Raw genomic sequence first — 206,768 nt, forward strand, 5'->3', positions numbered from 1 at the left:
TATAAATTACCTAATAAAGAAAAGGTGGTACGACTTTATGGAGAATTACGAGCCAGTTATCTTGGAAAGCTATGAAGCAAACCGACTTACAATGGCTATTTTAGCGGTAATGGAAGATGGCCAGCTGCATTCATCCGTCTATGAAGCAGAGAAGAAAATGCTGGTCAAAATGAAGCCGATGGAAATTGTTGAACGAAGCTGCCGCTACTTTGGGTCAAGCTATATCGGCCGCAAAGCCGGTACAAAGGATCTTTTAGGCATTACCCATAAACCCCCGATTGTAGTGGATGCGGCCAACTCCATTTATCTCTTTCCTACAACATCCTCATCAAGGCCGCAATGCTCCTGGATTTCCCATTATTATATCCGCCAGTATGAAACGGCAAGCCAGGATAACACGCTTGTCACCTTTACTGACGGCACGGAGCTTACTCTCCCAATTTCTGTTCATTCCTTCGAAAACCAAATGTACCGGACAGCCCAGCTCCGAACGGTCATCTCATCCAGAATAGAAGACGGCCCCCGCAAAATGGGCGCTTTTATGTTCCAGAGGGATTCATCATCACAGGCTTTGCAGGAGCAGCTGATCCGCGAGCTTAACCGTTATTAAACTTTGTGCTGCTTGCTTTAAACAAATAGCCCTCCATAAGCTCTGACACTCTGTTGCGGATGCGGGGATTAAAGTAGTTATGCTGCTCCTCAAAGCCTTGATATAAAAAGGAATAGAGGGTAAAGGCTTCATCGCTTTTCACTTTGCTGACAGAGATGTGCTGCTTTTTCAGCTGCCGTTTTACCTCGTACAGGTCATGCTGGATAAGCTTCAGCGATTCTTCAATCAAGTGCAGGTAAGGCTGCTTCAGTTTAAAAGGGCTTTGTTCAATAATGGAGATGTCCCTGTTCAGGACAGTCAGTGTCATGGGAAGGTAGATGGATTTTTCAATCATATTTTTTACATCTTCCGGTATTTTTGTCATGCTCCTGACCTCTTTCAATCAATTTTTCGGATGTTCTGCCTCTTGCGGGGAAACCTGCAGGGGCATTGCTTTTTCCGCGTATATTTTGTATAGTGGAAATAGAACGTTTGTTTGGTTTTATTTTAGAGGAGAAAATTTTTAATTTCAAGCCCAATCTATTCCAATGAGCTCATTATTCACAGTTTGGCCTAAAACCTGTAGAATAAAAGGATAACCTTTATATAAGGAGTGCCGCATGGAATTACATGGGTTTTTGGCTTCAATTACACTTAAAGATCTATTAGAGATATTTGATAAATATAAATCGATGGGTCCGCTGCTTGGGATTGGCCTGCCGCTGTTAGAGTCCTTCTTGCCCTTCCTGCCGCTTGTGCTGTTTGTCGTAGCGAATGTTAATTCGTTCGGCCTGCTGCTGGGGTTTCTTTTTTCATGGATTGGGGCCTGTGCCGGCTCTATTCTCGTCTTTTTAATCGTCAGGAAATATGGGCAGAAGCGGCTTTTCGCCTTTTTGCGGAAGCATAAAAGCATTCAAAAGATGCTTTCCTGGTTTGAGCATCACGGCTTCGGACCGATCTTTCTGTTGCTTTGCTTTCCGTTCACGCCATCAGCAGCAGTCAACGTTGTCGCAGGGCTTTCCAAAATAAGCGGACTCAATTTTATTCTTGCTTCACTGCTTGGAAAACTTGTAATGGTGTTTATCGTAAGCTACGCAGGCCAGGATTTGCAGTCGCTTGTAAGAAACCCTGGAAAGCTTTTGGTGGTCCTTGCTGTCTTGGCTGTTATGTGGATCGTCGGTAAAATTGTTGAAAAGCGGATGAAAGCAAAGAGATTAGAGTCAGAAGAATGAAAATAAGCATTTTGAAAGACATATTTGATAAGGATATGTCTTTTTCATAGATTTTTTTAAAAAATGATGAAATTTTGAGTCAGCTACATGAATGGGGGCTTTTCGTGTGGGAGTCAGATTTTTGCTCGGCCGTTCAGGGAGCGGCAAAACCACAGCAATATTAAATGAAATCAGAAAGAGCCTGGAAGAAAAGCAGGACGGCAGACCGATCATCTTTCTTGTGCCTGAGCAGATGACCTTTTCCATGGAATATGAGCTTGCGAAAACGCCCGGCTTGCATGGCATGGTCCGTGCCCAGGTGTTCAGCTTTACAAGGCTTGCCTGGAGGATTCTTCAGGAGACAGGAGGCATCAGCAGGCAGCATCTCAGCTCTACAGGCTTGCAGATGATGCTCCGGAAGATTATTGATGAAGAGCGGGAGCATTTTCAGGTTTATGGCAAAGCCAGTGAAAAATCCGGCTTTATTCAGCATATAGAAGCCATGATGACCGAATTTAAACGTTATTGCATCACCCCGGAGGGCCTTGAAGAGCATTATAAGGAATTGTCGGGCTCTCCTTTTCGCAGCGAGCAGGCATTAGCCGACAAGCTCCACGACCTCGTAAAAGTATATAAAGGAATGGAAGAGGAGCTTTCCGGCAAATACCTTGATTCAGAGGATTATTTGCGTCTTCTTGCAGGCCAGACGGCAGAATCAGCCTATCTTGAGGGTGCTGATGTTTATGTTGATGGCTTTTACAGCTTTACGCCCCAGGAATTTCTTGTGCTGGAAGCACTGATGAAAAAAGCCGGCAGTGTAACCGTCGCCCTTTCAGCTGACAGGGCCTTCAGCAGGCACCTTCCCCATGAGCTGCACTTATTCAGAATGACAGGAATGACGTATCACAAATTGTCAGAGCTGGCAGCGCAAAATGGTTTGGAGATGGAAGAGCCGCTTGTTCTGGAAGATTTGCCGAGATACTATGATTCTCCTTCGCTGGAGCATCTTGAACAGAACTATGAAGCAAGGCCTGTTCGCCAGTATTCAGAAGAAGGAGACATTGTGATCGCTCAGGCAGCCGGCAGGCGCTCTGAGATTGAAGGGACGGCAAGGGAGATTGAAAGACTTGTCAAAGAGGAAAATTTCCGTCTGAGAGACCTGGCCGTGCTTGTCAGAAATTCCGAGCCTTATCATGATTTGATTGCACAGATCTTTCAAGATTATGAAATTCCTTATTTTATAGATCAAAAGAGGCCGATGCTGCATCACCCTCTCATCGAGCTGATCCGCTCAAGCCTTGAAACAGTTACAGAAAACTGGCGCTATGAGGCGGTTTTCCGGGCGATTAAAACAGAGCTGCTTTATCCGGCAGGCAGTAATAAAAAAGCACTTCGGGAACAGATGGACGAGCTTGAAAACTATGTTCTTTCCCGCGGCATCCACGGCAATAAGTGGACGGACGGAAATCAATGGATTTACAGAAGGTTCCGGAACCTTGAAGGAGAAATGCCTGTTACAGATGAAGAGCTTGAAAAGGAACAAATGCTGAACAGTCTCAAAGAGCTTGCGGCAGCACCGCTGAAAACGCTGCAGAACAGGCTCGGGCGCGCGAGAACAGGCAGAGGAAAAGCAGAAGCCCTCTATCTGTTTCTGGAAGAGCTCGAGGTTCCATTGAAACTTGAGCAGCTGGCGCTTGCAGCAGAAGAAAAAGGGAACTTGATGGAGGCGAGGGAGCACAGCCAGGTATGGGGTGCTGTTGTTGGCCTGCTTGATGAGTTTGTGGAAATGATGGACAGCCAGAAGCTCACGAACAGCCTGTTTATTGAAATGATGGATACCGGCTTGGAGTCGCTGAAATTCTCAATCGTTCCGCCGGCGCTTGATCAGGTGCTCGTAGCTGATTTTGAACGGTCCAGATTTTACAACATAAAAGCCATCTTTATTATAGGCGCAAATGACGGGGTTCTCCCGGCACGGCCGTCAGAAGAAGGCATTCTTTCAGAGGAAGACAGAGAAGCGATGGCCAGAAGCGGCATGGACGTGGCTCCGACAGCCCGGGAACAGCTGCTTGATGAGAACTTCCTTATTTACAGGGCATTAACAGGCAGCAGCAAAAAACTGTATCTTTCCTATCCGCTGGCAGATGAAGAAGGAAAGGCGCTTCTTCCGTCCATCGTGATCAAGAGAATCGGAGAAATTTTTCCTGAGCTGAAATATAAGTTTTACAGCAATGAGCCGGAGTCTCTTCCGGAAGAGGAGCAGCTTGCGTTTATTTCAAATCCTCCTGTTGCGCTGACCTATCTTGCCGCACAGCTTCAAACATGGAAAAGAGGCTACCCTGTTGATGCTGTCTGGTGGGATGCGTACAACTATCTGGTTCAGTCAGATTACAGCAGGAAAACAAGAATGGTTCTCGGCAGTCTGTTTTACCAGAATGAATCTAAACCGCTGAAAACAGAGGTCAGCAGAAAGCTGTACGGTGAAAAAATCCAAGGAAGCGTTTCGCGCATGGAAATGTTCAGAAGCTGCGAATTCGCCCACTTTGCCTCACACGGACTGAAGCTGAGAGAGCGGCAGCAATACAAATTTGAAGCACCCGATATGGGTGATTTGTTTCATGCCGCACTGAAAATGATCTCAGAAACCTTGATCGGCCAAAAAGTGCCGTGGCGTTCGCTCACGAAGGATCAATGCGACAGGCTTTCCGGTGATGCTGTCGGCAGGCTTGCGCCAAGGCTGCAGCGAGAGATTCTGCTCAGTTCCAACAGGCATGCCTACATAAAACGAAAGCTTGAAAAGATTATCGCAAGAGCCATTCTGATCCTTGCAGAGCATGCCAAAGCAAGCGAATTTTCCCCAATAGGGCTTGAGCTTGGCTTCGGAAGAGGCGGAGAGCTTCCGGCACTCCGCTTTCAGCTGCCGAACGGCTGCACAATGGAGCTTGCGGGCAGAATTGACAGGGTGGATCAGGCAGAAAGCACAAAAGGGCTGCTGCTCAGGATTATTGATTATAAATCAAGCGATCGAGCATTGAATTTAAGCGAGGTTTACTATGGCATTGCCCTTCAGATGCTCACGTACCTGGATATCGTGATCACCCATTCAGCGGACTGGCTTGGAGTCAAGGCGACACCTGCAGGGGTTCTGTATTTTCATGTGCATGATCCGCTCGTTCAGGCTAATTCCTTCCTCTCATTGGACAAGATCGAAGAGGAAATTTTCAAGAAGTTTAAAATGAAGGGACTTCTGCTTGGGGATGAAGAAGCTGTCCAGATGATGGATCTTACCCTTGACGGAAATGCTTCACAGATTATATCAGCAGGCTTTAAAAAGGGCGGCGGCTTCAGAGCCGGTTCCTCCATCGCAAGCGAAGAGGAATTCTCTCTATTAAGGTCGCACGTCCGAAAAGAATATACAAAAATCGGAACGGAAATTACAGACGGAGCGATTGAGATTAATCCATACCGGCTCAAGGACAAGATGCCCTGCACCTTCTGTTCTTTCAGAAGCGTCTGCCAATTCGACCAGTCGCTTGAAGAAAACAATTTCAGGATCCTGAAGAGCAAAAAAAACGATGAAGTGCTGAAAAGACTGAGAGAGGAGGGAAAAGGTGATGAATGAAGTGATGGCAAAGCCTGAGAACAGCCAGTGGACAGATGATCAGTGGAAGGCGATTGCGGCAAGCGGAACAGATATATTAGTCGCAGCAGCAGCGGGTTCAGGGAAAACGGCGGTCCTGGTGGAACGGATTATCCGCAAGATCGTTTCCAGAGAAGACCCGATTGATGTGGACCGCCTGCTTGTTGTCACCTTTACCAATGCCTCGGCAGCGGAAATGAAAAACAGGATAGGCGAAGCGCTCGAAAAAGAATTGAGGCAAAACCCTGCTTCCCTTCATTTAAGAAGGCAGATCAGCCTCTTGAACCGAGCATCCATTTCAACGCTTCACTCCTTCTGCCTGAATGTGATCCGGAAATATTATTACATGATTGATATTGACCCGGGATTTCGGATTGCGGACACAACCGAAGGCGCGCTTTTAATAGATGAGGTCCTCGATGATTTATTTGAGGAAGAGTACGGAAAAGAAGACAATGAGCCGTTTTTTGACCTTGTGGACAGGTATTCCTCCGACCGGAGCGATGCCGCTCTGCAGAATTTGATCAGAGAGCTATATAACTTTTCCCGATCCCATCCTGAACCTGTAAAGTGGCTTGAAAACATGGCACTGCAATATGAAGAGGCCGGAAACAAGCCGCTTGAAGACCAGCCGTTTTACAAGTTTATGCTTCAGGATATCCGGACGGTGCTTGAAACAGCCTGCGGGCGGCTGGAAGAAGCGCTTGAGCTGACGAAGCTTCCCGGCGGGCCGGCTCCAAGGGCTGCTGATATCGGGGATTACCTTGAAAAAATCAAATCCCTCTATGAAACCAGCGATTCTTTTGAGGAAACCGCCTCAAAAATACAAAACACAGAACCGATGCGCGCTAAAACGTGCAAAGGGGATGAATACGACCCTGCCCTTCTTAAAAAAGCCTCTGCCTTAAGAGACGGGGTTAAAAAGCAGATCGAGCAGCTGAAAAGCGATTGGTTCACCAGAGACATCAAGCGGCATGAAAAAGACATGGAAGAGCTTGCACCTGTTATCCAAACACTCGCCGGTCTTGTGAAAGAGTTTGGAGTCCGGTTTGATCAGAAGAAAAAGGAAAAAGGGCTCGTTGATTTTTCGGATCTTGAACACCTTTGCCTTGACATCCTTCAACAGGACGGCGTCCGGACAGAAGCGGCCCTGTTTTATCAGGAGCAGTTCCATGAAGTGCTCGTTGATGAATACCAGGATACAAATCTTGTGCAGGAAGCCATTATTCAATGTGTTACAAAGGACGGAGAAGAAGAGGGAAACCTTTTCATGGTAGGCGACGTGAAACAGTCAATTTACCGCTTCAGGCTTGCTGAGCCGTTTTTATTTCTGAAGAAATACAAAATGTTTACCCATTCAGCAGAAGGAACAGGACTGCGCATTGATCTCTCGAAAAACTTCCGCAGCCGTTCACAGGTGCTTGACGGGACAAACTATCTTTTCAAGCAGCTGATGGGCGGACAGGTCGGAGAGGTTGAGTATGATGAAGCGGCTGAGCTGAAGCTCGGCGCCGGCTACAGTGAAAGAAGAGGTATGGAAGCAGAGCTGCTGCTTGCGGACAGAGGGGCGGAAGAAGAAGCTCCGGCACAGGAGGAAGCGGCTGGCTTTGAAGCGGAGGAGCTTGATGCCGTTCAGCTTGAAGCAAGGCTTATGGCTTCAAAAATCCGCGAATTAATACATTCAAGATTTCAGGTGGAAGACAAAAAAGCAGGCGGCACAAGGAATGCGGCTTACAGAGATATTGTGATTCTGCTCAGGTCCATGCCATGGGCGCCGGAGATTATGGAAGAATTCAAGCAGCAGGGAATCCCTGTTTACGCAAATCTCTCAAGCGGCTATTTTGAGGCAACAGAAGTCGCGATTATGATGTCGCTCCTGAAAATCATCGATAATCCCTATCAGGATATCCCGCTTGCCTCTGTCTTGCGTTCACCGATTGCAGGGCTTTCAGAAAGTGAAATGGCGATCATCAGAACCTATGCTCCGAAAGGCAGCTACTTTGAGGCGTTCAAAGCATTTTTAGAAGAGTTCCAGGAAGAGGAAGCAATGCTTGCTGAAAAGGCTTCTGTTTTTTACAAGCAGCTTGAAGCTTGGAGAGATGAAGCAAGAAAAAGTGCTGTATCAGATCTGATCTGGCAGATTTACAGAGAAACCCGGTTTTTGGATTATGCAGGCGGCATGCCCGGCGGAAAGCAGCGGCAGGCAAACCTGCGGGCGCTGTATGACAGGGCAAAGCAGTATGAAGCCACTTCCTTCAGGGGGCTCTTCCGGTTCCTGCGCTTTATTGAACGCATGCAGGAGCGCGGCGACGATCTTGGCGCTGCAAGAGCGCTTGGGGAGCAGGAAGACGTAGTGCGGATCATGACGATTCATTCAAGCAAAGGGCTTGAATTTCCCATTGTTTTTGTGGCTGGCACCGCAAGGCAGTTTAATTTTATGGATTTGAATAAAAATTATCAGCTTGATAAGGAGCTTGGCTTCGGCACAAAGCTGATTCATCCGAAGTACCGGATCAGCTATCCGACGCTGCCGTATCTGGCGATAAAAAAGAAAATCAAAACAGAAATGCTGTCAGAAGAGCTGCGGGTGCTTTACGTAGCGCTGACAAGAGCAAAGGAAAAGCTGTACCTTGTCGGAACACTGAAGCAGGCAGAAAAAACGATTGCCGGGTGGCAGTCGCATGAAAATCGGACTGATTGGCTTTTGCCTGATGGCGACAGGCTTCAGGCGAAGAGCTACCTGGACTGGATCGGACCTGCCATGATACGCCACAGGGATGCAGCAGCGCTCCATTCTGAAAGTGCTTTGCCGCAATCTGAGCCAGGGCAGCACCCTTCGCAGTGGAAGGTTTCTGTGATTCCGCATATGGAGATAACGGCTTCAGATATGGAAAAGCGGAACTCAAAGGAAGAATACCTGCAGCATTTGGCCAATGGCGAAAGGGTTCCGGCAGAAAGCAGCCTAAGCAATAAGGTGGCCTATCAGCTCCAATGGACCTACCCTTATGCTGAAGCAGCACTCCGGAGATCAAAGCAGTCTGTGTCAGAATTAAAGAGACAGCAGCAGTATATAGATGAATACAGTGATGATGCACTTCTGAAATCTAAGGAACCAAAAGGGCTCTTTGACAGGCCGAAATTTATGCAGAAAAAAGGCTTGTCAGCGGCTGAAAAAGGAACAGCCATGCATGCGGTTATGCAGCATATCCCGCTTGATGGGCCTGTTACAGCTGAAAAAGCTGCAGAAACGATTGCCGTTATGAAGGAAAGAGAGCTGTTAACAGAAGAACAGGCAGCATCGATCAGCCTTGAAAGTCTGCTGGGCTTTTTCGAAACAGCGCCGGGCAAGCGCCTTTTGCAGGCAGGTAACGCAAGGCGCGAGGTGCCGTTCAGCTACGGCATGAAAGCGGAAGAAATCTATCCGGACATGGCAGACAGCAAAGGCGAGACGGTGCTCCTTCAAGGGGTCGCAGACTGCCTTTTCGAGGATGAAGAAGGATTTGTACTGCTGGATTATAAAACAGACCGCATTATAGGCAAATACAAAGATTTTGAAACGGCAGAACCGGTCTTAAGAAAACGGTACGAGCTTCAAATGAAGCTTTACGGAGAAGCACTGGAAAAAATATACCGCAAGCCGCTATCGCAAAAGATTCTCTATTTCTTTGACGGAGGCCATATGATCCAGCTTTAACTGATGGAAGAAGCCTTATGCTTCTTCCATTCTTCACTTTGATGCATGATGAGAATACAAGGAGGGAATTTTGATGCGCATTTTACATACAGCTGATTGGCATCTCGGCAAAACGCTTGAAGGCAGAAGCAGGCTTCCGGAGCAGGCGGAATTCCTTGATGAGCTGGCAGAGATTGCTGAAAGGGAAAAGATCGATGCCATCTTGATGGCAGGCGACGTATTCGATACAGTCAATCCCCCGGCCGCGGCGGAACAGCTGTTTTATGAAAGTCTTTCGCGTCTCTCTGATAACGGCAGACGCCCTGTAACCGTAATCGCCGGCAACCACGATAACCCTGACAGGCTTTCTGCTGCCGCGCCGCTCGCCTTTCAGCAGGGCATCCAGCTGATCGGCTATCCGGTTTCAGGCCTGATAGAAGTGGCAGTTCCGAGCGCTCAGCAGACGATGATGGTCGCAGCTCTTGCCTATCCTTCTGAAGCAAGGCTTTCAGAAGTTTTGTCAGACGGTCTTGATGAACTGCTGCTGCGGGATGAATATGATGCAAGAATAAGAGGGCTGTTTGAAGCAATGTGCTCCGGATTCCGGACAGATACGGTCAATATGGCGATGAGCCATATCTATGTGGCAGGAGGCAGCTCATCTGATTCAGAGCGGCCGATTGAAGTCGGAGGCGCTTATACCGTTGCGGCAACAAGCCTTCCGGAAGCAGCTCAATATGTCGCACTTGGCCATCTGCACAGACCTCAGGAAATGAAACGGGCCAAAACCATTGCGAGGTATTCCGGCTCACCGCTTGCCTACAGCTTTTCAGAAGCAGGCTACGCAAAGTCCGTCTCGATTATAGAAGCAGATCCAGGAAAGCCGGCAGCTGTTTCTGAAATTCTTCTATCCAGCGGAAAGCCGCTTGTTCAGTGGCGGGCAGAAGGCGGCATTTCACAAGTCTATTCCTGGCTGAATGAAGGAAGAGATCAAAATGCATGGGTGGATCTTGAAATTCATCTCACAGACACCCTCTCCATCGAAGAAATCCAAAACCTGCGCAAAAACCATCCTGGTCTTATTCACATCAGGCCAATTTTCCCGCAGGAACAGCTAAGCAGCGAGCCTGCAGCCAAAAAAGAAGGACTGCCGATCGACCAGCTGTTCACAAGGTTTTATGAGCGGCAGACAAACGGCGCTGTACCTGATCATGAGCTCGTTAAGCTTTTCATGGAGCTTATTCATGATGAAGAAGCAAAGCCTGAGGAGGATGTTCTTTTATGAAACCCATCAGTCTCTCAATAGCAGGCCTGCACAGCTTCAGAGAAAAGCAGACGATAGATTTTGAATCGCTTTGCGGCGGCGGTGTTTTTGGCATTTTCGGTCCGACAGGCAGCGGGAAATCCTCCATACTGGATGCTATGACACTCGCACTATATGGAAAAGTCGAAAGGGCTGCCAACAATACGCACGGCATTCTCAACCATGCAGAAGACAAGCTGTCTGTTTCCTACACATTTGAATTGCAGAGCGGGAAGAAGAAAAAGAGGTACACGGTTGAACGGATGTACAAGCGGGCAGATGACCAGCGTGTCAAAACATCCATTACAAGGCTTTTGGATGCAACAGATGAACCCGTCGTGCTAGCAGATAAGGCAAATGAAGTGAATGAAAAAATCTATCAGCTCCTCGGATTAACGATTGATGATTTCACAAGAGCTGTTGTCCTGCCGCAAGGGAAATTCGCCGAATTTTTATCCTTGAAGGGCGCTGACAGAAGACAGATGCTGCAGCGGCTGTTTCATCTTGAACAGTACGGCGACCAGATGCTGAAAAAATTAAAGGGCAGAATGGCTGATGCGAGGGGCAGCTTTGAAGTATTGCTTGCTGAGCAGTCAGGCTTGGGCGATGCTTCCAAAGAAGCGGTGGAACAGGCTGAAAAAGAGCTGAAAGAAGCAAGTATCCTCTATAGTAAGCGATCTGATGAGTACGAGCAGTTTAAAAAGGATTTTGAAGCAAAACAGCAGCTATGGAATCTCCAGGAAGAAGAGGCACTTTACCATACACAGCTGAAGGAGCTGGAGCTGAAACAAGAAAGCATCGGGCAGCAGGCTAAAAAGCTTTCCATTGCCACAGAAGCAGAAGGTCTGCAGCCTTATGCAAAAGCGCTTTTGAAAACAGCTGAAGAGCATGAGAAGCAGAAGGAACACCTTGAGGCTGCTGAAAAGCGCCACAACCAGAGCCATGAAGAATATGTTCACACTGAAAAAGAATATGCAGCGAAAAGAGCGGAAAAGGAAAAAGAGGAGCCTTTGCTGCTTGCCAAAAAGGAAAAACTCAGTTATCTGGCAGGCATTGAAAAAGAAGTGCAGCACCATAAAAAGGATCAAGCCGAGCTTGAGCAGAAGCTGTCTGAAGCAGAAAATGCGGTATCAGCGAAGGCGAAGTCCCTTCAGGAGGTTGACAGCGTCCTGCATAAAGCAGCGGCAAGACAGCTGGAGCTGAAAGAAAAGCTTCAGAGCAGCACGGTCTCAAGCAAGCACCGGTCAAGCTTGTATAAAGCCTCTGAATGGAAAAGAGAATATAACAGGCTTGAAGAACAGGAAAAAGAAACGGCTTCAGCAGCAGCCAAGAAAAAGGCTGCGCTCGCAGAAATAGAAGAAAAGCTTGCAAGCGCCAAAAAGGCGGAAGAGTCAAACCAGATCAGACTCGCAGAGCACTTTTCAGGGCTGCAGGATTTGTATCATGGTGCTGCAGCAAGAAAAAGAGAGGCAGAGCACTTTCTGAACACAGCAGCAAAGCTGATCACAGGAGAAAAGGAGAAGCTTGAACAGCTCCGCACAAGCGGCCTTGCCGTTCAGCTGGCAGAGCAGCTGAAGGACGGAGAATCCTGTCCGGTATGCGGCTCCGTTCATCACCCGTCACCGGCTGACTACAAAGAGGAGCAGCATTCAGGAGAAGAATTGGCTGTGCTTGAACAGCTGCTGGAAACAAGCAGAGAAGAAATGCATGCAGCAGACAGACTGCTCGTCCAGCTGGAGTCCCTTTCAAGCCGCCTTGTCGGAAGCTATCCTTTTTTAGCAGAAACAAACAGAGCGCATTCTGTGAAAGAACCTGAACCTATCGATGGAGAAGATTTGAAGGAAGCAGTCCGGCTGCTCCGGATCGAAGAGAAAAGCCTTGCCCAGGACTATCTCTCCCTGCAGGATACGATCAATTCCCAAGTATCTGCTTTTGAAGCTGTGAAGCACATGCCTGCCCAGCTTCAGGAAAAACAAGCGTTTCTGAAAGAAGAAATTGCTGAATGGGATGAAAAGGCGAAGGCAGCTCTTTTACAAAAGCAGGAGATTGAAAAAGGCTGGAAAGAAAATATTCCGGACATCGTTCTCAAGCATGTGGAAGATTTGCTGAAGGAGATGGAGGAAAAAGATCTGGCTGCAGAGGATGCCAGAAACAGACTTGATACAAGCGTCGGATTTATTGAGCAAAAGGAAGCGGAACGGAAAAGGCTGCACGAGGAAGAGGCAGCGGCAGCGAAAACGCAGATCGCACTGAATGAACAGCTGAAGGCAAAGAAAGAGCAGATTCAGGGTAAAAACAGGCTGCTTCAGGAAGTAGATGGTAGCAGCTCCATCACAAAGCAGCTGGAAGACACCCTTGCAGCGCTTGAAAAGCTTTCGGCAGCTGAAAAGCAATGGTATCAAAAGTGGCAGGAAAAAAGTGAACTGCACCGCAGAGCGGAAAGCGAAAAAGCTTCTGCTGAAAAAAGATATGCAGACCTTGAGGAAAGGCTTCAGGAGGCGGGATCTGCCTGGAAAGAGAAGACAGCTGACACCTTTATTAAAGAGCCGGAAGAAGCAGCGCGCTACTTGATGTCTTCTGATGAGAAGCAGAGGATTCAAGCAGAAATCGAAGCATTTACGGATAAAGGCAAACAGGTGAAGGCAGACTTAAAACGTATTGCGGACAAACGCGCAGGACAGACTCTTACAGAAGAAGCGTGGAAAGAAGCGAATGCTGTCAAATCCGAAATGGAACTGCTTTTGAATGAAGCAGCTGAAGCGAGAGGAGCAGCTGCGAGAAGCTGCCAGATGCTCTCTGGAAAGCATGAACGGTACAACGAGATTCAAAAAGAGCTGGAAGAAAAAGGCGAACTGCTGTCTAGGCTTGAAAAGCTGCAGGCTGTTTTTAAAGGAAACAGCTTTGTGGAATATATAGCAGAAGAGCAGCTGGAGCAGGTGAGCAGAGATGCTTCAGCGCGCCTCGGTCTTTTAACAAGGCAGCGCTATGCGATTGAAGTCGATTCCCAAGGAGGCTTCATCATGCGGGATGATGCGAACGGCGGTGTCAGAAGACCTGTATCAAGCCTTTCTGGCGGGGAAACGTTCATGACTTCCTTGGCGCTTGCCCTGTCGCTTTCCTCACAGATTCAGCTCAGAGGAGAATACCCGCTCCAATTTTTCTTCCTTGATGAAGGCTTTGGCACACTGGATTCAGAACTCCTTGACACAGTTGTCACAGCGCTTGAAAAACTGCAGTCAGCCAATTTGTCAGTCGGAGTCATCAGCCACGTGCAGGAATTAAGAGCAAGGCTGCCGAAGAAGCTGTCGGTTACCCCTGCAGAGCCTGCAGGAAAAGGGACCTCTGTCCAGCTTGAAATACTATAAGGAGAAGGGCATCTATGGGCAAAACATTGATCGGAACATGCGAGCTTTGCGGCAGAAAAGAGGCAGAACTGACGATTCACCATCTGACACCAAAGGAGATGGGCGGCACGTTTCTGCCGACTGCCGGCCTTTGCATCCCCTGCCATAAGCAAATTCATGCCTATTATACGAATGATGAGCTTGCTGCAAGGCTGAATACGATTGAAGATCTCAGACGCGATCCGAAGATTGCCAAATACATCAAATGGATCAGAAAGCAGCCTGCTTCAAAGCTTGTGAGAACGAAAAAATCAAAGGAAAGAAAACGCCGCTGAAAAAAGCGCAGCACAGCAAAAAGGCCCGAAGCTTCGGGCCTTTTCCTATTATCCGTTTCCAGCAATATCCTGATCGGATACATCCGGATCGATCATATTTGTCGCGCTGATTCCATTATTCAGCACCCAAAAATCTCCAACATTTCCTGCACCTGAGCCAGACGCTGTTTTACTGGATGTCTTTGGAGAAATATAAAATGTATCACCGAAGTTTACCACGCCGCCCGTTGATACAGTATTAATCTTAATAGGTCCCACAATTGCAGGCATGGCAGGCAACATCCTTTGCTTCTTCTGACGTATCTTTTTTACTATATTCAAATGCCCTCTTTATGGTTCATCCACTTGAAGAAGCTGGCGCGTATGCTTGATTCTTGCTTCAGCGTCAATAAAATTAGTGGAGCCGATATGAAAAATGGATGCTGTAGAAACACCAAGAATTTTCACGTACTGAGCATTAATCGCTGCATTTTCATTAATGATGCAGGTCCTGACAAATTCGCTTCTCACAGGAACAGGAAGCGGGAGAGAGAAGATTTCGAACTGATTCAAATCCCCTTCGCCGTCAAAAAAAATTTCTGCTTCCCTTTGTACGGCAAAGACTCTTGTGCGCGGGGTTATTTTAGAAGAATCGCCGATATTGAAAACAGATGCAATTCCAACGACATTCACATAGGCTGTTTTCACAACAGAAAGCCGTCTCATTACCTTTGAACAGCAATCGGAACAAATGGCCCGATAATCAATGCTTCAGGAGGTGTGTCAAAAACGGAGGACAAGGCAATGTTTTCTGTATCGCCGATAAGAAAAACAGAGGATGAGGCAACAGCGGTTACTTTTATAAAGGACACATTCAAACCGCAGTTTACAACGGTGAAATTCATGATGTTCCTCCTTTAAAATCAGCCGGCAGGTATTTGATAAACATATCAATGGACTGATTGATTTCGCTTTTGATCTTTTCCACAATCGGATCAAGCTCTGTATCGGCAGCAGACGGATCCTTTAAATTAACATCTTTGAGATAATGTGTGATCCGGCTGTCGAGCTGCTTTGTAATATCTTCAATAATCATATTCCGGTGCCCTTCATCAAGCTTTTTGCCGTAGCGCTTTTCAAGCTCTTCCACAGTATGGATGGAGTCCTCGCTCAGATAGGCAAGGAGCTGATCCCTTGCCTGATCAAAAATATCATTCGAATGCTCCCGCTGAAGAACACCGACATGCTGTCCCTTTTGAATTACTTCAAAATTTTCAATAGGCTCAGGATCAGAAGGATTCAGCCCGATGTTCAATGTCCCTTCAAGTGTCTGCACCTTCAGCTGGTCAAAGTTATAGGAAATCTGATCAATACTGGTTGTTGGCCGGCCCTTTATTTCCTGCATGTCACGGTTCAGCTGCTGCAGCATCATTTCAAGTCCCTGAATTTGACGTTCCTGCCGCTCCAGCATAGCCATAAGATGCTGAAAATAAGTAGCCCAGTCATAGCTATAGTACATGCCGCAGCACCTCTCTTATCAAGCACAAACTGATGAATACTTCATTATATGCTTGGCAAAAGACGGATAAGCCTATCAATTTTGCTTGGATTTCCTCTAGAGCTTGTCAGGGCTGAACGAGCGGTCTCCGCTTTTCTGATTGTCCAGCTGCGACCGCTAGCCCCTCGAGGTCATAAGCCGCTCATCCAGGGAAAGGAAAGGTCGCCTTTCCCCGGCTGATCGTCTTATGCTTGTCGGGGCTGAACGAGCGGTCTCCGCTTTTCTTTATCAACGGCCAAATGCCGCAAGAGGAACCGCAGGCTGGGACATGCTTCGTCTTCTGGCAGGAGGAGCCGGTTCAAAGAATCCACCGGTGTTGTAAAGGTTTGATAAGGGTCTGATATAGCCGGCACTGCCGATTTGAAATACAGAAGAGTTGTTAATTCCGCCGATTTTTATATAGTTAATGTGAATGGTTTGGGTGATATAGAAATTCAATAAACATCACTCCTATAGATTTCCGGCTATTGGCTGATCAATGGCATTGTTGTCATACGTATTTGTTACACTGTTCTGGTTATAGATGGTGAGATCATCGCCGGTTACGAAAGAACCGGCACCGGAAAAAGTCTTCACATCACTGACAGGGGAAATATTTAAAACATCGCCGATATGCAGTATGCTTGATGTACCGATGCTGTTCACCTTGAAAATTCCAACAATAGCAGGCATATAAAAACATCCTTTTCTTTTTGCCGTAATAAGGGGAAATGACGCCTATAATCAATAAATGAAGTTCAGCATGGAATTATGATTGCTTTAAAACGGTGAGAGAGGAATGGGAAGGGTTTGATCAGTCAAAAAGAGGAGAACCGGCTGCTTTCGCTCGATGTTTTAAGAGGAGCAGCACTGTTCGGTATTCTGCTTGTCAATATTTATGGGTTTGCAGGGCCGATGCTGTACAAGCCAGCTCTTTCATCAGGCCTTGAGGGCAGCAGCAAAGTTTATGCCATCCTGACGGCTATTTTTGCGCAAGGCAGTTTTTATCCAATGTTTGCCCTGCTTTTTGGGGCAGGGACGCATTATTTTTATAAAAAGCACGGCAGGGCATTTAGAAAGTATTACAGCAGAAGGCTTGCCGGGCTGCTGCTGTTCGGTTTGTTTCATGTGCTTTTCCTTTGGTATGGTGATATCCTGCTGACTTATGCAGCTGCAGGGGTGTTTCTCCTGTTCTTTGCAGGCCGTTCCAAAGCCGTGCTTTTAGGATCGGGTATCATTTTATTTTCTGTCCCAAACGTTCTGATGCTTTTACTGTACAGCCTGGCCGGGGCTTTTAATTCTGAAAGTTTGGCGCTGCAAACCGATAATGCCGGGATCCGGAATTCGCTCGATGCTTATTCTCATGGCTCCCTGATGGATATAGCCGGCCAAAGACTGCAGGACTGGTTTTATGGAAACCATCCGGGTATAGCCGTGTTTCTGATTCTGGCTGTGCTGCCTTTCTTTTTGCTTGGAATGTATGCTGCGTGCAAGGGGTGGTTTGAAAATCATCTGGAAAAGCGGGTGATCAGGGAACTTCGTTTGATCATGCTGTTTTCTGGTTCAGCCGGGATGCTGCTGAAAACAGCTCCTTATTATCTGGGGGAAAATGCGCTGACGGTTCATCTGCAGCTGTTTGTCGGTGGGCCGCTGCTTGCTTTGTTTTATACAGGGCTTATCCTGTTCAGTCTTCAGAAAAAAGAGCTGCCGGCAGTCCTCGTTTCAGCAGCTTTTTTAGGAAAAGCTTCCCTTACCTGCTATCTCATGCAGTCTTTTTTGCTGGGAATGCTGTTTTATCCTTATGGGCTTGGACTTTACGGAAAGCAGGATCCGCTTTTTCTATTCGGCGCTGCCTTCCTTATCTATATCTGCCAAGCAGGAATGATGAGGCTTTGGCTCAAAAAACACCGGTACGGGCCTATCGAAAAACTGTGGAGGCTCTGGACTTACCGAGCCTTTTGATTTTGGGGCGGCGCACTGTATTTTGACTGCAGCTTAATTTCTTTCAGCAAAAGCTCATCCAGCTCCTGGCTGCATGCGATGGTCGCTTTGGCGTTTAGGCCGTACAGCCGGGCTGTATCAATCAAATCTTTTCTTTTTGCTTCAATTTCATTAACCATTTACTCTCCAACTTTCAATAAAAATGCATATCAATAAGGATGGAACTGGAAATGAACAAACCTATTATACAACGAAAAATGAACTTGTCTTCATTTTCGCTAAAATTACCAATAAACTTACATCTTTCAACAGAAAGGAGGATACTATGCTAGTTTCACATAAAACACCGAGGGCTTTTTTAAACAAAACTGGCGGGTTTCTCGAAGGCTATGAATATACGCTGAACCCTTATACAGGCTGTGCCTTTGGCTGCAAATACTGTTATGTCAGAAAGCTCCCTGTGTCTCTTTTCAGAAAAGAGGAATGGGGTACATGGGTAGATGTGAAAGAAGCTTTAAATGGCCCGTTTTTAAGAGAGTTAGAGAGGGCCAGAAAGAAGGGCCCGGTCAGAATTTTTATGTCCTCCAGCACAGATCCGTATCAGGGGATCGAAAGCAAAGAGCTTGTCACAAGAAAGCTTCTCGAAACCATGGCTGAGTTCCAGCCGGACTTTCTTTTTGTCCAGACAAGAAGTCCGCTTGCAGCAAGAGACATAGATTTGTTTAAAGTATTCGGCAGCAGGATATTGGTTAGTATGACCATTGAGACAGACAGAGAGGACATGCGAAAACTGTTTTCGCCTGGTGCTCCACCGCTAAAGGCACGAATGAATGCACTGAAGGAGATAAAGGAAAATGGCATACCTGCTCAGGCAGCGGTTGCACCTGTTCTCCCTTTTGCCGATGGTTTTCCTGACCGCTTGAAGCAGATAACAGACAGGGTGTGCATCGATGATCTTTTTTTAGGGGACGGAGCGAACGGCAGACGCTCAGAAAGCCTTGGAATGAAAGAGCTGTTCCAAAAGGCAGAGGCGGAAGAGTGGTATAGCCGGAACCAGCTGGCACAGGTTATAACAGCCTTTGAAAAGGTATTTTCTACTGAGAATGTAAAAGTAAACAAAGAAGGGTTTATTCCTTTTCATAAGGACATTCAGCCATGATTGATGCTCATATTCATTTAGATCAATACAATGGACCGATGGATCAAATGATTGAAAGATGGAGGGAAGCAGGAGTTACCGGAGTCCTTGCCGTCAGTTCGGACCTGGCATCAAGCTACCAGACGCTCGAGCTTCAATCCGTCTATCCAGACTTTGTGCATGCCGCACTCGGCCACCATCCGGAAAAGCTGCTGCCGTCCAGGCAGGATTTCCATGAATTGCTGAATCTTATAGAAGCAGAAAAAAACAGAATCAAGGCAATAGGGGAAATCGGCCTGCCATATTATGAGAAAACCTCTCTTTTAGGAAAGGAAAAAGAAGAAGCTTATATTGAACACTTGGAGATTTTTCTTCAAAAAGCAAAAGAGACAGGTCTTCCCGCTGTGCTGCACGCCGTTCACAGTGAAGCAGAAAAAGCTCTTTCCCTTGCAATAAAGCATTCTCTTGAAAAAGTGCATTTCCACTGGCTGAAGGCGCCTGTCCCTATTGTGCAAAGCATCATCAGCAGCGGATATATGATTTCGGTGACTCCTGAAGTGTGCTATAGAGAGCGGGATCAGCAGCTGGCGAGGATTGTGCCTCAAAAGCAGCTGATGATTGAAACAGACGGGCCTTGGCCTTATAGCGGCCCATTTGAGGACAGGGAGACTGCCCCTGAGTTTTTAGAGGAGATTTGCGAATGTTTGTCGAATATGTTAGCTATCCCGCTTGAAAAAATGAAAGAGCAGACTGCTTCCGCCACGGCAGATTTTTTCAGGCTCAGATAAAAATTAACTATGCAGTCATGGGGGAATGGATAATGATTTTCGCAACCGCCCAGCTAAACGGGAAAACATTTATAGGAATCGTCACAGAAGACGGGCATATTATGGACCTGCAGAAGGCAGAAAAAAAGCTTTTTGAAATGGAGACCATTCCAGCTGATATGACAGCCTGCATTGAACAGGGAGAAAAGCTGAAAAACCATGTTTTGCAGCTGCAGAGCTGGCTGAACAAATCAGAAGAAACAGAGTCATTTATATATCCGCTAAAAGACGTGCAGCTGCTTGCACCAATCCCAAGACCGAACAAAAACATTTACTGCGTCGGCAAAAATTACAGAGACCACGCGATCGAAATGGGAAGCGAAGCAGACATTCCGGAGTACGTCATGCTTTTCTCAAAAGCACCGACATCTGTCATCGGCCCAGGTGAAAAAATTGATCCGCATCTTCATATAACAAATGAACTCGACTACGAAGGCGAGCTTGCGGTAATCATAGGCAAAAAAGGAAAGGGGATTCCAGAAGAGGAAGCGATGGACTATGTGTTTGGCTACACTGTGCTGAACGATGTGACTGCAAGAAATCTGCAGTCCAGGCACAAGCAGTTTCTGCTTGGAAAAAGCCTTGATACATCCTGTCCAATGGGTCCTTACATCGTCCATAAGTCAGCTGTAGAAGACCCATATTCGCTGAAGGTTGAAACAAGAGTGAACGGAGAACTGCGCCAGTCCGGTGAAACGAAGGATATGATCTTTTCGATTGAGAAGGTCATTTCAGTCATTTCACAGGGAACCACATTGGAGCCTGGCGATGTGATTGCAACCGGCACGCCATCAGGAGTCGGAAAAGGATTTAACCCGCCGAAATTCCTGCAGTCCGGCGATGAAATTGAAATTGTGATTGAAGGTGTGGGAACGCTGAAGAATCAGGTGAAATGAGTGAGAGCCCGGTATGGAGGATGGATTCCTTTGGACCGGGTTTTTTTGTGGGGGAGGGGGTTATGCGTGAAAAAGTGAACTAGCGTATATACGTTAAGCTGCGCATAAAATTGTAAACCCGCGGATAAACCGATGTACCAGCGCATAAACAGCTCCCAGCAACCAAATCATGTTCAATTCAATTAAAAAATGCCGGGATTCAGCCCCGGCATTTTCAATCTATTAAGAAAGAACTTTTTTCACACGTTCAATTGCCCAGTCAAGCTCCTCTTTAGAAATCACAAGAGGCGGTGCAAAGCGGATGACAGTGTCGTGCGTTTCCTTGCAAAGGAGGCCTTCTGCTTTCAGGGACTCACAGTAAGGACGTGCATCTTCTGTAAGCTCAACTCCGATAAAGAGTCCTTTTCCGCGCACTTCTTTGATTTTAGGATTGCTGATTTCGCTCAGCTTTTCCTGGAAGTAGTTTCCGAGTTCCAGTGAGCGCTCAGAAAGCTTTTCATCAACAAGAACGTCAAGGGCAGCAATAGAAACGGCGCATGCAAGCGGATTTCCGCCGAATGTTGAGCCGTGTGACCCTGGATTGAAGACGCCTAGAACGTCTTTGTCAGCTGCGATGCAGGAAATAGGAAATACTCCGCCGCCTAGCGCTTTGCCGAGAATGTACATATCAGGCTTTACGTCTTCCCAGTCGCAGGCAAATAATTTGCCTGAGCGGCCAAGGCCAGCCTGGATTTCGTCTGCCACATAAAGGACGTTGTTTTCTTTGCAAAGATCATAAGCTTCTTTCAGGAAGCCTTCCTTCGGTATGTGAATACCGGCTTCACCTTGAATCGGTTCGAAAATAAAGGCAGCGGTATTAGGTGTGATGGCTTCTTTTAAAGCATCAAGGTCGCCGAATGGGATAATTTTAATGCCAGGCAGCATTGGACCGAATCCGCGCTTGTATTCATCGCTTGATGACATAGACACAGCGGTCATCGTGCGGCCGTGGAAGTTATCTTCGCAGACAATAATTTCAGCTTTGTCTGCTTCAACGCCTTTTACTTCGTACGCCCAGCGTCTGCTTGTTTTCACAGCAGTCTCAACAGCTTCTGCTCCTGTGTTCATCGGCAGCACCATATCTTTGCCTGTTAATTGTGCCACTTTTTCATACCATGGACCAAGTAGGTCGCTGTGGAAAGCGCGGGATGTCAAAGTCACTCTGTCCGCTTGATCCTTCAGAGCCTGAATGATTTTTGGATGGCGGTGGCCTTGGTTAACAGCTGAATAGGCACTCAGCATGTCCATATAGCGGTTGCCCTCAGGGTCTTCCACCCAAACACCTTCTGCTTTGGAAATGACGATCGGCAGCGGATGATAATTGTTGGCTCCGTATTTTTCGGTCACTTCAATGATTTGTGCTGATTTTGTCATAGTATCCCTCCGTACTCCCCGAATTGTGTGAAACATGCGTGAACGCATTGTTTCAGTGCCCGTCTGCTAAGAAATAAAAGGCTTTCATTTTATTTCAAGCGGGTCTCTATGTATACAATATCCCAGGATAGTAAAGAAAACAATACACAACAATGCAACTTCTTCTTCCAACTGGAAGCCAGTTTCATGGTAATATAAGAGAAAACAAGTAGGAGGAAAAAACATGACAACGCACCTGCACATTACAGCATGGGCTCTAGGAATTATTTTATTCTTTGCTGCTGTATTTCTTTTTCAATCAGGCAAAGCAAAACCGTTTAAAATTGTACATATGATTACAAGGGTATTCTACATACTGATCCTGGCTTCAGGTCTGCAGCTTTTTTTAGCAGGCTACACGATTAAGAAGTTTACAGGAGAATATTACGGGAAATTGCTGATCGGCTTAGTGATCCTCGTGCTGATGGAAATGATCCTTGTCCGCATGAAAAAAGGAAAAGCTCTTAAAGGGCTTTGGATCGGCTTCGTGATAGCACTCGTATTAGTTATTTTCCTTGGCCTGCGCCTGCCGCTTGGCTTTCATCCTTTCAGCTGATAAAAAAAGGACCAATTGTGAATTGGTCTTTTTTTTTATACCGGGGGCTGAACAAGCCGCTTGCGCTTTTCATTGTCCAGCTGCGGCCGCTAGCCCCTCGAGTCGCTTCGAAAAATCCCAAAAAGTCAAACCCGGACTTTTCGGGATTTTCCTCCAGCGCTTGTCGGGGCTGAACGAGCGGCCTCCGCTTTTCGTTAAGCACTATAAGAAAGCACAGCCCTCTTTCCAAAGCTCGTCGTAAATTCAAATCTGTCACCTTCAGCTGTTCCGCGTTCAAAGTGGTGCTGGACGGCGCAGATGCCTTCTTCGTTGTCGAATTGGAAAAAGGATACGCCTTTTTTTCGTTTCTTTCGGCTGAGGAAGAGGAGCTGGTTGTAGCTGTAGACGCAGTCAAAGATTGAAAAGCCCAGACTGTTCAGCTGTTTGGCAAATTCCTCGAAGGTCTTGTCTGACAGAGACTGCAGCATTTGGTCGAGCGCGTAGGGGAGTGGTTTTTTCATGCGGAAGCAGTCGTCTTCATGGATGACATGGGTTCCGAAGGGCCCCTTTATTTTGCCGTTTGCTGCGAGTTTTGCTTTTTGCCATTTTTCCTCGAGAAAAATTTCAAGTTCTTTTGTATTTAATGTTTCAAGGAGCACCATCTGGTCTTCGTCTTCTTCGATAAAAAACCATTCTTCTTCAAGCTGCTGAATCATTCCGATCATATAGGAGCGGTCCTGAACCTGCAGCAGCTCTGTTCTGTTTTGTTCGCTCAAATGCTGTACACTCCCTGATGAATATTTTTATTCTCGTTTTACCCAAAAGAAGAGGCCGTTATACAGAGCTCGTTTTCCGCTGGTTTTTATCAGAAAAGAACATAGCAAAGCCCAAACCATTCATCCGGACAAAGCTTCCTTTCATATGCTATGTAGTGGATTGCTTGATGACGGTTAAGAGAGGCCGAAACAGGGAGATGATGAAGGATGTGCGGTATAGCTGGCTGGATTGATCTGCAGCAGGACTTATCACAGCGGAAGAACATAGTGGAAAAAATGACGGCAGCCTTGTCTAAAAGGGGCCCTGATGATACAAACTTTTTTGGTGAGCGCCATGTGCTGTTCGGCCATAAACGCCTGGCAGTTGTTGATATTGAAGGCGGCAGGCAGCCGATGAGCCGGACGAAGGATGCCGGCACCTTTACGATTTGCTACAATGGCGAGCTTTATAATACGGAGGAAATCCGAAAAGAATTGCTGAAGAGAGGCCACCGCTTCACAGGGCATTCTGATACAGAGGTGCTGCTTGCTTCTTTTATGGAATGGAGGGAAGCGTGTCTCGGCCATTTGAACGGCATTTTCGCCTTTGCTGTCTGGGACAGTGAAAAAGAAGAGCTGTTCGCGGCGAGAGACCGCCTCGGAGTCAAGCCGTTCTTCTACAAGGAAAACAATGCCTCGTTTTTGTTCGGCTCTGAGATAAAATCCATTCTGGCTCACCCTGAAACAGCGGCGGCCGTTGACAGAGAAGGGCTTGCTGAAGTAATGGCGCTAGGGCCGTCAAGAACACCTGGGAGCGGCGTTTTTCAGGGGATTAAGGAGCTGAGGCCAGGGCATGCCCTGAAGCTGAACAGAGAAGGGCTGAAGGTTTGGCGGTATTGGAATGTGAAGAGTGCTGAGCATACGGATTCATTTGATGAGACAGTTGACAAAGTCCGCTTTCTTGTTAAAGATGCTGTAACGCGCCAGCTTGTTTCAGATGTGCCGCTCTGCACTTTTTTGTCAGGCGGTGTGGATTCCAGTGCGATCACAGCGATAGCTGCAGAAGCATACAAGCAAGAAGGCAAAGGGCAGCTTCATACTTACTCGATTGATTATGAAGAAAACGAGAAATTTTTTCAAAAAAGCGATTTTCAGCCAAATGCTGATGGCTATTGGATTCAGCTGATGACTGATGCGTTCGGTACGAACCACACGAGATCGGTGATTTCACAGCAGCTGCTGGCAGAGCATTTGACAGAGGCAGTGCTTGTTAGAGACTTGCCGGGGATGGCGGACATTGACAGCTCGCTTCTTTGGTTTTGCCGTGAAATTAAAAAGGATTTTACTGTTAGCCTTTCTGGAGAATGCGCAGATGAAATTTTCGGAGGGTACCCTTGGTTTCATCGTCCCGGCGAGGCGGATGTGTTCCCATGGATGCGTTCAACAGATGCCAGAGTAGAGCTGCTAAAGCCTGAGTGGAGAGAAAAGCTGCAGTTAAAAGAGTATGTGAAAAATAGATATGAAGAATCAATGGCTGAAACACCGCTGCTTGACGGGGAAGCGTCTCTTGAATCAAAAAGAAGACAGCTTTTCTATATTAACATGCTTTGGTTCATGACAACCCTTCTCGACAGGAAGGACAGAATGAGCATGGGTGCGAGCCTTGAAGTCAGGGTGCCGTTTGCCGACCATCGCCTTGTAGAATATGTCTGGAATGTCCCGTGGGAAATGAAAATGCACGGGAACAGGGAAAAGGGGCTGCTCAGGAAGGCCCTGGAAGGACTGCTGCCTGAAGAGGTGCTGTACAGGAAGAAAAGTCCTTATCCGAAAACCCATCACCCTGCCTATACAGAAGCCGTGAAATCCTGGCTGCTTGGGCATTTGAAAAAGAAAGATTCCGTGCTTCATGAACTGCTGAACAGGGAGGAGCTGAACCGTATTATCGATACGAACGGCAGCGGGTTTAAGGCTCCTTGGTACGGCCAGCTGATGACAGGGCCGCAGCTTCTTGCCCATCTTGGTCAGATTCACGTGTGGTTTGAGGAATACCGGATTAATATTAAAGATGCCTAGCAGCCGGGTTTTGGCTGCTTTTTTTTGCAGAAGCTCTGTACAAGTCTATCTTTTTTCCTTCAGCTTCTTAACTGGCTGCACAAAAGATATACTTATAGAAAGAGTATTGGGAAATTTTTCTTCGTTGTCTTTTAATACCTATAAACGTATAATGTTTGTATAACTATTGTACAAGGGAAAAGGAAACGTGAGGTGAATGCAATGGCATCAAAAATGATCGTGATCGGCGCAGGGCCTGGCGGATTGGCCGCAGCGCTTATGCTTGCCGGCAAAGGGTATGAAGTGGATGTTTATGAAAAACAGCCTTATGTTGGAGGCAGAAATTCTTCCATCAATCTTGACGGCTTTACATTTGATATGGGTCCAACCTTTCTCAGCATGGTTCATATAGCGGAAGAAATTTTTCAGTCAGCAGGAAAGAATCTGCATGATTACGTGGATCTGAAAGAAATTGATGATTTGTATGAACTGATTTTTGAAAACGAATCACTGCACATGACAAGAAATCCGGAGGAAATGAAAAAGCGGATTGATGAGATTGCACCAGGAGACGGTGATGGCTATGCGAGGTTTATGGCTGACACGGAACGGAAAATGGACAAGCTGTCGCCTATTCTGCAGAGCCGGATGGACCGGTTTCATCATTACTTGAGCCCGAGGGTGCTGAAGGCGCTTCCGGATTTGACTGTGACGAAAAGCCTTTATGGGGTGCTGTCGGATTATTTTATGGACGAGCGCATCAAGCTGGCTTTTACCTTTCAGTCAAAATATCTTGGCATGTCGCCATGGGAATGCCCTGGTGCTTTTTCCATTCTTTCTTATATGGAGCATGCATACGGCATTTATCACCCAATTGGAGGAGTGAACCAGCTGTCAAAGGCGATGGCAAAAGCATTTGAGGAGCTTGGAGGCAGAATCCATCTTGGTCAGGGCGTAAAAAAACTGCTGCACGAAGGAAAAAAAGCGAAAGGGATTTTGCTTGAAAGCGGGGAAAAGATAGAAGCAGACGAGGTGATCATAAACGGGGATTTTGCCCATGTGATGACAAATCTCTTAGAGGAAGGCGTTTCAAAGAAGTTTTCAAAAGCCAAGCTTTCCAAAAAGAAGTTTTCCTGTTCTACCTTTATGATTTATCTTGGTTTGGACAAAATTTATGATCTGCCGCATCATACGATTCTTTTTGCGAAAGATTACAAGAAAAATGTGGAAGCGATCACCAAGACATTTGATTTATCGGATGATATCTCGATCTATATCCAAAACGCCAGTGTAACAGATCCAACCCTTGCACCGGCAGGGAAATCTGCCCTTTATGTCCTTGCGCCTGTGCCGAGCAATTTGAGCGGCATAAGCTGGGAGGAGAAAAAGGAAACGTTCCGGAGGCTGATCCTGGAAACTGTTGAAAAAAGAACGGGTTTTAAAGATTTAGAGAATCATATAGTGACAGAAAAAATTATTTCTCCGCTGGAATGGGAAAAAGATATTTTTGTGTACAAAGGAGCGACTTTTAATCTGGGGCATCAGCTGTCACAGATGATGGTGCTCAGGCCCCACAACAAATTTGATGAGCTTGATCACTGCTGGCTTGTAGGAGGCGGCACGCATCCCGGCAGCGGGCTTCCGACGATTTTAGAATCGGCAAGAATTACTGTGAACGGCATTTTTAAAAAGGACCATCTTCCGCAAATTAAGGCCGGACCTGGAAAGAGAGCTGGCATCGGATGAAAAAAGTACTCATAGCCGGGAGCGGAATAGGCGGCATGACAGCCGCTTTATTACTGAAAAAAAACGGAATGGATGTTACGATATGTGAAAAGAGCCATAAGCTGGGCGGCCGGCTGTCTTACATCAGAGAGCAGGACTTCAAAATTGATGAAGGCCCGACGATCGTCCTTTTGCCGGAAATGCTGCAAAGCATTCTCGATGAGGCAGGTGTGGCCAGAACAGAGTACGAATTGCTTAAGATGGATCCTCTTTACACCCTTCACTATAAGGACGGATCAACTTACAGGAAGTATTCTTCGAAAGAAAAGCAGCTGGAGGAGCTGAAGGAGAAATTTCCTGGAGACACGTCAGGTTTTCTGCGCTTTATGAAGGACATGGACATTTCTTTTCCTTTAGGCCAAAAAGCATTTTTAGAAAAATCGTTCACTTTTAAAAAAGATTTTTGGACAGGCAGCAACATCCGGGCGCTGATGAAGCTGAAGGCATACAAAAGCGTGTATAAATCGCTGCAGGGCTATTTTAAAGACGAACGGCTCCTGCAGGCCTATTCCCTGCAAACCCTTTATATCGGCGGCAACCCTTATGAGTCGCCAGCTCTTTATTCCCTTATTTCCTACAGCGAGCATCAGCATGGCATCTATTATGTGAAAGGCGGATATGCCTCACTCGCAGCCGTTCTTGAAAAGGCGCTCAGGAGATTAGGCGTTGCCATTTTAAAAGATTCAGAGCTGACAGGATTTGAGGTAAGCGGCTTAAATGCCGTTTCAGCTGAGGTTAATGGAAAAAAGATCGCAGCAGACTATTTCGTCCTTAATGGGGATTTTCCAGCCGTCTCACATTTGTTAAACCGCTATATGCCGAAGAAAAAGCCTTACACGCCTTCCTCCAGCTGTCTTCTGCTCTACTTTGGGCTGAACAAGATTTATCATAAGGCAGATGTTCATCAGTTTTTTATGGGCTCTGATTTTTCCAGTCATATGAAGGCCGTTTTTAAAACAAAAGAGCTTCCCGAGGATCCTTCCATATACGCGTTCCATCCTTCCGTTATTGACGGGAGCCTTGCTCCAGAGGGGAAAGGCGTGCTGTATGCTCTCGTGCCTGTGCCTTCAGGAGAGGGAATCAACTGGAAGGAACAGGATGCCTTTATTGAAAAGATGATCGATGAGCTTGAAAAGAGAGGATTCCCCGGCCTTAGAGAAGCGATTCTTTGGCAAAAGGTGAAAACCCCTCTTGATGCGATGAAAGAAGGACTGTTTGATGGCGGAAGCTTCGGACTTGCTCCATCGCTGAATCAATCAGGCGTATTTCGCCCTCAGGTGAAGCCGTCCATCCTTCAGAATGTTTACGCAGCAGGAGCATCCATTCACCCTGGCGGAGGTGTGCCGATCGTGATGCAAGGAGCTAAATTGATGGCATCTGAGCTTTTGGAGGATGCCGCTAAATACAGAGAGGTGAAAACTAGTGGATAGCCTGAAAAAAGCCTACCAGCAATGCGAAGAAATGATTAAGCAAAATTCCAAAACATTTTATAAGGCTTTCTCGCTTCTCCCTCTGAGGAAAAAGCAGTCTGTATGGGCCGTTTACGCCTTTTGCCGCACTGTGGATGATATTGTTGATGAAGGGGATTCCCCGGCAGCAGAGCTCGCAGCCTTTGAACAGGAATTTCATCTTTTTCTCAGCGGAACCCGCCCGTCCGGACGCTTTCTCTGGGAGGCTCTGGAGGACACCTTCAGCCGTTTTGAAATGGATGTCCAGGCCTTCAGGGATATGATCGAAGGCCAGCGTATGGACTTAACAAAAAACAGGTACAGCACGGTAGATGAAGTGCTTTCCTACTCGTACCATGTGGCAGGAACGGTAGGGCTGATGCTTCTTCCGATTCTGGCGCCTAAGAAAACGGGGGTATTGCGGAACAGCGCCCTGTCCCTTGGGCTTGCCATGCAGCTCACGAATATATTAAGAGACATTGGAGAAGATTTGGACCGGAACCGGATCTACTTGCCGAAGGATGTGATGAACCAGTTTTCCTGCAGTGAAGACGACCTGAAATCAGGCATTGTCACAGAGGCTTTTATCTCTGTGTGGGAATACATGGCTTTTGAAGCTGAAGCCTACTACGAGGAAGCCATGGACACCCTTCACGAATATCCGCTTCATTCGCGAAAGCCTGTACAGGCTGCAGCCCACTTTTATAAAGCCATTCTGAACAAAATCCGCCAAAATCAATACCAGGTTTTTTCAAAGAGAAACTTTGTCACACAGGATGAAAAGCTCAGCATTTTGAGCCAGCTTGAGGAAAGTGCCCTATAGAAAAGCTGCCGGAGAAGATCCGGCAGCTTTTTCTATTGGTGTCTTTTTATCAAAGCCTTTGCCACATTCATCCCGCTGATCGTCACCATTGGTGATCCGCCGCCCGGATGTGTGCTGCCTCCGGCAAAGGAGAGATTTTTAATATCTCTGGAAAAATTCCCGGGCCGTAAAAAAGCGTCCAGTTTTCTGTTCGCGGAGATGCCGTAAAGCGCACCCCTGTAAGCGCCGAATTTAGCCGCTATTTCCTGGGGAGTAATAACCTTTTCCACGCTAAGGTGCTCCCTGATTGGAAGGCCTGCCGCTTCCAGCCTGTCATAGATGAGCTCCTTGTATTCCTCCGGATTCACCTGCAGCCTGCCATCCTTTTTCAGCGGCGGTGCATTCACAAGGATAAACAGGTTGTCCCCGTTAACAGACTGCTGCCTGTCTGTATAGGAAGAGCTGCTGATATAGATGGTCGGCTGGGTACTGTAAACCCCGTTTTTAAATAAATCGTGAAACTCCCTTTGATAATTACTTGAAAAAAAGACGTTGTGATGATGCAGCTTTTTAGAAATATTATTCATGCCGGCTAAAATGACAAAGGCAGAAATGGAGGGCTCATACCTGTCCCGCTTCTGGTCGGAAAAATGAGGGCGGTCATCCTCCTGCACGAGCTCTGGAAAAGCCTTTAGCAAGTCGGCATTCATGATAAATTCGTCTGCTTTGATCACTTCTCCGCTGTCCAATGTTAAACTTTCGGCTCTTTTTTCTTTGACTTGGATGGATACAACTTCACTTCCCATTAGAAACGAAACACCCATATCAGAAGCTGCACGTTGGAGAGCTTCTGCAATTTTTACATTGCCCCCTTTGACATAATAAACGCCCTGCACAAGCTCTAGGTACGCGATCATGGCAAATGTAGCCGGTGAGACATAAGGGGAGGAGCCGATGTATGTGGCATACCTGTTCAATGCCTGCAGCACATTAGGGCTCTTAAAGTAGCGCCGGAAAAAATGATCCATCGTTTCCAGTGGCCGCACCTGTGAAAAAGCCGCGCCAAGACGGGGTGACAAATAATCGAGCGGACCCTTAAACATTTTCGGAAAAAAATGAGCCTCTGAAAGGCGGTAAAGCCGCTCAATTTCTTTTAGAAACTTATCATAATTCTCAGCACCGAAAGGGTCCTGCTCCTTCAGCTGTTTTTTCATATAGTCACTGTCATGTGAAAAAACCAATTCTGTTCCATCAGGGGAAAAGTTCTTCGTATGATGAGGAAGCTTGATGAACTCCAGCACATCCTCCATCACAACACCTGCTTTTTCGAAAACTGATGAGAAGACGTGCGGCATTGTAATCGTATTAGGTCCGAAATCAAAATGGTAATCACCGAGCGACACCGGCATCAGCTTACCGCCGGCATGGAAGTTTTTTTCAATAACCGTCACTTCAAAGCCTGCGCTTCTAAGCATGATCGCGGCGGACAGCCCGCCAAGCCCTGCGCCAATAACAGCTGCTTTTACCACTGTATCACCTCCTACAAAAGAATGTTTTGAAAGCTCTCTGTCTGTTCACTGATGACGGCAGAGCGCAATTCGTCAAGCATTGATGTAAAGTCACGCTCAAGCATAGCGGATTTTTCCCTGCGGTTATCACCAGGAAGGCTGCTTAAAAAGTGAGGCTCTCCAATGGAAATATAAACAGCCTGCTTTCTCTGATGGCCAAACGTATAGCAGACAGCAGCAGGCAGAAGCGGCACTGCACTGGCCTTTTCCGATAAAGCGACAATTCCGGGAAGAAAGCCAAGCGGCCGAAGCTCCTGATGCTTTTCATCGCCTTGCGGAAACAGAATAGTCGACTTTCCGCTGTTAAGAAGCTCTGCCCCGTACTGAAGGGATAGCGCGATATCCCGCGGCTGGTTCCGATTAACGGAATAGGCGCCAAGTTTTTTAAAAAAGCGGAATTCATTCAGCCCTTTTTCATGCATCATGATATGAATGTTATGATGCAGAAACATTTTGTTTAAATGAAACCATACCAAGCCGTCCCACCAGGAGCTGTGATTGCCATAAAAAAGCGCGTTTTTCGGCAGCTCCTGAGGGCTTTTCACATAAATGCCGTGAAAGTGCCTTTTCAGCAGCTGCTTATTATAAAGATGAAAGAAGTGCTCAAACACCGGTGATTTTTTTGCAGGGATCATAGGGCAGCCCTCTTTTTCCTATGAAAGTAAAGAATCAGGACAAAGACAGCCGGCAGGAGAACAATAGCTGATGCAAGCCATAAGCTGTTCAGTACGGCAAGCAGGATAAACATAAAGAGAACAAGATAGTAAACAAGAACTGCCCTGCCTTCCCAAACAGAAGCAGGCCTTATCGTCATCTTTCCCCGGACGGTTATGTACAGCAAGCTGTGAAGCACAAGGGAAACGATCAGCCATCCGAGAAAATTGGAAAAAGGAATATCATAGTAAGGGCCTTTGTGCTCCCAAACCCAATACTCTTTTACTTTAAAGGCGACAGGATCAAGAATAGCATCCATTAAAACAGCCAGCATCGAGGCAAACACAATGCAGCCGGCAGCACTTTTGAAGATCGCTTTTGAAATCGCATGCGAGCCTGCTGTCACCATGAGCCAGGCAAAGCCGATCACAATTGGAACACCTGCAGCCTGCGGCCCGAAATCCTTCGTATAATAGTAGTCTCCGAAAAGAATGCCATACTTTACGCCAAGATGCTCTGCAAAAATGGAGAAAATGATAATCATAAGTGAAAGAAAAATGCCTTTTTTCACCCCGTATGCTTCAGCAAGGTAAATGCCGCCAAGAGAGCCTGCCAGGATAAGAAACACCACATTCGCCCATTCAAGGGCAGGCGGCAGAATATCCAGGCTGAGCAGCACAAGTCCGCACGCATACCAAACAAAAAAGAAATAATAGAGTAATTGACTTGCCTTCAACCTTGCACCTCCATTTGCCCAATTACTTTCATTATAGAAAAAGGGATAGAAAAGAAACAAGCCAAGATAGGCTGTGAAAGCGGAATTTCTGGTATGCTTGAAAAAAGGACAGAAACAGGGAGAGTGCAGACCTTGAGCAGATTGGAAGGCAAAAAAATTATTCTGGCTGGCCAGAGAAAAATAGAAGAGCAGGTAAAAATCATTGAAAACCTTGGAGGGACAGCCCTGCCGCTGCCTGCACAGGGAACCGTTTTTCTTGATGACGAAGGACTGGAAGAAAAAATCAAAGCCATGGCAGTGGCGCCGCCTGACTGGCTGATCTTAACTACAGGCATGGGAACAGAAGCGCTCTGGAACAAGGCAAAGAGCCTCGGCCTTGAGAAAGAATGGACAGACTCGCTTTCCCGCACCGACATCGGCGTCAGAGGCTATAAAACGATGCAGATGGTCAAGAAACTAGGCCTCAACGCCGCAGCCCGCGATGATGACGGCAGCAATGAAGGGCTGCTCCGCGAGCTCGCTGCTTTTTCATTCAGCGGAAAAAAGGTGGCGCTGCAGCTGCACGGAGAGCAGGCACCAAAGCTTGTCAGCTGGTTCCGCGGCGAAAATGCGGAAGTCATGGAAATCCAGCCGTATCTGCACATCCCGCCTGAGGAAGCAGTGCTTGAAAAGCTGGCAGAAGAAATTTCAGAGCAAAACGTCGATGCCGTCAGTTTTACGAGTACGCCGCAAGGTAGGTTTTTAATGCAGTATGCCCGTGAAAAAGGCCTGGAGGAAAAGATCATCAAAGCCTTCTCTGAAGGTGTTACAGCTCTTGCAGTCGGCAAAGTAACAGCCCAGTCGCTGAAGGAAGAAGGAATAGAGCGGGTTATCTTTCCGGAAAATGAACGGATGGGAAGCGCCCTGATGACGCTTGCCCGCTATTTTGATGAAAAAAGAGGATAGGGTGCAGGGCACTCTATCCTCTTTATGATTATGAAATAGCTGGTTTTTCACGCAAAGCAGGTTCTCTTGAAGAAACGAAGCCTTTTGTGACCCACTGCTTTGATTTCCAGCGTTTGTACATGAGTATCCCGCGAAGCCATTCGTCAAGAATGAAGGCGATCCAGATGCCAATAAGCCCAAGCCCGAACACGGAAGACAGCAGAAAGGCTGCTGGAACGCTCACACACCAGACGGACATACCGCCCATGAAAACTGGGAACCTGACATCGCCTGCCGCTCTCAGAGCATTGTTAATCACAAGGTTAAACGCTCTTCCAGGCTCAAGCAGAACCGTTAGCAAAATCAGCAGGCCGCCTGTATGAATGATGCTCTCGTTTGAAGTGAAAATATGAAACAGTGAATCTGAAAAAGTATGAAAACCCAATGCGGTCACAGTTGATAAACCGATCGCCATATAAAGAGTCTTTAAACAGCGGTTGAAAGCTGACTCGTAATCTTTTGCCCCAATCATCCGCCCAATCACAATCTGAGTGCCCTGGCTCAGCGCAAGGCTCATTAAATAAATAAACATCATCAGGTTCTGGGCATAAACCTTTGTCGCAAGAGCTTCTGTGCCAAGCGAAGAAACAAAATACGTAATCACCATCTGCGAAACATTAAAGGAAAGCTGTTCTCCTGCAGAAGGAAGCCCGATTTTCACAAGCGTTCTAAAGTGGTGGAGAGGAAGGCTTTTTAACCGGCTGAAAACAGGGAACGGCACCTTTTTGGCGAGAATAAATAAAATCAAAATCAAACCGGCAAAGCGCGACACAGCTGTTGAAACAGCCACACCGGCAACGCCAAGTACCGGAATGCCGAAAGGACCGAATAAAAACAGCGTGTTGCCGATAATATGAAGGATATTCATCCCAACGGTCACATACATCGTTTCTCTCGTATAGCCATAGCTGCGCAGTATGGCGCTCGCTGTCATGATCAGGGCCTGAATAAACGAAAAGCCGCCGACAATCTCTAAATAAACGTCCGCATCAGGCATCAAATGAAGAGGCAAATTCATCATGCCAAGCAGGGATTTGCTGAAAAAATAGAGAATTACGCTGATCACAAGACCTAAAATAGCGTTGAAAATGATGGATATAAGGGCAATGTCCTTTGCATCCTGACCTCTTTTTGCCCCGAGATTCTGGGTAATTAAAATCGTAGAGCCCGCTGCCATAAAGCCGAACATCACAATCACAAGCTGCAGAATCTGGTTGGATACCCCAACAGCAGCCACTGCCTCATCTGAATGCATGCTAAGCATGAGCGTATCAGTATTTCCCATCAGCATATACAAAAACAATTCAATAAAGATCGGCCACGTTAAGGAAAAAATGGTGATTTTCCGATGCTGTAAATCTACTCTCAAATGTAAAATCTCCTTGGAAAATTTTTATCAAAACCTTTATTAGTGTAGCTTTAGAGATGTATAATTTAAAGGGAAGAAACCGATTCGTTTTGGAAATATACGACCTGAAAGGGGTTTCACTTTGCCATATCTCGCATTTCAGCTCCCGCCTTTTCCAACCTTTATAAAGGGCGGACAATCCACTTTTAAAAATGGACGAAAACATGCCCGGCGCATTTATCCGGTCTTTGATCTGCTCTATATCGTAAAAGGGGAAATGTTTATCACAGAAGACAAGGTTCCTTACACTGTTAAAGAAAAAGAATATCTGATCCTTACCCCTGGAAAAGAACACTTCGGACACAAAGCCTCTAAAAAAGAAACCAGCCTGTTCTGGATCCATTTTAGTGCCCACATGCCCTTTCATGCGGAAGAAGATGGCCACAGCAGCTGGAGCAATGCCAAGCAAAAAGAAGCAGACTTTATTTCTCCCGCTTCATTTCAGCTGAATATTCCAAAGAAGGCAGCTGTCATTCACTCCCTCTATACAGAAGAGCTCCTTGAAGACCTGGCAAGCATGACTGATCAATCAACTGAGCAGCCGCTAAGGCTTCAGGGTGTTTTTCAGGAGCTGCTGCTTCACCTGCAAAAGGAAGCACTGAAGATACCATCTGCAGCGGAAAAAGTCGTGCAGGACACAAAGGAGTATTTGAGGGAGCACTACAAAGAGGAAATAGGGATGGACAAACTGTCCGCAGGAATCCGCTTTAACCCTGACTACATCACAAGATGCATGCAAAAATCAACCGGCATCACACCCATGCAATACTTAAACAAATACCGCCTCGCCCAGGCAAAAAAACTTCTCGCTACAACAGCAGACAAAATATCGGCCATATCAGAAGAAAGCGGCATTGGCGACGCTGCCTACTTCTCAAAGCTCTTCAAAAAATTCGAAGGCATGACACCGCAGGAATACCGGAATATTGCCAGCAGACATAAATCTTACTAACAAAGAAAAGCGGAAGCCGCTCGTTCAGCCCCGACAAGCGCGGGAGATGGACAAACCTGCTGCTTCAATAAGCCAACTAAGTAAACTCTAATATAAAAAAGGATGCCTCTTAGAAAAGAGACATCCTTTATAAAATCAGTTCAGCACAACCAAATGCTTTTTCGCCTCATACTCTTCAAGCGGTGCGCCGCTTTTCACTTTATGCAAAAAGTCAGGATTGGAAATCAGCGGGCGGCCGAATGCCGCCACATCCATCACGCCTTTTTCTAAAGCAGCTTCCGCCTGATCGGCCGTCAAACTGCCGACACCGATAATGAATCCGTCCCAATGCTTTCTGGAAAGGTCATACAGTGTTGCGCCAGGTGCAAACTCTTCCTGTGCATCAAGGGCAGAAGGATGAATGATTTTCACACCAGTTTCTCTGAAAGCATCTGTGAAAATCTTCACTGCCTCATCGCCATCTGCCCAGCGGTAGCCAGGATCATCTACTTTATGAGCAGAAAAACGAATAATTGTCCGATCCGCTCCAATTGCTTCAATCACAGCCGAAATGACACGCTTCATAAACGTCAAACGCTGGCGCAAATCGCCTCCATACTCATCTGTCCGCTTATTCGACGCTTCGCTGTTAAACTGATCAATCAAATAACCATGCGCCCCGTGAATTTCAACTCCGTCAAAACCGGCCTCTATTGCATTGCGGGCCGCCTCAGCATATTCGCCGATCAAGCGCTCTATATCCTCAACTGAAAGCTCATGCGGCTCAGCGTAAGGCTTGCGGAAGCGGGGAACAAGGCCTTCAGCTGCAATCGCTGATGGAGCCTCAGGCGTCTGCCCCTTAATCAATTCTGGATGACTTAAGCGGCCAACATGCCAAATCTGAGCAGCAATGCTGCCGCCCTCTTCATGAACCGCATCCGTTACCTTTTTCCAAGCCTCCACCTGCTCTTTTGTGAAAATGCCTGGCACTCCGGGATTGCCCTTCGCACGGGAGCTGATCACAACACCCTCTGTAATAATCAGCCCAATCCCGTCAGCTGCACGCTTTCTGTAATACTCCACAACCTGATCATTCACAACACCTGTATCATCGTCGCTGAAGCTCCGCGTCATCGGCGCCATCGCCGTACGGGAACGCAAATCGAAAGCTCCTAATTTAACAGGCTCAAATAACTTTTTATATTCACTCATGCTGTAAAAGTCTCCTTTCGGGATATCATGCTTTTACATTTTAACAAGGTGAATTGTTTTGGTTCAAATGGTTCGACTTGGGGTGGTGGAGAGGGCCATTTTTATGGGGTTGGATTGGAACCAATACCGGTGGACCTGTCCCTCACTGCATTAAAGCAGCAAGGGACAGGTGGATGTCTCACTAAAACTATGTGACAGAAGGAAGCAGCGAGGAGGGGACAAATCTTTATTCCATTAGCAAGACGGGGGACAGGTTAACAACATAGAGTACCTGTCCCCCGTTATGGTAAAGCTTTTAGGGACAGAGGCAGCTGTTGAAAATTGCTATGACTGCAGGGAGCTGGCAATGTGGGGACAGATCTTTAATGCGCTGCTGCAGTGAGGGACAAGGGCTGAATTAAAATGGGGACAGGCCCCAATTGCTTTAATGCTGTGTTGTATTGAGGGACAGGCACCAAAAAAAAGAGGCACCTGTCCCTCATTTCACTAAAGTGATGAGGGACAGAGGAACCGCTTTATAACGTCTTTTATGACAAGAGGTTACAAAACTAGTGCCAGGTCTTTTGTCCATTAGTGCAGCGGGGGACAGGGGAAGTAAATCTGCGCCTGTCCCCCGTTCCGTTAAAGCAGAAGGGGACAGTGGGAGTATTGATTGACTACTTATTGAGCGCTTATTTGATCAGTAGGTGCCAAGACTTTAATGCGGCAGTGTGACAGGGGACAGGTTCACTGAAATAGGTAGGAATTGTTTGGTTTCTGCTGCTTCGGAAGCACGAGAACCGTCCCCCTGCTTCCCGTCCCCCTCCTTAAGCTTCCAAAAACAAAAACCCAAAAACCTCCCCGAGCCTTGCCCGCCAAGCTCCTTCGTTATGCTCAGCACCTTCAAAAATCTTAAACTCGCACATCGGCACCTTTTCTTTCAGGATGTCATAGACAGGAATACTTGAAGCAACGTATTGCTCTGGTCCAATTTTTCCGGATCTTTCGTTCGTCCCAATGTCCATGTAGAATCTTTCCAGTCCTTGCAAAGCACTGTCCGCAGCGAAAGCTTCGATTTCTTTTTGGTTGAACCAGTAAGCGGAGGAGAGAGAGGCCGCTTTTTTGAAAACTGCCGGGTATTTGCAGGCTGCATAAGTTGTAATGAGTCCGCCCATGGAGCTTCCCATCATAGATGTTTCCTCAGGGAGCGTACGGTATTTTGCATCGATGAAAGGCTTTAATTCATGTACGATGTAGTCGATGTAGGCTGCACCTTCACCGCCAAGGGTTTCGTTCCTGTCAATGACTTGCTTGCTGATTTCGGCATTCTGCCATGGTCCATACTCGTTGAATCGGTTATAGCGCTCGTGATTGCAGTCGAGGCCGACGACGATCAGATGGAACCCGCTTTGTTCGAGATATTCCGGTATGCCCCATGAAGTGCCGTAGCTCGCGTCTTCGTCTCTAAAGACATTTTGCCCGTCATGCATGTAGAGAACAGGGTAGGCATTCTGTGTTGTTTCATATTCATTTGGAAGGTATACAGTTACGTTCCGTTTTCTCCCAAAAGGGGTGATGGTAACGGTAAAGTTTTCAAGCATAAATGAGTTCCTCCTTTTATTTTTAGCAGTATAGTCCTCGGTCTTTTATCATAAAAGCGCAAACGTTTGCGTATGATAATAATAGTTTGAGAGTAAATGAAAGCGTTCACTATGTCAATTTTCGACGAAGGGCATTTTTAGAAAAACTTTCAAAAAAATGCTTGTCAAACGAGAATTAGGCGCTATAATAAAGGTAAGTTGTGCAATCGTTTTCACTGAATGAGAGCGCTTAATTGAAAGCGCTATAGTTTTTAGACAAATTGTGCAAGCGGTTGTACAAGTACAAAATTACTAGTTTCACATTTTAGGAGGGGTCAAAATGAAGAAAGTCCTTTCGTTATTTGCCATGGTGCTTCTCTTGATTGGCGTACTGGCTGCTTGCGGTCCGGATGCTAAGAAAGATGCATCAAGCGAGCCGAAGAAAGATGGCACAGAAGCCAGCGGCGGCATGCCGGCAAAACCGGAAAAATTAGTTGTTTGGGAAGATCAGAAGAAAGCAGGCTGGCTGAAGCAGGCTGCCGCTGATTTTGAAAAAGAGAACGGCATCAAGATCGAATATAAAGATATCGAAATGGCGACAAAGCAGCGCGAACAGCTTCGCCTTGACGGTCCGACTGGAAAAGGTCCGGACGTTGTAACACTTCCGCATGACCAAATCGGCCAGCTGGCAGTTGAAGGATTGCTTGCACCGATCAAAGTTGACCAAAAAGTTCTGGATACATTCACTGAGTCTTCCATTAAGTCTCAGACATACGAAGGACAGCTTTACGGCCTTCCAAAATCCACTGAAACTCCTGTACTTATCTACAATAAAAAGCTTGTGCAAGACGTACCGGCTACAATGGAAGATCTTTATGCAAAATCAAAAGAACTGACTAAAGGCGATCAGTATGGTTTCCTTGCGCTGTTTGATAACTTCTACTTCGCTCACGCAGTAATCGGCGGAATGGGCGGCTATGTATTCGGCGAAAAAGACGGCAAAATGGATCCGACAGATATCGGTTTGAACAATGAAGGCGCTGTAAAAGGTGCTGAATTCATCCAAAAATGGTACAAAGAAGGTCTTTTCCCTAAAGGTATCATCGGTGAAAACGGCGGTTCAGCTCTTGATGGACTGTTTACTGAAGGAAAAGTTGCTTATGTTATGAACGGCCCATGGGCTTTCGGACCTTATAAAGATGCAAAAGTTGATATCGGTGTTGCTCCGCTTCCTAAATTTGCAGACGGCACTCCAATGAAAACATTCTCCGGCGTTAAAGGCTGGAACATAAGCGCATTCTCTAAAAACAAAGAATGGGCAACAAAGTTTGTTGAATACGTAACAAGCGAAAAAGTGGCTAAAGAACGCTACAAGCAAACATTCGAAATTCCACCGGTTAAATCATTAATGGAAGATCCAATCATTAAAGACAATCCGGAAGCAAAAGCAGTTGCAGAACAATCCGCTTATTCTGTTCCAATGCCGAACATCCCAGAAATGGGTCAAGTATGGCAGGGCATGGCAGATAACCTGCAAACACTTGTTACAGGCAAAGCTGAGCCAAAACCAGCCCTTGATGCAGCTGTGAAGCGCATTAAGTCTGATATTGAAGCAGCAGGTTCTGGAGCGAAATAAGAAACTGCCTAAATAGGCATTGGCTGGCCAATATTGGCCAGCCAATGCTTCCTTTTTAAAGGAAAGAGCTGAGCTTTTAAGAAAAAGTAAATGATATTTACCTTTTCCTAAGAGCTCAGAGCTCTTCATTTACTTCTAAGTATTATCTGCATAAAAGAGCTGTTGAATGAACCGTTTTACATTCGCTATTATCAGAAAGAGAGGGGACATGACGATATGAGCAATCTTGCTTATCACCCTAAAACTGACGAAATGAACCAATTTGAATACCATTCCAACCACAGGAAGGTTGCAGCAGCCCTTTCCATCATTCCGGGAGTCGGCCAGCTGTATAACAAGCAATTTTTAAAAGGGGTCCTCTTTTTAATTTTCACTGCAGCTTTTCTGAGAGTGTTCTGGGATATGCTGGACATGGGACTGTGGGGGATTATCACCCTTGGGACAGAGGTTCCGCGCGACCACTCCGTTTTTCTTCTCATTCAGGGAATCCTATCTGTAATCGTTCTCATATTCGGATTGCTGTTCTTTCTCTTTAATTTAAGAGATGCCTATAAAAACGGCGAAAAGCGCGATTTGGGCTTGGAATTAAGCAGTGTGAAGGAGCAGTACCGAAACTTAATTGATAATGGTTTTCCATATTTAATCATGTCACCTGGGTTCTTACTCTTGATCTTTGTGGTTATTTTCCCGATTATTTTCGTGATCTCCCTGTCATTTACGAACTATGACCTTTACCATTCACCGCCTGCGAAGCTGGTTGACTGGGTAGGGATTCAGAACTTTATTGATATTTTTAAAATCGATATTTGGCGTCAGACGTTCTTTGGTGTATTGGCCTGGACGATTGTCTGGACTGTAGGAGCTACAACATTGCAGGTAGCTGTGGGGATTTTCCTTGCCATTCTTGTAAACCAGAAGGATCTTAAAGGAAAAGCGATCATCAGAACGGTGTTCATTTTGCCTTGGGCAGTGCCATCATTTGTATCGATCTTAATTTTTGCCGGAATGTTTAATGAATCATTTGGAGCGATCAACAATCAGATCCTGCATGCCTTCGGTATTCCGCCGCAGGACTGGATGACAAATCCGATGTTTTCAAGGCTTGCCCTGATCATGATTCAGTCCTGGCTCGGTTTTCCGTTTATTTTTGCTATGACAACAGGTGTGCTTCAGTCTATTCCGGATGAACTTTATGAAGCAGCAACCGTTGACGGTGCATCAACTTGGCAGAAATTCAAAAAAATTACGCTGCCGCTCGTTCTTTTCTCAACCGCTCCAATCATCATTACGCAGTATGCCTTTAACTTTAACAACTTTAACGTTATTTACTTGTTTAACGGCGGCGGGCCGGCGATTCAGGGCCAGAGTGCAGGAGGGACAGATATCCTGATTTCCTGGATCTACAGGCTGACGATGAAGAACGCGCAATACTCAAAAGCTGCAGCTATTACAATGATGCTGTCCTTAGTCATCATCATTATTGCCGTCTGGCAGTTTAAACGCACAAAATCATTCCAGGAAGAGGATATGATCTGATATGAATACTAAACAGCATAAAATATTCCGCCTGACACTTTCCTATATCATCATTTTAATTGTGTTTGCGATCATCCTGTATCCGGTTGCCTGGATTATAGGTTCATCACTTAATCCCGGCCAGAGTTTGTCCGGTTCAAGCATTATTCCGAAAAATGCAACGCTTGCCCATTATCAATTCCTTTTTGATACGTCAAAAAGCAATTACTTGATCTGGTACTGGAACTCTATGAAAATCAGTGTTGCCACAATGGTGCTCACAGTGATTCTCGTGTCATTAACAGCTTATTCCTTCTCAAGATACCGTTTTGTCGGAAGAAAAAACGGTTTGATGACATTGCTTGTCCTTCAGATGATTCCGAACTTTGCTGCATTGATTGCCATTTATGTACTTGCCTTTATGACAGGTCTGCTTGATACACATCTTGGTTTAATCCTCATTTATGTGGGCGGCCAGATTCCGATGAATACGTATTTGATGAAGGGGTATTTAGATACAATTCCTAAGGAGCTGGATGAATCAGCAAGAATAGACGGTGCAGGACATTTAAGGATTTTCCTGCAGATTGTCATGCCGCTTGCAAAACCGATCATAGCGGTTGTAGCGCTGTTTTCTTTCATCGCGCCGTTGGCCGATTTTATCATCGCCAGTGCGCTGCTTCGTACAGAATCTAACTACACACTTGCGGTCGGCTTGTATGACATGGTTGCAAAGCAGTTCGGCAATGAGTTTACAACGTTTGCAGCAGGAGCAACCTTGATCGCTGTACCGATTGCGATTTTATTCTTCTCCTTCCAGCGCTACTTTGTTTCCGGATTAACAGCCGGCGGAACAAAAGGCTGACGCAAGAGCAGAAGGTAATAAGAGGAGGGAGTGGAGCTGGGCATGCGTAAGAATAGCGTATATGCTCTGACCTGCTCCTTCTTTTTTAACATTTGCTGCTGCCGGGAAAACAATCGATGTAAGTTGACGGATGTACTGGAAAGTAAGAAGATGAACAGAAAAGGATGCTAAGGAAATACGGTAATGAACAAAGATAACTAACGGGATGGAAACCATATGATGACTAAAAGAAAAAACCAAAGATGCTGTCAGGAAAGGATGTGGGATTATGGCAACAATTAAAGATGTGGCTAAGATGGCTAAAGTGGCTCCATCAACTGTTTCACGGGTAATTGCAAATAATCCACGCATTAGTGAGAGAACAAAGGAAAGAGTAAGGGAAGCCATGCAAGAGCTTGGGTATCATCCGAACTTCATCGCACGCAGCCTTGCCAATCAATCCACACAGGCGATCGGAATCATTATGCCAAGCTCGGCAGACAAATCCTTTCAAAATCCTTTCTTTCCAGAAGTGATCAGAGGGATCAGCAAAGGAGCCCACCAAAAGCAATATGCCCTTCACATGGCAACAGGCGAAACAGAGGAAGAAATATTTGAAGGTGTCGTGCAAATGGTGGAGGGGAAGCAGGTTGATGGGATTATCCTGCTGTATTCAAGAGTAGACGATCAATTAACCAATTTTTTAATTGAAAAGCAATTTCCGTTTGTCATTGTCGGGAAGCCGTTTAAGCATGTGGAAGAAATTACGCATGTGGATAATGATAATTACAGAGCTTCAAAGGAAGTAACAGAGCACTTGATCGAACTTGGCCACGAAAGAATTGCTTTCGTCGGAGGAAACTTGAACTTTGTTGTAACCATTGACAGGCTCTTAGGCTATGAAAAAGCCATCAATGTAGCCGGTCTGCCATACAAGGACGATTACATCATCCATGAGGAATTTCAGGAAGAGGGCGGGAAGGAAGCGGTTCTCGAGCTTTTTTCTCTGAAGGAACCGCCAACAGCTTTGGTTGTGGCAGATGACTTAATGGCTGTCGGTGTGCTGAACACGCTTCATGAAATGGGCATTCAGGTGCCGGCTGATGTTTCAGTGGTTTCGTTTAACAATATTATGCTTGCTGAGCTGTCAAGGCCGCCGCTGACATCGGTTGACATTCACATTGTCCAGCTTGGCTATGAAGCAGCCAAAAATATGATCCAGATGATAGAAAACCCTTCTGAACCGATTAAGAGGATCATTATTCCTCATACACTTGTGAAAAGGCAAACATGCCATTTGAAGAAAGAAGATAAAAAAAGAGCGTAACAAAAATCCCCTGCAGCCTGCAGGGGATTTTTTAATGAATCATTGCTTAAGACGCAGAGGTTGAGTCATTACTCGTCAATACGGTTTTCACGCGGTCAGAATCACTGTCAGACTCCTGTGAAAGCTTTTTATCATCTTTGGAGGCAGATTCATTCTGCTGATCCCGGGCATCCTCGGAAGCTTCTTCATTGCTTTCCTGTTCGCTGTCCTCAGATTGATCCTGCTCAGCAGAACTTGCCGCCGGTTTGTCTGTTTCGTCCTTCTCATCTGCATTTTCTTCAGACTGCTTGGATTCAGCATCATCGTTTTCAGCGTCTTCTTCTTCATCTTCCTGATTGTCATTTGAAGGCTGTTCTTGACTGTCATTTTCTTGCTGAGCATCTGTATTTTTTTCTTGCCCGCTGTTTTCGGAATCGTTCTTTTGATCGTCTTCTTCTTTTTCATTAGATGGGGATTCTTCCTCTTCATTGTCATCTTGTTCCTGAAGGTTTGCAGAAGAACTCTCTTGATCGTCTTCTTCATTTGAAGGAGTGTCTTCCTCATCGCTGTCAGCCTGATCCTGAGGGTTTTCAGTCGAATTCTTATGGTCGTCTTCTTCATTTGAAGGAGTGTCTTCCTCATTGCTGTCAGCCTGATCCTGAGGGTTTTCAGTCGAATTCTTATGATCGTCTTCTTCATTTGAAGGAGTATCTTCCTCATCGCTGTCTACCTGATCATGAGGGTTTTCAGAAGAACTCTTTTGATCGTTTTCATCATCTGAAGAAGTGTCTTCATCATCACTGTCTGCCTGATTCTGAGGGTTTTCTGTTGAACCCTTTTGATCATTTTCATCTTTTGAAGAAGCTTCATCATCACTGTTTTCAGACTGGCTGGTTTCGGCGTCTTCCTGTCCGCCGTCTTCTTGATTTTGAGGGCTCACGGAAGAGTTCACCTGGTCGCTGTCCTCATTTTCATTTGAAAAATTTTCTTGTTTTTTGCTGTTTTCTTGTTCGCTTTGACTATTTGTATCCTTTTCTTCGCTGTTGTTATTTTGATTGGAGTCTTTCTCATCCTGATCACTGCTGCTGTTCTGTTCTTCTTCCTGATTTTGTTCGTTTTCTGCTTTTTCTTTGCCAGTGTATTCTTCTTCTTCCTCGTCTTCATCTTCTTCAAATTGCTGCGCGCCAGAAGAGGAGCTGCCGGCACTGCTGAGTTTGCCTTCAATCTCTTTGAGCTGCTGCTGAAGCATTTCTTTTTCTTCATTCAGCTTGCTGATGTCCTGGCTTTGGTCTGCATTCTTTTCCTGCTGCTGTTCTGAACTCATTTCCGTTTCATCCTTATCTTCAGGAAGTTTATTTTTTCCGGTTAATTTGCCTAGCGTTTTTTCGACTGCTTGTTTGCCAGCGTCCTTTGGGTTGAAACTTTTTGCTATTTTTTCAAAGCTGCCGCCTTTATTCTTCATAAACTCTTTTCCCATCATGGAAAGAATTTTTTTGCTTTTTTCAGGGTTTGCCGCGTATCCGATCGCGGCGCCGAGGATGCTGCCTGACACGGTCCGTTTGATCGTTCCGCCTTTCACAAGGTTTTTGACGAGCTTTACTTTGTTGACCATTAGGGCTGTGCCTCCTTTTTCATTGCGTGTCCAAAAGAAAAGGTCTTTCTAAAAAGACCTTTAAAAAGTAACGGGATCCTCCTGTGTAACAATGAGCAGCACTTTACCTTTGTCCAGCTCATCCTCAAGCTGTTCTGCTTTTTTGGTTTCAAACCCGATTTTCTCCATTTTTCTAACAAGCTTGTCATCCTTGCTTCGGAAAATGTTTTTAGTAGCCGTTCCGAGCCCTGTTACTTTTACACCAACTTTATTGGCATCATTATCTTTTCTTGACCGTCTCACATGATCATTGTCGTGCGCCAGAATGTAAATATCCTCATCACGCACTCCGTCTTTTTTTATTTTATCAATTGCTTCTTTCAGCGTTTCATCATTATGAAATAATTTAAATTAGGGTCCATTTGAATCCCCTCCTTGAAGAATGAATTCCCGAATCGGTAGAAGATAAACCTATATGCACCTTTTGGTACAAAGAGGAAATTTTATGGGGAAATGGCTTGTGGGGGCAATGGGGCCTTCTTCAGCGGTGTTATTTTTCCTTTTATGGAAAGTTAGAGTGCACAATGCAGTGTTTGCAGCAGGCTGTACATTTTAAAAACAATAAAAAAATCCCCCTGTAAAAAGGGGGACGATCTGGTTGTTATCCGTTAATGACTTTACCGCCGTTAATATGAAGCACTTGGCCTGTGACATAGGAAGAATCATCAGAAGCAAGGTACACATAACCAGGAGCTAGCTCCTCCGGCTGGCCTGGACGGCCAAGCGGTGTGTCCTTTCCGAAGCTTTCAACCTGATCCGCGTCAAAAGTGGAAGGGATAAGCGGAGTCCAGATTGGACCCGGTGCCACACCGTTAACTCGGATTCCCTGACTGGCGACTGATCCTGAGAGCGCTCTTGTAAAGGAGGTGATAGCGCCTTTTGTGGAAGAGTAGTCGATCAGCATCGGATTGCCCTCATAGGCCGTAATAGATGTTGTGTTAATAATGGATGCACCCTTTTTCAGGTGAGGCATCAGTGCTTTTGTTAAATAGAACATGGAAAAAATATTGGTGCGGAATGTTTTTTCAAGCTGTTCATTTGTAATATCTGTGAAGTTCTTTTGCGGATGCTGCTCTGCCGCATTGTTAACAAGCACATCCACCTTGCCGAATTTGTTGATTGTTTCGGAGACAACCTGCTCTGCGAAAGAAGAGTCACCAAGGTCGCCGGCCATCAAGAAGCACTGTTTGCCTTCTTGCTCAATCAGCCGCTTTGTTTCATTTGCATCATCATGCTCATTTAAGTAGATAACGGCAACGTCTGCACCTTCTTTGGCAAAATAAATGGATACGGCTCTGCCAATTCCGCTGTCGCCGCCTGTTACGATGGCAACCTTCCCATCGAGCTTGCCGCTTCCTTTATAGGAGGAACGGACGGTTTCCGGTTCAGGGTTCATTTTGGATTCCTGACCAGGCTGGGTTTCCTGGTGCTGGCGGGGCGGATGTTGGATATACTCTTCATTTTTACTCATCGATATCTCTCCCGTTCTGATTAGATTTTCCATTTTGTGAACAATTAGAGTTTTCCCTGAGCTGAAAAAGTAAAACCCGCGAATGGCATAAAAATGCCTGCAGATTCATCTGCAGGCATTTTTTAACATAATATATACGTTCTTTTAAATTTGGCTGTTGATTTCCGTTGCAGGCGTCCGCTTTCCGGGGGCAGTGCGGGAGCCTCCTCGTCGTTTCACTCCTGCGGAGTCTTCCGTCACTTGCACTCCCGCAGGAGTCTCCCGCCTGGAACGTAGATCAACAGGTGTTAAAAATCAATCTTCTTCTTTTAATTATTCAAAATACAAGAAAAAATTTCACCTAATTTGCACGATTATTATAACCGGGCTCTATTGCGCTGCTAAATTCTTTAGTCGCTGCACAAAAATCCAAAAAGTCAAAACCGGACTTTTCGGGTTTTTCCGAAAGCAGCTGTCGGGGCTGAACAGGCGCTTCCGCTTTTCTGCTAACTCATTACATTAAAATATTTAGCATCAGGATGCGATACGACTATAGCTGAAACAGAGGCTTCCGGTTCCATCATGTAGCCTTCTGTCAGCTGGATGCCGATTGTTTCCGGCTGCAGCAGCCGGAAGAGCTTTGCCTGGTCCTCAAGATCCGGACAGGCAGGGTAGCCGAATGAGTAGCGCTGGCCCTGATATTTGGCCGCAAACCGCTGATCCATTGTAAAGTCAGGCGAATCGGGGAAACCCCATTTGTCGCGGATCAGCTGATGGGTTCTTTCGGCAAGCCCTTCTGCGAGTTCCAAGGCAAGAGCCTGAACAGCGTGGCTTTTTAAATAGTCTCCTCTTTCCTTGAATTCACTGGCAATATCTCTTATTCCGCATCCCGCTGTGACGGTAAAAAAGGCAACGTGATCCTGTTCCTTGCTGCTTTCTCTTACATAATCCGAAATGCAGCGGTATGGAAGCTTCGGCTGGCGCGGAAAGGTAAAGGTTTCAAGCTCTATCGCTCTGTCAGCAGACAGCACATGAAGCTTTTCATTTTCGCTGAAAGCAGGGAAGAATTGATAAAGAGCACTCGGCTTAAACCAGCCTTTTGCCGCGCCTTCCTCAATCAGCTCCTGAATGATTTCGTACAGTGCCAAAGCCTTTTCATTTTTCTCCTGCAGCATTTTGTAAATTTTCCCTTTCAAGCCAAGATGGTGGCCGAGCAGCATCTGCCAGTTCACGTAAGGGAGGATTTGCTTCAGATCAATGTTTTTTAGAATATGCCTTTCACAGTCCTCAGGTATATATACAGGAGATTCCTTGATTACTGCTCTTTTTTCCAGCAGCTCTACAGCTCCTCCGCCTCCTGAAGAGAGAGGGGCACGATCAATTGCTGCTGTCACTGGCTTTTTAACAAATTGCCCTGGATCCTGGCGGAGCCTGTTGGCAAGGGAAAGACCGTCCATGGCATCCTTGGCGTAAAGAACAGCGCCGCTGTATTCGGGAGAAATTTTGTTATCGGTAAATTTTCTTGAAAGGGCAGCACCCCCGACCATAATGGGAACAGCAATCTCTGACTGTGAGAGATCCTGTGCTGTAACGACCATTTGCTGGGCTGATTTTACAAGCAGTCCGGATAAGCCGATAATATCTGGCTTTTCTTTTCTGACCGCCTCAATAATAGCCTGAGGGGTTACTTTGATGCCGAGATCCACTACACGGAAGCCATTGTTGCTTAAAATGATTTCCACCAGGTTTTTGCCGATATCATGAACATCGCCTTTTACGGTCGCAAGCAGAATTTTGCCTTTGCCGCTGTCGTCCTTTTTCTCCATATGGGGTTCAAGGAAAGAGACGGCTGTTTTCATGACCTCTGCGCTTTGCAGCACCTCAGCGACTATGAGCTGGTTCGTATTGAATAGAGCGCCGACCTCTGCCATGCCATCCATAAGCGGGCCGTTGATGATATCAAGCGGATCTGAGTATTTTTCAAGGGCGGTCTCAAGATCTTCAATCAGCCCCTGTTTTGTTCCTTCCACGATGTAAAGGGCAAGCCGTTCTTCAAGGGAAAGGTTCTGCACAGCGACTTTGTTTTCTTTTTTCTTTTCGCGGTAAAAATTTGTAAAATCAGCAAGTGTCTGATCATCTGTTTTAAACAGGAGATCGTCGGCAAGCTTAATTTCATCTTGTGGAATGCTCGCATACCGTTCCAGCTTTTCTGTATTCACAATGGCATAATCAAGGCCCGCTTTCGTACAGTGATACAAATAAACAGCATTCAGCACCTCGCGCCCGACCGGCGGAAGGCCGAAGGAAACATTGCTCACACCAAGAATGGTTAAGCAGGAGGGAAGATGCTCTTTAATGAGCTGAATGCCTCTCACCGTTTCATTTGCAGAGCCGATGTACTGCTGATCACCGGTTCCGACAGGAAAAACGAGCGGATCAAAAATCAGATCAGAAGACTTAAGGCCATATTGATTCACAAGCAGATCATGTGAGCGGACAGCGATTTCAAGCTTTTTCTCGGCGGAGAGCGCCATTCCGTCCTCATCAATCGTCCCGACAACGAGAGCCGCTCCGTACTTTTTCACAAGCGGCACAATCGCTTGGAAGCGTTCTTCGCCGTCCTCAAGGTTGATCGAATTTATGATGGCTTTCCCCTGTGAATGCTTGAGAGCTGTCTCGACTACTGCTTCATCTGTAGAATCGATCACAAACGGAGCTTTGATTTTTTTGGCAAGCTCTGTGATAAAAGCTTCCATATCTTCATTTTCTTCGCTGTCAGGATCTGCTAAGCAAATATCGATCACATGGGCGCCGTTTTTCACCTGCTGTCTGGCAATTTCCGCAGCTTCTTCAAATTTTCTCTCTGCGATCAGACGCTTGAATTTCCGCGATCCAATCACGTTTGTTCTTTCCCCGACAAAAAGCGGGCGCATGCTGTCGTCATAAACGAGAGGCTCAATGCCTGATACTTTATGGGTTGTTTCGAGATTGGAGGGTTTCCGCGGGGGAAGCCCTTTTACAGCTTCAGCCAGCGCTTTTATATGCTCTGGTGTTGTTCCGCAGCAGCCGCCGATGATATTCAGCCAGCCTTTTTCAGCAAACCCCTTCATCTTTAAGGCGAGGGACTGCGGGGACTCATGATAATTTCCTTCTTCATCAGGAAGGCCTGCGTTTGGATAGCAGCTGACAGCTGTGTCCGCAAGCTCTGAAAGAGAGCGGATGTGATCTGTCATAAATTCAGGACCTGTTGCACAGTTCAGTCCTACAGAGAACGGCTTCATATGCTCAAGCGAAATATAGAAAGAATCGATCGTTTGGCCGGCAAGAGTGGTTCCCATTGGCTCAATTGTTCCGGAGACCATCAGCGGCAATTCTTTGCCTGTTTGCTCGAAGGCCTGCTTGATGCCGATAAAGCCTGCTTTTACATTCAGCATGTCCTGGCTTGTTTCCAGCAGCAGGAGGTCAGCACCGCCGTCAATAAGCCCTCTCGCCTGCTCGGAGTAGGAAGCAGTCAGCTCTTCAAAGGTCGTTCCGCCTGTGACAGACAAGGTTTTTGTTGTCGGTCCCATGGAGCCTGCGACAAACCGCGGCCATTCCGGAGTGGAAGCTGCTTCAGCGGCCTTTTTGGCCAGTCTTGCTGATTCCGCGTTCAGTTCATAAGCTAAATGTCCAAGCTCGTATTCATCAAGCACGAGCTTAGTAGCACCGAATGTATTGGTTTCAATAACATCAGCATCTGATTCCAAATAAGTTTGATGGATGCGGAAAATTGTTTCCGGAGAGGTCAGCGTTAAGTATTCATTGCAGCCTTCATACTCCTCGCCGCCAAAATCCTCTGCCGTAAGATTGGCAGATTGAATCATCGTGCCCATCGCTCCGTCAAGAACGAGGATTTTTTTTGCTAATTGGTCATGGATGCTGGACATTTAAAAACTTCCTTTCTGAACGGAGCTTTTCTTTTTCTGCCATATAGCGGCTCAGTTCCACCGTTAATTCGTATTGCAGAAAAGGGGTAATTAAATAGATGCCGTTAAATAAATCAAAAGCTGCGTCAATGAGGGTGCGGGCAATAGCAAGTCCTTCTTCTTTAGCGAGAGCCTTGTCAGAGCCTGCCATCCTCATTTTTTCGCGTATCTCATCAGACAGCTTCATGCCGGGAATTTCGTTATGAATAAATTCAGCATTGCGGCTGCTCGTGAGCGGCATGATGCCGATATAAACCGGTACAGGTAAATGCTTAACAGCCTCATGCACTTCAATAAGCTGGCTGACAGAGAAGATCGGCTGGGAAATGAAATAATCCGCTCCGCATGAAATTTTTTTCTCCAGGCGCTCAACTGCTTTATGAAGATACTTCACATTCGGGTTAAAGGCCGCGGCAACGGAAAAGTTTGTTTTTTCACCGAGCGGCTTGCCTGAATAGGAAAGACCTTCGTTAAACTGTTTAATCAAGCTGATCAGATCAAAGGCAGACAGGTCGTAAACAGAAGTGGCGCCTGGAAAGTCGCCGATCTTGGATGGATCTCCTGTAACGGCAAGCACATCGGAAAACCCGAGAGTGTGAAGACCCATGAGATGCGATTGAAGGCCGATCAGGTTTCTGTCTCTGCAAGTAATATGAACAAGTGAGCGGGCACCGACTTTTTCTTTAATCAATGATGCTGCAGCCACGTTTGAAATTCTCGGGGATGCAAGTGAATTATCAGCGAGAGTCAATGCATCTATTCCTGTTTCATGAAGAGCTTTTGCGCCGCGCAGGAATTTATCAAGTCCAAGCGTTTTCGGCGGATCCAGTTCAACAATAACAGATCGTCTGTTTTTGGCTATTTCTTCAAGAGGAGGGCCGGTTCTTCCGCTTATTCCCTCAATATTAATGGTCTCTGTTTTAGGCCGGATTACTTTCTCTGTAACAGGAGCAAGATTTTTCAATGCTTCAGCCATGGCCGCAATATGCTTTGGCGTTGTGCCGCAGCACCCGCCGATCAGCCTTGCTCCCTGATCTCTCAGCTTAACGGCGCTTTCGGCAAAATAGCCTTCATCTGAATCATACACAAGCCTCCCGTCAACAAGGCCCGGCAGACTCCCATTCGGATAGCAGGAAAGAAAGGCTTTTTTCGGAAGCGGCACTTCCTCCAAAGAAGAAATCATATGATACGGGCCAAGGCGGCAATTCAAACCTGTTACATCTGCTCCTAAGTCTTCTAAAATGGTAAGCCCTTTGCTTAATGGGGTGCCGTCCTGCAGAACCCCTGTTTCATGGAGAGAAACATTGGCAATGATCGGAAGGGCTGTCTCCTTGCGGGCAATTTCCAGAACCGCTCTTATTTCTTCAAAATCGTAATAGGTTTCAAGAAGAAGCCCGTCAATCCCTTCATTCAGGAGAACGTAGAGCTGCTCCCTGAAATTTCTCTTCAGTTCATCGAGAGAATAAGAGCTTTTTTTAAAGGTCCTCACACCGCCGACTGTTCCCATAACATACACTTGATTTCCAGCCGCATTCTTAGCGTGTCGGACAGCGCTCGCGTTAATCTGGCGAATGTCATCTTCAAGCCCGTAGTGCGAGAGTTTAATATAGTTCGCACCATACGTATTTGTCTGAATGACGTTTGCCCCTGCACCAATATAGGCATCGTGAATTCCCTTTATTTGTTCCGGCTCGGATAAATTCAGCTCTTCAAAACATCGGTCAACACCATATGAATACAAGAGGGTGCCCATAGCACCGTCTCCAATCAGGATTCTGTTCTGCAAGTCTTCTAAAAAGCCCATCCTGTTTCCTCCGTTTCTGATTTGATCAGCAGTTGGTTTTAAAAATAAAAAGCCTTCTATAAGAAGAAGGCTTTATGTTCAGAGCTTCTTCTTATCTATCAAGCAATTATGCCTGCTGGAGTTAGCACCTTGGCACGCGTTGGTTTAACATGCGGCGGGTGAAAAGACCGAAAAACAAACTTGCTTGCTTTGCCGTCTTTTCATCCTGGATGCATAGTAAAACACCTGCGTAATACCGGTTGCTGAAGCTTCATCGGGCCAGTCCCTCAGCTTCTCTTGATAAGAAAATATGAAATTATTAAATCATGCCAATGAACAGCATATGTTTCTTTTGAAAGATTGATTGTTTCTAATTTACCTAACTTTCCGAAAACATTCAAGGGGGGATTTCAAACAATGATCATCTTAGCAGGCACATATTTATCTTATTCTTTACATTCGCTTCATGTTTTGGAAAAAAACAACCGGTATAGTAGAGGGTGACCAATTGAATAGAGGAGGAAACATCTTGAAATTGAAAGCATCCTTACTTACAGCGCTCACCATTGCCTTTGTTCCTTTATCCTTTGCTGCGGCAGCTGATCAGTCAGCTTCCCGGGAATCGTATCTGAAGAATGAAATTTCTGATGAGAATGCTTTTATGCCAGCTCCATCACTTCGAGAAGAGAAGTATACGGCTATGGAGGAGTCCCCTTTTGCTTTTTACAGGGCAACCAATCCTTTGTATTACCAGGATCTTTCAAAAGGGGTCATTCCTGTTCCTAGTAATTGGAAAACAGCTCCGAACATCCAAACTTTTCTACAGGGAGATGCCCACGCGGAAAATTTAGGCTTTTTCGATAATAATAACGGAGAGGTTGTTTTTGACCTGAATGATTTTGATGAATCATATAAGGGACCGTTCTATTGGGATCTCATCAGGTTTTCATCCAGTATTTTTCTAATGGCTGATGAAGCCAAAAACCTCAGTTTATCAGCTCAGGATAAAGAAAACTTAGTATCATCCTTTTTAGATACATACCAATCAACCATTGAAAGTGTGAATGGAAACAGCAGCGAAGACTCCATCCAGCTGGATGAAGGTTATTTAAAGAGCGGGTTTGTTCAGGATGAATTAAGACACGCCAAGTCATCTGACAGCCTTGCAAAGCTTTTGTCCAAATGGACCGTTGTTTCAAACGGAATGAGAACCTTTAATTGGTCAAACAGTAACCTGGCCCCTGCTGATTCAGTGAAAAGCGCGATCACCGCCAGCTGGCCATCTTATATTCAAAGTCTTGGAAGCTTTGGCCAGTCAATGCCATCCGGCTACTTTCAAATAAAGGATGCAGCCAAAAGGCTTCACTCCGGGCTCGGAAGTCTTGGAACAGACAAGTACTATGTCCTGATTGAAGGGAAAACCGATTCTCAGGATGATGATGTTCTTCTTCAAGTAAAGGAGCAGCGTCTGCCTTCCATGTTTAAAGAAGGAAGCTTGTCTTCTTCCCAGTATCAGGACTGGTTCCCAGCACATGCCGAACGCTCAAGAACAGCTGCAAAGGCGCTTGGGATCAAAACAGACAATCACCTTGGAACCATTTCATTCAGCGGAAAATCATTTCGGGTTGAAAGGATTTCACCATACAAGGAAGGAATCAGTGCAGATGATTTCAATAGCCGCAGTGATATGGAAGACTTTGTTAAATACTCTGCAACGGCATTTGCACTAGCGCATGCCAGGTCCGATAAGGATTATAATGCAGCGTATGTTCCATATAACTATGAGCAGGGCTTCCTGGATGCAGTCGCTGCATTGCCAAAAGTGAAAACAACCATTCTGACGCTGAGTGAAAATTATGCAGCACAGGTAAAAGCTGATTATCAAATGTATTTGGACTTGAGAAATAACGGAGAGCTTTAAACAAGAAAAGCGGAAGGGTCAGTGAAACAGAAAAAGCGGAACGATCAGATATCTGATGCTCCGCTTTTTATTTACCTAAAATTAATAAACTGTACATCAATTGGAAGATCTGCCTGGCGGATGGCCGCAATAATCTGCTGCAATTCATCTTTGCTTTTTCCTGTCACACGGACTTGATCGTCCTGAACCTGAGTTTTAACCTTCAAGCCGGTATTTTTTATAATGGCGTTTACTTTTTTCGCATTATCTTTATCAATTCCCTGCACGAGCTTGCCGCGCTGCCGGACCGTTCCGCCTGAAGCGTTTTCGCTTTTTGAGTATTGAATATTTTTTGTCGGCACGCCGCGCTTAATCAGCTTGCTGACAAGAACATCCTTCAGCTGTTCCATTTTATAATCATCATCTGATACAAGCACAAGTTCTTCTTTTTCAAGCTTGATGTCGCTTTTGCTGCCTTTAAAGTCATAGCGGGTCTGGATTTCTTTCATTGCTGTTGTAATTGCATTGGTGACTTCAGGAAGTTCAATTTTGGATACAATATCAAAGGAGCTTTCTTTTGCCATAAGGATTCATCCTCCAAACATTTCACTTATAGCTTGATTATAGTAGAATATAACAGGCTAAACAACTTGTAAGAGCAAGTGAAAGGAACGGTGACAAACTATTGAGACCTGGAACATATGAAACATTAACAGCAGATGAACGGGTAGAATTCGGATTTTTTTTAACAGACGGAGAAACAAGAGTGCTTTTGCATGACAGTGAGATAACTGAAGAAGTTGAGACAGGGGATGAGGTAGAGGTTTTTCTTTTCCTTGATTTCAATGACAGGCTTGCAGCAACTATGAAAAAGCCGATGATCCATGAAGGTGAGTACGAGTGGCTTGAGGTAGTAGACGTTGTAGAATCGATGGGGGCTTTTGTCAATATCGGGCTATCAAAAGATGCGCTTGCGGCAAATGATATTCTGCCTGAGGACCATGAGGTTTGGCCTGAAGCGGGAGACAAGCTGTATTGCACACTTAGAATCACAAATAACGGAAGATTCTTTGCCCGTCCGGCACCGGAAGAGATTGTGACAGAGAAAGCAATTCCTGCTGCGAGGGAAGTGTTTAATAAAAACGTTTCCGGCCACGTATACAGAAGCATTCCTGCAGGTTCTTTCATTTTGACAATTGAAGGCTATAAAGGATTTATCCACCATACACAGGTTCAAAGAGTGCCAAGGCTCGGCGAGTTTGTAACAGGACGGGTTATTGATGTAAAAGAAGACGGCTCTCTGAACGTATCTCTCTTGCCCCGCATTCATGAAGCGCAGGGCGGAGACGCGGAAAAAATCTTTGAATATATGGAATCACGGGGCGGAGCGATGCCTTACGGCGACAAAAGCGACCCTGAGGACATTAAAGAAAGATTCGGCATGAGCAAAGGCGCCTTTAAACGCGGCCTTGGCTACTTGATGAAGGAGAAGAAGGTCTATCAGGAGGATGGATGGACTTATAAAACAAAATTAAAAGAAGATTGATAAAAACCCCGGCTGATGAGCCGGGGTTTTTTCTATGTTGATTAAGGAAATAAATTGAAATTATAGAATTTTTCTGGGATAATAATGGTAGGAAGGAAAGTATTGGAAGGGGGATATTATGCTTATTTTCGGAGTTCCAATACAGCAAATTTACCTATATGTCATAGGCATTGCCGGCATTTTAACCTTGTTTACATTATTTTTTGGAGATGCAATAAGCGGAGCCTTTGATGCAGATGGGTTCAGCGCAGTGCTTATTTTTTCCTTTTTTACTTTTCTCGGGGCGATTGGCTTTGCTATGGAGCAGACAACTGAACTGAACAGTGTCCTCATTCTTCTTCTTTCTGCTCTTTCTGCCCTGCTGCTGGATCTTGTTCTGAAAATCTTTGTACTTGTTCCGCTTTCCCGTGCAGAAGAGTCGCTTGTTTACACAGAACAGTCGCTGAATGGAAGAATCGGGAAAGTCATTACCGCTATTCCGGAGGATGGGTATGGAGAGGTACTGCTGGAAAGCACGAGCGGCGTGATTTCAAAATCGGCCCGCAGCCTGACGAATGAAGGAATTAAAGAGGGAGCCGTTATTCTTGTTATAGAAGCAGAAAAAGGCAGTTTAACGGTGAAAGAATATGAACCATTATTTAAGGGGGAAATCAAATGATGATGACATGGATTGCAATCGGTGTTGCTGTATGTATCGTGCTGGCTGCTGTAGCTGTTTTTATTTCCAAATATAAAACAGCAGGGCCTGATGAAGCATTAATCGTTACAGGAAGCTATTTGGGCGGGAAAAATGTACATAAAGACGATTCCGGAAACAAAATTAAAATTATCAGAGGCGGAGGAGCTTTCATTTTCCCTGTATTTCAGCAGGCGCATCCGCTAAGCCTTCTTTCAAGCAAGCTTGATGTTACAACGCCTGAAGTATACACAGAACAAGGGGTCCCTGTTATGGCGGATGGAACAGCCATTATTAAAATCGGCGGGTCTGTCGAAGAGATTGCAACAGCTGCCGAGCAATTTTTAGGAAAAGCGAAGCAAGACCGTGAAGCTGAGGCAAGGGAAGTGCTGGAAGGGCATCTGAGATCGATTCTCGGCTCGATGACAGTGGAGGAAATTTATAAAAACCGCGAAAAATTTTCACAGGAAGTCCAGCGTGTCGCTTCACAGGATTTGGCGAAAATGGGCTTGATCATTGTTTCGTTTACAATAAAAGACGTGCGTGACAAAAACGGCTATTTGGAATCCTTAGGTAAGCCGAGAATTGCCCAGGTTAAAAGAGATGCTGACATTGCCATGGCTGAAGCGGATAAAGAAACAAGAATCAAGCGGGCTGAAGCAGATAAAGATGCGAAGCGCTATGAACTGGAAAGAGCAACAGAAGTAGCAGAATCTGAAAAAATCAATCAGCTGAACATGGCGGAGTACCGGCGCGAACAGGACATTGCCAAAGCCAGGGCCGATCAGGCATATGACCTCGAAACTGCGCGTGCGAAGCAGGAAGTAACAGAGCAGGAAATGCAGGTGAAAATCATCGAGCGGCAAAAGCAGATTGAATTGGAAGAAAAAGAAATACTCCGCAGAGAGCGCCAGTATGACTCTGAGGTAAAGAAGAAAGCTGATGCTGACAGATATTCCGTTGAGCAGGCAGCGGCCGCAGGAAAAGCGAGGCAAATCGCTGAAACGGAAGCGGAAAGATACCGGGTGGAAGCGATGGCGAAAGCCGAAGCAGAGCGCGTCCGCATGGATGGTCTTGCAAAAGCAGAAGCGGAGCGGGCAAAAGGGGAAACAGAGGCAGAAGTCACAAGAATGAAAGGACTTGCTGAAGCAGAAGCAAAGCGGAAAATCGCAGAAGCATTCGAGGAGTTTGGGCAGGCAGCGATTATGGATATGGTGCTGAAAATGCTTCCTGAATACGCAAAACAAGTGGCAAGCCCGCTTTCCAACATCGATAAAATTACAGTTGTTGATACTGGAAGCGACTCAGCGAATGGTGGAGCAAACCGCGTCACCTCTTATGCAACCAATTTAATGTCGACGATGCAGGAATCCCTGAAGGCAGCATCAGGACTTGATGTGAAAGAATTGCTGGAGAATTTCTCCGGGAGAGCATCACTTCAGCGGGACATCAGCCTGTCTGATAGGAAAAGTTCTGAAATAGCCGCTGGAAAAGAAGAATAAGCATGTAAAAAGCGCCGCATTCCGGCGCTTTTTTCTTTATACCGCTTTGAATTTTCCTCTTTGACCAAAAATATTATGTCCCTTTCATAAATAAAAACCTGAAACCAGCCGATAAACAAAAGGTGAACAATATTCAGAGGAGAGAAGACATATGAAGCAGCTTCAAAGTGTTGCAGCTATAATGCTGGTTTTCATACTGCTTGCGGGATGCGCAAGCCAGCAGCCTGCCAGCATACTGGATACAAAGCCGAAAATCGGTATCATGCTGTCAGATGCAGGGCTCGGTGACCAATCATTCAGCGACTCGGCTTTTAAAGGACTGGAAAAGGCGAGAAATGAAGGGAAAATCTTTTTTGATTACAGGGAGCTGAAAGATGCGGGCACCTATGAAAAAGGCCTGACAGACCTTGTTGAAAGCGGCAATGATCTGATTATTGCCCTCGGTTTCATGGAGCAGGAGGACTTGGAAAAGGTCGCTAAAAAATACTCAAACAAAAAATTCATTTTAATAGATGCGGTGTCAGAACTGAAAAACGTCACCTCCATCACCTTTAAAGAAAACCAAGGCTCCTTTCTGGCAGGAGTTGCTGCTGCTTTGGTAACAAAAACCAATACAATCGGTTTTATCGGCGGAGATGATGTTCCGCTCATCCATAAATTTGCCGATGGCTTTGAACATGGCATAAAGGCTGTGAACCCTGCCATCAAAATCAATAAGCAATACGCCGGCAATTTCGGTGATGACAAGCTTGGAGCAGATCTTGCAGAAAAGATGATCAAAGATAGGGCTGATGTGATTTACGCAGCGGCAGGGTTTACAGGTGTAGGAGCCTTGAAAAAAGCACAGGAAAATCACGTGTACGCCATAGGTGTTGACACAGACCAATATTTTTATGCAGAAAAGGCTGTTTTCACCTCAATGGTGAAAAATGTAGATAGCGCTATTTATGACGTCATCAAGAATTTTGCGGATACAGGCAAGCTTCCTGAAGGCCATATTGAACTGGGGCTTGATAAAGATGGAGTTGGACTTGCACCAATCCGAATCATTGAGCTGTCTCCAGAACAAAAAAGAATCATTGAGCAATGGACCGGAAAAGTGAAAAACGGGGAAGCGGAGGCAGGCCAATGACCATTCGAAAAAGACTGTGGCTGAATTCATTAGGCTTGCTGATTTTAGCAGCAGTCCTCATTTCTTACATCATTTATAACATGGTGACCATTCAATCATCCAACCAGGATTATGTCCCGATTTTAATGAGCGTGCAAAAAACAGATGCTGACATGAACGCTGTGCAGCAGAGCCTGGATAACTTTTCTGTCACAATGACCGACAGCGGAGCAGATGAAGCGCTGAAGGGAATACAGCTGCTGAATGCAGATATGAAAAAAACTCAGCAGCTGCTTGCTGGAAAGAACATTCTTCCCATAGAAAAAGCTGCGAAGAAGTATAATGGTTGGAAGCTTGACGCTGAAAAAGCCGTAAAGGACAAGGACGGACCTGCAGTAAAGAGGGAATCCTCCCGCGTAAAAGGCATTCAAAATGATATTTATGAGCTTCAGCTTCTTGTGAATGCTTACTACAAAACACTGGAAAAAGATCTGCAGAACCAGATCAAATTTGTCATATCATCAGCATTAGCGGGGCTGATCGTCCTCCTTATCATTACCGGATTCATGTCCTACAGGCTGACAAATAAAATTACCCGGCCGCTCAAAGCCCTTTCCAACAATGCAGGCGAAATTGCCAAAGGAAATTTGGCTGTAGAGCCGGCAGTCATTAAAAGCAAGGATGAACTCGGCGCTTTAAGCGAGTCATTCACACAGATGACAGATCAGCTGAAAGGCCTCCTGTTTTCCATTGACAGTGTGAGCAAAGAGGTGGAAGGCTTTACTATCGGGCTGGAAGGGGAAAACAAGGCCCTGACAGAAATCAGCAACCAGGTTGCCGTTTCAACAGAAGAATTATCAGCAGGCTCCCAGTCCATTTCGATGGAGCTTCAGGACGCTGTTGCTCTCATCGAACAAATGGACAAGGATTTCAGCATCAATGTCGAACGGTCAGAGCGGCTCTCAGACCATGGGCTCCAGGCGAAACAGGCGGTTGAAAACGGCCAGTCTGCCATGGAGGAGCAGCAAAAGCTGATTATGGAGAATATGGAAACAAGCAGGCTGATTGATCATTCAACGAAAATTTTTGTGCATCAAACCGGGAAAATTGAGGATATGGCGAAAACTGTCTCTGCGATCGCAGACCAGACGAACCTGCTTGCCCTGAATGCAGCCATTGAAGCGGCAAGGGCCGGTGAAGCAGGCAAAGGCTTCGCAGTAGTGGCAGAAGAGGTCAGAAAGCTTGCAGAGCAGTCCAACGTGGCAACAAACCATATTTTTGAAACAGTCGCACAAATCAAAAAAGGAATTTCAGAAGTATCTGCTGCCGTTGACAAAGGCGTCGGCATTGCAGAGAGCCAGCAGTCATCAATGGAAATGACAAACCACTCGTTCCAAAACATCGAACAAAAAATGAACCAAATTTCGCAAGAACTGGATTACCTGCTGAAGGGCATCTATGCCTCTAAAGAAATCGGCGGCAAGGTGCTGCAAAACGCCGAAAGCATCAGCGCTGTTGTCGAGCAATCTGCAGCAGGAAGCGAAGAAATTACCGCTTCCACAAACGAGCAGCTGCTCGCCTTTGAAAAAGTATCAAACAAAGTGACAGAGCTGCGCAATTTGACAGATGACCTTAATAAAACAGTAGGGCTATTCAAACTTTCCTGATCGTTCAAGCTGTCTCCTTTAAAACTGGGAGACAGCTTTTTTTCTTTCCGGCTTGTTTTCGCTTTATTTGGGTATAGTGAAAAAGGAACTGTAAGTCAGTCATCTAGAGGTGAAAACACAATGCTGCTGCTGAAATTTATCGGAGGCATGTTATCAAAATTATTAAGCAAGCTGTTCAGCTTTGCCACATTCAGCTTTTTGGGGAGAGTTCCATCTAAGGACGACTCTAAAATCAGCTTCATCGGCGTCCTATCCTTTTATTGGCTGCTGCTTTGCTTTTCACTGGCGTATCCCCAGGCGCTCAGCCATATCATCCTGTTTGCACCGAAAGACCCGGCAGCAGTCAGAGTCATAACCCTGTTTCTGCTGGTTCTGGTTCCGCTCATGACAGGCTGGACGACAACGAAAGTCAGCAACTATGATTCCGAAAAAAGGCCTTTATGGAAACAGCTTCTTTATGGATATCCCTATACTGTGATCCTAGGGTTCCTCGTAGTCGGACTGATCATCACAGTCCCGCTCGTCAAAGCCCGTGCTTTTCTGCTGCTGTACTACCTGGATACCATCAAAATCATGATTCACAAAGGCAATTATGATGAGGCAATTAAGGAAATCCGCTCTATCCTGAAAAATCACAGCATCGAAAGCCATGGCGTTAATCCCAATAAAATTCTTTGGCTGCAGTTCATCGCATTGATTTGGGTAGAAGGGGAAATCTTTCACCATAGGATGTCAAAGGAAATGAAAGTAATAAAAGGAAAGCATGACGGAAAGGACTTTCAAATTCTTCTGCATGCCACAGATATTGCCATAACCGGAAAACGGGAAATTGCCACAAAGCTCAGAGCGATTCTTGCTGAAAACCTCTCTGAGAAGAATATGTATTTTTCCTGGGATGAAAAAGGCCATAAGATAGAAGATACGATCCAGGACTATAAAAAAAAGCTTGAAAACGGCGAGTCCATTGAAGGAAAATCCATTGCAGAGCTTGTGGAAAACCTTCGGGACATTGGTTTGTCACAGGAGGAATGGAGTGCGATCCGAAAGCAGATTTATAAGCTGGAGGTTTTGAATGGAGGAGAGGGGGGTTCTGTGGAGTGAAGGGGGTTAGGGTCTCTGTCCCCTTTTTAACTAGGCGCCTGTCCCCCGTTCCACTAAAGAAATAAAGACCTGGCACTTTCTTCGTGAACCGCTGATGCAGCCGAGTTTTCAAGAGCTAGTACCTGTCCTGTAATCAAGTACAGCGAAGGGGGACAGGTGCAGTCATGCTGACACCTGTCCCCCCGCTATGCTAAAGAAATAAAGGCCTGGAACCTGGTTTGGAAAGGCTTGTGCAGAAAGGGCTGAAAGTACCAGCTCTCTGTCCCTTTATACTTTAACGGAACGGGGGCCAGGTCACTGGCTAGAAAGGGGACAGGGACTGCTGTTTTCAACAAATAACAAGACCCCTGCCCCCCCTTAAAAAGTGCTCAACCACTCCTACAAATGATCATTCTCCTTGGAAAACTGATCAGCACCGCGCTTGCGGTTTTTTTCTGCTTCCATGTTTTTCTCGTGGCGCTTGGCGTTGTTGTCTTGTGCTTTTTTATCGTTATCACTTGTGTGCGGCATAAAAAAAGCCCCTTTCAGGATGATGTACCTTTAAGGTACCCTGAGGGGGCGGGCTTCATTCTGTTTCAGCTTCGCTGGAGAAAAATACGGCAATGGTTCCTGGGCCGGAGTGCGAGCCGACTGCAGCGCCGATTGTGTTAATGAGCACTTGTTTCGGCTGAAAGGCTTCTTCGATCATTGCTTTTACCTCTTGAGCTGTTTCTTCAGCATCGCCATGGCTGATGGCAACGGTTTGGGTGCTGATTCCGTTTCCGCGTTCATTCATAAGTTCAATGATGCGGCGGTATACCTTTTTTTTGCCGCGGATTTTTTCGCGGGGAATCAGTTTTCCGTTTTCCACGTCAAGGAGGGGCTTGATGTTTAATAGTCCTCCAAGGAAGGCAGAGGCTTTGCTGACCCGTCCGCCTTTGGCAAGGAAATCGAGGTCATCAACTGTGAATAAGTGTTCAATGTTTTGGCAAAAAGCAGAGATTGCCTGTTCCAGCTCCGGCAGCGGAGTTCCTTTTTTAGCGAGCTCGGATGCTTTTACGACAGCAAGACCGTAGCCCATTGAAGCTCCTTTTGAATCAATGATGGAAAGTTTAAAACCGGGGTATTCTTCTTTCACTTCATTTGCGACCATCACTGATGTCTGATAGGTGCCGGACAGTTCAGAGGAAAAGGCTACATACAGGCTTGGCGTGCCTGATTTAGCAAGCTCTGTAAAAATTTCCTTCATTTTGAGCGGTGATGCCTGCGAAGTTTTCGGAGTTTGGCCTTCTTTAATGGCGGCATAAACTTCTTTCGGCTGGATGCCGACTAGATCTTCATAGTTTTGGCCGTTTAGTTCTACTCCGAGCGGAATGAGCGTCACATTTTCCTCTTTAAAAAAGGATAGTGGCAAATCACATGCACTGTCTGCTAAAATATGAACGTTCATGGCTACACCTCTTTCTTTCTTTCTTTTTTTACGTAAATAGGCTGCTGAAAACATGCTTTTACGGCTGTTTAAAACAGGGTAATGAAAATAGGGTCATTCCCCGAAAATATGTATGCTGCATTACCGTCAGGCGATAAGAAAACAATATGTATAAATGCTGAAAAATGCCGGTAAAGCAGACAGGGCATGATTACCAATTCTATCATGAAATGAGTAAAAAACAATCATTCCAGTATTTGAAAAAATAATCAGACAAGGAGGCAGGCGTTTATGGCCAGACAAGAAGGAGTAAGAATGGCGATCGTTATTTTCGGGGCACTCCTGAATGCGATCGCACTGAATCTGTTTTTAATTCCCGCCAATGTATATGCAAGCGGGTTTACAGGAATAGCGCAGCTCGTGTCGGATATTCTGAGCGAGTACACGTCGATTCGAATTTCTACAGGAATTTTGCTGCTTGCCTTAAACATCCCAGTATTTGTTATCGGCTGGAGGATGGTAGGCAAGGCTTTTACGGTGTACAGCATTGTCAGCGTTGCAGCGACAACCGTATTTTTAGGGTTTATTCCGCTGCATGAGCTGTCAAAGGATATTCTTCTGAATGCTGTTTTTGGAGGAGTTATTGCAGCTGTCGGCGTCGGGCTGACATTGAAATTCGGGGCTTCCACGGGCGGGATGGATATTGTGGCCATGATTCTTTCCCGGTTAAAGGACAAGCCGGTCGGGACTTATTTCTTTTCTTTAAATGCTTTGATTATTTTCACAGCAGGAATGCTGTATGGATGGGAGAAAGCGTTATACACACTAGTAACTTTATACGTTTCTACACGGGTGATTGATGCCATTCATACGCGCTATGAGAAACTGACTGCCATGATTGTGACGAAAAAGAGCGAAGAGATGAGACAGGCTATTCATGCCAAGCTTGTCAGGGGCATTACCAATGTTCCGGCAAAAGGGGCATTCAGCAATGAAAACAGAGACATGATGATCATGGTCATTACGAGATATGAGCTTTATGATCTGGAAAAAATCATAAAGGAGATTGATCCGCAGGCATTCACAAACATAGTGGAAACAGCCGCTATTTACGGATCATTTAGAAAAAATTGATGAAATGGCTGACTGGCATACTCTGCATTATCCTTCTTGCGGGATGCAGCTCTAAAGAGGCGGCGAAAAAAGTGGATAAGGATAAATTGATTCTGCATGCATCACAGGAAGTAAAGGAAGGGTCCATTATATTTGTTTTCACGATTCACAATCCTTCTGATAAAGGAAAAAAGCTTGTTTTCAAGTCCGGTAAAAAGTATGAAATTACAGTCAGGGACTCTGGCGGTAAGGAAGTATACCGTTATTCAAAAGGAAAAATGTTTACACAGGCCATTGAGGAATCCTCGATTCAGCCTGGAGAAACCCTTTCTTATCAAGAAGCATGGAATTATTTAAAAGAAGGTTTTCCGACTGGCAACTACAAAGCCGTTATTGAGTTTTTAGGAACAGATCCTCCCTTAAAAGCGGATTTAAAGTTTTCCTTGCCGGAATAAACAAGCTGCGGAAAGATATCCGCAGCTTGTTTTTTGCTTATTTCAACTGATTCAGATCATCTTGAAGGCTCTTGAGCTGGCCTCTTTCCGCGTCAGAGGACTGGGCATAAGCGGAGGAAAGGGCGTTTTGCGCCTTTTCTGCCGTTTGGCTTCCCGCTTCTGAGTTCTCGGCTTTTCTGACCATTTCCCGAGCTTTTTGAAAAAGTTTGTTTCCCATTGTTAAAACCCTCCAAGCGAATCTTCATCAATCATTTCCTCTTTTCGGCGGTCTTCTGCCTCTGCCAGCGTCATTTGATAAGGGAAGCGCTCATCGTGCTTGGAAACTGTATCTTTTCCCTGCTGAGTAAATCGTCTGGATTTATTGCTTTTGCCCATGTCAATCCGCTCCTTCGCCAGTTTATTGGAAGCGAGGGGACGGTTCTGCTGCTTCGGAAGCGTGAGAACCGTCCCCATGCTTCCATGAAAAGAGAGACACCATCATGGTATCTCTCTTAGTTTTTCATTTTGCAGAAATAATATGGCTGGTGTGTTTTGCCTTATAGAGAAAGCGTCTTTTCGAGGTAAAGCGCAATCCCGTCTTCTTCATTGGTTTTGGTTTCGTGATCCGCTACAGCCTTTAGCTGATCGATCGCATTTCCCATTGCTACTCCTTGTCCGGCATACTGAAGCATTTCGAGGTCATTGTCCTCGTCGCCGAATGCAATGATGCGCTCCTTGGGGATGCTGTAGTAATCGGCGATTTTCTTCAGGCCAACTGCTTTGTTAATGCCCTTTTTAATGATTTCAATGACATGCCAGGGCGCAGCCCAGCGTCTGTGCTCCACAACTTCAGCATGCACGTCAGATAAATAGGCGCGGATTTTGTTTACATTTTTTTCGTCTGAATGGATTAGAATGCTTGTCACGTCTTCGCCGAGGTTTTCCCTTAAATCGCCTACAGTCATTTCAGGATCTCCCATGCTGAATACGTCAAGCAGCCGCTCGTCATGCTGATGGAAATACACTTTGTCTTTTACTTCTGCGAGAATATTATGTACATGATGCTTTACGGCGGTATCAATGATTTGCTGCACGACATCAAGTTCAAGTGTTGTATGATATGTGCCCCATTCTTCATCTTTCGGATGGTGAACAAATGCGCCGTTAAAGTTAACGATCGGCGTATCCAGATTCATCTGGCGGTAGTATAAAGAGCTTGAACGATAAGGCCTGCCTGTGGAAATACAGACAATATGCCCGGCTGCCCTTGCTTTTTTGATTGTCTGCAGGGAGCGGTCAGATATGGTTTTATCATCTTTTAAAAGAGTTCCGTCAAGGTCGAGCGCAATTAAATAAGGTTTTGTTTCCATATGATCTCCTTTTGTCCATCAAGATTGGCTCTGTCAAATGTCATGGCAGGTGATGCTCATGACCTGTAAGCTTCACAGCAGGAGCAGGACTATTTAGAGAAGCCTGTTCAAATCTGAGAAGCCATATCTGCTTTTTTAAAAGAAGCTGTATGATTAGTGTATCTTTTTACCGAGATTTTTGTCTACATGTTACACTAAAGTTATTGCTAAAAAGCTTAGGAGGGCTAAGATATTGGTCATTGTTGAAAAGATAAAAGCTGATGGTGTTCCGCTTCTTCATGCAGTGCAGGAAGAAAACAGGGACAGCAAAACGCCTTTCGTGATGTTTGTCCACGGATTTACCAGTGCAAAAGAGCACAATTTGCATTATGCCTATCTTCTTGCTGAAAAAGGCTTCAGAGTGGCGCTGCCTGAGGCAATGTATCACGGGGAACGAGCGGAAAATCTGGCATCAGGCGAATTGAATGTCCGCTTTTGGGACATCGTACTTAATGTTATTCAAGAACTTGGAACGGTAAAACACTATTTTCAGAAAAGAAATCTCATTGATGAAGAGCGGATAGGAGTTGCCGGCACCTCTATGGGCGGCATTTCGACACTTGGAGCATTAACCCAATATCCATGGATCAAAGCAGGTGTGAGCCTGATGGGAAGCCCGCACTACGTCAGCTTTTTAAAAAAGCAGGTCGAATACATGCAAAGTATCGGCATCGTGCTTCCGATTACAGATAATGAACTGGATGAGCAGCTGAACAGACTGAGACCGTTTGATTTAAGCCTGCACAGGGACAAGCTTCAGAATCGCCCGCTGCTTTTCTGGCATGGTGAAAAAGATCCTGTTGTGCCATTTGCACCTACTTACCGGTTTTATGAAGAAGTGAAGAAGGATTATGAAAATCACCCGGAAAATTTGGTTTTCATTAAAGATCCAAATGCAGATCACAAAGTATCGAGAGAAGGACTGCTCGCATTAGTGGATTGGTTCTGCAAGCATCTTTAGTACTGGCTGCAGGCAGTCCTGTTTAGAAATCGGAGGAAATTCGATATAATACATAAAAAAGGAGTGGATACCATGGAAGAAGCACTGAAAGAAAATATGATGGGTGCCCTTGAGCAGGTAGTGGATCCTGAGCTTGGCATTGACATTGTTAATTTAGGATTAGTATATGATGTAGAACTGGATGAGGAAGGCCAGGCAGAAGTGACAATGACCCTGACATCAATGGGATGCCCTCTTGCCGGCACAATTGTGGATCAGGTTAAGATTGCTTTAGAAGGAATTCCTGAAGTAAAAGAGACGAATGTCAACATCGTCTGGAATCCGCCTTGGTCCAAAGACAGAATGTCCCGCTATGCTAAAATCGCTTTAGGCGTCAGCTAATATTTGAAATGAAAAGACCCGGCTTTTTGCCGGGTCTTTTTTAATTATGTAAAGTTTAAAGCAAAACCCTCACAGATGGACGAACAATTTTCTTGCCCGAATAATTATAAAAATACAATTGCTTTTTAAGTTTATACAAAGTTATAATAGGGGAAATAATTCAATGAACCAAATGGGAGGGATCTAATGAATATAGGAATAATAGGGGCTAGCGGTTATGGAGGAGTGGAACTTCACCGGTTTTTAGAGCGTCATCCCCATGCAGGGAAATGTATATTGTATACATCTTCAGAGGAAAAACCAATATACTCAGACTTATACCCGCATCTCACAGACATAAACCAGGAAGTCTTGCAAAACCAGCAGAATCTTGAAGAAACAGATGTGCTTTTCATTGCAGCACCTTCAGGAGTATCAGCAGCGATGACGCCTGAAATTGTGATAAAGCATCCTAACATGCAGATCATTGATTTATCAGGCGACTTGCGTTTGAAAAATTCCGAAGATTACAAAAAGTGGTACGGAAAAGAGCCGGCTTCCCAGGAAGTTTTAGTGAAGGCTGTCTACGGTTTAGCGGACCTAAATAAGGAAAGCATCAAAGAGGCGCAGATTATCGCAAATCCAGGGTGCTATCCGACGGCAGCTCTTCTTGGACTTGCGCCGCTCTTTCATTCTAGAGACATCGCTGATTTAGGCTCGGTTATCATTGACGCAAAGTCAGGAGTATCAGGAGCGGGAAAAAAAGCAGTACAGTCTTCGCTCTTTTCGGAAATGAACGAGAACTTCCGCACTTATAAAATTGCAGAGCATCAGCATACTCCTGAGATTGAACAATTTCTTGGCAGCTGGGCAGAGGATGAGGTAAAAATCACGTTCACACCGCATCTTGTGCCAATGACAAGAGGCATTATGGCAACAGCCTATATTCAGCTGAAAAAGGAAATCGGCACAGATGAACTGTTGGAGCTTTACCGTGAATTTTACCGAAGCTCTCCTTTTGTCCGAATCAGAAAAGAAGGCAGCTACCCTTCGACAAAAGAAGTATACGGCTCAAATTATTGCGATATCGGATTAAAAGCAGATCCGCGAACAGGCAGGCTGGTCGTCGTTTCTGTTATCGACAATTTGGTAAAGGGCGCTGCAGGGCAAGCGGTGCATAATTTCAACTTGATGAATGGATTTGAAGAAACATCGGGACTTGAAGCAGCACCGATTTATCCATGATTTTTTGAGAAGGGCAATCAAAACAGGAGGGATTTATTGTGCAGGAAGCAATCGCAGCGGAAATAACAAAGGTGTCTGAAGGGAACGCGGCATCTCCAAAGGGATTTTCAGCAGATGGCGTTCACTGCGGGCTTCGCTATGAAAAAAAGGACATTGGCATATTGTTTTCTAAGGTTCCGGCTAACTGTGCTGCTGTCTATACGCAAAGTCATTTTCAAGCGGCTCCGCTGCAGGTAACAAGAGAAAGCATTGCTGAAGAAGGAAAAATACAGGCACTTCTCGTAAACAGCGGCATTGCAAACGCGTGTACAGGCAAAAAAGGGCTTCTGGATGCCTATGAAATGAGGAGCCTGGCAGCTGCAAAGCTTGGAATAAAGGAACATCATGTAGCTGTGGCATCGACCGGAGTAATCGGCGAGCATTTAAAAATGGACCTGATTGAAAAAGGGGTTGAAATGCTGAACCCGGTTCCTGAAGGAGGAAGCTCTTTTCATACGGCGATCTTAACAACCGATACTTGCGAAAAAAGCAGCTGCTGGCAGTTTAAGGCAGACGGAAAAACCATCACGGTCGGCGGTGCAGCTAAAGGCTCCGGAATGATTCACCCTAACATGGCGACAATGCTCGGCTTTATTTCAACAGACGCCAATGTAGAGGCAGATGCCCTTCAGGAAGCGTTAAAGAACATTACCAATCATACGTTTAATCAGATTACAGTTGATGGCGAAACCTCCACAAACGACATGGTGCTCGTGATGGCAAACGGCTGTGCGGAGAATGAGCCTCTTAATAGAAATCATAAAGATTGGGATATTTTTTGCGATACGCTTCAAATTGTGTGCGAAGAACTGGCAAAAAGCATCGCAAGAGATGGAGAAGGAGCGACAAAGCTGATTGAAGCAAATGTCAGCGGCGCCCGGACAGATGAAGAAGCAAGAGTTGTTGCGAAAAAGATTGTCGGCTCAAGCCTGGTGAAATCTGCCGTATACGGCGAGGATGCAAACTGGGGAAGAATTATCGGTGCGATGGGCCACAGCAATGCTTATATGGAGCCTGCAGGCATTGATATTTATCTTGGCGGGCATTGCATGCTTGAGGCGGGAGAACCGCAATCCTTCAGCGAGGAACTGGCAAAAGCTTATTTACAGGGAGAAGAAATTACAATTGGCGTTGACCTTCATGTAGGAGAAGGAAAAGGAACAGCATGGGGCTGTGACTTAACCTATGATTACGTCAAAATAAACGCGAGCTATCGTACGTAAGGAGACTCTTTCAAATATGGAGAATACCTTTGTATTAAAATGCGGCGGAAGCATATTGAACAATCTTTCAGAGAATTTTTACCAATCCATTCTTCACATGCGGGAGCAGGGCTGGAAGATTGTGATTGTACACGGAGGCGGCCCTGAAATTACCGATCTGCTTACAAGAATGAATGTTGAAACAGAATTCAGCGGCGGGCAGCGGAAAACAACGCCGGAGGTTATGGAGGCGTGCGAGATGGCGCTTGCCGGAAAGGTGAATAAAAAGCTTGTTCGAATGCTTTCAGAACATGGACTGCCGGCTGTCGGCCTTACCGGACAGGATGGTGGAATGCTGAAAGCGGAATTCCTTAACCAGGAGCATCTGGGGCTTGTAGGGAAAGTGACGCAGGTTGAGCCGGAGCTTCTGCGGGTGCTGCTGGATAAGGGGTTTATCCCGGTTGTTGCACCGCTTGCTGCTGCAGAAAACTATCAATCTCTTAATGTGAATGCAGATCTTGCAGCGGCTGCTGTAGCAAAAGGGCTCTCAGCCAATCGGCTCCTCTTTGTAACAGATGTACAGGGCATTTTAAAAGAAAAAGAGCTGGTCAAAGAAATCAGTCCTGAAACCATTCTGGAATACATTTCAGCCGGGATTATTTCCGGCGGGATGATTCCTAAAACAGAAGCCGCTGTCAGCACTCTTTCAGATCAGCTGAAGGAAGTGATGATTGTGAGCGGGAAAAGCGCATTTTTCACGAATGGAGAATTTATCGGAACAAAAATAGGCAGGCAAAAGGAGGCGTTAAGCCAGTGAGCTCCTTATTTCCAACATACGGAAGATGGGACGTTGCGATTACAGAAGGAAGAGGATCCCGTGTTAAGGATAAAAACGGCAAGGAATATCTTGATTTTATTTCAGGCATAGCTGTTACAAATCTTGGCCACCGCCATGAAAAAGTAAAAGAAGCCATTTCAGAGCAGCTTGAAAAGGTGTGGCATACATCCAATCTGTTTCAAAATGATCTGCAGGAAGAAACAGCAGAAATTCTCTGCTCGCATTCTGCAGGCGATGCCGCCTTTTTCTGCAACAGCGGAGCTGAAGCAAACGAAGCGGCCATCAAGCTTGCGAGAAAGCATACGAAAAAAGAAAAAATAATCACGTTTAAACAGTCTTTTCATGGCAGAACATTTGCCACAATGGCTGCGACAGGCCAGGAAAAGGTGAGAGAGGGATACGGGAGCATGCTGTCATCCTTCCAATACTTCGAATATAACGACACTGAAAGGCTAAAAAGCCTAAAGGATGATTCTCTCGCTGCCATCATGCTTGAAGTTGTGCAGGGTGAAGGCGGGGTGCGGCCGGCAGATCTTGAATTTTTGCAGGAAGCAGAAAAAGCATGCAAAAGAAACGGCGCTCTTCTCATCGTTGACGAAGTGCAGACAGGAATCGGCAGGACAGGCAGCTTATTCGCTTATCAGGAAGCTGGATTAGATCCTGATATTATTACGGCTGCCAAAGGACTGGGCAGCGGATTTCCTGTAGGCGCAATGCTTGGAAAAAAAGAGCTGGCAAAATCATTCGGCCCAGGCTCCCATGGAACAACTTTCGGCGGCAATATGCTGGCAATGGCTGCAGCAAAAGCAACGCTTGAAACGGTTCTCGCAGAAGGTTTTCTTGAAGAAGTGAAAGAGAAAGGGAGCTATCTGCTGACTGAGCTTAAAAAAGAACTGGATGGTCTCGATCAGGTGGAAGAAATTCGCGGAAAAGGGCTGATGGCCGGCATTGCCTGCAGCGAAAAAGCCATGCCCATGATTGAAAAGCTGAGAGAAGCAGGACTGCTGGTGCTTCCGGCAGGCGAAAAGGTGATCAGACTGCTCCCGCCTCTAACCGTTTCAAAAGAAGAAATCGGCGAAGCTGTGCAGATGATTAAAAATGTACTCGCGAAATCAGAAGTGGAAGTGTAGGAGAAGAAGGCGGGTTTTACAGGGCTTTTCCTTTTAAGGCTTTGTTAGAGAAGAATGTTGATTTTTGAGCACCTGTTGATTGGAGTGGCAGGCGGGAGACTCCTGCGGGAGCAGCGGGACAGGTGAGACCCCGCAGGCGCTATGGCGCCGAGGAGGCTCACCGCCCGCCCCGCGGAAAGCGGACGCCTCGTGCTGAAATCAACAGCCAACTTTAACAGAACCTCTATGAAAAAGAAGATCCAGAAAAGACATATATTGAGGTGGCAAACATGCAGGGATATTTAATTTTAGAGGACGGTACATCTTTTGAAGGGGAAATCGGCGAACCCCCTCCTTCGCCAAGTGAAGGGGAAATTGTCTTTTTCACAGGCATGACAGGCTATCAGGAAGTGCTGACAGATCCTTCTTACAGAGATCAAATCATTGTGTTCACTTATCCGCTGATCGGAAACTACGGCATCAATCAGGAGGATTTTGAAAGCAGGCAGCCTTCTGTGAAAGGGGTTGTGCTTTATGAATGCTGTGACGATTTTTCCCATTATAAAGCAGTCTCAAGCGTGAAGGATTATTTGGGAAAATGGAACGTGCCGATTCTTGAACATGTCGACACACGAGCTGTCGTTAAAAATATCCGTGAAAAAGGAACAATGAAAGCCATGATTGCAGAAGATGAAAGCAGCTTGCTGTCAGACGGGCCTGTTGAAATCTGCCAGGATTCCGCTGAAGCAAGCATAACAACCTGCGGAAACGGGACGAAAAAAGTGGCGCTGATCGATTTTGGCTATAAAAAATCGATTGCAGATTCACTTGCCAAAAGAGACTGCACTGTCACGGTTATTCCTTATCAGCAAATGGAGAAGGTGTTTGATCTGCAGCCGGACGGAGTAGTTTTTTCCAATGGACCTGGTGATCCTAAGGGGCACTCAAATAGCTTGCCGCTGATTAAAAAGCTGGCTCAAAGCTTCCCGGCTCTCGGAATTTGCCTCGGCCATCAGCTCCTTGCTCTTGCTTTCGGAGGAAATACAGCAAAGCTCCGCTTCGGACACAGGGGAGCCAACCATCCAGTATGCGATGTGAAAACACAAAATGTCTTCATGACATCTCAAAACCATAGCTATGTTGTGGACCGTCTTAACGAAGACAGCTTTCTGGTCCGGTTTAAAAATGTGAATGACGAAACCGTCGAAGGACTGACTCATCAGACACTTCCGATTCTATCTGCCCAGTTCCATCCTGAAGCTAATCCGGGGCCTTCTGACAGCGAATGGATCCTGGATGAATTTTTGCAAATGGCTGAAAAGAAGGGCGGGGAAAAAATTTATGCCTAAGAAGAAGTTTACAAACGTGCTGGTAATAGGATCCGGCCCTATTATCATCGGTCAGGCAGCAGAGTTTGACTATTCAGGTACCCAGGCATGCCTTGCTCTGAAGGAGGAAGGCGTCAGGGTCATTCTTGTCAACAGCAACCCGGCAACGATCATGACGGATGAAGAGACAGCAGACGCGGTTTATTTTGAACCGCTTACGGCCGAAAGCCTTGAAAAAATCATTATAAAAGAAAAGCCGGATGGCCTTCTTGCCACAGTCGGCGGGCAAACGGGCCTGAACCTTGCCTTCCAACTGAATGAAAAAGGCATTCTTGAGAAATACGGCCTGCAGCTTCTTGGCACTTCAATCCAATCGATTGAAAAAGGAGAAGACCGGGAGAAATTCCGTTCCTTAATGAAGGAATTGCAGGAGCCTGTTCCGGAAAGCGAAATTGTGACAAGTCTCCAAGAGGCGCTGGATTTTGCCGGCAGAATCGGCTATCCGCTCATCATCCGGCCTGCTTACACGCTCGGCGGTAAAGGCGGAGGCATTGCGGAAACCGAGGAAGAGTACAAAGATACTGTCATCAATGGCCTGCAGGCAAGCCCGATTCATCAATGCCTGATTGAACGGAGCATTGCCGGGTTTAAAGAATTGGAATATGAAGTAATGAGGGACGAAGCCAATACATGCATCACTGTATGCAATATGGAAAATATCGACCCTGTCGGTGTACATACAGGGGATTCAATCGTTGTGGCGCCTTCTCAGACACTGATTGATAAAGAATATCAGATGCTAAGGAGCGCTTCACTGAAAATTGTATCATCACTCGGCATTATTGGAGGGTGCAACATACAATTTGCGCTTGACCCGAAAAGCGATCAATATTACGTGATTGAAGTAAATCCAAGGGTCAGCCGTTCTTCTGCCCTTGCATCAAAGGCAACGGGCTATCCTATCGCAAAAATCGCGGCAAAGCTTGGACTTGGGTTTACGCTGGATGAATTGAAAAATCCTTTGACTGAAACAACTTTTGCGAGCTTTGAGCCTGCGCTCGATTACGTCATCGTCAAGTTCCCGCGCTGGCCTTTTGACAAGCTGAAAGGCATTGACCGGAAGCTTGGCACTAAGATGAAGGCAACGGGAGAGGTTATGGCAATCGCAAGAAACATGGAAGCAGCCCTGCTGAAGGCCCTTGAATCGCTTGAACTGCCAAATGCAGGCACGAGGCTTCCTGAGCTTGCATCATGCTCGATGAACGAGCTTGAAAAGCTTTCTGTTAAAGCGGATGACCGCCGGTTCTTTGCTGTAACAGAGCTTTTAAAGCGGGGCAAGCCGATTTTGGAAATTCATGAAGAAACGGCAATTGACCTGTATTTTCTAAATGTATTCGCAAAATTGGTCAGAATGGAGAGGGAGATTGAAAGCCATCCGGAACATCTTGATCAAAGAGAAAAGCTGCAGCAAATAAAAGAAAAAGGGCTATCTGACAAAACGATTGCCTTTTTAACCGGAATCAGCGAAATGGAAGTCAGGGAGAAAAGAAAGGCAGCAGGCATCTCGCCGATCTTCAAGCATGTTGATACATGTGCCGCAGAATTTGATGCCCGGACGAATTATTTTTACTCTTCCTATTACGGCGTAAACGACTTGGAACAGCAGGAGGGGCAGAAAAAGAAAGTGCTTGTGATCGGATCTGGACCGATCCGCATCGGCCAGGGAGTGGAGTTTGACTACAGTGCTGTGCAGGGTATACGGTCGCTGCAGGCTCTCGGATATGAGGCCATTATGATCAACAACAACCCGGAAACGGTCAGCACCGATTTTGAAACAGCTGACAGATTGTATTTTGAACCGCTCACACTTGAATATGTCCTGAACGTTGCCGAGCATGAAAACATAGAAGCGGCCGTTGTCCAATTCGGAGGGCAGACAGCCATCAATTTGGCAGAAGAGCTTGAAGAAGCAGGCATCAAGCTTTTAGGAACCAGCAGCCATCTTCTGGATTTGCTCGAAGATCGAAAGCTCTTTTACAGCCTGCTTGACCGCCTGGATATACCCCGTATGAAGGGGGCAGCAGCGGCCAATGAAGAAGAAGCTTTGGAGTACGCTCTGGAAATCGGATTTCCGCTTCTTTTGCGGCCATCCTATGTGATCGGCGGAAAAGGCATGGTTGTGCTGGATTCAGCACAGACCCTCGCTGATCTGCTTGCCGGGATGGAGAAAAAAGAGTTCCCTGTTCTTCTTGACCGTTATTTTACAGGTGATGAAGCTGAAATTGATCTTGTCTCTGATGGGAAAAGCATCTTTGTCCCAGCTGTGATGGAGCATATTGAGCGGGCAGGGGTTCATTCCGGTGACAGCCACGCGATCCTCCCTGCACAAAATATAGCAGAAAAGGCTCTTTTGAAAATGGAAGAGTACGGAAAAAGAATAGCGCTTGATATTGGCTACAAAGGGTTAATGAACATTCAGTTTCTGTTAAGCGGGGAAGAGGTTTATGTGCTTGAGGTAAACCCTAGAGCAAGCAGGACCGTACCTGTCATCAGCAAAGTAACAGGAATCAGCCTTGTGGATATGGCGGTCAAAATTCTGTGCGGCACATCATTGGAAAAAATTAAGCCGGAGCCTAAAAAGCTGAACTATGCGGCAGTTAAGCTGCCTGTCTTTTCGGTTCATGCTATTCCTGATATGGATGCCCTTCTGTCACCTGAAATGAAATCAACTGGAGAAGGAATGTTCCTTGGCAAATCAGCAGTGGAGGCTTACCGGAAAATGTTCGATGGCGGGAGCCTGCTGGAAAAGCCGATTTTCATTGATGACGAACTAAGTGAAAAAGACCTTCCTGAACTGGCGGATGCGGTGTATTACAAAGATTCCTTTGATGAGCGGCTGCAGGAAATAGGCTTGCTTTACAGCCCGGGCAATACTGCCTCCTCAAAGAAAAACAGAAAAAAAGCAGCTTCCTATGGGGTAAGAGTGATTACAGAAGCACCGATTTTAAAAGCTTTCTGCCAGGCGCTGAATGTAAAGGATTACGAAGTACGGTCTATTCAGGAATGGCAAAAGGAGGAAACAGCGATTGAGTATTCCGGCACCCATTCTTAACAATCAAAGCTTAAAAGGGAAGGATTTTTTAACCTTATTGGATATCACTTCCGAGAATTTGAAGGAACTGATCAGCACGGCTGTTCTATTGAAAAAAGACCGTGTTCAGCCGCTTTTAAAAAATAAAATTCTCGGAATGATTTTTGAAAAATCCTCTACAAGAACAAGGGTTTCGTTTGAAGCCGGAATGATTCAGCTTGGCGGGAGCGCGCTTTTTCTCAGCACAAAAGACCTGCAGCTTGGAAGAGGAGAATCTGTTGCGGATACTGCACGGGTTCTGTCCTCCTATTTGGATGCCATCATGATCAGAACCTATGATCAGAAGATGCTTGAGGAACTGGCTTTCCATTCTTCCGTGCCTGTGATTAACGGCCTGACAGATCAATTTCACCCTTGCCAGGCGCTTGCAGACATGATGACAATTTATGAAGCGAAAAAAACGTTCAGCGGCATTAAAGCAGCCTACATTGGCGACGGCAACAATGTGGCCCATTCTTTTATGATTGCCTGTGCAAAGCTTGGCATAGATTATTCTTTTGCGGGGCCAGAAGGATTTTTTCCAGATCCGGAAGTGGTGAAGGAAGCTCAAAAAGAGGCTAAGAAGACCGGTGCTGTGATTGAACTGACGGAAGATCCGAAAAAGGCAGCGGCTCATGCTGATTTTATTTATACCGATGTCTGGACCAGCATGGGCCAGGAAGAGGAAGCAGGCAAAAGGCATGCCATTTTTACTCCTTATCAAATCAATTCAGAACTTTTTTCGGGAGCGAAAACAGACTCATTTTTCCTTCATTGTCTTCCTGCTCACAGAGGGGAAGAAGTTACAGCTGAAATTATGGACGGCAGCAGATCCCTTGTTTTTCAGCAGGCGGAGAACAGGCTGCATGCCCAAAAAGCGCTTTTGACTCATCTTTTGCAATAACTGTTCATGAAAAGAGCGTCCTCTTGGCATACTAACGGGGAAAACCGCTTGAACAGGAGGAAAAAGAATTGGGACAGCAGCATAGGTTCAGACCGGGACAAAAAGCTCCGAATAACGGTACTTATATAGAAGTGGGCGAAACCGGAGACAACGTGGTCAATCCGAAAATGATCAAGATGAGTGCAGGAGATCATTTTCCGGAAACAGCCAATCACAACCGGCAATGGACATATAAAAGAAAACCGTAAAAACCATCCCTCGGGATGGTTTTTTAATTTAGGCAGCTGATTAGTCCCAGTGATGAGCTATGTTTTAACAGGGACTGAATAAGGAATAAAAGATACCGGGGAACTCAGATAAGCAGGGGCTATAAATTTACAACAAAAAAAGGCATCAGAACGATACCTTTCTTCATCAATGATGATTGGTTTCTGCTGTGCGGTCAGGTACAACAGAAGCAATTATGTAAAGTAAAACCGTTGCTATTACTCCAAGAATAGAAGCAGTTCCGAAGTTATAAGACGTACCGATCATGGCAGTCGCAACGTAGCTTGCCATATGCACAAGCAAAAATGCCCAAATAAATGTCCAAATGAAACGCATTTGTTTCACCCCGCTTACATACAATTCTACACTTATCTTATCACTTTTAACCTTACAATAAAAGAAGAGATTGTCTGCCGGCCGTGTCAATTTTTTGACTGTTGTACACATGTTTAAGCAGTCTGCCTATGCAGAGAGCTTTTTGGCTGAATAAGATGAATAAAGTGCTGAAATCTGAAGAGAAGGGTGGTGGGCAAGCATTGAAAACCTATGATCGTTTTTTTCTAATGGAAGATGAATGGAGCGTGATTCACGTTCCCTATAAACCGAACGGGTTTGGCATTTTTATCATTGGTGACAGGCTTCATTCAGTTGATGAAAATACAAGCTTCTGGATGCAGCATCATGGCCGGAAGCAGCTGCTTTCACGGCTTTTGAACGAAGGGTACACGCTGTTTCAATCAAACCTGACAGGTATTCACTGGGGCTCCGAAAAAGCGGCAGTATTATCAAAGCTTTTTATCCATGCTGTACTGAAAAGAGAAACGCTGAATCAAAAGGTGCATCTTCTGACTGAAGGGATGGGAGGGCTGATCGGTCTTGCGCTGATGGAAAGCATTCCTGAACAAATCCGGTCGGCAGCTATGCTCAATCCCTGCCTTGACCTTCAGGCGCATCTTCATAATGAAAAAAGCCAAAAATTTTATTATAAAAGATTAGTAAAAGAAATCTCCAAAGCCTATGAGATAGATGAATCAGAAGTACCCTCTTTTGCATATAAATCCATTGAGGAATGGCGCACCTGCCTTCCGGTAAGAATTTGGCACAGGATGAACGGAAACGCTTATCCTTATCAGAAGCACAGCAAAAAGTACGAAGAGCTGCGGAAGGAAATAGGATGCCCCATTGACTTAAGCCTGCATGCCGGAGACCACTTTTACAGGCTTCAGGATAAAGTCATCCGGTTTTTTAATGAAAACGAAAAACTGCTGTAAATGGAACTGCTTACGAAAGAAAGCAGTTTTTTCTTTTGTCTGCTTCTAGGAAGTTCGCCAAAGCTCATAAATTGAATAAGATACCTTTTAAATGAGGGGGACTGCTTCATGGATACTGTTATGATATATGGAATGGAAACCTATGCGGGATTTGCACTATGCGAAAAATTTCTGCAGGAAGGCATTCCTGTTTGCGGCATATATGATATAGAAGGAAAGCCGGCAGTGCAAAAGCAATTTGAAGATAAAATGATGCTGATTGGAAGAAATGCCCTGCTCGAGGCCCGGGCATGGACAAAAGACTTTGTTTTTCCAGACGAACCGCCATCTGTTGTTTATTGTGCTGCAGATGGAGAAGGCGGGATTGCAGGCGAAGAACAGGTCAATGCCCTGCTGTCCTGGGCATCAGCTATGGAATTGCAATTTCTTCTGCTCTCATCACTAGACGTATTTGGCGAAGAGCAGCTTGTCATCACAGAAGAAACAGCGCCAGAGCCTGACACAGACAGAGGGAAGCGTCTGCTTGCCATAGAAAAGGCTGCTGCCAAAGCCTACAGCAATACCGAAAACAGGTACGGGATTCTAAGGCTTCCTGTCTTATATGGACCTGGTATGCCTGCTGATTTTATGAGTGATAAAAAGAATCCGCCGATGAGAGGGCTGCTATTTATCTCTGATGCGGTAAGTGCTATAGTTAAAAATGATTGCAGCATTTTTTTCAGAGGCATGCCCCTTTATCTGGCTTCAGAAAGAAATGAAGACATGATAAGAACTGCACAGGCCCTTGGCCATGAGCTGACGATCACGATGTGCGGCCAGAAGATTCCGAACGGGCTTACTATTGAATGTCCTGAAGTGACACCTATAGAAGAAAAGCTTTCACAGCTGAAAAATGACACTTTGCTCAAAAACAGAATGAATTAGAAAGAGGGGATTTACCATGGAACAGCACCCAAAATCAATGGAATTCATGCAGGCAGCTATGAAGTACTTTCCGGAAGCACAGGCCCAGCTTGAAAAAACAGGCATTGAACTGACAATGGAACGCATTCAGCCGATGATGGAGCTTTTTATCAAAGTAATGGGCGATGCCTATGAAATGGGCAGGGAAGATGCGCTGAAAGAAAAATAAGTGCCGGATACAGGCACTTATTTTTTACGTTAATTTATTTTTGATCATCTCCACAATAGGAGAAAATTCTTTCATAATCGGCTTTAATTCTTTAAGGGAAGCCATGATATCGTCCAGCTGCCCCATGATTTGAAAATAATTCACTTCCTGTTCAGGAGTTTCTTCCGGTTCAGGCTGCTTAAATGCGCTTTTTCCAAACATGAGCTGATCGAATTTGTTCCCTCTGTCTAAAGGGCGCTTTGGCTTTGCCGGCTGCGGGCTTTCCGGCTCTTGTTCCGGCTTTTTGGCCAGTTCAGGCTCTGAATGTTCAGCATCATATTCATCAAGGATCGGAATTTCTTCCCAGACTTCTTCACTCATTGTATCACCGCCTTTATATAGAAGGATTGCGTTCACTTATACTTTATGAAAAAGGGCATAAGAGGTCTGGACGCCTGCCATCAACTTTGTTGATTATTCTCATAAAATAAGCTAAAATTAGTACCAAGTCATAATATTTGATGTTAAAAAATAAGCTCTTTTTAGAGCTATGCGCCTTGCCTTTTTGGCTGGCATAAAAAGCTTGCAAGCCAGGAGTTTGCCCGGCAGGCAGCTGATAAAATATAATTTAAGGAGATGCGTATATGAACGCAGGTATTATAGGAATCGGCCGTTATGTTCCTGAAAAGGTGCTGACTAACCATGATTTGGAGAAAATGGTGGATACGTCAGATGAATGGATCAGAACAAGAACAGGAATTGAGGAAAGACGCATTGCAAGCGACGATGTGAATACATCGCACATGGCATTGATGGCAGCAGAAAAAGCTATAGCGAATGCTGGAATAGAAGCTTCAGATTTAGATATGATTTTAGTTGCAACTGTAACGCCTGACCGCCCCTTTCCGTCTGTTGCCTGCATGCTTCAGGAGCAGCTTGGCGCCAAAAAAGCTGCAGCAATGGACATCAGTGCGGCTTGTGCCGGGTTTATGTACGGCCTTGTAACAGCCAAGCAGTTTATCGAAACGAACACGTTTAAAAACATTCTGGTCATCGGCGTAGAAAAGCTTTCCAGAATCACCGACTGGGATGACCGGAATACGGCTGTTCTGTTTGGTGATGCAGCTGGAGCAGCAGTTGTCGGCCCTGTAAGCGAAGGAAGAGGCATTCTTTCTTTTGAACTTGGTGCTGACGGAACGGGTGCCAAGCATCTTTACCAGGATGAATTTATTATCATGAACGGACGTGAGGTATTTAAATTTGCTGTCCGTCAAATGGGTGAATCCAGCCTGAATGTTCTAAGAAAAGCAGGCCTGAAAAAAGAGGATGTTGACTGGCTGATTCCTCACCAGGCTAACATCCGCATCATGGAGGCAGCACGGGAAAGACTAGAGCTTCCTGTTGAAAAAATGTCCAAAACGGTTAATAAATACGGTAATACTTCAGCGGCTTCCATTCCGCTTTCACTTGTAGAAGAACTGGAAGCTGGTAAAATAAAAGATGGAGATTTAATTGTTATGGTCGGCTTCGGCGGAGGCCTGACATGGGGCGCAATCGCAATGCGCTGGGGAAGATAAAAGCAGATATAAAAATAATACGAGGTGTGTTCTATGACGAATAGAAGAGTAGTTGTGACAGGTCTTGGAGCGGTATCCCCGCTTGGACTGGATGCTAAAACCAGCTGGGAAAATGCATTGAAAGGTGTTTCAGGCGTAGGCCCTGTCACACGGGTAAATGCAGATGATTATCCTGCTAAAGTGGCTGCAGAAGTAAAAGACTTTGATGTTGAGCAGTATATGGATAAAAAGGAATCCCGTAAAATGGACAGGTTTACTCATTTTGCGGTTGCTGCTTCCTTGATGGCTGTAAAAGATGCGAATCTAGAAATAACAGAAGAAAACGCACCTAGAGTCGGTGTCTGGATCGGTTCAGGTATCGGCGGCATGGAAACATTTGAAAATCAATTCCAAACCCTTCTTGAAAAAGGACCGCGCCGTGTCAGCCCGTTCTTCGTTCCGATGATGATTCCTGATATGGCTGCAGGACAAGTGTCCATCGCCCTTGGTGCTAAAGGCTTTAACTCCTGTACAGTAACAGCATGTGCAACAGGAACAAACTCCATTGGAGATGCCTTTAAGGTTATTCAGCGCGGAGATGCCGATGTCATGGTGTCAGGCGGAGCGGAAGCCCCGATTACACGCATGTCCTTTGCAGGCTTCTGTTCAAACAAAGCCCTTTCCACCAACCCTGATCCAAAGACAGCAAGCCGTCCATTTGACAAAGACCGTGATGGATTTGTCATCGGAGAAGGTGCCGGCGTTCTTGTACTGGAAGAACTTGAACATGCTCTTGCAAGAGGAGCTAATATTTATGCTGAAATCGTCGGATACGGCGCAACAGGCGATGCTTACCATATTACTGCACCTGCTCCAGACGGAGAAGGCGGCGTCAGAGCCATGAACATGGCTATTGAAAACTCCGGCCTGAAAGCAGAAGATATTGATTATATTAATGCCCACGGCACAAGCACGCCATATAATGATAAATTCGAAACAATGGCTATCAAAACAGTATTTGGTGAGCATGCCCAAAAACTTGCCATCAGCTCAACCAAATCCATGACAGGACACCTTCTTGGCGCGGCAGGCGGCATTGAAGCGATTTTCTCCGTAATGGCGATCAAAGAGGATGTCGTTCCTCCGACAATCAATCTCAAAAACCAGGATCCTGAATGCGATCTTGATTACGTTCCGAACGAATACAGAAAAATGGAAGTCAAAGCTGCATTGAGCAACTCATTAGGCTTTGGCGGACATAACGCAACGATTATCTTTAAAAAATATGTATAAACCCACAAATGCTCCGGTCTGACCGGAGCATTTTTTTGTGGATGAAAACCGAATTTTTCTGCACATGGGCAGACACTTGCTATAGAAACCCCTCATATCCTATTACAAAGGGTGTGAGACGATGAGTGTGATTGCCACTGATAAATGGCTTGAAGAGAGCTCTCAGCACAGCAAAATCAGCAAAAAGCTGAAGCCTTATTTCCCGGGACAGAAAGAAAACCTCATTTTCAGCGAACTGCTGAATCATGGAGTTTACAGAAGCTCATCAGACTGTGAAAAGCTTGTCCGCGAATTAAAGCAGCAGAACACATGGGGATTTATTAAATCAGAAAGCGAAAAGCTAAAAAGGCTCTGGAACGGACCTGACGTGCCAATTTTTATCTTTCCGAGCGATATGTCCAGCAGCAGGCTGAAAAAAGACCATGGCGGAAAATCAGGACTTGCCTTTAATGACAAACTCTTTTTATTCCTGACCCCTGAAGTGGGACTGACAGACAGAAAAGCCCTGCTTATCCACGAATACCATCATGTATGCCGGATTGCCCGAAATCCGAAAAGGGAAGAAGATTACACACTCGAGGACGTCGTTATCCTGGAAGGCATGGCTGAAAATGCAGTCAGGGAAACACTCGGAGAAAAGCCTGTAGCCAAATGGGCTAAGCTGTATACAGAAGAACAAATCAAACAAATCTGGAACAAGCACATTGAACCGAACAGAAAAATCCGCCCCAAAGACCAGAAGTTTCATAAAATTCTATACGGCAAGGGATTTTACCCGCCAATGACTGGCTATGCAGCAGGCTATTATGCCGTAAAAAAATACATGTCCTCTAAAAGCCTGACAACAAAGGATATGCTTTCATTGCCGGCAGAGCAGATTATCAGGGCTGTGTTTTAAACAGCAAGCTGCCTAAAAGAAAAGACAGGGATAATGTGAGTAAATTGGAATAATTTTTCACCTCGCTGCCTATACTGATTGACAAAAGGCTGCAAAGTGAGGGGTAAAGAAATGTTGTTTCTTCATGATGTTTGGGTAAATTGGTTCGAAGGTGAAGAGAATGGATACAATGTCTGCGATTTTCATGAATGGCGGAAAGATGACAGCGTGGAGCTGCTCGATCAAGTACCGCTGCTCAAAGTTGACCATCTTCTGTTTGACTACATCGAGAATGATTTGGCTGAACTGCCGCAAAGCTTGCTTAAAGATGTTCATCAAAAAGCATATATAAGAAAAAATCATGAAAGAATTCAACTGGAATATTGCTTTGTGATTACGGACGGCCAGGGAATCTTAGCAGTAGACACAATCAGCTACACCATACCAGTCAGAAAAAGCCGCATTATCCCAAGGCAGGAGCAGCTTGTCTATGACATGGTGAAAGATATTGAACCGGAAGCATACCCATTTAAAAACCCGTTCCACGAGGAGAAAGAACACCATATTCTTTCACTCTCGCCGCTCTATATGAGAGGGCTTACCAGAAAAGAAAGACAGTTGAAACAGCTGCTATTCATGGCGCTTGACCAGCTTCTGACATCAAAAAATGCAGCAGCGCTCAAATACTGGTACACAGAATGGAATCCAGCAAAATACCACGATATCCAATCATTGGACTTTGATGAAATCTGGCAGATGCTTTACAACGAAACACTTTACGGCTGGTCGCCGAAGCACGTTGCGCTCTGTGAACACCTTGTAAAAGGACAGCCTTTCTTTGAGAGACTGTGGGAAATGGAGCATCAGCCTAAGGTGAATTGATGTTGAGGCGGACAAGCATGGGGGATGGGAAGTCTCTGTCCCCAATATAGGGAGTGGCCTGGCCCCCGCTGCGTTAAAGCAGCAGGGGCCAGGGGGAACGTGTGGAAATCTCTTTAGTGACAAAGTGTTCGATAAACGGGGACAGGTCTTTCGCTCTCTAAAGGATAAAGGGCCAGGTACCAGGCAAGCGGTACCTGGCCTTTTATGCTTTAAAGCAAAAGGGGACAGGAATAGCAACCCTAAACACTAAGCGGCTCCAGGTCTGAAGATTGCAGGGACAGCTCTTTACTCTGTTAGCACACTGGGGGCCAGGTCCCTACAATATTGGGGGACAGAGACCCCAACGCCCTCCCTAAACCATGAAAAAACATAAAAAACCCAGGCGAGTCCACTCCGCCTGGGTTTCCCATTTACTTTCTCTTCCTGCCAAGCCCCATCGCATTTTCCATCTTCTTCAGCATTTTGCCCGCTGCGCGATTGGCTCTTTCAGCTCCTTCATCCAAAATTCTGTCAAGCTCATCGGATTCCATCAGCTCATAATACCTTTCCTGAATAGGAGACAGCTCATTGATAACGACCCCGGCAAGATCGGCTTTAAAATCTCCATAGCCTTTTTCTTCATATTTGGCTTCCAGTTCTTCCATTGTTTCGCCGGTAAAAATAGAATAAATGGATAAAAGGTTTGAAATGCCGGGTCTGTTTTCTTTGTCATACCGGATGGTGCCCTCTGAATCTGTCACAGCGCTCTTGATCTTTTTCTCAATCGTTTTTGGATCATCAAGAATGGTGATAAACGATTTTGGATTTGGATCAGATTTGCTCATTTTTCTGGTTGGTTCTGCCAGGGACATGATTCTTGCTCCAATTTTCGGAACCCTGATCTCCGGAATGGTGAAGATATTGTTGTATTTCTTATTAAAGCGTTCAGCAAGGTCTCTTGTCAGTTCAATATGCTGCTTTTGGTCTTCTCCAACTGGAACAAGATCTGTACCGTAAAGCAGGATGTCAGCCGCCATTAGCGGAGGATAAGTCAGCAAACCAGAGGAGACCGCTTCTCTTCCGGCGGATTTATCCTTGAACTGTGTCATCCGTTCCAATTCTCCAATGTAGGAAATGCACTGCATCATCCAGCCTGCCTGGGCATGTGCCGGCACCTCTGATTGAATAAAGAGGGTCGCTTTCTCAGGGTCAATGCCAATGGCTAGATACAAGGCGGCAAGGCTGCGGGAGTTATGGCGGAGAGCAAGCCGGTCCTGCGGAGAGGTAATGGCATGCTGATCCACCACACAAAAGTAGCAATGATAATCATGCTGCAGTTCAATAAACTGCTTCATCGCTCCGATATAATTTCCGAGTGTGACCGAACCGCTCGGCTGTATGCCTGAAAATATTGTCTTCATAATTTCACTCCTAAAAGTCTGTTGGAATATAAAAAGGCCCATTCATTCCTGCTGTATGCAGGGACGAATGAACCGCGGTACCACCCTAATTGCTCTAAACTAAGAGCCACTTTCTGTTTTATAACGTCAAACAACACGGTTTCCCCTAATAATGCAAACGTTCAGGAAAACAAGCTCAAAGCCCATTCCACGGTGCTCATTGCCTGCATTCCAGCAATTGCAGGCTCTCTGTAAATGAGGGATTCCGTGTACTCTTCTTTTCATCGCACAATATAAGTTTTTTTTATTATAAAGAATCTGCAGGCAATCTGCAATAGGCGTCACACATAATAAATGAGAAGACAAACGGCCATAACAGCTGCAAGACCTGCTCCTGAAAGGAAAAGAGGCTTGAGGTTCAGGCTGACAAGCTCTGACAGCGGGGCCATTTCATCCACTTCTTCTTTTGAGAGCTCGCTTCCTTTTGACTGGAAAACGCGGCGGAATCCATAGGTTATGGAGTCAAAAAAGCCTTCCTGAGTCACATAAAGGAACAGCCCGGAGAGAAGGAGGAAAAAGCTGACGAGAAAGCTCATATTGATAAAGGCCAGCAGATCGAAACTATGGTAAACAATAAAACAAAGGATGACAGATACGGCAAAAGAAATGAAAAATAGGAGGATCGTTTTTTTCAATAGAGGTACCTCGCTTACTGAATGCGGTTTTAGTGTATATGAAAGGATTTTACTAACATCCCCATAATATTTCAATAGTAAATCATTATTGAGGGAAAATAGAGAGTGAGTGAATTTTCCTACTTTTTCGTCATTTATAGAATGTGCATATTTCACATATTAAGAATTTTACGATCCGTTTAAAAACAATTTACAATCAACTGGAAGTAGGGCAAGAGGTGGTTATATGCCATATAGAGGGTGATAAATGATGTTGAAAATATGGGTAAAAAGAACTATTTTTTAGGCCTGAATTCTCTGTTTTATTGCATTTTTGTAAACTTTCTTAAAAAAATACATGTACAATTATTCAAAAAATTGTATAATAGTCCTTGTAAGAATTCTCAGAAAAATTACAGGGGGGTCAAGTAGGTGAAAAAGTCTAAATTTTCTCTGATCTTAGGTTTAGTACTAGTTCTTAGCTTATTCTTATCTGCATGTTACGGCGGCGGAGGGAATAAGACAGAAGGTCAACCTAAAGAAGATGGCGGGGGCAACACGAGTGGAACAGATGCTAAACCAAACGTGCCGCAAGAATTAAAAGTATTGGAAACATCTGAAATTCCAGGTATGGACAGCGTCATGGGTGAAGACCAAATGACATTCACAATGCTGAACAACACAAATGAAGGTCTATATCGTTTAGATAAAGATCAAAAGCCTGTTCCAGGTGTTGCTGCAGGTCCTGCAGAAAACAACGGAAAAGACACTGAGTTTACTATTAAACTTAATCCAGATGCAAAATGGTCAAACGGTGACCCTGTCACTGCAAACGACTTCGTGTATGCATGGCAGCGTTCATTGGATCCAGCTACTGCTTCTCCATACGGACCTTACATGATGATCGGCAAAGTATTAAATGCTGACAAAGTGTATGCGAAAAAAGCAAAGCCGGACGAGCTTGGAATTAAAGCTCTTGACGATCATACATTGAAAATCACTTTCGTTAAACCGATTCCTTACTTCGAATCATTAATGGCTTTCCAAACGTTCTATCCTCAGAATAAAAAATATGTTGAATCTCAAGGCAAAAACTTTGCTACAAATGATAAAACTCTCGTTTATAACGGTCCTTTCAAACTGACTGACTGGGATGGCCCGCAAGATACAGAGTGGGGCATGACGAAGAACGATACTTACTGGGATGCAAAAAATGTAAAGCTTGATAAAGTATCATTCTCAGTTTCAAAAGATCCTCAAGCTTCTGTTAATGCATACAATGCAGGCGAAGCAGACTTGACTGGAAAGCTAGCACAAGCTTCTATCATCTCTCAATTTGAAGGATCTCCTGACTTGCAGCGCTACCTTGAGCCGTCTGTATGGTGGCTGAAAATGAATGAGAAAAACCCTATCTTCAAAAACTTGAACATCCGTAAAGCTGTAGCAATGGCTGTGGATAAAGAAGCGCTAACTAAAAACGTTCTTGCAAATGGTTCTGTTCCAGCAGACTACATTGTTCCAGCAGAATGGATTAAAAGTGAAGACGGCAAGGACTTCCGTGAAGGCGGATCTTACCTGAAAACGAATAAAGAAGAAGCTACAAAGCTTTGGAAGCAAGGCTTGAAAGAACTTGGAAAATCTAGCGTTTCTGTAACATATGTTGGACAAGATACTGAAACATCAAAAATCACTGACTCTTTCATTAAGGACCAGCTTGAAAAAACACTTCCTGGTTTGAAAGTTAACATCGAAAGCGTACCTTTCAAAATCCGTCTAGACCGCGAAAACAAGCAAGACTATGACTTGCTGATGGGCGGATGGGGACCTGACTACAATGACCCTATGACATACCTTGACCTTTGGGTAACTGGCGGCGAACAGAATCATATGGACTTCTCTGATCCAGAGTATGACAAAATGATTGCTGCCGCTGACAAAGATGGTGATGCAGCTCACCGCTGGAAGACTCTTCAAGATGCAGAAAAGAAACTGCTTGAAGATGATGCAGCACTTGCACCAATCTATCAGCGTGCTTTGAACACATTGCAAAAGCCTAAGATTAAAGGCCTTGTCCACCATGACCTTGGCGGCGAATACAGCTTCCAATGGACAACGATCGAAGGCGAATAATCAATTAACAAAATAACAGGTAAAAGGCTATTGTTTGACAATAGAAGAGAGTATATCTTTATACTCTCTTTTTACCTGTAAAACAATTGTCGAATTTAGTACCTTTTTTGGATTTATTTAGGAGGTGTAATCCACCATGACAAAGTATATACTTCAAAGAATTTTATACATGATTGTTACCCTGTTTGTTATTGTTTCACTCACATTTTTCCTCATGAAAATTGTGCCTGGAACTCCGTTCAGCTCTGCTGAAAAATTATCACCGGATCAGCTTCAGATTATGAAAGAAAAATATGGACTGGACAAGCCGCTGCCTGTCCAATACCTGCAATACATGGGCAGCCTTTTAAAAGGTGACCTGGGTGTGTCCTTTAAATTCAGCAATACTCCTGTTAAAACAATTTTACAGAGTGGTATATCGGCTTCCGCAACGCTTGGGTTCCAGGCCATGGTTTTTGGTTCCATCATCGGCATACTTCTCGGTATTTTTGCAGCGTTAAAACAGAATACCTGGATTGATTACGGTTCTACATTGTTAGCTGTAATCGGAAAATCGATTCCGTCATTTGTTTTTGCGGCACTGCTTCAGTATTTCATTTCAGTAAAGCTTCATTGGCTGCCTGTTAGGTCCTGGCATGGCCCGGAATATAGCATCCTGCCGACAATCGCACTTGCTATGTTCCCGATTTCAATTGCAGCACGTTTTACAAGGACAGAAATGATTGATGTATTAAATTCTGATTATATTACTCTGGCAAAAGCTAAGGGTGCAAGCCCGTTTCAAATCTCATTTAAACATGCGGTAAGAAATGCCATGATTCCGGTTATTACAGTCCTGGGGCCACTCGCTGTCAGCTTGATGACAGGCTCCCTTGTTATTGAGAATATTTTTGGTATACCGGGCATCGGCAACCAGTTTGTTAATTCTATCGTAATCAATGATTATTCCGTTATTATGGGAACAACCATCCTGTTTGCCTTCCTCTTTGTTGTCATTACACTTGTGGTAGATATTTTATACGGAGTTATTGACCCGCGTATCCGTGTTTCAGGAGGCAGCAAATCATGATAAACACTGAAAAGAAATTTCCAAACGGTATGTTCGAACCTGCCCATGTTGATACTTCCAAAAGTGAAAAAATTGAAAAGCCTAGTCTGAATTACTGGCAGGATGCATGGCTTCGAATCCGGAAAAACAAAGCAGCAATCGTCAGCTTAGTTATCCTGGCACTATTAGTGATAATGGCATTCGTTGGCCCGCTGCTGACACCATACAAATATGATAAACAAGATTCGAGCTTTAATAACCTTCCTCCAAGAATTCAAGGGCTTGAAAACATTTCCTGGCTTCCATTCACAGGAGTAACAACAAACCGTTTTAATGGACAAAAGGTAGACCAGTATGAAGTTAAAAAGGCAAAGGACAGATATTACTGGTTTGGTACTGATATATTAGGAAGAGACCAGTTTGCAAGAGTATGGAAAGGAACACAGCTGTCATTGCTGATTGCCTTAATTGCAGCTTTAGTAGATATGATTATCGGGGTAGCCTACGGTGCCATATCTGGCTATGTAGGAGGCAAAACGGACGCCATTATGCAAAGGATTATCGAAATCCTTGTGGGTATTCCGAACCTGATTGTCGTAATCCTAATGATTCTCGTTCTAAAGCCAGGGATCATCCCGATCATCGTGGCCCTGACAATTACTGGCTGGGTTAGTATGGCAAGGGTTGTACGTGCCGGTGTCCTGAAAATGAAAAATCAGGAATTTGTCCTTGCAGCTAGAACTCTCGGAGCAAGCAATGGCAAAATTATTTTTAGGCATATGATTCCAAACATGTTTGGCGTCATTATTATCAATACGATGTTTTCTATTCCAAACGCGATCTTTTTTGAAGCATTTTTAAGCTTTATCGGTTTGGGGCTAAGTGATCCAAAGGCTTCTCTTGGTACCTTAATCAGTGATGGCTATCATCAAATGCAGGCATATCCTTATCAAATGGTTATTCCAGCAATTGTCATCTCTCTTTTGATGGTAACATTCAACCTAATCTCAGATGGCTTGCGAGATGCTCTTGATCCTAAAATGCGTGATTAATAGGCAGGTGAACCTTAATGGAAAAAATACTAGAAGTGAAAGATCTTAATATCTCGTTTCATACGTTCGGCGGTGAAGTACAAGCGATCAGGGGTGTAAGCTTTGATTTATTTAAAGGTGAGACGCTTGCGATCGTTGGGGAATCAGGTTCAGGAAAATCAGTTACAACTAAGTCAATTATGCGCCTGCTTCCAGAGAGCAATTCCGAAATTAAAAGCGGGGAAATTCTTTTTGACGGCAAAGATCTAACAAAACTGAAAGATCAGCAAATGCAAAAAATCCGCGGAAAAGATATTTCGATGATTTTCCAGGATCCGATGACCTCGCTGAACCCAACGATGACTGTTGGAAAACAGATTATGGAACCGATTATCAAGCATCAAAAATTATCAAAATCAGAAGCGAGAGCCCGTGCAATCGACTTGCTGAAGCTTGTTGGCATTCCAATGGCAGAAGCCCGCTTCAAACAGTATCCGCACCAGTTTTCAGGCGGTATGAGACAAAGGGTGGTTATCGCCATTGCGCTTGCCTGCAATCCAAAGGTTTTGATTGCGGATGAACCGACAACAGCTCTTGATGTAACCATTCAGGCACAGATTCTAGAATTGATGAAAGATTTGCAGAAAAAAATTGATACGTCCATCATTTTCATTACACATGATCTTGGTGTTGTAGCAAACGTAGCTGACCGTGTGGCCGTTATGTATGGCGGGAAAATTGTTGAAATCGGGACAGCTGATGAAATTTTCTATAATCCAAAGCATCCTTATACTTGGGGATTGATTAGCTCCATGCCTGACCTTGATACAGCAGATACTGAATTGTTTTCCATTCCCGGCACACCGCCAGATCTGCTGAATCCTCCAAAGGGAGATGCTTTTGCAGCAAGAAATCCTTTCGTATTGAACATTGATTTGGAAGAGCAGCCGCCTTTCTTCCAAATTTCAGATACTCATTATGTTGCTTCCTGGCTTTATCATAAGGACGCGCCTAGAGTAGACCCGCCGGAAGCTGTGAAAAAGAGAATGCGCCAGTTTCCTGCGAGCAAGGAGGGCAACGTAAATGTCTAAACAGGATAAACTTCTTGAAGTGAAAAACTTAAAGCAATACTTTAATATGGGCAAGCCGAACGAAGTCAGAGCGATCGATAATGTCTCCTTTGATATTTACAGAGGAGAAACGCTTGGTCTTGTAGGAGAGTCCGGCTGCGGAAAGTCTACAACAGGCAGAACCATTATCCGCTTGTATGATGCGACTGACGGCCAGGTTATTTTCAACGGTGAAAATGTTCACGGCAAAAAGTCCAAAACGGAATTAAAATCCTTAAACCGCAAAATGCAGATGATCTTCCAGGATCCATATGCTTCCTTGAATCCGAGAATGAAGATTTCTCAGATTATTTCAGAAGGCATTGATATTCACGGCCTGGTAAAGACTCCGCAGGATCGAATGAACCGCGTATATGAGCTGCTTGAAACAGTTGGTTTGAACCGCGAGCACGCGAATCGCTATCCGCATGAGTTCTCCGGCGGGCAGCGCCAGCGGATTGGGATTGCCCGGGCACTTGCTGTTGATCCGGACTTCATTATTGCGGATGAGCCGATTTCTGCATTGGATGTTTCCATCCAGGCGCAGGTTGTCAACCTTTTGAGAAAGCTTCAAAAGGAAAAAGGATTAACCTATTTGTTTATCGCTCATGACCTTTCAATGGTTAAATACATCAGCGACCGTATCGGCGTTATGTATTTTGGCCGTCTTGTTGAATTGGCGCCAGCTGATGAATTGTATAAGAATCCAATCCATCCTTATACACAATCCCTGCTGTCAGCCATTCCGCTGCCAGATCCGGATTACGAAAAAACACGCATCCGTAAAGTCTATGACCCTTCTAAGCATAAGCTTCAGCCTGGAGAGGAAATGGAATTCAGAGAAGTAAAGCCTGGACACTTTGTCATGTGCTCACAGGAAGAATTTGAAAAATATCAAAAAGAGTCTTTAAGTGTTTTATAATCCATCTTCAGAAAGCATCCTTCCTAACGTTTGGAAGGATGCTTTCTTGCTTTATCCTGCCTTATAGGTATTTAAAATTATTTTGCCTGCTGAAGGCAGATGCTACCATTTCACCTATTAAATATCAATTTCTGCTTTTATAATAAAGATGAAACAGAAGACGTGAATGGAGATGGGGGAATGAAGATTGAAACGGTGGAAAACAGCAGGAAGATTGCTGCTGATCAGCGGTATTGCGGGGATGGCCATTTCTATCCCGGCAGAAGCTGCTGAACAGGAACAGATTCTTTCAGCGAATAGGGTTGAGTTAATTAAAAAAGAAATTCCCGAGAATATGCCGAGATTTAATGAGACAAGCCTGAATATTCCTTATCCAGATGCTGTGCGGGGAATATATGTAACTGGAAATTCAGCCGGCGGAGAACGCTTTAAAAGGCTTGTCAAAATGATGGACGAAACAGAACTGAATGCCATGGTAATTGATGTGAAGGATGACAGAGGAAATTTAACCTTTCATCCTGACAAAAGTTCACCATTTTATGATATCAGCAAAAATTACATAAAAGACCCGAAAGCCATGCTGAAGGTCCTTGAACAGCATAAGATTTATCCAATAGCGAGAGTGGTTGTTTTTAAGGATACAGTCCTTGCCAGCATGAAACCCGAGTGGTCGTTTTTAAAAGGGAGCGAGCCTTGGAAAAATGGGAGAGGCGATTCATTTGTCAGTCCATTTGAAAAGGAAGTATGGAAGTACAATACTGATGTTGCCAAAGAAGCTGCAAAAATGGGCTTTAAAGAAATTCAGTTTGATTACGTGAGATTTCCGGAAGGCTTTGAACATATGGACAAAGAGCTAAAATACAACCTTGGCGATTATAAGGATGTCCAGCAGGATAATGTTCAAAAACGTGTTACAGCAGTAACCGATTTTGTAAACTATGCCAAAACCCATTTAAAGCCCTATGGGGTAAAAGTGTCAGTTGATATCTTCGGTTATGCGGCAACATTGCCTGAGGCTCCTGGAATTGGGCAGAACTTCACGAAGATCGCAGATCAGGTAGATGTGATCTCAGCGATGATTTATCCAAGCCACTGGACGCCGTATTTCGGCATAAAAAAACCTGACCTTGAGCCATATAAGCTCGTGTCAGCCTATGCGAAGCTCGAAAAGGAACGGCTGGATACCTTGAAAACAAGGCCGGTCTCAAGACCATGGATCCAGGATTTTACAGCATCTTATCTTGGCAGCGGCAACTACAAGCCGTATGGAAAAGCTGAAGTCGAGGCTCAGATCAAGGCATTGAATGAGCAGGGTATAAATGAGTTCCTGTTATGGGATGCAGGCAACAGCTACACTGAGGGGGTAGATTATACTCCGCTGAAAAAATAGGGGCAAAGGCCAGCTGCTCTTTCTGCTTTTTTTCCTCCTTCTTCACATCTTGTCTCATTAATATGCTTAGAGTAGGCAGATGAAGGAGGAGATAAACATGATTTTTCGTGAACGGCTGGAATCCCTGCTGGGGGACCTGAAGCAGCCCAGTGCTTCTGAGATGAAGGCGGCATTGATTAGTTTGAAGATCAAGAAAGAGGATTTGGCGGAGATTTTGCCGGAAGATAATGGGCGTCCTTATACAAGAACGATCCTGTATAAAAATGACGAGATCGAGCTGATTGCCATGAAGTGGTCAAGTGAGATGGATTGTGCGCCTCATGACCACGGAAGCTCTGCCGGCTGGATTCAGGTCGCTGGAGGCAGTTCAAGCCACACCATTTATAAAACTGGAAAAAACGGTATGCCTGTGACTCACGCAGTAAAGATTGAACCTGAAGGGCGCGTCTTTTATGCCCCGAAAAGAATGATCCATAAAATGGGGGCTGCCGGCAGCAAAAGGCTGATTACGCTTCATTTGTATTCCCCTCCAATTACCGGCATGAAGGTATATGATCTTGAAAAATGCGCCGCCTGTATTGTATCGGAAGAATGCGGCGCCTGGTGGCCTGAGGAGCAAAGGCAAATCGTAAAAGAGATAAAAATGAACCTTTTTTCTTGAAACCTCCAGAGGATTTAAACCGTAATACCATTAATCCCTTTTAATTTTGTTCCAGCCGCTTTGAATGCTGAGTGAACGGCTGACGCTTTCTGACTGCTTTTTTCCCCGGAAAATAAATTGCCCTGCACCGTTTGCAAAAACACCCATCATAGCTGTCATGCCGATCACAAGTCCGGAAACCAGAATAAAATCAATCGCGTATTGAATCATTCTCTTAACCACTCCCTGAATGTATTGTAACTTCATTTTACTCAATGTTTATCAGGATAAAAAGAGGGTAATTTAAAAATACAAGACAGCGAAAATAAAGGATTATAGGAGAACGATATGAATTGGTATGAAAAATTAAGCCGTTACTTTCCAGTTGAAGAAATGAAATCAAGAGAGCATATTGAAGCTCTTTTAAAGGAAAAAAGCGATATCTATTTTAAAGATGAAGGCGAACATCATGTACTCATGTATGCTGAGCTCGAAGACTTTGTCTTTGTTGACTATTTATATGTTTCCAAAGATTCGAGAGGGCAAGGCCTCGGAGGCAAGCTCATCAAGAAGCTGAAAGAAAAAGGCAAACCGATTATTTTAGAAGTTGAGCCAATTGATGAAGGTGACGAAGATACGGCAAAACGCCTTCGTTTTTATCAGCGTCAGGGCTTCCATCATGCCCAGTCGATTGGATATAAGCGCCGGTCCCTTGCTACAAATAAAATCAACCAGATGGAAATTCTATACTGGTCTCCTGAAGACCGTTCAGAAGAAGACATCTATAATGCAATGAAAAGAACGTATGAGCTGATCCATACATACCGTGATGTGGATTGGTACGGCGAGTCTTATGAAGAAGTTCATGAGGTGCTCGAATACGAAAAGAAAGAAAAAGAAGAAGCATCTATTTTCGATGAATTGAACTAATTGAGAATTTAACAGCATACTGCCTTTAAAGTATATAAAATTGTCCGTAGATTCCAGAAGGGAAATCATCACTGAAATGTTTTGGCGCCTAATAGGCAGCATTTGCTAACATGTCCTCCAATATAAATAAATCCTTTGATACATTAGGGTTTATGCCATCTGAACTGAAAAGATTTTATTAGCAGAACGGAATTTGCTAAAAAAACATATGCATACTTACTTTTTTATAGTATAATGCATAATATAGATTCCTTCTTTAAAGTAATTTTTATCTAGATAGCAAATGATTCTCTCATTCAATAAATGGAGGAGTGAAGAACTATGGTAACTTTATATACATCACCAAGCTGTACTTCATGCCGCAAAGCAAAAGCATGGCTCGAGGAGCATGAGATTCCTTATACAGAAAGAAACATCATGGCTGAATCATTGAGCATTGATGAAATCAAAGAAATTTTAAGGATGACAGAAGACGGTACAGATGAAATCATCTCAACTCGTTCTAAAATCTTCCAAAAGCTGAACGTGAATGTTGAAACGATGCCTTTGCAGGATCTATATCAGCTGATTCATGACTATCCTGGCTTATTGCGCCGTCCCATTATGATTGATGAGAAGCGCCTGCAAGTTGGATACAATGAAGATGAAATCCGCCGCTTCCTTCCAAGAAAAGTACGCACTTATCAGCTTCGTGAAGCACAGCGGATGGTTAACTAATCATTCTGCGATACAGAAGGCTGGCCTTTATGGCCAGCCTTTTCTTATTTTATCAGAGTGGATAAATATTCTTAGACAGGTAGTTTTTAGAAGTTGATTTGTCCAGCTCCAGCGCCTAGCCCGATCTGAGTCACTTCGGGAAATCCCAAAAAGTCTAAGACCGGACTTTTCGGGATTTTCCTCCAGTGCTTGTCGGGGCTGAACAGGCGCTTCCGCTTTTCTTTGTCCAGCTCCAGCCGCTAGCCCCTCGAGGTCATAAGCCGCTCAGCCAGGGAAAGGAAAAACCGCCTTTCCCCGGCTGATCGTCTTATGCTTGTCGGGGCTGAACGAGCGGATTGCGCTTTTCTTATTTTACAGGTCTTTTTCTGCCCACCGGCCAAAACCTATGAAGCAGGCCTCCGAGGACAATCACAAGGGAGGCAAAATACGGTACACCTTCTATAAAAGAAGGGTGATGAAAGAAAAAGGTCTGAAGCTGATCTTCATGAGAGATCATTTTTCCAGCAGTGAAGGCGAGCATTGCCCCTCCCGCATAGATAAGAGCAGGAAAGGCATCAATCAGCTTTAAGATAAAGCGGCTGCCCCAGATAATAATGGGAATGGAAAAAAACAAGCCGATGATGACGAGTCCGGCATGGCCATTAGCGACACCGGCAACAGCTATCACGTTGTCCAGCCCCATGAGTACGTCCGCTGCCACAATGGTTCTGACTGCTTTCCATAAAGAAGGATGGCTTTCAATCTTGCCGCCGCTGTCTGCCTTGCCTGCAATGAGCTGAAAGGCAATATGCAGGAGAAAAAGACCGCCTGCCAGTTGAACATATGGGATGCGAAGGAGATAAACCGCTCCTGTAGTCAGGGCAGCCCTGAGAACAATGGCAATCACGGTTCCCCAGATGATGGCCTTGTTTCTTTTATCTTCAGGCAAGTTGCGGCTTGCCATGGCAATGACAATTGCGTTATCCCCTCCAAGTATTAAGTCAATTCCAATAATCATGGCGAGTGACAGCAAAAACTCCTGCTCCATGTGCGACCCTCTTTTCCAGCGTTTTTGGAGGATACCTTTTTTGTGTGAATGAACAGCCTGAATCAGGCCCCTGGTGCATGTACAAAATATATGTAAGATGATGTGAAATATGACTGCTGAATGGGTTTATAACTGTTTTCTGAATTTCCCAGGTTTTTTTATTTCATTTGGAAGCTTTTTATCATAAAATAGGAGTACAAGATTTTCTTAAGCAAGAAATGCCTTAAATGCTTGCCGGATTGCACTTGCTAAAAGAGAAAGCCTGGCTGTGCTCAAGTAAAAGCGCTTGCGGTTAAAGACAGCTGATATTGGGTAAAGTGTAGGAAAGCGCACTTATACGGGGGTTTAGTTGTCCCTTCAACAATGACAGAGAAGGGAAGTGTTAATCATGGAAATAGAACGCATTAACGAACATACAGTTAAATTTTACGTTTCGTATGGTGATATAGAAGAACGCGGTTTTGACCGTGATGAGATTTGGTATAACCGGGAAAGAAGCGAAGAACTGTTCTGGGAAATGATGGACGAGGTTCACGAAGAGGAAGACTTCATGATTGAAGGGCCGCTATGGATTCAGGTTCAGGCTCTTGATAAAGGACTTGAAATCATCGTAACAAGAGCACAGCTTTCTAAGGACGGGCAAAAGCTTGAATTGCCGATTCCTGAAGATGGAACAGAGGAAGATATTGAGTCTCTTGTCGATCAGGATTATCCTAAAGCTTCATCCGGCAGCAAAGATCAGAAGGAAGAGGAAATTCAGCTTAAGTTTGTCATTCGATTTGATGACTTTGAAGATCTTGTATCACTGTCAAAAACGAATACGGGCAGCTATGAAAATCGGCTGTATGCAATGGATAATACTTACTACTTGTATGCAGAGTTCGATGAACAGACAGATGACGAAATTGAAAACGCCCTAAGCATCCTGCTTGAATATGGGCATGAATCAAAAGTAAGCATTCACAGGCTTGAAGAGTACGGAAAAGAAGTTATGGGCGAGCTTGCTCTATATACCATCCGCAAGCATTTCAGCTGATACTGACTGGTCTGGAAGCTTCCTTGCCTGCTTAAGGAAGACACACATCCTATATAGCATAGCGATGCCGATTTCAGTTTCCCTGAAATCGGCATTTTTTTCAACTTCCGCTTTCCGGAGTTTATATTATAATAAGCAGAGACGTCTCGATCAGATAGGTGAATTAGATGAAGAATTTTATTCAAGTAATCATATTTACTCTGTGCATAGCGGCCATTGTCCTGGTTACCAAGAATTTTTGGAGCGGATGGATCGTCACAATGATGACGATCATTTTTACGCTTTCCATTATTTTTATAGGGGTATTGATTTTCCTCGAAAACAGGCATCCTACCCAAACCTTAACATGGCTCGTGGTGCTTGGAGCATTTCCGCTCGTTGGCTTTTTCTTTTATCTTTTTTTCGGCAGAAATGTAAGGAAAAAAAGGCTTTTCGAAAAGAAAGCTTTAATTGACAAAAAGGCTTTTTCAGAAGTACAGGACAATCTGCATCGATATGATGAACAGATTGCTGAAATGCCTGATCATCAGCAAATGCTCTTTAAACTCTCTCAAAAGCTGGGTCACACACCGATTTCATTTTCTTCGCAGACTCAGATCTTAACAAATGGTGACGAGACATTCGAAGCCATTATCAGAGAGATTAAAAAAGCAAAGAACTATATCCACCTTGAATACTATATTGTCCGGCATGACCGAATTGGACTGGAGCTTCAGGATGCCCTCATTGAAAAAGCAAGAGAAGGGGTCGACATCCGCTTTCTTTACGATTCGGTCGGCAGCTGGAAGCTTTCCAAGAAATATATCGGAAAAATGACGCGGGCAGGCATCAAAATGATTCCTTTTCTGCCTGTAAAGCTTCCTTTTTTAAGCAATAAAATCAATTTCCGCAATCACAGGAAAATTGTTGTCGTGGACGGCGAAACAGGGTTTATGGGCGGCCTGAATGTTGGTGATGAGTATCTTGGCAGAGATAAGCATTTTGGCTTTTGGCGTGATACTCACATGTTTATCAGCGGAGAAGCTGTCCGAACGCTGGAAATGATTTTTCTGCAGGATTGGTTTTACATGACAGGCGATAAATTGTCTTTTGAACGGTTTCTGCATCCTGTGGAAAAAAAGATTGGAAATACAGGCGGCGTCCAGCTGATTGCCGGAGGACCGGACAACAAATGGGAAGTTATTAAAAACCTTTTCTTTTCGATGATTATTTCAGCTGAAAAATCCATCTGGATTGCTTCCCCTTACTTTGTTCCTGACGAGGATATTCTGTCTGCTATCAGGGTGGCTGCCTTAAGCGGAGTGGATGTTCGGGTTCTAATTCCGCAGCGGCCTGATAAACGGCTTGTTTTTTATGCTTCACGGTCCTATTTCCCAGAACTGCTTGAAGCAGGCGCAAGAATATTCGAGTATAAAAAGGGCTTTATGCACAGCAAAATCATTATTATCGACGGTGAGCTTGCAAGCATTGGAACAGCCAATATGGATATGAGAAGTTTTCATTTGAATTTTGAAGTCAATGCCTTTCTTTATAAAACAGCGAGTACGCAGACGCTTGTGCAGGAATATGAAAACGACCTCGAGGATTCCGCTGAGCTCCTTCCTGAGGCATTTGAAAAAAGACCCTTTTACAAAAAAGTATTTGAATCGTTCGCACGGCTCCTTTCGCCGCTGTTATAAAAAAACTCGCCTCCCGGGGCGAGTTTTTTCAGCTTGAAAAAAGGAGTTGGCAATAATTTGTCGAAACAGCTAACGTAACCCCCGTTCTAATTTCCCTCAAAAAACCTTAAAGGAGCCCCGAAACATGCTGACTGCCCATCTTTCCGACGGCAAGACCCTCAATCTGGCCGCTGGTGTCTTCCAGCCTTCGAGCCTGCATGAACTTAGAAAGACCGCATCATTTTATTGCCCCGTCTGCCAAAAACCAATGGATTTAAAGCTTGGGTCAATCAAAGCCTTTCACTTTGCTCATAAGAGAAACGCAGATTGTCCATATACAGGCGAACCGGAATCAAAGCTTCACCTGGAGGGCAAAACACAGCTTTATGAATGGCTCAATGGCCAGACAGAGGTTTTGCTGGAGCCATATTTAAAGGAGCTGAATCAGCGGCCTGATCTGTTGGCTGCTGGAGCTGCTGCTATTGAATATCAGTGCTCGCTGCTTGATCAGCAGCTATTTGATAAGCGGAATGCCGCTTACCGTGATAATGGGTATGAGCCCATTTGGATTCTCGGAGGAACTCGGATCGCGCGTCTCTCTTCATCCCTTTTTCGTTTTTCCGCTTTTCACTGGCAATGCACAAGGATCGGCGCCGATCATTTCAGGCCTTATCTGCTCTCGTACAGTCCAGGCAGCAAAACCTTTCTCCGGCTTTCCCATCTCATTCCTTTTTCTAAAACCTCTGTATTTGCCAGACAGGAATATCTCCATCTTGACCGCATTTCTTTTAAATCCCTTTTGTCACCGCCAGCCCAAGGCTCTTTTCCTTTCAAAAACTGGGCAGCTAAAGTTAAAAAGCACCGTATGAGCCCCCATTTTCGCTTGTCAGCTGAAGCAGCTTACCTCAAAAATGTCCTATATAACGAGAAAAGCATTCCTTTTTCCTGTATTCCTTCCTATGCCTTCCTGCCGCTCTTATCAGGCTGCTGTTTTGAATCTTCCGTATATGTATGGCAGACACGGCTGCTGTTATGGATTAACAGACAGCCGCTGTCCTGTTTTTTTCATGCTGAAGAAGCCGTTCGCCATGCAGCAATGCTTGTTACCCGGAGGCAGCTCTTTATCAGAAGGCTGCCGCACTGGACAGCATCCGAAAGTATTTCTTTACCAGTTTCAGATTATCTTGATGCCCTTTCCCAGCTGGGTTACTTGCAAAAAGAAGAAGAGAAATACAAAAAGACGGGGAAACTTAATTGGAGAGGGGACCCCGAAGCTCTCATAGAAGAAGATCAGTGCCTGCTGAGCCGCTTTATCAGTGAATGTGATTTGGCGCCGCATATCAATTGACTTTACTGAAGCGCTTTTGCAAGATGAAAGAAGGGGATTTTCCATTTATCCCGAATGTATGTATACCAAGTAATGACATAATAAGATGAAACGGAAAAAGGGGGCATATAAATGTCTGAACAATCAGCTGTGAAAAAGCTGCCTGCGAGAGATGAAGTAGCTGTTGAAGATACGTGGAGACTGGAAGACATTTTTGAAAGTGATGAGGCATGGAATAAGGAATTTGATGAAGTGAAAAATGAACTGCCGAAGCTTGAAGAATTTAAGGGTAAGCTTGGGGATTCTGCGGATTCTCTTTATAAAGCCATGTCCTTTCAAGATTCTCTGACAGAGCGCCTTGGGAAACTGTATACATATGCTCACATGCGCTATGACCAGGATACGGCGAATTCTTTTTACCAGGGTCTGAATGACAGAGCAACAAATCTCTATACACAGGCTTCAAGCATTTCTTCCTTTATGGTTCCAGAAATCCTGACTATTGAAGAAAGCAGGCTGAAGGGCTTTTTGGAAGAAAGCAAAGAGCTGCAGCTTTATTCGCATGCACTTGATGAAATTAACCGCGAGCGGCCTCACATTCTTTCCGCTGAGCAGGAAGCCATTCTGGCACAGGCTTCTGAAGCGCTTGGCGCATCAAGCAGCACATTCGGCATGCTGAATAATGCTGATCTTGAGTTCCCGTCAATTAAAGATGAAGATGGAAATGAAACAGAGGTAACTCATGGCCGTTACATTCGCTTTCTGGAATCAGAAGACAGAAGAGTGCGGCACGATGCCTTTAAAGCAGTTTATGAAACGTACGGCAAATTTAAAAACACGTTTGCCAGCACAATCAGCGGAACAATCAAAAAAGACAATTTTTACGCCACTGTCAGAAAGTATAAGTCAGCCCGTGAAGCAGCGCTCAGCAGCAATAATATACCGGAAACCGTGTATGACCAGCTGGTTTCAACCGTAAACAGCCATCTGCCGCTTCTTCAGCGCTATGTTGAATTGAGAAAGAAAGTGCTGAACCTCGACAGCGTTCATATGTATGATCTTTATACACCGCTTGTGCAGGAAGCAAAAATGGATGTTTCCTATGAAGAAGCCAAGGAGCATATCCTGAAGGGGCTCGAGCCTCTTGGCGAAGAATACCTCGGCATATTAAAAGAAGGCTTTGAAAACCGCTGGGTAGATATTCATGAGAATAAAGGAAAACGAAGCGGTGCTTATTCTTCAGGCACTTATGGAACAAACCCGTATATCCTGATGAACTGGCAGGACAATGTGAATGACATGTTTACCCTTGCTCATGAATTTGGACACTCTGTCCACAGCTATTACACTAGAAAAAACCAGCCTTATCCATATGGAGATTATTCCATCTTTGTGGCTGAAGTGGCTTCCACAACAAATGAGGCTCTCTTGAATGAATATATGCTGAAAACAATTGACGATAAGAAGAAGCGGCTTTATTTGCTGAATCATTACCTGGAAGGCTTCAGGGGAACCGTATTCAGACAAACAATGTTTGCAGAATTTGAGCATCAAATTCACACAAAGGCACAGGAAGGCGAACCGCTCACACCTGAGCTTTTGACAAAGCTGTACTATGACCTGAATAAGAAGTATTTCGGTGAGCACATCACGGTTGATGAAGAAATCGGCCTTGAATGGACCCGGATCCCTCACTTTTATTACAACTACTATGTGTACCAATATGCAACAGGCTTCTCTGCTGCCGCTTCATTAAGCAAGCAAATTCTTGAAGAGGGACAGCCGGCAGTTGAGAGATATATCGAATTCCTGAAAAGCGGAAGCTCCGATTATCCGATTGAGGTCCTGAAAAAAGCTGGAGTGGATATGACCTCCTCCAAGCCGATCGAAGAAGCATGCAAGGTATTTGAGGAAAAGCTGAATGAACTGGAAGAGCTTTTAACAGCTGAATAATTGTAGAAAGCAGGAGAGTGAATGGCTCTCCTGCTTTTTAAAATCCTTTAAAGGTCTTTTTATGGTTCAATTTAAAGATAAAAAGAAAAATGCCTGAGAATAAAAGGGGTCCTGACACATAAAGCGGAAAAAGGTGCATCAGGCCAAGAATATTTAAAAAGAAACTGATCAAAATGAAAAAAAGAAAGGCAGCATATGTAAAAGGCTTCACTGAGGCGTCCTCCTTTTTCGGTACTATTCTTCTTATATGAGAGGGTTAGAAAAGATATGATTGTGACAAATTTGTGAAGAAAGGACTAACCCCTTGTCAAAACTCGACAAGATTTGATATACTCATGATGTGAAATTGATCACATTACAAACATTTACCCCTTTGTTTGACCGTGAAAAATTTCTCCCATCCCCTTTGTTGTCGTTAAGACATAGAAAGTCCATGCTTATCCCGGCATGGACTTTTACGTTTTGGAATTGTAAGCGAATTCAATAAAATGCAGTAGAAAACCGGCCTTTTTCAAAAAGACCGGTTTTAATTAACCAATATATTTCCAATAGGTTCCATACTTTACAGGTACTTTAACTACCTTGCGGGAGAAGACATATTGCTTCATCTTTTTCTCCACTTCTTCAGCTGTCATATTATAGACAAGCGAAATCTCGTGCGTGCCTACAAATTTAAAATAATAAAGAAACACATCGAGAGGAGGCGGCTCAGATGCAGGAGGGGCATCCCCCAGCATTTCGAACAGGACCTGCTCATACATATCATATGGATAATGGCCAGTAACTTTTAACCCTTCATCTTCTACGCGTTCATTGAAGAAAGCTAGGGTAGGAATTTCGGTCACTTCCATTTCGGAAGTAATTTTCAAATCACACTGCAGTGCTTTGGCAGCGCTTGGTGAATGAATGTCTTTTAAAAACTCTTTCTCATCAAGTCCCACATGCCTCGCAATCTCGAGCAGGACTGCTTCATCAGAAACATTCTGCTCTTCTATAAAGAGAACTTCCTGCAGCTTCCGCAAGTAGCGGATGCCGGATTTTCTGCCCTGAAGCTCAGCGCTCTTAATGGCAAGGGAAGCGAGATAAGGAGCAGAAACAAGCTTTTCTGCGTCCACCTTGCCGCAGCAGGAGATTCCAGCCCTGCTCATCGCGGAATCCCAGGCAGTCTCCGGGTTATCAGGTTTTTTGCGGTTCTTCGTATTTAGGGCAGCAAGCCGGCCGCTCAGAATTCGCCGCAAGGTGAAAAAGCGGCCATACTGCATCAGCAGCTTTTTCAAAATAGGATCAAGTGCAAAACATTCTGCGCAAAGCGGATCGATAAACAAGTAAATCTCCAGCGGTTTCTTTGCATTGCCATGGCAATGGGAAAAGAAGTGATCGGCTTGATCAAATCCGTTCAATTTAGGCATCAAGGCTCGTCCTCTTTTGTTCATTATCTGGTGTATTGATCATGTGCTTAGCTGTCAGTTCAAGGCGCTCGTATAAAAACTCACGAATATCGCCCTCTAAACCTACTTCATCCATTGCCTGGCTCATACAGCCAAGCCATGCTTCTGCCCTCGCTTGCGTAACAGGGAACGGCAAATGCCGCGCTCTCAGCATTGGATGCCCATGCTCCTCAGTATAAAGGGATGGGCCTCCTAAATATTGCGTTAAAAATTGTTTCTGCTTTCTGGCTGTTTCCGAAAGATCCTCCGGAAAAATGGGAGCCAACAGAGCATTTTTGTGAACTCTATTATAAAAAGCATCAACAAGCTGAGAAAGAAGCTCTTCTCCTATAACATCATATGGAGATGAATATGATTCTGCCATGTTGATAACTCCTTTTTATACATTTGAACTTATTTTAACAACGGTTTATCAATAGCACAAACAAATCGCATTATGCTAAAAAAGCCGGTCCTATTGGACTGGCTTTTAGTATGCGATAAAAAAGGCGTGATTACCAAAACTCAGGCTAAATAATAGGCAGAAACTTTTTGTACATAATTTCTTGTTTCTTTAAAAGGAGGGATGCCTCCGTGCTTGTCTACATTTCCCGGGCCCGCATTGTAGGCGGCAAGAGCGAGAGGAACATTGCCGTCATACCTGTCGAGCATCTGCTTGAGATATTTGGTTCCGCCCTCGACATTTTGAGAAGGATCAAAAACGTTTGATACTCCCAGCCCCCTTGCTGTAGCCGGCATCAGCTGCATAAGACCTGCAGCCCCTGCGCCGCTTTCAGCATTTGGGTTGAAATTGGACTCCTGCCTGATTACCGCTTTGACCAGCTTTTCATCCACTCCGTGCTTCTCAGCTGCCATTTTAATAATCTGGTCTATATTGCCTGGAGGCTGTTTCAGTGACTGAAGTACAGGGCTTTGGACAGCTGCAGGGAGTGGCATGCTTACTGGAGCTGTCTCTTTTTGGGTGTAAGAAGACTGCTCCGTATCTCCGCCTTCAAGAAATTCTGCAAAAGACTCAAGAATCTGGCTGAAAAATGGGTCATCTGAAGATCCAGCAGGATTTCCCTGCAAGGGTGACTGCATATTTTGAATGGCCTGCAGCTGCATCATTGCCTGGTATTGTCTGATATCCATGAAACTCTCCTTTAATTCTGTCTGGTTTGATATTTCCGCTCATAAAATCGTCTGACTTTATTTTTTGCGGTCCTGACCGGTATATGAAAGCGGGCGAGAAGCGCTTCAAAGGAAATTTTCCCTGCTGCTTCATCCGTCACTTCGTATTCTAATTCATAGTCTTCTATATCTAAATATCGGCTATGATCCAGAACAATTAAGCCATTTTCAAATTTTTTTTCAGCTCTCCATGTTGAGAGCGTGCCAAAGTATTGAAGGCGGGCAGGCGGAACAGACAGCGTTTCAAGCTGCTGCTTGACTTCACCTTCAGGCAGTACGCCGTCCTCTTTCATTGCTTGGGCTGTTTTCTCATCTAACAGCTGCTCAGTTTCAAGCAGGCCTGTTTCGGCAGGCTCCTTTAATGTCAGAATGAATGCCTCTCCTTTTTTCCGGATTCTTAAAGCAGCTTTTTTTTCTTTAATTGAAAAGTCCGGAGTATCAAAATAGTCATTCCTCTGCTCATGAAAATCTTCTTCCTTTAGTTGGAACTCCCGCGCAAGCAGGTCAAATTCCTCTCTCTCAAGCATGTTCTTAAATTCAATTTCGATTTGCTGTCCCATTGTATGTCCCCCGTATGCTATAGTGCTTTTATTATCTCTTTCAGGCCTGTTCATATCAAACTTTATGCTGAAAGAAAGCATTGTGGTAAAATAAAATTGGTTGATTGAACAGAAAGGAGACATTTATGAAAAAAATACTTGTCAGCACAGCAAATAGGAAAGAAGGCAAATTGCTATTTGAAGCAGAGCCTTATGAAGGCAGTACAAACGAGCTTGCTCCAACAGGGCAGATTCTGGCTGATTCAGATCAGTTATCCTTTATATACATACTAGAAAACAGCGAAGAATTTATCTATTTAAACTTGCCGCATCATTTATGGGGGACCATTCATGAAGCGCGAAACAGCGAAACAGAGGCAGCGGTAATGATAAACGGCACAGAAATTAAATTAAACAACTTTTTCCCTGAAATGCAGGCCTTGCTTGAGAACATAAAGGGTAATGCAAATTATGGGGAAGATATGGAAAAGCAGGTTTCTGGGTCTTTCTCACTGTAACGTGCTTCTTTCATGTCTTTGGCAGGGGGATGAAACAATGAAGGAAAAGGAATGGAAGCTGCTGCTGGGCCCATATCGCCAGGCAGTGGATGAATTAAAGGTTAAACTAAAAGGGATTCGAACGGAATTTGAACTGGGGAAGGCTCATTCCCCGATAGAGTTTGTTACAGGGCGCGTCAAGCCCATACCAAGTATTATAGATAAAGCGAGGAGAAAGCAAATCCCGCTGGACAGGCTTGAAGAAGAAATGCAGGATATTGCCGGCCTGCGGATGATGTGCCAGTTCACAGATGATATTAGATCTGTTGTGCACATGCTTCGAAAAAGAAATGACTTTGAAATCGTTGAGGAACGGGATTACATCTCAAATAAAAAAGACAGCGGATACCGTTCCTATCATGTTGTAGCCAAATACCCTGTGCAGACCGCAAATGGAGAAAAGAAAATATTGGTTGAGATTCAAATCAGAACACTTGCCATGAACTTCTGGGCAACCATCGAGCACTCGCTTAATTATAAATACGGCGGCCTGTTCCCTGAGGACATCCAGCTCAGGCTTCAGCGCGCTGCAGAAGCGGCATACAGGCTTGACGAAGAAATGTCGCTCATCAGAGGAGAAATCCAGGAAGCGCAAGTGATCTTTTCACGCAAAGATTCTGAATGACAAAGGGGTTATCAAGCGATGAAATTTGCCATAAAGTCAAAGGGAGATAATGTTTCCAACTCACTTGCCCAAAAAATGAGATCCTATCTGACGGACTTTAAATGCGAATACGACGAAGATCAGCCTGATATCGTTGTATCTGTCGGAGGGGACGGCACGCTGCTTTATGCCTTTCACCGCTACAGAAGCAGGCTGGACAAGACAGCATTTGTCGGTGTTCATACAGGCCATCTCGGATTTTATGCCGACTGGGTGCCGGAGGAAATCGAAAAGCTCGTCATCGCCATCGCCAAAACACCGTTCCAGGTAGTTGAATACCCGATACTGGAAGTCATCGTCCGCCACAATGACGGAGGCAAAGAAGCCCGGTATCTCGCGTTAAATGAATGCACCGTTAAAGCGATCGAAAACTCACTGGTCATGGATGTCGAGATCAAAGGGCAGCTGTTTGAAACCTTCCGAGGCGACGGCCTATGCATCTCAACACCTACTGGAAGCACAGCCTACAACAAAGCGCTGGGAGGCGCCATTCTTCACCCGTCCCTTCGCGCCATCCAGCTTGCCGAAATGGCATCGATTAACAACCGCGTTTTCCGGACAATCGGCTCGCCGCTCATCTTGCCTGAACACCACACATGCAATCTGCGGCCTGTTAATGACGTGGATTTCCAAATCACCATTGACCATTTAACTCTTCTGCATAAAGACGTGAAATCAATCCAATGCAGAGTCGCCAAGGAAAGTGTCCGGTTTGCCCGCTTCAGGCCGTTTCCTTTCTGGAAAAGAGTGCAGGAATCCTTTATTGGAAAATAGAAAGGGATCTCTCTCGTGAAAAGATTTAAACTGCAATGGCAGATTTCCACTAACTGCAGCGGCATGCTGATCCGTGAATATTTGAAATCCAAACACATTTCCAAAAGAGCCCTCACAGACATTAAATTTGCAGGCGGAGACATTCTGCTGAACGGCCAGCACGCAACCGTCAGGCAAGAACTGAAAGAAGGGGACACGCTAGCCGTTCTGTTTCCGGAGGAACAGCCTGGACTATCCATAGTGCCAGAGCCTGTTCCTCTTGACATCGTCTATGAAGACGACCACTGCCTTGTCATCAGCAAGCAGCCAGGCATACCCGTCATCCCTTCCCGCGAGCACTATGGCGGCACCATTGCCAACGGCCTTCTGCATTATTATCAGAAGCACGGCATTTCCTCTACCATTCATCTCGTCAACAGACTAGATAGGGACACATCAGGGCTCATGATCGCAGCAAAACACCGCTTCAGCCATTCGCGCTTTTCCGCCCTTCAAAAAGAAGGGAAAATTAAGCGCACCTATGAAGCGGTTGCTGAAGGCGAAATCCAGCTGCAAAGCGGAACCATCAGCGCCCCAATTGGCAGAGACCCGAACAGCATTATCGCAAGGGAAGTCCGGGAAGACGGCCAGCATGCCGTCACCCATTTTACAGTGATCAGTGTACGGTACGGAAAAACCCGCCTGAGCCTTAAACTGGAAACCGGCAGAACCCACCAAATCCGCGTCCACATGAAAAGCATCGGCCACCCCCTCTGCGGCGACACATTATATGGCGGCAGTCTTGCCAGCATAAATAGACACGCCCTCCACAGCAGCAGGCTTTCCTTTTGGCATCCTTTCCTGGAAAAAGAGATGGTGTTTGAAGCTGAGCTTCCTGAGGATATGAAGCAGCTGATGGAGGAATGAGAAAGCAGCCCTTTGGTGTGAGGAGGGGGCTGCTTTTTTGTGTTTTTATGTTTCTGTGGACCTGTGTCCCCTAGTGTGTGAAGGAACAGGGAGCTGCCTTTGAAAAGCTTGATCTTATAATAGATGGGCTCATGCAGGGACATGGATTTCATGCTTTAGTACGATGAGGGACAAGGGTAAAAAGCCTCCCTTGTCCCCAACCACACTGCGCTGAATAAAATGGATCACCATCCTCCCAGCCAAACCCTAAACCCCAAACCGCGACCCATCATAAGGCATAGAAGACCCTACCCCAACCGTTTCCATTTCAGGATAGCGAAAAGCTGTCAGCTCCCCGCCGAATACAGCACCTGTATCAATGTTCGCCGTGCGGTTTACGATTCTTGGTTCTTTCACAGGGGTATGGCCGTAGATAATCCAGGGCTCTCCTTTGTAGTGCTTTGCCCAGTCTCTTCGTTCAGGGCGGCCGTTTTCAAGTGTCTTGCCTGTTATGTCGCCGTAGAGGACGAATTCTGTTATTTTTTTCCCTTCTTTGCCGATATCCTGCTGTCTGATTCCAGCGTGTGCGACGATTAGTTTGCCGCTGTCGTGGATTTGGTACAGCGGTGACTTTTCATAAAGATTCATAAACTGCTGCTTTATTTGCTTTCTCAGTTTTGGGGTGCTTTCTTCGTATTCTTTTACAGTTGTTTCAAGCCCGTGCGTGATTTGAACTTTGTTGCCTTTAAAATACCGGTAAAGCTTGTTGCAGTGATTGCCCGGAGAATAGAAGGCTTTTTTTTCGTTAACCAGTTTTGCTGCGGTTTCAATTACCTTTAATGAGTCAGGACCTCTGTCGGTCAGATCTCCAAGGAAGGAAAGGAGGCGGCCTTCCGGGTGGACGGGAATTCCTGTTTTCCATGAGTAGCCGAGCTTTTCGGTCAGTTTTTCAAATTCTTTATAGCAGCCATGTATATCGCCGATGATATCGATTTTCACTGTATCACTCCTTTTCCTGCTGTTTTAGATAATTTCCCTTTTCTTTAGCAAAACTATAACGAAGAGGAAAGTCTTTTTTCAAGCAGACTGGCATATTTGTGCCAGATGGATAGGTAATTATGGGTAATGAGAAGTTATGAGTGGAACCAGTCAGCTAATTGGGTTATTGTAAGCAATGGGTTTTAGTTTATAGAGATTATAGCTTTAAAGGGAAAGGTGGCCAGGTCATGAGGGAGTATCAGCAGGCAGTAGAATATGAGGAAGAGCTCCTTTTTGAATATCTTGAAGCAGATAATATTGATTCCTTCAGAGAAGTGTTCGGCGGCCTTTATCATTTTGATCAGGCGAAGTGGTTTGTCAAACTGGAGCAAGATGATCGATTGCGGATGTATGGCTATTTGTCACCGGAAGAGATGGCGGCCGTTTTTGAAAATATCGGGGAAGAGAATGAAGATTACGAAGCTTACTTATCAGAGATGGATCCTGTTTATGCAGCGCAGATGCTGGAGCAGATGTATGCAGATGATGCGGTAGATGTTCTGAATGAGATTGATCACATTCAGGCGCAGGGGTATTTAAATTTGATGGAGGACCAGGCTGCACAGGAAATCCGCGATCTTCTTCATTATAAAGAGTACACAGCAGGAAGCATTATGACGACAGAGCTGGTTGCTGTGTTTCCGCACCAAACGGTGAAGTCTGTCCTTCGGCTCTTGAAGAGGGAAGCGCCGAATGCGGAGACCATTTACTATACGTATGTAGTGGATGATGAGCGGAGGCTTGCGGGGGTCATTTCTCTTCGCGATTTAATTGTCGGTGAGGATAATGATCTGATTGCAGAAATAATGAATAAGCGGGTTTACTCTGTTTCGGTTCATGAGGATCAGGAGGAAGTCGCAAGAAAAATTCAAAATTATAATTTTATGGCTGTGCCTGTCGTGGATGATGAAGATCATTTAGTCGGCATTATTACTGTTGATGATATCGTGGATGTTATCCGCGAGGAGGCGACAGATGATTATTCAAAGCTCGCTGCTCTTCCTGACGAGGAGCTGGGAGAGTCAGGGCCATTTGCTTCTGCCAAAAGGCGTCTGCCCTGGCTGTTAGGTTTGCTTGTACTCGGCATGGCCACTTCGGCAATGGTGAGTTATTTTGAAAATCCTTTAAAAGAGCTTACCGTGCTGTTCGCGTTTGTGCCTCTTGTGGCAGCGATGGCTGGAAATTCAGGTATTCAGGCACTCGCTTCTTCTTTAAGGAGAATAGCGGATCGCAGAGAAGAGCCGGGGATGGGGAAAAATGTGGCGAAAGAGGCTGCCGCAGCGGTTCTGACAGGGGCTTCCACAGGTGTATTTGCATTTTTAATCATTTTTATATGGAAGGGAAGCCTTGCTCTTGGATTGCTTGTCGGTGCTTCGATCTTGATTGCCTTAATTGTTTCTGCAGTGATCGGGTCGATTATTCCTCTAGTGATGACAAGGCTGAAAGTGGATCCGGCGTTTGCGTCAGGTCCGTTCATTACAACTCTGAATGATTTTATCAGTATTCTTATTTATTTGTCTCTTGCAGCTGCATTTGCGAAACAGCTGCTTTAGCCCATTCTAAAAAGGAGGCCTGAAGATGGAACATCAAGCATCAGTAGCATCACTCGTTATTGTCATCCTTGTAGCGTTTTTAACACCAATCTTAATGCATCGGTTCAGGCTGAATTTTATGCCGGTTATTGTGGCGGAAATTCTAATGGGGCTGGTGATTGGGGAAAGCGGCTTTAACATTGTTCATGAGGACACATGGCTAACGACGCTTTCTACGCTCGGATTTATTTTTCTTATGTTTTTAAGCGGACTTGAGATTGATTTTTCCGTATTTTCAAGCGGCAAAAAAAAGGAAATACTGCCTTCAGGCAAAGAGGCGCCGAATACGTTTACCGCATCGTTTTTAATATTTGCCGGAATTTTTGTTCTTTCGCTTGTCCTATCCTATGGCTTTGTCCTGGCTGGATTTGTGAAAAATGTCTTTCTGATGACACTGATCATTTCAACGATTTCTCTCGGTGTGGTTGTTCCGACATTAAAAGAAGTAAATTTGATGAAATCTAACATTGGGCAGATTATTTTGCTTGTTGCGGTTATCGCCGATTTGGCTACGATGATTCTGCTTGCCGTGTTTGCTTCCGTTTTTGGAGACGGCAACAGCAATACTTGGCTGTTGCTTGTCTTATTCGCCGCAGGTGTGGGGCTCTATTTTGTCGGCAGAGTTTTTCAAAAGCGTTCTTTTATTCAAAGCATGTCAAAGGGAACCGTTCAAATCGGTACTAGGGCTGTTTTTACCTTGATTATTGTTCTTGTGGCCGTTTCGGAAACGATTGGGGCTGAAAACATTTTGGGCGCCTTTTTGGCTGGAGTGCTTGTTTCGCTTCTTTCCCCGAATAAGGAGCTGGTTCAGAAGCTGGATTCCTTTGGCTATGGCTTCTTAATCCCGATTTTCTTCGTGATGATTGGCGTTAAGCTGGATATATGGGGTCTTTTTAAGGAGCCGAAAATCCTGGCGTTGATCCCGCTTCTCCTTGCCGCACTCTTTTTATCAAAGCTTCTGCCGGTATACCTTCTTAAACGATGGTATGACCAAAAAACAGCAGTCGCGTCTGGTTTTTTATTAACATCTACCTTGTCGCTTGTTATCGCCGCAGCCACCATCGGTGAAAAAGCAGGTGTGATTGATGCCAAAATATCTGGAGCTTTTGTCCTTGTAGCCGTTTTATCAAGCATAATTGCACCGATTGGTTTTAAGAAGCTTTTCCCGCTGCATAAAGTAAATACGGTAAAGCAAAGAGTGGCCTTTGTCGGCGCAAATCAGATGTCACTGCCTGTTACAAGAGAGCTTGAAAGCAGTCTTTATGAAGCGGCTGTCTATCATACCCGGCAGGATAAAATGGAAAAACAGATCGCAGAGTCTCTTTTCACCATTCATGATTTGGATGATTATGATCCAGCTACGCTGAAGAAAAACGGGGTTTTCGAGGCGGATATTCTTGTGGCCTCAACAGGAGAGGAAGAACAGAATGCCGAGATTGCTTTGCTTGCTAAAAAGGAAGGTGTGAAAAGAGTCATCGCTGTGATCAGCTCACCTGAATTGGAAGAGAAGGCAAAAGAAGCAGGAGTGGAAATTTTCTCTGTTTTTACCTCAACGAAAACTCTTCTCAGAGTGATGATTGAATCACCGCATGTGATGGAGGTTTTGACAAATGATGAGTCAGCCCTTTATGAAGTGGAAATGAAGACGCCGAAATATCATAAAATGATGCTCAGGCATTTTCCGTTCACAGGCGACTTGATCTTTATCAGGATTTTCAGGGGAAAGGATTCCCTCATTCCTCATGGAGACACAGAGCTTTTAGCCGGAGACCGCCTCCTCGTTTCAGGGACAAAACAGTATGTCAATGAGCTGAGGAAAGAACTGGAACGGTAGCTTGGCTTCTTCGGAAAACGTTCTGTTTTTTTAAAAGGAAAAATGCTATGATTATAACCAGGTATTAATAACTTGTATAAAAAATAGGAGGACTTCTATATGAAATTTTCGATGGAGGGCCGCAATATCGTTGTCATGGGTGTGGCGAATAAGCGCAGCATCGCATGGGGAATTGCCAGATCCCTGCATGATGCGGGGGCAAGGCTCATTTTTACATACGCTGGTGAAAGACTTGAAAAATCCGTTCGTGAACTGGCAGATTCACTGGATCGAAAGGATTCCATCATTCTTCCATGCGACATTACTAACGACGAAGAAATTGTCAAATGCTTCGAAGAAATTAAAAACCAGGTTCAGGTTGTTCACGGGCTTGCACACTGTATCGCCTTTGCCAACAAAGAAGATCTGGCAGGGGAATTTGTAGACACTTCCCGTGAAGGTTTTCTGCTGTCTCACAACATCAGCTCATACTCTCTGACAGCTGTCGCAAGAGCAGTAAAACCGCTTATGACGGAAGGCGGCAGCATCGTAACGCTGACTTATCTCGGAGGCGAGCGTGTTGTTTCCAACTACAACGTAATGGGAGTAGCAAAAGCATCCCTTGACGCAAGCGTGAAATACCTTGCAGCAGATCTTGGCAAGGACGGCATCCGTGTAAACTCAATCTCAGCCGGCCCGATCCGCACCCTTTCTGCAAAAGGAATCAGCGACTTTAACTCCATCCTGAAAGAAATTGAAGAAAGAGCGCCGCTGCGCCGCACAACAACACCTGAAGAAGTCGGCGACACAGCCCTCTTCCTCTTCAGTGACTTGTCCCGCGGCATGACAGGTGAAAACCTTCACGTCGACTCAGGCTTCCATATTATTGGCAGGTAATGCTGTCCGAACTGACCCTGTATTGTAAACAGGGTCATTTTTTTATTGTGGAGAGAGAGCTGAGATTGGAAATGGAGCCTGTGGATTAGAGGGGGGAGCTGCGTGTATGGGCGGAGCTGAACGAGCCGCCTCCGCATTTCTATACATTTTCATCATTTTTCCCGCATAAACTGGTTCTTGAGAACAGGCAATGGGGGTGCTGGTGTGATTAAGTCGACGAAGGGTTATGAGGGTAAGCCTCTTATGTATATTGTGCAGCCGGAGTATAGGGATATAAAAGCTGAGATGCAGACGCTTGTGGTGAAAAAGACGAAAAAGGCTGAACCGAAGGCAGCGGCAGTGCTTCCTGAGCCGGCAGCAGCGGCTGAGGAGTCTACGGAGCTTTCTGATACTGTGGAGGCGGCGGCTGAAGGCCCTGCATTTGTCAGGGCAGAGACGGAACAGCTGACAGATCAGACAGGTGCTGAATCTCCCCATGCAGAAGACAGGCAGGGCATTTTGAAGGCTGAGCTTGTGCAGGAAAAGCCGGCAGCGGAAGAGGAGCAGTCTGTTCAGAGACGGCCCCGAAAGCAGGTGAGCCAGATGACGATTGCAGAGAAGGTGGAGTTTGTGACAAATCTTCCTGTTAATATTCCACGGACGCTTTGCCATATAGAGCTTGAGAATGGCTCGCGGAGAGGAATGATTGTGTCAGAGGTGGATGGAATTGTGACGATCCAGGCGACGACAAGCTCGCAGCCTTTGAAGGTCAGGATGGATGAAATCAAGGCGATTCATTTGCTTGGGTTTTGACCGTAAACAGGAAAAAATGGTTCCTTTTTAAGGAACCATTTTTTGGTTAGTTCGTTCTGTTAATCAGACGCGGATTCAAACATTGGATAGCACAGAAGCAATTTAGATCAACTTCGATGCAGGAATCGGTCTTTTCAAGGCGGAACACTTGGCATGGGTCGTCGCTGTGGAAATCAAGAACATTTTTGTGTTCGTCAAATGCGATGAGCAGGCGGAGAGTAGCACAGCATTCTCTGACGTTTTCAACACGGAAAAATACGGTATTAAAGCAATCGCCTGATTGAAGTCCGCCTACGTTTCCAAATGCATGGAACGGTTTGCCCTTTTGTGTAAAAAGGATGAATGGAATCGTGTCGCCGAGCGTATTTGAAGGTGAAAGCAGGTTTGAAAAGCAGCTTGTCGGGCAATTTTCTTCTACTGCATTTTGAAGGTCATTGATATTTTGAACTGCTTCGCATACGCAGGTAAAGTATGTTTTAGAACTCATTTTTTTCCCTCCCACCTAAGGTATTTATCCCTATTAGGATAGCTTGGTACAAGATAATTGGTGCTAGGGAAGATGCCCAATTTTTAAAAATCGCTTATTCAGCAGGGATTCGATCATTCAGCATATTCCAAAGCGCAGAAACTGCTCCGCTTTTTCAAAAAGAATTAAAAAAAGACTACCGGTTGCGGCAGTCTATTTGTTGGTTAACCATGATGATGTTTTTTCTGTTGCGGCATTGCTCTGTTAACTAGATCTGGAGATAGACATTGGATCGCACAGAAGCAAAGGAGATCCACTTCAATGCAGAAGTCTGTTTTTTCCAGGCCGAAAAATTCTGGATCGCAAGGATCGCATACGCTGATTGTTTCGCCTTTCACGTTTACTGGTCTCAGCAATGAAAGGGTGGCACAGCAGCCGTTCAAATTCTCAACGCGGAAGAAAATAGTTTGGAAGCAATGATTGTCATCTGAAAATCCGCCTACGTTGCCGAAAGCACTGAAAAGATTTCCTTTTTTATCGAACAATAGAAAAGGAATGGTATCTCTTCCTGGAGCCATAGTAGGGCTTAGCAGGTTGCTGAAACAGCTGGTTGGGCATTGTTCTTCAACAGCATCCTGTTCAGCTTTAATATTCTCAACAGCTCTGCATACGCAGTTTACGTCGTATTGATCATGTGACTTATGTCCGCAGCTCACGCTTTTCAACTCCTCATATATGGTTAATTGACCTTGGTCTTTAACAACATATGTGCCTCTGCCTTGTTTGGTGTGGGTCATCATCATGGTTTATGAGGGGGGAAAACGTTTTTCCCTGATTTTTTGCAAGATCAGAAAATATAAAAATTTCTTGGACATCCCGATTGCTTGGGTAAGCCGGTGAGACGCTTTGTAAAAAAGCCTATGACAGGGCTTTTCTAAATTGTTCAGGTCCAGCCGCTAGCCCCTCGAGGTCATAAGCCGCTCATCCAGGGAAAGGAAAGACCGCCTTTCCCCGGCTGATCGTCTTATGCTTGTCGGGGCTGAACGAGCGGCTTCCGCTTTTCTTGATCCAGCTCCAGCCGCTAGCCCCTCGAGGTCATAAGCCGCTCATCCAGGGAAAGGAACGACCGCCTTTCCCCGGCTGATCGTCTTATGCTTGTCGGGGCTGAACGAGCGGCTTCCGCTTTTCTATACAAAAAGAAAAAGCAGGGTGGATGCCCTGCTTCTTCGCGGTTCTTACAGAATGCCGATGGATACAACAAGCGCAATAAGAATTTGCAGCAATGCTTGAAGGGAAAGAGCCACTTCAGTGTCAGTTGTGCTTACGTCTACATTGCGGGAATTTTCGATGATCAATTTTTGGTTTTGTGCCTGGCGGAAGGAAGCTCTTTGAAGCAATTCTTGAGTTACTGTTTCAGCGCGCTGGGAGTCAGCAATTGTAAGGTTGATGACAAGAGCAATTCCTACTTGAAGAGCAGCCTGCAAGGAAGCAGCAACTTGAGTTTCTGTAGTGGATACTTCGATATCGCAAGAATCTCTGATGATGATGACTTCGTTAGAAGATTGGCTGGATTCAACAACCTGATCAGCTTCCTGCTCAACACCTCTGTTGAAATCACTGCACCATTTGTTGCCTGAATTCTCAGCGCTTTCTGTCGGATGGCAAGAACCTTTATCAAGGGCTACCCATGAGTAAGATCTAGTTTCCATGAATTTGTTTCCTCCTTTCATTTACTACATTAAATGATGGTCACCCGTCTTTGGTATGAGACAATCAACTAGTTTTGAGAACCCATTTTTAGATTAATTGTCTTCCGTATTTTTCTGAAGCATTTCACGGAGGGTTTTATTTTTAGGTGCATCTTCTGTTTCCTTTGCATCTTCTGTTACTTTTTTAGCTGGATTGGTTAAAAATTCATCCACTCTTGTTTGCAGATCAAACACGACACTGCGGAGTTTTTCTTTTTGCTCGTCTGTCAGCTGGCGGCGTGATTCTTTGTCTACCTTGTTTTTGGATAGAACGTCAGAAACAAACAGCTGCATAAGCGTGGAAGAAATCTCGGTTAATTTGTCTTTGTTTTCAGACATGGTTGTCACTCCTTTTCGAAGAGATTAAAGGGTTAAAGGATGCCAATTTGCACGAGAAGCGCGAGCAGGATCTGGATCATCAGCTGCAGGGATAAGGCCGCATCCGTCTGAAGAGATGTGATGGAAACGTCATGCGAGTTAATGATGATTAGTTTTCTCTTCTGGATCTGCCTTGTGAAGATACTTTGCAATAGCTGTTCTGTAACCTTTTCTGCTCTTTCGCTGTCCGCAATGGATAGATTGATGGCAAGTGCTATGGCTGTTTGAATGGCGGCTTGAAGGGAGAGCGCTGCTTCAACATTTGTCGTGACGATTGTAATGTTGCTGGAATCCTTTATATAGATATATTCCTCAGCATCCTGAATGGTTTCCTCAGCCTGTACAGCTGTTTCGGATACCTGCCCTTGTTCTTCTGCTGCGGGCTGGTTTGCAGACAATTGATTCACTCCTTTCCCCTATAGAGATAGTTAATGCAGGACCGTTCCATTTGGAATGGGAAAAATAGAGATTCGAGAACCCATTTTTAAGGCAAATATGGAATTTGCGCACAAGAGCGGTAATGGCGACATATTTTGAAGGCCGCTTCATACGGTATAGAGAGAAAAGGAGATGATAAGGCGGATGGAAAATCACTGGTTTATGCTGACAGCCTTTTCGCTGGCCGTCTTCAGGCTGTCGAGATTAATTGTATTCGATAAAATTACCGCCTTCCTGAGAAGCCCCTTTCATCAGGAGATCGCCGTGAAAAACGAAGCAGGGGAAGAGGAGATCTACATAGAGATAAAGGGGAAGGGGCTCCAGGCCTTTATCGGGGAATTGATCAGCTGCTACTGGTGCACGGGAGTATGGTGTTCTATTATTCTTTATGTATTTTATCAGGCATGGCCTCAAGGAGCTGAACCCGTAATTTTCATCCTCGCTCTTGCAGGGCTTGGAGGAATCATTGAGGCGTGTGTTTCAAAATTATTAGATTAGGACATTCGTACAGAGCGTTTGCATGCTAATCTCATAAACTGTAAAAGCTAATACAGGAAGGTGGGGAGACCGATGAATTCACCTAAATTGAATCCTGTCTCAAATCAAGCACAATCCAATCAAGGCACCACTACATTTAAAAAAGCACCGATAAAGAAAAAGGGGTGCGGCTGCGGTAAAAAAACCAGCGCGCAAAGCTGGAACAGATAAAGGGTACAGCCTGGAAAATCAGCTGATTTTCCAGGTTTTTTTATTTTAGGCTGGATGTGTCAGCCGGTAAATATGCTTCAATCAAATTTGGCTGTTTAAATAACAGGTTATTAAAAATGTGCCCAAGCTCTTTTTTTGAGGTTTGTGGCTTTTTTGAAAAAACCAGTTAGCCTGCCCACTGCATAATCTGCTCATAAAGGAGTGATTGCATTGACCCGCTTAGACGAAGAGTTTGAAAAGTTTATAGGGAAATTTTTCGGCAAGCACGATGGCATCACACGGAAAAATGACGGCTGGATGCAGAAAAGCGAAAAAGCTCTTTTGGATTTGGATAAAAACGGAACAGCGTTCGAGAACAAAATGGATTTTATGGCGGACAAAGTGGAAAGCTGGATTTTACAAAACCATCCTGCCCATAAAAGCAAAAAATAGGATAATTTCCGCTCATGCCCTATGTGTTTGTCCATACCCATCTGTATTCCATGACATATGTTGTTAAGGAAAGATGGAAAGGGAGGTGCTTAGCACATGGGTTACGGATACGGTTGTGGCGGTTACGGCGGCGGTTACGGCGGCGGCTACTATGGTTCAACTTTCGTATTGATCGTTGTATTGTTCATCCTTTTGATTATCGTAGGTGCATCTTTCTACAACTAATGCTTTTCCCTCCTTCAATGTTTGTAGAAATATGAGAGTGCGGGCTGAAATGCCCGCACTTTTCTATTTTTAAGAGCGATAATCAGTGCCGCACACATTCTAGGCGGCTTCATAAGATATAGCATCAAGTTAGGAGGTTTTCAAAACATGGATAATGGTTTTTTTAAAAGCCTTGAAAAGAAAACAGGCGTAAATATGAAAGAAGTCATTGAACTGGCAAACTCCCTTCAAAACGCTAATTTTAAAGATGAGAAGACCGTCCGCGGGGTCATTAAGCGAGTTTCTCAAATTGCCAATAAACAAGTTCCAAAAGAAATGGAAGATAAGATTGTTAATTCCATTGTGAGCGGCAAAGAAAAACTGGATTTCAACACAATCTCTAAAATGATGAATAAGGGAAAATAAAGAACGGTGCCAATTCGAAAAAAGGATTGGCACCGTTCTTTTCAGCTATAGAGAAATCATGGTAATCTAAGTGAATATGGAAACAGAGGAGAAGCAAAGTGAAAAAATATTGGGTACTGCTGATCCCGCTGATTTATGGCATACCAGGAGCTTTAATTGATTTTCGAAATAAAATGGCTGCGCCTGATTTCGGAAACAGCCACTATGTGATCGGCGAGCTTTTGAATATATGCCTGATTATCGGGACTTTATCGCTTTTTATAAGAAAAACGACTGTAAAATCAAACGTGGACTGGCTTCTGCTCGCAGTTTTTGCTTTTTATTATGTTCAGCTGTTCGGCAATACGGTCAGCTTTCCGTTTGCCTCTGTTCTTGACCATCCGTTCAGAGGGGAAAGCCTGTTTGCGGAAGGAGTGCCAGTAGCCATCAATGCGGTTCCGGCAGTACTGACAATTAAAACAATACTCGAGCCTGGGGCTGTCACTCTGCTGGTCGGAAATGCCTTAATGCTCACTCCTATGGCTTTTTGCATGCTGTATTTCGGCTGGATGAAAAGCGCTGGGAAAACAGCAGCGGCGATGATTCTCGCCAGCATTTCAATCGAGCTCATCCAGCTGGCAGAAATGACCGTATCCTCTTTCTTTTACATAAGAGATATGAGAACAGCTGACATCGATGATGTGATCCTGAACTCGTTCAGCGGATTTCTTGGCGTATGGCTGTTTACCAAATTTCAAAAAACAGTTTAGCCGGGAAGGACCGGTGACAGCAGTCTGGAAGGAGCGGCGCGCCTGCCCCGCCTGTATAGCGGAACAGACAGCAGCAGCTCTTCCTTTGCTCTTGTCATTGCGACGTATAGAAGGCGCCGTTCTTCCTCAAGGACGGAGAAATCTCCGTTTCTTGCCGCTTCAAGTGAATAGTCATGAGGAATGCTGCCGTCAACCGTTTCAAGTACGTACACATGCTTGAATTCAAGCCCCTTTGCCCTGTGAATGGTCATGAGCCTGACGCCGTCCCCCTCCATTTTGCCGTCTTTTTTAACAGATGCAGCAAGGGCGCTCATATGGTCCGCATGCTCTAAAAGTTCTTTGGCTGTGGTGAATTTTTTGGCAATCACCTTTAAATCCTTTAAATCATCAGAACCCTTTTCCATGGCATTGCCTTCATTGCCGCGCTTTTTCAGAAAGTCGCCAAACCCCATTTTCTTCTCCACAGCTTCAATGGCTTCAACAGGAGGCTGGTCTTTCAGGGTTTTAAACAGCGGGACAATTTCCTGCAGCTTTTTTTTCTGAAAGGCGAGGACCCCGTTTGCTTTTAAAAGCGCATCAAGAACAGAACAGTCCTCCATAATTGAAATGCCTTTTACCTCTGTCAGGACGCTTTGTTTTAAGAAGAGGGAAAAAAGAAGGTCGCCGAGTGCCTGTACATCATCCGGGTTTACTGAAAGCCTTAAATAGGCAAGAAGGCTTTTTACCATTCGGCGGTCGTAAAAAGAGACGCTCTCTTTTTCCACTGTAAACGGCAGACTTGATTGGGAAAGTCTTTCAAAGATTGCCCTGCCCATCGTATGCGTCCGGTATAATACAGCGAAATCTGAAGGCTTTTCTCCGTTTGCTACCTTTTCTTTCATATCGTTTACAATCAGTGTTGCTTCCTCTTCTTCATCATAAGGAAAGAAAAACAGCGGTTTTTTCCCATTATCAAAAAAGGGATCCATCTTTTTCGCATAGCGGGTTTTATTCTGATCAATCACCTTGTTGGCTGATGCTACAATGGCGTGGCTTGACCGATAATTCGTTGAAAGATGAATGGCAGAAGAACCTGGAAAATCTTTTTCAAACTGCAGAAGGTAAGCGGGATCGCTGCCTCTGAAAGCATAGATCGACTGATCATCATCACCGACAGCAAAAACACTGGCATCCTCTCCAGCCATTTTTCTCATGATTTCATACTGAACCTTATTAATGTCCTGAAATTCATCAATAAGAAAATGCTGAAACCGGTGCTGATACTGCTCCAGTACATCTGGATTCTCTCTTAGCAAGGCAAGGCATTGCACAAGCATATCGTCAAAATCAAAGCGGCTGTTTTCCTGCTTGCTTTCTTCGTAGCGCCTGTAAAGAAAAAGGGCATCTTCCTCCCACTTATCCTGAGGCTTAATCTGGCCTGGCTCAAGCAGTGAATTTTTCCAAAAAGAAATTTGCTGCAATGCCTGATCATAGGGGAAATCCTTTTCATCAAGGCCTCTTTCCCTGCCGGCCTGCTTGATGAGCTGCTCTCTCTGCCAGTCCCATTTCAGTAAATTCCGGCCGTCCCATCTCTCTCTGTCATGGTGCATCAGCATTTTGTAAAAAATACCATGAAAGGTCCCAATAACAATCTGGTTTAATTCTTTCATCGTGAGGCCATATAATGCAGCCATCCGTTCCTTCATTTCCTTGGCAGCTTTTACGGTAAAAGTGACAAGCATAATCGCGGAAGGGGGAACGTTTTTTTCCCTGAGCAAGTATGCAGCCCTTGCCGTCAGTGTTCTCGTTTTTCCGCTGCCGGCGCCTGCCAGCACCAGAACGGATTGTTCCTCTGCTTTTACCGCCTGATATTGAGCCCTGTTCATGGTGATGCCCTTCATCACTTCCAAAGAAGGCTCATTTGCTTGCTGAAAGCTATCCAGCACCTTTGCCTGGCGAGGCCCTTTCCACTTAGGGGAGGGGGTTTGTGAGCCGTCTGAAATGGAGCGGCTTTGCGGAAGCTTAAATCCCCCGGCTGCAGCTTCCCGGGTATTGTCCTTTTGCTTTAAAAGGGATTGGCTTTTTGCTTCACAATTTTCATCTGTAACGGAACCTGTATGTATAAACATTGGCGGCTTTGTAATGCTCATCAAGAGCTTCAGCAGACGGCCGCACACGGGGCAAATCAGCTTTCCCTTTTGACCGAGCTCATATATGCGCTGATACTCTTCTCTGGGCAGAACATGTAAATTAATCAGGTGTTCCTGATGCTTGGCTAAAAACATTGGAGTCAACTCCCATAAATTTCCGAATTAAAGCGTATCTATTTATCAAACCCATTTTCAAGGCAGATCGTTAAAAAGAGACAAGTATAATCTTAGCAAAATGCAGCTGAAAGGAAAAGAAGGTTTTGGCAGTATGGCTGCCGGGTAAATTTTAAAAAAGGGAGTGTGATCATGATGAGCCTAGTTGCGCCTATTCAAATGGATCAATACATACAATACGCCAACCGCACGGCGAATGAAAAGCACGACTACGCCTCTATTTCTAAAATATCCAAAGTACAGCTGAACAGCGAACAGCTGGAAAGAGAACGCAAAGAAGATTCAAGTAAATTCTCAAACATTCTGGCAAGCATGAAAAGAAAGCAGGAAAAAAACCTTCCGCCTGACATAACAGGGAAAGGCTTTATCATTCACGAAACAGTGTAAGTAAATAAGTCTGAAGATTCACATAATACTTTAAAAGCAGGAATAAAGGAGCAGAAGAGATTGGCAGAGATCAAAGACTTTTTAAAATTGGACATCCGCATTGGTACAGTCATTAAAGCGGAATCTTTTCCTGAAGCAAGAATTCCTGCCATAAAAATGACGATCGATTTTGGAGAAAACATCGGGAGAAAACAATCAAGCGCGCAAATAACGAACAGATACACACCTGAAAAAATGCTTGGAAAACAAGTGGCAGCCGTTGTAAATTTTCCTCCGAGAAGAATCGCCGGATATGTATCAGAAGTGCTGGTGCTCGGCGGTGTGCCGGAAAAAGGGGACGTTATTCTTCTTGCTCCTGATGAAAAAGTGCCTGACGGGACGCCAATTTCCTAAAAACGCTCCTCTTGAGCGTTTTTACTTTTCCATTTTTTGAACAAACAGCCCTGAACCCTTTCGCCAATCCGCAAAAAACACATCCCGGTAAGAACCAATATCGAGCCCCGCCAGTTCAGCCGCAAGCCACTCCTCAGACAGCCCAGCCTCTTTTAAATTATCCCTTTGCAGCTCACCGTCCAATATAAGTGTAAAAGGAAGTATCGGATCAGACGCCTGAAAAGAAAAATCACTCCGAACAGGATAATCATACTTTGCTTTTTTCATTATGCTGATGCTGCCGTCTGTTTCAAGAATCGCATATTGAATTTCCCTTAATGAAAACACACCTTTCGCCCGGGCCATATGCTGCACTTGATTAATATCGATTTTCTCCTTTTTCATCTCGCTCTTAATCAAATGGCCTTCCCTAATAATGACCGTCGGCCTGCCTTCCAAAATCTTTCTCGATTTATTAAATTTCTGTGTAATCCATTCCACCAAAAAAATGAGAAGACCCCAGACAACAATAGCAAACAAAATCTCAGTCAGCCCAATATCTTTATCAAAAACAGCGTTCCCTACAAGCTCCCCGAGCACAAGCGCTGAAATAAAATCAAATGTCGTTATTTGCGTAATCTGCGTTTTTCCTAGGAATCTTGAGATCAGAAACAAGCAAATAAAGCCAAGAACCAGTTCAACTGCAATTCTAAAAAAATCCATTGTTATCACCTGCTCTTAGCGTTTGCTTTACTGGGTGATTTAATCCGGATAATTTTAGAGGAGGGAAGGAAAAAATTTTCGCGAAGGTTGGGTAGGGTGAAATTTGTTGGGGGTGGTGAAAAGTCTCTGGCCCCTTGAGCAGGGGGGAGCCTGGCCCCAGTTGCGGTGACGTAATGGGGGACAGAGGCAGGAACCTTGCATTCTTACTTATGTAACGGTTTCAGAATAGAGGGTCAGGCCTTTTATACAGTGCAGAGGTGGGGGACAGGGACCTGCATGCCGTCCCCTGTCCCGCTGTGCTTTACCGTAACAGGGGACAGGGGCAGTATGCTGTAAACCTTTTTTTAACTAGTTTCTTTATGTTAGGTGACAGGTCTTTAGTCTGGCAGCGCAGTGGGGGACAGGCGCCTCTTTATAAGGGGGACAGAGACCTCAATTAATAAAGTCTGTCCCGATAACTCTCATTTAAATTTCTCCTCACATCTTCGACAGAAGTATTAGGCAATCCGGCATGATCCCGCAAGATAGCAGCCCCATCAATAAAATTTTCTATCCTGGTTTCCCAAAGTCCTGATCTCTTTATAGCTTTAGCGCAATGGAGATAGCATTCTTCAGCTTGAACTGCGATGGCTGCCAAGGGCAGTTTACCGTTTATAGAGAGTTTTTCTAATAATTCATGGTCCATTATCACTTTCGCATTGCCATTCACTCTCAATGTTTCCCCTGTTCCTGGAATAAAGAAAAGGAGACCTGCCCTTGGATTGGAGAGGATGTTGCGAATGGTATCAAGCCTTTTGTTCCCAGGCCTTTCAGGTATAATGAGCCACTTATCGTCCAAGACGCAGACAAAGCCTGGAGCGTCTCCGCGCGGGGAGGCATCACAGCGGCCATCTTTATCAGAAGTAGAGATGATCAGAAATGGAGAGTGTGATATAAAATTTCTGCAGTGAAAGTCCAGGTGATGGATCACTTTATTTTTGACTAATTCGCTTTGTTCCCCGAACAACTCAGTCAATTCTTGTGCAGAAGTTATTTCCTTGTAAAACGGATTTTTCATTATAAACACCAGCCTTTTGTTGAGGGATCTATTCACATATATGCATGATCAAACAAAAAAAGGCAGCCTAAAGCTGCCTTTTTCCTATTCCCGATCCTTCACCATCGTCACATGCGGGATCCCAGCATCCATAAATTCCTCTGAAACCACTTTGTACCCGAGCCGTTCATAAAAAGGAACAGCCTGAACCTGGGCGTTCAGTTTAAATTTCTTGAGATGAGGATCTGATACTCTTTCCAGTTCGTCCATGATGATCCGGCCAGAGCCTTTGCCGCGGTAGTCCTCAAGTATGCAGATGCGTTCGAGTTTTGCATAGCCGTCTGCTTCCCTTACACGACCTGTACCGATAGGCGTGTCGAGGTCGTAAACGACGACGTGAGTGGCTGTTTCATCGTATTGGTCCAACTCTTCTTCCGCTGGCACTTTCTGTTCTTCAACGAACACTTTGAAGCGGACAGAGAAAGCATCCTGAAGTTCTTTTTCTGTTTCTACTGGGGCTACTCTCATTCGGCAGCACCTGTGCCAAGGAGGTAGGTTTCATACACAGTCCATGACCCGTTGTCGAGCTGGTACAGCAGGTGAAAGCGGTCGATGGTTTCTTCATGGTGAACTTCTGACATTCTCAGGCTGCTTAACACATCAGAATGTTCTTGTTCTGACAGGTTTTGTCCGACTGTGATGTGCGGCACGAAAGAGTATTCTTCATCACCTGGCAGCGTTCCCTCCTGGAGAAGGCTGTGCAGCTTATTCAGCTGTTCTGATGGTTCTACTTTTAAATAAATGACCCTGTTAACGGGTTCGAATGAGCTGAATTTCTTGATAACAACGCTTAATGGATCTATTTGGCTGCCGATCTTGCGGAGCTCTTTGGAAATTTTGCTGATGTCTTCATCATGTGCTTCAAATGGCGCCTTCAGTGTTAGGTGCGGCGGAATGAGAGCGTAATGAGGGTCATAGCGCTTCCGGTAAGAGTTCGCCAGGTCCTGCAGTTTTTTTGATGGGAATAGAGCAATTCCGTATTTCATGCGTGTTCCCTCCTGTGAGTTAGGTAGTGAAAGGATGTTTGGCACCTGACACTTAAAGCATCGCCTGTAATGTTTTTTTCAGCAGCGGCTGCCAATATGTCCAGGTGTGGTCACCTTCAAATTCTTCAAAAGTATACGAAAATCCTCTTTTTTCGAGTAATTTTTGCAATTCTTTGTTTGGTTCTGTGAAGTCTTCTTTGCCGCCTTTTGTTGTCGGCACGTTCTTTTCCTGGGTGCCGATTTGATGATAAATCGATAAGTTCGGCTCGCCCTTAAAGTCAGTAACAGCCTTTAAGACATGTTTGTCCACTAAAGGGGACTGCATGATGACTTTTCCAAAAATATTCGGGTATTCAAGGCCTGCCATGAGGCCCATTGTAGCCGCAAGGGAATCGCCGATCAAGGCTCTGCCCTGTCCGACCTGGTATGTAGGGTACTCCTTGTCGAGAAACGGTACCAGCTCATGTGCCAAAAAGCGTTTGTACTGGGAAAACTGTGATCCTTCCGGGTGGTATTTTTCCCAACGTTCTTCGCGGTTTTTATAGGGGATCCCCACAATAATCACATTGTCGATCTCGCTCAGTTCCATCAGTTCCTCTGCCTGCCTTGAAATCCTTCCCAGCCTGAAATAATCCTGCCCGTCCTGCGCAATAAGAAGGGTATATTTATAAAGGGGGGAGAAGGTTTTTGGCAAATAGGTCATGATGGTCATTTCTTCGTTTAAAGCGTTTGAAAATAACGCGGTTTCCTGTACAATTCCGGACTTTTCCATTCCCAAAGCCTCCAAGCTGCAAAAATAGTATGAAACGCTTACACCAGTTTATCATGAAAGCTGAAAAAATGCTTTTCACATATGCTGGGTTCTGCCTCAAGTAAGGCTGGGAAAAGATAGTTTTGCCCCAGCCCCTTGAAAATTTTCCTCAAGTAGTGTAGAGTAATAAAAAATTCATACTTTTCGAAATGTTATATCTTATCAAGAGAGGCAGAGGGACTGGCCCTGTGAAGCCTCAGCAACCGGTTAACCGGCAGCGGATACAAATCTGCGCCCGTTTCCAAGGTGCTAAATCCAGCAAGCTTAAATGCTTGGGAGATAAGAGGAAGACGCATCGCTATGCCAGCCTTCTTCTTAATTGAAGAAGGCTTTTTATATTTATTGATCAATAACAGCGGAAGAGGGAATGAAGAGATGGCAAAGCATATCGAAACAACACTTGCACAAATCGGCAACAGAAGCGAACAGACAACTGGATCTGTTAATACGCCGCTTTATTTAACAACAGCTTACCGTCATACAGGAATTGGAGAATCCACAGGGTTTGATTATATTCGAACCGGAAATCCGACACGAGGGGTTTTGGAACAGGCAATCGCCGAGCTGGAAAACGGTGACAGAGGATTTGCTTTCAGTTCCGGGATGGCGGCGATTCAGACGATTATGGCTCTTTTTCAAAGCGGAGACGAGTTGATTGTTTCCTCTGACCTTTACGGCGGCACTTACCGGCTTTTTGAGCAGGAATGGCGGAAGTACGGACTGAGCTTTCAATATGATGATTTCAGCGATCTCAGCCGTACAGAAAGCAGACTGACAGAGCAGACAAAAGCCATTTTCCTTGAAACACCGACAAATCCTCTGATGAAGGAAGTCAGTATAGAAGCAGTCGCAGCTCTTGCTAAAAAACACAATCTGCTGCTTATTGTGGATAACACCTTTTATACGCCTGTCCTTCAGAAGCCGATTGATTCTGGGGCAGATATTGTGGTCCACAGCGCGACTAAATATCTCGGCGGCCATAATGACCTTTTGGCAGGGCTTGTTGTCACGAAGGGCGAGGAGCTGTCAGAAGAAATTTTCAGCCATCAGAATGCGATCGGTGCAGTGCTTGCGCCATTTGATTCATGGCTTTTGATCAGGGGGCTGAAAACTCTTTCCTTGCGGATGGAACAGCATAATCGCAATGCGCGGGAAGTGGCGGCATTTCTTGAAGAGCAGCCGGAAGTGGCAGATGTCCTTTACCCTGGAAAGGGAGGTATGCTTTCCTTCAGAGTTCAAAAAGAGAGCTGGATCAATCCGCTTTTGAAAAATTTAAAAACCATTACCTTTGCTGAAAGTCTCGGCGGTGTGGAAAGCTTGATTACCTATCCTGCAACACAGACACACATGGATATTCCGGAAGAAATTCGAACGGCAAACGGCGTCTGTAACAGGCTGCTTCGTTTTTCCGTCGGCATTGAGCATGCAGAAGATCTGAAGGAAGATTTGCGGCAGGCATTTCAAAAAGTGAAGGAGGGGGAAAAAATTGAGCAATACTGATTGGTCTATCCAAACGAAGCTATTGCACAATCAGCATAAATTCGACAGTGAAACAGGGGCGGTGAGCGTGCCGATTCAGCATGCTTCAACCTTTCACCAATTGGATTTTGACTCTTTTGGAAAATATGATTACTCAAGATCAGGCAACCCGACAAGGGAAGCCCTGGAAGATGCGATTGCAGAGCTTGAAGGGGGAGCAAGAGGGCTTGCCTTTTCCTCAGGAATGAGTGCCATTTCCACCTCGTTCCTGCTGCTGTCAAAAGGTGATCATGTGCTTGTATCAGAGGATGTGTACGGGGGGACCTTCCGGATTGTTTCAGAGGTGCTCAGCCGCTTCGGAATTGAATATACGTTTACAGATATGACTGATTTGCATGAGACAGCTTCCAAAATCAGGCCTAATACAAAGATTATTTATATTGAAACCCCTTCTAATCCACTTTTGAAAATTACAGATATAAGAGGAATCGTTAAGCTTGCCAAAGCAAATGGCTGTTTAACTTTTCTCGATAACACGTTTTTAACGCCGGCGCTGCAAAGGCCCTTGGAGCTTGGAGTAGATTTGGTGCTGCACAGCGCCACTAAATTTCTGGCAGGGCACAGTGATGTTGTGGCAGGTCTTGCTGTTGCAAAGGATAAGGAGCTTGGGGATAAGCTTTATAAGCTGCAGAATGCCTTTGGGGCTATTCTTGGCGTACAGGATTGCTGGCTTGTCCTGAGGGGGCTGAAAACCCTTCATGTCAGATTGGAGCAGTCAACGGCAACAGCAAGGAAAGTAGCAGAATATCTTTCAAAGCATCCAGCAGTGCTTGACGTTTATTATCCTGGCCTGACTCATCATCCAGGCTGCAGCGTTCAGCGCTATCAGGCTGACGGGCCAGGTGCAGTGCTTTCCTTCCGGCTCGAAAATGAAGATGCGGTCAGAACGCTTGTTCAAAACGTCAAGCTGCCGGTGTTTGCCGTAAGCCTTGGTGCTGTTGAAACGATTCTTTCCTATCCAGCAAAAATGTCGCATGCTTCAATGCCGAAAGTGGAAAGGGAAGCGAGAGGCATTACAGACGGTCTGCTCAGATTGAGCGCAGGGCTTGAAAAAGCAGAGGATTTAATCAAGGATTTAGACGAGGCGCTGGAAAAGGTGCCGGCAAGAAAAGCATATTATCTGGCGAAAAGCAGATAAAAAAAAGGGTGTCCGCGGACACCCTTTTTCTTAGAATATTAGATAGCTGATGTTAGAAGTTGGTTTGTCCAGCTCAAGTAGCTGTCGAGGCTGGTCAAGGCTCTTACGCTTTTCTTGTCAGCAGCCTTCAGGTCCGCAGCTTGCTCCTTCTCCAAGTCCTGCGGATTCTTCCTCGATCGCGTCTTCAATCGCTTCTTTTGAATGCAGGCCTTCAAGCTTTTGGCTGCCTACGATAAAAGTCGGGACTGCCTGTACGCCAGCCTCTTCATAGGCAATGCGGATGGCTTCTTTATGTTCTGGCTTATACGTGCCTTCTGCAAGTGCTTCATTAAAGGCTTTTTCATTCAAACCGATTTCTCTTGCGATTTCTGTCAGTTCAACGGCATCTCCAATGTTGATGCCTTTTTGCCAATAGGCTTTAAAAACAGCATCAACATAGGCCTCTGCTTTGCCATTCTCTTTAGCAAACTGATACCCTTGATGAGCGAGGTGCGTATGAGGCACAGGGTCCAGGTGGAACGGCATGTCCATTTCTACGCCAAAGCGATCGGCAAGAGGCTTAACAGACCGCTCGAATGATTGTTTAATATAGGAGCTGTTCGGTGACATAGGCTCCTCTGGATAGGGTCTGAGCTCAAAAGGCATAAACTCAATTTCCACATCTTTTCCTTCAGCAGCCTGCTTTAAAGGTGTTTCTCCAATAAAGCAAAACGGGCAAACAAAATCTGAAAAAACTTGAATTTTAACGGTCACAGTGTATAGTCCTCCTAACCTTTATGTGATGATTGTATCAAAGATCAGAGGTGCATACGATGTAATTAACTTTTTATTGACTAATTTTAGACGTGCTCTTATAATAGAGAAAGTCACCGCAGAGAGCGGTACTTATCCCAGATTTGATTCCTTAGCTCAGCTGGGAGAGCGCTACCTTGACAGGGTAGAGGTCGCTGGTTCGAGCCCAGTAGGAATCATCAAAAAGGCCTGCATTTCCGTATGGAAGTGCAGGCCTTTTTTTCTTTGTCTATATTAAAGAAGAATGCTGATTTTTGAGCACCTGTTGATCTTCGTCTCAGGCGAAACTCCCGCACTGCCCGCGGAAAGGGGACGCCTCGTGCTGAAATCAGCAGCTAAATTTATCAGAGCCTGCTAAACAAGGGCTTCCCGCTAAAAATTCTTTTAACTGCCAGCGATTGACTATATAATAGGTTAGAGGTTCATTAAGAGAAATAGAAGCTTTGTTCAGGCTTTTTCTTCAGTGGGGGAACTATGAATATACTTAATAGTAAGCTATACGAATATATGATCCAGCATTCAACAGAGATTACAGATGCCTGGCTTGATCAGCGGCAGATCCAAAAGGGATCGATCTATTCGGCGGATGCTGAATCAGAAAAGGTCAGCCTGCTGCGAAAACAAAATCGTCAGACCAACTATACAGTTTCCTTTGCTTTATTGGGAGATGAAGCAAGTTTTCAGGAAGAAGTGCTGAAGTGGGCGGAAGATGTTGCTGAAAGCCGTGTTGGGAGCGGCACCCCGATCCATGAAGTGCTGAATGCGGTCAGCAGTGTCCGCGAAATTTACTGGAGTTTTGTGACGCAATTTATCAATCATTATAAAGAGGAGCTCTCCTTTCAGGATGTCGTTCAGTGGGGAAATATCATTCATTCGGCATTCGATGCTTTAAGCATTCAATTTTCAAAGATGTATCATGAGATTATGAAAAAAAGACTTTCTTCCCAGCAGGAGGTTATTGAAGAACTCGGCTCGCCTGTTATTGTGTTTAGTGAAGGAAAAGCAGTGCTGCCGCTGGTGGGCGATATCGATACCAGCAGAGCAAAGAATATTCTGGATCACGTTCCCACAAAATGCTCTGAAAAAAATATTGACCATTTGTATATTGATTTATCTGGCGTCTCTATTATTGATACAATGGTTGCCCTCCAGATTCAGCAGATGATTCAAGTTTTGAGTCTTCTCGGCACTGATTCAACTTTAACGGGAATACGCCCGGAAATTGCTCAGACAGCCATCCAGCTCGGGATTAATTTAGACAGCATTAAAACATTCGGAACTCTTCAGCAGGCGTTTACTTCGAGCGGCATTAAAATCAAATAATTGAGTTTTTCATATAAGCCTGCAGCTCTTGGATCTTACAAGGCTGCAGGCTTTTTACGGGCAGTTTTTATAATAGAATTGAATTTTTCTCCCTTCTGACAGACCATGAAAAAGGAGCTTTGCGTTCTTTGTCGAATATATAAAAAATAGATAAAAAGAGGGGAAACAAAGCGAATAATGGCTCCCATATAAAGAAAGAAGAATACATAAAAGAAGTAATATTGTGAAATGAGGAGAAGGCGAATGTCAATTCTTGAATCACACCGGAAAATGCTTGTGGATTTTCTTGATGAAAAAAAGCCGGAATTATTGGATGAGTGGCATGCAGGGGTTTTTATTAATGAAATTGATCCGCACAGAAAAAAAGTGCGTTCTAACGCCTTTCAAATGTTTGCCATTTTGACAAACAGCATCAGGGAGCACGCATCTGAAGATGAGCTGAAAGCTCTTGCTATAAAAGTTGCGGCTGAACGGGTGGAGGCAAATGCTAATATTGGAGACTTTGTTTATAACCTCAACTTGGGAAGAAGCATTATCGTAAGGTGCATTCTTCAGTCTGAAATACCAATGAAAGATTTGCATGCTATTGTTAATCATATTAATTGTCAATTTGACCAGTTTTCCTACCATGCTGTTTCGCATTATACGAATTTAAAGAATGAAGAACTTCAGAATAAAACGATTTATATTAATGAAAATCATAAAGATAAGCTGGCTATTCTTGGCCAGATGTCTTCAAGCTTCGTTCATGAATTTCGCAATCCGCTCACATCCATTATGGGTTTCAACAAGCTGATGAAAAAAGAATACCCTGACATGAAATACCTGGACATTATTGAGCATGAGCTGAACCAGCTGAACTTCCGCATCACACAGTTTCTTCATACTTCCAAGGCGGAAATTAACAATGACCAGATGGAGCGGATCCTTGTAAAAAACCTTCTTGATGATATCCAGCAGCTTTCCTACCCAAGCATTGCCGATTCAGAGGTAAATGTGACAGGGGATTTGCAAACAGGGATGATCTTGCATACCCAAAAAGAAGAATTAAAGCAGGTGCTTCTAAACCTGTTTATCAACTCCATCGAGGCCCTGAAACAGAGGGAGAGACCTAGAAACCTTCTTGTCAGCGCTTTTGATGAAGGAGAGTATTCCGTTATTTCGATTTCCAATAACGGTCCTCAAATTCCCCCGGAGAATATAAAAACCATCTTCGAACCGTTTTATACGACAAAGGAGCTGGGCACTGGGATTGGACTATATGTCTGCAAGAAATTGATTGAAAAGCAGGGAGGCTATATTTCCTGTGACTCAAATGAAAAATTAACAACCTTCAAAGTGGTTTTGCCAAAGGTCAAAGCCTGAACTGGGCGCCTGCATTGCGGGCTTTTTTTGTTGTTTTTTAAAAAGTTGGCGACAAAAAAAGAGAAGGCTTGAGCCTTCTCTTTAAGATTTATATTCTTTTGGCGCCGATATACATCGGGTGCCAATAGCTGTTGTTTGTTTTTGCAATGGAAACGCCTTTAGAAGTAGCTGCCTGAATCATCTGGCCGTTTCCTATGTACATTGCCACATGTGTTGGTCTTGATGCCTTGTTTGGAGCAAAGAACATGAGGTCGCCTAGTGATAAAGTATTCACGCGTGTTCCTTTTGAGTACATTTCTGCTGCCGTTCTCGGTAAGGCTTTTCCAGCTTTTGAGTAAGAGTATTTAACCAGGCCTGAGCAGTCAAATCCGCGCGGTGACATTCCGCCCCAGGAATATTTTACTCCTAAGTAAGACTTTGCTACTGTAATGGCCTTGGATTGGTAGCTTGCTGCGTGGCTTACAGTAGGTGAAACAGTGATTATCATCGTAAGAAGAAACAGTGTCGTTATCATTTTCTTAAGCATAATGTTATTCCCCTTGCTGTTATTTTCTAAACCTAATTTACTAGATTAAGGTTAAAGGCACATAACAGCAGTATTACAATTATGTTACAATATGTCCTTTTTTGTCCTTTTTAAGGAAATATCGAGGTTTTATACCATATTTTACCTAAAAATTTGTTGTATGAACCATTTCTGATGAAATTATTCTAGTTGATAGGGGAAAAAGTTCCGTGAAATAAGGCTGAGCTTCCGCTTCCTTTGCTTTGATTGCAGAAAAAAAGCATTCCGTTGAGGAATGCTACAAGCTTTTTCCGTTTGTTTCCTCTTTCCACCATAGCGCTTCTTCGGGCTCTTTTAAAACTTCTTTTATTTCTGTTTGCATATCAACTGCAGGCATGGATCCTCTTAGGGACTTGCCTGCTGTTTCTTTTACAAAAAACGCCATAACGATGATGCCGATCACTGAAGAGCCGATTAAGTAAAAAGCGGGAATATAATTGTTATGTGTCAGACTGATCAGCCATGCAACCAAGAGAGGGGCTGTGCCTCCAAACAGGGAAGTTGAAACATTATAAGTAACAGAAAGTGCACCGTATCTTACACGAGTAAAAAATAAAGATGGCAGCATGGCCGGCATCGTTCCCTGAAAGGATGTCAGGAAGATGGCCAGAATCATGATTCCTAAAAAGACGAACAGGCTGTTTCCGCTGCCGATCATCATAAAAGCGGGAATGGACAACAGAACATATCCAATCAGGCCTCCAATAATGACTTTCTTTCTCCCGATTTTATCTCCGAGATAGCCCATGAAAAGAACAATAGGAATCATAACGGCCATAACGATTAGCGTTAGCAGAAGGCCTTTTGTTTCACCGTAATTCAGCACAGCGCTCAAATGCGACGGCATATAGGATAGAACCGTATAGTTGCTGATATTATAAAAGAATACTACGATGATGCCGATCAGCATTGGTTTCCAATAATCCTTGAAGGTTTCTGTCATGCTTGACTGATGCAGAGCATCATTTTCTGATTCTTCCATTGCTTCAAATGCAGGAGTTTCTGCTAAATGGCTCCGCAAATAAAAACCGACGATGCCGATAGGCCCTGCAATAAAGAAAGGAATTCTCCAGCCCCATTGTGTCATCGCTTCTTCTCCGAGAATAAACGTAAGCAGTGTGACAAGTCCTGCTCCTGCAACATAGCCGATCAATGTACCAACCTCAAGCCAGGAGGAAAAGATGCCCCGTTTATTGTCAGGAGTTGATTCAGCAATAAAAGTCATGGCGCCGGAATATTCACCGCCTGTTGAAAAACCCTGTACTAGCCTTGCAAGCAGGAGCAGCACTGCTGCAGTTACACCGACAGTTTCATAGCTTGGGATTAATCCAATGCAAAATGTTGCGGCTGCCATCATGATTAATGTGATGGCCAATATTTTTTTCCTTCCCATCTTATCTCCAAGCCGGCCAAAAAAGATGCCTCCGATTGGACGGACAAGGAAAGCCACGGCAAATGTAGCGAACGTGTAAACGAGCTGAACAGATCCGCTCATTTCAGGGAAAAATACTTTTCCTAGTGTAGCGGCAAGATATGAGTAGATACCAAAATCAAACCATTCCATCGCATTGCCGATACTGGATGCTTTAATGGCTTTTTTTGCTGCGTCCTTGTCAACGACTGTTATGTCATCTTTTTCTAGCGCCTGGGGGTCTGCGGAAAAACCGTTAGTTGTGCTCATTTCCTTCCCTCCCATAAAGTTTGTGTTATGTAAATTTCTATCTATTTGTCACTACCCTTCTTTTTCTAATTAAAACGGGTTTGGGCTGTTGTTTATCCTCGCTAAATGAAAGGGAATATACTTTACTAAATGTTGGGAAGGGGAGTCGGCTTTGTCCTTTAACTATGACCTGGATTTCAGCAGCATTGACTTTAGAAAAGAACCGGAAAAGTACAGAGTTGGGAGAGGCGAGCAGGGAGTCCTCATGATAGAGCCTTATAAAAGTGAAATTCTTCCGCATTGGCGCTTCAAAACGCCTTCTATTGCAAGGGAGTCCGCTGACAGGATTTACAGCATGTTTGAAGAATATAAAGAAAAAAATGATTTTGTCGGCATGGATATGGCCAGGAAATTCATTCAGATGGGATATACCCGGTCAAGGCGCTATGCCAATTACAAAGGGGGGCGGAAATACAAGAAGGACGGAGAGCAGAACGAGCGCCAAATAGACAGCACGAAGGCAGAATCGGCGAAAATATTTGAAGAAAAGTGGAAGAAAATCAGAAGTGATCAAGTTTATTTGGACAAGAAAAAAGAACACCAGAAAAAATATGGCTAAGGAGGGCTAATATGGCGCGCTTTGCAGTAAATTATTATCTTGGCGGAGATCTGCTTGTCACGAGAAATCTGGAAACAGAGGAAGGCAAAAGCACGATAATTGAGAAAGCCATGAGAGAAGAAGAGGTTTCCTTTGAAGATGAAAAAGGGGTTCTTCATTATTTTTCAATGAAAGATGTTAAACTGATCACTGTCCATGAATCAAAAAAACCGATGGGCATCGGCTTGTGATTCACATCGCTTTTGTTGCTTTAATCTTTCTGCGGGCAAAACGTATATTGACTAGAGTAATAAGCGGACTGCCGATTAAGGTAGGCAAAATCCACAAAGCCCATACAGGTAAGAGATTCAGTCCTGGAATACGCTGCCCGTTAACAACTAAAACTGCTGTAACTACGGCAATGTAAGAGCCGAGCATGCCGCTGATGTGCATAGAAAGCCAGTTTTTTCTTTTCAGCTTTACAGCAAGATAGCCTGTAATGGCGAATGAATAGGAAAAAATCCCGACATACATCAGATAGGCACTTGTTTCCCAATGCATAACAGCCAATGTGACAGAAGACAGCAAAATGACCGCGAATGAAGCATGATAGATTTCCCCAAAAATACGGTGGTACTTGTTTTTTTTAGCTGCACCCATAGCGAGAGGGCCAAAAAGCAAGCAAATACAGCCTGCAGCAATATGAACAAGCAGCATACCCTGAAACAGTTTTATCACTCCTTTTTTATCTAATGGCAAAAAACAGGCAGTCATCATTGACTGCCTGACGTTTATTCTATTCTTTCTTCTCTTACTAAATCCTTCAGCATCACCAAATTCTGCTTTGCCTCCTTATCCTCCGGAAGGAATTCGAGGATTTTCTCTGTGTGGTAAAGCGACAGTTGATACTTTCCTAGCTGAAAATAGCAGTATCCAAGCTGTTTATGGGGGAGCCATGTCCGATATGGCTGACTTTCATCAATAATATAGCTGGAAGGAACAGGTGCATCTATCGCCTGAAGATACCAATATGCACTTTGGGCATACATGTTTTTCTCCAAAAAGTATTCAGCCATCCGGCAGGAAAATTCTGGCCTTGGGATATCAATTTCAAATGTTTTCAGCGAGATTTCCCGTTCTTTTTCTTTGTTGCCCAAATGATAGTAGCAGCTGGCAAGCTTATCAAATACATAAAGCTGCAGTTCAGGCGCTGTTTCTTTATTTCTTAAAAAACGGTAATACGCTTCAATCGCTTTCGGATATTTCTTATGCTTATGAAGCTCTCTGGCATAGTGAAATTCATCATGAGCAGTTAACCCCCTGCCTGAAGCAAGCAATGCTTCATAAATCTGCAGGTTTCGGTCAGAAGCGATCTTTGAGGGATCTTTTTTATGTTTAATTGTTATGTCGCTGTCGAGCTGTGAGAAGGACTCATTCAGGTGCAGGTCCTCATGCACCGCTCCGTACCAGGTGAATGGCTTGGCACGCTTCGTCAGCCGAAGTCTCCTTGTAGCAGATTGAACATTCCCGTAATCATCTGCAAGCGTATGATAAACCATTGAAACAGCATCGATGTCTGAAGACAGGGTTTCTTTCAGCTTTTTCAGTTTTAAGGCATCTTCTTTTTCAATGGTGTCATCAGCATCAAGCCAGAGAATATAATCCTTCGAAGCTTTTTTAAAGGAAAAATTTCTTGCTTCTGAAAAATGGTGATTCCACTTATAATCAAAAACTTTATCTGTCCATTTTTCTGCAAATTCTTTTGATCTGTCCTTTGAGCCAGTATCAACAATAATAATTTCATCGGGAATTCCTTCTATACTCCTCAGGCATCTGTTTAATACGTCCTCTTCATCTTTAATAATCATGCAAAGGCTTATCGTAATCAAATAAGCACCCCGTTTTTCGTTACTTTCTTTATCGTATGGGCGCTGGATTCATTTTGTGATTTCGAAAATTTATATATAATGGCTCTTTGCAAAAAGAGTCATAAAATGTCCAAGCATAAACCATGAGAAGTCAATAGGATAGAAGAGGACTTTGCTCTAAAGTCACTTTTTAAACAAGAAGGAAAGTATATGACCATTCAAAACTTGGTGATTAACGGAGGTTTTGAGACAGGATCACTTTCGCCATGGGTTGGTGTAAATGCATTTGTAACAGGAATATTTTCACACTCAGGCACCTTTTCAGCGGAGCTTATAGGGGGAAATACAGTCTCCTATATCAGTCAGACTGTACAGATTGCAGGCGGGCAGGGCTTTGAATTTCTTGTTTCTCTTGCTAAGGCAGGTTCAGCGCCAGCAGGGCCTGTCCAAATACAAGTTGTCTTTTTGGATGCAGCTGGCTCATCCTTAGCTACAGGGCTTTTCATTACTATTCCTTCTGATAGAATTCCAAACGCTGCTAATAAAACATGGCTTGAAATTTATCAGACAACGCCTCAGGCACCTGCTAATGCAGCGCAAGCCTTCATTCTCATTAATACACTGCCGCAGGCAGGCTCTGCAGATGTCCTTGTTGACGATGCAGCACTTCTGCAAGCAGGCGGGGGAAGCGGCGGCGCCACAGGTGCTACCGGAGCTACAGGAGCTGCCGGGGCTACAGGAGCTACAGGTGGAACTGGAGTTACAGGAGCAACAGGAGCAACAGGAGTTACAGGAGCTACAGGAGTTACAGGAGCTACAGGAGCTACAGGTGGAACTGGAGTTACAGGTGGAACTGGTGTTACTGGTGCAACAGGAGCAACAGGAGCAACAGGAGTTACAGGTGCAACTGGTGTTATGGGTGCAACTGGAGCAACAGGTGCTACGGGAGCAACCGGGGGTACAGGGGCAACAGGCGGTTCGCCGTCACTGAACCGAATTTACGTCACCATTCAGCCGGCAAACATTGTTTCCGTCATTGATGGAAGCACAAATAGCATTATAGCAACGATCCCTGTCGGATCAAATCCAAGGGGAGTAGGGACAGATGCACTGACAAACAGGGTATATGTATCTAACTCTCTAAATAACAATGTTTCAATCATTGATGCATTAAGCAATACAGTCATCGGAACAATCCCGGTCGGATTGAATCCTAATATTATCCGGGTAAACCAAAATACCAATACAATCTATGTAGCAAACGGCAACTCAAGCAGCGTTTCTGTGATCGATGGACTAACCAATACCTTAATTGCGACAGTGCCTGTTGGAGCAAGTCCATTTGGGCTTGGCTTGAACCCTGTGACTAATACGGTTTATGCATCCAGTTTTGCAACGAATAATGTTTCCGTTATAAATGGAGCAACGAACCTTGTGACGGCAACAATCGCTGTTGGCACAAATCCTGTTGGAGTTGATGTTAATCCGTTGCTGAACCGAATTTATACAGCAAACCAGGGGTCCAATAATGTGTCAGTTATTGATGGGGGTTCGAACGTGGTCATTGCCACAGTCCCTGTAGGCAGCGCACCTGCAGATGCAGCAGTCAGCACTTCAGTGAATGCTGTTTATGTAGAAAACCGCAACTCAAATAATGTTAGTGTGATCAGCGGGAATCTGAACACGGTCATTGCTACCATTCCAGTTGGAACAAATCCTAACAGTGCAGCAGCCAATCCTGTTACGAATCGGGTTTATGTCACCAATTTAACGTCACAGAATCTATCCGTCATCAATAGTTTAACAAATACAGTCATTGCTACAGTTGCTTTGCCGGGAAATCCTGCAGGCGTAGGGATTATTCAATAGGAACGAAGGAAAAGAAAAAGCCTGATATCGATATCCGTATCGGTTACCAGGCTTTTCATTTATTTTCTGCGCAAATCTTCCATCTCATTAAAATCTCTAAGGGCTGATTTTAGATGAACCGGTACATATTCTTCATTGCGGTTATATTCAGGATATTGAGGTTTTCCCTGAGTTCTGTACCTAATTTGAAATTCTTCCTGATAGTCTGGCATTTCTTTTGCAGAAGAGGGCTTTTTCATCCCTGCGATCCACGTATCAAAGCGGTAAGTTCCCCGTTCAATAATTTTGCTGAGGTCCTCCAATGACTGAGTGAGATCATTTAGACAATCCATGCCGTTCCTTAAAAGAATGCCTTTCTCCTTAGCTTTCTCAATGGAATGCTCCAAACGGTAGGACTCTTGCTTATAATGAAATTCAATGTAGCAGCTGTTTCGGTCCCAGTTAAATTCAAAGTCTTCAATCTTAAGACGTTTAATCACCTTAATAAGCTTACTCTCACAAATATTTTGTTCCTTGTCAGGCATCCATCTTAAAAGGGTGTTTTTGAAAAGGCGTTTTTTGACCATGCCATCCACCATCCTCTTGTATTTGTGCCAAGCTTTGTTCTTGTTCTAGTAATTTCTACAAAAGGAATGAAATTCCTCCTATTGGAAAGGGGAGATAGTTGAAAAATAGTTTAAATAGAACGTAAAAAAGCGGTAAAATCCATCCTAAGGATTATGCCGCTTCTTATAAATATTAAGTGTATTTAGAGAGCAAATTTTCTGAAGTTGATTTGTCCAGCTCCAGCCGCTAGCCCCTCGAGTCGCTTTACAAAAATCCAAAAAGTCAAAACCGGATTTTCTGGATTTTTGCTCCAGCGCTTGTCGGGGCTGGTCAAGGCGCTTCCGCTTTTCTTTTGATGTCCCAGGCGAGATTCGAACTCACGACCTACAGCTTAGGAGGCTGTCGCTCTATCCTGCTGAGCTACTGAGACAAGGAACTTTAATATTATAGTATGAATAAACCTTATTAGTCAATGAATTGTCTTAATATGATTCACAAGATGAAAGAAAAAGAAGATATAATTTAAGGAGAAGGCTGAAACTTTCTTCTCTAATGTTCGACAATATTAGTAAAGGAATATCAAATTTTTCCTTTGCTGCTATTATTTCATAAATTTGGGGGTTCTATCATTGATGAAAAAACCAATCGTAACTTTGTCCGCAGCATTGATTCTTGTCCTTTCTGCAGGGTGTCAATCCCAGCAGTCCACTCAAAGCAGTCCGAAGCAGGAGAATACACAGAAGGAACCTCAGTCTCAAATTGAACAGAAGGAAGAAGGAAAGCAGGAAACACCTGCTGCCGGCCAGCAGGATCAGGAGAAGGCTAATACAGAAACAAACGGGAATGCCGGTGAAGGATCAACAGATGGCAATTCTCAAAAGGCTGATCAGGAAACAGGAACCAGTGAAAATGAAAAGGATTCAGGCAGCACTTCTGACTCTCAGTCAGCAGAAAATGCCGATCAGACAGCAGAAAATCCAGATGTACCCTATATGTCACCATTTGAGCTGCGCGAAGAATTGCAGCTTGGCATGACAAAGCAGCAGGTAGGCGATTTGCTGCAAAATTCGAATCCTGCGGAAGTGAAAGGGGAAAATGGCGATACGCTTTCCCGCTATGATTATATGGCGCATGATGGGGCAAAGCCTGCAGATGATAAGGAATATGACGCCGATGCATTAAAATCAGACAAGCTTGAGGCTCAAATTGACGTAAAGTGGGATCAAGACGGAAAGGCAGAAAGCTTTACGATTTATCATAAAAATGATGATGGCCATATCCTGAAATATCACTCGGATTCCTCCATTCAAGAAGAAACAACAGCTGAATAATTTTTTGCAGCCGTTAGAGGACTTGCTGCATCTGCAGCGAATATTCACAATAAAATCTATCTTTCACTAAGGAGAGAGATCCTATGCTGCGCCTTAAAAGAATAAGTGTCCCATTTCTCATGGTTTCTGTTTTACTCTTTTTCATCCCGGCAGGAGCAAATGCCGAGAAAGCTTCTTTTACAGGCAAAACCATGACCTATATCACTTCATTGAATGAAAGCAATGGGCAATTGAAGGCGTCATTTAATTATATTCAATGGTATTTCGGAAAGGATGCGGACAGGGAATTTCTAAAGGATTGCGGCTGCAAAAAAGAGCTTGGCGGCGCACCAGACGGCTATTATATCCGCGATGCGAGCAAAAAGATCAGAAGCTTTCCTGTTTCAAAAAATGCAAAGTATGTTCTGCAGACCAGGACAGACGAAATTAAATGGAATGAAAAAGTAAGCAAAGCGCAGTTTATGACTTTTTACAAAAAAACAAAGAAGTACCAGCTGCCATTTAAAATAACGATCAAAAACGGTGTTGTCACAAGCATTACAGAACAATATGTTCCATGAAGAGGAGGAAGGCGCAAAGCCTTCCTTTTTTCTTTGCTGTATTGGGACTAGAACCGGTAAAAATGCTCTGGACTGATTCGCTTTTCTGCGCTTTCTCCAGTTAATTAAGCAGATTCGCTGTATATCGCAGCCAGCGGCCTGGCATTTCATTCAATACAGGTTTTACATTTATATTTACAGGTTCACCCTCATCAAGCGGTTTACTTTCTTTCTATGCAGGATATTTAATTTATATCCAGCACCAATCGCCATCAGAATCTCCACAAATTGGTTTATCGTGAAAGCTCTCCGTAAATGTGGGAAATATGCACTAAGCCGATCCCCATTTTTCACTAATATAGTTGCTGGAATTCCGCAAAATATAAGGAAAGCAGAATTTTTTGTTTGACGGCAAATTTGGAAAGATTTAATATGGTTATGTTAAGTAACCTAATGAACATAAATAACGGATGGATGGCAAAGAGCCGATTTCCGACCAAATAAGGGGGATGACGATGGTTAAGATCGCACCATCAATTTTGTCAGCGGATTTTGGTAAGCTGGCAGATGAAATCAGAGATGCAGAAGCAGGAGGAGCAGATTATATTCATGTCGATGTCATGGATGGACATTTTGTTCCGAACATTACAATCGGGCCGCTTATTGTAGAAGCGATTCGCCCTGTTACTCAGCTTCCATTGGATGTTCATTTAATGATCACCAACCCTGATCAATACATTCCCGTTTTTGCTGAAGCTGGCGCGGACATTATTACGGTTCATGCAGAAGCTTGTCCTCATCTTCACAGGACAATCCAGCTAATCAAAAGCCACAATGTGAAAGCAGGCGTTGTACTGAATCCGGCTACACCTGTTGAGCATGTTCAGCATGTACTGGAAGATATTGATATGGTGCTGTTAATGACGGTTAATCCAGGATTTGGCGGCCAGAAGTTTATCCGCAGTGTGCTGCCTAAAATTAAGCAGCTGAAGGAAATGGCGGATGAAAAAGGGCTGGGTTTTGAGATAGAAGTGGACGGCGGAATCAATGAAGCGACAGCAAAGCTTTGCACTGATGCAGGGGCAAACGTGCTTGTTGCAGGATCAGCAGTATTCGGCCATACAGACCGCAAAGATGCCATTGCACGAATTCGTGAGGCTGCTTTGTAAGAAATTCTCCACTTGAAAATTTAAAATGACTGAAAGGAAAATCATCATGAGCATAATTGACTCTAAAATTATAGAAACGCAATACGGGCAGGAACTGTATATGGACCAGTCTGTAAAAGTAGAAGCGGACATGCTTCAGCAGCCTGAAGAAAGCAGACCTTTTTACGGACTTCGGATTGGCGTAGAATATTTCCTGCTTCGCGATAAGCATTTTACTATTGAAAAAAATTACTTTTGGATCCTGATGGATCAAGGCTTAAAAATGGTATCATTAGCAGAGACGGATACAGAAAGCCTTTTCGCAGTGAAAAGTGAGCAGGAACGAAGCGATACAAAACAATTGATCGGTGACTGGCTTATCAAGACAGATGCGTATAAACAGGCGATTCTAAGGCTGATTGAGCAGTATAAATCAGAGAATGTAGCAACCGAAGCAGAAATCCGCAAGATAATGCAGGCCAATCAATTTTTGGAAAAACTTATGATGCTTAAACCGGAAAATATTGAACAGGCTGAAGTGGAAAAAGAAGACGCAATTCTTGAGCAAGCCCTTTAATTACTGCAGAGCGGGGGAATAACAATGAACGAAAAGCAGCTGGTTGGCGAAAGAGCTGCAGCGCTGGTAAAGGATGGAATGACTGTTGGCCTTGGCACAGGCTCAACGGTTTTCTACACCATCAAAAAGCTTGCTGCGCTGGCAGCAGACGGCCTCAATATTAAGGGAATCCCCACTTCAGAGCAAACAGAGAAGCTGGCGCTTGAAGGCGGCATTCCGCTAATTTCCTTTGCTGAAGCAGAGTCGATCGATATTGCCATTGACGGGGCAGATGAAGCAGATCCTAGCGGCTGTTTAATTAAAGGCGGCGGCGGCGCCCTTCTTAGAGAAAAAATTATTGCGAAAGCGGCCAAAAAGTTTGTCGTTGTGGCAGACTCAAAAAAAATTGTGCAGTCTCTCGGTGCATTTGGCCTTCCTGTTGAAGTGGTCCCTTTTGGATATGAGATGACAGAAAGGCACATCCAGTGCCTTGGTGCAAGCACAGTTCTTCGCCAGCAGGAAAACAAACCTTTCGTAACAGATAACGGCAATTACATTTTCGACTGTGATTTTAAACAAATCACAGACCCTGGAACCCTTGAACGCAATTTGAATATGATTCCCGGTGTTGTGGAAAATGGATTATTTGTCAGCATGGCGGATCTCATCATTACAGCAGATGAACAAAAAAATATTAAAGAACTGCCATTTTAATGAAAGCCATAGGAAGGTACTTCCTATGGCTTTTTGCATATTAAGCCCGTATGTAACCAAAATAAAAAGGAATTGATTTTAATCAATTCCTTTTAAAAACGGGGCGATCCTTACAGCCATTTCAGCGCCCAGTCTTCCACCGTCTGAAGAGCTTTGCCGAGTTCATAGCCTTTTCTGGTCAAAGAATACTCCGTTCTGACAGGCCTGTCTGTAATGACGTTCCGGATCACGATGCCGTAATCCTCCAGTTCTTTAATACGTTCATTCAGCATTCGTTTGCTTAAGCTTGGAATAAATGCATGAATTTCACTGAATCTTTTCGGTTCTTCCATTAAAGTATGGATGATCAGTCCCATCCATTTTTTGCCGATAAAATGATAGGAGTCCTCAATTTTTTCACTAAGCGGCCGCTTGCTCGTTTCCTCAGGCATGCTAGTCCTCCCTTCCATCAAATGTATATGTAAAGCATTTTCCCTAAAACAGCAAAATCTGATCATTTCGTTAGTTTGTTTATCCGTTATTATAACAAAAAAAGTAACCAGGTAAACATTTATTTACGAAACGCAGAAATTATGGTGAAAGGGCAATTTAGGATGGCAGATTTCGTCCTGCAGGGAATTTGATATGTCATAATTTCCAAAAAGGATATACTCTTTTTTTGATGAAACCTCTATCAATTACTCACTATGAGCAATGAGTGATACTAATTCGCATCCGCTGAAAAAAAGCATTCCGCCTCAGACAGAACAAGGAAATGAGCAGTTCATATTTTGTACACAAATCTCTTGACTCATGAAAATAAGAGGAGTAGGATAGGTTACGTAATATAACCTATATAATAAAAATCACCTTAAGATTTTCTTAGGGAGAATAGATTTCAGCAAGAGGGAGGAACACAAATGGAATCCATGACTTTTGTTCTGTTTGGCGGTACAGGTGACTTAGCAAAAAGAAAAATATATCCTGCTTTGTACAACCTGTTTCTGGAAGGAAAGCTGCCTGAAGCTTTCTCGATAATCGGCCTTGGCAGAAACGAAATGACTCATACAGAATTTCAGCATTATGTAGCGCAATCATTGATGTCTTTTTCACGCCGAAAATTCACTGAGTCAGCGGATACAGAAAAATTCCTTCAGACATTTCAATATTCCGCATTGGATGCAAGAAATCCTGAAGATTTTAATTCGCTCCGCCAATTGGTTGAACAGCGCGAAAAAGAACTGAAACTTCCGCAAAACAGAATGTTTTATCTTTCTGTAGCCCCGGAATTTTTTGATGTGATCGCATTGAATATAAAAGAAAGCGGGCTTGGAGATACAGAAGGCTGGAAGCGCCTGATTATTGAAAAGCCATTTGGTCATGACCTGGCAAGCGCGCGCGAGCTGAATGAAAAGCTCAGCAAAGCATTTAAAGAGGATGAAATATACCGCATCGACCATTATCTCGGCAAACCGATGGTGCAGAATCTGGAAGCCTTGGAATTCGCAAATCCTGTACTGCAGGCTCTTTGGAACAATCAGTACATTGCGAATGTCCAAATTACCGCCAGTGAAATTGTAGGCGTTGAAGAGCGTGCAGGCTATTATGATACATCAGGTGCAATAAGAGATATGGTGCAAAATCATATGCTTCAAATGCTCATGATGACAGCGATGCATCTGCCGAAGAAAATCAGCTCCCAGGATATTCGGGATGAGAAAAGAATGGTCATGGAATCATTGCGTCCTGTTAATAAGGAAGAAGTATCATCTCAAGTTGTCCGCGGCCAGTATGGAAGCGGCGAAATTCTTGGGAAACCGGCTGTAAGCTATAAAGAAGAGCCAGGCATAGAGCAAACATCTCAAAATGATACCTTTATCGCTGCAAGGCTTTGGATTGATAATGAATTCTGGAGCGGTGTGCCATTTTATATCCGCACAGGCAAACGGATGAAAGAAAAAGCAACCCGCATTGTCATTGAATTCAAAAATCCATTAAAAGAACTTTACAATCTTCAGGATCAGCAGACTGAACCGAATCTTCTCGTTATTGAAATTAATCCAAATGAGAGTGTTTCCTTCAGACTGAACAGCAAAAATCCGCTGAAGGATAACAAAATTGAGCCCGTTCAGGCCGATTTCCGTGCAATGCATGATGATGTGCCTGAAGCGTATGAGCGCCTGATTTTTGATGCTTTGCGCGGTGACAGTACCTTCTTTGCACACTGGGATGAAGTGGAGCTGGCCTGGAAATGGGTTCAGCCAATTCTTGATTCGTTCGCGGACAACACTGTTCCGCTTTATGAATATGCCTCTGGATCTTACGGTCCTAAAGCCGCACATGATCTTCTTGAAGAAGATGGCTTCAGATGGTGGCTTGACAAAAAAGATCAAAAAGATTTAACGATTGCATTGAACGTATAAGAGAAGAATTTAGGAGGAAGTACTGAATGACTAAGAACCTGGAAGCAATAGACATCGATTCTTTAGCAGTAAGCACAATCCGAACACTTTCCATTGATGCAGTAAACGCAGCGAACTCCGGACATCCCGGCCTGCCGATGGGTGCTGCTCCAATGACATACGCACTTTGGGCAAACCATTTGAACCACAATCCTGGAAACTCCCACTGGTTTAACCGCGACCGCTTTGTTCTTTCTGCGGGCCATGGGTCAAGTTTGCTTTACAGCATGCTTCATTTAACAGGCTATGATGTTTCCATTGAAGATCTGAAAAGCTTCCGCCAGCTGAACAGCAAGACTCCTGGACATCCGGAAGTTCACCATACTGATGGTGTTGAAGCAACTACAGGTCCTCTTGGACAAGGTGTATCAACGGCAGTCGGTATGGCAATGGCTGAAGCTCACCTTGCAGCGAAATTTAATCAGGATGGACAAGATGTGGTAGACCACTTCACATATGCGCTTGTAGGCGACGGCGATTTGATGGAAGGTGTCGCATATGAAGCGATGTCAATGGCTGGCCACATGAAGCTCGGCAAACTTGTTGTTCTTTACGATTCCAATGAAATTTCTCTGGACGGTGAATTGAACCTTTCCTTCTCCGAAAATATTCAAAAACGTGCTGAATCCTTTAATTGGCAATATTTGAAGGTAGAAGACGGCAACAATGTTGGGGATATTACTAAAGCAATTGAAGAAGCGAAACTCAACACAGACCAGCCGACAATTATCGAAGTTAGAACAATCATCGGTTTCGGCAGCCCGAAAGTAGCCGGAACAAGCAAAGCTCACGGTGCTCCGCTTGGCGCTGAAGAAGCAAAAGCAACTAAGCTTGCTTACAAATGGCTGTTCGAAGAAGACTTCTTTGTCCCTGAAGAAGTAAAAGAACATTTTGGAGAGCTGAAGAAAAAAGGCGCTCTAAAAGAAGACGAATGGAACAAACTGTTTGCTGAGTATCAATCTGCCCATCCAGAGCTTGCTCAAGAACTGAAAGATGCTATTGAAGGAAAAGTTCTGATTGATGCAAAAGACATTTTGACTTTTGATTCTTCTAAAGCTGTCTCCACACGTGTGGCGAGCGGTCAAGCAATCAATCATTTCGTCAAAACTGTGCCTGGCATCTTTGGAGGAAGTGCAGACCTGTCCGGCTCTACGATGACAGACATTAAAGGCGAAGCAAAGTTCGCGGTTGAATCCTATGCCGGACGCAACGTTTACTTTGGTGTACGCGAGCATGCAATGGGTGCCGCAGGAAACGGTATGGCTCTTCATGGCGGCGTAAAGCCTTTCGTCAGCACTTTCTTTGTGTTTAACGATTACCTTCGTCCGTCCATCCGTCTGGCAGCTATTCAAAATCTGCCTGTAGTCTATGTGTTCACACATGATTCCATTGCTGTAGGCGAAGATGGCCCGACACATGAACCTGTTGAGCATCTTGCAGCACTTCGCGCAATCCCAGGACTGACAGTGATCCGTCCAAGTGATGCGAACGAAACAGCAAATGCATGGGCATATGCCCTTCAGCAGACAGAAGGTCCAATCGCGCTTGTCCTAAGCAGACAAAACCTTCCTGTGTTCGAACAGACAAAGAACAATATCGATGCTCTTTCCAAAGGCGCGTATGTTCTTTCTGAAACAAATGAAAATCCAGAATTGCTTCTGATTGCGACAGGTTCTGAAGTTTCTCTTGCAGAAGATGCGAGAAAAGAACTTGAAAAAGACAATGTTTCTGTCCGCGTTGTCGCAATGCCGAGCTGTGAGCTTTTCGAAGCACAGCCAAAAGAATACAAAGAGGCTGTTCTTCCGAAAAACGTACTGAAACGCGTAACAATTGAAATGGGTATTTCTCAAGGCTGGCAGCAATTCACAGGCTTTGAAGGAAGAAACATGTCCATTGAAACGTTCGGTGCTTCAGGAAAAGGAAATGAAGTAATGGAATTCTTCGGTTTCACAGTGGACAATGTAGTGCGTGTTGCGAAAGAAGTCTTGATCGGCGAGTAACAAAAATTGCTTTTCCCGGTACAAGTTATTTGAACCGGGAAAAGCATCATGATAAATTTTTATTGGAACTATACTTAGGAGGCATAACAACATGAAAGTTGGCTTAATCGGATTAGGAAAAATGGGCTTGAATCTTGGCCAGAACCTTATGGACAACAACCACGAAGTGGCAGCATTTGATTTGAATGCAGATGCAGTGAAACAAATGGTTTCTTTAGGAGCAACAGGCGCTTCAACATTGAAGGAGCTTGCGGAGTCTCTTGAAGCACCAAGAGTACTATGGATCATGGTTCCTCACGGTGTGGTTGATTCAGTTATCGCTGAAGTTTCCCCTTACCTTGAAAAAGGCGACATTATTGTTGAAGCAGGAAACTCTCATTATAAAGAATCTCTTCGCCGCTACGAAGATCTTAAAGCAAAAGGCATCATGTTTATGGACTGCGGTACTTCCGGCGGTATGGAAGGCGCTCGCAACGGTGCTTGCTACATGATCGGCGGAGACAAAGAAGCATGGGAAATCGTTGAACCGATCTTCCGTGACACAGCTGTAGAAAACGGCTACCTTTATGCTGGCCCTGCCGGAAGCGGACATTTCCTGAAAATGGTTCATAACGGCATTGAGTACGGTATGATGGCTGCAATCGGAGAAGGATTCGAAGTTCTGGAAAAGAGCGAATTCAACTACGATTACGAAAAAGTAGCGAGAGTATGGAACAACGGTTCTGTTATCCGTTCTTGGCTGATGGAATTAACTGAAAATGCATTCTCCAAAGATGCGAAGCTTGATGAAATCAGAGGCGTTATGCATTCTTCAGGCGAAGGCAAGTGGACTGTTGAAACAGCTCTTGATCTGCAGGCTGCAACACCAGTAATCGCTATGTCACTTCTCATGCGCTACCGTTCAATGGAAAATGACACGTTCACAGGCAAAGTTGTAGCTGCGCTTCGCAATGAATTCGGCGGACATGCTGTAGAAAAGAAATAAGGCAAAGTTCAACCTGAACTTTACTGATAGATCAAAAATTAACTTGGAGGTTTTATCATGAAATTCTTTATTGATACTGCAAACATGGATGACATCAAAAAAGCTTACAAAGTTGGCGTTCTTTCCGGTGTTACAACTAACCCTTCTCTTGTTGCTAAAGAAGGCGTAAAATTCGAAGACCGCATCGAAGAAATCTGCAAAGCTGTACCTGACATCGAATCAGTATCTGCTGAAGTAACTCCAGTTGCTTTGACTGCTGAAGACATGATCGCAGAAGCAGAAGAATTGATCAAAATCAACGGCGGAGATGAAAAAATCACCGTTAAACTTCCAATGACTATTGCAGGTCTTGAAGCTTGCCGTTACCTGACTAAAAAGGGCGTTAAAACAAACGTTACTCTTATTTTCACTGTAAACCAGGCGCTTCTTGCGGCTCGTGCCGGCGCAACTTATGTGTCTCCATTCCTTGGCCGTTTGGATGATATCTCTGAAGACGGCGTGCAATTGGTAGCTAAAATCGCTGAATTGTTCCGTGTTCACAGCCTTGACGCGCAAATCATTGCTGCATCTGTCCGCCACCCTGACCATGTAACTCGCGTTGCTATGGCTGGCGCTCACATTGCAACAGTGCCTTATAAAGTTATTGAACAGCTGACTAAACATCCCCTTACTGATCAAGGTATGGATAAATTCTCTCAAGATTGGGAAAAAGCTGTTAACAAATAATATTTAGCTCCAGCATAAAGAGGAGCGCCACTTTCCCTGAAAAGATCGTTCTTCATGCCTAAAAGCATCTGAGGAAAGGGCTGGCGCTCCTTTCTTATGCCTTGGACGTGTTAAAATATTTAAAAAAATAGCTAAAAAAGGAGAATGCAAAATGACTGTTTCATTTAATTACAAAAATACGCTGTCTTTCATGAATCAGGGAGAAGTTGACAATCTGACTGAATACGTTAAAGCAGCACATGACATGCTTCATAGCAAAAAAGGTCCAGGTTCTGACTTCCTTGGATGGGTTGATCTTCCGACTGATTATGACAAAGAGGAATTTGACCGTATTAAAAAAGCAGCTGAAAGAATCCGTTCCAACTCTGATGCACTTGTTGTCATCGGAATCGGAGGATCTTATCTAGGGGCAAGAGCAGCAATCGATTCCCTTTCCCACAGCTTCCATAACCAAATGGACGGCAGCACAGAAATCTATTTTGCCGGCCAAAACATCAGCTCAACTTACATTTCTCACCTTTTTGAAGTGCTTGAAGGCAAGGATATCAGTGTGAACGTGATCTCTAAATCAGGTACTACAACTGAGCCGGCTGTAGCATTCCGTATTTTCCGTGAATACATGGAGAAAAAATACGGCAAAGAAGAAGCAAAAAACCGCATTTATGCGACAACAGACAAAGCAAAAGGCGCATTGAAACAAGTAGCAGATGAAGAAGGCTACGAAACATTTGTGATTCCTGATGATGTTGGCGGAAGATATTCTGTTCTGACTGCTGTCGGTTTGCTTCCTATTGCTGCTGCAGGCCTTGATATCGATAAAATGATGGAAGGCGCACGTGCCGCTCAGGACAAATACAACAACTCTGATCTGCTAACAAACGAAAGCTACCAGTATGCAGCTGTTCGAAATGCTCTTTACCGCAAAGGGAAAACAATTGAACTGCTAGTCAACTACGAACCAGCGCTGCACTATGTGTCTGAATGGTGGAAACAGCTGTTCGGAGAGAGCGAAGGTAAAGACCATAAAGGACTATTCCCTGCTTCTGTTGATTTCTCAACTGACCTTCACTCCATGGGACAATACGTTCAAGAAGGCCGCCGCGACCTGATTGAAACAGTTGTTCAAGTGAAAAAGCCGAAAGTGGAAGTAACGATTCAGGAAGATCCGGCTAACACAGACGGTTTGAACTTCCTTGCAGGCAAAACAATGGATGAAGTAAACAAAAAAGCGTTCCAGGGAACAGTTCTTGCCCACGTTGACGGCCAAGTGCCGAACATGGTGGTTGAACTGGACGAATTAAATGAATACAATTTTGGTGAAATGGTTTACTTCTTCGAAAAAGCATGCGGTATTTCCGGATTGCTGATGGGCGTTAACCCATTTGACCAGCCGGGAGTAGAAGCATACAAGAAAAACATGTTTGCCCTTCTTGGCAAACCTGGATATGAAGCAGAAAAAGAAGAGCTGACAAAGCGTCTTTCTGAATAAGCCTTATCTTGAATCCCTTTGCCGGATTCCTTAATAGGTTGCAGGCAAAGGGATTTTTCTTTTTATTTGATTATAAAATTAACAGCATTGTTATTAACCCTAATGCATGGAGAAAAATGCAAGGGATTACAAAGTAAAGGGGGATCATCATGGATGCTTATTTGCTGATCATCACAGTTGCCGCGATCGCGCTTGTCATCGTCGGAGTTTCCGTTTTTAAATGGCATGCGTTTATCAGTCTGCTTGCAGCGAGTCTATTTTTAGCCCTCCTCGCCGGCATGTCTCTTGATAAAATAGCAACGGCCTATGAAACGGGAGTCGGAGGCGTGCTTGGGCATCTTGTCGGAATTCTTGCACTCGGAACGATTCTTGGGAAAATGATGGCAGATTCCGGAGCCGGCATGCAAGTTGCAGACTTTTTTGTAAAGGTTTTCGGAGTTAAAAAATTACCTTGGGCGATGCTGATTTCAGGGTTTATCATCGGCATACCGGTCTTTTTTGAAGTCGGGATTCTCATTCTTTTACCGCTTGTGATTTCCATTCAAAAATCCTCCAAACAAAATATTCTGCTGATCGCCCTGCCGGTTATTGCCGGGCTTTCCATCGTTCATGGCCTTGTGCCGCCGCATCCCGGCGCACTTGCTGCTATTGGGATTTACAAAGCAAACCTTGGCCATGTGCTGCTCTACAGTTTAATTATCGCCATACCAACATCCATTATCGCCGGTCCATTGTTTGCCAAGTGGATACATAAGCGGGTGGTGCCAGAGGGCGAACCTGAACTGATCAGGATTAACACAAACAAGAAAAGCCTGCCTGGTACGGGAATCTCTTTTCTTACCATTCTTCTGCCTGTCATTTTAATGATTTTGGCAGCAGCTGCGCCTTATGTGCCATTTCCGGAAGGCCTGCAAAAAGTATTTGCCTTTATAGGGAGCCCTGTCATTGCTCTTTTCATTTCTGTTTTTGCCGCTTATTACTTCCTTGGCATCCGTCAGGGAATGGACAAAAACCAGTTGAAAAAAATGACAGAAGAGTGCATTCTTCCTGTCGGTTCCATTATTCTGATCATCGGAGCGGGCGGAGGATTTAAGCAAATCCTGATTGACAGCGGTGTGGGGGATGTCATCGCCGGCTTGTCTGAACAGATGTCACTTTCACCGCTTGTGCTGGCGTTTTTGATCGCTGGACTGATCCGGATTGCAACTGGTTCGGCAACGGTTGCCTTAACAACTGCTGCTGGCATTGTAGCGCCTGTTGCAGCTAAGATGACAGGTGTTAACCTTGAACTGCTCGTTATAGCAACAGGAGCGGGATCACTCATGTTCTCCCATGTAAATGACGCTGGGTTCTGGATGGTGAAAGAATATCTTGGCCTGACAGTGAAAGAAACCTTTAAAACATGGACAGTGCTTGAGACGCTGCTTTCATTTATTGCCTTTGGAGGAGCACTCCTGCTGAGCCTTTTTGTCTAATAGTTTTACCATCATGATCGTGTTATGATATCAGAGGGAGAGCTCAAAGAATGCTTTGAGCTTCTTTCTCTGTATAAATTATGGAAAGAAAATAAATGATTACTTAGCATGTTCGGCGCCGGGCAGAAGACTCATAGAGCTTGCGCTTTTCTTATGAAGGAGGAAATCGAGATGACTCAGAAATATGCCATTGGGGTTGACATCGGGACGACAAGTACAAAATCAGTCCTGTTTAAAACAGATGGAACAGTGCTGTCAAAGCACGGAGTAGAATACCCGCTGCATTCGCCAACGCCTGAAACAGCAGAGCAGGATCCTGATCAGATTTTCAGGGCAGTTGTTGAAACAATCAGAGAAACAATTAAAACAGCAGACATTCAGTCAGCTGATATCATATGCGTTTCCTTCAGCTCTGCCATGCACAGCGTGATTGCAGTGGATGAATCAGGGATGCCTCTGACTCAGTGCATCACATGGGCAGATAACAGAAGTGCCGAATGGACAAAGAAGATAAAAGAGGAAATGAACGGCCACGAGATTTATTTGAGAACAGGCACTCCGATTCATCCAATGTCTCCGCTTTCCAAGCTTCTGTGGCTGAAAAACGAGAAGAGCGATATTTTCGAAAAAACCCATAAATTTATTTCGATCAAAGAATACATTTTCCATAAGCTGTTTGGTGAGTTTGTCATCGATTATTCAATCGCTTCAGCGACAGGGATGTTTAATTTGAAAAACCTTGCCTGGGACGAAGAGGCATTAACTGTTGCCGGTGTAACAGAGGACAAGCTTTCAACACCAGTGCCGACAACTCACAGCCTTCAAGGGCTTAAAGAAGAGTATGCAAAAGAAATGAACTTGCCGCCAGAAACGCCGTTCGTAACAGGAGCAAGTGACGGGGTCCTTTCAAACCTTGGAGTAAACGCCATCGGAAAAGGAGAAGTAGCGGTCACAATCGGCACCAGCGGCGCCATCCGCGCTGTGACAGATAAGCCTGTCACAGATCCGAAAGGCCGAATCTTCTGCTATGCTCTGACAGAAAATCATTGGGTCATCGGCGGTCCTGTTAATAACGGGGGAATGATTTTCCGCTGGGCAAAAGAAGAGCTTGGGGCTTCTGAAGTAGAAGCAGCTAAAAGACTTGGAAGAGATCCTTATGAAATTTTGACCGAAATTGCGTCTAAAGTTAAAGCAGGATCTGACGGATTGCTATTCCATCCTTACATGGCAGGGGAAAGAGCGCCGCTTTGGGATTCCAATGCAAGAGGCTCCTTTTTCGGCCTTGGGCTTCACCACCGAAAAGAACATTTAATCAGAGCGGTGCTGGAAGGCGTTATTTTTAACCTTTACACCGTGCTGCTTGCATTGAAAGAATTGATTGGCGAACCGAAAAAAATCCAGGCAACAGGCGGATTTGCCAGATCACCGCTTTGGCGCCAAATGATGGCGGACATTTTCCATCAGGATATCAGTGTGCCGGAAAGCTTTGAAAGCTCCTGCCTTGGTGCCGTTATCCTTGGCCTTTACGGGCTTGGAGAAGTTGATTCACTGAATGTTGTATCAGACATGGTAGGTGCCACACATAAGCACAAGCCGCATGAAAAAACAGTCGAGATCTATAAAGAACTGGCCCCAATTTATATCAGGCTTTCCCGTCTTCTAAAGGAAGAATATGAAGCCATTGCTGATTTTCAGAAAAAGCATGTATGAAAAAAAGACCCTTTGCGAAGGGTCTTTTTTTCATAGGATCAGAATTTATGAATGTATTTAGATCTCCAGCTCCAGTGTTTCTAGGGGCTGAACGAGCGGCTTCCGCTTTTCTAGTTTATTGCATATAACTAACAGCCCACTGCTTAATGGGGCCTAATATATTCCCGAGTGCTGCACCTTTTTTGGTGAGCAGATATTCTGTCCGAATCGGTCTTTCGGCAATAACGTAGCGGACTACAATGCCATGCTCTTCCAGTTCCTTCATCCGTTCAGTGAGCATCCGCTTGCTCAAATCAGGGATCATTTTATGAATTTCGCTAAAGCGCTTTGGACCTTCTGACAGCACATAAATGATTAAACCAGTCCATCTTTTCCCGATAATCTCGAAGCTTCGTTCAACGCATGACTCCAGTTCTTGACGCTCTAACATTTTCACACATCCCCTTTTTGAGTTAACCGAAAAATACCTTGTGTATTTATTGTAACCAAGAAAGCGATTACAATCAAGCTGAAAATGTGAATATTGTTAGAATATTCATGAATAAGCAAATTAATATGAAAATGCTTTCATCTATCCTATACTTTTTTTGTTAACTACTTTTTAGGAGGAAGAAAATGAAATACCGCAAACTCGGGAGAACAGGATTAAAAGTCAGTGAAATCAGCCTCGGCAGCTGGCTTACATACGGAAATTCCACTGAAAAAGAACAAGCGTTCAGCGTGATTGAAACAGCGTATGAGCTGGGGATAAATTCTTTTGACACAGCCAATGTGTATGCAAGAGGGGAAGCAGAAAAAATTGTCGGGGAAGCTTTAAGGAAATATCCTAGAGAATCTTATGTGCTTGCCTCAAAGGTATTCTGGCCGATGGGCGATGGAGTCAATGACAGAGGATTGTCCAGAAAGCACGTATTTGAACAGCTGCACGCGACTTTAAACCGACTCGGGCATGATTATTTGGACATTTATTATTGTCACCGATTTGATCCTGAAACACCGATTGATGAAACACTCCGCACAATCGACGATATGATCAGGCAGGGCAAAATCCTATATGCCGGTGTAAGCGAATGGACTGCCCGCCAAATTGAGAAAGGAATCGGCACAGCTGACAAATATCTGCTCGACCGCATTGTCGTCAATCAGCCGATTTATAACATGCTCGACCGTTATATTGAAAAGGATGTCATTCCTGTCTCAATAGAAAACGGCATCGGCCAAATCGTCTTCTCACCGCTGGCACAAGGAATTCTGACAGGGAAATACAAAGCAGGCAAAACGCTTCCTGAAGGCAGCCGTGCTGCAGATCCTAAATCCAACACTCATATGAACCGCTACTTAAATGATGAGATTTTAGGAAAAGTTGCAAAACTTGAGGGAATTGCAAACGAAATGGACGTAAAACTGTCCCAGCTTGCGATTGCCTGGATCCTCCGTCAGGAGAATGTAGCCAGTGCGCTTGTGGGCGCGACCAAGCCTGAACAGATCGAAGAAAATGCCCGTGCAGTCGAGATTCTGATGACTGAGGAGCTAGTTGAACGGATTGAAACAGTGCTTACTGGAGAGTAAAGGGGAGAGGGGGGGCAGAGGAGGCCCCCTTTTTTAAGAACTTCCTTATTCAGTGCCGGGAGCTGGCTGATCCACACCTTTTACCCGATGCCTGTGGCTGTCATTTTCCGTTGTATAAAAATCATAATAATGAACGTGCATGCCGTTTCCAACAGGGATGGCAGGACCGGAATAAGCTTTGTAGTAATGTGTATGTCCATCTTCAAATACCACATAGCCTTCCGTATAATGCACATGGCTGCCGTCATTCGTTCTTGTTGGCGGATGCGTAACATCCAGGCATTGGTGCACATGGCCGTCTGCAACAGAAGTATAATCCACAGAGCCATGAGTATGGTTCGGCACAAAGCCCTGCACAAAATCATCTTTGCCAATCTTGTTATTCATGCTGCTCCTCCTTTAAAAAGAATCCCATACAGTATATTTTGCGAATGGATCGATTAGAATCTCTGAAGGGATGGGTACGATGAATTGAACTGCAGATTATATCGGCGAACGACCAAAAAACCGGCCCCTGAATTATTAAAGGGCCGGTTTTAGCTAATTTAAATCAGGCAGTAATCTCCTCAATAAAGCGGCTGAAGGCTTCGCGGCCTGCATCATTCCGCTTGTATACACCGGCATGCTCTAAAATAATGGCAAACACATTGCCAAGCTCTTTCTGGATAATGCTGTAGGCGTTTTCTTCATTCAATTCAGGATGTTCTTCTTTGATTGTAAGCGCCCATGCCAGATGCTTTTCGATCACCAGATTGCTTTTTATTGCCTCTTCGGCAGCCTCACTCGGAAGCACTTCAGAAAGCTCCAGCATTTCCTCTGTCAGACGCCCGGGAAGAACGGCAAGTCCCATGACTTCGATCAAGCCGATGTTTTCCTTCTTAATGTGGTGTACCTCCTGATGCGGATGGAAAATACCCATAGGATGCTCATCACTTGTCCGGTTGTTCCGTAAAACGAGGTCCAGTTCATACAGATTGCCTCTTCGTCTTGCAATTGGCGTAATGGTGTTATGAGGCTCTTCACCTGAATACGCATGTATGCCAGCTTCAGGGTCTGAATAATTTCGCCAAGTGGTTAGAATGTGTTCGGCAAGCTCAACTAAATCGCTCTTCTTTCTGCTGTTCAATCTGATTACAGACATCGGCCATTTCACGATGCCGGCTTTAACGCCAGGGAAAGAAGTGAAGGAAAACTCGGTTTCGATTTCTGCTTTCGCCATCGGAAATTCGTGATGACCGCCCTGGAAGTGATCATGGCTTAAAATGGAGCCGCCCACAATCGGCAGGTCTGCATTTGAACCAAGAAAATAGTGCGGAAACTCTTCCGTAAAGTCGAGCAGGCTGATAAACGTATCACGGCTGATCTTCATCGGCCTGTGCTCCTCGGCAAGGATGATGCTGTGTTCGTTGTAATAAACATATGGAGAATACTGCAAATACCATCGCTCTTGGTTCAGGGTTACAGGAATGATTCTATGATTCTGCCTGGCAGGATGGTTAACCCGCCCTTTAAAGCCGACATTTTCTTTGCAGAGAAGGCACTTTGGATAAGAGCTTTCTTTCAGGTTTCGTGCTGCTGCGATCGCTATTGGGTCTTTTTCAGGCTTGGAAAGGTTAATGGTGATTTCCAAGTCCCCATACTCTGTGTCCGCGTACCAATGCTGGTTTTTCGCAATTCTGTCGGTTCTGATATAATGAACATCCTGTGAAAATTGATAAAAATGATTTGTTGCCTGTTTGATTGAATGGTTGTAAGCTGTTTCTCTGAAAGAACGAATTACCTCAGTTTGGGAAGGTGTCAGGCATCCCATCAGCTTTGTATCAAGAAGGTCTCTGTAGGTTACAGTATTTTCTTCGAGCAGACCGTTCTCTGCTGCCCAGTCTAGGATTTGTTCAAGGATTGCAACAGGTGTTTCGTGCTTCTGTCCTGCTTTGTATTGTTCGTCTGCATCGTCCAAATGGAGAGCTTCCAGCAGTTTGTTGCGGGCAAGATCTTTGTCCCATTCTGTTATCAGCCCTTTATCAAGACCGTATTGCACCAATTCTTCCAGCTGCTGATAAATTGTCATCCTTTATCCCTCCCCAGGTCTTAGTATCCGTTCGGATGTTTCTGGAACCAGTTCCAGGCACTTTCAATCATTTGATCAAGACTTGCGTACTTCGGTTTCCAGCCAAGCTCTTTCATGGCTTTTTCAGATGAAGCCACAAGCTTAGCAGGATCTCCTGCACGGCGCGGAGCCACTTCAGCCGGGATGCTGTGGCCTGTTACTTTGCGGGCAGTATCAATCACTTCTTTTACTGTAAAGCCATTTCCGTTTCCAAGATTGTAAGTGCCGCTTTCGTTTTCTCTGCGCAGCTTTTCAAGAGCGAGAACATGAGCGTCTGCAAGATCCGTGACATGAATGTAATCGCGAATGCATGTGCCGTCGTGCGTATCGTAGTCATCACCGAAAATCATGATCTTTTCTCTTTGGCCGAGAGCAACCTGAAGGATGATGGGAATTAAGTGTGTTTCTGGACTGTGGTCTTCGCCAAGCTTGCCTTCCATATGAGCTCCGGCCACATTGAAATAACGAAGCACCGTATATTTTAACCCGTAAGCCTGTTCAGACCACTTCAGCATTTTTTCAATGGCAAGCTTTGTTTCGCCGTATGGATTTGTCGGCTCTGTCGGATCTGTTTCAAGGATCGGGACGTTTTTAGGCTCGCCATAAGCTGCCGCTGTTGATGAGAATACAATTTTTTTCACATCGTGGCTGACCATTGCTTTTAAAAGCTGAAGGGCGCCGTAGACGTTGTTATCATAATATTGAAGCGGCACTTCAACACTTTCGCCGACGAGCGAGTCTGCTGCAAAGTGCATAACGGCTTCAATTTTGTTTTCTGTGAAAATCTTATTTAAAAAAGCTTCATCGCGAAGGTCGCCTGCATAGTGCTTCGCGCCTTCAAGAACGGCTTCAGCATGCCCTTTTTGCAGGTTGTCTGCTACCACCACTTCTTCGCCTCTATCCAATAATTCCGAAACCGCATGACTTCCAATATAACCTGCACCGCCGCATACTAAAATCGCCATTATAATTCCTCCATATCATCGGTTAATTCTCTGGCACCGCTGCCGACTTCTACGACATAAAACTCAGGTTCCAGCGCTGTTTTTTTCTTGTATTGTTTTTTGACGTTTTCAAGAAAAGAGGGAACAGCGCTCTTTTTTACAATACTGACCGTGCATCCGCCGAACCCGGCTCCGGTCATTCTGGAACCGATAACGCCTTCTTCGTTCCAGGCTGCTTCAGCCATGGCATCAAGCTCTTCACCTGTTACTTCATAATCATCCCGAAGCGAAATATGGGATTCATTCATGAGCTTTCCGAAACCTTCCATATCGCCGGCTCTCAACAGCTGCACCGCTTTAATAGTCCGCTGGTTTTCCAGGACAGCGTGCCTTGCCCGCTTTCTGTCAGTTTCGTTTGTAATCAGATGCTGGTGCTGTAAGAAGGCTTCTTCTGACAAATCTCCAAGGTATTCTATGGATAACTCGCTTTGAAGCTGTTTCAGCGCTCTTTCGCATTCTTCTCTGCGCTCATTGTACTTAGAGTCAGCGAGCGTTCTTCTTTTATTTGTATTGGCAATAACAATAACAGAGTACGGCAGTTCAAGCGGGCTGTATTGATACTCGAGAGTCTGGCAGTTTAAGAGAACAGCTGCCTGATCTTTTCCCATGCCAATGGCGAACTGGTCCATAATCCCGCTTTTAACGCCAATATATTCGTTTTCTGCATGCTGGCTCAGCTTCACCATCTCGATCATTGGAAGATCAGCATTTGTGAAAGCATTCACTAAAACAGCTGAAGCAAGCTCGATAGAGGCAGATGAGGAAAGCCCTGCCCCATTTGGGATGTTTCCATAAAAGAGGACATTCATGCCTTTCTTGATAGAAATGCCTCTGTCTGCAAATTCTTTTATCACGCCTTTTGGATAGTTGGCCCAATCATGCGCTTCTTCATAAGAAAGGTCATCAAGACTGAATTCAATCACGCCTTTGTTTTCAAAATTCAGGGAGTACATGCGGAACTTCCGGTCTTCTCTTTCTTCTGCAAGGGCGTAGGTGCCGATGCTTAAAGCACATGGGAAAACATGGCCGCCATTATAATCTGTATGCTCGCCGATTAAGTTAACGCGGCCTGGAGCAAAAAATGTTCTCGGGCTGCCGGATGTGTCAAAAATGGTCTGAAAGGAATTTTTAAGATCCTGACTCATCTTTCCAATCACCTGCAATTCATTTCAAAGTATTTATCAAGCTGAAAACGGTATCAGCTGCCACTTTTATTGTAGTCTTTCCAGCCTTATTACCGCAATGGTAAAAAATTTGAGAAGAATAGCTTTTTTTTGCGGTTGCAGGGGTGTAAGCTAAATGTAGTTCATCATTCATACAAGCAAAAACCATGAAAAATTTGCTGCCCCATAGGAGAGATAAAGATGAAAAACAAGTATGGAACGATCGCTTTCCGTTTTAAGGAGCCGTCAGTCAGCCATATAGCCCAGCTCTGGTCTGTCGGCTGGGATGAGCACACTTCCTCTATTTATTCCTGGAATGGGATGGAGCGGAAGGACATGGGAAAGGTGATTTTTCAATACACCCTCTCAGGCACAGGGGAAATCGAATTGGAAGGCAGCAAGCACAGGCTGAATCCAGGGCACGCTTTTTTGGTCAAAAGCCCGAGTCATTATAAATATTACCTTCCGGAAGACAGCAAAAGCTGGGAGTTCATGTATGTCACACTTTACGGGGAAGAGGCGGAAAAATGCTGGAATGCGTTGAAGGAGAAGAACCTGTCGATTATTCATTTTCATCCTGAAGCAGCTCCGATCGAGCTTTTGCAGGAGATCCTGTCTGAAGCCAACAGCAAAAAAATAACCAATGCTTACAAAGGCTCCAGTCTTGCTTACCAGTTTTTAATGGCGCTTTATGATTATGCGGCAAATGCTGAAACAAGGATGGCGGACTGGCCCGAAAGCATTGTCCGCTCAGCTCTTTATGCCAAACAGTTTTACCGGGACAACATCGGTCCTGAGGAAATGGCTGAAGTGTCAGGCTTATCACGCTACCACTATATCAGGGTATTTAAGCAAACAACAGGCATAACGCCCATACAGTATTTAACGAAAATCAGGATACAAAAAGCCATCGAGCTGCTTCACCAAACGAAGTATTCTATAGAGGAAATTGCCGAGCTGTCCGGCTATACAAATGCGAATTACCTGAATAAGGTGTGCAAAAAGGTAACGGGATACTCACCGGGAGAAATCAGGAAAAACAAAATGGAATGGGAAGACAGCCTCCCATTCCTCAAGTAGATTCCTGATTTATTTCAATTGTGAGCGATCCTCTGGCATGCATAATTTTCATGCTTGTGCCCGGTGACATAATGTTTTCCATAATATCCTTTGCCGTTTGGACGGCAAGTTCCATTCTTCCGAGCTTTTCTTTTTCTTCTATTGTAAAAGAATGCTGCTCCTTATCAGAAAGCATGGCTAAAATTTTGGAATGGTCAAGATCCAGCTTTTCATAGATGTCATCGTACATGGTTTCAATCAATTTTTTGTCCATTCTATCACCTGATTAGTTAATTTTTGCTATTAATCTATACCTTTTTTGCTTTTATTATAACAGACAAAATGGGATCGGCACTACTGTAAAAGGACACACCGCTGCATCATTAAAGTGAAAATCTTTTATAGGAGGATGAGAAAATGTGATCACCTACCCAATCTTGAAAAAAAGCGTCTGCATCGGAGTAACAGCTCCGTCTTCAGGACTAGAGAAAATACAGCACGAGCTGCTGAAAGCAGCGATTAGAAAAATGGAAGCAAAGAGTTACAGGGTTGTAACAGGAGAGACACCATGGACGCAGGGAAAAGCCAAATCGGCTCATGCGAAGAAAAGGGCGAAGGAATTAAATGACATGCTGCAAAATCCTGAGATCAATCTCGTTTTTCCGCCTTGGGGCGGCGAGCTTTTAATAGAAATGTTGGAGTATGTAGATTTCAGCCGTGCGGGGAAGAAATGGATTTTAGGCTACTCAGATGTGAGCGTTCTGTTATTGGCCATCACGCTAAAGACGGGAATTGCCACAGCACATGGAACAAACCTGATTGATTTGCGGGGGGATGCTTCTGATCAAACAACTGCCATGTGGGAAAAAGTTCTGCAAACAGCGGAAGGGGAGGAAATACAGCAATTTTCCTCTGAAAAATATCAGAAAAGCTGGGATCACGAAAGCTCTTCTCCTTCAGTCTTCCATCTCACAGAGCCGACCGTCTGGAAGACTGAATCAGGCTGCAGGGAAGAAGCTGAAGGAAGGCTGCTTGGCGGCTGCATCGACGTCATTTCCAGGCTTGCAGGGACGCCATATGGTGATGTAACAAAGTTTCGCGATACGTATATTCCAGGCGAAAAAGTTCTCTGGTACTTGGAAAACTGCGAAATGAGTGCGGTGGAGCTTAGAAGGGCTCTTGTCCAAATGAAATACGCCGGCTGGTTTGAAAACTGTTCAGGCATCCTGTTTGGAAGAAGTGCAGCTAATACGGCAGTGGAAGGTTATACTGCTGAAGATGTGTACAGAGAAATGGCAGAAGAAACAGGAGCGCCTGTATTTTATGACATTGATTGCGGACATCAGCCGCCTCAAATTACGTTCATCAATGGTGCCTATGGAAAAATCATTGCTGAAAACGGTTCAGGGAGAATTCTCCAGAGGTTTATTTAAGCCGTTTAGAGAAAAAAGCACTTTTTTGCTTAAACTTCCTGCAGGCTTTTGAAGCATCATTTAAAAGCAATTCCAGCTGCCAGGGCAGTTTCTTTTGGACAATTTTCCATTGAAGCCTGGATTGAACCTGTTCACTCTTGACGGATTGCTGTGAAATGGGCAGATAGCTTACAGCCCGTCCTTTTTTAAAAGATAACATGCTGACTTCCTTTCTTTCTGGTCTAGTGATAGAAGAACATTAGCTTTGCTGAAACGCACGCTGATACTATATGATGTTCCGGCAAATAGGAGAGGGCTATGGCCAAGCATTAGAAAAAAATAATGAAATGATACTAAGAAAAAGCCGCGCTTCATAGAGCACGGCTTTTCACTCGCCGGCAACTTCCTTCGGATAGGGATATTGATAATCCTGGACGTTGACCTGCTTATTATTTTTTACGATTAGTTCTGGGATGCTTGTTTTCGCATACACACCATACCGTCCATTCACAAAAACATTATTAGATACGGTAAAATCCTGGATATGGTCTTTTTTGCTGTTTGTGATGGCTACAATATCTGACTGCTGATAATTTCCCTTTTCTCCGTTTTTAATAAAGTTGTTAAGTATTTTAATATGGCTGGCATTCGCCACATCAATCACGCGCTGATAGTTTCCCTCGCCGCTGATTGTGTTCTTCTCAACGGTTACATTGTTGGCATAGATGGATATGGCTGCCCACATATCATAGTTGTTTTTTTCTTTATAAGTAGCATAAAAATTGTTTTCAAGAAAATTGTTATAAATTTTGTTTCCTTTAATTAAAACGCCTGGAGACTGAATTTTTATGGCTCTTTTGTATGTATAGGCAAAGGAATTGTTCAGAATCTGTAAATTCATTTTGTTTTTGAACCCTTGCACAACGATCCCGTCTCCATCATCCTTAGGGCCGATTTTCTTGAAAGAAGAATTGGTTACAGAAATATTTTCGCTTTCCGGCTGATCCTTTGATTCCGGACTGATCAGGATGCCCCTTGCTACAAAATGGCCCCAGCCTTTAACTGGATTTCTCGCCTTTACATTCTGAATTCTGCTTTTGTCTATTTTAACGTTTCGTACTCCGCCTTCAATTCGGATGCCGCTTACCGTCATGTTGGCAAGCGGTTTTTTTGCCGGCTGCGTAAAATTTTGAACCTTGCTGTCTGAAATAGAAACATAATTGGAGCCTTCAAGGATGGAAATTCCTTTTAAAGCTGTGTTTTTCCCATCTATTAAAAGTCCGTTAATGTCTATATCGCTGCCCTTCACATTTACAACACTCTCAAGGTCATTTCCAGCATCTATAGCAGCTCCTTTGCCGTAAAGCTCTGTATTATCCTTAACACGCAGGCTTTCTGTGATGCGGTATTCTCCTTTTGGAAAAATAACCTTCTTTCCTGATCCGCTGTTTAATGCTTTTTGAATGGCTTTTGTATCATCTGTTTTTCCGTCGCCTGCTGCTCCATAAGAGGCAACGTTCAATTCATCTGTATTTTTCTTTTTAAAATGGGATTCAGGATCCTCTTTTTTCGTCTGCTGAAATGTAACAATCACCATCACTAAAACTAGAAGAAGCACTGCAGCACCTATCCATTTCTTAGCCACACAGATTCTCCAATACCTTTAATACCATCCTGCAGTCCCCCTTGAAAATTGGGATCGATTTCAGTAGCTCGTCCCTCTCGTTCGGAATTCACTGTTTACTCTAGCAAAGAACGTGCCATAAGAAAAGCGGCCATCGGCACCAGTTAGGGGCAGAATGAACAGCTTGCTTTCTTGCTGAACAGCTTCTCTTCCTGCCATATACCCAGGCAAGGATAGAGAAAGTTTCCATAGAAGCAGGCTTCTCTGGATATTTGCAAAAGAACCCTTCAAAAACTAATGAGCCCAAAGGCTGACAGGATACCGATGTTTACCAGCTTTTTTTACATAATCATATTATGAAAATTCTAAATGTGATTAAAGATTAAAGTACTTTTCTTGCATTTAAGAAATGCTATTTGTACACTGATTGCATATACACCACAAACCGGGAGCTTGCAGCAGCAGGCTGAGAGTACGGCTATTCTGCCGTAGACCGCATGAACCTGTTGGATAATGCCAGCGCAGGGAGATAAGCTATCTTTGTTTCATTATTTATGAAGGAAGACAAAGACACTTTGCTCATGGCGGAGTGTCTTTTTTATTAGGCACTTTTAACAGTGGCTGTTGATTTCCGTTTCAGGCGTCCGCTTTCCGCGGGGCGGGCGGTGAGCCTCCTCTGCGCTAAGCGCATGCGGGGTCTCACCTGTCCCGCTGCTACCGCAGGAGTCTCCCGCCTGCCACTGCAATCAACAGGAGCGGGAAAATTAGCATTTTCTGTATTCATCTGCAGGCCTCCCGAAAAAATAGCAAAGGATGAGAGTCTATGAAACTGGAAGAAGCAGCGCAATATCTTAACAAAATCAGAAGGGAAAATCCTCTGGTTCACAATATCACGAACATCGTAGTGGCCAATTTTACGGCAAACGGCCTGCTGGCTCTTGGGGCCTCACCGGTAATGGCTGATGCAAAAGAAGAAGCAGCAGAAATGGCTGCTGCGGCAAAAGCTGTTGTGCTGAACATTGGGACATTAAATGAAGCCGCTATAGAGGCGATGATTCTTGCAGGAAAATCGGCTAACACACACGGCATTCCGGTTATCCTGGATCCGGTTGCAGCTGGTGCGACTGCCTATCGTTCCTCAGCCGCAAAACGGATATTGAACGAGGTCTCTGTTTCCATCATCAGAGGAAATGCCGCAGAAATTGCTCACTTAGCAGGGGAAAACTGGACGGCTAAGGGTGTTGATGCTGGATCTGGTGAAGGAGATACAGCTGATATTGCCCAAAAAGCAGCAAAGCGGCTGGATACGGTCATTGTGCTGACAGGTAAAGAGGATATCGTCACCAATGGAGAAACAATGATCATTATTAAAAACGGCCATCACCTGCTTACAAAGGTAACAGGTACAGGCTGTCTGCTGTCCTCTGTTACCGGTGCTTTTGCAAGTGCAGCAGAAAACCCGCTAAAGGGAGCCGCTGCAGCGCTTCTATATTATGGCATTGCAGCGGAAAAAGCCGCAGCAGGAGCTGACGGCCCGGGAAGCTTTCAAATAGAATTTTTAAATCAGCTTCACCTTGTAAAGGAAAATGACCTGTTAGAAATGGGAAGCATCCAAACAAAGGAGGCGCTGTAAATGAAAATAGCAAAAGCGTTAACCATCGCCGGATCTGATTCAGGCGGCGGGGCTGGCATTCAGGCAGACTTGAAAACCTTCCAGGAGCTGAAGGTGTATGGAATGTCAGCCGTTACCGCTGTTACAGCTCAAAACACAACAGGTGTTCAGGGCGTTTATCCGATGGCAGGAGAAGCAGTCAGTCAGCAGCTTCAGTCCATTGAAGAAGATCTTCCGCCTGATGCTGTGAAAACGGGCATGCTGTTTAACACAGAAATTATTTCTGCCGCAGCTTTCCTCATAAAGGAGTACAAATGGGACAATCTTGTGATTGATCCAGTCATGATTGCAAAAGGCGGCAGTCCGCTTCTTCAGAAGGAAGCGATGGATGTGCTGAAAAAAGAGCTGCTCCCGCTTGCCAAAGTGATCACACCGAATATACCGGAAGCAGAAGAAATGATCGGCGGAAAGATTTCCTCTTCAAAAGATAAAGAAGCTGCCTGCAGGCTGCTTCATGAAATGGGTCCGCACTATGTGATCATTAAGGGCGGGCACGATGATCATGAAGAATCATGTGATCTTTTATATGATGGAATGGATTTTGCTTATTTTTCTGAAAAACGCATTCCAACCAAGCATACGCACGGAACAGGCTGCACATTCTCAGCGGCGATAACGGCTGAACTTGCAAAAGGAATAAACATAAGGGAAGCGGTCCGGACAGCGAAGCAGTATATTCAGGCTGCCATCCTGCATACTCTCAAGATCGGCAGCGGCCATGGCCCGACCAATCACTGGGCGTATCAGCAGCTGAAAAGAGAAGAGGCGCTTAAATGAGTCAGGATTCCGAAATCAAATCGGCGCTGCGGGTTTATTTTATAGCGGGAACACAGGATTGCTCAAAGGACGCTGCTGAAGTCTTGAAAGAAGCGATCGAAGGCGGAATCACCATGTTCCAATTCAGGGAGAAAGGGGAAGGATCTCTTTCCGGAAGAGAAAAAGAAGAGCTTGCAAAAAAGCTGCAGAGCATATGCCGAAGCCATAAGGTACCGTTTATCGTCAATGATGACCTGGAGCTGGCGGTGAAAATCGGCGCAGATGGCCTTCACATTGGACAGGATGACGAAAATGCCGGTGCAGCGAGAGAGAGCATGAAAAATAAGTGGCTTGGCGTTTCTGTCCACACAGAACAGGAAGCAGAGCAGGCGATAGCAGACGGAGCAGATTACCTCGGGATTGGCCCCATTTTTCCGACAGAATCAAAAAAAGATGCGAAAGAGGTGCAGGGCACCGTATTAATAGAAGCGATCCGGAAAAAGGGAATCACCATTCCTGTTGTTGGCATTGGGGGCATTAATGAGCATAACGCGCAAATGGTCATGAAAGCAGGCGCTGACGGGGCTGCTGTCATCTCAGCCATCAGCAGGGCTCCGGATATTGCGCGCGCTGCAGAATCGCTAAGAAAGAAGCTTTAATGTGCCTTGTATTGCAATTGTTATCATTTCTTTATTCTCCTGATAAGGAAGCTTAACAGCAGCTTAATAAGCAGCCGCTATGGTTAAAAGGCAAGCACCATCATATTTTAGGAGGAGAATGAATGAATAAGAAATGGTTCGGTTTTGTTGGAACTGCTGCTTTAGCCATCGGTCTGCTCTCAGGAAATACGGCACTTGCCGGCTCAAAAAAAGATGACGGTATTGCAAATGTAGCTCACAGGGGAGCGTCAGGCTATGCCCCAGAGCATACGATGGCTTCTTACAAGCTGGGGGACAAGCTTCATGGAGATTTTATCGAAATTGACCTTCAGATGACAAAAGACGGAAAACTGATTGCCATGCACGACGAGCAGCTGGACAGAACAACAAATGGAACTGGACTTGTGAAGGACCATACGCTGAAGGAAATTAAAAAACTCGATGCGGGAAGCTGGTTCAACAAAGCCTATCCTTATTTAGCGAAAAAAAGCTACAAAGGCCTTAAAGTATTAACACTGGAAGAAATCTTTAAAGAATTCGGCAAAAATAAAAACTATTATATTGAAACAAAATCACCTGAAGTTTATCCTGGAATGGAAGAAAAACTGCTGAAAACCATTAATAAATACCATATTCCAAAAAAGAATGTACTCATTCAGTCATTCAGCAAAGAAAGCCTGCTGAAGGTACATAAGATGGATTCTTCCCTTCATCTTGTTCAGCTGCTTGATTACACAAGCCCTGCAGCAATTTCAAATGAGGAACTGAAAGATATAAAGACTTATGCGATCGGAATTGGCCCGAATGCCCGCTTTATCACCAAGGAGTATGTACAAAACACTGTAAAAAGCGGTCTTCAGATTCACCCTTTTACAGTAAATGAGCGTAATGATATGAACAAACTGCTTGACTGGGGTGTAACCGGCATGTTTACGAACTATCCGGATGTGCTGGACAGCCTGATTAAAGAGCGAAGCAAAAAATAAGAAAGCGAGGCCCGGCTGATTCCAAGCCGGGTTTTCTATTGGCTATATTTCTTTATTTTGCTAGCATGTTACCACTTTACCAAACTAAAATATTGCGTTATACTACAAAAAGCAATTTGATTAGAAAGGTTCGATTACTATGGATAAAAAATGGGGACTTTGGGTCCTGACCATGTTTGTTGTTGGAAATATGGTAGGCGGCGGAATCTTCATGCTGCCTGCAAATTTAGCCTCAGTGGCAAGCCCGACAGGTTCCACTTTGGCCTGGATTTTGACAGGTGCCGGCGTCTTTATGATTGCACTTGTTTTTGGAAATTTATCAGTCAGAAAACCAAAGCTGAAGGCAGGTCCTCAAAGCTATGCACAAGCGCTTTTTTCTGCTCCTGAAGCAGGACGTGCAGCAGGCTACAGCATGGCTTGGGGATATTGGGCAGCCAACTGGTCTGCTACAGCATCGGTTATTATATCTTTTGCAGGATATTTATCGTCTTTCTTTCCCATCATGGAAAGCAAAGCAGGCATCCTCTCAATCGGCTCTTTTACACTTGAAATTGGAAAGCTGATCACCTTTTTAGTTTGTTCTGTCATGCTGTGGGGCATTCAGGCCATCCTTGCAAAAAACTTCAATGGTGCAGGGCCTATGAACCTGGCAGCAACCATCGCAAAAATTATCGGCTTTGCCTTTTTCATAGTAGCGGCATTGTTTGTATTTGATCTGACAAACCTTGGGCTTGGCAAGGAATACATTAATGCGAGCGGACATGCTGAGTCACTCGGAGGCCAGCTGAATTCTGCTGCCATTGCGACACTCTGGGCATTTATCGGAATTGAATCAGCCGTCATGCTGTCAAACAGGGCGAAATCACAAAATGATGTAAAAAAAGCCACTATTATCGGCCTTGTTATTTCGCTTGCTGTTTATATCGGGATTACGCTTTTAACAATGGGCGCCCTGTCACAGGAAGAATTAAGAGAATCGCAGCGCCCGCTCGTTGACGCGCTCAGCACTGTCGTGGGCAGCGGAGGAGCCATTTTCCTCGCTGTTCTTGCTCTGATTTCCTTATTCGGTTCAACTGTCGGCTGGATCGTTGTCAGTTCTGAAGTGCCTTACAGAGCAGCGCGTGAGAACCTTTTTCCTGCCTTTTTCGGAAAAACCAACCGTAACGGCAGTCCGGCAAATTCCATGACGCTAACAAATGTCATGACACAGATCTTTTTATTTTCCACGATCTCAGGCACTGTTTATCAGGCGTATGAATTTGCCATCACCGTTGCAACGCTCGCCTATCTGATTCCCTATCTCGTCTCAGCGATTTACCAGCTGAAGCTCGTGATAACAGGGGATACCTACGCGGAACTCGGCGGTTCAAGAGTAAAGGACGGCATCATTACGATTCTGGCGCTGCTTTACTCATTATGGGTTATTAAAACTGGAACAGCCGATTTAAAAACCTTTTTCCTCGGAATCGGACTGTTTGTATTCGGACTGGCAATTTACCCGCTGATCATGCGGAAAACCATTCGAACTTCTTATCAAAGGAAAACATTGAAACAGCAGTAGGAGGAAGCCGCCCTGTATTGATGGGGCGGTTTTTTAGTCTCAAATATCACTTCACGCTAAGGCAGGGGGAGATCTTCCCGAAACCGGCTCTTATATTCTCAAATTCACCCCTCATTTTCCCGAAAGGCCGGTTATAAAGAGCCGTGTGCAGATCATGTACAATACGGCATGTGCAGTCACAGCTAAAATTCTCTTTTGCATAAAGAAAGTTTAATTTTGCACGCTGCCCCGAAGCCATTTTCCCGAACCAAGCTGTCTATTTCCCGAATGAAGGGGAGATATTCTCGAAACCGGCTCTTATATTCTCAAATTCACCCTTTATTTTCCCGAAAGGCCGGTTACAAAGAGCTACACGCAGATCGTGAGCAAAACTGCAGATGCAGTCACAGCTAAAACTCTCTTTTGCATAAAGAAAGTTTAATTTTGCACGCAGCCCCCATGCCATTTTCCCGAACCAAGCTGTCTATTTCCCGAATGAAGGGGAGATATTCCCGAAACCGGCTCTTATATTCCTGAATTCACCCCTTAATTTCCCGAAAGGCGGCAGCACTGCCGGACCCATTCGCGGCATAGGAGAATCAGTTTTACTGCCGTCTGCAACATAAGCAGTAAAAAATAAATTCATTCTCTTTGATAACCTTTCCTTATCCCTCCACATACGAAAAATCTAATTTTCCAAAACTGGAAATAAGTATATGATGAATTTAGCAATTTGAAGGATCTAAGGGAAGAAGGCGAAAAACTATGAAAAAGCTTCAGCAATTAGGAAAGCAATTTCATCCGATCGTCTGGGTGCTGTTGTTTGGAACGATTATGACTAGAGCGGCCTCTGCCATGACGCTTCCTTTTCTCGCTATCTATTTGTCAAGAGAGATAAACCTTTCTCCGCTATTGATCGGCCTCACTGTTGGGATCAGTCCGCTGATGTCTGCGGCAGGGGGATTTATCGGGGGCCATCTTTCAGACCGGTTTGGAAGAAAGCCGGTTATGCTCACATCACTTTTCATCTTAAGTTTTGTATACGCATGCTTTTCGATTGCAGGTTCACCGGTTTGGTTTGTTGTTTTAAATGCGCTGAACGGGCTTTGCAACTCCTTTTTTGAGCCTGTTTCCCAAGCATTGATTGCTGATTTGACAGAGAAAAAGAATCGGATGAAGGCTTACTCGTACCGCTATACGGCGATCAACATCGGTGCAGCCGTCGGGCCTCTGATGGGTGCTTATATGGCAAGCACATCTCCGAAAATGGCTTTTCTCGCTACAGCATCTGTTTATTTTATCTATTGCGTGCTGCTTTTTGTTCTCATGAAACGCTTTCTCTTTGAAGGCAAAAAAGAAGGAAAAGAGCCTGTTACGTTCAAAGCAGCCGCAGGGATTATCAGAAGAGATACGGCACTTCGCTATTTGATTCTCGGAAGCATCCTTGTGAATATCGGATATGCTCAGATGGAATCGAATCTGCCTCAGCACCTCAGCCAGTCGATAGAGAACAGTGTGGCTGTTTATTCGATCCTCTTGACGATCAATGCACTGATGGTGGTCATACTGCAAATTCCGATTAGTCACGCGGCAGGAAAATTTAAACCGATGCAGGTGATGATCTTCGGGGCGATTATGACGGCAGGCGGATTGATATGCTTTGGTTATGCAGCAGGATGGTTTCTTGCTGCTGCGGCCATGATTCTTTTCACACTTGGCGAGATTCTTATTTTTCCATCAAGCAGCCTTATTATCGATGATTTGGCACAGGAGCATCTTCGGGGAACCTACTTTGGCGCTGCACAATTCAGAAGAGCCGGCAGCTTTATGGGGCCGATCTTTGGCGGATACCTTCTCGGAAAGGCAGGAGGGATGGTCATGTTTGAAGTAATCGGGGCTATTACGCTTTGCAGCATCCTGTTCTTTCTTATAGGAAGCAGGGTGCAGGTGAAGCTTCCGGCAGTTTCCGTTAAAAAAGAAATGCTGTAAAAGGAAAGAGCACGCTGCAGGCGTGCTCTTTTTCTTTAAATAATGCGGACGTTAAATTCTTTCAAGCCATAAACAAAGCTGCTTTCAATCGGTTCAAGTGTAAAGTTTTCGCTTCTTTCAAAGTCAGGAAACCGCTTAATCCATTCTTTCAGAGCGATGTCAGCTTCCATCCTGGCGAGCGGGGCACCAAGGCAAAAGTGAATGCCTTTTCCGAAAGCCATATGCGTATTTTTCTTTCTTTCAGGGTGAAAATCTTGAGCATCTTCAAAGTGCTCATCATCCCGATTGGCTGAACCAATCCAGGCAACAACGCTTTCTCCTTTATGAATTTCCCTGCTGCCGATCCATGTGTTTTCCTTTGCAATCCGGTTCATTGCCTGCACAGGAGAGCGGAAGCGGAGCACCTCCTCAATAGCAGAAGGCACAAGAGCATCTGGATTTTCTTTTACTTTTAGATACTCTGCGGGATATTCCGTAAAGCAATACAGTGTGTTTGAAATAAGGTTCGTTGTTGTCTCATTGCCTGCAATTAACAGAAGAATGCTGAAGCCAATGATTTCCTCTCTGCTTAAACGCTCTCCTTCAATGCTTGCATCAAGCAGCACAGAGATAATGTCATCACCAGGCTCTTTTTGCTTTTGATCAATAATCTTTTCAAAATACTCCACAAGCTCACGGTGCGATCTGCCCTGATTTTCGCGAAGACGCTGAATTTCCTCATCGCTGTTGTCTTTAGGGCCGGCAACAATCCAATCGGACCATTCTTTGAATTTTTTCTGATCTTCTATAGGAACGCCGAGAATTTCGGCGATTACCATTACCGGAAGCGGATTTGTCAGTGCCTTTACAGCATCAAATTCCTTTTCAGATGCCACTTCATCGAGCAGCATATCGACTATTTTTTGAATGCGCGGCTCCCATTCTTTCATTGCTCTCGGTGTAAAAGCTTTATTCACGAGTGCTCTCATCTGGCTGTGTTTAGGAGGATCAATGTTGATGAGGCTGACAGAAAGGGGAGACTGCTTGCCCTGATCCTGATTCCCTCCCCGGTTGGAAGAGAACAATTCTTTTCTTTCCAATACCAATTTAACATCTTCATATTTAAACACATCCCACGACCGCCGATCCTGATCCCACCGGACAGGTTCTTCCCTTCTCATTTTGCTGTACCAGGCGAATGGGTTGTATCTTTCTTCTTTTGTTGAAATTTCTTTTACCTGGAGGAATGATGAACCAGACTGATTTTCCATTTTGTGTGGCCTCCTTGATTCATTGTTGGTCAAACCTATAGCTAGTAAACTATTACCCTTCATACACCTTTGTTAAATATGAGTGTCCGTTTATGATTTCGGCTGCAGAGGTGAAAATCCTTTTCCCTGCTGCAGCTTGTTTTGTTAAGCAGGAAAAATAATTTGGGAAGCGCTATCAAATTGCGAAAGCTCTAGGCATATCCTTTTTTAAGGGGATAAAAACCCCTGGAGAAAAGAAGGAGGGGTGCCGGTAATGAAAATTTTGCTTGTTTGCGCTGCGGGAATGTCGACCAGCCTGCTCGTAAACAAAATGAATGAGCATGCAAAGAACCTTGGCAAGGAAATAGAAATTTTTGCGCTTCCCGTATCAGAGTGCAGCACAGTGGCGGATGAGGTGGATATCGTTTTGCTTGGACCGCAGGTGCGCTATCAAAAAGCACAGGTGGAAGCCGTTGTTCCAAAGCATGTCCCCATTGAGGTCATCAATATGAAGGACTACGGGCTGATGAATGGAAAGGCTGTTTTGGAGCGTGCCTTTGAACTGCTTGAGCCGTAAGGATTTTCTTACATCATAGGAGGTATGGACATGAGTTTTATGGCGAAATTTGAAAGCAGTATGGAGCGCGTTTTAGTTCCTCTTGCAACAAAGCTGAATTCGCAGCGTCATTTAGGGGCTATTCGCGATGCATTTATTTTGCTTTTCCCTATTACAATGGCAGGTTCACTTATTGTTCTTTTAAACTTTGCTATTCTTTCACCGGACGGGTTTATTGCCAAAATTCTTTTTCTTCCTTCACTTTTTCCTCATTTAGCTGATGCCCAGGCGATTTTTACACCTGTCCTTAGAGGATCACTTGATATTATGGCGATCTTTATCGCCTATCTGGTGGGCAGGAATATGGCGCTTGCCATGAAGGCTGATGATCTTCTTTGCGGACTCACCTCTGTTTCCTGCTATTTTATTATCTATACACCTTACAGAATAATAGAAAATCAAGCCTTTTTAACAAATAAATGGCTTGGCCCTCAAGGTCTTTTTGTCGCATTGCTTGTCGGCCTTGTCGTAGGGGAGCTTTTCGGAAGGCTGTCAAGATCCAAAAGGCTTCAGCTTACACTGCCTCCGCAAGTGCCGCCGGCGATCACAAGGTCTTTTAAAGTGCTTTTTCCAATCGTCATTGTTACTGTTGCGTTTGCTGTTTTGAGCTATCTCATTTCTCTTGCGGCACCGAATGGCCTTCATGAGCTCGTATACAAAGTGCTGCAATCTCCGCTGAAAGAGATGGGCACGAATGTCTGGACTGTTATATTCCTTGGCATTGTCGCCAATTTTCTGTGGATATTCGGTATCCACGGCCCCAACACAATCGCTGCAATCAGAGAGACGATTTTTACAGAAGCCAACCTTGATAACCTCAACTTTGTTGCCAAGCATGGAACAGCGTGGGGTGCCCCTTATCCTGAAACATGGACGCTGACGGACGCTTTTGCCAATTACGGCGGCTCAGGGATGACGCTTGGATTATTGATCGCCATCTTTATTGCTTCAAGAAGAAAAGAATACAAGGAGCTTGGAAAACTGGCGCTGGCACCTGGAATTTTCAATATTAATGAACCAATTATTTTCGGTTTGCCGATTGTACTCAATCCGCTGTTTATCATTCCATTCATTTTAGTGCCTGCTATTAATACTTTTGTCGGCTATCTCTTTATTGCACTCAAGATTATCCCTCCTGTTGCATATGCTGTACCGTGGACAACGCCCGGTCCGCTGATTCCGTTCCTTGGAACAGGGGGCAACTGGATGGGGCTTGTTGCAGGATTTGTCTGTCTCGCCATTTCAACGGTTGTCTATCTTCCGTTTGTAATGGCTGCAAACAAGGCGGCAGCCATGACAGATGAAAAGAAAGCGTAAGAAAAGAAAGGAAAACACGGCATGTCAAATTATCTTTGCTTTGATATAGGCGGAACAGATGTCAAGTATGCCACCGCCGACAAAGAAGGAAACCTGCTGAACCCTGGCGTTTTTTCATCTGAAAACGGATCAGGGAAGGCTGTTCTGAATGGAATTGAAAGATTGGCAGCAGCAGAAAAAGAGTTAGCGGGAGTAGCGGTCAGCGCTCCCGGTTTTGTTCATCCTGAGACAGGCTTTCTGGAAAAAGGCGGAGCTATTGAAGAGTTTCATGGTTTCCCGCTGAAAGATTATTTGGAAGAAAAGCTTTCAGTGCCGGTAACCGTTGAAAACGATGTGAACTGTGCAGCCCTAGGTGAAAAGTGGCGGGGAAATGCAAGACACGATGAGAATTTTTTGTGTCTGACAATCGGAACAGGTATTGGCGGAGCCATCTTTTTTCAAAACCGGCTGTACAGAGGGCATTCCTTCAGAGCAGGAGAATTCGGCTATATGATTACAAACGGCGTTGGAGCTGCCACCCCAGAAGGCAGCACGATGAATTCATTCGCAACGGTTTATTCTCTCAGAAAGCAGTATGCTCAGATGAAAAAGCGCTCTTTTCAGGATGTTTCAGGTCTGGAAGTGTTTGAGGCATATGATCATGGAGATTATGCCGCCAAAGGACTTGTCAGAAAGTTCTTTTCGAACATTGCCATTTGCCTTTATAACCTCAGCTATATTCTGAACCCTGGGAAAATTTTAATAGGGGGAGCCATCAGTTCGAGGCCAACGCTTTTACAGGAGCTGAAGGAAGAACTTGCCTATCTTGCACAGGACGGATCGGGTCCTTTGCTTGACGTTTGTGCCTTAAAAAATCAGGCTGGGCTGACAGGTGCCCTTTATTATCATTTGCACGGCGACCAGGAGTTCATTGCAGGAGATGCAACGTGAAAGGAGGGAGAGCCTATGGAAGAAATGGAGCTGATTGCTTTTCAGATGATCAGCCAGGCAGGTTCTGCCAGGAGCAGTTTTATGGAAGCCTTAATGCATGCAAGAGCAGGACAGTTTGATGGAGCGAAGGAAAAGCTTGCAGAGGCTGCTGAACAGCTTTCAGAAGCGCATAAAGTGCATGCCGGCCTGATTCAGCAGGAGGCTGCAGGAAACAAGACAGTGATCACCCTGCTGATTCTGCATGCAGAGGATCTCCTCATGACGACCGAAACAATGGGGGAGCTTGCAAAAGAGTTTGTTTACATGTACCGGGAATTCCGAAAGTAGGCTTTAGCGGGAGAGAGGGGCGCCTGAATAACAGGGCAGCTTCTTTTTTCCTTTCGTACTGATCTGTGATTTGGAGTAATATAAAAATAGAAGAATCAAAATTTGCAAGATTCAGTGAAGGGAAGGATCACTTTTCATGAAAGTTATAGTCAATGCGGACGATTTCGGCTATTCAAAAAGTATTAACTACGGCATTTTGGAAGCTCACGAAAACGGTATTTTAACCTCTGCTACTATGATGATGAATATGCCTGGAACAAACCATGCCTGCTTCATTGCGAAGAACACTCCGTCACTTGGGGTAGGGGTTCACTTTGCCCTGACGATTGGAGAGCCGCTGACAGTGTGCCCTTCCTTAACAGACACTAGCGGGCAGTTTTTAAAAAGGGACAGGTTCTTCAAGGGAGAGCTGAACCTTGAAGAAGTTAAACGGGAGCTTTCTGCACAGCTCAGCCGGTTTTTGGAAGAAGGCTTAACACCGACCCATTTTGACAGCCATCACCACGTCCACAGCCATCCTATCGTATGGCAGGCGCTGACAGAGCTTGCTGATTCAATGCAAGTTCCTGTCAGAGAGCCGCTGAGCCGCGATCTTCCAGACCAGGAGAAGTACACAGTCTGCAGCTTTTATTCCTCCTTTTACGGAGAAAAGCTGCTTCCGAATCATTTTATTTCCCTCATTGAAGAGCTGGATGGAAAAGATGCGATCGAAGTGATGACACATCCAGGATATGCCGACGCCTTCGTCATGGAAAACAGTTCGTACAATGTTCAGCGGGTTTACGAGACAAAGGCGCTCCTTGATCCCGCTTTAAAGGAATGGACGGCAGAAAAGAATATTGAGCTGTGCCATTACGGTCATTTAAAGGATAGGCTTTTAAAAAAAGCTCTTTGAAAATTCCAATGAAAAGGAGAGAACCTGATGCAAAAGCCAGTCAAGATCGTCACGATTGGGGGCGGGTCAAGCTATACCCCTGAGCTTGTGGAAGGTTTTATCAAGCGGTATGACAGCTTGCCGGTCAGTGAGCTGTGGCTTGTGGATATTCCTGAAGGGGAGGAAAAGCTTCAGATCGTTGGGAATCTCGCAAAAAGAATGGTCGAAAAAGCGGGAGTCCCGATGAAGGTTCACTGCACCCTTGACCGAAAAGAGGCACTTCGTGAAGCTGACTTCGTTACAACACAATTCCGCGTCGGCTTGCTTGAGGCAAGAGCAAAGGACGAAAGAATCCCGCTGAAATACGGCGTCATCGGACAGGAAACAAACGGTCCCGGCGGGCTATTCAAAGGCCTGAGGACGATTCCGGTCATTCTGGATATTGTGAAGGACATCGAACAGCTCTGTCCTGATGCCTGGCTGATTAATTTCACTAACCCGGCGGGGATGGTGACAGAAGCGGTTTTAAGACACACCTCCTTTAGAAAAGTGGTTGGACTGTGCAATGTGCCAATCGGAATGAGAATGGGCGCAGCCAAGCTGCTGGGTGTTTCGCCTGATCGAATCGCCGTTGATTTTGCAGGACTGAATCATATGGTCTTCGGTCTTGACGTTTATCTTGATGGCCAATCAGTCCTGAAGGAAGTCATTGAAAAGCTTGTGAGCCCTGACGAAGGAATGACAATGAAAAATATTGCGGATCTCGGCTGGGAGCCGGAATTTATCAAAGCCCTCGGTGTCCTGCCCTGTCCATACCACCGCTATTATTATCAAACGGAAAAAATGCTGGAGGAAGAAAAAAAGTCGGCTGCAGAAAAGGGAACACGAGCAGAAGTCGTGAAGCAGCTGGAAAAAGAACTGTTTGAGCTGTATAAGGATCCAGGTCTTTCAATCAAGCCTCCGCAGCTTGAGAAAAGAGGCGGCGCTTATTACAGTGATGCTGCCTGCAGCCTGATCGACTCCATTTATAATGACAAAGGCGATATACAGCCGGTCAACACCATGAATAACGGAGCGATTGCTAGCATTCCGGCGGACTCTGCCGTTGAAATCAACTGTATCATCACAAAATCCGGTCCGAAGCCGATTGCCATAGGCGACCTGCCTGTTGCCGTAAGAGGGCTTGTGCAGCAAATCAAATCCTTTGAAAGGGTAGCCTGCGAGGCTGCTGTTGAAAGGGATTATCATAGAGCATTACTGGCCATGACGATCAATCCCCTTGTTCCATCTGACGCTAAAGCAAAAGCTATTTTGGACGAAATGCTCGATGCTCACGGTTTGAGTGATTTTACTAAACCAGCACAAATGAAAAACGAAGTTATCTCTTAAAAGCTGCCGGGTTTCCCGGCAGCTTTTTTGTTCAAAGGAAATAAAGAGCCTGTATTTCCAGCAAGCGGGGCAATTGGCAGACTTTCGTTTCAAATGCAGGAAAAAAGGGTATTTCCTAAGCGCTGGAGTGGTTTATAATAGGCTAATGTACTTTATAGCCTCTTCGGTTAGATTATTCTTTCACTCTTTTCCTAAGCAAAGACGGTTGAATCACCTTCTGCTTAAAGGACAGTCTTAAGAAGGGAAGAGGCGATTGGAATTGATAGGGAGTGGTTATTTGAACCGGACATTTTTAAGTCAGGTTTTTACGATAATATTATCTTTTTCTGTAGTGAACGGAGCGCTTTCTTCCCTCCATTTTCCTATGAAAGACAGCAGGCAGGAAAAAAAGGCAGAGCCTGCTGCGGCAGTGCCTGATACAAAGAAGGACGTTTCTGTCTGGCTGACTGAGAAGGATGAATCAAAACTCCTTGAAAGGCAGGCAGGTGCTGACTTTCAAGAGGAAAAAAAGGACGGGCGCTACACGATTGCGGTAGATGACAAGAAAACATTTCAGGAAATGGACGGATTTGGAGCTTCCATCACTAGTTCATCCGCCTATTTGATTCATAAAAAGCTTCCGGAAGAAGAGCGCAGCAGGCTCATGAAAGAATTATTCGGCGATCAGGGAATCGGCATCAGCTTCATCCGCATGCCCATGGGAGCAACGGACTTTTCCATTAAAAACTACACATATGATGATCTCGCTGCTGGTGAAACAGATCCTGACATGAGTGAGTTTTCCATTGATAAAGACCGTGAAGATGTGCTGCCGGTTACAAAACAGGCGAAGGCTGAGAACAGCAGCCTGAAAATTTTCGCCTCGCCGTGGACAGCCCCTGCCTGGATGAAAACAAGCGGCTTTCTGAACGGAGGAAGCCTTAAAAAGGAATACTACCAAGCTTACGCAGACTATTTCGTGAAATTTGCCAAAGCCTATGAAAAGGAAGGCCTGCCCATCTATGCTGTCACCGCACAAAATGAACCGGGGCATCAGACTCCGACCTATCCTACAATGAAGATGGACTGGACCGAGCAGGCCGATTTTATCGGAAATTATTTAGGTCCTGCTTTTGAGAAAAACGGCATACCGGCAAAAATTGCCGCTTGGGATCACAACTGGGATTCTCCGTGGTACCCGGAAAATGTGCTGGCTGATAAAAAAGCTTCAAAATATATAGCAGGTACTGCTTTTCATTGCTATGGGGGAGAAGTCAGCAGCCAGACGGAAGTGCAGAAGGCTTATCCTAAAAAAGGGATTTGGTTTACTGAATGCTCCGGCGGCAGCTGGTCGACTTCCTTTGGCGACAATTTGAAGTGGAACATGAGTAATCTTATTATCGGCGCCACGAGAAACTGGGCGAAAAGCGTTATTCTCTGGAACGTTGCCCTTGACGAAAACAACGGTCCTCAAAACGGCGGCTGCCCCATCTGCCGCGGTGTAGTAACCGTTGATAAGCATGATGGAACATATGACAAAAATGTGGAGTATTACGCACTAGGGCATATCAGCAAATTTGTGAAGCCTGGAGCAGTCCGGATCGGGTCGAACATGACGGACAAGCTGCAAAATGTGGCCTTTAAAAATCCGGATGGCTCCATTGCTTTAATTGTGTTCAACAATACAGAAAGCACGAAAAAATTTGATGTCTCATACCATGGAAAAGCCTTCAGCTATTCGCTTCCTGGAGGAGCAGCAGCGACTTATACGTGGAAACCCTGACCGCTTGCGGAAAGGGTTTTTCTTTTTATATGGATCTTCCTTTTCAGATAGAGCTCTATGTATCCAAGCGGGAGGATTGGTTACGCTATGAGTAACATTGGAGCATAAGGGGCGGAGTGCAGGTGAAAACGATTTTCTTGATCTACCGGAAAGATCTCGCTGATATTTTAAAAAATTGGGCTGCGCTCATCATTGTGCTAACCCTGATCCTTCTTCCGTCCCTGTATGCCTTGTTCAACATTAAGGCTTCGTGGGACCCGTACGGACACACGAGAGGAATAAAGGTTGCCGTCTCAAATGAAGACAGGGGAGCATCTATTAAAGGCCAGCGTGTGAATGCCGGAGCAGAAATCATCACCTCCTTAAAAGAAAATAAGAAGCTTGGCTGGGTATTCACAAATAAAGAAGAAGCGCAGCAGGGAGTACGGAGCGGCAAATATTATGCCAGCATTGCCATCCCAAAGGATTTATCCGCAAAACTAGCTAGTGTGCTCTCAGAAAATCCTGAAAAGCCCGTTATCACTTATACCGTAAATGAAAAGCTGAACCCTGTTGCACCGAAAATTACGGAAAAAGGGGCTGCAGGCATAGTAGATCAAGTGAACGAAAGCTTTGTAAAAACGGCCAACGGAGCAATTTTCAAGCTGTTTAATGAACTTGGAATTGAACTGGCAAAAGATTTGCCCAGTATAGAAAAATTAAAAAAACTGGTATTCGACCTTGAAAACAGAATGCCTGAAATAAAGAAAACGGTCAGCACAGCTGCAACAGACGCAGAAAAAGCGAAAAGCATTGTGAACAAAGCAAGCGCCTTTCTTCAGGAAATAACCGTCCTGTCCGGCAAAGCGGCGGATCTGTCGAAAGCATTGGAAGAAGATCTGGGCATAAGCAAAGAAGCTCTTCAAAACCTGCCATCTAATATAAAAAGAGATGCTGCCCTGCTTCATTCGGCAGCGAAGAGTGCGGAGGAAACAGCGCTGGCGCCAGAGGACAATACCTCGTCACAGCAGCTAAAGAGCATAGCAGACCGAAGCAGCAGAGGAATACAGTGGATAAATTCAACAACATCCATTCTAAACAATCTTTCTGAGCTGTCAGATACGAATGCTTTCCAGCCTGCTATTATCCAGCTGCAGCAGATGAAACAGGCTTTTCAAGACTTGAATGAGGCGTCGTCTTCTGCCAGTTATAATAAAGACATGCTGCTTGCCGCTGCAAAAGATGCCACAAGCAAGACAGAAGCCTTTCAGAAAGAAGCAGCAGGAATAGAGCCGTATTTGAAAAGCGAAGCAGAACGTGCAGGCGGTAAAATATCAGATAAATTTCAGAAGCTTTCAGAAGCAAAAGACAGCCTTCCTAAAATAACCGCGGCGGTTCAGAATTCATCAAAAAAGCTTGACGATGGAATAGCAAAGCTTGCGGAAATTCAAAAGGCGCTGCCTGAGGCAGAGGCGAAAATCCACCGCCTTGCGGATAAAATCCGGGCTTTTGAAAGAAAGGAAAACTTGTCTGATTTAGTCACTCTTTTAAGGAATGATTTTAGAAAAGAAAGTGATTTTTTTGCCAAACCGGTTTTGCTGAAGGAAAACCGGCTCTACCCGATCCCTAATTACGGGTCAGGGCTTGCGCCTTTTTATACAGCCCTTTCACTTTGGGTTGGAGGGCTTTTGCTGGTATCTCTTTTAAAAGTAAAAGCAGCAGATGGAAACCACCGCAGCTACCAGGAGTATTTCGGTCGCTTGTTTACGTTTTGTACAATCGGCCTGCTTCAGGCAGCCGTTGTCTCGGCGGGCAATCTCTTATTGCTGCATATCCATGCTGTTCACCCATTTTTATTTTTCCTCTCAGCATTATTTGCAAGTGCTGTATTTATGGTGATTATTTATACGCTCGTTTCAGTTTTTGATAATGCAGGCAAAGCGATCGCCATTGTCTTTTTGGTCCTGCAAATCGCAGGATCAGGGGGGACGTTCCCAATACAGGTTACACCGCCGTTTTTCCAGTTCATCAACCCGTTTTTGCCTTTTACATACGGCATTAGCCTTCTAAGAGAATCTGCGGGCGGCATTCTTCCAGAATCGGTATGGCATGATGTGAGGATGCTCACTGGTTTTGGATGCATTGCCATCGTTTTTGGCGTTTTTCTGAAAAAGCCAATAAACAGGGTGACAGCAGGATTTGTAAAAAAAGCAGAGCAAAGCAGAATCATTCACTAGGGCGTTTTCTTAAAAAATGAACTATTCAATCAATTGTCCTTTTGTTATAATAGAACCAGATTAAAGCGCATACATGTTATGAAATCCTGCCGGCAGCCACCAGCAGACCATTCATAATACCTGCTATGCTGCCGGAATCTGAAGGGAATGCAGACGATTGTTCAATAAGGATACTGTTTATGTCATTGGTGATGCGCAAGTATCGCCAAATAACCCCATATCGAAGCAGTTCAGCCAGTTTTTCCTTGGGCTTGTTATTGATTCTACCAATGGGAAAATCATCGATGCAGAATGCTCGGCAACGATAGGGCTTACCATCCGGTTTATCCAGTCTTTATTTGTCGGAAGAAGGGTTGATGATGAATCGCTTCTTCTTGAGGTACAGTCAAGATATTTTGGTTCTTCCCAAAAAGCCCTGATGGCTGCTCTTAAAGATGCACAAAAGAAATACAGTCATATTATAGCTGCTTTGCCCGGTCAGCCCGGTCGAAATCCAGCCCGAACCTAACAGTCGGGCTGGATTTTTTTTGCCGGGAAATTTATTCTGCCGGCACATGAAGAAGGAGGAAGGCGATGATTCAAGACGGCTTTACTTATTTAAGCATATTAACCGGATTTGCAGCGCTGATGGTCGCTTTTGAAAAAAGGTTTAAAGGAATGAGGTTTTTCAAGTTTATCCCTGCCATAGTTCTGATCTATATTGGAGCAGCTTTGATGCAGACTTTCGGGTTATTCGGCAAAACGGACTCGATTGACAATGTGTATACAAATGTGAAAGGCACTCTTTTGCCTGCGATGCTGTCTTTAATGCTGCTGAAATGCGATGTACGGAATGTGGTGAAACTTGGCCCGAGAATGCTTGGAGGGTTTGTGGCAGCTGTGATCAGCATCCTGGCTGGCTTTGTCCTTGTTTATCTTCTTTTCCAAGGACTTTATGCTCAGGATACATGGAAAGCCTTTGGCGCACTGGCAGGCAGCTGGACAGGCGGATCTGCCAATATGGTTGCACTTCAGGGCATTTTGAAAGTACCGGAAAATATTTTCGGCTACGCTTTAATGATGGATACGATCAATTATGCTGTATGGGTCATGTTTATGTTTTGGCTTGTTCCCTTTTCAGGCAAATTTAATAAGTGGACGAAAGCAGATGAAACCTTCCTTCAAAGTGAATTTGCCGAAACGGCTGCTGCAAGCGAGATGGACAAGCCTGTCCAATTTCAGCATATGCTTTATTTGCTTGGGATCGGGCTGATCATTTCCGCGTTTTCCATCCTGGCAGGAAAAAGCCTGCCTGCTGTAGGCGATATTATCAATGCGACGAGCTGGACGATTATGATTGCGTCCGTGATCGGACTTGTTTTGGCTGTTACCCCTGCTGCCCGCATACCGGGAAGCATGGATTTATCCAATGTGATGCTCTATATCATCGTTGCCTTGATTGCCTCGCAATCAGACTTTTCCATGATCGGGCAGGCGCCGATTTATCTGCTGTCAGGGTTTCTGATCATGGCTGTGCATTTAGCTGTCATGATATTGCTTGGGAAATTATTCAGATATGACTTGTTTACACTTGGAGTCGCAAGCCTCGCCAACATCGGCGGCATGGCTTCTGCACCAATGCTTGCCGCTTCTTACAACAAAGCACTCATTCCAGTCGGCGTTATCATGGCTCTCATGGGGTCTTTCCTCGGAACATACTTCGGGATGATGATGGCGAAATTGCTTTCGTTACTATAGAAAGGAAGTTTTACATGATCATAGAAAGCTTGCAAACATCACTGGTAAAAATTCCGCTGAATAAGCCATTCAAGACAGCGCTTAGAACAGCTGTTGAGGTAGAGACGATCTTTGTGGAAATAGGGTTCTCCTGCGGGTTGAAAGGATATGGATCTGCCTCACCGACTCCTGCGATTACAGGAGAAACAGCAGAGGGAATAGCAGCCGCTTTGAATGGGCCGATTAAGCAGGCATTAATCGGTAAAGACTTAAGAGATTTTCACGAAGCTGCCGGTTCCTTAAAAAGCTCCTGTATCGGCAATACAAGTGCAAAAGCAGCAGCTGACATCGCGTTATATGATGGTGCCGCACGGAAATGGAATATTCCGCTGCACACCCTTTTAGGAGGAAGAAAACCTCTTATCCCAAGCATGACCATCAGTGCGGATACTCCGGATAAAATGGCTCAGGATGCGAAGCAGTCCATAGAGCAGGGCTATTCTATTTTAAAAGTGAAGCTTGGAACCTCACCTGAAGAAGACTTGGAAAGAATGCTCGCTGTCAAAAGCGCTATTCCAGATGAAGTCCTTTTGCGGGCAGATGCCAATCAGGCATGGGATCCAAAGCAGGCAGCAGAACTGATCAATGAGATGACAGCTTCTGTGAAAGGCATTCAGTTTATCGAACAGCCTGTTAAAGCAGATGATTGGGATGGATTAAAGTATGTGAAAGAGCATGTGAGCATCCCGGTTATGGCTGATGAAAGTATTTTTACGAGCGAGGATGCCTTAAAGCTCGCAGCAGGTAAATTCGCCGACATGATCAATATTAAGCTGATGAAGTCAGGCGGCATTGCTGAAGCATGGAAAATTGCGTCTGCAGCAGAAGCAGCTGGCGTGCCCTGCATGGTCGGCAGCATGATGGAGCATTCCCTCTCGGTATGTGCTGCAGCCCATTTTGCTTCCGCTCATCCTAATGTGAAATTTGCTGATCTTGATGCCCCGCTTTGGCTGACAGAAGAGCCATGGGGGATGGATTATGAAAAAGGTAAAATCAATCTCTGGGAAACGGCAGGTATTGGGATAGCCATGGAGGCATTAAAAAGATGAGAAAGGGGTTAAGAACAATGAAAAAATTGATGATGCTTGTCCTCGGGGTATTGCTTCTGCTGCCGGCAATAAATGCTTCAGCAAGCCCGAAAGAAACCCGTCAGGATCTTTATGTTGATGTTTCCGCAGCCACTTTGTGGACCGCACCGGATATTCTAAGGCCAGTAGACTACCCCTCTGCAGGAAATCCGGCAGATCTATGGAGCTGGACAAAATCCATGACTCTTGCAGAAAAAGAGCAGCTTTCAGGTGATGGCATGCTTGAAACACAGGCTCTTTACGGCAACAAAGTAACGGTAACAGACCGGAAAGGAGACTGGGTAAAAGTGGCTGTTCACGGCCAGGGGACACCAAGGGATGAGCGCGGGTATCCTGGCTGGATGCCAGCCCGCCAGCTCGCTTACAGCAAAAAGTTTGCTGCAATGGAAAAAGCGCCGTTTGTTCTAGTAATAAAACCAACAGCGATGCTTTATAAGGACAAGCATTTTAAAAAGGAAAAGCTCGAGATCAGCTATAATACAAGATTGCCAGCTTTAAAGAAAACTAAAGGCGGCATAGAAGTGGTAACACCTGAAGGGAAAAAAGCCTGGCTGAAACAGTCAGATGGCCATATTTATCAATCGGAAAAGGATATACCTGCACCTTCTGGAGAAGATTTAGTGAACAGCGGCAAGCAATTTATTGGACTGCCTTACCTTTGGGCAGGGATGAGCGGCTTCGGCTTTGACTGCTCTGGTTTTACCTTTACCATGTATCAATCTCATGGAATCTCCATTCCCAGAGATTCAACCGTGCAGGCTGTAAACGGCAAGCCTGTGGCAGAAGAAGATTTGCAGCCGGGCGATCTGCTTTTCTTCGCACATGATAATGGAAAAGGAAAGGTGCATCATGTGGCCATGTATGCAGGAGACGGCATGATGATTCATTCTCCTAATTCTAAGAGGACCGTTGAACTGATCCCTTTTCACACGAAAGGATATATAGAAGAGTTTGCAGGAGCAAGGCGCTATTTGCCTTAACAGAAATAGTCCCGGCGGATGACCGCCGGGACTTCTTTCTTTTTACACAAGACCCAGTCCCCTGACAATGGCTGCTGTCAGGAAAGTGACAGCGATTGCGATAACAGTCGGAATGGCGAAAGAGAGAAAGGTCCATTTTTTGCTTTTTGTTTCTTTATAAATATTTATCAGCGTTGTGCCGCACGGGAAATGAAGCAGTGAGAACAGCATCATATTCAGCGCTGTCAGCCACGTCCAGCCATGATCCAAAAAGATGGTCTTCAATTTGGCCAGATCGTCCACCTCTGTCAGGGAGCCTGTAGCGAGATACCCCATCAGCAGGATTGGCACAACGATTTCATTGGCGGGAAGGCCGATAATAAAGGCGGCAAGAATGAACCCGTCAAGCCCCAGGAGATGGGCGAAGGGATCCAGAAAATGAACAAAATGAAGCAGTATGCTGCTGTCGCCTATATAAATATTTGCCAAAATCCAAGTGAGAACAGAAGCAGGTGCTGCGACAATAATGGCTCTTTTTAACACATTCCATGATTTGTCTATGCTAGAGCGGAGCACAGTATTGATAATCTTAGGACGTCTATAAGGCGGGAGCTCCAATGTATAATGGGTCGGAACTCCTTTCAGCGCTGTTTTGGACAGCACCCAGGAAACAGCAATGGTTACGGTAATCCCGATCAGCACCATCCCGATTACAGCTGCAGCTGTCACAAATGTGGCAGCACCGCCAGTGTATCCTGCCGCCATAAACAGGGAAGAAAGCAAAATCAGTGTTGGCCATCTGCCATTGCATGGTACAAAGTTATTTGTCAAAATCGCCAGCATCCGTTCACGCGGGGATTCAATAATGCGAGTGGACATGATGGCAGCCGCATTGCAGCCAAAACCCATTGCCATTGTGAGTGATTGCTTGCCGTGGGCACCTGCCCTTTTGAAAAGCCGATCCATATTAAAGGCAACCCGCGGAAGATAGCCATAGTTTTCAAGCAGAGCGAAAACAGGAAAGAAAATCGCCATCGGAGGGAGCATAACGCTGACAACCCAGCCGGTTCCTCTGAAAAAACCGAGAACAAGAATGCCATGAAGCCAGCCAGGCGCCTGAATATAGTTGAAAAATAAAGTTAAATAGCCCTCTGCCGTGCCGAAAGCTTCCGCTATCATGCTGGATGGAACATTGGCGCCCGCAATCGTCAGCCAGAAAACAGCTCCCAGCATAAGAAGCATGATCGGAAATCCCCAGATAGGAGAAGTGAGAACGCGGTCCAATTTCTCGCTTTTCATCTGATCTTTATTTTTATACGCGATCGCCTGCCCGCATATTTCACGGCTTGATGAAAAGATCGTTGAAACAATTTGATCGCGTGTTTGCTTTGTGCCGATCAATTTTGCCTTTTTTAAAAGGAGATCACCGTAAGCCTGATTGGACTGCATGCTCATCTGCCTCCTTTTCAAGCTTTTCTGGAATGGAATTTTTTAACTTTTGAATCAATTCTTCGTCACCGTCAAGCAGCCTGAGGGCAATCCATCTCGCAGGATAGCTTTCTCCAAGCCAGTCACTGACAAGAGGCTCAAGCTCGCTGATTTTTTCTTCCAATTCAGCAGAATATTGAATTTGGAAGGCCGCAGGATTTTCTTTTAAGATGGCCATCTTCTCAACCTCCTGCAGGAGCTTTGTGAAACCCTTTTTGTTTCTGGCTGAAATTTTCACAACAGGAACGCCGAGCTTTTCAGACAGGGCATTTTCATTAACGGAAATGCCTTTTTTCTCTGCTTCATCCATCAAATTGATGCAGATCACAACCCTGCTCGTCATTTCAAGCACTTGAAGGGCCAGGTTCATATTCCGCTCCATAGCTGTCGCATCAAGTACCACAATGGTCACGTCCGGTTTTTGAAAAATGATATAATCTCTTGCAACTTCTTCGTCAGCTGAATTCGAGTAAAGGGAATAGGTGCCTGGAAGATCAACGAGTGTATACTGCTTTCCGTGAAAAGAGAATTCTCCTTCAGCATGGGCAACGGTTTTGCCAGGCCAGTTGCCTGTGTGCTGCTTTAACCCTGTTAAAGCATTAAACAGCGTACTTTTCCCCGTATTCGGATTTCCTGCCAATGCAAGCCTGATCTTCATTTCAGACATTCACCCTTTCGCCGTATATTTTTGAACTTTCTTCTTTTCTAAGGGCAATGGTCGTGCTGCTCACATGGTAAGCAGTAGGATCACCAAGAGGACTCTTCTGCAGAACCTCGATAATAGCACCGGGCACAAAGCCTAAATCAAGCAGTCTTCTTCGCTGCGTTCCTTCAATCGTAATGGAGACAATTTTAAACCGGTCTCCTTTTTTCATATTTGATAACGGGAAATACGTCTGTGTCATCCGCAAATCTCCTCCGATATTGGGACAATCTAATAAAGTTTCCCTAGCCCAACTTTTACTCATATTATATGCACAGCCAGATATATTGTGCAACATAAATAATTTTTCCTTAGGGAAACTTTTAAGCGTTTCAGCAAAAGGGCAAAGGGAAACATAAAAAGGGAGATCACTAATTTGGAGAGGGGATTTAAAAATGAAGGAATACAGCATTTCACCAAACAAAGATGCAAGCGGCTGGTATGTGAAGCTTGAAGATGCGGCACCAGTGAACCTTTACAGCACAAAATCAGAAGCGATTGAAGCAGGAGAAAAGCTCGCAGAAGAAAATAAGCCAAGCAGTTTAAAGATCTTAAATGATTTTCATCAAGTAGAAGAAGAGAAATCCTTTCAATAAGTGCAGAAAGAATGGCCGGCCCGCTGGCCGTTCTTTCTGTTTTTTATGCTTTATTGGTGAGAGCTATTTAAAAAAATCACCCCGTATAAAAGAAGAAAATTAGCAGGAAAATAAAATAGTGTGAACTCAAGATATTTTCGTTGACTTTCGACATAATCTGCCTTAATCTTATAAAGTCAATTTATTAATGATTAATCCTATCAATTAACTGGGGGAAAGAAAAAGTGAAAAAACTGGTTTCTATTATATTAGCACTTACTGCTATGTTTGCTTTATCTGCATGCAGCACAGGCGGAGACAAAAACCTTCTGCAGCAGGTGAAAGACAAAGGTGAAGTAACGATTGGCACTGAAGGCACTTATGCGCCGTTTACATTTCATGATAAATCAGGCAAGCTGACAGGGTTTGATATTGATATCGCGACAGAAGTTTTCAAACGCGTTGGTGTAAAACCTAAATTCGTTGAAACAAAATGGGATGGCATGATCGCGGGACTTGATGCTAAACGCTATGACATGGTAGCAAATGAAGTGGCTGTTCGTCCTGAACGCCTTGAAAAATACGAGATGTCCAAGCCATATATCGTTTCTAAAGCAGTGCTTGTTGTTCGCAATGATAACAATACGATCAAATCGCTTGATGACTTGAAAGGGAAAAAGGTCGGCCAGTCACTTGACAGCAACTACCGCAAAATTGCGGAAGAGCACGGTGCAAAGAACACAGTTGTGGACGGATTCAACCAATCCATTGACCTTATTACATCAAAGCGCATTGATGCAACAATCAATGACAGCCTTTCTTACCTTGATCTGAAAAAGCAGCGTCCGGATCTGCCGATTAAAACGGTTTATGAAGAAAAAGACGCAACAGATAATGCATTCCTTTTCAGAAAAGACAGCAAAGAGCTTGTAGATGAAGTGAACAAAGCATTGGATGATATGAAAAAAGACGGCACGTATTTGAAAATTTCGAAAAAATGGTTTAACGCAGACGTTTCTAAATAATAAAGGATTTGATAAATGATGAGCGATCGGGCAGACAGAATCATACAAATTCTCACTGACTCTTTTATCCCGCTTTTAAAAGCAGGACTGGCATTTACGATCCCATTGACCTTGATCACGTTTGTTCTTGGAATGATTCTGGCATTTTTAGTTGCTATGGCGAGACTTTCCAATATTAAGCCTCTTGCCGCGCTTGCCCGGTTTTACGTATGGATCTTCAGGGGAACGCCGCTGCTTGTTCAGCTGTTTATCCTCTTTTACGGGCTGCCGACAATTGGTCTAACGATTGATGCATTTCCTGCAGCAGTCATTGGGTTTACCTTAAATAAAGGAGCCTACAGTTCAGAGATTATCAGGGCAGCGATCCTTTCCATACCAAAAGGGCAATGGGAAGCAGCTTATTCCATTAACATGACAAGAGCACAGGCGATCAGAAGAATTATTCTTCCACAGGCTGTCAGGGTAGCGATCCCGCCCCTTGGGAACTCGTTTATTGCGCTTGTAAAGGATACATCGCTTGCGGCAACAATTACTGTTTCAGAAATGTTCCAGAAAGCCCAGCAAATCGCTGCCAATAATTATGAACCATTCTGGCTTTATGTTGAAGCAGCCGTCCTATATCTAATTTTCAGCACTGTTCTTTCCTGGCTGCAAAACAAACTGGAAATCCGGTTTGAAAGAGGGGTGGCTAAGTAATGGCTGAACAGATGATACACGCTGAAGGCATTCATAAGAAATTCGGCAATCTTGAGGTTTTGAAGGGGATTGACTTGTCGATTGAAAAAGGCAAAATGGCCGTCATTATAGGCCCGTCAGGCTCAGGAAAAACCACCCTTTTAAGGTGCATGAATCTTTTGGAAACTCCTGATAACGGCATTGTAACGCTTGGCAGCAAAACCCTGGAATTCATACCTGGGAAAAAGCAGAAATACAGTGATATTTCCGAATTCCGGAAGCAAACCGGCATGGTTTTTCAAAACTATAACCTCTTTCCTCATTTAACAGCATTGGAAAACGTGATGGAAGGTCAGGTAACAGTAAAAAGGAAATCGAAAGAAATGGCGAAAAAGGCGGCCATGGTCCAGCTTGAAAAAGTGGGGCTGAAAGAAAAGGCGGATATGTATCCGAGCCAGCTCTCAGGAGGCCAGCAGCAGCGGATCGGCATCGCAAGAGCCATGGCCATGGAACCGGATATTCTGCTCTTCGATGAACCGACTTCTGCCCTTGACCCTGAGCTTGTGGGCGAGGTGCTGAAAGTCATGAAAGACCTTGCAAACGAAGGTATGACGATGATGGTGGTCACTCACGAAATGCATTTCGCACGCGATGTGGCTGACCTGGTGATTTTCATGGACCAGGGAGTTGTCGTGGAAAAAGGAACACCGGCTCAAATATTTGAACAGTCAACAAATGAACGGACACTGCAATTTTTAAATAAAGTGCAGGCTCCTATGTAAAAAAAGGAACGGACATGTCCGTTCCTTTTTTGATTTAAAAACCATCATTCCACAGGATTTCGCCGCACTTTGATTTTTCATCCAATTCAATATGAAAAGAATGTTTTTCATAAAAATGAAGAAGCCTGTTGAGGTGGTCCCAATCTCTCTCGGCAATATCCCCTGCAATATAAGGAATGTTCTGCCTGCGGGCAATGTCTTTTAAGTAGGGCATGCAGATGGAACCGTAGCCAAGATTGGAAGGACCTTTAATATCACCGATTTTGATTGTATCCTCATCCTGATAAACAGCCTGTATCGCAAAATCCCATGTTCCTTTATAGGATGTTTCACATTCGCTGATCATAATTTTGCAGGCATTGCCGTCATCTGCCGCATATACAATGACCCATTTGTCCTCTTTTGATTGGCCGATCCCGAGAACATCTGCATGCTTTGCAATTTCCTTCATATTTTCCTGCATCCGGTAAAGCTGGAATTCAAGCTCTTCTGCTCTTTGTCCGCTATCTATAGTATCTAGCAGCATCTGTCTCCCTCCTTATCCTTTATCCCGTTCAGTTAGAAAGCAACGCTTGTCATTTTACTTGATTTCAGCTTAATGTCAAGTCTTTGAAAAACAGTTTTTTAGACGAATGCTTTCACGCCGGGGAGGCAAGCTTCACATTCCTTTTGTTGGAAAAATTTTCCGCATAAGCAGAATTACATTGTTTTGCTGAGCTCATTTAGCAGGACAACCAAGATGAAAAAAACTGAAAAACGTGAAAAAACAGGAAGGATTAACCATTTTCTAAAATTTCAGACAAAAAAAGAATCGCTTTGGGAACGTACGTGCTATAATTGAGGTAACACCTGATGCCCTGCTGCCTTTCGTATGCAGTAACTCTTCAATCAGCTTAAGGCTTTAAAAAAAGGAGGAATCCATTATGGATCAAGTCAGGCTTATTCCTTTTGTACTCGAAGAAGTAATTGATGCTGTAAATGAAGAAGTGCCTTACGGGATAAAAATGATCAACGCTCCAGCTTTATGGAATGAGGACATTAAGGGGAACAAAACGGTTGTCGCTATTTTAGATACAGGATGCGATGTGAAACATCCTGATTTGAAAGACCGTATTATCGGCGGAAAAAGCTTTGTTGAAGGAGAGGACGATTATACGGACTCCCATTTTCACGGCACTCATGTAGCAGGGACGATTGCTGCGTCACTGAATAACCAGGGCGTGACAGGAGTTGCGCCGGAAGCACAGCTTCTCATTCTGAAGGTGCTTGGAAAAGACGGCAGCGGCTCCTATGAGTCGATAACAGAAGCCATCAAATATGCTGCAGGCTGGGAAGGCCCTGACGGCGAAAAAGTCAGAGTCATTTCCATGTCTCTTGGTGGACCGGAGGATGTGCCTGAAATGCATGACGCTATAAAAGAAGCTGTTAAAGCAGACATTCTCGTCGTCTGTGCTGCAGGCAATGAAGGTGACTCAAGGGATGACACGCCTGAACTCTCCTATCCAGGATATTACAAGGAAGTTGTTCAAGTAGGGGCTGTTGATGAGAAGAAAAACATTGCCAGCTTTTCCAATACAAATGATGAAATTGATTTAGTGGCGCCTGGAGTGCAAATCCTTTCCACTTATCCAGGAGGCAAATATGCCAAGCTTTCCGGAACCTCCATGGCAACCCCGCACACTTCAGGAGCTGCGGCGCTCCTCATTCAAAAAGAAGAAAAAGAATTCGGACGCAGGCTGACAGAGCCGGAAGTGTATGCCCAGCTATGTAAAAATACTGTTCCGGCAGGGCATTCGAAGAAAGCAGAAGGGAATGGGCTGCTGTTTCTTAATCCGTCCCAAGGAGAAAAACAAGAAGCACCAGGAGCTGCAGAAGAAGAGATTGTCTCCTAAACAAAAAGCTTTCCGGCCATCAGCCGGAAAGCTTTTCTTTTTTTCGTTTTCCTTTGCCGGATAAACGCAAATAAAGCTGATACCCTTTTCTGCCTTTTTCCAGCATCCAATGTGGAATCGAGAATTTAAATTTCTTGAAAAGAGGGTAATAAAGAAGGAAATAAGCTTTTTTAAAATCCTTCCATCTCGGGCATTTATGGGTAAGGCAAAAATCGGAAACATCCACGATATATCCGCTGCCATCCCTCATAATCACATTTTTTCCATGGATATCAATTGGATTAAGCCCAATGCTGCTTGCATATTGGATTGCCTCATCAACATCCTTAATTACCTGCTTTGGGATGTAAATTCCTTTTCTTAAGGCATCGTATAAGGTAACGCCTTCCAGCTTCTTCAGCACCAGATGCCGTTCGCCGCTTGAATAAAGCTCAGAATAGGATTTATGAGAAGCCAATTTTTTATAAACTTCTGCTTCATCAGCTGCACTGCCCCTGTTGATTGCGTACACTTTTACAATTTTTCCGGGCAGGAGGGCATTATGGCCAAAAACTGCCGCATAATTCCCTTTTCCTACAAGATGCCAGCCTGGAGGAATATTTTCTACATGCACAGGATCATTCGGATTAATGCTTACAACCGTCACCTGTTCAACAAGGTCTTTTTGGATATCAAGCACATGGACCACCTCAAGGTAAAAAACAAGTTAGATATCTGTCTATATCAGATTCTAACTGAAAAAAACCTGAGTGAACAGTCTAAATGGCTGGATACTATAATCTGTAAGTTTAATGAACGGAAGGATAAATTTAGAGGAGGCAGCAATCATTGCAATTTTCCGTTGAAGATACTATATTAATCGTTTCAATTCTATTAATTGTCGGGGTACTGACAGCAAAATTTTCTTCCCAAATTGGAATGCCGTCTCTCGTATTTTTTATTGCGGTAGGAATGGGAATCGGCCATTTTATTTACTTTGATAATGCAAAAGTAGCTCAGCTGATTGGGATTGCCGCCCTTATCGTTATCCTGTTTGAAGGCGGACTTCAGACAAAAAGACAGCATATCAGATCTGTCCTGAGACCGGCACTCCTGCTGTCAACTGTTGGAGTTCTTGTGACAACAGTGCTCGTTGGGGTGGCCGCAAAATATATTCTAGGTTTAGGATGGCTTGAAGGGATGCTTGTCGGTGCCATCGTAGGGTCAACAGATGCTGCCGCAGTGTTTGCGGCCCTTGGCTCTCAAAACATCAAAACACCGCTGCGCTCCACACTTGAAGCAGAATCAGGCACGAACGACCCGATGGCTGTGTTTTTGACTGTTTCCCTTTTGGAAATAATAAAAGAGCAATCCGCCGATATTCTGCAGCTTGTTTTAACATTCTGCTGGGAAATGGGAGTAGGAGCCATTATGGGAATCCTTATAGGCAGATTAGGCAGCTGGACCATCAATAAAATTAACCTTGATTCGTCAGGACTCTATCCGGTCCTATCTCTAGGGGTTGCCTTTTTGACCTATGGTGCAGCATCCCTCGCACACGCGAGCGGGCTTTTGGCAGTTTACTTAATGGCAGTCACCGTTGGGAATACTGATTTAACTTACAAGCATACAATCATCCGTTTTAACGAAGGCTTTGCCTGGATGATGCAGATCGTCATGTTTATCCTGCTGGGACTGCTCGTTTTCTCAAGCCAGCTGCTCGGCATTATCTGGCAGGCGCTCGGATTGTCACTGATCCTGATGATTATCGCAAGACCGATTGGCGTTTATGCCAGCCTGCTTTTTTCAAAATTCGGCTTTAAGGAACAAACGTTTATCGCCTGGGCTGGATTAAAGGGAGCCGTTCCAATCGTCCTGGCAACCTATCCGTTAATGGAAAAAGTGCCGCATAATCAGCTGATTTTCAATGTTGTCTTTTTCGTCGTTCTGACATCTGCCCTGATACAGGGAGTTACCATATCACCGCTTGCCAGGCGCTTAGGCTTTTCCATGGGGCCAAAAATAGAAGAACCGAATGGTTTGGAATTGCTGTCACTCGGAAAAACCCCGAATGAAATTATGCAATTCAGTCTGGACGAAGATTCCGCGATTATCGGCAAAAAAATCCGTGAACTTGAACTCCCTGAAGACGTTCTTGTTCTCGCTGTCATCAGAGATGAAAATCTGATTACACCGGAAGAGACCACTGCTTTTCAAATCAATGACATTCTCTATGTCATGTCACCGAAACGGGACAGAGAGAAATTTAAAAAGCTGCTGCTCCGCAAATTAGAAGAACACGGAGCAAGTGAAGAACGAAAGAAAATAATGAAAAAGATCTAAAAAAAGGAGCGGATTTCCCCTCCTTTTTAACGTTTTGCCTTCCGGTAGCCAGCCTTCTCAGCAGCCCCCTCAGAACAAAACCAGACCACATTGTCGCTGAATGAATCATAATAAGACCCGCCAGGCACATGATAAATATGAGAATTAGCATTGCCTTTTATCTTTCCCTTGCAAGAGGCATTCTGCTCTGTATCATCGGAAGGATTGTTTTCATAGCGGGAACCTTTCTGGCTTTTTTCAGAAACGGAAGGCTTTTGTGCCGGAGATTTCTGCTGATCAGCATGATAGCCATCTTCCTGTGCATAATTCTCAATTGACCAAATCCCGATACCAGCTTTTTGAGCTTTTTTCTGTATCGCATAAAATGAATCCACATACTTCGTATTCGGCGCATAAATATAGGCAACCCTTGCCAGTCCCTTTTCCAGCAAAATCTCATTGAACATCTTGCCATCTGCATAAATGTAAGCGAGCAGCCGGCCATATTTATCTCTCCCGCCGCCAAGTCCCAGCTCAACCTGAATTTTTTTTCCCGGATAAAGCGTCTTCGCAGTGAAAGCGGAAGCCTCAGGACCAAACGGCTGAACACCAAGGCGCGGATGATGCGTTTCAGGTGTATCTACACAAAGCATCCGAACACTCTCAACCTTCCCGTTCACTTCAATTTTGACCGTATCGCCATCCACATTTTTCACAATTTCTGCCGGAAGAAGATTCTTCTCGTCAGGCTGAACGGAACTATTTGTATCAGCAGGCGTGCTCTCTTGCTTCCCGCCGGTGCTCTGACTGCTTTCAGCCTGATCTGGACTCTTCTGAACAGCTGGACTCTCTGCTGTACATCCTGCAGCAAAGAAGGAGCATAAAAGAATCATAACTGATAGATACTTTTTCATGATGAGAACTCCTTGATTCTTTAATTTTTGGTATATGGGATATTATAGCAGATTTATTTTGTTGGCGGTGAATGCCTAAGTATATGAGTGACCTGCGCCCTAAGTTCAAAATCAAGTATTAGCAAGCTGTTAGAGTAACCCTCCGTCCTGTTCACCGGAACGGGACAGGTCACTCTATATAAAAGTGACAGACACACAAAAAACACCCCTTCCAACTGCAAAAGGGGTGTCCTGACTCACTTATACTGCATATAAACAACCTGTGTAACTAGAAAATCCTCAAGGCCATGTTTGCCGTCTGCTCCGCCAAGACCGGATTTTCTTCTGCCGGCGTGATAACCCTGAACGGCTTCGAAGTTTTCACGGTTGACGAAGGTTTCTCCGTATTTAAGTCCGTTTATGACCTGCATGGCCTCATGGACGTTTTCAGTGTAAACAGAGGAAGAAAGGCCATAGTCAGAATCGTTGGCCATGTCAATGGCATCTTCCAGCTGAGTGAAAGTAACAATTGGGATAACTGGGCCGAAAATTTCTTCCTGGATGATTTCCATGTCCTGCTTCACATTGGATAGAATGGTCGGTTCATAAAAATAGCCTTTTTCAGCATCTGCACGTTTTCCGCCTGTTTCGAGTGATGCGCCTGCCTCCAATGCTGATTGGACCATTTCATCCACCGCTTTTAGTCTGTCTTCGCTGACCAGAGGGCCGATGTCAATGTCTTTATCTTTCAGCGGGTCGCCCCATTTCGCCATTTTGAAGGCGGTTGTCAGCTTTTCTGTAAATTCTTTTGCGACAGATTCGTGCACATAAATACGTTCAGCGTTTGTACAGGCTTGTCCGGTGTTAGTGAGTCTCGAGATTTTAATGTTTTCAACAGCTAGGTCAAGGTCAGCATTGGCTGTGACGATGGCTGGTGCTTTGCCTCCAAGTTCTAAGTTCACCTTTATGATGTTTTGGGCAGCAGCTTCCATCACCTTTGTTCCTGCACCAACGCTGCCGGTCATAGTAATGATGCCGACTTTTGGATTGGATGCCATGGCGTTGCCAATGGTGGAGCCTTTGCCTGTAATAAAGTTATAGACTCCTTTAGGGAGGTCGTCCATTTCTGCAATGATTTTAGTAAATTCTGCGGCAGTGTTCGGTGTTTGCTGGCTTGGCTTCAATACGATTGAGCAGCCTGCAATCAAGGCTGTAGCGACTTTTCTTGCCAGAATGAAAACTGGGAAATTCCATGGAACAATGCCTGCGACAACACCGATCGGCCGTTTGTAGATAAAGATGTTTTCATTTGGCCTGTCGCTTGGTACGATTTCCCCTTCAATTCTTCGGCTCCATTCTGACATGTAGTGAAAATAGTCAATGGCCAGGTCGACTTCTGCGCTTGCCTGTTCATATGGCTTTCCCTGTTCTTCCTGAAGCAGTGAAATAAATTTATCCCGTTTATTCTGGATGGCGTCTCCAAGCTTTCTTACAATCTTGCCTCTTTCTGAGGAGGGAACCTTTTCCCATTCTTTTTGAGCTTCAAAGGCTGCGTCAATGGCTTTATCTGCATCTTCTTTTGTTCCGTTAGGAATTTTGGAGATGACTTCTTCTGTTGCTGGGTTGACTATTTCAATCCAGTCGTCAGAGGTAGAATCGGTGTATTCTCCGTTAATATAAAGTTTAATTTCCTGCACTTCTATTCCTCCTTTTAACGTTCCTATGTGACTCTTCCACTATATTGCAGTGCTGAAACCTCAGAATGTACCGCTCTCCAAGAGAGAGGGCAAGTGAAAACTAGTTTAAAAGTCTGTAGAAAGGGGTAGTGATAAATCGTTATAATTTTTACATAAATTTCAAAGGAGAGAAGAAAATGGGAATGAAAAGAACTGCTGCAGCCGCAGTGATGGGCACTGTATTGGCATTATCGATTTTTTCAGGAGGCTCAGCGGCAGCTGCTTCCTCGCCAGCATTGAAACAGGGAGATGATTTAGCCGCCCTTGTAAGAAGCTTTAACAGCACGGTAAATCTGGGTGAGATTTACGATATACATATCGCCTATGATAAGCTCAGCAATCAGATCAATGCAGCAGAGAAGGCCATTTCAAAGGTTTCTGGAAAGTCCAGGCGTGCCTCTCTTTCAGCAAAATACATCAAACCAGCTAAAATTGCGAAAGAACGGGTGATTTACGAGGTTTCCGAATACCGTCTTATGAAAAGCGCAGGGAGAATGGTGCTTGAAGACAAGGGAGCTGCAGCATCAAGCAGTATGAAGAAGCTTGATCGGCTGAAGGTGAGGGCAGCGGCCATTAAGAAGGCAGGAAACTATGCGGCCCTTCCTAAATCTGTGAATGAGACACTATCCGGAATTGAAACACTCTTAAAAACCAATAAATTTGCAGTCCCAGATGCAAAATTAAAGTACAAAGTTAGCGATACAGCATTGGACGTATTTCTCCTTGTGAACAGGGACAGGCAGAAGGCTGACCTGCCGATGGTAACACTTAATGAAAGACTGAGCTATGCTGCTGAAATGAAGGCGCGGGATATGTATGCAAACAAATATTTTGGTCTGAATTCAAAGAAATACGGACCGATCAACCAAATGCTGCCGAAGCTCGGCATTACAAGTTTTTCTGCTGCTGGAGTAAATATATTCAAGAACTATCCAACACCAAAATCTATGAGGGATGTATGGAGAAAAACGTCTTCCCAGAAAGAAATTGTGCTCAATGCAAAGATTATCTATGCGGGCATCGGCACTGACCATGAATATGCTGCCCATTTCTTTTTAATCCCATAATTTATAGACTCTGTTCAAGGAGAATGTTGATTTTAGAGCACCTGTTGATTGGAGTGGAAGGCGGGAGACTCCCGCACTGCCCGTGGAAAGCGGACGCCTGCAACGGAGATCAACAGCCAAATTTTACAGAGCCAATTCTTAAAAAACAGGGCATTCAAGGAGAGCTCTCCTGAATGCCCTTTTTTTATGCGTTAACAGGACAGATTTCGAGGCAGGAGATGAGCAGCAATTTTTCTTTTGCTTGGTAAAGAAGAACTTTCAAAGCATTTTTCTCGAAAATAAATCCCTTTTTCTGAAGAAGATCAAGGTCGTCCGAAAGCCTTGCTGCAAGGAGTCTTGCATGTTTTAGCTTCCATTTGATAGAGAGGGTGATGATAGCTTCATTCAAGAGATGATGCAGGCGGGCTAAGGATTCATTTATCTCCTCAAGCTGCCTTCCGTAAGCTTTTTGACAGGCTGCAGTCCAGCGGGAATAGAGAGCAGCAAGCAATCGTTCCATTTTCCCTGCTGCTTTTGCACATGCTGTAATGGCTTTCACTCCCTTCATGTTCTTTCTTATGCAGAAGTTCTTTTTGATGCCTGTACTTTTTGTCAAAAAAATTTTTAGAGGAGTTCGCCGATATATAAGGAAAAGTGCCCGATAAATTGGAGAGTTCGATATCCAGAAGAATGTGTCCGATATATAGAAAAGTTCGCTGATTTACAGGAGAAAGTACTCGATATATTCGAAAGTTCGCTGATATCGAGGAAAATTCGTCCCGGTACTTTAGAAAATTCAATGATTATCCAGAAGAAAGAGCTTCGTATCCAGGGGAGCGCCCAATAAATACTGAATCCTGCAGATATCTGACATTAGGGACATGCTTCGTCAGATAGCCGTGAAGCCAAAACCTATTTTCCTTGAGAATAAACTTTTTTTGGAGGAATAAAAATGTACAAACAATCTGTATTTATTCTTGGCCTAATCGGTTCGATTCTAGGGGTCATCGGGATTTTCAGTTCCTTCATTTTTTTGGTAGTGATTTGGGGCTTCATTATGCAGGGGACAGCGGGAGGGGAAGAAGTAACAGACAGCCAGATGAGATTGGCCGTCTTCCTTGCAGTCCTTCAGTCTGTGCTGGCCTTTTCAGCTATCATCGCATCTTTTGTCCTGTCTTTGCCTCTGATGCTGAAAAAGAATCAGAAGCTTTCAGGCAGCTGGCTGATCGGTCTTTCTATTTTTTTGTTCATCTGTGATGCCCTTTTGATAATTCCCGCAGGGCTCCTATTGGCAGCAGGCATTCTCGGTGTGCAGGATAAAAGCAAAGGGAAATATGCCGTACCTAAAGCAGAGGTCAGCCTCTGACGAGTTTGCCGGGTGAGAGAAAAGGCTACATTATGGATGAAACCTTTTAGATGATCTACCGTATTGATAATGGAAAAGGATGTGAAGGTATTGAGAACAGCTAACCCGGCAGTAAAAGCATTTGAAAGAAGAACGGAAACCTACTATAACAGGCCCATGACATTAATGGGAGCCGTCCATAAATCATTTTTGCTTCTATTTATCCTTGTGATCGCAGCAGGCGCCGCTTGGTATTATTCTTCAACAGGAAGCAGTTCAGCTGGCTTTATAGCCATAGGAGGAATTGGAGGCTTAATTACTGCTTTAATAGCCAGTTTCATTCCGAAATCTGCACCGATTACAGCACCGCTTTATGCTGTGCTTGAGGGGATGGCAGTTGGAGGAATATCCTATTATTATGCAAGCCAGTACGGCGGAATCGTGATGCAGGCCATTCTGCTGACGATCAGCGTTTTTGCTGTGATGCTTGTTATTTATCGAACGGGCATCATTAAAGTGACAAATAAATTCAGGGTCGCTGTTTTTTCAGCAACGCTTGGCATTATGCTGCTTTACCTCGTTTCCTTCGTCTTGCAGCTGTTTGGAATAGGTGTCCCTTTTCTTCATGGCTCTTCTAGCTTGAGCATTATTATTTCGTTTGTTATTGTCGGTGTGGCGGCATTGAACCTTGTGCTCGATTTTGATTTGATTGAAAGAGCTTCAAGAACAGGACAGCCGAAATATATGGAATGGTATGCAGGCTTTGCATTGCTTGTCACACTTGTATGGCTGTATCTTGAAATATTGCGCCTTCTGTCTAAGCTTGCCAATAGAAATTAACATTGATAGAAGCTTTCTTTCACAGGAAACTTTTTCTCTTTTCCAGCCATACTAACAGCAGCAGCATATTTGATTAGTGGAGGGAAAGAGATGAAGAAGGAAGAACAGGAACTGAATGAGATGGCGATCAACCAGGCGGAAATTGTTCCGCACCCGAGGAATCCGCATGATGCGGCATTATTTATCCATGAGCCGTATCATTTGCTGGCAGCTGAAGATACAAGGCAGCCAGAAGAAGAATAAAGTAAAAAAAGCCCTCGCTGCAGAGGGCTTTTTTTTGTCCAGCGCTTGTCGGGGCTGATCGAGCGGCTTCCGCATTTCTTGTTATGAAATTAGTTTGCGGAATTTATTTGTCCAGTCATCTGCCAGCCATTCAAGTGCAAGTATTTGCCGGATCGCCTCTTTGTTGCTGCGGTCATGAAAAAAGATACGGTGAATAAAGCTTGGTGTTAATGAGTTCGGTTTTCTTTCTAACAGCGTTACTTTTGAATCCCTGGAAATCATTCCAGGCTTTATCACACGGAAAAAATAACCGGTGTAGCCTGTTTCGAATATTTTATTAAGCAATAATGGGCTGCTGTTGTATTTGTTGATGGTTATACACGGGTACCTGCCCTGTGAAAGCTCCACGATTGCTTCCCCTGCCTGATAGATATCGCCGATTTGAACAGCATCCTCTTTTCCATTTGATACAGTAAGGTTTTCACCGAAGGCTGCGTGCTGAAGCGGCGACCCCAGGACTTGTTCCCAGTAGGCGTAATGCTCAAAAGGGTACGCGCAAATCACTCTGTCTTCTCCGCCATGGAACTGTTTATTTGCCACCTCATCCCCTTGAATGATGGTTTTTCCTGCGTAAATTTCTTGCGCTTCATTCTTTGCAATTGCTGAGGTGAAGGAGCTGCCGCTGTGAAGCAGCTCTTTTGGTTTTCCGATGCTTAATCGCTCAATATTCATTTTGCATTCCGCCCTTGCGTATATTAGTCATTTCCAGCGTTTTGACAATGCTGATTTTGCATTGACAGCACCAGTAAAACGATGTAATCTCTAGTATGGGAACTGAATAATTTCTTCGTTAGGTGAGGCTCCTGCACGGAGACAAGCTGCTGCCCAAAAATGTCCAAAGACGCCAATGGGTCAACAGAAATCATCGACATAAGGTGATTTTTAATGTAGCTGGCATCATGCCTATGCCGTGCAGTGCTAAAGCTCTACGAATGGGGGATTGTTTTTTGCAATGCGTATTTAACACACCCTTCATTCACAGGGGTGTTTTTTGTTTGTCCCATTTATTCTATCATTTTTTGCCAGTAAGCAGGTTCTTATTTTGCGCCTTTTTAAAAGGCTATGTTATAGAAGAAGATTAATTTCTGTACACCTGTTGATCTACGTTCCAGGCGGGAGACTCCCGCGGAAAGCGGACAACTGAAACGGAAACCAACTGCCAATTTTAATAAGCTATTCCAAAAGAGAAACAATAAATTTTTATATACGCTTGGAGGTGTATGTATGGACAGCAGTCCCCGATCGAGACGTTTTGCGGTGAATAAACAAAATAGAGAATGGAAGGCCAGTCCATACAGCATCTAGCAGGGAAGGGGCCTTCTAAAGACAGGAGGAACCCGCCTTGGTTAAAAACATGACCTACAATGAAATCCTTCTTCGGATTATCCTGCTATTGAAAGACGGGAAGAAGAAAGACTTTCTTGAATTATTCGAAGAACTGCAGCCGTATGATATGGCGAGTATTTTTAAAGAGCTGCCTGAAAAGCACCATGTACGCTTTCTGTCCTTTTTGACTGTTGATGATATTACGATTATGATGCAGGAGCTTGAACTGCCGTATCAGCTTGCGATTTTCGAAAAGCTGGGTAAATTAAAAGGCGTCCAAGTGATTAATAAAATGGACAACGATGACCTTGCGACATTGCTGGATGAGCTTGATCCGGAGCTGAAAGAACAGCTGCTGTCAAGCATGGAAGACGAAGAGTCAAAAGCGGTGCAGACTTTGATGAACTACCCTCCGGAAACAGCCGGAAGGATTATGACGAACCGCTACGTATGGATTCCAAAACACTATACAGTGATGGATGCAGTGGCAAAGCTGAAGCAATTTGCAGAAATAGCCGAATCCATTAACTATTTATATGTAATTGATGAAAAAAAGCATCTTGTTGGGGTTGTCTCCTACAGAGATCTTATCCTCGGCGAGCCAAATGAAAAAATTGAAGAGTTGATGTATACAAGGGTCATTTCCATTGATGCTTACTCAGATCAGGAAGAAGTGGCGAAACTGATTGAACGGTATGACTTCCTTGCCATCCCTGTCACAGAAGGCGATCACAAGCTTGTCGGAATTGTAACGGTCGATGATGTGATCGATATTGTGATTCAGGAAGCCAATGAGGATTATGAGAAATTTGCTGCTTCCGGTAAATCGATTGATTTTGATACTCCGGCATTTGTAGCGGCTTACCGGCGGCTTCCCTGGCTGATTCTGCTGCTTTTTATCGGCCTTGTTTCAGGCAGCATTATCAGCTTCTTCCAGGGGACGCTTGATAAGGTAGTAGCTTTAGCCTTTTTTATGCCGATGATTGCAGGAATGACCGGTAATACAGGTACACAGTCACTCGCTGTGGTCATAAGAGGACTTGCACAGCATGATCTTGATAAAAAAACGGTGTTCAAGCTAATTTTCAGGGAACTGAGAGTGGGGCTGATTATTGGAATCGTTTGTGCGGTCTTTATTACGATTATTGCACTCATTTGGCAAGGGAATCTTCTTCTGGGACTGGTAGTCGGCAGCTCACTTCTTTTAACTTTGATTATTGGAACAATGGCAGGCACTTTGATTCCGCTTCTTTTGCAAAAGCTTAAGATTGACCCTGCGATTGCTTCAGGCCCTCTGATTACAACCTTAAATGATATTTTGTCTCTTACTATTTACTTTGGAATTGCAACAGCATTCCTTGCGTATCTCATGTAATGAAAAAAGCTGTCCGCTTTGCGGACAGCTTTT

General features: G+C 44.7%; 201 protein-coding genes, 2 tRNA genes, 1 pseudogene, 3 riboswitches and 1 other annotated feature. Of the genes and pseudogenes, 129 read left to right on the forward strand and 75 right to left on the reverse strand.

Translation table 11 applies throughout. The features are described 5' to 3' along the window. The first annotated feature begins 37 nt into the window (after positions 1-37). Positions 38-610, forward strand: a complete 573-nt coding sequence (locus LRR81_RS11585) for a competence protein ComK (RefSeq protein ID WP_231789536.1) — start codon at positions 38-40, stop codon at positions 608-610. Here LRR81_RS11585 and LRR81_RS11590 read toward each other — a convergent pair. After that, a complete protein-coding gene (locus tag LRR81_RS11590) occupies positions 597-974 on the reverse strand; it encodes a hypothetical protein (RefSeq protein WP_231789537.1) in 378 nt (125 codons plus the stop codon). The two genes, LRR81_RS11585 and LRR81_RS11590, sit on opposite strands and share 14 nt — an antisense overlap. 235 nt (positions 975-1,209) lie before the next feature. Here LRR81_RS11590 and LRR81_RS11595 point away from each other — a divergent pair, with 235 nt between their 5' ends. The 6 genes from LRR81_RS11595 to LRR81_RS11620 all read left to right on the forward strand — a co-directional run bounded on the left by LRR81_RS11595 (position 1,210) and on the right by LRR81_RS11620 (position 14,095). Beyond that, entirely contained in the window at positions 1,210-1,821 is a 612-nt protein-coding gene (locus tag LRR81_RS11595) for a TVP38/TMEM64 family protein (protein WP_231789538.1), read from the forward strand. 106 nt (positions 1,822-1,927) lie between these two features. Then, positions 1,928-5,422, forward strand: coding sequence for a helicase-exonuclease AddAB subunit AddB (gene addB, locus LRR81_RS11600; protein ID WP_231789539.1), 3,495 nt, complete (start codon positions 1,928-1,930; stop codon positions 5,420-5,422). Continuing rightward, on the forward strand, positions 5,415-9,134 hold the full coding sequence (gene addA / locus LRR81_RS11605) for a helicase-exonuclease AddAB subunit AddA (RefSeq protein WP_231789540.1): 3,720 nt from the start codon (positions 5,415-5,417) through the stop codon (positions 9,132-9,134). The genes addB and addA overlap by 8 nt, the downstream gene beginning before the upstream one ends. A 73-nt stretch (positions 9,135-9,207) precedes the next feature. Beyond that, the gene (locus tag LRR81_RS11610) at positions 9,208-10,398 is read left to right on the forward strand and encodes an exonuclease SbcCD subunit D (RefSeq protein ID WP_231789541.1); all 1,191 of its coding nucleotides are present in this window, start codon (positions 9,208-9,210) and stop codon (positions 10,396-10,398) included. Beyond that, positions 10,395-13,781, forward strand: a complete 3,387-nt coding sequence (locus LRR81_RS11615) for an AAA family ATPase (RefSeq protein ID WP_231789542.1) — start codon at positions 10,395-10,397, stop codon at positions 13,779-13,781. Before LRR81_RS11610 ends, LRR81_RS11615 begins: the two co-directional genes overlap by 4 nt. Before the next feature lie 14 nt (positions 13,782-13,795). Continuing rightward, on the forward strand, positions 13,796-14,095 hold the full coding sequence (locus tag LRR81_RS11620) for an HNH endonuclease (RefSeq protein WP_231789543.1): 300 nt from the start codon (positions 13,796-13,798) through the stop codon (positions 14,093-14,095). 48 nt (positions 14,096-14,143) lie between these two features. On the opposite strand, the gene LRR81_RS11625 is transcribed toward LRR81_RS11620, so the two are convergent. The 6 genes from LRR81_RS11625 to LRR81_RS11650 form a co-directional block, all read right to left on the reverse strand. Then, a complete protein-coding gene (locus LRR81_RS11625; protein WP_231789544.1) occupies positions 14,144-14,365 on the reverse strand; it encodes a spore germination protein in 222 nt (73 codons plus the stop codon). A 60-nt stretch (positions 14,366-14,425) separates the two neighbouring features. Next, complete coding sequence (locus LRR81_RS11630) at positions 14,426-14,800, reverse strand: spore germination protein GerPE (RefSeq protein WP_231789545.1); 375 nt, start codon at positions 14,798-14,800, stop codon at positions 14,426-14,428. Next, positions 14,800-14,979: a spore gernimation protein GerPD gene (locus tag LRR81_RS11635; RefSeq protein WP_231789546.1), complete on the reverse strand. Its 180-nt coding sequence runs from the start codon at positions 14,977-14,979 to the stop codon at positions 14,800-14,802. The genes LRR81_RS11630 and LRR81_RS11635 overlap by 1 nt, the downstream gene beginning before the upstream one ends. Beyond that, positions 14,976-15,593, reverse strand: coding sequence for a spore germination protein GerPC (gene gerPC, locus LRR81_RS11640; protein ID WP_231789547.1), 618 nt, complete (start codon positions 15,591-15,593; stop codon positions 14,976-14,978). The genes LRR81_RS11635 and gerPC overlap by 4 nt, the downstream gene beginning before the upstream one ends. A 267-nt stretch (positions 15,594-15,860) precedes the next feature. Further along, a complete protein-coding gene (locus tag LRR81_RS11645; RefSeq protein ID WP_231789548.1) occupies positions 15,861-16,070 on the reverse strand; it encodes a spore germination protein GerPB in 210 nt (69 codons plus the stop codon). A gap of 12 nt (positions 16,071-16,082) precedes the next feature. After that, complete coding sequence (locus tag LRR81_RS11650) at positions 16,083-16,304, reverse strand: spore germination protein (protein ID WP_231789549.1); 222 nt, start codon at positions 16,302-16,304, stop codon at positions 16,083-16,085. Positions 16,305-16,421: 117 nt separating this feature from the next. Here LRR81_RS11650 and LRR81_RS11655 point away from each other — a divergent pair, with 117 nt between their 5' ends. Continuing rightward, the gene (locus LRR81_RS11655) at positions 16,422-17,573 is read left to right on the forward strand and encodes a DUF418 domain-containing protein (protein ID WP_231789550.1); all 1,152 of its coding nucleotides are present in this window, start codon (positions 16,422-16,424) and stop codon (positions 17,571-17,573) included. Here LRR81_RS11655 and LRR81_RS11660 read toward each other — a convergent pair. Further along, complete coding sequence (locus LRR81_RS11660) at positions 17,558-17,731, reverse strand: aspartyl-phosphate phosphatase Spo0E family protein (RefSeq protein WP_231789551.1); 174 nt, start codon at positions 17,729-17,731, stop codon at positions 17,558-17,560. The two genes, LRR81_RS11655 and LRR81_RS11660, sit on opposite strands and share 16 nt — an antisense overlap. Before the next feature lie 146 nt (positions 17,732-17,877). On the opposite strand from LRR81_RS11660, the gene LRR81_RS11665 reads away from it, so the two are divergent. Genes LRR81_RS11665 through LRR81_RS11675 form a run of 3 tightly spaced genes read left to right on the forward strand, consistent with a single transcriptional unit; the run spans position 17,878 to position 20,413 of the window. Then, positions 17,878-18,711 (forward strand): SPL family radical SAM protein, encoded by an 834-nt coding sequence (locus tag LRR81_RS11665; protein WP_231789552.1) that lies wholly within the window; start codon positions 17,878-17,880, stop codon positions 18,709-18,711. Continuing rightward, entirely contained in the window at positions 18,708-19,478 is a 771-nt protein-coding gene (locus LRR81_RS11670) for a TatD family hydrolase (RefSeq protein WP_231789553.1), read from the forward strand. The genes LRR81_RS11665 and LRR81_RS11670 overlap by 4 nt, the downstream gene beginning before the upstream one ends. 32 nt (positions 19,479-19,510) lie before the next feature. Continuing rightward, the gene (locus tag LRR81_RS11675; RefSeq protein WP_231789554.1) at positions 19,511-20,413 is read left to right on the forward strand and encodes a fumarylacetoacetate hydrolase family protein; all 903 of its coding nucleotides are present in this window, start codon (positions 19,511-19,513) and stop codon (positions 20,411-20,413) included. Between the two features lie 222 nt (positions 20,414-20,635). On the opposite strand, the gene LRR81_RS11680 is transcribed toward LRR81_RS11675, so the two are convergent. Next, positions 20,636-21,826 carry an ornithine--oxo-acid transaminase gene (locus tag LRR81_RS11680; protein ID WP_231789555.1) on the reverse strand — a complete coding sequence of 397 codons (1,191 nt, stop codon included), beginning with the start codon at positions 21,824-21,826 and terminating at the stop codon, positions 20,636-20,638. 223 nt (positions 21,827-22,049) lie between these two features. Here LRR81_RS11680 and LRR81_RS11685 point away from each other — a divergent pair, with 223 nt between their 5' ends. Then, positions 22,050-22,421 carry a YisL family protein gene (locus tag LRR81_RS11685; protein WP_231789556.1) on the forward strand — a complete coding sequence of 124 codons (372 nt, stop codon included), beginning with the start codon at positions 22,050-22,052 and terminating at the stop codon, positions 22,419-22,421. Positions 22,422-22,615: 194 nt separating this feature from the next. Here LRR81_RS11685 and LRR81_RS11690 read toward each other — a convergent pair whose 3' ends face one another. Further along, entirely contained in the window at positions 22,616-23,176 is a 561-nt protein-coding gene (locus LRR81_RS11690) for a DUF2777 family protein (RefSeq protein WP_231789557.1), read from the reverse strand. A gap of 207 nt (positions 23,177-23,383) precedes the next feature. Between LRR81_RS11690 and asnB the strand changes: the two genes are divergently transcribed. The 4 genes from asnB (at position 23,384) to LRR81_RS11710 (ending at position 29,263) form a co-directional block, all read left to right on the forward strand. After that, entirely contained in the window at positions 23,384-25,228 is a 1,845-nt protein-coding gene (gene asnB / locus LRR81_RS11695) for an asparagine synthase (glutamine-hydrolyzing) (protein WP_231789558.1), read from the forward strand. 201 nt (positions 25,229-25,429) lie between these two features. Then, on the forward strand, positions 25,430-26,953 hold the full coding sequence (locus LRR81_RS11700; protein WP_231789559.1) for a phytoene desaturase family protein: 1,524 nt from the start codon (positions 25,430-25,432) through the stop codon (positions 26,951-26,953). Beyond that, on the forward strand, positions 26,950-28,422 hold the full coding sequence (locus tag LRR81_RS11705) for a phytoene desaturase family protein (RefSeq protein WP_231789560.1): 1,473 nt from the start codon (positions 26,950-26,952) through the stop codon (positions 28,420-28,422). The genes LRR81_RS11700 and LRR81_RS11705 overlap by 4 nt, the downstream gene beginning before the upstream one ends. Positions 28,423-28,453: 31 nt before the next feature. Further along, on the forward strand, positions 28,454-29,263 hold the full coding sequence (locus LRR81_RS11710; RefSeq protein WP_231789731.1) for a phytoene/squalene synthase family protein: 810 nt from the start codon (positions 28,454-28,456) through the stop codon (positions 29,261-29,263). A 32-nt stretch (positions 29,264-29,295) separates the two neighbouring features. Here LRR81_RS11710 and LRR81_RS11715 read toward each other — a convergent pair whose 3' ends face one another. The 3 genes from LRR81_RS11715 to LRR81_RS11725 are packed head-to-tail and all read right to left on the reverse strand — an operon-like array spanning position 29,296 to position 32,200. After that, on the reverse strand, positions 29,296-30,771 hold the full coding sequence (locus LRR81_RS11715) for a phytoene desaturase family protein (protein ID WP_231789561.1): 1,476 nt from the start codon (positions 30,769-30,771) through the stop codon (positions 29,296-29,298). A gap of 11 nt (positions 30,772-30,782) precedes the next feature. Continuing rightward, on the reverse strand, positions 30,783-31,445 hold the full coding sequence (locus LRR81_RS11720) for a lysophospholipid acyltransferase family protein (RefSeq protein ID WP_231789562.1): 663 nt from the start codon (positions 31,443-31,445) through the stop codon (positions 30,783-30,785). Next, positions 31,442-32,200: a carotenoid biosynthesis protein gene (locus LRR81_RS11725; protein WP_231789563.1), complete on the reverse strand. Its 759-nt coding sequence runs from the start codon at positions 32,198-32,200 to the stop codon at positions 31,442-31,444. Before LRR81_RS11725 ends, LRR81_RS11720 begins: the two co-directional genes overlap by 4 nt. Positions 32,201-32,332: 132 nt before the next feature. On the opposite strand from LRR81_RS11725, the gene LRR81_RS11730 reads away from it, so the two are divergent. Further along, a complete protein-coding gene (locus LRR81_RS11730) occupies positions 32,333-33,145 on the forward strand; it encodes a uroporphyrinogen-III synthase (protein WP_231789564.1) in 813 nt (270 codons plus the stop codon). Positions 33,146-33,173: 28 nt separating this feature from the next. On the opposite strand, the gene LRR81_RS11735 is transcribed toward LRR81_RS11730, so the two are convergent. Continuing rightward, a complete protein-coding gene (locus tag LRR81_RS11735; RefSeq protein WP_231789565.1) occupies positions 33,174-34,553 on the reverse strand; it encodes an MATE family efflux transporter in 1,380 nt (459 codons plus the stop codon). 121 nt (positions 34,554-34,674) lie between these two features. On the opposite strand from LRR81_RS11735, the gene LRR81_RS11740 reads away from it, so the two are divergent. Beyond that, positions 34,675-35,544: an AraC family transcriptional regulator gene (locus LRR81_RS11740; RefSeq protein ID WP_231789566.1), complete on the forward strand. Its 870-nt coding sequence runs from the start codon at positions 34,675-34,677 to the stop codon at positions 35,542-35,544. 135 nt (positions 35,545-35,679) lie between these two features. Here the strand turns inward: LRR81_RS11740 and LRR81_RS11745 are convergent, their stop codons facing one another. Next, positions 35,680-36,735 carry an alkene reductase gene (locus tag LRR81_RS11745; RefSeq protein ID WP_231789567.1) on the reverse strand — a complete coding sequence of 352 codons (1,056 nt, stop codon included), beginning with the start codon at positions 36,733-36,735 and terminating at the stop codon, positions 35,680-35,682. Between the two features lie 806 nt (positions 36,736-37,541). Next, positions 37,542-38,315, reverse strand: coding sequence for an alpha/beta hydrolase (locus LRR81_RS11750; protein ID WP_231789568.1), 774 nt, complete (start codon positions 38,313-38,315; stop codon positions 37,542-37,544). Between the two features lie 319 nt (positions 38,316-38,634). On the opposite strand from LRR81_RS11750, the gene LRR81_RS11755 reads away from it, so the two are divergent. The 4 genes from LRR81_RS11755 (at position 38,635) to LRR81_RS11770 (ending at position 43,616) form a co-directional block, all read left to right on the forward strand. Further along, complete coding sequence (locus LRR81_RS11755) at positions 38,635-39,930, forward strand: sugar ABC transporter substrate-binding protein (RefSeq protein ID WP_231789569.1); 1,296 nt, start codon at positions 38,635-38,637, stop codon at positions 39,928-39,930. Between the two features lie 252 nt (positions 39,931-40,182). Beyond that, a complete protein-coding gene (locus tag LRR81_RS11760; RefSeq protein ID WP_231789732.1) occupies positions 40,183-41,466 on the forward strand; it encodes a carbohydrate ABC transporter permease in 1,284 nt (427 codons plus the stop codon). 1 nt (position 41,467) lies between these two features. After that, a complete protein-coding gene (locus LRR81_RS11765) occupies positions 41,468-42,310 on the forward strand; it encodes a sugar ABC transporter permease (protein ID WP_231789570.1) in 843 nt (280 codons plus the stop codon). A 265-nt stretch (positions 42,311-42,575) separates the two neighbouring features. Continuing rightward, positions 42,576-43,616, forward strand: a complete 1,041-nt coding sequence (locus tag LRR81_RS11770; RefSeq protein WP_231789733.1) for a LacI family DNA-binding transcriptional regulator — start codon at positions 42,576-42,578, stop codon at positions 43,614-43,616. Between the two features lie 46 nt (positions 43,617-43,662). On the opposite strand, the gene gvpT is transcribed toward LRR81_RS11770, so the two are convergent. The 5 genes and pseudogenes from gvpT to LRR81_RS11795 all read right to left on the reverse strand — a co-directional run bounded on the left by gvpT (position 43,663) and on the right by LRR81_RS11795 (position 52,465). Continuing rightward, on the reverse strand, positions 43,663-45,207 hold the full coding sequence (gene gvpT, locus LRR81_RS11775) for a GvpT/GvpP family gas vesicle accessory protein (RefSeq protein ID WP_231789571.1): 1,545 nt from the start codon (positions 45,205-45,207) through the stop codon (positions 43,663-43,665). A 60-nt stretch (positions 45,208-45,267) separates the two neighbouring features. After that, positions 45,268-45,582, reverse strand: a pseudogene (locus tag LRR81_RS11780) (general stress protein); the annotation flags it as partial. 265 nt (positions 45,583-45,847) lie between these two features. Then, positions 45,848-46,717: an SDR family oxidoreductase gene (locus tag LRR81_RS11785; RefSeq protein ID WP_231789573.1), complete on the reverse strand. Its 870-nt coding sequence runs from the start codon at positions 46,715-46,717 to the stop codon at positions 45,848-45,850. A 485-nt stretch (positions 46,718-47,202) separates the two neighbouring features. Continuing rightward, a complete protein-coding gene (metH, locus tag LRR81_RS11790) occupies positions 47,203-50,622 on the reverse strand; it encodes a methionine synthase (protein ID WP_231789574.1) in 3,420 nt (1,139 codons plus the stop codon). Further along, complete coding sequence (locus LRR81_RS11795) at positions 50,606-52,465, reverse strand: bifunctional homocysteine S-methyltransferase/methylenetetrahydrofolate reductase (protein ID WP_231789575.1); 1,860 nt, start codon at positions 52,463-52,465, stop codon at positions 50,606-50,608. The genes metH and LRR81_RS11795 overlap by 17 nt, the downstream gene beginning before the upstream one ends. Positions 52,466-52,553: 88 nt before the next feature. After that, a riboswitch (SAM riboswitch) is annotated at positions 52,554-52,751 on the reverse strand. A gap of 222 nt (positions 52,752-52,973) precedes the next feature. Between LRR81_RS11795 and LRR81_RS11800 the strand changes: the two genes are divergently transcribed. Then, positions 52,974-54,365: a DUF2252 family protein gene (locus LRR81_RS11800; RefSeq protein WP_231789576.1), complete on the forward strand. Its 1,392-nt coding sequence runs from the start codon at positions 52,974-52,976 to the stop codon at positions 54,363-54,365. Positions 54,366-54,436: 71 nt separating this feature from the next. Here the strand turns inward: LRR81_RS11800 and LRR81_RS11805 are convergent, their stop codons facing one another. Then, positions 54,437-54,928, reverse strand: a complete 492-nt coding sequence (locus LRR81_RS11805; RefSeq protein ID WP_231789577.1) for a YajQ family cyclic di-GMP-binding protein — start codon at positions 54,926-54,928, stop codon at positions 54,437-54,439. Positions 54,929-55,029: 101 nt separating this feature from the next. Between LRR81_RS11805 and LRR81_RS11810 the strand changes: the two genes are divergently transcribed. From LRR81_RS11810 to LRR81_RS11835, 6 genes are all read left to right on the forward strand, one after another. Further along, the gene (locus tag LRR81_RS11810; protein WP_231789578.1) at positions 55,030-55,890 is read left to right on the forward strand and encodes a CvfB family protein; all 861 of its coding nucleotides are present in this window, start codon (positions 55,030-55,032) and stop codon (positions 55,888-55,890) included. Between the two features lie 118 nt (positions 55,891-56,008). Then, positions 56,009-56,548, forward strand: coding sequence for a hypothetical protein (locus LRR81_RS11815; RefSeq protein WP_231789579.1), 540 nt, complete (start codon positions 56,009-56,011; stop codon positions 56,546-56,548). Further along, positions 56,545-58,068, forward strand: coding sequence for a flotillin family protein (locus LRR81_RS11820; protein WP_231789580.1), 1,524 nt, complete (start codon positions 56,545-56,547; stop codon positions 58,066-58,068). Before LRR81_RS11815 ends, LRR81_RS11820 begins: the two co-directional genes overlap by 4 nt. Positions 58,069-58,219: 151 nt before the next feature. Beyond that, positions 58,220-59,200 carry a BMP family lipoprotein gene (locus tag LRR81_RS11825; protein WP_231789581.1) on the forward strand — a complete coding sequence of 327 codons (981 nt, stop codon included), beginning with the start codon at positions 58,220-58,222 and terminating at the stop codon, positions 59,198-59,200. After that, complete coding sequence (locus LRR81_RS11830; protein WP_231789582.1) at positions 59,197-60,846, forward strand: methyl-accepting chemotaxis protein; 1,650 nt, start codon at positions 59,197-59,199, stop codon at positions 60,844-60,846. Before LRR81_RS11825 ends, LRR81_RS11830 begins: the two co-directional genes overlap by 4 nt. A 120-nt stretch (positions 60,847-60,966) precedes the next feature. After that, positions 60,967-61,947 carry a hypothetical protein gene (locus LRR81_RS11835; RefSeq protein WP_231789583.1) on the forward strand — a complete coding sequence of 327 codons (981 nt, stop codon included), beginning with the start codon at positions 60,967-60,969 and terminating at the stop codon, positions 61,945-61,947. 378 nt (positions 61,948-62,325) lie between these two features. On the opposite strand, the gene LRR81_RS11840 is transcribed toward LRR81_RS11835, so the two are convergent. Both LRR81_RS11840 and LRR81_RS11845 read right to left on the reverse strand, forming a co-directional pair. After that, positions 62,326-62,457, reverse strand: coding sequence for a DUF3941 domain-containing protein (locus tag LRR81_RS11840; RefSeq protein WP_231789584.1), 132 nt, complete (start codon positions 62,455-62,457; stop codon positions 62,326-62,328). Positions 62,458-62,512: 55 nt separating this feature from the next. Next, the gene (locus LRR81_RS11845; protein ID WP_231789585.1) at positions 62,513-63,376 is read right to left on the reverse strand and encodes a DegV family protein; all 864 of its coding nucleotides are present in this window, start codon (positions 63,374-63,376) and stop codon (positions 62,513-62,515) included. 270 nt (positions 63,377-63,646) lie between these two features. Here LRR81_RS11845 and LRR81_RS11850 point away from each other — a divergent pair, with 270 nt between their 5' ends. Then, positions 63,647-64,489, forward strand: a complete 843-nt coding sequence (locus tag LRR81_RS11850; protein WP_231789586.1) for a YitT family protein — start codon at positions 63,647-63,649, stop codon at positions 64,487-64,489. A 71-nt stretch (positions 64,490-64,560) separates the two neighbouring features. Then, entirely contained in the window at positions 64,561-64,923 is a 363-nt protein-coding gene (locus LRR81_RS11855) for a BsuPI-related putative proteinase inhibitor (RefSeq protein ID WP_231789587.1), read from the forward strand. A 37-nt stretch (positions 64,924-64,960) separates the two neighbouring features. On the opposite strand, the gene LRR81_RS11860 is transcribed toward LRR81_RS11855, so the two are convergent. The 3 genes from LRR81_RS11860 to LRR81_RS11870 all read right to left on the reverse strand — a co-directional run bounded on the left by LRR81_RS11860 (position 64,961) and on the right by LRR81_RS11870 (position 66,272). Further along, entirely contained in the window at positions 64,961-65,140 is a 180-nt protein-coding gene (locus LRR81_RS11860; RefSeq protein ID WP_231789588.1) for a DUF3813 domain-containing protein, read from the reverse strand. A gap of 2 nt (positions 65,141-65,142) precedes the next feature. Then, positions 65,143-65,376 (reverse strand): hypothetical protein, encoded by a 234-nt coding sequence (locus LRR81_RS11865; protein ID WP_231789742.1) that lies wholly within the window; start codon positions 65,374-65,376, stop codon positions 65,143-65,145. An 83-nt stretch (positions 65,377-65,459) separates the two neighbouring features. Continuing rightward, positions 65,460-66,272 carry a Cof-type HAD-IIB family hydrolase gene (locus LRR81_RS11870; protein WP_231789589.1) on the reverse strand — a complete coding sequence of 271 codons (813 nt, stop codon included), beginning with the start codon at positions 66,270-66,272 and terminating at the stop codon, positions 65,460-65,462. Positions 66,273-66,504: 232 nt separating this feature from the next. Here LRR81_RS11870 and yjfP point away from each other — a divergent pair, with 232 nt between their 5' ends. The 10 genes from yjfP to LRR81_RS11920 all read left to right on the forward strand — a co-directional run bounded on the left by yjfP (position 66,505) and on the right by LRR81_RS11920 (position 77,675). Next, positions 66,505-67,272, forward strand: coding sequence for an esterase (gene yjfP, locus LRR81_RS11875; protein ID WP_231789590.1), 768 nt, complete (start codon positions 66,505-66,507; stop codon positions 67,270-67,272). Positions 67,273-67,344: 72 nt separating this feature from the next. Next, positions 67,345-67,653 carry a metal-sulfur cluster assembly factor gene (locus LRR81_RS11880; RefSeq protein ID WP_231789591.1) on the forward strand — a complete coding sequence of 103 codons (309 nt, stop codon included), beginning with the start codon at positions 67,345-67,347 and terminating at the stop codon, positions 67,651-67,653. Positions 67,654-67,839: 186 nt separating this feature from the next. Next, positions 67,840-68,877: an N-acetyl-gamma-glutamyl-phosphate reductase gene (gene argC, locus LRR81_RS11885; RefSeq protein ID WP_231789592.1), complete on the forward strand. Its 1,038-nt coding sequence runs from the start codon at positions 67,840-67,842 to the stop codon at positions 68,875-68,877. A 38-nt stretch (positions 68,878-68,915) separates the two neighbouring features. Then, positions 68,916-70,139 carry a bifunctional ornithine acetyltransferase/N-acetylglutamate synthase gene (argJ, locus tag LRR81_RS11890; RefSeq protein WP_231789593.1) on the forward strand — a complete coding sequence of 408 codons (1,224 nt, stop codon included), beginning with the start codon at positions 68,916-68,918 and terminating at the stop codon, positions 70,137-70,139. A 16-nt stretch (positions 70,140-70,155) separates the two neighbouring features. Further along, complete coding sequence (gene argB / locus LRR81_RS11895; RefSeq protein WP_231789594.1) at positions 70,156-70,935, forward strand: acetylglutamate kinase; 780 nt, start codon at positions 70,156-70,158, stop codon at positions 70,933-70,935. Further along, complete coding sequence (locus LRR81_RS11900; protein WP_231789595.1) at positions 70,932-72,086, forward strand: acetylornithine transaminase; 1,155 nt, start codon at positions 70,932-70,934, stop codon at positions 72,084-72,086. The genes argB and LRR81_RS11900 overlap by 4 nt, the downstream gene beginning before the upstream one ends. 269 nt (positions 72,087-72,355) lie before the next feature. Beyond that, entirely contained in the window at positions 72,356-73,414 is a 1,059-nt protein-coding gene (locus LRR81_RS11905) for a carbamoyl phosphate synthase small subunit (RefSeq protein WP_231789596.1), read from the forward strand. Next, complete coding sequence (locus tag LRR81_RS11910; RefSeq protein ID WP_231789597.1) at positions 73,407-76,505, forward strand: carbamoyl phosphate synthase large subunit; 3,099 nt, start codon at positions 73,407-73,409, stop codon at positions 76,503-76,505. The genes LRR81_RS11905 and LRR81_RS11910 overlap by 8 nt, the downstream gene beginning before the upstream one ends. Next, complete coding sequence (argF, locus tag LRR81_RS11915) at positions 76,480-77,427, forward strand: ornithine carbamoyltransferase (RefSeq protein ID WP_231789598.1); 948 nt, start codon at positions 76,480-76,482, stop codon at positions 77,425-77,427. The genes LRR81_RS11910 and argF overlap by 26 nt, the downstream gene beginning before the upstream one ends. Before the next feature lie 68 nt (positions 77,428-77,495). After that, positions 77,496-77,675: a YjzC family protein gene (locus LRR81_RS11920; RefSeq protein ID WP_231789599.1), complete on the forward strand. Its 180-nt coding sequence runs from the start codon at positions 77,496-77,498 to the stop codon at positions 77,673-77,675. Positions 77,676-77,841: 166 nt separating this feature from the next. Here the strand turns inward: LRR81_RS11920 and LRR81_RS11925 are convergent, their stop codons facing one another. Then, positions 77,842-78,030 (reverse strand): YjzD family protein, encoded by a 189-nt coding sequence (locus LRR81_RS11925; protein WP_231789600.1) that lies wholly within the window; start codon positions 78,028-78,030, stop codon positions 77,842-77,844. A gap of 155 nt (positions 78,031-78,185) precedes the next feature. Between LRR81_RS11925 and LRR81_RS11930 the strand changes: the two genes are divergently transcribed. The 3 genes from LRR81_RS11930 (at position 78,186) to LRR81_RS11940 (ending at position 80,097) form a co-directional block, all read left to right on the forward strand. Next, entirely contained in the window at positions 78,186-78,965 is a 780-nt protein-coding gene (locus LRR81_RS11930; RefSeq protein ID WP_408631603.1) for a lipase family protein, read from the forward strand. Positions 78,966-79,073: 108 nt separating this feature from the next. Beyond that, the gene (locus LRR81_RS11935; protein ID WP_231789602.1) at positions 79,074-79,889 is read left to right on the forward strand and encodes an NAD-dependent epimerase/dehydratase family protein; all 816 of its coding nucleotides are present in this window, start codon (positions 79,074-79,076) and stop codon (positions 79,887-79,889) included. A gap of 16 nt (positions 79,890-79,905) precedes the next feature. Beyond that, positions 79,906-80,097 (forward strand): ComZ family protein, encoded by a 192-nt coding sequence (locus LRR81_RS11940; RefSeq protein WP_231789603.1) that lies wholly within the window; start codon positions 79,906-79,908, stop codon positions 80,095-80,097. A gap of 24 nt (positions 80,098-80,121) precedes the next feature. Here the strand turns inward: LRR81_RS11940 and LRR81_RS11945 are convergent, their stop codons facing one another. Continuing rightward, positions 80,122-80,457, reverse strand: a complete 336-nt coding sequence (locus LRR81_RS11945) for a hypothetical protein (protein ID WP_231789604.1) — start codon at positions 80,455-80,457, stop codon at positions 80,122-80,124. 263 nt (positions 80,458-80,720) lie between these two features. On the opposite strand from LRR81_RS11945, the gene LRR81_RS11950 reads away from it, so the two are divergent. From LRR81_RS11950 to LRR81_RS11965, 4 genes are all read left to right on the forward strand, one after another. Next, a complete protein-coding gene (locus LRR81_RS11950) occupies positions 80,721-81,653 on the forward strand; it encodes a beta-ketoacyl-ACP synthase III (RefSeq protein ID WP_231789605.1) in 933 nt (310 codons plus the stop codon). A gap of 33 nt (positions 81,654-81,686) precedes the next feature. Further along, a complete protein-coding gene (gene fabF / locus LRR81_RS11955) occupies positions 81,687-82,925 on the forward strand; it encodes a beta-ketoacyl-ACP synthase II (protein WP_231789606.1) in 1,239 nt (412 codons plus the stop codon). A gap of 121 nt (positions 82,926-83,046) precedes the next feature. Then, a complete protein-coding gene (locus LRR81_RS11960) occupies positions 83,047-83,823 on the forward strand; it encodes a DUF2268 domain-containing protein (protein WP_231789607.1) in 777 nt (258 codons plus the stop codon). Positions 83,824-83,934: 111 nt separating this feature from the next. Beyond that, positions 83,935-84,684: a YjbA family protein gene (locus LRR81_RS11965; RefSeq protein ID WP_231789608.1), complete on the forward strand. Its 750-nt coding sequence runs from the start codon at positions 83,935-83,937 to the stop codon at positions 84,682-84,684. A gap of 410 nt (positions 84,685-85,094) precedes the next feature. Here the strand turns inward: LRR81_RS11965 and trpS are convergent, their stop codons facing one another. Both trpS and LRR81_RS11975 read right to left on the reverse strand, forming a co-directional pair. After that, positions 85,095-86,087 (reverse strand): tryptophan--tRNA ligase, encoded by a 993-nt coding sequence (trpS, locus tag LRR81_RS11970; RefSeq protein WP_231789734.1) that lies wholly within the window; start codon positions 86,085-86,087, stop codon positions 85,095-85,097. Positions 86,088-86,140: 53 nt separating this feature from the next. Beyond that, positions 86,141-86,357: a binding site (T-box leader), on the reverse strand. Between the two features lie 47 nt (positions 86,358-86,404). Beyond that, positions 86,405-86,758 (reverse strand): DUF3899 domain-containing protein, encoded by a 354-nt coding sequence (locus tag LRR81_RS11975; protein WP_231789609.1) that lies wholly within the window; start codon positions 86,756-86,758, stop codon positions 86,405-86,407. 411 nt (positions 86,759-87,169) lie between these two features. Between LRR81_RS11975 and LRR81_RS11980 the strand changes: the two genes are divergently transcribed. The 7 genes from LRR81_RS11980 to LRR81_RS12010 all read left to right on the forward strand — a co-directional run bounded on the left by LRR81_RS11980 (position 87,170) and on the right by LRR81_RS12010 (position 95,028). Next, positions 87,170-88,867: a peptide ABC transporter substrate-binding protein gene (locus LRR81_RS11980; RefSeq protein ID WP_231789610.1), complete on the forward strand. Its 1,698-nt coding sequence runs from the start codon at positions 87,170-87,172 to the stop codon at positions 88,865-88,867. Positions 88,868-89,003: 136 nt separating this feature from the next. Further along, the gene (gene opp3b / locus LRR81_RS11985) at positions 89,004-89,936 is read left to right on the forward strand and encodes an oligopeptide ABC transporter permease (RefSeq protein ID WP_231789611.1); all 933 of its coding nucleotides are present in this window, start codon (positions 89,004-89,006) and stop codon (positions 89,934-89,936) included. Next, entirely contained in the window at positions 89,933-90,967 is a 1,035-nt protein-coding gene (gene opp3C / locus LRR81_RS11990) for an oligopeptide ABC transporter permease (RefSeq protein ID WP_231789612.1), read from the forward strand. Before opp3b ends, opp3C begins: the two co-directional genes overlap by 4 nt. A gap of 17 nt (positions 90,968-90,984) precedes the next feature. Further along, positions 90,985-92,037: an ABC transporter ATP-binding protein gene (locus LRR81_RS11995; RefSeq protein ID WP_231789613.1), complete on the forward strand. Its 1,053-nt coding sequence runs from the start codon at positions 90,985-90,987 to the stop codon at positions 92,035-92,037. Next, on the forward strand, positions 92,030-92,977 hold the full coding sequence (locus LRR81_RS12000) for an ABC transporter ATP-binding protein (RefSeq protein ID WP_231789614.1): 948 nt from the start codon (positions 92,030-92,032) through the stop codon (positions 92,975-92,977). The genes LRR81_RS11995 and LRR81_RS12000 overlap by 8 nt, the downstream gene beginning before the upstream one ends. Before the next feature lie 241 nt (positions 92,978-93,218). Then, positions 93,219-94,367, forward strand: a complete 1,149-nt coding sequence (locus tag LRR81_RS12005; protein ID WP_231789735.1) for a putative glycoside hydrolase — start codon at positions 93,219-93,221, stop codon at positions 94,365-94,367. Between the two features lie 97 nt (positions 94,368-94,464). Further along, on the forward strand, positions 94,465-95,028 hold the full coding sequence (locus LRR81_RS12010) for a cysteine dioxygenase (RefSeq protein ID WP_231789615.1): 564 nt from the start codon (positions 94,465-94,467) through the stop codon (positions 95,026-95,028). A gap of 30 nt (positions 95,029-95,058) precedes the next feature. Here the strand turns inward: LRR81_RS12010 and LRR81_RS12015 are convergent, their stop codons facing one another. Then, positions 95,059-95,238: a hypothetical protein gene (locus LRR81_RS12015; protein WP_231789616.1), complete on the reverse strand. Its 180-nt coding sequence runs from the start codon at positions 95,236-95,238 to the stop codon at positions 95,059-95,061. A gap of 117 nt (positions 95,239-95,355) precedes the next feature. Between LRR81_RS12015 and LRR81_RS12020 the strand changes: the two genes are divergently transcribed. Both LRR81_RS12020 and spxA read left to right on the forward strand, forming a co-directional pair. After that, positions 95,356-95,937, forward strand: a complete 582-nt coding sequence (locus LRR81_RS12020; RefSeq protein WP_231789617.1) for a GNAT family N-acetyltransferase — start codon at positions 95,356-95,358, stop codon at positions 95,935-95,937. A 321-nt stretch (positions 95,938-96,258) separates the two neighbouring features. Further along, positions 96,259-96,654 carry a transcriptional regulator SpxA gene (gene spxA / locus LRR81_RS12025; RefSeq protein ID WP_231789618.1) on the forward strand — a complete coding sequence of 132 codons (396 nt, stop codon included), beginning with the start codon at positions 96,259-96,261 and terminating at the stop codon, positions 96,652-96,654. 346 nt (positions 96,655-97,000) lie between these two features. Here the strand turns inward: spxA and LRR81_RS12030 are convergent, their stop codons facing one another. Next, complete coding sequence (locus LRR81_RS12030) at positions 97,001-97,681, reverse strand: TerC family protein (RefSeq protein ID WP_231789619.1); 681 nt, start codon at positions 97,679-97,681, stop codon at positions 97,001-97,003. A 388-nt stretch (positions 97,682-98,069) separates the two neighbouring features. On the opposite strand from LRR81_RS12030, the gene mecA reads away from it, so the two are divergent. The 4 genes from mecA (at position 98,070) to pepF (ending at position 103,655) form a co-directional block, all read left to right on the forward strand. Beyond that, entirely contained in the window at positions 98,070-98,717 is a 648-nt protein-coding gene (gene mecA / locus LRR81_RS12035) for an adaptor protein MecA (protein WP_231789620.1), read from the forward strand. Positions 98,718-98,884: 167 nt separating this feature from the next. Continuing rightward, positions 98,885-100,396, forward strand: coding sequence for a cardiolipin synthase (gene cls / locus LRR81_RS12040; protein WP_231789621.1), 1,512 nt, complete (start codon positions 98,885-98,887; stop codon positions 100,394-100,396). Between the two features lie 124 nt (positions 100,397-100,520). Further along, entirely contained in the window at positions 100,521-101,723 is a 1,203-nt protein-coding gene (locus LRR81_RS12045) for a competence protein CoiA (RefSeq protein WP_231789622.1), read from the forward strand. A gap of 111 nt (positions 101,724-101,834) precedes the next feature. Continuing rightward, the gene (pepF, locus tag LRR81_RS12050) at positions 101,835-103,655 is read left to right on the forward strand and encodes an oligoendopeptidase F (RefSeq protein ID WP_231789623.1); all 1,821 of its coding nucleotides are present in this window, start codon (positions 101,835-101,837) and stop codon (positions 103,653-103,655) included. A 37-nt stretch (positions 103,656-103,692) separates the two neighbouring features. Here pepF and LRR81_RS12055 read toward each other — a convergent pair whose 3' ends face one another. The 5 genes from LRR81_RS12055 to LRR81_RS12075 form a co-directional block, all read right to left on the reverse strand. Further along, positions 103,693-103,794, reverse strand: coding sequence for a hypothetical protein (locus tag LRR81_RS12055; protein ID WP_231789736.1), 102 nt, complete (start codon positions 103,792-103,794; stop codon positions 103,693-103,695). Positions 103,795-104,185: 391 nt separating this feature from the next. Next, positions 104,186-105,064 carry a ClpXP adapter SpxH family protein gene (locus tag LRR81_RS12060; protein WP_231789737.1) on the reverse strand — a complete coding sequence of 293 codons (879 nt, stop codon included), beginning with the start codon at positions 105,062-105,064 and terminating at the stop codon, positions 104,186-104,188. After that, positions 105,057-105,467 (reverse strand): globin domain-containing protein, encoded by a 411-nt coding sequence (locus tag LRR81_RS12065; RefSeq protein WP_231789624.1) that lies wholly within the window; start codon positions 105,465-105,467, stop codon positions 105,057-105,059. Before LRR81_RS12065 ends, LRR81_RS12060 begins: the two co-directional genes overlap by 8 nt. A 140-nt stretch (positions 105,468-105,607) precedes the next feature. Beyond that, a complete protein-coding gene (locus LRR81_RS12070; protein WP_231789625.1) occupies positions 105,608-106,234 on the reverse strand; it encodes a lytic transglycosylase domain-containing protein in 627 nt (208 codons plus the stop codon). Positions 106,235-106,245: 11 nt separating this feature from the next. Further along, positions 106,246-106,833, reverse strand: coding sequence for a CYTH domain-containing protein (locus tag LRR81_RS12075; RefSeq protein WP_231789626.1), 588 nt, complete (start codon positions 106,831-106,833; stop codon positions 106,246-106,248). 125 nt (positions 106,834-106,958) lie between these two features. Here LRR81_RS12075 and LRR81_RS12080 point away from each other — a divergent pair, with 125 nt between their 5' ends. From LRR81_RS12080 to LRR81_RS12095, 4 genes are read left to right on the forward strand one after another with little or no spacing between them, the layout of a single operon-like run. Beyond that, positions 106,959-107,330: a UPF0738 family protein gene (locus LRR81_RS12080; protein WP_231789627.1), complete on the forward strand. Its 372-nt coding sequence runs from the start codon at positions 106,959-106,961 to the stop codon at positions 107,328-107,330. A 37-nt stretch (positions 107,331-107,367) separates the two neighbouring features. Further along, a complete protein-coding gene (locus LRR81_RS12085; RefSeq protein ID WP_231789628.1) occupies positions 107,368-107,994 on the forward strand; it encodes a GTP pyrophosphokinase in 627 nt (208 codons plus the stop codon). Positions 107,995-108,012: 18 nt separating this feature from the next. Further along, on the forward strand, positions 108,013-108,807 hold the full coding sequence (locus LRR81_RS12090; protein ID WP_231789629.1) for an NAD kinase: 795 nt from the start codon (positions 108,013-108,015) through the stop codon (positions 108,805-108,807). A 15-nt stretch (positions 108,808-108,822) separates the two neighbouring features. Continuing rightward, complete coding sequence (locus LRR81_RS12095) at positions 108,823-109,713, forward strand: RluA family pseudouridine synthase (protein WP_231789630.1); 891 nt, start codon at positions 108,823-108,825, stop codon at positions 109,711-109,713. A gap of 246 nt (positions 109,714-109,959) precedes the next feature. Here LRR81_RS12095 and prpE read toward each other — a convergent pair whose 3' ends face one another. Further along, positions 109,960-110,691, reverse strand: a complete 732-nt coding sequence (prpE, locus tag LRR81_RS12100; protein WP_231789631.1) for a bis(5'-nucleosyl)-tetraphosphatase PrpE — start codon at positions 110,689-110,691, stop codon at positions 109,960-109,962. A 227-nt stretch (positions 110,692-110,918) separates the two neighbouring features. On the opposite strand from prpE, the gene mgtE (LRR81_RS12105) reads away from it, so the two are divergent. The 4 genes from mgtE (LRR81_RS12105) to LRR81_RS12120 all read left to right on the forward strand — a co-directional run bounded on the left by mgtE (LRR81_RS12105) (position 110,919) and on the right by LRR81_RS12120 (position 115,824). Beyond that, a complete protein-coding gene (gene mgtE / locus LRR81_RS12105; protein ID WP_231789632.1) occupies positions 110,919-112,283 on the forward strand; it encodes a magnesium transporter in 1,365 nt (454 codons plus the stop codon). Positions 112,284-112,308: 25 nt separating this feature from the next. Continuing rightward, positions 112,309-114,156: a monovalent cation:proton antiporter family protein gene (locus LRR81_RS12110; RefSeq protein WP_231789633.1), complete on the forward strand. Its 1,848-nt coding sequence runs from the start codon at positions 112,309-112,311 to the stop codon at positions 114,154-114,156. A gap of 99 nt (positions 114,157-114,255) precedes the next feature. Then, positions 114,256-115,032 carry an enoyl-ACP reductase FabI gene (gene fabI, locus LRR81_RS12115; protein ID WP_231789634.1) on the forward strand — a complete coding sequence of 259 codons (777 nt, stop codon included), beginning with the start codon at positions 114,256-114,258 and terminating at the stop codon, positions 115,030-115,032. Positions 115,033-115,236: 204 nt separating this feature from the next. Then, complete coding sequence (locus LRR81_RS12120; RefSeq protein ID WP_231789635.1) at positions 115,237-115,824, forward strand: CotO family spore coat protein; 588 nt, start codon at positions 115,237-115,239, stop codon at positions 115,822-115,824. A gap of 46 nt (positions 115,825-115,870) precedes the next feature. Here the strand turns inward: LRR81_RS12120 and LRR81_RS12125 are convergent, their stop codons facing one another. The 5 genes from LRR81_RS12125 to LRR81_RS12145 form a co-directional block, all read right to left on the reverse strand. Beyond that, complete coding sequence (locus LRR81_RS12125) at positions 115,871-116,311, reverse strand: CotY/CotZ family spore coat protein (protein ID WP_231789636.1); 441 nt, start codon at positions 116,309-116,311, stop codon at positions 115,871-115,873. 203 nt (positions 116,312-116,514) lie between these two features. Then, positions 116,515-117,006: a CotY/CotZ family spore coat protein gene (locus LRR81_RS12130; RefSeq protein WP_231789637.1), complete on the reverse strand. Its 492-nt coding sequence runs from the start codon at positions 117,004-117,006 to the stop codon at positions 116,515-116,517. Positions 117,007-117,525: 519 nt separating this feature from the next. Further along, positions 117,526-117,999, reverse strand: a complete 474-nt coding sequence (locus LRR81_RS12135; protein ID WP_231789638.1) for a spore coat protein — start codon at positions 117,997-117,999, stop codon at positions 117,526-117,528. Positions 118,000-118,092: 93 nt separating this feature from the next. Next, positions 118,093-118,377 (reverse strand): hypothetical protein, encoded by a 285-nt coding sequence (locus LRR81_RS12140; protein WP_231789639.1) that lies wholly within the window; start codon positions 118,375-118,377, stop codon positions 118,093-118,095. Positions 118,378-118,409: 32 nt separating this feature from the next. Next, positions 118,410-118,814, reverse strand: coding sequence for a spore coat protein (locus LRR81_RS12145; RefSeq protein ID WP_231789640.1), 405 nt, complete (start codon positions 118,812-118,814; stop codon positions 118,410-118,412). A 184-nt stretch (positions 118,815-118,998) separates the two neighbouring features. On the opposite strand from LRR81_RS12145, the gene LRR81_RS12150 reads away from it, so the two are divergent. The 6 genes from LRR81_RS12150 to LRR81_RS12175 all read left to right on the forward strand — a co-directional run bounded on the left by LRR81_RS12150 (position 118,999) and on the right by LRR81_RS12175 (position 121,373). Then, positions 118,999-119,352: a DUF1360 domain-containing protein gene (locus LRR81_RS12150; RefSeq protein ID WP_231789641.1), complete on the forward strand. Its 354-nt coding sequence runs from the start codon at positions 118,999-119,001 to the stop codon at positions 119,350-119,352. A 72-nt stretch (positions 119,353-119,424) separates the two neighbouring features. Then, positions 119,425-119,562, forward strand: a complete 138-nt coding sequence (locus LRR81_RS12155; RefSeq protein WP_231789642.1) for a hypothetical protein — start codon at positions 119,425-119,427, stop codon at positions 119,560-119,562. 210 nt (positions 119,563-119,772) lie between these two features. Next, complete coding sequence (locus LRR81_RS12160; protein ID WP_231789643.1) at positions 119,773-119,994, forward strand: hypothetical protein; 222 nt, start codon at positions 119,773-119,775, stop codon at positions 119,992-119,994. Positions 119,995-120,090: 96 nt separating this feature from the next. Continuing rightward, positions 120,091-120,219, forward strand: coding sequence for a YjcZ family sporulation protein (locus LRR81_RS12165; RefSeq protein ID WP_191562279.1), 129 nt, complete (start codon positions 120,091-120,093; stop codon positions 120,217-120,219). Between the two features lie 147 nt (positions 120,220-120,366). Next, positions 120,367-120,624, forward strand: a complete 258-nt coding sequence (locus tag LRR81_RS12170) for a stage VI sporulation protein F (protein ID WP_231789644.1) — start codon at positions 120,367-120,369, stop codon at positions 120,622-120,624. Positions 120,625-120,722: 98 nt separating this feature from the next. Beyond that, positions 120,723-121,373, forward strand: coding sequence for a VanZ family protein (locus LRR81_RS12175; protein WP_231789645.1), 651 nt, complete (start codon positions 120,723-120,725; stop codon positions 121,371-121,373). On the opposite strand, the gene LRR81_RS12180 is transcribed toward LRR81_RS12175, so the two are convergent. Then, on the reverse strand, positions 121,370-123,637 hold the full coding sequence (locus LRR81_RS12180) for an ATP-dependent helicase (protein ID WP_231789646.1): 2,268 nt from the start codon (positions 123,635-123,637) through the stop codon (positions 121,370-121,372). The two genes, LRR81_RS12175 and LRR81_RS12180, sit on opposite strands and share 4 nt — an antisense overlap. Positions 123,638-123,808: 171 nt before the next feature. Between LRR81_RS12180 and LRR81_RS12185 the strand changes: the two genes are divergently transcribed. Together LRR81_RS12185 and csaA are read left to right on the forward strand one after the other, a co-directional pair. Next, a complete protein-coding gene (locus tag LRR81_RS12185) occupies positions 123,809-124,063 on the forward strand; it encodes a hypothetical protein (RefSeq protein WP_231789647.1) in 255 nt (84 codons plus the stop codon). Between the two features lie 60 nt (positions 124,064-124,123). Continuing rightward, on the forward strand, positions 124,124-124,456 hold the full coding sequence (gene csaA, locus LRR81_RS12190) for a chaperone CsaA (protein WP_231789648.1): 333 nt from the start codon (positions 124,124-124,126) through the stop codon (positions 124,454-124,456). A 21-nt stretch (positions 124,457-124,477) separates the two neighbouring features. On the opposite strand, the gene LRR81_RS12195 is transcribed toward csaA, so the two are convergent. From LRR81_RS12195 to LRR81_RS12215, 5 genes are all read right to left on the reverse strand, one after another. Next, entirely contained in the window at positions 124,478-125,158 is a 681-nt protein-coding gene (locus LRR81_RS12195) for a DUF421 domain-containing protein (protein ID WP_231789649.1), read from the reverse strand. A gap of 436 nt (positions 125,159-125,594) precedes the next feature. Continuing rightward, entirely contained in the window at positions 125,595-126,215 is a 621-nt protein-coding gene (locus LRR81_RS12200) for a pyridoxamine 5'-phosphate oxidase family protein (protein ID WP_231789650.1), read from the reverse strand. Between the two features lie 84 nt (positions 126,216-126,299). Next, the gene (locus LRR81_RS12205) at positions 126,300-126,722 is read right to left on the reverse strand and encodes a GNAT family N-acetyltransferase (RefSeq protein WP_231789651.1); all 423 of its coding nucleotides are present in this window, start codon (positions 126,720-126,722) and stop codon (positions 126,300-126,302) included. Continuing rightward, a complete protein-coding gene (locus LRR81_RS12210; RefSeq protein ID WP_231789652.1) occupies positions 126,719-127,240 on the reverse strand; it encodes a YjcG family protein in 522 nt (173 codons plus the stop codon). The genes LRR81_RS12205 and LRR81_RS12210 overlap by 4 nt, the downstream gene beginning before the upstream one ends. Before the next feature lie 52 nt (positions 127,241-127,292). After that, a complete protein-coding gene (locus tag LRR81_RS12215; protein ID WP_231789653.1) occupies positions 127,293-128,012 on the reverse strand; it encodes an esterase family protein in 720 nt (239 codons plus the stop codon). 195 nt (positions 128,013-128,207) lie between these two features. Next, positions 128,208-128,337: riboswitch (SAM riboswitch) on the forward strand. Positions 128,338-128,426: 89 nt separating this feature from the next. On the opposite strand from LRR81_RS12215, the gene LRR81_RS12220 reads away from it, so the two are divergent. Both LRR81_RS12220 and metC read left to right on the forward strand, forming a co-directional pair. Then, the gene (locus tag LRR81_RS12220; RefSeq protein ID WP_231789738.1) at positions 128,427-129,551 is read left to right on the forward strand and encodes a methionine biosynthesis PLP-dependent protein; all 1,125 of its coding nucleotides are present in this window, start codon (positions 128,427-128,429) and stop codon (positions 129,549-129,551) included. Further along, positions 129,538-130,728, forward strand: a complete 1,191-nt coding sequence (gene metC, locus LRR81_RS12225) for a cystathionine beta-lyase (protein WP_231789654.1) — start codon at positions 129,538-129,540, stop codon at positions 130,726-130,728. The genes LRR81_RS12220 and metC overlap by 14 nt, the downstream gene beginning before the upstream one ends. Before the next feature lie 117 nt (positions 130,729-130,845). On the opposite strand, the gene LRR81_RS12230 is transcribed toward metC, so the two are convergent. Beyond that, positions 130,846-131,481: a DsbA family oxidoreductase gene (locus LRR81_RS12230; protein ID WP_231789655.1), complete on the reverse strand. Its 636-nt coding sequence runs from the start codon at positions 131,479-131,481 to the stop codon at positions 130,846-130,848. A gap of 145 nt (positions 131,482-131,626) precedes the next feature. On the opposite strand from LRR81_RS12230, the gene LRR81_RS12235 reads away from it, so the two are divergent. From LRR81_RS12235 to LRR81_RS12245, 3 genes are all read left to right on the forward strand, one after another. Then, positions 131,627-131,699: transfer RNA gene (locus tag LRR81_RS12235), tRNA-Val, on the forward strand. A 295-nt stretch (positions 131,700-131,994) separates the two neighbouring features. Next, positions 131,995-132,843: an STAS domain-containing protein gene (locus tag LRR81_RS12240; protein WP_231789656.1), complete on the forward strand. Its 849-nt coding sequence runs from the start codon at positions 131,995-131,997 to the stop codon at positions 132,841-132,843. A gap of 243 nt (positions 132,844-133,086) precedes the next feature. After that, positions 133,087-134,208, forward strand: coding sequence for a histidine kinase N-terminal domain-containing protein (locus LRR81_RS12245; protein WP_231789657.1), 1,122 nt, complete (start codon positions 133,087-133,089; stop codon positions 134,206-134,208). An 88-nt stretch (positions 134,209-134,296) separates the two neighbouring features. Here the strand turns inward: LRR81_RS12245 and LRR81_RS12250 are convergent, their stop codons facing one another. Then, positions 134,297-134,734, reverse strand: coding sequence for a C40 family peptidase (locus tag LRR81_RS12250; RefSeq protein WP_231789658.1), 438 nt, complete (start codon positions 134,732-134,734; stop codon positions 134,297-134,299). A 277-nt stretch (positions 134,735-135,011) separates the two neighbouring features. Next, the gene (locus LRR81_RS12255; protein ID WP_231789659.1) at positions 135,012-136,454 is read right to left on the reverse strand and encodes an MFS transporter; all 1,443 of its coding nucleotides are present in this window, start codon (positions 136,452-136,454) and stop codon (positions 135,012-135,014) included. A 151-nt stretch (positions 136,455-136,605) separates the two neighbouring features. On the opposite strand from LRR81_RS12255, the gene LRR81_RS12260 reads away from it, so the two are divergent. Both LRR81_RS12260 and LRR81_RS12265 read left to right on the forward strand, forming a co-directional pair. Further along, positions 136,606-137,052: a DUF4385 domain-containing protein gene (locus LRR81_RS12260; protein ID WP_231789660.1), complete on the forward strand. Its 447-nt coding sequence runs from the start codon at positions 136,606-136,608 to the stop codon at positions 137,050-137,052. An 11-nt stretch (positions 137,053-137,063) separates the two neighbouring features. Further along, positions 137,064-137,282, forward strand: coding sequence for a hypothetical protein (locus LRR81_RS12265; protein WP_231789661.1), 219 nt, complete (start codon positions 137,064-137,066; stop codon positions 137,280-137,282). A gap of 1 nt (position 137,283) precedes the next feature. On the opposite strand, the gene LRR81_RS12270 is transcribed toward LRR81_RS12265, so the two are convergent. Further along, a complete protein-coding gene (locus LRR81_RS12270) occupies positions 137,284-137,766 on the reverse strand; it encodes a DUF2306 domain-containing protein (protein ID WP_231789739.1) in 483 nt (160 codons plus the stop codon). Positions 137,767-137,822: 56 nt separating this feature from the next. Then, entirely contained in the window at positions 137,823-138,920 is a 1,098-nt protein-coding gene (locus LRR81_RS12275; protein ID WP_231789662.1) for a tetratricopeptide repeat-containing glycosyltransferase family 2 protein, read from the reverse strand. A 189-nt stretch (positions 138,921-139,109) separates the two neighbouring features. On the opposite strand from LRR81_RS12275, the gene LRR81_RS12280 reads away from it, so the two are divergent. Further along, the gene (locus tag LRR81_RS12280) at positions 139,110-140,768 is read left to right on the forward strand and encodes an NTTRR-F1 domain (RefSeq protein ID WP_231789663.1); all 1,659 of its coding nucleotides are present in this window, start codon (positions 139,110-139,112) and stop codon (positions 140,766-140,768) included. Between the two features lie 59 nt (positions 140,769-140,827). On the opposite strand, the gene LRR81_RS12285 is transcribed toward LRR81_RS12280, so the two are convergent. Further along, the gene (locus LRR81_RS12285) at positions 140,828-141,334 is read right to left on the reverse strand and encodes a hypothetical protein (RefSeq protein ID WP_231789664.1); all 507 of its coding nucleotides are present in this window, start codon (positions 141,332-141,334) and stop codon (positions 140,828-140,830) included. Between the two features lie 336 nt (positions 141,335-141,670). Further along, positions 141,671-141,744, reverse strand: a tRNA-Arg gene (locus tag LRR81_RS12290). Positions 141,745-141,943: 199 nt separating this feature from the next. Between LRR81_RS12290 and LRR81_RS12295 the strand changes: the two genes are divergently transcribed. The 5 genes from LRR81_RS12295 to rpiA all read left to right on the forward strand — a co-directional run bounded on the left by LRR81_RS12295 (position 141,944) and on the right by rpiA (position 145,602). Beyond that, complete coding sequence (locus tag LRR81_RS12295) at positions 141,944-142,645, forward strand: hypothetical protein (protein WP_231789665.1); 702 nt, start codon at positions 141,944-141,946, stop codon at positions 142,643-142,645. Positions 142,646-142,728: 83 nt separating this feature from the next. Continuing rightward, positions 142,729-143,205 carry a hypothetical protein gene (locus LRR81_RS12300; protein WP_231789666.1) on the forward strand — a complete coding sequence of 159 codons (477 nt, stop codon included), beginning with the start codon at positions 142,729-142,731 and terminating at the stop codon, positions 143,203-143,205. 494 nt (positions 143,206-143,699) lie between these two features. Then, positions 143,700-144,353 (forward strand): ribulose-phosphate 3-epimerase, encoded by a 654-nt coding sequence (rpe, locus tag LRR81_RS12305; protein WP_231789667.1) that lies wholly within the window; start codon positions 143,700-143,702, stop codon positions 144,351-144,353. 46 nt (positions 144,354-144,399) lie between these two features. Continuing rightward, complete coding sequence (locus LRR81_RS12310; RefSeq protein WP_231789668.1) at positions 144,400-144,909, forward strand: hypothetical protein; 510 nt, start codon at positions 144,400-144,402, stop codon at positions 144,907-144,909. A gap of 24 nt (positions 144,910-144,933) precedes the next feature. Further along, positions 144,934-145,602: a ribose-5-phosphate isomerase RpiA gene (gene rpiA, locus LRR81_RS12315; RefSeq protein WP_231789669.1), complete on the forward strand. Its 669-nt coding sequence runs from the start codon at positions 144,934-144,936 to the stop codon at positions 145,600-145,602. A gap of 110 nt (positions 145,603-145,712) precedes the next feature. Here rpiA and LRR81_RS12320 read toward each other — a convergent pair whose 3' ends face one another. Beyond that, positions 145,713-146,033, reverse strand: coding sequence for a winged helix-turn-helix transcriptional regulator (locus LRR81_RS12320; protein WP_231789670.1), 321 nt, complete (start codon positions 146,031-146,033; stop codon positions 145,713-145,715). A gap of 468 nt (positions 146,034-146,501) precedes the next feature. On the opposite strand from LRR81_RS12320, the gene zwf reads away from it, so the two are divergent. The 7 genes from zwf (at position 146,502) to gntK (ending at position 156,428) form a co-directional block, all read left to right on the forward strand. Then, positions 146,502-148,004 carry a glucose-6-phosphate dehydrogenase gene (gene zwf / locus LRR81_RS12325; RefSeq protein WP_231789671.1) on the forward strand — a complete coding sequence of 501 codons (1,503 nt, stop codon included), beginning with the start codon at positions 146,502-146,504 and terminating at the stop codon, positions 148,002-148,004. A gap of 26 nt (positions 148,005-148,030) precedes the next feature. Next, positions 148,031-150,043 carry a transketolase gene (tkt, locus tag LRR81_RS12330; protein ID WP_231789672.1) on the forward strand — a complete coding sequence of 671 codons (2,013 nt, stop codon included), beginning with the start codon at positions 148,031-148,033 and terminating at the stop codon, positions 150,041-150,043. A gap of 91 nt (positions 150,044-150,134) precedes the next feature. Continuing rightward, positions 150,135-151,028, forward strand: coding sequence for a phosphogluconate dehydrogenase (NAD(+)-dependent, decarboxylating) (gene gnd / locus LRR81_RS12335; protein ID WP_231789673.1), 894 nt, complete (start codon positions 150,135-150,137; stop codon positions 151,026-151,028). Between the two features lie 57 nt (positions 151,029-151,085). After that, on the forward strand, positions 151,086-151,754 hold the full coding sequence (fsa, locus tag LRR81_RS12340) for a fructose-6-phosphate aldolase (protein ID WP_231789674.1): 669 nt from the start codon (positions 151,086-151,088) through the stop codon (positions 151,752-151,754). A 151-nt stretch (positions 151,755-151,905) separates the two neighbouring features. Continuing rightward, positions 151,906-153,243: a glucose-6-phosphate isomerase gene (locus LRR81_RS12345; RefSeq protein ID WP_231789675.1), complete on the forward strand. Its 1,338-nt coding sequence runs from the start codon at positions 151,906-151,908 to the stop codon at positions 153,241-153,243. A gap of 149 nt (positions 153,244-153,392) precedes the next feature. Beyond that, positions 153,393-154,718, forward strand: a complete 1,326-nt coding sequence (locus tag LRR81_RS12350) for a GntT/GntP/DsdX family permease (protein WP_231789676.1) — start codon at positions 153,393-153,395, stop codon at positions 154,716-154,718. A 171-nt stretch (positions 154,719-154,889) separates the two neighbouring features. Next, positions 154,890-156,428 (forward strand): gluconokinase, encoded by a 1,539-nt coding sequence (gene gntK / locus LRR81_RS12355; protein WP_231789677.1) that lies wholly within the window; start codon positions 154,890-154,892, stop codon positions 156,426-156,428. 115 nt (positions 156,429-156,543) lie between these two features. Here gntK and LRR81_RS12360 read toward each other — a convergent pair whose 3' ends face one another. Beyond that, positions 156,544-156,858, reverse strand: coding sequence for a winged helix-turn-helix transcriptional regulator (locus LRR81_RS12360; RefSeq protein ID WP_231789678.1), 315 nt, complete (start codon positions 156,856-156,858; stop codon positions 156,544-156,546). Between the two features lie 185 nt (positions 156,859-157,043). Here LRR81_RS12360 and LRR81_RS12365 point away from each other — a divergent pair, with 185 nt between their 5' ends. Next, on the forward strand, positions 157,044-157,997 hold the full coding sequence (locus LRR81_RS12365) for an aldo/keto reductase family protein (protein WP_231789679.1): 954 nt from the start codon (positions 157,044-157,046) through the stop codon (positions 157,995-157,997). Positions 157,998-158,042: 45 nt separating this feature from the next. Here LRR81_RS12365 and LRR81_RS12370 read toward each other — a convergent pair whose 3' ends face one another. The 4 genes from LRR81_RS12370 to LRR81_RS12385 all read right to left on the reverse strand — a co-directional run bounded on the left by LRR81_RS12370 (position 158,043) and on the right by LRR81_RS12385 (position 162,253). Continuing rightward, positions 158,043-158,384 carry a YmaF family protein gene (locus tag LRR81_RS12370; RefSeq protein WP_231789680.1) on the reverse strand — a complete coding sequence of 114 codons (342 nt, stop codon included), beginning with the start codon at positions 158,382-158,384 and terminating at the stop codon, positions 158,043-158,045. A gap of 163 nt (positions 158,385-158,547) precedes the next feature. Then, positions 158,548-160,065, reverse strand: a complete 1,518-nt coding sequence (galT, locus tag LRR81_RS12375) for a UDP-glucose--hexose-1-phosphate uridylyltransferase (RefSeq protein ID WP_231789681.1) — start codon at positions 160,063-160,065, stop codon at positions 158,548-158,550. Positions 160,066-160,085: 20 nt separating this feature from the next. Further along, complete coding sequence (gene galE / locus LRR81_RS12380) at positions 160,086-161,069, reverse strand: UDP-glucose 4-epimerase GalE (RefSeq protein ID WP_231789682.1); 984 nt, start codon at positions 161,067-161,069, stop codon at positions 160,086-160,088. Further along, complete coding sequence (locus LRR81_RS12385; RefSeq protein WP_231789683.1) at positions 161,069-162,253, reverse strand: galactokinase; 1,185 nt, start codon at positions 162,251-162,253, stop codon at positions 161,069-161,071. The genes galE and LRR81_RS12385 overlap by 1 nt, the downstream gene beginning before the upstream one ends. Positions 162,254-162,472: 219 nt before the next feature. Between LRR81_RS12385 and LRR81_RS12390 the strand changes: the two genes are divergently transcribed. Further along, positions 162,473-163,351, forward strand: a complete 879-nt coding sequence (locus tag LRR81_RS12390; RefSeq protein WP_231789684.1) for an AraC family transcriptional regulator — start codon at positions 162,473-162,475, stop codon at positions 163,349-163,351. Here LRR81_RS12390 and LRR81_RS12395 read toward each other — a convergent pair. Continuing rightward, positions 163,344-163,604, reverse strand: coding sequence for a hypothetical protein (locus LRR81_RS12395; protein WP_231789685.1), 261 nt, complete (start codon positions 163,602-163,604; stop codon positions 163,344-163,346). The genes LRR81_RS12390 and LRR81_RS12395 overlap by 8 nt on opposite strands. 145 nt (positions 163,605-163,749) lie before the next feature. Between LRR81_RS12395 and LRR81_RS12400 the strand changes: the two genes are divergently transcribed. Next, the gene (locus tag LRR81_RS12400; RefSeq protein WP_231789686.1) at positions 163,750-164,763 is read left to right on the forward strand and encodes a S66 family peptidase; all 1,014 of its coding nucleotides are present in this window, start codon (positions 163,750-163,752) and stop codon (positions 164,761-164,763) included. A gap of 367 nt (positions 164,764-165,130) precedes the next feature. On the opposite strand, the gene LRR81_RS12405 is transcribed toward LRR81_RS12400, so the two are convergent. Further along, positions 165,131-166,387, reverse strand: a complete 1,257-nt coding sequence (locus tag LRR81_RS12405) for a glycosyl hydrolase family 28-related protein (RefSeq protein WP_231789687.1) — start codon at positions 166,385-166,387, stop codon at positions 165,131-165,133. Positions 166,388-167,189: 802 nt separating this feature from the next. Here LRR81_RS12405 and thiM point away from each other — a divergent pair. From thiM to LRR81_RS12435, 6 genes are all read left to right on the forward strand, one after another. Further along, the gene (gene thiM, locus LRR81_RS12410) at positions 167,190-167,999 is read left to right on the forward strand and encodes a hydroxyethylthiazole kinase (protein WP_231789688.1); all 810 of its coding nucleotides are present in this window, start codon (positions 167,190-167,192) and stop codon (positions 167,997-167,999) included. Further along, a complete protein-coding gene (thiD, locus tag LRR81_RS12415) occupies positions 168,000-168,815 on the forward strand; it encodes a bifunctional hydroxymethylpyrimidine kinase/phosphomethylpyrimidine kinase (RefSeq protein WP_231789689.1) in 816 nt (271 codons plus the stop codon). It abuts the gene before it with no gap. Beyond that, a complete protein-coding gene (thiE, locus tag LRR81_RS12420; protein ID WP_231789690.1) occupies positions 168,812-169,453 on the forward strand; it encodes a thiamine phosphate synthase in 642 nt (213 codons plus the stop codon). The genes thiD and thiE overlap by 4 nt, the downstream gene beginning before the upstream one ends. A gap of 122 nt (positions 169,454-169,575) precedes the next feature. After that, positions 169,576-170,439: a glycerophosphodiester phosphodiesterase gene (locus LRR81_RS12425; protein ID WP_231789691.1), complete on the forward strand. Its 864-nt coding sequence runs from the start codon at positions 169,576-169,578 to the stop codon at positions 170,437-170,439. Positions 170,440-170,578: 139 nt separating this feature from the next. Beyond that, a complete protein-coding gene (locus tag LRR81_RS12430) occupies positions 170,579-172,000 on the forward strand; it encodes an amino acid permease (protein WP_231789692.1) in 1,422 nt (473 codons plus the stop codon). Between the two features lie 744 nt (positions 172,001-172,744). Beyond that, positions 172,745-173,968, forward strand: a complete 1,224-nt coding sequence (locus LRR81_RS12435) for an MDR family MFS transporter (protein WP_231789693.1) — start codon at positions 172,745-172,747, stop codon at positions 173,966-173,968. Positions 173,969-174,003: 35 nt separating this feature from the next. Here LRR81_RS12435 and LRR81_RS12440 read toward each other — a convergent pair whose 3' ends face one another. After that, on the reverse strand, positions 174,004-175,218 hold the full coding sequence (locus tag LRR81_RS12440) for a cytochrome P450 (RefSeq protein WP_231789694.1): 1,215 nt from the start codon (positions 175,216-175,218) through the stop codon (positions 174,004-174,006). Positions 175,219-175,471: 253 nt separating this feature from the next. On the opposite strand from LRR81_RS12440, the gene LRR81_RS12445 reads away from it, so the two are divergent. From LRR81_RS12445 to LRR81_RS12500, 12 genes are all read left to right on the forward strand, one after another. Continuing rightward, the gene (locus LRR81_RS12445; RefSeq protein ID WP_231789695.1) at positions 175,472-175,774 is read left to right on the forward strand and encodes a PTS sugar transporter subunit IIB; all 303 of its coding nucleotides are present in this window, start codon (positions 175,472-175,474) and stop codon (positions 175,772-175,774) included. A 30-nt stretch (positions 175,775-175,804) separates the two neighbouring features. Next, complete coding sequence (locus tag LRR81_RS12450; protein WP_231789696.1) at positions 175,805-177,130, forward strand: PTS sugar transporter subunit IIC; 1,326 nt, start codon at positions 175,805-175,807, stop codon at positions 177,128-177,130. Between the two features lie 21 nt (positions 177,131-177,151). After that, on the forward strand, positions 177,152-178,060 hold the full coding sequence (locus LRR81_RS12455; protein WP_231789697.1) for an ROK family protein: 909 nt from the start codon (positions 177,152-177,154) through the stop codon (positions 178,058-178,060). A gap of 15 nt (positions 178,061-178,075) precedes the next feature. Beyond that, positions 178,076-178,387 (forward strand): PTS lactose/cellobiose transporter subunit IIA, encoded by a 312-nt coding sequence (locus tag LRR81_RS12460; protein ID WP_231789698.1) that lies wholly within the window; start codon positions 178,076-178,078, stop codon positions 178,385-178,387. Positions 178,388-178,523: 136 nt separating this feature from the next. Beyond that, the gene (gene chbG / locus LRR81_RS12465; RefSeq protein ID WP_231789699.1) at positions 178,524-179,282 is read left to right on the forward strand and encodes a chitin disaccharide deacetylase; all 759 of its coding nucleotides are present in this window, start codon (positions 178,524-178,526) and stop codon (positions 179,280-179,282) included. A gap of 27 nt (positions 179,283-179,309) precedes the next feature. Further along, positions 179,310-180,650, forward strand: coding sequence for a 6-phospho-beta-glucosidase (locus LRR81_RS12470; RefSeq protein ID WP_231789700.1), 1,341 nt, complete (start codon positions 179,310-179,312; stop codon positions 180,648-180,650). A 277-nt stretch (positions 180,651-180,927) separates the two neighbouring features. Further along, complete coding sequence (locus LRR81_RS12475; protein WP_231789701.1) at positions 180,928-182,412, forward strand: glycoside hydrolase family 30 protein; 1,485 nt, start codon at positions 180,928-180,930, stop codon at positions 182,410-182,412. Positions 182,413-182,534: 122 nt separating this feature from the next. Continuing rightward, positions 182,535-184,628, forward strand: a complete 2,094-nt coding sequence (locus LRR81_RS12480) for a YhgE/Pip domain-containing protein (RefSeq protein WP_231789702.1) — start codon at positions 182,535-182,537, stop codon at positions 184,626-184,628. Positions 184,629-184,785: 157 nt separating this feature from the next. After that, positions 184,786-185,136, forward strand: coding sequence for a DUF3870 domain-containing protein (locus LRR81_RS12485; RefSeq protein WP_231789703.1), 351 nt, complete (start codon positions 184,786-184,788; stop codon positions 185,134-185,136). 65 nt (positions 185,137-185,201) lie between these two features. Beyond that, on the forward strand, positions 185,202-186,365 hold the full coding sequence (locus LRR81_RS12490) for a DUF819 family protein (RefSeq protein ID WP_231789704.1): 1,164 nt from the start codon (positions 185,202-185,204) through the stop codon (positions 186,363-186,365). A gap of 14 nt (positions 186,366-186,379) precedes the next feature. After that, positions 186,380-187,453, forward strand: a complete 1,074-nt coding sequence (locus LRR81_RS12495; protein WP_231789705.1) for a dipeptide epimerase — start codon at positions 186,380-186,382, stop codon at positions 187,451-187,453. A 17-nt stretch (positions 187,454-187,470) separates the two neighbouring features. Further along, positions 187,471-188,472: a C40 family peptidase gene (locus LRR81_RS12500; RefSeq protein ID WP_231789706.1), complete on the forward strand. Its 1,002-nt coding sequence runs from the start codon at positions 187,471-187,473 to the stop codon at positions 188,470-188,472. Positions 188,473-188,514: 42 nt separating this feature from the next. On the opposite strand, the gene LRR81_RS12505 is transcribed toward LRR81_RS12500, so the two are convergent. The 3 genes from LRR81_RS12505 to LRR81_RS12515 are packed head-to-tail and all read right to left on the reverse strand — an operon-like array spanning position 188,515 to position 190,844. Beyond that, complete coding sequence (locus tag LRR81_RS12505; RefSeq protein ID WP_231789707.1) at positions 188,515-189,900, reverse strand: nucleoside recognition domain-containing protein; 1,386 nt, start codon at positions 189,898-189,900, stop codon at positions 188,515-188,517. After that, positions 189,875-190,606, reverse strand: a complete 732-nt coding sequence (locus LRR81_RS12510; protein ID WP_231789708.1) for a FeoB small GTPase domain-containing protein — start codon at positions 190,604-190,606, stop codon at positions 189,875-189,877. The genes LRR81_RS12505 and LRR81_RS12510 overlap by 26 nt, the downstream gene beginning before the upstream one ends. Next, a complete protein-coding gene (locus tag LRR81_RS12515; RefSeq protein ID WP_231789709.1) occupies positions 190,599-190,844 on the reverse strand; it encodes a FeoA family protein in 246 nt (81 codons plus the stop codon). The genes LRR81_RS12510 and LRR81_RS12515 overlap by 8 nt, the downstream gene beginning before the upstream one ends. 193 nt (positions 190,845-191,037) lie before the next feature. Here LRR81_RS12515 and LRR81_RS12520 point away from each other — a divergent pair, with 193 nt between their 5' ends. The 4 genes from LRR81_RS12520 to LRR81_RS12535 all read left to right on the forward strand — a co-directional run bounded on the left by LRR81_RS12520 (position 191,038) and on the right by LRR81_RS12535 (position 193,699). Beyond that, positions 191,038-191,238, forward strand: coding sequence for a DUF2188 domain-containing protein (locus tag LRR81_RS12520; RefSeq protein ID WP_231789710.1), 201 nt, complete (start codon positions 191,038-191,040; stop codon positions 191,236-191,238). 263 nt (positions 191,239-191,501) lie between these two features. Further along, positions 191,502-192,242 (forward strand): amino acid ABC transporter substrate-binding protein, encoded by a 741-nt coding sequence (locus tag LRR81_RS12525; protein ID WP_231789740.1) that lies wholly within the window; start codon positions 191,502-191,504, stop codon positions 192,240-192,242. An 18-nt stretch (positions 192,243-192,260) separates the two neighbouring features. Beyond that, entirely contained in the window at positions 192,261-192,938 is a 678-nt protein-coding gene (locus tag LRR81_RS12530) for an amino acid ABC transporter permease (protein WP_408631604.1), read from the forward strand. Between the two features lie 11 nt (positions 192,939-192,949). Further along, on the forward strand, positions 192,950-193,699 hold the full coding sequence (locus LRR81_RS12535; RefSeq protein ID WP_231789741.1) for an amino acid ABC transporter ATP-binding protein: 750 nt from the start codon (positions 192,950-192,952) through the stop codon (positions 193,697-193,699). A gap of 34 nt (positions 193,700-193,733) precedes the next feature. Here LRR81_RS12535 and LRR81_RS12540 read toward each other — a convergent pair whose 3' ends face one another. After that, entirely contained in the window at positions 193,734-194,225 is a 492-nt protein-coding gene (locus LRR81_RS12540; RefSeq protein WP_231789712.1) for a hypothetical protein, read from the reverse strand. A 397-nt stretch (positions 194,226-194,622) separates the two neighbouring features. Here LRR81_RS12540 and LRR81_RS12545 point away from each other — a divergent pair, with 397 nt between their 5' ends. Beyond that, positions 194,623-195,591, forward strand: a complete 969-nt coding sequence (locus LRR81_RS12545; protein ID WP_231789713.1) for a S8 family peptidase — start codon at positions 194,623-194,625, stop codon at positions 195,589-195,591. Positions 195,592-195,610: 19 nt separating this feature from the next. On the opposite strand, the gene LRR81_RS12550 is transcribed toward LRR81_RS12545, so the two are convergent. Then, positions 195,611-196,270, reverse strand: coding sequence for a serine/threonine protein kinase (locus LRR81_RS12550; protein ID WP_231789714.1), 660 nt, complete (start codon positions 196,268-196,270; stop codon positions 195,611-195,613). A 149-nt stretch (positions 196,271-196,419) separates the two neighbouring features. Here LRR81_RS12550 and LRR81_RS12555 point away from each other — a divergent pair, with 149 nt between their 5' ends. Then, complete coding sequence (locus tag LRR81_RS12555; protein ID WP_231789715.1) at positions 196,420-197,913, forward strand: potassium/proton antiporter; 1,494 nt, start codon at positions 196,420-196,422, stop codon at positions 197,911-197,913. A gap of 26 nt (positions 197,914-197,939) precedes the next feature. On the opposite strand, the gene LRR81_RS12560 is transcribed toward LRR81_RS12555, so the two are convergent. Both LRR81_RS12560 and aldA read right to left on the reverse strand, forming a co-directional pair. Beyond that, entirely contained in the window at positions 197,940-198,806 is an 867-nt protein-coding gene (locus LRR81_RS12560) for a thermonuclease family protein (RefSeq protein ID WP_231789716.1), read from the reverse strand. 236 nt (positions 198,807-199,042) lie between these two features. Next, on the reverse strand, positions 199,043-200,482 hold the full coding sequence (gene aldA / locus LRR81_RS12565; protein WP_231789717.1) for an aldehyde dehydrogenase: 1,440 nt from the start codon (positions 200,480-200,482) through the stop codon (positions 199,043-199,045). 176 nt (positions 200,483-200,658) lie between these two features. On the opposite strand from aldA, the gene LRR81_RS12570 reads away from it, so the two are divergent. After that, entirely contained in the window at positions 200,659-201,588 is a 930-nt protein-coding gene (locus LRR81_RS12570) for a CAP domain-containing protein (RefSeq protein ID WP_231789718.1), read from the forward strand. A gap of 184 nt (positions 201,589-201,772) precedes the next feature. Here LRR81_RS12570 and LRR81_RS12575 read toward each other — a convergent pair whose 3' ends face one another. Beyond that, positions 201,773-202,135, reverse strand: coding sequence for a hypothetical protein (locus LRR81_RS12575; RefSeq protein ID WP_231789719.1), 363 nt, complete (start codon positions 202,133-202,135; stop codon positions 201,773-201,775). 384 nt (positions 202,136-202,519) lie between these two features. Between LRR81_RS12575 and LRR81_RS12580 the strand changes: the two genes are divergently transcribed. From LRR81_RS12580 to LRR81_RS12590, 3 genes are all read left to right on the forward strand, one after another. After that, entirely contained in the window at positions 202,520-202,933 is a 414-nt protein-coding gene (locus LRR81_RS12580) for a hypothetical protein (protein ID WP_231789720.1), read from the forward strand. A gap of 90 nt (positions 202,934-203,023) precedes the next feature. Beyond that, positions 203,024-203,752 carry a Bax inhibitor-1/YccA family protein gene (locus LRR81_RS12585; protein ID WP_231789721.1) on the forward strand — a complete coding sequence of 243 codons (729 nt, stop codon included), beginning with the start codon at positions 203,024-203,026 and terminating at the stop codon, positions 203,750-203,752. Between the two features lie 90 nt (positions 203,753-203,842). Next, a complete protein-coding gene (locus LRR81_RS12590) occupies positions 203,843-203,995 on the forward strand; it encodes a transcriptional regulator SplA domain-containing protein (RefSeq protein ID WP_231789722.1) in 153 nt (50 codons plus the stop codon). A gap of 81 nt (positions 203,996-204,076) precedes the next feature. Here the strand turns inward: LRR81_RS12590 and LRR81_RS12595 are convergent, their stop codons facing one another. Then, positions 204,077-204,706 carry an MOSC domain-containing protein gene (locus tag LRR81_RS12595; RefSeq protein WP_231789723.1) on the reverse strand — a complete coding sequence of 210 codons (630 nt, stop codon included), beginning with the start codon at positions 204,704-204,706 and terminating at the stop codon, positions 204,077-204,079. Between the two features lie 107 nt (positions 204,707-204,813). Then, positions 204,814-204,978: riboswitch (M-box (ykoK) riboswitch) on the forward strand. A 398-nt stretch (positions 204,979-205,376) separates the two neighbouring features. Here LRR81_RS12595 and mgtE (LRR81_RS12600) point away from each other — a divergent pair. Next, positions 205,377-206,735 (forward strand): magnesium transporter, encoded by a 1,359-nt coding sequence (gene mgtE / locus LRR81_RS12600; protein ID WP_231789724.1) that lies wholly within the window; start codon positions 205,377-205,379, stop codon positions 206,733-206,735. The last annotated feature ends 33 nt before the right edge of the window (positions 206,736-206,768 follow it).

The organism is Metabacillus kandeliae (assembly GCF_021166585.1).
GTDB classification, from domain to species: domain Bacteria; phylum Bacillota; class Bacilli; order Bacillales; family Bacillaceae; genus Metabacillus_B; species Metabacillus_B kandeliae.

Bases quoted from the DNA above. Each gene is read 5' to 3' on its own strand.
- galT (WP_231789681.1), bottom strand. From the start codon at position 160,065: ATGACAATTTATCAGCAGCTGGAAGAATTGGTGCAATACGGTCTTGAT.
- LRR81_RS12575 (WP_231789719.1), bottom strand. From the start codon at position 202,135: ATGAAGGGAGTGAAAGCCATTACAGCATGTGCAAAAGCAGCAGGGAAA.
- fabI (WP_231789634.1), top strand. From the start codon at position 114,256: ATGAAATTTTCGATGGAGGGCCGCAATATCGTTGTCATGGGTGTGGCG.
- LRR81_RS12435 (WP_231789693.1), top strand. From the start codon at position 172,745: ATGAAAAAGCTTCAGCAATTAGGAAAGCAATTTCATCCGATCGTCTGG.
- LRR81_RS12135 (WP_231789638.1), bottom strand. From the start codon at position 117,999: ATGGAAACTAGATCTTACTCATGGGTAGCCCTTGATAAAGGTTCTTGC.
- LRR81_RS11805 (WP_231789577.1), bottom strand. From the start codon at position 54,928: ATGGCAAAAGAAAGCTCCTTTGATATTGTATCCAAAATTGAACTTCCT.
- LRR81_RS12200 (WP_231789650.1), bottom strand. From the start codon at position 126,215: ATGAAAAATCCGTTTTACAAGGAAATAACTTCTGCACAAGAATTGACT.
- LRR81_RS11950 (WP_231789605.1), top strand. From the start codon at position 80,721: ATGAACGCAGGTATTATAGGAATCGGCCGTTATGTTCCTGAAAAGGTG.
- LRR81_RS11820 (WP_231789580.1), top strand. From the start codon at position 56,545: ATGATGATGACATGGATTGCAATCGGTGTTGCTGTATGTATCGTGCTG.
- LRR81_RS12570 (WP_231789718.1), top strand. From the start codon at position 200,659: ATGGGAATGAAAAGAACTGCTGCAGCCGCAGTGATGGGCACTGTATTG.
- LRR81_RS12010 (WP_231789615.1), top strand. From the start codon at position 94,465: ATGATTTTTCGTGAACGGCTGGAATCCCTGCTGGGGGACCTGAAGCAG.
- LRR81_RS12055 (WP_231789736.1), bottom strand. From the start codon at position 103,794: ATGCACCTTTTTCCGCTTTATGTGTCAGGACCCCTTTTATTCTCAGGC.
- LRR81_RS11685 (WP_231789556.1), top strand. From the start codon at position 22,050: ATGACAACGCACCTGCACATTACAGCATGGGCTCTAGGAATTATTTTA.
- LRR81_RS11860 (WP_231789588.1), bottom strand. From the start codon at position 65,140: ATGGGAAACAAACTTTTTCAAAAAGCTCGGGAAATGGTCAGAAAAGCC.
- LRR81_RS11745 (WP_231789567.1), bottom strand. From the start codon at position 36,735: ATGAGTGAATATAAAAAGTTATTTGAGCCTGTTAAATTAGGAGCTTTC.
- LRR81_RS11760 (WP_231789732.1), top strand. From the start codon at position 40,183: ATGAACCAATTTGAATACCATTCCAACCACAGGAAGGTTGCAGCAGCC.
- rpe (WP_231789667.1), top strand. From the start codon at position 143,700: ATGGTTAAGATCGCACCATCAATTTTGTCAGCGGATTTTGGTAAGCTG.
- LRR81_RS12255 (WP_231789659.1), bottom strand. From the start codon at position 136,454: ATGAGCACAACTAACGGTTTTTCCGCAGACCCCCAGGCGCTAGAAAAA.
- LRR81_RS12470 (WP_231789700.1), top strand. From the start codon at position 179,310: ATGCAAAAGCCAGTCAAGATCGTCACGATTGGGGGCGGGTCAAGCTAT.
- LRR81_RS12000 (WP_231789614.1), top strand. From the start codon at position 92,030: ATGTCTAAACAGGATAAACTTCTTGAAGTGAAAAACTTAAAGCAATAC.
- gnd (WP_231789673.1), top strand. From the start codon at position 150,135: ATGAAAGTTGGCTTAATCGGATTAGGAAAAATGGGCTTGAATCTTGGC.
- LRR81_RS12060 (WP_231789737.1), bottom strand. From the start codon at position 105,064: ATGCCTAAATTGAACGGATTTGATCAAGCCGATCACTTCTTTTCCCAT.
- LRR81_RS12580 (WP_231789720.1), top strand. From the start codon at position 202,520: ATGTACAAACAATCTGTATTTATTCTTGGCCTAATCGGTTCGATTCTA.
- LRR81_RS11650 (WP_231789549.1), bottom strand. From the start codon at position 16,304: ATGCCTGCTATTGTTGGAATTTTCAAGGTGAACAGCATCGGTACATCA.
- LRR81_RS12250 (WP_231789658.1), bottom strand. From the start codon at position 134,734: ATGCTTAAGAAAATGATAACGACACTGTTTCTTCTTACGATGATAATC.
- LRR81_RS12015 (WP_231789616.1), bottom strand. From the start codon at position 95,238: ATGATTCAATACGCGATTGATTTTATTCTGGTTTCCGGACTTGTGATC.
- LRR81_RS11995 (WP_231789613.1), top strand. From the start codon at position 90,985: ATGGAAAAAATACTAGAAGTGAAAGATCTTAATATCTCGTTTCATACG.
- LRR81_RS12075 (WP_231789626.1), bottom strand. From the start codon at position 106,833: ATGGGACAGCAAATCGAAATTGAATTTAAGAACATGCTTGAGAGAGAG.
- LRR81_RS12300 (WP_231789666.1), top strand. From the start codon at position 142,729: ATGCTGCGCCTTAAAAGAATAAGTGTCCCATTTCTCATGGTTTCTGTT.
- argB (WP_231789594.1), top strand. From the start codon at position 70,156: ATGGAGAATACCTTTGTATTAAAATGCGGCGGAAGCATATTGAACAAT.
- LRR81_RS12560 (WP_231789716.1), bottom strand. From the start codon at position 198,806: ATGAAAAAGTATCTATCAGTTATGATTCTTTTATGCTCCTTCTTTGCT.
- pepF (WP_231789623.1), top strand. From the start codon at position 101,835: ATGTCTGAACAATCAGCTGTGAAAAAGCTGCCTGCGAGAGATGAAGTA.
- LRR81_RS12495 (WP_231789705.1), top strand. From the start codon at position 186,380: ATGATCATAGAAAGCTTGCAAACATCACTGGTAAAAATTCCGCTGAAT.
- LRR81_RS12220 (WP_231789738.1), top strand. From the start codon at position 128,427: ATGGCAAAGCATATCGAAACAACACTTGCACAAATCGGCAACAGAAGC.
- LRR81_RS12140 (WP_231789639.1), bottom strand. From the start codon at position 118,377: ATGTCTGAAAACAAAGACAAATTAACCGAGATTTCTTCCACGCTTATG.
- LRR81_RS11905 (WP_231789596.1), top strand. From the start codon at position 72,356: ATGCAGGGATATTTAATTTTAGAGGACGGTACATCTTTTGAAGGGGAA.
- thiM (WP_231789688.1), top strand. From the start codon at position 167,190: ATGAAACTGGAAGAAGCAGCGCAATATCTTAACAAAATCAGAAGGGAA.
- fsa (WP_231789674.1), top strand. From the start codon at position 151,086: ATGAAATTCTTTATTGATACTGCAAACATGGATGACATCAAAAAAGCT.
- LRR81_RS12395 (WP_231789685.1), bottom strand. From the start codon at position 163,604: ATGGACAAAAAATTGATTGAAACCATGTACGATGACATCTATGAAAAG.
- LRR81_RS12170 (WP_231789644.1), top strand. From the start codon at position 120,367: ATGGATAATGGTTTTTTTAAAAGCCTTGAAAAGAAAACAGGCGTAAAT.
- LRR81_RS12045 (WP_231789622.1), top strand. From the start codon at position 100,521: ATGCTGACTGCCCATCTTTCCGACGGCAAGACCCTCAATCTGGCCGCT.
- LRR81_RS12185 (WP_231789647.1), top strand. From the start codon at position 123,809: ATGATGAGCCTAGTTGCGCCTATTCAAATGGATCAATACATACAATAC.
- LRR81_RS11880 (WP_231789591.1), top strand. From the start codon at position 67,345: ATGGAAGAAGCACTGAAAGAAAATATGATGGGTGCCCTTGAGCAGGTA.
- LRR81_RS11670 (WP_231789553.1), top strand. From the start codon at position 18,708: ATGATTGATGCTCATATTCATTTAGATCAATACAATGGACCGATGGAT.
- LRR81_RS12450 (WP_231789696.1), top strand. From the start codon at position 175,805: ATGAGTTTTATGGCGAAATTTGAAAGCAGTATGGAGCGCGTTTTAGTT.
- thiD (WP_231789689.1), top strand. From the start codon at position 168,000: ATGAAAATAGCAAAAGCGTTAACCATCGCCGGATCTGATTCAGGCGGC.
- LRR81_RS12360 (WP_231789678.1), bottom strand. From the start codon at position 156,858: ATGTTAGAGCGTCAAGAACTGGAGTCATGCGTTGAACGAAGCTTCGAG.
- LRR81_RS11630 (WP_231789545.1), bottom strand. From the start codon at position 14,800: ATGAGACGGCTTTCTGTTGTGAAAACAGCCTATGTGAATGTCGTTGGA.
- LRR81_RS11615 (WP_231789542.1), top strand. From the start codon at position 10,395: ATGAAACCCATCAGTCTCTCAATAGCAGGCCTGCACAGCTTCAGAGAA.
- LRR81_RS11930 (WP_408631603.1), top strand. From the start codon at position 78,186: ATGAATAAAGTGCTGAAATCTGAAGAGAAGGGTGGTGGGCAAGCATTG.
- LRR81_RS11935 (WP_231789602.1), top strand. From the start codon at position 79,074: ATGGATACTGTTATGATATATGGAATGGAAACCTATGCGGGATTTGCA.
- LRR81_RS12510 (WP_231789708.1), bottom strand. From the start codon at position 190,606: ATGTCTGAAATGAAGATCAGGCTTGCATTGGCAGGAAATCCGAATACG.
- LRR81_RS12390 (WP_231789684.1), top strand. From the start codon at position 162,473: ATGAAAAACAAGTATGGAACGATCGCTTTCCGTTTTAAGGAGCCGTCA.
- LRR81_RS12065 (WP_231789624.1), bottom strand. From the start codon at position 105,467: ATGGCAGAATCATATTCATCTCCATATGATGTTATAGGAGAAGAGCTT.
- asnB (WP_231789558.1), top strand. From the start codon at position 23,384: ATGTGCGGTATAGCTGGCTGGATTGATCTGCAGCAGGACTTATCACAG.
- zwf (WP_231789671.1), top strand. From the start codon at position 146,502: ATGGAATCCATGACTTTTGTTCTGTTTGGCGGTACAGGTGACTTAGCA.
- LRR81_RS12110 (WP_231789633.1), top strand. From the start codon at position 112,309: ATGGAACATCAAGCATCAGTAGCATCACTCGTTATTGTCATCCTTGTA.
- LRR81_RS11705 (WP_231789560.1), top strand. From the start codon at position 26,950: ATGAAAAAAGTACTCATAGCCGGGAGCGGAATAGGCGGCATGACAGCC.
- LRR81_RS11755 (WP_231789569.1), top strand. From the start codon at position 38,635: ATGAAGAAAGTCCTTTCGTTATTTGCCATGGTGCTTCTCTTGATTGGC.
- fabF (WP_231789606.1), top strand. From the start codon at position 81,687: ATGACGAATAGAAGAGTAGTTGTGACAGGTCTTGGAGCGGTATCCCCG.
- LRR81_RS12155 (WP_231789642.1), top strand. From the start codon at position 119,425: ATGAATTCACCTAAATTGAATCCTGTCTCAAATCAAGCACAATCCAAT.
- LRR81_RS12020 (WP_231789617.1), top strand. From the start codon at position 95,356: ATGAATTGGTATGAAAAATTAAGCCGTTACTTTCCAGTTGAAGAAATG.
- LRR81_RS12125 (WP_231789636.1), bottom strand. From the start codon at position 116,311: ATGAGTTCTAAAACATACTTTACCTGCGTATGCGAAGCAGTTCAAAAT.
- metH (WP_231789574.1), bottom strand. From the start codon at position 50,622: ATGTCCAGCATCCATGACCAATTAGCAAAAAAAATCCTCGTTCTTGAC.
- LRR81_RS12425 (WP_231789691.1), top strand. From the start codon at position 169,576: ATGAATAAGAAATGGTTCGGTTTTGTTGGAACTGCTGCTTTAGCCATC.
- LRR81_RS12080 (WP_231789627.1), top strand. From the start codon at position 106,959: ATGAAAAAAATACTTGTCAGCACAGCAAATAGGAAAGAAGGCAAATTG.
- LRR81_RS11965 (WP_231789608.1), top strand. From the start codon at position 83,935: ATGTTGTTTCTTCATGATGTTTGGGTAAATTGGTTCGAAGGTGAAGAG.
- LRR81_RS12590 (WP_231789722.1), top strand. From the start codon at position 203,843: ATGAAGAAGGAAGAACAGGAACTGAATGAGATGGCGATCAACCAGGCG.
- LRR81_RS12500 (WP_231789706.1), top strand. From the start codon at position 187,471: ATGAAAAAATTGATGATGCTTGTCCTCGGGGTATTGCTTCTGCTGCCG.
- LRR81_RS11835 (WP_231789583.1), top strand. From the start codon at position 60,967: ATGCTGCTGCTGAAATTTATCGGAGGCATGTTATCAAAATTATTAAGC.
- LRR81_RS11910 (WP_231789597.1), top strand. From the start codon at position 73,407: ATGCCTAAGAAGAAGTTTACAAACGTGCTGGTAATAGGATCCGGCCCT.
- LRR81_RS12370 (WP_231789680.1), bottom strand. From the start codon at position 158,384: ATGAATAACAAGATTGGCAAAGATGATTTTGTGCAGGGCTTTGTGCCG.
- LRR81_RS12540 (WP_231789712.1), bottom strand. From the start codon at position 194,225: ATGCTGCTAGATACTATAGATAGCGGACAAAGAGCAGAAGAGCTTGAA.
- LRR81_RS12070 (WP_231789625.1), bottom strand. From the start codon at position 106,234: ATGGATATCAGACAATACCAGGCAATGATGCAGCTGCAGGCCATTCAA.
- LRR81_RS11620 (WP_231789543.1), top strand. From the start codon at position 13,796: ATGGGCAAAACATTGATCGGAACATGCGAGCTTTGCGGCAGAAAAGAG.
- LRR81_RS12345 (WP_231789675.1), top strand. From the start codon at position 151,906: ATGACTGTTTCATTTAATTACAAAAATACGCTGTCTTTCATGAATCAG.
- LRR81_RS11710 (WP_231789731.1), top strand. From the start codon at position 28,454: ATGATTAAGCAAAATTCCAAAACATTTTATAAGGCTTTCTCGCTTCTC.
- spxA (WP_231789618.1), top strand. From the start codon at position 96,259: ATGGTAACTTTATATACATCACCAAGCTGTACTTCATGCCGCAAAGCA.
- LRR81_RS12210 (WP_231789652.1), bottom strand. From the start codon at position 127,240: ATGAAATACGGAATTGCTCTATTCCCATCAAAAAAACTGCAGGACCTG.
- chbG (WP_231789699.1), top strand. From the start codon at position 178,524: ATGAAAGTTATAGTCAATGCGGACGATTTCGGCTATTCAAAAAGTATT.
- LRR81_RS11825 (WP_231789581.1), top strand. From the start codon at position 58,220: ATGAAGCAGCTTCAAAGTGTTGCAGCTATAATGCTGGTTTTCATACTG.
- LRR81_RS12445 (WP_231789695.1), top strand. From the start codon at position 175,472: ATGAAAATTTTGCTTGTTTGCGCTGCGGGAATGTCGACCAGCCTGCTC.
- LRR81_RS11960 (WP_231789607.1), top strand. From the start codon at position 83,047: ATGAGTGTGATTGCCACTGATAAATGGCTTGAAGAGAGCTCTCAGCAC.
- LRR81_RS11845 (WP_231789585.1), bottom strand. From the start codon at position 63,376: ATGAACGTTCATATTTTAGCAGACAGTGCATGTGATTTGCCACTATCC.
- LRR81_RS11720 (WP_231789562.1), bottom strand. From the start codon at position 31,445: ATGATCCCTGCAAAAAAATCACCGGTGTTTGAGCACTTCTTTCATCTT.
- LRR81_RS12545 (WP_231789713.1), top strand. From the start codon at position 194,623: ATGGATCAAGTCAGGCTTATTCCTTTTGTACTCGAAGAAGTAATTGAT.
- LRR81_RS12530 (WP_408631604.1), top strand. From the start codon at position 192,261: ATGAGCGATCGGGCAGACAGAATCATACAAATTCTCACTGACTCTTTT.
- LRR81_RS12240 (WP_231789656.1), top strand. From the start codon at position 131,995: ATGAATATACTTAATAGTAAGCTATACGAATATATGATCCAGCATTCA.
- LRR81_RS12430 (WP_231789692.1), top strand. From the start codon at position 170,579: ATGGATAAAAAATGGGGACTTTGGGTCCTGACCATGTTTGTTGTTGGA.
- LRR81_RS12490 (WP_231789704.1), top strand. From the start codon at position 185,202: ATGATTCAAGACGGCTTTACTTATTTAAGCATATTAACCGGATTTGCA.
- LRR81_RS12440 (WP_231789694.1), bottom strand. From the start codon at position 175,218: ATGGAAAATCAGTCTGGTTCATCATTCCTCCAGGTAAAAGAAATTTCA.
- rpiA (WP_231789669.1), top strand. From the start codon at position 144,934: ATGAACGAAAAGCAGCTGGTTGGCGAAAGAGCTGCAGCGCTGGTAAAG.
- LRR81_RS11590 (WP_231789537.1), bottom strand. From the start codon at position 974: ATGACAAAAATACCGGAAGATGTAAAAAATATGATTGAAAAATCCATC.
- LRR81_RS12265 (WP_231789661.1), top strand. From the start codon at position 137,064: ATGGCGCGCTTTGCAGTAAATTATTATCTTGGCGGAGATCTGCTTGTC.
- LRR81_RS11795 (WP_231789575.1), bottom strand. From the start codon at position 52,465: ATGGGCTTTTTAGAAGACTTGCAGAACAGAATCCTGATTGGAGACGGT.
- LRR81_RS12365 (WP_231789679.1), top strand. From the start codon at position 157,044: ATGAAATACCGCAAACTCGGGAGAACAGGATTAAAAGTCAGTGAAATC.
- opp3C (WP_231789612.1), top strand. From the start codon at position 89,933: ATGATAAACACTGAAAAGAAATTTCCAAACGGTATGTTCGAACCTGCC.
- LRR81_RS12245 (WP_231789657.1), top strand. From the start codon at position 133,087: ATGTCAATTCTTGAATCACACCGGAAAATGCTTGTGGATTTTCTTGAT.
- thiE (WP_231789690.1), top strand. From the start codon at position 168,812: ATGAGTCAGGATTCCGAAATCAAATCGGCGCTGCGGGTTTATTTTATA.
- LRR81_RS12285 (WP_231789664.1), bottom strand. From the start codon at position 141,334: ATGGTCAAAAAACGCCTTTTCAAAAACACCCTTTTAAGATGGATGCCT.
- gvpT (WP_231789571.1), bottom strand. From the start codon at position 45,207: ATGGTCAACAAAGTAAAGCTCGTCAAAAACCTTGTGAAAGGCGGAACG.
- LRR81_RS11830 (WP_231789582.1), top strand. From the start codon at position 59,197: ATGACCATTCGAAAAAGACTGTGGCTGAATTCATTAGGCTTGCTGATT.
- LRR81_RS11945 (WP_231789604.1), bottom strand. From the start codon at position 80,457: ATGAGTGAAGAAGTCTGGGAAGAAATTCCGATCCTTGATGAATATGAT.
- opp3b (WP_231789611.1), top strand. From the start codon at position 89,004: ATGACAAAGTATATACTTCAAAGAATTTTATACATGATTGTTACCCTG.
- LRR81_RS12150 (WP_231789641.1), top strand. From the start codon at position 118,999: ATGGAAAATCACTGGTTTATGCTGACAGCCTTTTCGCTGGCCGTCTTC.
- LRR81_RS11635 (WP_231789546.1), bottom strand. From the start codon at position 14,979: ATGAATTTCACCGTTGTAAACTGCGGTTTGAATGTGTCCTTTATAAAA.
- LRR81_RS11585 (WP_231789536.1), top strand. From the start codon at position 38: ATGGAGAATTACGAGCCAGTTATCTTGGAAAGCTATGAAGCAAACCGA.
- gerPC (WP_231789547.1), bottom strand. From the start codon at position 15,593: ATGTACTATAGCTATGACTGGGCTACTTATTTTCAGCATCTTATGGCT.
- addA (WP_231789540.1), top strand. From the start codon at position 5,415: ATGAATGAAGTGATGGCAAAGCCTGAGAACAGCCAGTGGACAGATGAT.
- LRR81_RS12310 (WP_231789668.1), top strand. From the start codon at position 144,400: ATGAGCATAATTGACTCTAAAATTATAGAAACGCAATACGGGCAGGAA.
- LRR81_RS12085 (WP_231789628.1), top strand. From the start codon at position 107,368: ATGAAGGAAAAGGAATGGAAGCTGCTGCTGGGCCCATATCGCCAGGCA.
- LRR81_RS12195 (WP_231789649.1), bottom strand. From the start codon at position 125,158: ATGGATTTTTTTAGAATTGCAGTTGAACTGGTTCTTGGCTTTATTTGC.
- LRR81_RS12505 (WP_231789707.1), bottom strand. From the start codon at position 189,900: ATGCAGTCCAATCAGGCTTACGGTGATCTCCTTTTAAAAAAGGCAAAA.
- LRR81_RS12215 (WP_231789653.1), bottom strand. From the start codon at position 128,012: ATGGAAAAGTCCGGAATTGTACAGGAAACCGCGTTATTTTCAAACGCT.
- LRR81_RS11595 (WP_231789538.1), top strand. From the start codon at position 1,210: ATGGAATTACATGGGTTTTTGGCTTCAATTACACTTAAAGATCTATTA.
- LRR81_RS12165 (WP_191562279.1), top strand. From the start codon at position 120,091: ATGGGTTACGGATACGGTTGTGGCGGTTACGGCGGCGGTTACGGCGGC.
- LRR81_RS12520 (WP_231789710.1), top strand. From the start codon at position 191,038: ATGAAGGAATACAGCATTTCACCAAACAAAGATGCAAGCGGCTGGTAT.
- LRR81_RS12005 (WP_231789735.1), top strand. From the start codon at position 93,219: ATGGCCATTTCTATCCCGGCAGAAGCTGCTGAACAGGAACAGATTCTT.
- LRR81_RS11680 (WP_231789555.1), bottom strand. From the start codon at position 21,826: ATGACAAAATCAGCACAAATCATTGAAGTGACCGAAAAATACGGAGCC.
- LRR81_RS11675 (WP_231789554.1), top strand. From the start codon at position 19,511: ATGATTTTCGCAACCGCCCAGCTAAACGGGAAAACATTTATAGGAATC.
- LRR81_RS11665 (WP_231789552.1), top strand. From the start codon at position 17,878: ATGCTAGTTTCACATAAAACACCGAGGGCTTTTTTAAACAAAACTGGC.
- LRR81_RS11750 (WP_231789568.1), bottom strand. From the start codon at position 38,315: ATGCTTGAAAACTTTACCGTTACCATCACCCCTTTTGGGAGAAAACGG.
- LRR81_RS11865 (WP_231789742.1), bottom strand. From the start codon at position 65,376: ATGGGGACGGTTCTCACGCTTCCGAAGCAGCAGAACCGTCCCCTCGCT.
- cls (WP_231789621.1), top strand. From the start codon at position 98,885: ATGAAGAATTTTATTCAAGTAATCATATTTACTCTGTGCATAGCGGCC.
- LRR81_RS11625 (WP_231789544.1), bottom strand. From the start codon at position 14,365: ATGCCTGCAATTGTGGGACCTATTAAGATTAATACTGTATCAACGGGC.
- gntK (WP_231789677.1), top strand. From the start codon at position 154,890: ATGACTCAGAAATATGCCATTGGGGTTGACATCGGGACGACAAGTACA.
- tkt (WP_231789672.1), top strand. From the start codon at position 148,031: ATGACTAAGAACCTGGAAGCAATAGACATCGATTCTTTAGCAGTAAGC.
- LRR81_RS11765 (WP_231789570.1), top strand. From the start codon at position 41,468: ATGAATACTAAACAGCATAAAATATTCCGCCTGACACTTTCCTATATC.
- LRR81_RS11870 (WP_231789589.1), bottom strand. From the start codon at position 66,272: ATGGAAACAAAACCTTATTTAATTGCGCTCGACCTTGACGGAACTCTT.
- mecA (WP_231789620.1), top strand. From the start codon at position 98,070: ATGGAAATAGAACGCATTAACGAACATACAGTTAAATTTTACGTTTCG.
- LRR81_RS11940 (WP_231789603.1), top strand. From the start codon at position 79,906: ATGGAACAGCACCCAAAATCAATGGAATTCATGCAGGCAGCTATGAAG.
- LRR81_RS12350 (WP_231789676.1), top strand. From the start codon at position 153,393: ATGGATGCTTATTTGCTGATCATCACAGTTGCCGCGATCGCGCTTGTC.
- LRR81_RS11815 (WP_231789579.1), top strand. From the start codon at position 56,009: ATGCTTATTTTCGGAGTTCCAATACAGCAAATTTACCTATATGTCATA.
- LRR81_RS11850 (WP_231789586.1), top strand. From the start codon at position 63,647: ATGGCCAGACAAGAAGGAGTAAGAATGGCGATCGTTATTTTCGGGGCA.
- LRR81_RS12460 (WP_231789698.1), top strand. From the start codon at position 178,076: ATGGAAGAAATGGAGCTGATTGCTTTTCAGATGATCAGCCAGGCAGGT.
- LRR81_RS11840 (WP_231789584.1), bottom strand. From the start codon at position 62,457: ATGCCGCACACAAGTGATAACGATAAAAAAGCACAAGACAACAACGCC.
- LRR81_RS12030 (WP_231789619.1), bottom strand. From the start codon at position 97,681: ATGGAGCAGGAGTTTTTGCTGTCACTCGCCATGATTATTGGAATTGAC.
- LRR81_RS12515 (WP_231789709.1), bottom strand. From the start codon at position 190,844: ATGACACAGACGTATTTCCCGTTATCAAATATGAAAAAAGGAGACCGG.
- argC (WP_231789592.1), top strand. From the start codon at position 67,840: ATGAATATAGGAATAATAGGGGCTAGCGGTTATGGAGGAGTGGAACTT.
- LRR81_RS12280 (WP_231789663.1), top strand. From the start codon at position 139,110: ATGACCATTCAAAACTTGGTGATTAACGGAGGTTTTGAGACAGGATCA.
- LRR81_RS12595 (WP_231789723.1), bottom strand. From the start codon at position 204,706: ATGAATATTGAGCGATTAAGCATCGGAAAACCAAAAGAGCTGCTTCAC.
- LRR81_RS12385 (WP_231789683.1), bottom strand. From the start codon at position 162,253: ATGAGTCAGGATCTTAAAAATTCCTTTCAGACCATTTTTGACACATCC.
- LRR81_RS11610 (WP_231789541.1), top strand. From the start codon at position 9,208: ATGCGCATTTTACATACAGCTGATTGGCATCTCGGCAAAACGCTTGAA.
- LRR81_RS11660 (WP_231789551.1), bottom strand. From the start codon at position 17,731: ATGGTTAATGAAATTGAAGCAAAAAGAAAAGATTTGATTGATACAGCC.
- mgtE (WP_231789632.1), top strand. From the start codon at position 110,919: ATGAGGGAGTATCAGCAGGCAGTAGAATATGAGGAAGAGCTCCTTTTT.
- LRR81_RS12525 (WP_231789740.1), top strand. From the start codon at position 191,502: ATGTTTGCTTTATCTGCATGCAGCACAGGCGGAGACAAAAACCTTCTG.
- galE (WP_231789682.1), bottom strand. From the start codon at position 161,069: ATGGCGATTTTAGTATGCGGCGGTGCAGGTTATATTGGAAGTCATGCG.
- LRR81_RS12455 (WP_231789697.1), top strand. From the start codon at position 177,152: ATGTCAAATTATCTTTGCTTTGATATAGGCGGAACAGATGTCAAGTAT.
- LRR81_RS12090 (WP_231789629.1), top strand. From the start codon at position 108,013: ATGAAATTTGCCATAAAGTCAAAGGGAGATAATGTTTCCAACTCACTT.
- LRR81_RS12320 (WP_231789670.1), bottom strand. From the start codon at position 146,033: ATGCCTGAGGAAACGAGCAAGCGGCCGCTTAGTGAAAAAATTGAGGAC.
- LRR81_RS12205 (WP_231789651.1), bottom strand. From the start codon at position 126,722: ATGAGAGTAGCCCCAGTAGAAACAGAAAAAGAACTTCAGGATGCTTTC.
- LRR81_RS12180 (WP_231789646.1), bottom strand. From the start codon at position 123,637: ATGTTTTTAGCCAAGCATCAGGAACACCTGATTAATTTACATGTTCTG.
- LRR81_RS11925 (WP_231789600.1), bottom strand. From the start codon at position 78,030: ATGCGTTTCATTTGGACATTTATTTGGGCATTTTTGCTTGTGCATATG.
- LRR81_RS11700 (WP_231789559.1), top strand. From the start codon at position 25,430: ATGGCATCAAAAATGATCGTGATCGGCGCAGGGCCTGGCGGATTGGCC.
- LRR81_RS11785 (WP_231789573.1), bottom strand. From the start codon at position 46,717: ATGAGTAAAAATGAAGAGTATATCCAACATCCGCCCCGCCAGCACCAG.
- LRR81_RS12535 (WP_231789741.1), top strand. From the start codon at position 192,950: ATGATACACGCTGAAGGCATTCATAAGAAATTCGGCAATCTTGAGGTT.